This is a genomic window from Candidatus Bathyarchaeota archaeon (genome assembly GCA_026014745.1).
Taxonomy (GTDB): domain Archaea; phylum Thermoproteota; class Bathyarchaeia; order Bathyarchaeales; family Bathycorpusculaceae; genus Bathycorpusculum.
In genome coordinates this window covers 920,021-1,150,706 of the sequence record JAOZHS010000001.1, presented here as the reverse complement: position 1 = coordinate 1,150,706, position 230,686 = coordinate 920,021, and the positions used below count along the sequence as shown (strand labels likewise).

Genomic DNA, 230,686 nt, shown 5'->3' with positions numbered 1-230,686 from the left:
CCCGGCACCCTGCATAAATGCCCAAGCTGCGGGTCCATGAGCACCCTGACGACATTTGACCGCTTCACATCAACCTGAATGTTTGGCTTTTCGGTTACGTACAAAGATTGTAATCACAATGCTAATCCCCAAGGTAAGGGCAGCAAGAATAATCCAGATAACATAGTTATCCAAGCCTGAAATCACTTGGTCAGTTGAAGGCTGGATTATTGGTTCGCCTATTGCGTAGAGGTTCCCATTTTCCGAGGTGAAGTATATGACACCGTTACTTATGGTAGGTGATGATTTAATCAAGCCATACCCCGTAATGACTTGCCAGTGACCATCAATTATTTTTGCGTTCGCGATATCCTTGAGGACGTATGTCTGTATTGTCGCGCCAGTCGAAGCGTTAAATGCAAGAAACCCTCGGGGAACACAAACATAAACAAGGCCGTCAGCAACAACCGGAGAAGAAACATCCACAGAAAGTTTTGTGACGTTCCAAACCTGTGAACCCGTAGCCGCATTAAGTGCATAGAACACATGGTCAGACGCAACAAAAAATACAAAACCATCTGCCACCGCGGGGGAAGCCTGAATGCCGCTTACATCCCTTACGTGTGTCTTATACGGATAACTCCATAATTTTGTCCCCGTAGAGCTATCTAGAGCGTAAAGGGTGCTGTCCCCAGAACCAACATAAACCACTCCGCCACTAACAGCAGGCGAAGAATGAACTATACCACCAGTTGAAAAGTTCCAAATTTTGCTACCATCCTTCGCATCAAGGGCATAAACGTTGTGGTCATTTGAACCCACATAAACAACGCCTCCGTGGAGGGCAGGCGAGGACCCAACCGAATCCCCCGTTGTGTAATTCCAAATTTTTTCCCCACTGCAAGCATCAAAAGCATAAACGTTACCATCAATTGAGCCAACATAAACCACTCCGTCAACAACACATGGTGAAGAATAAGACGCAAACACCTTAGTGCTCCATAGTTTAGCGCCAGTTAACGCGTTTAATGCATAGAAATTACTCTCTGCACCCCCAACGAACAAAATATTGTTCCATACCGCGGGGGATGAATATATGGACCCATTAGTTGAGAAATCCCAGATTTTAACTCCAGTATAAGCATCCAACGCGTAAATGCTGCCCCCTCTATGGTTAACTGCATTGTAGTTTGACCCAATGTAAACTATGCCGTTGACGACGGATGCAGATGAACTAATAAAGATGTTATTTGATGTGCCTTCAGCAAAACGCCACAGCTCATTTGGCACAATGAGGGAGGAATTTGTTACGGCACCTGTATGGGTAGAGTCATGTCGAAACATCGGCCAATCATCATTTGAAGCAAAGGTTTGTGCTCCCAACTGCCCACAAGCAGCAGATAACAGCGGCGTTATTAGAAACACAACCAAAAACAACACTGCCCAGTTAACCTTTGCCATAGTGTTGCCTAAGCACGCAAAAGATATTTAATTTACGCAAACCCGCCGATTACTGGACCGCACCCAATACGAGACTAAGGAGCGCCATGCGCACAACGATACCATTGTGCACCTGCTGGAAATATTTCGCCTGCGGTGTGGCATCCACTTCGGGGGCAATTTCATCCACACGAGGCAGCGGGTGGAGTACGATGAGGTCTTTTTTGGCGCCTTGTAGGGTTTTGAGGTCGATTTTGTAGGCGCCTTTGACTTTTAGGTATTCAGAGGCGTCGGGGAAGCGTTCTTTTTGGATACGGGTCACGTAGAGAACGTCGACTTGGGGCAGGATAGCGTCAAGGTTGGTGCCTTCGGCGACAGGGATTTTGTTTTTTATAGTTTCCAGAACGTCTTTGCGCATCCGCAACGATTCGGGCGCGATGAGGAAGAGTTCGATGTTGTAGAGCGCCAGCGCGTAGGCAAGTGAGTGGACGGTTCTGCCGTAGCGGAGGTCGCCGATTATGGCGATTTTTAATCCGTCTATGGTTCCTTTTTCTTTTTGGATTGTGTAGAGGTCGGTGAGGGCTTGGGTTGGGTGTTCTTCTGCCCCGCTGCCGCCATTGATGAGGGGGACTTTGCTGAATTCTGCGGATAATTTTGCGGAGCCCTCGAGGCTGTGGCGCAACGCGATTACGTCGGCGTAGTTTTCGACAACGCGGACGGTGTCTGCGAGGGTTTCGCCTTTCTTGACTGAGGCGATGTCGGCGTCTGCGAATCCTATGTTGCTGCCGCCGAGTTTTAGCATGGCTGCCTCGAAGCTTAGGCGTGTGCGGGTGCTGGGTTCGTAGAAGAGGGTGGCGAGGATTTTGCCTTTGAGGATGTCGGAGCCGTTTTTTGCAAGGGGCTCCATGGAGGCGGTGACGTCGAGGATGTGGTTGATTTCGGCTCTTGTGAAGTCCGCGATGGATACGATGTCTCTGCCTTTAAAGGTCAAGTTGTGCACCAAACATGATGACGTGTTAGGGGTAAATAACATTTGTGTGGGGTGGCTTTTTGGTTTTGCAGATTAGTGCTTATATGTTTTTGTTGTTGTACAACGACTGTAACACATTTTAATATGCATCAGGCACGCATAGTCACATAAATTCAGGACTGGTTTTGAAAGGAGCAGTAAAAATGGAAACAAGCATGGATACAATTTTAAAACAAATTTCTAAACGAGAAATCCCCAAACAAAATTTTGACGCCCGCGGCTACATGCCACGCGTCCACGAAGTCCGCCAACCCTGCCAATGGCTAGACCACTGCTACGACGGCAAATGCCCCGCCTTCATCAGGCTAAACGGCAACTTTTACTGCGCCAAAAGCCGAACCCCAACATAAATCAAAAGAAAAAGAAGCAAAAATGCTTCTACACCATTCAGGGTTGTTGTGCCTCCGCAAGTTTAGCCTTCAAATCAGCGTTCTATGCTACAAGTTCTCGTAAAATTAAAGAAACACTCAAAGTCTCAGAAACAAACACTCTGCTATGCTCTTCTGAGCTTTCTTAATCTAAATAAATAAGCAGTTATCACTACAGCGATAAGGGTAATTCCGATAATTAATACAGCACTAAATAGATTCGGGAAAAGGATAATACCATCAATTGACGCAGGGTTGCCAAAAGCATAAATCTCATTGCTTCCGATGGCACAAATGTAAACCATACTATTGGCAATCACTGGAGAAGAATAGGTATCATATTCATATTCACCGGGAAATTTATAGCTCGTTATGCCTTCGCCAAAACCACTTAATGTATACAGTTTTTGCACATATGGCGTCATTCCGGAATTGGTGCTATTATAGTAACCGACGTAGAGGCTTTCGCTTGTAACGGCTGGAGCGGAACCAGTCAATATCGAATTGTTATAAAGCAGAGTTCCAGTTGATGCGTTGAAAATGTGCGGTCCAGCATAAACATATTCGTTCGTTACTGCGGGGGAATTAGAATGCCAGCCAGCGTAAGCGGGATAGCTCCAAACAGTTGCTCCACTCGTTGCATTCAAGCAATAGAACAGACCGCTAAATCCGTTAATATATACATACCCATTGGCTACCGCTACATGTGCGTAGAGTCCACCTACTGCCGAGTTGTGCCATATTTCTTTCCCAGTTAGGGCAGCTACTGCATAGCTTTCTCCGCTTTGCCGCCAAGGGTTTCCATAGGAATAATAAACAGCGCCATTTGAAACGGCTGGCGAGGATTCAAGTAGTTCGCCCTTCGTGTCCCATAAAACACCGCCGGTCGTGGCATTAAGAGCGATAACACCACCATTTTTGGAGCCCATGTAAATAGCGCCATCAGTTACTGTGGGTGAGGTGGATGCTTGCACTGGAAATGTAAAAACTAGTTTCCCTGTCAAAGCATCATAGGCTGCGTTATCAGTGTAGACATAACCATCATAGACAGCAGTTGAAAATTCCTCCTGAGTAATTGGACCTTGTATCGTCAAATTTTGTATCCAATGAGGGTTTCCAGTTGAAGCATCAATGCAATAAAGATAATTGTCGTCAGTTATGTAGAGATAACCATTGGCGACTGCTGGTACTCGATGGTAGAAGCCATAAGATATGCTAGGTTTGTATGTCCAGGCGACATTCAAGCTAATGTTTAAAGTTTTTGGAGAGTGACCCGTATGGGCGGGATCATGTCGGAGCATCGGCCAGTCATCGTTTGAAGTTTCGGAAGTGGGTTCAGCAGCTGAGTTTGCTAACTGAACAAACACACCGAGAAACAAGTATACTACAAGTAAGGTAGCGGCAACTCTTCTACTGCGCATAGGGGTGATCGATGAAATATTGGGTGCTGCGGTTATAATTTTTTGCAAAAACAGCCAAACGTGGTTGCCTACGCCTTACTTAGTTAGAGCTATTTCTACGCTTTCAAGAAAGCCAAAATCATATAAGAAAAGACCTGCGGATAGCTTGACAGGGAGCTAACAGTGAAAGGAAATGGGGGTTGTGTGCTGAAGAAATTGATTGCCCTCGAAATCATCATAATAATCTCTACAGCAGTTATTGTGTTATCTTTGGAATCTGCTGTGCAGTATTCAGTTACTACCTCAGCGACCAAGTTTAATCAGAATATTAATACGGGGAGTGGCGTGAAATATCTAATTTTTGATCTTCAGAGTGGCCAAGCCGTCAACGGGTCTTATGTTATTAATGGTTACAATCATACTTACTGTGAAATTATTGATCCTGCGGGCGACTCCATGATTTCTAGTCCGACTGATTATGAATACAATAAAAATAACGCAAGCTTTTTCTTTATAGCAGACACCAACGGACAATACTCCCTCTATATCTCAAGCGATGATTTTATGCCTCATCTCATCGATTACGAGTATTCCATTAGTACGCCGACCATTTTTGGATTTAACCCAACAGGCCTGATGAGCATGGTAATAACAGTAAGCGCTGTATTAGCAGTTATTATCTTCGTCTTAGCAATAATCCTAACAAGACATAAGGGGAAACAATCAATTCAGTAAAAAAACGGCGATAGCAGACAAAAAAAGAAAAAGGGCATCTTCCTTTTTAGGGGTCGCCGTATTCGGGGTTGGGGATGGTTGTTGCGCATTTTTGGCATTTGTAGCTTCGTATGGATGGTTACTCGGCACATTTTTTCATTGTACCAGTCAGTATTTTTTATGAGCCAATTTCTGTGAGCTAAAATTTAGACCTTAGTTAAAAGGCACACGAGTAATCAATTGGCTTTCAAGAGTTTGTTATAGGAAATTATAGCTAATGCAATCCCTATAAGAACCACCAAAATGATTAGTGAAATCTCTAAAAAGGTAACATCAAAGCATACTTCGCAAGGTTCAAGGACTACCAAGAAATTCTCCTCAGAACCCATGTAGATTCGCCCATTAGCTATAGCAGGAGAACACTGTAAATGCTGTTTATCACCCACTTTATAACTCCACAGTTTATTTCCATCTGAGGCATTAAATGCATATAGATAGCCATCGTCGGCACCAACGTATACGGCGTCACTAGTAACAGCAGGGGAAGACTCAAAACCATGGCCTACAGGCATAGAAAATACAGAGTAGTTCCAAATTTTGGAACCATCTGTGGCATTAAAAGCAAAGAACTGCCCATCTCTTCCACCGACAAAAACGCGACCACCTGCAACAGCGGGAGACGAGCCAATGTACACCTTTGAACACCACACTTCTCTGCCCGTAAACGCATCTAGACAGTAGAATAAATTATAGTCCGTTGTGGTCCCGTTAAAGGCTCCACTGAAATACACATATCCGTCTGAAACAGCAGGAGAAGATTCTTGTATAATGCCTTTTTGAGTTTCCCACACAGTACTGCCGTTGTAAGCATCGAGAGCAAAAAAGTGGGAACTAGTTCCAAAATATAATACCCCGTTCTCGACCGCAATACCTGATGGGCAACCTAACTGACCGTGCTCCCACAGTAGCTCGCCAGTATAACCATCTCGACTAATAATTGAATAATTGTCAGTTACTGTGTAATAGAGGCCATTTGTAACGGCAACTATTGAACCACCCTGAAAACCCCATATTTCAGCGCCATTAGTAGCATTGAATGCACCTAATCCCGTGTAAACTATACCATTTTCAACAATTAGTTGTGAACCGCCTTTTTCGCGCTGTTGCCAGACAATTTCCCCTGTGGATGCATCAAAAGCGATTAAAGAATAGCCAGTCATGTATACGATACCGTTTACTATTGCAGGTGACGTTAAATAAGCAGCCATTGGTCCCGTACTCCAAAGTTCTTTAGGAATGGAAGTGGGTGCGGAACTATTCGTGAAGCCAGTGTGTGCTGGATCATGATGGAACATTGACCAGTCATCGTTTGAAGAAGTGGGTTCAGCAGCTGAGTTTGCTAACTGAACAAACACACCGAGAAACAAGTATACTACAAGTAAGGTAGCGGCAACTCTTCTACTGCGCATAGGGGTGATCGATGAAATATTGGGTGCTGCGGTTATAATTTTTTGCAAAAGACAGCCACAACGTGGTTGCCTACGCCTTACTTAGTTAGAAATCAGCATGCGGTAAATCATTTAAGCAGACAACTCCAATAGCAACCTAGACGTCAAATGAACAAACAAGCAACCTACCAAGCCATCATTATCCTCTCTGTAATAGCCATCATCTTGCCTCTATCGTTTTTATCTCAGGATAGTACAGTCAGCAAAAATCATCAAAGGATAGATTGGATAACTGCGTCTAAGAGCATAACCTTTGACCTAAAAAGCGGACAAACCGTCAATGGATGGCTAAACTACACTGGCGACACAAATGGGGCATGGTTTCTCATTGGCGACCCTAATGGCAACGAAATAGGTTCTCGCACAAGTGAAGGAAATCAGGGAACCTTTGTATTTACCGCCACTGTCAACGGCCAATATTTCATTGATATTGGAAACGATAACCCCTTTGGCGATTACATTGACTACGCATATACAATAAGCGCACCACCAATCTTAGGCATTAACCCTATAGTTTTAATCGGTTTAGTGATAACAGTAGCCATAATCATGACAGGGGTTAACATCCTTGTCTACAATCGTAAACGAGAAAAATAGTTTTTTGGGCGTGTTTTGCAGTGGACGTTCTTTTGGATTTTTGTCTTTTTGTGTGGTTTTTTGGGTTTTTTCTGCTTAGTTTTAGAAAACGTCTTAAAGCTGATTTTGCGTTATGGTAAGGCGAAGTTAAATTATGCCGACTAATCTGCCGCCAGAAGCACTCGACAAGTGGGAAGAAGTAGAAGCAGCCCACTCGCCTCGCGAAAAAATGGAGGCGATGATAGAGTTCTTAAAGTATGTGCCTCAACATAAAGGCACTCTAAAGCTCCGCGGCGAAATCAAACGCAAAATCGCCATCATAAAAATGGATCTTGAGGACAAAAAACGCAAAGGCACTGGCAAAAGCAGCGGCGGACCCAAACTCTTCATAGAGAAAGGCGCCACCGCACAAGTCGCAATTGTTGGCATGACTAACGTTGGTAAAAGCTGCCTCATGAACGCCACCACCAACTCCAAAGTCGTCGTCACTCCCACGCCTTTTAGTACCCATGAACCCGTACCAGGCATCATGAGTTACCTTGACGTGCAATTCCAGATGGTGGAAGCCCCAGCAGTTATGGAAGGCGCGGCAGAAGGCAAAGCAGGTGGCAACGTCACCCTTGGGCTGGCACGTAACGCTGACGGCGTAATTTTGATGCTGGACCTCTCGGGAAACCCTGTGGAACAGTTGGAGTTGATTTTGGCGGAGTTGGAGAAGACCCGTGTTTTGGTAACTAAGCCTACTGGCGGGCGCGTTGAAATTGAGCGGCGACCTGCGGGTTCGAGGATGCGAATCATCGTGGTTGGGCGGCTGCTGGATTGTAGCATGCGTGATGTGGAGGAGCTATTGCGAAGTTACCGCATAAACGACGCCATTGTACGCATAAGCGGCGACATCTCCTTAAATGACGTGGAAGACGCGATTTACGAGAACACCATCTATAAACCCGCGGTGATTGTGGCTAACAAATTAGACATCAAAGGCGCAGCGGCAAACCTAGCGACGCTCAAACGGCACGTGAACGGGCGTCTCCCCATTGTGGCGATGTCTTGTGAACAGAAAACAGGCATACAAGAGTTGGGTCGCGCACTTTTTGACACGTTAGGCATCATCCGCATCTACACTAAAGAACCCGGAAGCAAAACCCATAGCCCCCGCCCATTCGCCCTACACAAAGGCGCCACCGTCAACGAATTAGCCAAAAACATCCACAAAGAGCTGGTCTCGAATTTTTTGTTTGCAATGGTTTGGGCGAAAAGGCTACCCTTTAGCCCCAAAAAAGTCGGTTTGAACTTCGTACTTGATGATGGCGACATCATAGAAATTCACATAAGAACAAAAACGTAAACCTCTTATGCAAAGGCTTATGTGGCAACTCACAGCTATTGCTTTTAGCGATGGAAATGGCTAAGAAAGAGACGCGGATGCAGGAAGGAGTCGTTGTTTTTCTTGATGCTTTGGGAGTCAAAGGCATCTGGGCACGAGCCGAACCAGAGAGCGTGATTGCTTCATGGGAAGATGTGCTTAAACGGCTCAATGAGTCCATAAGAAAGTCGCCTAAAGTGGGAAACATAGGCAGCACCGCTGAATGCTTGGACTACAACATCGCTGCTTTCTCGGACACCGTCATAATAACTCTGAAGTGTATAGATGATCCTGCCGCGCACGTTCCCCTATTAGCCAAGATTATTTCAGACACGTTCTTCTTTGCATTAATCAAAGGCATCTACTTTAGAGGCGTCATCGCCATTGGTAAATTCTTTCAATCCAACACGCTCATAATTGGACCAGCCATAGATGAAGCCGCTGAATGGTATACCCAACCCGAATGGATGGGTGTATCTGCAGCGCCCAGCGCCTCCTTTGGACTCTCAAGACTAGAAGACCAAAAAGCCGACATCTCAAAATGGTTCATAAAATATGACATACCGTCCAAGGGCGAAACGCAGAAAAGTGAATGGTCATTAGCTTGGCCAAGATTTGCACACAAAGACCCTCAGGTTAGCCAGAAACAACTTACGGCGAGAGGGCTAATTCTTGACGCGTTTGCTAACCGTCCAATCAGCGTGGCAGCGGCACAGAAATACAAGAACACTTTGGCTTTCTTTGATTATGTCTCAGCTCAGGGAAAACAGTAAACCTGTTAGGCTTTAGCGGGGTAAACCAAACCTTTTAAGAATATCAATCTCTGCTTCCCCTTCACCTGAGACATCTGAGTCGGGTCTGATGATTTGGGAAACCTTGCTTGGCTCTTGAAGGGTTAGTGTGATTGGTCTTGGACTGCAAGTTTTCAATTGCCCAAGTTCGTCTTGGTAGGTAACTTGCGGTTTTAGAGTGATTTGCATGCCGATTTGTGGAGCTTTCATTGTTAATTTAATTGTTTTCACTTGGAAGGCGCTTATTTTATTATCTATAAAAGTTAACACGCCATCTTCAATTTGCCAATCAATTGGCACATCCATCAATTCAAGTCCCGATGTAAATAACCCATCCACCTTTACTATCGAGCCTTCACTGGAAGACACGTTAACCAAGTCTATTCTAACAGGAAACGCTTCATTAACGGGGGGCGTCGAGAGCGTCATTAGGTTTGCATGAACATTCACATGACTGAATCGCTCGTGCGCTGCCTCGATTACCTTTTGAGCTTTATTTAACTGAGTCTGAGCGTCCTCAGCTTTTCCTGCCTTGCCAAGAGCCCACGCGTACAGTTGCCTTGTGCTTGCCTCTAAGAAGGGATTGGGAAAAGTAGCTTTAATCACTTCAAACATTTGATTGAAGTACTTCGTGGATTGCTCAAAGTCGCCTTTAGCGGCATGATACACGCCCATCATGGGCGCCAGATAAACTTGAGAGGGCCCGTTTGATAGAATATAAGGCGGCAGACTCATGAGCCTAGCGTAGTATCGATCAACTTGAGGGATGTCACTGGCGAAGGCGTGCGCTATGATGAGCACGCCGTGGATTGCGCCATAGTAGAGTCTGGCATCTGTTTTGTCGCAGTATTCAAGGGCTTTTAGAACCTTGGCAGTGGAACCAGCCAAATCTTCGCTCATCGTGCCCATTGACCACCAGACGTAAGCGGGGATTAAACGGATATAATCCCATATTTTGTGTTGCTCGTTGACCTCAACCGCTTTAGAAAACATGCGGTTAGCGTAATCGTTTAGTGAGCATGCTTGTAAGGTTCCTCCAGCATAAGCAAAAGCTTCCAATTCAGAGCGAACATCCCCCACTTCATCGTAGAGTGCAATCGAACGCAAAGCGGATTCTACCCCGAGTTCCAGTTGCCCAAGCATAGAAGTGCCATAGCCTAGCCACAAAAGAATTTGAGCGGCATCAGCCAGCGAATATTCCTCTTCAAAAACCTGCAACGCCTCAAAATCCAACTTAAAAGCTGTCACCCAATCGTTCTCTGCACCTGCGACCGCACCCTTTTGATAAGTGATACGTGCAGCTTCAAGTCGGTCAGCGGTGACGACCCCCGTTGCTTTGGCAAAGAGTTCCTTTTGTTTGGCAACGTCCCCCTGATAGAAGGCTGCATGGGAGGCTTTTCGGATTGCTCGAAGTTTGATATCGGCACTTTTCGTTGTGGCAAGCTGCTCGTAAACAGCGCCAGCTTGTTTAAAGTTGTCTCCGGCATAGTAGGCGTCGCCGAGCCCCTCTAGGGCGACCAATCTTTCTTGAGCATACTGCGGGTCTTCGCCTGCTGCCTCCACAACATATCTGAATTGTTTAGCAGCTTCGATGTTACTCCACTTAGCTAGCGCGCTCTGTCCATCTGCCATTGAATATTTTATGGCTTTTTGCTTGTTGCCTGCTTTGGCAAATTGGTAGGCTAAATCGCTTATCGGCATATTTTCGCTGTCTTCTGTGGCTTCAAGGGTTTGAGCGACTTTTGCGTGGTAGACTCTTTGCAGTGCAGGAGAAATGTCATCATAGATGGCGTCGCGTGTGCGGGCATGGTCGAAGCGGTAGAGGTCGGTTTCACAACGCACAAGTGAGGTGTCTTTGGCGATGTTATCGAGGGTTTTTATTACTTCAAAAGTGTCGGCGCCTAAAACGTGGGCTACGAGGGCAGGGTCGAATTTTTCGCCGATAACGGATGCTACGTCAAGAAGGTTTCGTTGGCTGCGTAAAAGGACGCTTAGGCGTTGTAAAATTATGTCTTTTATTTTCGGCGGGATTCCTACGGCGTCGCTGGTTAGACGCCAGACCTCGTTTTGCATGGTTAAGCCGTTGCGTTCGTTTAGCATGCGCAGTGATTCAACAATGAAGAGAGGGTTACCTTGACTTTCCTCGGCAAGTTGCTGGGCGAGAAGTGGCTGGATGCATCCGCCTAGCATGTTTTCAGCTAGTTGACTGATGGCTTGTTCGGTTAGGCTGGGAAGCGTGATTTCTGTGATTGCATCTTGGCGACGCATTTGTCTTAGTGTTTCAGTGAGGGGGTGGGGTCTGCCTTCGGATTCTGCAGAGAGCTGTTCACTGCGGTAGGTGCAGACGATGAGAACCGGCTCTGTACTTACGGTTTTGGTTAGGTAGTGGATAAGTGCCAATGAGGCGGAGTCTGCCCACTGCAGGTCGTCGATGAAAAGAATCAGAGGCTGCTTGGTTGAGATTTGGGCAAGAGTGTTTGCAGCGGCGGTGAAGGTTTGGTCCTTCCAAACTTGCGGTGTAACAAATTTTGCCCCGGTTTTAGGTGGGTCCATCAACCAATTTTTTATTTCTATTTTGTGGTTTTCGTCTTTTGAGAAGTAAGCGTTGAAGGCTTCAAAAAACGGGAAGTAGGGGACGGCTGCGTTGCTGAGGCACCAGCCGCATAGTGTGATTATGCCTTGTTTTTTGGCTTGACCCAAAAATTCTTTGACAAGACGGGTTTTGCCCGCTCCTGCTTCGCCGGAGACAAAAACCGTGTTTCCCCTGCCCTTTAAAGCAGCCTCTAGAAGACGCTGGAGTTGGCTGAGTTCGCGTTCTCTACCTACTAGGACTGGATCAGCTAAGACGTTCTGCGTCAACTTGTCGAGCCCTCAAATAATCGGGATCCTCTATTGGTTATAGGGAGGGCTTAGCTTGAAAAGCCTTGTGTAGAATAAACAAACCAAAACAAAAATGAAAAGAAGAAAAGAAAATTGGTTTATCTGCTGCTTTGCGCGACGCGTTCGATTTCGTTGCGTTTGGCGACGCCGGCGCTTTTTATGTCTTTGTTAGCTGCCAAGACCAACTCGTCTGCGAGTGTTTCTTGGATGCTTTTTGGGTTGTTTATGCTGGCTGCGCGTGCGCCTACTGTTATGTGGCGTATGGCTAAATCGATTCTGCGTTGTGGAGCAACGTCGACGGAGAGGTGATAGACAACACCACCGTAGCTGATACGTGTGGTATCTTCACAGGGTGCGCTGTTCTCGACTGCTTTGACGAGGACTTCGATGGGGTTTTTGCCGGTTTTTGCGTTGATGATTTCGAATGCTTCTTTTACGATGTTGGTGGCTTTGGCTTTTTTGCCTGCGTTTTTGCCTGATCGCATGAAGCCGTTGATTAGGCGTTCGACGATGTTGACTTTGGCTTTGCGGAATCGTTGGTGTTCATGGCGACCCATGCTGTGGGGTGCAACCATTGGGGTTAAATTGAGGTAGCGTTGTAAACCGATGTCTTGGACTGCGATGTCTTTGAAGGTCCATTTTTGGAAGAGTTTGATTTCTTGAGGTGCTGCAACAGATGGAGCTGGGGCTGTAACTTGTGACATTTCATTTACCTCGCTGGTTTTTGTTTACGGCCATAAACGAGTTCGTTTAGGCTGGTGCCGTTGACTTTGACTACCTTCCATCTGACACCGGGAATGTCGCCCATGGCGCCGCCGCGGGTGCCGCCGATGCCTTCCACTACGACTTCGTCGTGTTCGTCGACAACGTTAAGTGCGCCGTCGCCGGGGAGGAATGCGCTGATTGTGCGGCCGTTTTTGATAAGTTGTGTGCGGACACATTTTCTGATGGCGCTGTTGGGCTGTTTGGATTCGACGCCGACTTTCTCAAGAACAATGCCTCGTGCTTGGGGTGCGCCTTGCATGGGGTCAACTTTTTCGTCGAGCATAAGCATGCGTCGGTTAAAGTAACGATCGTGCCAACGGAAATTCTTCCGTTTCTTAGCTAATTGCCTTGCGGCGAATTCGCCTCTTGGTGACTTGGAACCCATATCTAAGATATTCCTCTTTAATGCACCACCATAGTTAAAACACTAATATATAAACAGAACGAAGAAGCACTGGTTTTTTTGAATTGAAGCACTAAAAATCAGCCAACCCCCGTCCGCCCAGTATTGGTTTACCTGTCATTTTCAGGGGGGCAAACCATAAAAACGGTTTAAAAAATATGTAGAGTTGAGGGGTCTTTGTGGAGAAATTGATGGATTGGCTTTTGGCGGGGGAGCCTTGGGTTGAATATCGAACCCGCCTTGACCTGCTAAACCAAAAAGAAACCGACCCAGAAGTAGCCGCAGCCAAAACCAAAATGGTGGGGCACCCAAAAATTGTGGCGTTAGTTGCAGAGTTGCAGGATTGGCCCGGAACCGTGATTAGCAGCCACAAAAGTGCAGGTCAACCCTTTCACAAACTTGCCTTCCTCGCGGACTTAGGCTTAAATCAAAACGACCCGGGCGTCGCCGAAATCATCGGCAAAGTTATGGCGCATCAATCCGAAGAAGGACCCTTCACGTTGCCCACGAATGTGCCGAAGCATTTTGGCGGCTCAGGAAAAGACGAATGGGGATGGGCGCTTTGCGATGCGCCTACGTTGGTGTATGCGTTGGCAAAGTTTGGCTTAACCCAAAACAGCCAAGTCCAAAAAGCAGCTGCATACATTGCGGGGCTTGGTCGAGATAATGGGTTTCCCTGCGCCGTATCCAAGGAGCTTGGTAGTTTTCATGGTCCGGGCAGAAAAGAAGACCCCTGCCCCTACGCGACGCTAATCAGCCTAAAAGCCCTCCAACAGTTCCCCAAATGGCAAAACAGCAACCAAACCCTCAACGGCGCGGAGAGCCTGCTAAACCTCTGGAGCAACAGCCGCCAACAACACCCCTACATATTCTACATGGGAACCGACTTTAGAAAACTAAAAGCCCCCAACATATGGTACGACATACTCCACGTGCTCGACGTCTTATCAGGGTTTCGATGGCTTAGAAGCGACCCGCGAATACAAGAAATGGCAGAGATTGTGGAGTCAAAGGCGGATAAAGAGGGCAGATACACGCCCGAATCGGTTTGGCAAGCATGGAAAGACTGGGACTTCGGACAAAAAAAGCAACCCTCACAATGGCTAACGCTGCAAACACAAAAAATCCTAAAAAGAACAAAAATGTAACTAAAAAGAGGTATTGAAAAACGAGCTACCTAATGATAACTTTAGCGACTTTTACCTGCGTCTGAACGTTTTTTTCTCCAGCTTCCGTCGTCATTTCTTTCGCGTTCTTTTTCCCATTTGCCCTTTTTAACTTTAGGTACTGGCAATCTCTTCACCCGTTTTAATTTTAAGAGCTCTTTTATTTATCATTTGTGAAAAAAACAGCAATAATTTTTGAAAATTAAAAAATCGGATTGGGACCAAAAAAAGGATTTTCGCTACTATTTGCAGGTTTTCGTCGCTTAATCGGCTTGTCGTGCACAGTTGAATGACAATTAGGACAGAGAACTTTCAGATTAGACATTGTGTTATTTTTAGGGTTACCGTCTTTATGGTGGATATGAGGTTTAATTCCCTCTAAAGAGCGATGACACCGTTCGCAACGCCCTTTAGACCTGACCAAAAGCTTTGTCTTCATGCTCTGTTTTACAGGGATTCGCTTTGGTTCATCATTTCCAAAACCAAATAGATCAAATTTTGGCATAAAATGCCAATAATTTTTAATTGAATATAAATTTATGCAATAAATCTGGCTTAATTTCTCTTATTCAGACAGCTACACAAAGCTGATTTAATAAAAGGTAACCTAACAACTACATCGCTTTCCGAAAGTGTTTCTGCTTTTTAAGGTAGCTCAAACAACGTTTCGAGTGTGCCTTATTTTTCTTGTTTGTTTAGCCATTGTAGTTGTATTTGGAGTTGGTCGTCGTGTTCTTGGGTGTTGGGGTGGCTGCGCATGGTGGCTTCGAGTTTTTGCTGTTCCTCTTTTGCGTGTTGGAGGGTTTCTTGGTAACGGTCACGCATGGTGGTCACCAATCTAGAATGGGTGGGGGGCGGGATTAATTGTTTTTTAGGACTAAACGCTGAGCATTCGAAGGTTGAGCCGCCTCGAACCTATTTGCAGCCTATTTGGATGCTATTAGTGGTTCTATGCATAAACTATAGAGGGGGGTCTGTCTGCCTAAGAGGGATAAGTCTGTGAGGTCACCTCTAAAAAGGGATTTATGCTGCCTATCGCATCAATTCAAGGGTGGGCTGCTTGGCGGGAGGTGAGAGGGTGAGTAAGGTAGAGTTTTCAACGTTTACCTGTCCAGTGTGCGGTTTCGCCGTTAAAACGCCGTTTGGCAAAGAAGACCTCGACGAACTAGTTACGTTGCACAACGCGAAACATCATGATGCAACGCTGCGAGCAAGGATTTCAAAAACAGAATTGATTAGACTACAAAAAAAATAATTTTTCTTTCTTTTTGTTTACTGCTGTTTTTCTAAGAGGGGGTAGGTCAGTATTGGCTGAAAAATGCCTCATTAGTATGTTGAAATTCAGTAGTTAAAAACGAAAAGGGGGGTTAAGCGGGGGTTTTGGTTTTGGGTTTAAGCATCCGCTCGAGGTAGGGTTGGAGTTTGGCGGTTTCTTCTTGGATCTTCTCTGTGCCCAGCGCTTTGCGTTGTTGGTCGATTTCTTTGATGAGGTCAGCATAGCGGTTGCCTTCAGCGGCAGACACGTATTCGACGCGGAAACGTTCAGGACTCAAACCCAGCTTTGCCAAAGTACCTTTTAGTGCGTCAGTGCGCCTCTTCATGTGTACGTTGCCTGTGATGTAGTGGCAGTCATAGGGCAAATGGCAGGCGCCCACAAGAACCACACCCGCGCCCAATCGGAGAGCTTCGAGGATAAATTCGTTAGAGACGCGACCGCTGCACATAACGCGGACAACGCGGATGTTGGCGGGGTAGTCAAAGCGGCTAATCCCTGCAAGGTCTGCGCCTGCGTAGCTGCACCAGTTACACAGAAACGCCATAATCTTCTCTTCAGGCTTATCGGCAAGCGCCGCGTGAATCTGCGCCATAATCTGCTCATCCGTGAAATGCATCTGGCTAATAGCATGCTGAGGACACTCCGCAACACAAGTACCACAGCCATGGCAACTTGCAGTGACAACGGTGGCAACTTGACCCTTAGGTTGATGGATGGCGCCGTAGGGACACTTCGAAACACAAAGGCCACACTTGATGCATTTAGCGGGGTTGATGGTGCTGATGATGGGTTCGATTTTCCACTTCGGTTTACTAATAACCGTAGCCGCCCTAGACGCCGCGCCAGAGCCTTGTGAGACGCTGTAGGGGATGTCTTTTAGACCCGCACATGCACCTGCGAAGAATATGCCGTCTGTGGGGGCATCTAGCGGTTTGAGTTTGGGATGTGCTTCCATGAAGAATCCGCTGGCGTCGCGACTGAGGTTAAGGATACGGGCGACTTCGGCGCTGCCCTTCTTGGGAACTGCGGCGGTTGCAAGCACCACCATATCCACAGGAATCTCGATAGGCTGCCCAAGCAACGACTCCTCAGAGTGCACCGTTAAGTTGTGGGTTTGGGGGTCCTCTTCGATGCGGCTCACCCGACCACGAATAAAGTTCACTCCACGCTCACGGGCACGGTCATAGAACTCCTCATAACCCTTGCCGGGACTACGAATATCCATATAGAATACGTAGACTTCGATGGCTTCTTTGTATTTCTCTTTCAGCTGCACCACATGTTTGAGCGTGTACATGCAGCAGAAGTTACTACAGTAAGGATAATGCGCCTTATCACGGCTGCCCACACATTGGATGAATGCTATGCGATGCGGCTTTTGCCCGTCAGATTGGCGAAGCACTTTGCCGCCCGTGGGGCCTGCAGCGAGGATGAGGCGCTCAAACTCCATGCTTGTCACCACGTTAGGGTACCTGCCGTAACCCAAAAGCGGCATATCGTAGGGTTCATACACGTCAAAGCCTGTGGAGACAACTATGGCGCCTACTTCGAGGTCAACTTCTTTGGGTTGCTGGTCGAAGTCGATGGCTTGGCGCTCCCCGCAGGCTTCGGTGCATTTGAAGCATTCAATACAGTAGTCGCGGTTGATGCTGTAGATGAGGGGGACGGTTTGGTCGAAGGGGACGGATATGGCTTTGCGGGTGCCCAAGTTAAGGTCCCATTCGTTGGGGTACTCGATGGGGCAGGCGTCTTTGCATTCTCCGCAGCCCGTGCATTTCTCGGTTAGGACGTAGCGGGGGTTTTGGCGGATTTTGACGCGGAAGTTACCCACATAGCCATCAACACGAATCAGGTCGCTGTTGGCAAATATGGTAATGTTGGGATGGCGGGCACAATCCACCATCTTTGGGCCTTCGATGCATATGCTGCAGTCCAGCGTGGGGAAAGTCTTGTCAAGAGCCGCCATGTGTCCGCCGATGCTCTGCGTGTTTTCGAGCATGTAAACTTTAAAGCCCTGCTCAGCGAGGTCTAACGCGGCGTTTATCCCTGCGATGCCTCCGCCCACGATTAGGGCTTTGTTGGTGACTGGGACTTCAAGGGTTTTTAGGGGTTGGAGGAGTCGGACTTTGGCGACTGCCATGCGCACAGTTTCTTTGGCGCGTTCCGTAGCCGCGGCGGGGTTAGCTTGGTGGCACCATGAAGCGAATTCTCGGATGTTAGCCATCTCGTAGAGGTAGGGGTTTAGTCCAGCCTCTGATACGGTTCGTCGGAAGGTGGGTTCATGCATGCGGGGACTGCAGGCGGCTATGACGACGCGGTTAAGGTTGTTTTGGCGGATGGCTTTGCGGATTTCTTCTTGGCCGGGGTCAGCACAGGTGTAGCGGTTTTCTTTAACGAAAACAACGTCAGGTAAACTGCGGGCGTAGTCGGCGACTGCTTTAACGTCGACAGTGCCTGCTATGTTTAAGCCACAGTGACAAACGAATACGCCGACACGAGGCGCCTCAGAAGAGTTAGGTGTGCTCATTGTTGTTGCGTCCCTCAAGTTGAAGACGTTTCGCGATTGCTAATTTACGGTTTTCGCAAGCTTGAGTGCGAAATTCCTTGGCGGCATCCGCGCAGGATGTGAGTCTTTCAAGGGTTTTGTTCCATGCACCTGAGTGGATTGCTGCGTGGTGGATGCGGCTGCGGTGGACATGGAGTGCTTCGGGCTGGGGGCAGACGTTTAGACATGCACCGCAGAAGACGCAGGTGGCGGATTCTGCTTGGACTTTTCCATCCTCACCCAAGGTCAGGGTGCCCGGGATGGGGCAGACATCAACACATTTGTGGCATCCCTTGGGGCACTTGTCAGCGTCCACTGAGAGGGCGCCCTCAAAGGTTTTCTTAACATGAATCGTCGAAACGGGACACTCATGCGCGCATAGGGTGCAGGTGGGACAAGCTTCTTTTTGGATGGCGACCTGCGTTTTGGCTGGTTCGTCGCTGGTTTTGGTGACTTTGATTAAGTGCAGGGGGCAGGTTTCTTCGCATTTGGTGCATTCGGGGGGGCATTTGGTGGTTTCGGTTTCGATTTCGCGGGTGAGTTGGGGGTAGCTGTCTTTGGCGAGCACCGCGGGGGTGTGGACGCCGTTTTGGGTTACTTTTATGGCGCCAAAGGGGCAGGTTAAGTCGCATATGGCGCAGAAGTTGCATTTTTTTAGGTCAATATCGACATGGCGATGTTGAGCTTTCCCATCCACGGGGGGCACTTCGGTGGTGGTGACTGCTTCTTTGGGGCAGGCCAAAGTACAAACTTGACAGCCAACGCATCGCCGTCTATCTAATGTTAATCGGTAAGCCTTTACTTGGAGAACCCATTCCAAGGTCAAAAGGTCAGCCGCATCTTGTTTACTAGTTTTTAACGGCATCTACATGTTCACCAGGAATCACGTCACGCAGACAAACGTCCACGCGCACAATTGAATAGTGAAGCAATGCATAGTTTTCGTTATAAATTTTGCCAAAAGAAAAACCCAAAATCAACAAGAAAAACCAAAAAACTCGAGTAATTGCGCATTAAATGACTACCCCCAGACTCTGCCCCTTCCGTTATTTAAACTACAAATATACAAAGCTACCCGGGCAATTTGGGCGGCGGATTTTTTGTTTGCAACCCAAACAGGCGCCTGACTAGGGGTATCAAGGCTTTTACTACCGCAATGGTGAAGAGCACCAGATAGAAGAGGTGGGCTAATGCAAGAATCGGGCTTGTCAAAATCAGGGGCATCGTGAAGGGGTAGCCAAGGGTGCTGGGCAACAGAACCGTGGCGATGGGTATGATGAGGACAAGGTTGGTTTTTTGGTTTGAGAAAAAGACTTTCCAGTCACCCGACGCAAATAGAATTACTGTGGCTACAGCAAACAAGGATAGTTCGAGGGCGAGGTTCGCGGGGTCGGTTATGTCGATGTAGGGTCCGCCTAATTCGTGGAGCCCAAACTCCTGGTTAGTTATGGGCCAGAGTAGTTGTAGTTGTCCTCCCGCTATGAAGTCTGATAGGATGGGGTGGGAGATCATAGCTAAGAAGTAGGGGACTGCTTTTTTGCGTAGCAGAATGAAGATGGGAATAAAGATAATGATTATAGAAATTATAGAGTGGGTGGGGCCACGATGGATTTCGGTGCCAGTGAAAAAGTCATAGATTATGTCGATGTCGGGGAGAATCGAAAGAACCAGAAGTATGGGAACGTTGACTTTTTCGTGGAGTGCCTTCGCGGCGCTTTTACCTAAAAGGTACGCAAGGGCCATATGTCCAACGGCATACAAGCAGTGTTCTCCCCCTTGAGATTTCAAAAGAAGGGAGGTTGCTGCACATTTAAGCGTTAGGGTAGAGTTAGGGTCAAGTTTAGGTGAGCGTTAGCTGCAACTTTCAAGCTGCAAGAATAACTAACGAACACACAAAAACCAAACGAAACTGCGCTACTCAGCAGGTACTAGGGTATGTTCATGATTTTTAGACCCACCGTGACCAGAAAAGCCAAACCACACCCAAGCGCGCATCCCCGTAGCAATCGCTTATCCAGCGCAATCTGTGCAGTGTCAGGCAAAGCAAAAATCAGCTCCGAAGTCACCAGCAAAATGATTGCGGTTACAGCCAGCCACAAACTTAAATCAGATATGGTGAGTGGAAAAATCATGCTTTTTCACCCAAAAACTCAAACCGCACTTTAGTTCCCCCACGCGATAGAACCTGGTCAGTTATGGTTACGGTTCTGCCGCTGGTTTTGGCAAGGGCGCTTGCGACTGCACTTACAACAGGGCAACCTAAGATGCTAACACTTTTCAGTGGCGCTTCAGGGCGATAGAGGCTTTCATAAACAATTCCCGACCCCTTAAAATCCACGCCGCCCGGCGTAACCGTCATGTTCACTGACCGTGCTAAACTTAATCCATCGGTCAAGCTACGCGGAAGAATCGATATCAGTTCATCCATTGTTGCCTTGCTAAAATCCATTTGAAGCTGCTTTTCTAGATGCGCCATCAAACCCGCACCAGGCGACGCGATGAATATGCCTTGGGTTTTGTCTGATATTAATTTGCCCTCTGCTATTTCATCCACGGAGGGCTTGCCGTCGAAGTCTTCAGCTATGAAAACCACGGGTTCTCGTAGGGGTTTGAGATATTCGGGGATGGTGACGTCTTGGGGGTATGCGGGTAGATAGTATGCGTGTCCAGTGAATTTGAGGTCATTCATGACGCGTTCCATGGTGGCATAGGAGGATTTGGCGGTGGAGTCAAGAAGAGTTGTTTCTACGTATCGGTTAGTTTGAGTCGCCGCAAATATCGCGCCCCAAAAAACCAAGCCTAACCCAATGAAGGCAGCGACTTGGACTTCGAAAAATATGGAAAACAAAAATAGGAAGGCACCGGCGACTAAGAAAACGCCTGCCGCCCTCAAAAGCGCAGAAGACTTTTTACGAATAGGTTTGAGTTTTTGCAAAAAAAAAATCCACCTTTAACACTTAAAAAACGAGAATTTCCTTGATATTGACTTAGGCAACCGTTCGCTTTAAGGCTTATGTCAAGTCGGTTTGATTTTTTGGCAACTGTTCGGTTGGGTGTGGTTGTGGCTTTATGGGTTTGCACATGCGTCGCATGAAGCCTAAAGTTAGGTTTATGGGTTTTGCGATTATGCCTAAGCCTGAAAACATTGTTCGGAAATTGTCGATGTCCATTTGGTTGACAGCCCCTATGACTGGAGCCGTTGTCAAGAACACCAACAAAAACACAACCGCACCAACGATCAGCGAGATAACCCAGTAGGCTATGCTTAGCACGGTTATGAGGAGGTAAGTTGCTCCTGAGGCAATCAAAGATGCCAAAAATATTTTTGCGGAGGAAACAAAATCCGCTTTTACGCCGTATTTTCGCCATATCCACGAGAGCCCCCAAAACATACCTGGAAAATTTGCAATCATAGCGCCGATTATGCCGCCTACCACCGCAAGAGCTGGACCGCCTACCTCTGCAAAGTAGGCAACTAAACCGTAGGCAAGCGGCAACCCAACCGCCAATGACAGAATACTTTGTTTCATGACTTGTCGGGTTTGCCCGACGCCACTTTGGAAAACTACCAAGCTGATGTTGCCAATTAAAACCAACAGGTCCACAAGAATTGAGAGGATCAAAAATATGGGTGCGTAGGGGTATTTGGGGGCGGCGTTGGCGACAAAGAGGGATTGGAGAATGCCTTCAGCGGGAAAAAGAGTGTTAACCAGTGGTTCAGCTAGGGTGATTAAGAGCATGGTGGCGGGTACAAGGAGTAGGGCGGTGTATTTGATTGAGGATGCGAAAACGGTTTTGACGAGTTTGGGTTCGGTATCGGGGTTAACTTTAGAGAACATCGGGAACAGGACGGTTTGGATGGGAAAGGACACAAACGTCAAAATCACGGCGAAGTAGGTTCCTGCAAAATAGTTACCCATCATCCAAGTGCCCGCATACGCCGCCATCACAAAGGTGAAAAACTGCGGCAACACACCTATCACGACGTTGGAGACGGTTAGGGGAAGACCGAAGCTAATCATGGGTTTGAGGGTTTTTTTGATGTCACATCTGCCAACCTTACTCTTCTTGAGAGGTCTAAACAGATAGAAATACACAAGCAATATGCAGACTATTCCCGTGGCAACCAAAGAGACAACAGCGGCAAATACCGCGCCAAACACTCCAAACCCCAAAATAATCAGCAACGGACCCAACGCGGTTTTTATGACTGCTTGGAAGATTTGGGCGAAACTGTTGAGTTTCATGCGTTCAAACCCGACAAAGATGCCGCCTGCCGCTGAAATAAGCGCACCCGTAAACACAGCCAACGCTGACAACTCAATGTAGACGCTTAACTCGGACACGTCGGCTGGGCTCAGGATATACGCAAGGGGCCAAGCCAAACCAAAGCAGACCAACGCAAGCGCGGCGCCAGTGATAATTTCAAAAACTATACCTGAGACGATGACGTCGTGGATTTCTTCAGTTTTGCCTTGGGCTTTTAGGCTGGCGATTTTTTGGATTAGGGCGTTGTTTATGCCCCAGTCTCGGAAGAAGCTAATCATGGTGAATGGTATAAGAGCCATGCCGTAGAGTCCGACGCCTTCGGGGGACAGCAACGTAGCCAGTATCAGGGTGCCTACGGCGAGTATGACAGTGCCGCCTACCACTCCTATTAGGAGGTGAAAGCTTCCCAGCGCAGAAGATTTGCCGAGCTCTAATGCCTTATCCATAAAAAAACCCTGCAGCCTGTTTTAGAGGATTATTTGGTTATTATACGCCTTGAGGATGGCTTCTAAATCACGCAACCCATCCAGACCCGACGGAGAGGGAAACTCATCTTTGGCTATACAGTTTATGAAGTATTGGAGTTCATCAAAATGCGGCTGATTAAACGCGGTTATCCCCTTGGTTAGCATTTGATAAATATTCGATGCCCCAGAAGATGGTGCATGCGAAACCGAAACATTCCTAACGCTGCCTAACAAGTCGAGCCGTAAAAGATACTCCTGCGAAAACCAACCCACATTCACTACGGCAATCGAACCCGACTCAAACCGCGCCAGACACATGGCGGAGTCTTCAAAATCCATACGTAACCGATGCCCAAACTGTGCCTTAACGTCGAGGATTTCGCCGAACCACCATCTCAGCAAATTAAACAGATGACAACCCAAATCCATCAAAACCCCGCCGCCCGTCAACTGCAGGTTAAACCACCAGTCAGGAACAGGCACCGGAGAATGCCCATCAGCACGGTGAAAGAAGGGACCTGAACTCACATAGGTGGCATGCGCATTCTCTACTTCGCCCAGCAAGCCGTCGTCGAGGTCTGATTTGACCTGCTTAAAGTGCCGGTTAAACCGCATCGGATACCCCATCATCAACTTGACATGGTTTTGTTCGGCGGCATCGAGGATTTCTTTGCCTTCCCAGATGGTAGTTGCGATGGGTTTTTCGAGGAAAATGTGCTTTTTTGCTTCTGCCGCCTTAACTACGCATCCAAGATGTAGATGCGTCGGCAAGGAAACTACGACGGCGTCGATGGTTGGGTCTTGGAACATTTCGCTATAGTCGGTGTAGGTTTTCTCTATGCCTGCGGCTTTGGCGCGCTTCAAAGCAACCGTAGAGGTGTCCGCGACTGCCACTACCTTAGCGTTTGGAGCCATCAAGGCATGTCGCATGTGGAGTTGCCCGATGAAACCTAACCCCACAATGCCTAACCTTACAGAATCCATTCTATTGCCTCCTACTCGAGTCCCAACCGTTTCCCCAATCCAACGCCAACCAAAATTTTGAGCGCGTTATCTTTACTCTTCATTGAATAGTTCGGTTTAGGATAAATCGCCTTAAACGTACTCAACGGTTCGCCGCAGGTGACGTAGTCACGTTTTCCAAGACCCTCCTGCTCTGCAAGCTGGAAATAGGGGATTTTGTCGGGGTTGAGCCACGCAATTTTAGCCGCAACATTGTCAAGAGCAACGGGGTCTTGACTCGCCATAACCAGTCCCATACGCCTTGGAGCTATGCCTGCAGCGATGTTGTTGTCGATTATGTGGAGGTCAAATTTCATGGCTTTGTTTAATGCCACGATGACGTGTCCGAGGTCAATGTGGTACTTGAATTTCTTGGGGTCGGGGTTGCAGCCGAAGATGTTTTTGAGTGCGCAGGTCAGTTTGATGGGGCTAACCGTGTATTTGATGTGAGCGATGTTTATGCGAATGTCGGCGTCGCTTATGGTTTTGGGTACTTTAAAGTTGTAGACGTTCCCGTCGCAGGGTACATCTACGCTGTCATATTCATCTTCGGACAAGTTAACAAGGCGAACATTCTCTGCTGCAGCGATGTCCTCGTAGCCGAGCATGCGAAAAGCGTACTTGCAACGCATCGCTGACGCATCGGATTCAACGATGGCTATGTCTATATCGGGGTTGATTTCTTCACGCAAATAATCAATGAGTTCGGCTACAAATTGGGGTTCGGTGGTTTGTCCTGTGCTACTGTCCCAGTAATAGCAGAGGTTAGGCTTAATGACTACTTTTCTGATTTTCTTGTCTAAATGATAGTTTATGCAGTTTAGGGCCTCAGAGATCGACTGCTTCATCGGAAAAGGGGCATCTTTAGAAATTTTAACTAAACTAACCAAACTCAAAATTAACCTCTCCAAAAAATTTTCTACTTAAGGGTGGAAGTTACAAACTCCATGCAACCCATCAAATACTGCTTTGACTGCCGTGTCCCATCAACTTGCCCAAAAGCCCGCAGCAAACTTTTGGCTTGCGCATTTCTAGCCTCAGAACGGGACAAGTGAACCGCGTAGGCGCGGACAAGGCGACTAAAGGAAAGTTCAGGTAACTCGTCACCCATCATCTGCGAATCTAAATATGCCAAGTAATGGTCGGCGTACTCACTTTGGGCGGGGATGGGTTGGGGTGTTTGGATGCCATGCTGAGAAGGCAACGCCTGCAGCACATCATCGAGGTATTTGTTCCATCCGGGCGGGCAATGGTCACGCAAAATATTCTCCTGAACCACTTGGGCTTTGACTTGATATGCAGCCAAGTTGTTGAGCGCGTTTTCTAAGATGTCTTTGAATTCTCCAATCGACTGTGTATGTACAGGTGCATCTCTAAAGGATACGTCGTCGGCGCCGCTGATATGAGGCAAAGGTGCATAATCATACCCAATAATCGGTAACCCGTGCATTCCTGCTTCTAAGAGTGCAGTTCCGCTTCCACAGGGAAAACTTGGTACAAACAAATCTGCCGCCCCATAAAATAAGTCTAAAAAGTCGCGATCTACAGTTCCTAACGCTTGAATGCGTCCTTCAACCATTGCGGAAGCCTGTTTCCAAACGCCACGGGGTTCAGGACCCACCGCAAAAAGGCGCACGTTTGGATAGCGTTTGAGTGTGTCCACCATGACCTCAAGGAAGTTGATTTTTCCGAATGGCAGAAACTTTTCGTCTCGCCCAACAGTCAACAAGACTGTGTCGTTGTTGCTTATGTTTAGGGTGTTGCGCAAAACGAAGCCGCTTTGTGCAGGTTCTGGTTTTATTAGTGGTATGGGTAAGAGTTTGTTGTTTGAGCGTCCTCGTCGCTTCGCGCTTAGGATGCTGCCTTGAGTGTGATAGTCTACAATTACATCGGCTACGCTACTGCCTACCCAGAACGCGTGGTCGGCGTGGTTGCAGTACATGACGGGGGGGCAATCGGTTATGCCAAACGCTGCGGTGGGCAAGGGGTCAAAGGGGTGAACAAAAAGCACAACAACATCGGCCCAGTCACGGGCGAAGGCACGCAGCAGATAGGTCTGTTCAGGCAGATTCGGGGTTAACTCAGGGAGGGTATAATGCCATCCGCCAGATTTGGTTATGGCGTCAGTTAATATGTCAGGTAAATCGCCGTTGTGGGCGGTAGATACTAAGCTGTGAATAGAGTTGTCGGAGGTGTTTTGTATCCAGCGGGCAATAAAGGGGGTGTGACCGCCGCTATTGTAACTCTCTGTAACGACGAAAAGAAACCGCATTTTTCCGTAGTCTTTGGTTTTTAAACCACGAGCTATGGGCGAATCAATATCGATGGGTTCCCTTTCTAGAACCTGCGCTACTTCAAGCAACAAACTCTCCAGTTCCGCACTCACATAGAACCCTGGGTGCCGAACAAACGCGAAATGCGCGGCTATTTTTGCCCAGGCCAAAACCGCTTTCAAATCGCCGTTTCTAAACGCGTTTTCGGCGCGTTCAACGGTTTCTTGAAATATTTTTTGGCTTTCTTGAAGCTGTCGGTCTGCTTCAAACATACAATACGCCTCCTTAGGGCGTCATGCGGTAAACGTCATACATTACGGCGCTTGCACCAAACTTTTCTTTTCGACCAATTAACCCAGTGTTTAGCAGTTGCCCCGCCTGCTCGGTAGAGATACCAAAATCAAAGAATCTCTTGTTCTTGTAATGACTGTTGATGAGGTAATCTTCGATTATGTCTTGTGCCCCGATGTTCCAGCCTTCCTTGGAGTTCGCGGCGTACTGCATGTGGGCAACGTTTGTACTTTCATACATGACTACCCCCGCCAACATAGCATTGTCCTTAAAGGAGCCAAATAATCTGATGCTTTCAGGAAAACGACTGCTCAATAGCTTAATTTCCGCTACAGAGTGCACAGGTCTAACGCCGTGACGAGATACCAGCGTTTCATTGGCTATTTGCATGAATCCCTCAAAATCAGTGCTTTGCTCCACAACCAAGCCGTTTCTGCGGGCTTTTCTGAGGTTATCTTGGCGGCTGTGATCAAACGCGCGGGGCTGAGGATAAGGAATTGCTGAAGATACCTGGCGGGCAACCAGCGTGGCATCGTTGCGAAATAGCGCGTAGAGGTCTTCGTCTGCGGGGGCAGAATGGTAAATGTAGGGAACCACCTTATACGTCACTTCAGCTATGCCTTGGTCTCTGCAGTGCGCCCTGAGCGCATCGAAGACTTGCAGCATTAGCTCTTGTGTCATTTCAAACCCTGAGATTACCCCGCCAAACGTTAAGCCGCCATGACTCTGCAGCACATCCCCCAGCAAGTTCGCAGGCATCAACGCAACCAGTTTACTGCCCCTAAAAAACAGCAATGAATGGTCTTTGAATCGGTCAGCGTGGTAGTCCATGTAGTTACGGTTGAAGAGAAACACGCCGTTTTTGGAGGCTGCGACAAACCTGTTCCAGTCCTCGCTGTCCTTAGGCTGGTACTGGGCTACCCAGACAGTTTTGCCTGCTTTACAATGCTGCGGCTGTTCAAGAGTCAAATGGCTTCTTCTCCCGAAATGAAATCTTCGACGCTTCGGTTAGACAGCGATTTTGCGGGGTTGCCCACGTAAACTTTGGCTGCCTCAGTATCAGAAATCACAACAGCCCCTGCACCAATCACGCAGTTCTCTGCGATTTTTACGCTCGCCGCCAAACAGGAGTTTACCCCCAAAAAACAGCCTGCCCCCACAGTGCAAAAACCAGAAACCGCCACATGCGCCCCTACAAAACAATCCGCAGCAACCGTTGAGCGGTGACCAATAAAGCTGCCACTCCAAATAGTCACGTTATCGCCGAGTTTGGCACCCCGCTGTATGATTGCACCTTCGAGTATGAAGCTGTTTTCTCCAATTTCGGTTTGTGTGCCAATGTAGGCTTTGGGGCTGATGTAGCTGCAGATTGGGTAGCCTTTGGCTTTTACAATGTTTAGGAGCCGGCGTCGAAGCCTGTTAAGCTGGGTAAATGAGACTGCTACAAAGGCGCGGTGGGTTTGGGGGCAAAAGACGTCTTGGACGGATTCAAGAGGCACCACAGGTAACCCAAGCAGTGTTTGCTTCTTTAGATAGGCACCCTCCACGCTGAACCCCACTACCTCAAAGTCGGTGTCGGCTGCGAAGTAGTTATGGGCTAACTCTGCGGTTTCGCCGTCGCCTATGATTACTAGTTTCTGTTTAGGACATTTGCCAGCCATTGTGCGCCATCTTCTTAAAAACTGCATAATCCCGCATGTAATCGGATTCCTTGTAAACTTCCGAAACAAGCGAGAGCGCAACTGAGTTGGAAGAGAAGTTTTTGAGCTCACGCCAAATCAGCGGAGGAATGTAGAGACCGTAGTGGGGTCGGTTGAGGAAGAATCTGCGGCGTCTAAACCCGTCGTCAAGGATAACGGTGAAGCTGCCGCTGAGGGCTATGATAACTTGTTGGAGTTCTTTGTGGGCGTGTCCGCCTCTTGTGGCGCCGCTTGGAACATCGTAGAGGTAATAGACGCGTTTGATTTCAAACGGGATTTGGTTGTTTTCTTCTATGAAGGAGAGGTTGCCGCGGTAATCGGTGATTTTGGGGAAATTCACGATTTTGCACTTATCCAGTGCACTGCATACTTCCAACTGCTGCATTTCATCATTCACCAGAAAAAGTTAACATATTACGGCGTTTTCGTGCCGTGTCACTGCCGCCGCCAAGTGGCGACTGCTAAGCTTGGAGGGCAAGAAATAGAAGGGCACAGGAATCCGAATCCGCACAAAACTGTCTTTTAGCGCCTGCGCCGAAATCTTCGCCCGAGACTGATGATTCACGCGGTTGCGCCAAAGAAACCTAAAATGCGCCAAGCCCCACTTCAGCGCATCAAAGTTTCCTAACACAGCAGCTACGTTGCCGTCTTTTAGCATAAACACGGTACTACTTGACAAGTAAAGCAGGTTGATTAACAGGGCACTGGCGAAGTCGCGGAGTTTGGGGTAAATGTCGAGGAGCAGGGTGAGGTTGGATTTTCTGAGGTGATAGGTGGTGAAGCGAATTTTCCAGACGTTGGTTGCTCCGCCGATGTGGCGGATTTTGCTAGCTGAAACCGTGACAACTCTTTTCTGCGCCAACCAAGTCTTAAGCGAAAGCAAAGTATCATCATAGAAGAAGGGCATCGATACATCAAAAAGACCCATCTCCTCCGCGATGGATCGTCGTATCATCATTGAGGCGCCGCAGACAAAGGAGATCTCAAAGATAGGCAAAAAATGTTGAGCAGCAGGTTGATCTTTTGCAAGCTGGTACTTCTCTATGAGGTAATCGCTATAGAGCCACCCCGCGGTCTGCACGGTTTGGCCATCGATATTTAGGATTAGACTTTGTGCGAGACCAATAGAGGCGTCATTTCGCATTGCATCCACCAAAGGGGTGAGCCATTCAGGGTCCACGACAGTGTCGTTATTTAAGAAAACAATGTAGGCGCCGTGAGAGTGTGCGTAGCCGATGTTGTTGCCGCCGCTAAACCCTACATTCACCGGATTCTTCACAAACTGCACCAAAGGATTGTTGCCAAAAGCGGTCTCAGCAGCTTCTAAGCTGCCGTCCTTAGACGCATTGTCCACAAGCACCACCTCAAAGTTGGGGTAACGCGTAGCTAACACCGATTGCAGGCAGTCTTTGATGCAGCCATTTCCATTATAATTAAGAATCACAATGGAAACCAATGGATACTCGTCTTGCAAAAAAAAGCACTTACCGTTTTTGGGTTTTTTTGGGTTTAAACCGATTTAAGTCAGCTATCGGCGAGTAGGCAACGCCGAGTTTCTTGTACAGCAACCATTTTGCACCGATTAAGTTAGCGAATACTAAGCCCTCGATTTTGCGTAGATTATACGCTGGGTTTGTTTTTAGGTACTTTAAACTGTGAAGAACCCGAAAGATGTCGGCTCGGAACTTGTGATGCACAGAGAGCTGAGGCTCCTCGCCATATAGCCGATAAAAGAGCAGTTCCGCCTCCACCGCCCAAAGCAGATCCGTACGGGGGCTAAGGTAGTCGCGGCTGCTGGTTCGACCATGCACGATATGATAGACTTTGACGTCGGGGCTAAAAATGAGCTTGTACCCGCGTTTCCAGATGTGCCAGCCTAAAACCATTTCCCATGCGCAGCCCAAAATCCACTCGCCCCGCAAAGCGATGCCCCGTAGCACCTCACCTGAAATCGCCATCGAGGGACCCCGAAGCAACGCTTTGATGCAGCCATGTTTGCGCCAGTAAGCGTTGTTGCCGCGTTCATAGACTATTCCTGAGACTGCTACTGCATTTTTGTAGTCTTCTAATCCCTTTATTGGGGGACCAAACCAGGCGAATTCGTATGGTGACATGACGGTGGGTAATTCGGTTTCTTGGATGATTTGCAGCCCATTCGGTTGGAGCAGTACGGGAAAGGAGTCGCCAGTGACCGCGGAGACGTCGCTGCCGCAAAAGATTTTCACGGTTTCTTCAAGCCAATCATCCGCGGGAATAGCATCATCGTCAAGGAACGCCACGATGTCGCCAGTGGATTCTTTGACGCCTAAAAAGTAGCCATCCACGATATGCCCGCTGGATTGCGTAACCATTTTCAGTTTGAGGTATTCTTTTGCAGCGGTAAGTACAGCTTCGGTTCCGTCTCCTGATGGCTTAACTACCACAACTACGTCAAAACTACGGTAGGTCTGCCGCTCCAGAGCTGCAAGCAGATACGGCAGTATATCTGCACGTTTGAAGGTTGGAATAACAATTGTTACCCAGCAGTTTCCGTATGCACAATTCATTCAGCTTCCACGGTTCCGTTCATTTTTACGGTAATTTTCTTCGCCGTTTAGCCACTTCACTAAATCAAGGTATTTCTCGTATTTTCGGTTCCGCGTTGAATCCAAAACGCCCTGCCGCTGAGCATACTCTTCAATGAAAACGGCGGATTTGCAGCCAGGGCGGGGTTTAGAAGAAAAGAACACCTTGTTCTCAAATGGTAAATTCTCATATCGCTCCAGCAACTGTTCACTAAAGCCCTCTTCTGCGTCTGAGAACACCACAAAGAGATTGCTAAAGTTTACCCGTTTGGCGCGTCGGCTCCATTTCTCGGCTGCCTCAGCTTCAGTGACGTAGTGGAGAAAGTGGATTTCTACGTCGCCCCCTAAAACGCCGATGGGGTAATCGCGGTGCACTAGTTCTTTGAGTTTTGACGCTGTGGGATGCTTTGATGTTTTTGTGAATTGCATTTTTTGTTTTAGGTACCAGTCGAGGTTTTCAAGGAAACGCATGTAGTCTTGGGGATAAAAAAATGACCAAACCGTGGGGGACGTGAAGTTTAAGCCGAATTTGTGGTACATGCCACCGATGACGCAGTTGTTGCCGATGATGGAGAAATCCTTGTTTTTGAGTTTGGCACGCTCAAACCCCGCAAATAGGGGGTCGATGAGTCTCCATTTTAGTGTTTCTTCTAATCTGTCACGGTTTAGCGTTCGCGGTTGCCTCCTTTGGGGTCGCGTTTTTCTGGAAAAAGAATTTACTGCAACTATTTTTGGGGTGCACAGTAGATTACGCTACCACCGTTGGAGTAGACCACGTCAGTTTGGTTCAGTGGGGCCACTAGGGAGCCGTTCCAGACTTGATTCTCATAGTTAATGCTGAGATAACTCAGATACGCCATTTCGCCGGGGGCGAGCACTGTAGTGTTACTTAGGGTTTCCACTCCGCCTCTGTAGACATGCCCATACGCGGTTAGAGACGTGTAGATTTCTCCATCCGAAGCCATAGTACGATTGAAGGGCGCGTTACTTGAAACCCACTTAGCGCTATTGGCGCTGTAGCTGTCAATAAACCCAAGAATACCATGCAACTTAACGGGGTCCATGGTGCTTAGGCTTAACGCAACGTTCCAGTTTTCAGCGCCTGCAGCCTCGTACGCAAAGCTGGTTTGGAACAGGAAGTACGGTACTAAAATCACCACAACCAGCAACGAAAACACGACGGTTCTTTGATGCTTAGCCATGTAATTTGCGAGTGTCCATATGCCGACGATGCAAAACGGCGCCAAAAAAATCAGCAGAATATGATAGAACCGAGTCATGTTAAGTGTGTTTGCTAAACCTGGTACAACCGTTAACGCCACCAGAAAGATGATTGCCACAATGCTGAAAACGGTGAAGTCGCGATCAAATCGGAACTTTGTCTTGTTTAGCAGAAGCACCAAAAGGCCCAACGCTATGAAGAGCTCCGTTAGATAGGCGAACATGCGGCTGATGGTATTAAGGAATGAAGGTGACTCAGCTAGCCCCAGTCCCGTTAGCACCATTGTACCGCGGCTGGCAGGGTCAAAGAAGCCCCCTAGTTGGCTGAGCACAGATGTGCCAAATGTCATGAAGCTATCAAAAACCACAGCCTCCGACGTGTAGATGTACCAGCCTAACATTGCGACCGAGAAGAAGAGCACCATGCTAAACTGCAAGTTAAGGCTAGGACGCTTTAGATAAACCACGGAAATAGCCCAGGCAACGAAAATTAATATCAAAAAGATTTCCGCGAGGGCATAGTGGGAAACTATAAGGGCGAATCCGAAGATGCCGAAGCTCAAAAACCGTGTGCTACGGTTGATGGTTTTGTTGAGCAGAACCATAAGAAGTAGGATAAGGAATAGTTCGCCAATCATTTGGCGGTTGAGGGCAGTCATTTCAGTGAAGAAAGTGTTTTGTGCCATGAAGAGAAAGGCTGCTAAAAATGCGAGTTTTTTGCCAATGTAGGGTTGCCAGAGCAGGTATGCGGCTATGGGAACTAAAGCGAATAGCAGAGGGAAGACGAGTTTGAAGACCCATGTGGCGTCAATTCCCAGCATGTTTGAGTAGACGGTGGGGAGGATGGTGACGCTTAGCATGGCGTTATATCTGCCCATGCCTAGGTCGGTGGGAACTTGAAAGATTGGGTCCCAGACTGAGTTTATTTGGGTGGTGCGGAACACGAAGAATTCTGAAGGCGAGTCGCCTCCGTAGGATAGGAGGTAGTTGGTGATAAATGTGGTTTGAAACAGGAGTGCCAATGCTATCATGAAGATGGCGTAGGGGTACACTTTGGGTGAATCTTTGTAGAAGACGCCCACTATGAAGACGACGGCGATGGATATGATTGTTAGCATTAAGTAGAAGTTGTCGCCAGTGGTGTTGACGAAGTAGGCGCCGATAACACTTAACACAGGTATGAGCGTTAAAATAACGTAGGAGGGGTGGAAACCCAGCGGTTTTGGTGTCGTTTCTGTTTTTTTGTTGGTGCTTCTTATGTAGGCTATGGCGGCGGCGCCTAAAATCACAGTGTTAACCACCAAAGAAAGAGGCAAAGCTGCGAGAGGAAAAGTGATTCCCACCAGTGGGCCAAACCCGTTAAGCACCAGAGCTGTCACCATTAGAAAGGCGAGGCTGAATCCTGCAGCGTAAACGATGAGTTCGCTGGTTTCGAAGTTAAATTTGAGTAGCTTGATGAAGATTAAGCCGGGAATGAATGTCAAGTAGAATAGTCCTATGACTGCTCGGACTATGGTGAAGTTTAGGAACAGGGCTACATACATTATGACCTGCAGAACTACCACTATGGCTAGAAACTGACCAGAAAAACTGTTTTGTTGCGTCATGCTTTACGCCTACAGATGATTATTTTTAGATACGGATTGATATACTTCCGCCATCTTGGGAGCTATCACGCGGATGTCATAGTTTTTGACGGATTCAAACGCGTTATGCGAAAGTGTCCGTCTGAAGGGTTCATCATGGATTAAGCGGATTAAAGCCGCTGCAAGCTGGTCAACGTCGTGCTCCTCGACGAGTAGCCCGTTAAAGCCGTGGTTTATGGTTTCTTTTAAGATGCCAAAATTCGGTGCTATCACCGCAAGCCCAGCCGACATGGCTTCCAATGAGGCGATATAGCCAAAATTGGTAGCGACAAAAACATCACTCCGCCACAGAAAGGGTCGCACATCGGTTTGTTTGCCCACCATGGCTACGGCGCCTTCCAAGTTTAGTTGCCGTATCAAATTCTGGAGATGCTCAAAGAGTCTTCCATAGCCTACCATGATGAGTTTTGCGTTGGGATATTGACTGTGGGCTTGTTTGAATGCTTTGATTACTATCTCGGGGGTCTGCACGGGTTCTAATCTGCCTACATAGATTATTGTGGGGTCTCGGGGCGCGGTTTCGGCGGGGTTTTGGAAGTGAGGGGAATCGACAAAGTTGGTGATGAAGTAGCTTTTTTTGCCTAGGCCCAACTCCTGCAGAGTACCCAGAATTTCTTTAGAATACGTAGTAATCGCCGCCACATCATGTTCAAGAATATTTCTAATGACAGGGTCCTTAAGCGGCATACCCCCATCTTTGGGGTCACCCACAAAGCCGCCATGCAACGTCATAACCAACGGTTTATGAAAACGCCGACTCAGGAAAATGCCAAGGTTGATGTATTCGAGGTCTTTCCATACGCCATGAATATGGAAAACATCAGCCGAGCGGGCGCCCTTCTGCTGGGCTGCTTCGCGGTAAAGGCTGGCGAACTTCATGCGGTCCACAAGTTCCGGGCTGGAACCAAACGTGTAAATGCAGGCGCCGTTAACGACGTCGACGGGGGTTGGACCAAGGCGGTAAACTTTGAGGAAGCCTGCGTCCTCGTATTTTTTGATGTTTTTGGTTATGAGCAGAAATTTTGTTCGCCCTGTTATGAGGGAAAAGTTGATGGCTTGGGTTTTAGCAAGGTAGCTGGTTAACCATAGAATGTAGCGTTCTAAGCCGCCGATGTCTATGGGCCAGAACCGATCCCACACATGACAAACATTCATCAGAAAACCAACCGCTATTGCCACTGGATATTTTGCTTGATTACCCGCGCAGGGACACCGGCCGCCAAAGACGCCGCTGGAACATCCCGCGTGACAACGGCACCCGCAGCAACCACGGCGCCGTCCCCAACGGTTACGCCCTTCATAATCATGCTGCGGCGACCCACCAATACGCCTCGCCCAATCTCAATCGGCGCCGACTCGGAGGAACCCTCGCGGATGATGCGATGGTGGTCGGTATCGCAGACTTCAACGCCCCATGAGAGCTCGGTGTGGTCGCCGATTTTGATGTTTTTTCCACACAGAATCGACGTGTCGCAGTTGACAAATACGCCGTCTCCGAATTCAAGGGTGGCGCCGCCTAGCACGATGATGGATGCGCCTTGGGCGACGTTGACGGCTCCGTTGAGTACAAGTTTACTGTTGGGACCCATGATGAGCATGCTGGGATGAGTGGATGGGTGAAAAAACGCGCTTGGCAGCCCCATCAAAAGCGAGCCTCTATTGACGATTTGCGCGTTCTTCTGAAGCAAAACCTTGGTTTTACCATCGATAAGCAAAGTGCCTAACCAGCGGTGGTTGGCGCCTGCGTTTCCCCGAAAATATGTTTGGGTACTTTTGAGGATTGTGCGTAAACCGATGTGGTTCTCTATTAAGGTCTGCCAGTTAGTCACGCTGCATCGCCCCTAATCGAAGTATCGGTTAAAAAGAGCCATAAACCGCCGAGAGAAATTCTCCAGCGAAAACTGATCCGCGATTCGCTTCATATCCTCCGCATCCCGCGCCATCCAAACCGCCATGGCACAGTTGATTTTTTCTGCAGCTTCTCGGATGCTCTCATAGCGGTACTGTGGGGGAACGAATTCTTTCATGCCGCCCGAATTATGCACAATCGGCAAACAACCCAACGCCATAGCCTCCACAATTGAGATACCGAAATGTTCGCCTTCCATAGGATGCAAATACACCTTCGCCTGTTTGAGTAGGCTGATTTTTTGTTCGGCGGAGGCGTTGGGGTAAAAGTGGACGCGGTCTTCTAAGTTCAGCTTGCGGGTTAAGATTTGCAGGTTTTGGAGGGTTTCTTTATGGTAGAGGCGCCCGACTATGGCGAACTGGATGTCGGGGTTTGTTTGGGCTGCGATGTAGGGTATGCGTTCAAGCTGTTTGTTGTATTCTAAGCGTGAAACCGTCACCACAAGCTTCTCCTCCGGGTTCTTGTCGGCGTCTTTGCCGATCTTGGATATGGCGGATGAAAACGGGGGATAGAGCACCTCGACGGTTTTCTCTGAGTATTGCTGAATTTCTTGGGCGGTGTAGTAGCTGTTTGCTAACACCAGACGCGAATCATATTTGACAAGGTTTTTTTCGAGGACCACATGGGGAACGGTGCCGGCTTGCATGATGCGGGGATTGGTGAGGTAGGGAAATTTTTTGGTGAAGGCGTGTTGGTTTAGGTAGGGGTAGTGGATGTAGCTGATGTCGGTCCAGGGGAAAACGCAGTTGGAGAAGGCGTCGAGGAAAAGGTTGCATTTGGATTTGGCAATGTAGGAGTGGATGATAGTTTGGTAGAAGTCGGCGAGTTCTCGGGGGTTGAAGTACGTGGGTTGCACTATGGCTTGGATTTTTGCACAGAGAGTTTCGCCGAAGTAGTGTTTGATTGCTTTTGAGTCCACGGCTTGGTTCGCGAAGATTATTACCTCGTGGTTGTTTTGGGCTAAGGCGTTGGCGAGGGCTACTGCAACAAATTCGCCGCCGCCGTAAACGTTCAGGGTGGGACAAAAAACGCCGACCTTCACAAGTGCTCCTACTCCCGCGTCGCTATTTTTTTTCTAGAACCGCAGCAAACTGTACATAACAGGAGGGGTCAACGTCTTTGGCGTTGGCAACCTCATAGATGGTCAGGTCTAAGTTGCCTAGGTTGCTTTGTACCCGCTCAAGCAGGCGAGGCACATCATAGAATCGGGAGTGATAAACTTGCCACTGCCTAACGCAGAAGAGTCGTGCTTCCATTTCAAAGTCAAAGCCCTTTGGGATACAAACGGGGTTAGTTTGAATCGCGTATTCTCTAAACAAGTAGAGGGGCACGATGCAGAGGCGACCGTGGCTGCGTAGAACTCGGTTGGCTTCTTTTATGAACCGAATGTCAGCGTCGTGTTCAAAGTGTTCAAAGGAACAGTGCATACCGATTTTTGAGAAGAAGCCATCTGCTGTGGGGAGGTTGCAGGCATCTCCACCGATGGTTTTGCCATGCAGCCCATCTGGGTATATGAGGTCTTGGCGGTAGGAATCACAGCCGTAGATGCTGCGGTAGATTTCTGGGGTGGGGGATTCGCCGTTGGCTATATCCACGTAGACGTCACCTTGGTTGAGGTTAAGGAGTTTGGCGGCTATGTAGTGTTCGAGGGATTTCTCAGGGAAGTTGGGTGCTTTGCCCGCTTTGTAGTAGTGGATGTATTGGCTGTAGTTTGCTTGGTTGAGGTAGTGGCGGTAATCCTCTACGTCGATGACGTAGGGTTTTATTCTGATTTGGTTCTGTTTGAGAGAACAGGTGATTTCTGCGGCTATCTGAGGTGTACAGTTTACGCGTTCTTTAATTTTGGCATGTTCGATTTGGTTGTAGTAGTGGTTCCAAAAAAATTGATTTTTGAATTTGTAGTTTAGGAAGGGCCCGATTCGTCCTAAAACGCCTGTTTCCGTTGTCATACGTGCATTTTTCCTAAAATTTTTAATTTAATTCAAACATGCTTGCAAGCGCTCAAAAACGCCAAATGCCACTCAGGGGTTATGTAGCATTTTGTTAAGCGGCTGAAGACATTTACCAATTTACCTTAACAATTCTTGTTAATTCTGCTTTGCATGCCCGCTGTTAAAGTTTGCAAGACGCGTTAATGGATTTTTCAAAAACCTATAAAATAGATCCAGCGTACCCTGTTTTTCGAAATTCAGGAAGAGAGAAAAATGAAAACAACAAAAATACGCAATACTCTGCATATCCTTAGCGCCAAAAAGCTCTCCAAGCCACTCGTCGCCTGTCTCACAGCAATCTTTGTCATAAGCATGATTTCAGCAATCGCAACCGTACCCGAAACCAACGCTACAGTCTCAGCATCCATGGCGCTCCACACGTCAGGATCACAGATCCTTGACGCCAACGGAAACGTCGTTTACCTTCGCGGCGTAGGCCTCGCAGGATTCGCCCCAGACCTAATCCTTTGGGACCCTAGCAGCAGTGACAGTTGGGCTGTCCAATGGAACTATAGCCCAACCTCCACGATGGACGCAACCTTCGCAGCAATGCAGTCAGAATGGCACATAAACATGATTCGCGTCTTTATCCTACCCAGCTGGTATTACCAAGATAACATTGTCCCCGCACAAGAAGACGGCAGCTACTCATCAAAAACCACAGCTATCAGCACCCGCGCCTACCTCCAAACGCTCTGCGAAGAAGCAGGCAAATACGGCATCTATGTCGACATCGTCCCCTACCAGCTTACTCCATACGCTGGGTCATTCGGCGGAGACACTTATGCATCACCAAACATGGCTGGTGCCCAAGGTCTGCCAATGTTGGGCTGGGACAGCGCAGGTCAAAGCTTCCTCAACAACGCAGGCTACGCAGGCAACGAACAAGCCTTCTGGGCATGGTTCTGGAGCGACATGGCAACCACACTCAAAGACTATCCCAACGCAATCTTTGAAGCATGGAACGAACCACAATTAGGCAGTGACGTTGACGCAATTCCAGCAGCATACATGACCTACCTTCAGACTATGTACAATGCAATCCGTGGTACAGGTTCAACAAACATCATCATGATGCAATGGCACATGGGCTGGATGCCAAACGGCTACGGCTCAACTCTTGGCTGGGCAAACCAAATCGACGACGCAATCAACCCAACAAACCTCGTCTACACCACACACTTCTACTATCACGCACCAAGCGACTTAACAGCATACTGGGCAACCGACTACAACACACTCAAAACACAGATACAAACTGGCATTGACGGCATGGGCGTTGTTGCTCCACTTGTCATCAACGAAGAAGGCTCCTGCTTAGTAGCATCAAGCAACTATCAGGCCGACTACACTTGGTGGCAAAACCTCGTCTTAGCACAACGCGACTTAGGCATAGGCGCAGGCGCATACTACTGGCTCAGCGACGCAGGCTTAGGCGGCGTCTACTCAGGCGAATCTTTACTCTCCACTGGCGTAGGTTACACACCCAACACAATGGGTCAAGCCTACATCAACGCATACAACGGTCCAACCGTTACTGTAACACCGACACCTACCGCGACACCAACCCCAACTCAGACGCCTACACCCACTGAGACTCCAACACCCACAGCTACTCCAACAACTGAACCAACCGCTACACCCACCCCGACACCTGAACCAACAACCACCCCAACACCAACCCCTGATAACCAAACCCAAACTGACCAACCAACCCAACCACCAACCTCAGACTCTAACGGCAACAACCAACCATACCAACACTACTACCACAGATTCTGGTTCATGCGCTTCTACTGGCACCACTACCACATGTGGTTCCACGGCTGCTAATGAGCAGCAACCCATCCCCTTTTTGTTTTTTAAAACTCATTTTTTCCAGCATGAAGCTGCCCATTCATAAACCCAAAAGTCCACGCAGTCAATTTTAACCCAAAATGCAGGGGCAACAAAAACACCTGTTTCTGCCGCAAAAACCGATACGCCACAAAAGAATAAAACAGTCCCGAAAAAAACCCCGCCATCGGCGACATACCAGCCAAACTAAACGCGCCACGAGTCTGCAGATAACTCTTCTGGGAACCGTAACCATACCAGTAGTATTTTTTGAGGAGGTCACGGGGTTTAGATAAGCCGCCATGAAACTCGTATAGTTCCGCGGTGTTGGGCTTAATTTTCCAGCCTGCACTTAATATACGTAAAATAAGGTCGGTGTCTTCGCCTGCGCCACGGATTGATTCATCGAAACCGTGAACTTGCTGAAGCGCCTCAGTACGGAAGCAGGTGCCGCCTGTGCCTATGAGTTTATCGTTTTTTAGTAGGAGTGGTTTGGGTTTGCCGTAGATTTTTTGGTTTACAATGTAGGGGGCAACTTCGAGGTTTAGCATGAGGTTGCCTGGGACCGTTTTGAAGATGCCTGCGGTTATTGCGACGTCGCGGTTTTCGTCAAGCACCGCGAGTTGGGTTTGGATGTAGTTTGCGGTGAGGATTTCGTCTGCGTCCACGAAGAGGACGTATTTGCTGTTGGCTTCTTTGAGTATAAGGTTTCGGGCGTGCCCCAGTCCCATCTTTGGCGTCTTAATCGCTTTAACGCGGTCTCCCAAGGCTTGGGCGTATTTTTGGATGATTTTGGGGGTTTGATCTTGGCTGCCGTCATCGACAAATATAATCTGAACTTGCTCGGCTGTGAAGGTTTGGTCAAGGATACTTTCCACGGCGTTGGTTAGCATAGCTTCACCGTTTCGTACGCAGATGCCGACGGTGACCTGGAACGTCATGGTTGATCAGCTAACTTCTCAGGATTATGTCCATACCCGTTGAGGTGCGCGCCACAGAACCCAAAAAGCCACGCAAACCGCTTATACGTATAATGCACTGGTAAAAGAAAAAAAGACTTTTTATGCGTCATTAGATACGCCCAGGGGCACCGCAAAATTCCAGCCATGAAACCGCCCAGCGGCGTCAACTTCCAAACAATCACTGAGTCGGGATCCTTGTGAAAGATGTAGTGGGCTCCACGTCCATACCAGACATATTGATTCCAGAGCGAAAGCCATGACATCCGCGTGGATTCAGTGAATTTTTCTTCAGTTGTTGCCAGTTCCCATCCGCTGGCTCGAACTCGGAACGCCACTTCAGTGTCTTCTGCGGCTCCATTGATGGCAGTGTCAAAGCCTCCGACGCCACGCACGGCCTCCACCCGATAAATCGCGCCCTCTGCACCAGGCAAATATCCCAGCTTTGAATTCGTCTGTTGCCCATACAGGGAGTCCACGGCGTACACGATATTTTCCATGTCTGCGACAAAACCGTATCCGATGTGGACGTTGTATCTGCCCGCTGCGATGGCAACATTGGAGTGGGTTTCCATATAGTGAACTTGGTTGGCGACGTAATCTCTGGGCAGCGTCATATCAGCGTCAAGCCAAACGATGTATTTGCCGCGGGCTTGCTCTACAACTATTTGGCGGGCAAACCCGAGGCCGCTGTTTTCCTTAAGCATCCGAACCCTAAACGCGGTGGTCTTCAACATTTTTTGGGCGATTGTAAGGGTGTCGTCGCTACTGTTACCATCAACCAGGATAACCTCCAACTCTTGTGGCGGAAAGGTTTGGGCTATGAGGCTGTTTAGCGCTTTTTTTATGAGGGTTGAGGCGTTTTTGACGCATAACCCCACTGTAACTGTAATCGACTGCAACTGAGCGCCTCAAATCAGTTTTTGCTCCCTCAGCAACTGCTCATTTAACCCAAACCGTGACTCCTCAATTGGTCTCCAAGCCCTAAACTTCCGATTCAGAATAAAAGAGGTAAGCGCCGTCAACAAAATCAAATTATTCTGAAGCAACTCTAACGCGGTTGTACGGGTCTTCTTAACAACCAGCAACACAGCAACACCCAAAATCAAGATGCCCCCAAGCGATGGATACATAACCATAACTGCAACCGACAAAATAAGAAACGCAACCAAAAACAGTGGACTAAAAATGTGAAGATAAATCTCTGGAAGCGCAATGCGTTTGGGAAACGCTAACTTACCCTGCAAAAACAGCTTCAGGCATCTTGCACAGAGTTTCTGGAGATGGCTTGCGCGGCGAATTTTTATGGAGATTTTGTTTCGATAAACAGTGGGGCTAAGCGTGAAAAACCCCGTGTCAGGTATGAGGAGTGCACGTTGGTTTTTCTGGATAATATCCAGCGCAGTTCCTGAGTCATCGGTCGCATGGTTAAATTCTTCGAGGATGCTGCGTTTGAATGCTGCAAACCCGCCCTGAAAGAAGAGGGTAGAGTGCACTTTGGATTCGCCGATTCTTATCGCTTGGATGTTTTGGTCATAGAATTGTTCGCCCAACGTTACCCATGTGGCTGTGGGGTTAAGCAAAAACTCCCTGCCAGTGATAGCGCCAACGTTGGGATCGGAGAGGTAAGTGAGGGCTTTGTTTAGTATGTCATGAGGCCAAAAGCAGTCAGCGTCCGAGAGAATCACCACTTCGGCGGTTACGGTTTTGAGGGCTTTGTTTAAGCATGCGGTTTTGCCAAGGTGAACTTTGCTGTCAAAAACCGTGATTTTAGGCAGGGGATTAGCCGCGATGTAGCGGTTAACTTCGCTTAGGGTGCCGTCGCTTGAGCAGTCGTTGACTATGATTATTTCCATTTTATCTTTGGGATAGGTGACTTTGGCGAGGTTCTCAAGTTTTAGCCGAATAATTTTTTCTTCATTAAACACAGGAATTAAAACGGCAGTTGAGGGCACATAGTCAGCGTTTATGTTCAGGTTCCAAGATGCGACGGAGCGTTTCTTCATGTACAGAAAGTAGCTACCGGGAACACCGAAAAACAGTAGCCCCACAATTATCCAAACTGCAAGAAGAATAACCAACAAAAAAACCTCAAACACACAAAAAAATATGGCTCAGGCATAAGCGTTGGGGAAAGGGTGACCTTCCCGGAAAATTCGAAATGTTTCAGTTGCATGGGACTCCTTAGAGACACCCAAGACTACGCCGCTTACGCCCTCCAAACCTGCCACGTAACTGATGGCTTCGGAGGGTTTAAGGTACCCCGCTGCGAGGACACTCATGGCGATAACTTCAGCGTTGCCAACACGGTTTAGGGCTTCTTCGCATTCCCGCTTTGAAGGGCACATTTGAAAGCCGACTTTGTTAAAAGAAGCAGTTAACGTTAACTTGTCCAAATCTATGCTCCATTCTCTAAACTTGTTCACAAGGTAGGGGAAATTTCGTGTTTCAAATCCTGCCCGCAACCCGCGGTCTTCAACGAATTTTATGTAGGCTTTAAAGAGCGCTTCCATGTCTAGCGCTAAAGCCATATCTGTCACCAACTCCTGCAGCATCAAAGACTTCAAGAAAACATTCCCGTTGACGACTGCTTTTAGCCTAGACAACTCATAAGCCGCATAGGTTTTCAGCAACGCCGAGGGGTTGAGGCCTAAAATGCCGCCCATGTTAACTGCTACGTCTCTTTTGTTTGAACGCAACAGTTCTTTGGCGAGATTCTTTGCTAAACCCGCCACGCCACCTGTCTGCGTCGACTTCCGTACATACTCATAGGCGTAGGGAATCAGAGCGTAAAGGGCACAACGAGGGGTTTTGGGGTTGATATTTAAGTTTTTGAGGATTGCTAAGGTGGCTTCGTCAACGGAGAACATGAAGCCGTCTGCGCCGTTTGCTAAGCAGAGCTCTACAAGGTGGGCTGCTTGCTGAGTGTTTTCTTGCTGTTGTTCGGCGCTGCGGAGGCGTGCTCTGGTCTGGGAGAGGTGGCTGATTCCATGGAAGGGGTTGTCCCCGACTAGGAGGTTTAGCGTTTTTGGGGTCATTTGCTGCTTTGTCTCCGTACCTGTTCAATTAAGAAATCGACGTTTAGGGTGCTTTCAAAACTGGCGCGTGCAGGGTGACCCATAGCTATGGAGTCAATGAAATGTTTGTTTTCACGGTAATATTCAGGTCCTCCAAGCAGGTACCCCACGTTATCGTCTAAATCGTGCCGATACCACGTTTTGGGTGATTCCCCGTTTAATTCCAGTTGGACTTCATCATCGTTGACTTTCAGGGTGCCCTTGGTTCCATGAATTGAGAGGCCGAACTCGGGCATTCGGTAACCGCTTTTACGCCAGGACACCTCAAAAATCCCCTGCAAATTATCCGACCCCGACACGCCAAAGCTAACGTCATCTTCGGAATCCTGGGCGATTCGTGAGTTTACCTGCGCAAAATCAACCACTAAATCCCCAAAAAACCAAGAAGCTAAATCCACTACATGCGAACCCAAATCATCCAAGGCGCCACCTCGGGCTTTAGATATGTTTGAACCCTCGGGCACATCAGCGAAATCTGAGGAGAAGGCATAGCCGCTAAAAGAGAGCAAATCCCCAAGAACATGATGGTCTAGGATTGTTTTGGCTTGGTTGAAAGTTACCGAGAAGCGTTTCATATAGCCGACCATATTTACGCCCAAATGCTCCTGGGCTAATCGGCATAATTCGAGCGAGTGCTTGTAGTTGGAGGTGAGAGTTTTTTCGACAAATACGTTTTCGGCGAGTTTTTTAGTGCAGATTTCTCTGATGATCGGGTAATGGGTTGGTATGGGCGTTAACACGTAGATTGCGTCGAGCCCAAGCCCCGAAAGTTGGTCTATGTCATCGGTGACGGTTACCTTGTGGATGGTGTGTTTTGCTATGGTTCGGATGAGACGGCTTTTATCGCAAAGCGCCGTGACCTTCACGTTGGGAAAAGTGTTTAGCAGACAGGCGTGCATGATACCCATTTTGCCTAAGCCTACAACGCCGATTTTTAGCGTCCACTCTTTAGGTTCCATAAACGTTAACTCCAAAATTAGACTCAACCGTAGCCAAACAGTGCATTGATTTTGGTTAAAAAATTAGATTGTGAAGCTTTCTGCCATAATCCGCTTCATGATGCCTAAACCGTGCCTTAGTTTAAGCTTCTTTTCGCCCAGTCGGTCTCTGTAATCAATGGGGACCTCAGCGATTCGGTAGCCTCGACGTTCAACAAGCGAATTCATCTCTGCCTCCACGTCAAAGCCCTTGCTTTTCGGTTTCCAGTTGTTGAGGATTTCGCTTCTTACAACTCGTAAACCTGAGAGGGGGTCTTCGAGTTTTACGCCGTTCATCATGTATTGAGCGAACGCGAGGAGTCGGTTTCCGACGTAGAAGGGGTTGGTTATGGATTTGGAGAGGTTGTATTTGCCTTTGAAGCGGTTGCCTATGACCATACCAACTTCGGGGTCCTGTTCGAGGATCTCAAGCATTTGAGGGATGTAGCCTGCGGGGTAGGTGTAGTCTGCATCGGTGAATACTACGTAGGGCACTTTGGTTTGCAGTAGCCTAAACCCTTGAAACAAGGCGTCGCCTTTGCCTTTGCCTTCTTGGAGTAACACGTCGGCACCCATGTTTTTGGCTATCTCGATTGTTCGGTCAACGCTTTTCCCGTCAACAACCATCAGGTAAGGGTTGTTTAGGACCCGCTGCATTTCATCGATGGTTGGCCCAATCCCTGCTTCTTCATTTAGCGTAGCTATTATCACAGAGATGCTTGAGTGTATTTCAGTCATTAGAAAAAGTCTCCAAAAAGCCGAAAGTCGGGTTAAGATTTACTCGGGGAAACAAACTTTTAAAGAGGTAAGGATGAAACATCCCGAAAAAAACATGGATGTTCTATACTCTTCTGCTAATCGTCTACACAGAAAACTGTTAACTTGCCCCCACAACTAACGCAGAAACTGCATCCACAACGTAGTCAACCTGATTGTCGCTTAAACCCACATGCATGGGCAAAGCAACTGTTTGGGCAAGCGTTTTTTCCGCAGCCGCCAAACTGCCATAGGAGACGGCGCCGTGCTTTTGGTATACTGGTTGCATGTGACAGGGAGGATAGAAAATGTTTCCAGATTCAATGCCGTAGTCTTCCCAGAGTCGCCGTACAAGCGTTGCCTTGTTGAGAGCCTCGCCAAGAATGAGCGGGTACTTGTAGTAGCTGCATCTGCAGCCTCTTCCACATTTTACTATGGAAACCCTGTTGAGTTTGCTAAATGCTTTGTTGTATGTTTGAGCGATCTGGTTGCGTCTCTGGATGAATTCTTCAAGCCGCCTTAGTTGATGAATTCCTAGTACGCCTGAGAGTTCATGTAACACCATGTGGCGACCTACGTCTACAAAGTTGGTTTTACCCGAGCCTGAACCATAGAAACGGTATTGCCGTGCAAACGCTCCGAGCTCAGTGTTGTTGGTAACCATCATGCCGCCTTCCCCCGTAGTTAGCACCTTAGTGGGGGTAAAGGAGAATACGCCTGCATCGCCAAAGGTACCTACCTTTTTGCCGTTTACAGTGGCACCGAGGGAATGTGTGGCATCTTCAATTAAGAACAGCCCATGTTCGCGGCAGATTTCCATAATTTTATTTAAGTCAGGGTTTGGGAAGCCTGCGATGTGTGTTAGGATGACGCCGCGGGTTTTGCAGGTGAGGTTTTCTTTGAGGCTACTAGGGTTCATGGAAAGGGTTTCAGCGCGGATATCTGCAAAGACGGGTTTGGCGCCGACTGCTACGACACTGTTAGGTACTGAGATGAAGCTGTTAGTGCAAACCACCACGTCGCCAGTGCCTACGCCGAAGTATCGTAGGGCGGTTTCGTATGCGCTGGAGTCTGAATCAAACGCTATTGCACTTCCAACGCCCAGGTATTGGGCGGCCATGTTTTCGAATATGGCTACGTTTTTGCCGTTGCGGAATTGTCCTTCTTCGAGGACTTCTTTGAAGTCTGCTAGAATGGGTGCTATGTCTTCTGGTGGAAAACAGGGTTTTGATGACCGAATAAGGGGTTTGCTCATAGTCCTCAGCCTAAAAGGTGTATCTTACGGTGAAAAGATGCAGCGTTTCATCAAGTATGGCGTGGATAACCTGCCATGTTGGGTTAAGGTATAGGCGGTGAAAAATGAATCCGAACTGAAGTCGCCGCTTTCTTAGCGGCCTAAGGTAGAGGGTGTTGCCATGTTTGCTAACGGTCCAGTAGTGAACATCTTCGCCATAGAGCAATTCATTAAACCATGAAGGGCACTGCAGATATCCATGCTTAGCCACCCTTTTTAGCTCCAAAAAAAGCCTTGTCGGCTCCTCTAAATGCTCAAGCAAATAATAACTTGTAACGAACTCGAAGGCGCCGTCCCGAAAAGGCAACGCTAAACAGCTACACATAACAAATGGTTTCCCATCCGTTACAAGCCCCTTCATGCTGCGGTCAGGCACAGGCTTCACGTTGAGGTCACAGAGCACATTTGCTTTAGGGAAAGGTTTTGCGCCGCAAGCCACATCCAGACACAACGCCTCACCATCATGATTGGCAATGATTTCGCCGAGTTTTTGTTTACCATATTTGAAGCGGTCCAACTCGGATTTTCGTATAGGAAAACGCTCAGCGGGAGCTTTGTATTGATTTTTGCTGGGCATTCTCAAACACGTCATGTCTATGATTTCAGCTGTTTGATTGAGGCGTCTAAGGCGTGGCGGATGTAGGCTACGTTTTCTTTAGTTATGCCATAATGCATCGGTAAAGACATCACTTGGGGCAAAACGCGTTCTGAGGCGGGTAAATCGCCTTCTTTAGTGCCCCAGTTTTCTTTATAGTAGGGTTGGAGATGACAAGGAGGATAGTAAATGTGACCAGTTTCCACACTGAATTTTTCCTTGAGGATTTCGCCCAGTTTAATGCGGTCAATACCGTCAGCCAACTTCACCACAAACTTGTAGTAGCTATGACGAAAACCCTGCGGCACCCTAAAAACTGATACGCCTTCAACCTCACTTAAGGAGTTGGCATACCACTCTGCGATTTGGTTGCGTCTATTCACCAACTCATCGAGACGCTCCAATTGATGTTTCCCCACAACTGCAGCCATCTCGTTTAGCCGCCAATTATACCCAAGCTTTACCATCAACCGATTCTTATCCTGCCCATACGTTCGCAGGCAACGCGCTGTTTGGGCAAGTTCTTCGTTGTCAGTTGTTATCATGCCGCCCTCGCAGGAAGTCATCACTTTGGTGGGATAAAACGAGAAGCAGCCACTGTCCCCAAACGACCCCGCCTTCTGGGTACCTTTTAGGGCGCCATGTGCGTGGGCGCAGTCTTCAATAAGAAACATGCCCTTATCGTGGCAGAACTCTTTGAGCTCCTCAATTTGGGGGCAAACTAAGCCTGAAAGATGCACAACGATAACGCCTGCTGTGTCCCCGGTGACTTTGCGTTTAATGTCTTCCACGTCTGCACCTAACGTGTCTGGATTCATATCCGAGAAGACAGGTTTGCCGCCCGCGAATACAACGGCGTTTGCGGTGGCAACAAAAGTGTTGGTAGGCACAATCACTTTTCGATCGTTTAGTCCGAAGTGACGCATGGAAATCTCAAGAGCAGCGGTGCAGCAGCTTACTGCGATGGCGTATTTGGAGCCGTTGTATTTTGCGAATTTTTCCTCAAACTCTAACACATGGGGACCATCAGTTAATCTGCCGCTTTCCAGCACGCCTCGTAGGTCCGTTAGGATTTGGTTGAGGCTCTCAGGTGAGAATGCGGGGGAAGATGCTGAAATCGTCATTTTTGAAACCTCAATTGGTGTTACCATGGTTTTCCGCCTACACAAAACAAGTAATCCACAGCTGAAAGATTAGATACGAATCCGTCATGAGCCTGAGTGTAGATTGGATGCTTGAATTCTTGAAAAATCAAGTTAATCCCCTCCTGGCGGAAACGTTCATCGTTAATGTAGACTTTGCCGCCTCTGCCGGCAAGCTGAGTGTCTGCACCGATTTTTTTGCACTGTGCAATAATTAGTTCGCTTTTTTTGCCCTTTGCACCCAACTTGGAGCTTAAAACAAGCGGTGTGTCGATGCCTAAAAAGTGCATTATGCCTCGAATGACATGCATGTTGAGGTCGATAAGGTAAGTCCATTCTTGCATGTAGGTTTCCTCAAAAAAGTCTGCGTAGTCATTCCAGTGGGGTGCTTTGCAGTAGCCGTGTTTGAGGGTTAACCAGTGTCGACTGTTCCATTTTGGTTCGGCTCTGTTGGCGATTCGAACTTCGTTAATGCGTATGGGCCATTTGGCGTGTTCTACGGGGACAGTGAGCCATCTTACTCCGTCGACGGTCATTATGCGGTTGCGGTTGGTGAAGCCCTGATGCTCATACTGCACGTTATCCTCTATGATAAATACGTCGCAGCGTCGCAACTTATCAAAGAAGCCCAGCCACGGCAGATAATTCGGCTGGTGCCCCGCAACAATCATTGATTCCGTCGCCACTATGGAGAATTCAACCTTTCCACATAACGTACAACTTCAAATGCTTCAGCCGCAGGCAAACTAACCTGGCTCCCCCTAAACGAAGCCAAATTCACCATCGACTCATAAGTAATGTATCGTTTAGTTTTCTGCGAAAAATGGCATTTAAGCGCTTTCCACTTGTCGCTAACGCTGTTTGTTATGTCAATAAAATAGGTGGGTGCAAACATCGAAGTAACCCTGGGCGTCTCGTAGGCTAAAAGCTGTGGTGCATTCCTAAACGCAGACATCGACACCCAGCCGACTTGCCTGTGGTCTTGATGGATGTCGTTGATGGTGTGGGTTAGGATGGTTTCGGGTTTATTGGCGATGTAGAAGGCTTCTAAGAAGTCTATGGCTTGGCGTGAGCATGGAATTTCGGTGTCGGGAAAATCGCCGAAATAAACCTCGTTAACCCCCAGCAGGGCTAAGGCTTCGATGCTTTCTTTGGGGCGGACTTCGGGGTTGCCGCTCTGTTCGCCTTTGGACATGAAAACGGCTATGACGCGTTTGCCCATTTTTGATGCTGTACGGATGGTTCCGCCGCATCCTAATTCTATGTCGTCTGGGTGGGCGCCGACCGCTAAAATGGTGTTTGATCTAAGAACCAAAATGAAACCTCCAAATTATTAGAATGAGGGTGTCTCCATCTTGAGCCACAAACTCACGTAACGCTGATTATACGTCATGCTGCCTGTGGTCCCGTTATAGAGGTACAACTCAAAAAACAGGTTGCCGTAAAAACCCCACCTAATAGTGTCTAAAGAAAGTGTTGTCGACTCCACAGGTATGGTTTCGTTGTTTAGGGTGATGGTTTGAACTATTAAGCGGTTTATGGTGTGGGGTTTCATCTCGTAATGAAAAGATATGTCCAGCGGCATCTCCAAGGTTTCTCCGTCAGCAACAAAAAAGGTGATGCTACCCAAGGCGGGTAATTCGCTGGCGGTTTGGTTGAAGCTGTCAGGTCCAGATTGAGATTGGTTACGGAACTTCATTTCCAGCGTGTAATAGCCACAGGCGTCCAGATGGTTCGCCACGTTCACGTAGTAGTGGTAGGTTGTGTCGACGGTTACGTTGTAGGGGTAGGTGGCGTTGTGGTAGGGTCCAAGCAGCCATATCTCCGTGAAATAGTCGGTCTGCGGAGCCACAACCACCCTTTCGATAGTGGGCGACGCAACAAGCAACGCTGCAACTACCATGATGATAAGCAACACGCCCCTATACTGCTGTAATGCCATGGGGAGGGCTCCTTTGTTTTTTACCTAAACTTATCCAAATTGCAAAACCAGCACCCAAAAGCGCCACCGAAGACACCAAAGAAACCAACATAACCAACACGCCCTGAGTGTTAGCTTGCTGGGTTGCTTCCGCTTGTGTGTTGACTTCTGCTTCAAAACCGTTAAGCTGGGTTCTGCTTTGTGTGGCGAAGTTGGCGGCGTCATCGTAACTTTCTGCGGCATACGCTAATTCCGCTTTAGACAACAAGGCTGCGGCGTCGTTTAGGGTTTGGGTTAAGGCTTCAACGTTGGCGCCCGAGTCTTCTAATTGTTGCGTTGCCTCGTAGCAGGTTCTAAGCGTGGCTTTTGCGGAGTTTATGGCGGATTGTGCGCTGCCTTCGCTTGCGGCTACAAGTGGACTTATCTGTGAGACCGCAAAAAACAAGATGACCAATGCTGCTAGAAGTCTTGTTTTGTGCATGTTAGCTCTCCAGGTCATGGAAGGTGTTTTCCGTTGAAAGGAGGGCGTAGGGTTTTGAGGGGCAGAGTGTCTCGAGGTTTTTGCGTTTGGTTGAGAAGTCGTTTAGGCGTTTCTCGATGGTTTTACTGTACCGGGCATAGTCTTTGTAGGCGTCGAGGTACTGTTGCCCTTTAAACGTTAAGAAGTAGCGTTGATTGTGTTTTTTGTATTCCACCAGCGAAGCCTCCACAATCTCGGCTAAGTACCGCTGTAACACCTTGTAGCTTAGGTTCGCCTGATACATGATCTGGGTTTTTTTAGCTTCCCTGCTAGCTACGTTTAAAATGTCAGCGATGATGTCTAAACGGTCCCTATAAGTTCCCATCAAAATCCCCAAATTAATTGATGTGCAGCCAGCCGCGGCCACTTTTTTTCTTCTGCTGCTTTACTTTAACTGAAAACGTGTAGCCTTCGCGTCTTCGGCGTTTCTGGGCTGGGTGGGTGATGTTGTCTTTTACGAATTTGGTCCATCCGCCCACATGCGGGTCAGGGGGGATGTAGCGTTCCGCGTTCTCTATTTCGTGCTGTCGAAGGATATCTTTGAAGTTGAGTGCTTTAAAGTCGCGGGTGGCATGAATAACTGTGCCCTTATCGATGTAGAGGCTCCAGTAGTTGTCGATGGCGATGCCTTCCGCGCGGACTTTATCGTCAACACGTTCCCGCCAAAGCTTTTTCCATTCCCCTCTTAATTCTTCAACAAGTTCTTTCTGATTTAGCGCCACAGATAAAACAATCCCTCCGTGGTAGAAGCGGATAGCAAACGTTTTTTTATGTTAAAAAACCGATTAAAACAGATGCTGAGGCTAAAACCTCAAACAATAGGACAGTGTAGGCTGGCTTATTTAAAGAGCAAGGAAAAATTGTTCTAGTTTTATTTATTACGCTTCAGCGGTTTTCTGTATTTTTCGACTAAAATGCGTTGATTTTTTGTTTGTTTAACATAGAACAAGGCTGGATTTGTGATAGACAACGGCTGCTTTGGCGGTTTTTTGGCTTAAAAGCTACAAAACAGTTAGCGATGCAGGTCTAATAAGCATTACTTTTCCTCTGCAGGGGGTTTTTGAACCTTTAAATTCTTCGTCAGCTATAGAGTCTGCTGTGATATTTTATGGCAATGTCAGCGACTGCTAAAGATATTTACGCCCAACAATTCAACACCGTTTATGAAAACGACTCCGCTTCGCGGTGTCTGGAAGGCTTCAAAAAGGGTCTTCCGCCTGTGATTGCGGTGCTCGATGACAAAGACCACTACCTCGGCATGGTCAGCCGGCGCTCTGTGTTGAGGAGTCGACTTGACTTGAGCCGCACCAAAGTCCGCAGCCTCATGACGGTCGCCCCCGAAGTTGCACCAACGGATTCGTTGGGTCGCATCGCTAAGTTGATGATTGGCAGCGGCGTTCGCCAGCTTCCCGTCATCGAGAGAGGCCGCCTCGTGGGGTTTGTCACTGATGAAAGCGTAATCCACTCGGTAGTGGGCGCTGGCTGGGGCAGCAACAAACTTGAATCCATCATGACTCGTGCCCCTCACACACTGGAAGCTAACCGCAGCGTCGGCGCAGTCTTAAGCCTAATGCGGGAATTCGGCATCTCTCACGTGCCAATCATCGAGAAAGGTAAACTTGCGGGTCTGATTAGCCTCCAAGATATCCTTCAGAACCTCTACTTCCCTCAGAGACGCATGGGCAACCAAGATGTTGCAGGCGAACACATCGAAACCTTAGGCGTCCCCGCTAAAGGAATCATGAGCAGTCCTGTCATCACCGCTTCGCCGCAAACTCTGCTCCGAGAAGCCGAAGTCTCCATGCATAACCATGACATTAGCTGTCTATGTGTCACAGATGAAGAACGCCTCGTTGGCATCGTCACTAAACTTGACTTCCTTGAATCCATCAGCCAACTTGAAACCCCCGAACGTCGCTTCACCATACAATTCGGCGTCAAAGACGTCGAAGTCTCCCCCGACCAACAACAGTACATGATGACGGAGTTCGACAGCTTTACCAACCGCTTCCAAGAAACCTTCCAAACAGGCTCGCTTTTTGTCTATATTAAGAGCCACCGTGGAACCAACTTGAGAGATACGCCTATGGTACATTGCCGCCTCCAATTCCGTACCGCTCGAGGGAGCTTCTTCGCAACAGGTGAAGGCTGGGGCGTTGAACCCACATTCAAAGTTGCCTTAGACCGTCTTGAACGGCGTCTGTTGCGGAGTAAGGAGCTGATAAGTAACCCCAAGTACGGTCGCGATTATCTGCGTAAAATGGGGCTTCCTGAAGAGGAACAATAGCTTTCTTCTTCTTTTTCCTTTTTTATTGATTTTTAGCCGCCTAAGAACCAAGTTAGCAGGGTTATAAGGAAACCTAACATGGCATATAAGCCGCCTTTTCGGATTTTAAATCGCCAACTCTTGCGGGTTTCTACCCAAACTCCGATGATAAACATCAAAACAATCGCGGTTATGAAGGAAACATTGACCAAGTCATAAACCGCCACAACATTACGCAGCAATATCAGCGGAAGCAGAATTATCAGGCAAGCCCCAAGATTTAACCCCATATCAAGAAAAATCGTCGCCAAATCATCCTTAACAGGCACCCGCTCTTTTTTCGCATAATCCGCCATACGCTTAAAAACCATAGCCCCTACGCTTGACTTCTCAGTATCATCCAGAATCGAGACATAACCATCTTCTAAATCCTCCGCTATCATCTCTAACCCCTCGCTCTTTAATGCGTCATTTTTGGTATAGCTGGTAATGAGGTTCTTTCTGGAGACCAGAGAATGCTGTTCCCAAGCATAAAAAATGCCATCAACTACCCCCCAAGCGATACAACAAGAAATCGCAGACAAAATAACTGCGTTCACTACCTTGTCTAGAAGTTCTGGATAAGTGTAGATGGCATCGTTGTTTAGAATCCCGAGGAAAACAAGCGTCATAACAACCCCAAAAATTGGTTCCGCAGCAAACCAAAACCGCCCAAAATAATCCGAAAACCCCATAAAAACCCACCCAACCGCTACACGCCTGTGGCAACGGTTGCATAAACCTAAAAGAGAGAACCGTAAGCTGACTCATAAAATGTTGCTACCTCAAAAATACAACCACAAAAACCCCAAAAATCAGTTGTTTGGATTTCGGGTGTGGCTGGCGTTTGGCAGTCACACACCTATAAATCCCCCATGTCTTTACCCATCTATGGGTAACCCCCTAGAGAAGCGGTTTTTTGTCAAAATCTACCCCCCTTAAAGATTTAATCACTCAATTCTTTGACGAAGTAAAGGCAGCCATCAAAGAGTACACAAAAAAGCAAGAAGCCGCCTTCAAACAACGCCTAAAAAAATTACTCGTCATAAGCATCGTAAGTACCGTGCTCTTATCTATCGCGATTACAACAACCGCAGCCGCTTCTCTGTTTTTTCTGATTGGCTTTCTGCGGTACCTTGAAACTTTTCTTCCCCCGTGGCAAGCATGGATGGTCATCGGCGTAACCTCAGCAGCGACCGCGGCGGGACTATTCGGGGGTTTAGCGTTTATAATAAAAAAACAGACCTCAACCCCAAAAGAAGAGCCAACGACAACAATTAACAACCCCCAAGACGCTGTCACCTAAGCACAGGTTCGCGGGGTTCACTGCATTGTTTGGCCTAAAGGTTATCGTTCGTTGAGGAGGTTTTTTCGGCTAAAAATCTCATCCAACTCCTCTTTAGACAACAACTTTCGCTCCAGTGCTACTTCTTTGACTGTGCGTTTCTCTGCCTGCGCCTGCTTAGCAACCTTAGCCGCCTCCAAATAGCCAATTTTAGGCGCCAACAACGTCGCCAGCGATGGGTTCTTTTCAAGGTAACATTCACAGCAGTCTTCATTGACGGTAATTCCGCGGACGCATTTTTCCGTAAACACAGGCAAATAGTTAGTGAGGATTTGGATGCTACTAAGCATATTGTAGGCGACTGCGGGGGTCATGACGTTGAGGTCCATCTGCCCAGCCTGCACCGCCAACGAAACAGCTGTGTCGTTGCCGACCACTTGGTAAGCAACCATGTCAAGGCACTCCGCCATTACAGGGTTAACTTTGCCAGGCATAATCGAGGAGCCAGGCTGCACAGGAGGCAAAACGATTTCGTTGAAACCCGTGGTAGGCCCCGATGCGAGAAGCCGCAGGTCATTGGCAATGCGGATAAGCTCAAGCGCCAACTCTTTGAGACCACTTGAAACCGTCTGGGCGGGACGGTGACTCTGGAGCGCCTCAAAATTGTTAGCGGCAGGTTTAAGCGGGAACCCCGTGAGTTTGGCGAGCTCCGCGATTGCGAGGCGTTTGTAGTCAGGGTGACTGTTAGCGCCCGTGCCAGTTGCAGTGCCCCCTAACGCGACCATGTAGAGGTTTTCTTGGCGACGACGCAACTCAGCAGCAGCATGAGCAACTGCGGAGCCATATGCGCTAAACTCTTGCCCAACCGTCACAGGCACCGCATCCTGCAGATGCGTCCGACCAGACTTAAGCACATGAGCATTCTTCTTCCCCAACTCCTCAAAGGCAGCGGCTAAATCGTCAAGCGCCACCAACAAAGGCTGCAACGCCATCAAAACCGAAACGTGCAGTGCGGTTGGGAAGGTGTCGTTGGTGGATTGTGCCATGTTAACGTGGTCATTGGGACCGAGGCTTTTGTAGTCGCCCTTGGCTTTGCCGAGGAGTTCGAGTGCTCGGTTGGCGAGGACTTCGTTAACGTTCATGTTAAAAGATGTACCTGCGCCAGCTTGATAAACGTCCACAACGAACTGGTCAAGGAATTTGTCTTGGAGGACTTCGTTGCAGGCGGCGATTATGGCTTGGGCAAGTTCAGGTTTAAGCCAGCCCACCTCCATGTTTGCGGTGGCTGCGGCTTTTTTGATGAACACGTAGGCTTTGATGAATACGGCGGGTTCTTTGATGCCGCTTACGGGGAAATTCTCTGTTGCCCTAAGCGTCTGGATGCCGTAGTAGGCTGATTGGGGGATTTGACGTTCGCCTAAAGGATCAATTTCTCTTCGAGTCTCCAAGAGCTAAGTCTCCTGCTGCTCTATGGTTGCTGTAGGGATATAATTTGTTTTTTGGTTCCCCAAACGTTTTGGCGGTTAGATTTCGAATTTTTCTATGATACGATTCTCTTTTTCACCCGTAATCTCCGCGATAACATGGAAAAACTGCTCCAACCCCGAATTAACAATACGCGGTTTGAGAAGCTCATCAATTTGGAACACGCCTGCGGAGTTGGACATTTTAATTTTGATGTTAATCGGTTTCTGGCCACCTTCCACTACTTCAACCTCTACTTTCTCGATGGAGAGCGCGGAGACGGCGTGGATGTCGATTTTGCCTGCTTGGAAGGGTATGCGGGCGCGTCCAGCCTCCATGTCCAAGGCGTCGGCGATGCCTACGATGCCGGCTTCTTTGGTTAAGATGCGGTTTACGGGTTCATTGCTGGGCGGCTGCTCATGGGTAACGATGGAGTGAAGCACCTCTGAGGTGATTATGGCGACTTCTTCATCGCTGTAGGTGGGCGGCAAATGCTTGTTGAGAAAGCCCAACGCGAGATTGGCGCTGTATTGTTCATGGTTGCGGCGCTGCACAATCATGCCTAAATCATGAAATATCGAGCCTAAAACAACCACCACCTCAGCGTCATCAATGCTCATGCCATAGTTTTCTACAATGCTTGGCGTGATGAGTTTCTTCTCGACCAGCGTGCGGAGTAGTTTGAGGGCGAGATTGGCGACGATTTTGACATGTGTGGGGCCATGGTCGGTGAAGCCCATGCGTTCAATTGCCATAACGTTGCTGCATCGCCAATAGGTCTGCAGTTTCTTGTCTTCTTTTATGCGTTCCATTACTGCTTTTAGTTTAGCGTTGTTTCGGTAGGGGATGTTAAATGTGTAGGACACTCTATCGGCCTCTAAGCAATAATTGAATGTGTGGATTTAAAGCTACAGCAGCCCACCGCCCAAAAGCCACAAGCGCAAGGGTCACTTGTGGTCTGATGGCGGCTTCTCTGCTAATTCTTGGTAGCGTTTCATGGCGTATTTGACGATTTCTTGGGCTTCCTTGGCGTTTTTCCAAGCGCGGATTTTAACCCATTTGTGCGGTTCAAGTCGCTTGTATGTTTCAAAGAACTCCTGAATCTCCACCAGTCGATGCTTATGCACATCGGTTATGTCGTGGTAACCTTCGAATCGCGCATCGTTTACCAGTACGGAGAGGAGTTTGGCGTCTAAGCCTTCCTCGTCTTCAATGATTAGGGCGCCTATGACGCGGACTTTGACGATGCAGCCCATTGTGAGGTGTGAGTAGCTAAGAACCATGATGTCGAGGGGGTCATGGTCGTCGTACCATGTTTGGGGCACAAACCCATATTCGACGGGGAACACTACCGAGGAGGGGATGATGCGGTCAAGGACGAATGCTTCCCAGTGGAGTGCATACTCGTATTTGTCGCGTGAACCGCTAGCAACTTCTATGACCATGTTTAAGAGGTCAGGGGGGTTATCGCCTGCAGGAATGTCTCTCCAAAAATTCATCGGGGAATCAACCTTTTTAGAAGGCAACCCTCACCGCGGATTTAAGGGTTCTCTATGTAGATTGCGTTTTCTACTCGAACTATTTAGCCAATGCAAGCCGCTTAGGAGTTCTCGTCAGTGTACTGTATTGTCCACCGCGACGCGTCAACCTTGACCAAATGGTCCTTGTGGGCGTTGACTACGTCTTGTATGGTTTGGGTGCTTAGTAACCCCAAGATTTGGGCGAATAATGGTTGACGGAAAAGCAGCGGATATCCCACTTTGCCTTCTTTGATGGGTTGAGCAATCAGAGCCTCCTTGTTGCCCTCTAAAGCCTCAGTGAGTGCCTTCAAAACTGCGGGGTCGAGTGGTTGGTCGCCTAACACCATAAAGGCGGCTTCGACATTGGAGATGACGATAAGACCCGTTTGGAAGGATGGCGTGTTTCCACGTGTGGGTGCGAGGTTGAGCGCGATTTTTACTTTGCCCAGTTTAGGCCGAATTGCTTCGATGACTTCTTCGAGGTCGGTGCCTAAAACAGCCACCTGCGGGGTTATTTGTGCGGTTTCGAGTGTGTCGAGGACTTTTTCGATGACGGTTTTGCCGCTGAGTTGCTGGAGTGCCCCGTTTTTTGCGGTGCTTTTTTGTTTTTCTGAGGCTAAAACCACTGCGCCTACAATCATCGTGTCACCGTTGACTTATCATGTGTTTAATGCGTATTTAGGTTGTTGCGTGAGATCTGTTTTTCTGGTGAATCTGTACAGAGCCATGAACATGCTTTTAAGTGAGAAAAAACTATTGTTCATAATCCTGTCCGATTAACTGAGGCATACCTTTGGGAAAGAAAAAAGTGTTAAGCGAAGGCGCAATTAGCGAAATGGTCTATCCAGGCCAAGGCGAAGTGCTTGGCGTAGTCACCAAACTACTCGGATTCGACCGCATCATGGTTAAATGCCAAGACGGCGCAGAACGACTCTGCCGCATCAGAGGCAAAATGAAACGCCGCGTCTGGATACGCGAAGGCGACATAGTTATCATTTCCCCATGGGAATTCCAAACCGATACCCGCGGAGACGTCACCTGGCGGTACACCCACGCTCAAGCGGATAACCTACGCAGAAAGGGACTTTTAACCCTCTAAACCCCTTTTTAGGTCAGTAAGCAGTACCTCTCAAACCGATCTCTCTCCTTTATATAAAGTATGAAAAGCCATGGACTTTCGCAAGATTGTACTATAGCCTACTAAACCTGACAGTAGTTGTGTGTTTTTAAATACTTGACGCTGTATAGCATGGGTGACTGTTATGTCTCATAAAGCTCGAGAACGCATCGCCCACCGTGAACGCACCGTGGAACGCCGCGACAAAATGCTCATCCACGACAAATCCAACGAACGCGCCACTGTCGAAGAGGTTTTTGACCAAACCACCCGCCTAATCGTCTTTGACATGCTCAACAGCGGCATACTCTACGAAGTCAACGGCGCAGTTAGTAGCGGAAAAGAAGCCAAAGTGTATTGGGGCAAAAACAAAGAAGGTAAAGATTTAGCGGTAAAAATTTACTTAACATCCTCGGCTGAATTCAAGAAAGGCATGCACAAATACATCGAAGGCGACCCCCGCTTTAAAGACGTCAAACATGATACGCGCTCGCTGATGGCGGTTTGGGCGCAGAAGGAATTTCGAAACCTCAAAGAAGCCTCTGAAGCTAAAGTGCCTGTTCCAAAACCCATTGCAGTCAAAAGCAACGTTGTCCTTATGGAGTTTATTGGGAAAGACGGCGTGAGTGCCCCGTCGCTAAAAGAGCAGCCTCCCGCTAACCCCGAACGCGTCTACAAGCTTCTTTGTACGTATGTTAAGCGTCTCTATCAGAAAGCTAAGATTGTGCATGGCGACCTTAGTGAATATAACATTATGATGTGGAAGGGACGCCCCGTAGTGTTTGATGTTTCCCAGTCAGTTTCTGTTCAGCATCCTATGGCGGACATGTTGCTGCGACGGGATTTGGCTAATCTCAATAGATACTTTAGTCGCCTAAATGTTAATGTAGTTCCAGTTGAAGATTTGCATAGCATGGTTGTTAGAAAGTAATGGCTGGTCTTGACACCTTTGTTCGTATACCTAAAGAACGCGTCGGCATACTGATTGGACCCGACGGCAAAACCAAACAATACATCGAAGAACAACTCAAAGTAAAGCTGGTTGTGGAAACAGAAGGCAGCGTAACAATCACCCTCCTCGAAGGAGCCAAAGACCCCTCCATATTGCTCAAAGCCAAAGACGTCGCAACAGCGATCGGAAGAGGGTTCCCACCTGACACGGCATTTCGCCTCATCCGTAACGAAGACGACATCTACGACTTAATCGATTTGCGTCTCATCTTTGGCCGCTCCGAATCAGACATCAAACGCATTAAAGGACGCATAATCGGCACTGAAGGCAAAACGCGAAAGCTAATTGAAGAACTAACCGAAGCCGACGTCGTCGTCTATGGTCACACAGTCGGAATCATCGGTGGCTTCGAGCAAGCTGACGCCGCACGCAACGCCGTACAAATGATCATTGAGGGCTGTGAGCATCACACCGTCTACAAGTATCTGCAGCGCAAACGTACGGAGCTCAAGAAAGAGAAAATGCAGCTTTGGGAAAAACCACCCGGATAATCCTTCACCATTTTTTAAAATCAGCTTTTATCTAATTTTCTTGAGGTTTTGGCTCCGCAAAAACATATGCGACAAAACCTACAAGGCCAATAACTAAACTCACGACTGTAAGCGTCAGCACAACATAGTTCCACCAATAAATCGAAGCCAACGTCGCCTCGGATTGGAGCCGCATCCACGGAATCAGGCTGTTGCGGTCAACCAGATAAAAACCGCGCCACGCCAACATGCTAAACAAGAAGAAGCCGCCTCCGAATAGGAACATGTACAGTCCAACGTTGCTAAGCCAAGACTGAATCCGCATGTCAGGTGCCCGCTTATACTCTTGCTGTCTTGTCCTTAATTGTTTCGCCCAGCAACATCTGCCCCACTCATTTGAGGAGTGTATTATGCGGGTTCTAACATCTCGGTAACCATCATTTTTAGTCATGTAAAAAAAATAAAAACGATAAAAATGTGCCGTGAAACGTTTCAACCTAAATACGATATGTAAAGAGTTATAAAGAAAATCCAATCACTTGCCATACTGACGAGTCATCTAGGAGAGGGCATCAGATAAAAAGTCGCCACAGCATTGTCTATGGTTTGATTATCTTGTCTGCATTACTTTTTGCATCATTTTTTGTGAGTCCATCTTTTTCAAGCACTGCAACTTCTTTGACGGTGGACTTTAGCCCAGACAGCATTGCCGCTGGCGCTGTTAGAGAAAGTGATATGCAATATGCAACGGTAACAGCCCAACTAACCAGCAACGGCGCATCCATAAACGGCGAAACAATACTGCTCTATTATAAAGTGGACTTATCTGGAAGCTGGACAGCTTTTTACGGTGACACCACTGATTCACAGGGTAGAATCAGCAAAACCTTCTACCCCGACAAGTACGGTATCCCAGCAGGCACAACAGTATACTTTAAAGCAGTTTTTATTGGAAGTTCTAGTTATGGCGCTTCAAACGCTGAAACAGCCGATGGACTAATTCTAACGCAGTGGTTACCTCCTGCTAGCGCATTAACTGTAAACTTTAGTCCAGATACTATTGCGGCTGGCGCTGTGAAATCCAGTGATAGGGAATATGCCACAGTAACTGCTCACCTAACCTTAAATGGCGACCCCTTATACAGCAGGACTGTTAAGTTGTATTATAAAGTTGATTCAGCTGATTGGCAGCTTTTTTTCAGTGAGCTAACTGATTCTAATGGTTTCATCAGCAGGAATTTTTATCCTGATATGGTTGGTGTTGCAGGCGGCACGGTAGTATATTTCAAAGCAAACTATACGGGCACTAATATAGTAGGCAGCTCAGAAGCTCAAACACCCACTGGACTTATCGTCACTCAGTGGATGCCCCCCGCCAGTTCATTATCAATTAACTTCAGCCCAAGCACAATTACAACAGGCTTCGCCGCAAGCTCAGACTGGCAACATGCCACTATAGTAGCTCAATTGACCTTAGACGATTCACCCTTGCATGATAGGTCAGTTAGCGTATATTATAAGGTGGGTTCAACGGGGAACTGGCAACTTTTAGCAAACCTGAACACGGATGATGATGGGAAAATAAACGCAGACTTCTGCCCCGATAGTCTGGGCATATGTGGGAACACCCTAGTTTTCTTTAAAGCAACCTACAGCGGCACCAACATTGTGGGCGCCTCAGAGGCAGAAACAACAACTGGCCTTATCCTGACTTCAAGCATATTTGTCGCCCCAGAATACCCCTTAGGAATCCTGCTAGCACTTATCGCCAATTTCGCAGCGCTGGCAATATTTAGCAAAACTAAACAACACTTCAAACCAAAGTAATAGCTGCAGAATTCTGTTTCGCAACCAACAAGGGAGAAGTGAACATGCATTACTGTTTTTATTATGCAAACCCTAATGAACCGTAAAACCATAAAGCAAAAGGAAAACCGATGAGCAGCCACAAACATGACTTCAAAAAAACCCAAGTCACCTTCATCGAATACGACGACGTCAACTTCAACCGCCTAGCCAATGACAGAACCTACTTTGGCGAGGGCAACTCTAAAAACCGTAAACTCGAATACACCTTCCAATACTGCACAGGCTGCAATCTGCGGCTACTTAACGGCAAACCCATCCTAACCCGAGACATCCTAGAAGACGAACTCGAGAAACTTGTAACACAAGCAAAAAAGGGCAACTACATCAGCACACAAGAGATAACGGTGCAGCACAGCGACTTTGAGACCCTAGAAAAAATAATTAAAGCTGCCATAGGTTTTGGAAAATTAAAAGATTCATCCAAGCCGATTTCTTGACTAAAATCTCGATGATAATAAAAAAGAAAAGAAGAGAAGGGGTTGTTTACTTCTTCTCGAGTTGTTTGCGGAGGTCGCTGTAGGTGGCTTTGATGTCTTCGATGCTGCCTTCGTCTTCGATGGTAGATGTGTCACCGAGGGGTGCGCCTGTGAGCACTGCTTTGAGGAGTCTGCGCATGATTTTGCCGCTGCGGGTCTTGGGTAGTTTAGCGACGATTATGACGGCCTCTGGAGTTGCGATGGGGCCAATTGTGGTTCTGACGTGTTTTGTTAGTTCAGCTCGCAGTTCATCTGAGGGGGTGAATCCGCCGCGTAGCACGACGAATGCTACTGGGACTTCGCCTTTAACTGCGTCTTCTTTGCCCATGACTGCTGCTTCGGAGACTGCTGGGTGAGATACGAGTGCGCTTTCAAGTTCTACGGTGCCGATTCTGTGTCCTGCTACTTTTAGAACCTCATCTGCTCTGCCAAGTAGCCAGAAGTATCCGTCGGGGTCACGTATTGCGTAGTCGCCGACATAGTAGATGCCTGGCCATTTGCCGAAGTATGTTTGTTTAAAGCGGTCGGGATCTTTCCAGATGGTTTGCAGCATTCCTGGCCAAGGAGACTTTACCACTAGGTAGCCTTTGGTTCCTTGCGGCACTGACTGTCCTTTTTCGTCGACGATGTCAGCGTTAACACCTGGCAAGGGTAGTGTGGCTGAGCCTGGTTTAAGTGGTGTCATTTCAATGCCTGCTGTTGGGGAAATCATGAATCCGCCGGTTTCTGTTTGCCACCAGGTGTCGATGATTGGTAGGCGTTCTTTGCCGATGACACGGTAGTACCATTTCCATGCTTCGGGGTTTATGGCTTCGCCGACTGAGCCGAGTTCGCGTAGTGTGCTTAGGTCGTGTTTGAGAACCCATTCTTCGCCGAATTTCATGAACATTCGGACTGCGGTTGGGGTACCATAGAGGATTGTGACGCCGTGGTTTTCGATCATGCTCCACCAGCGGTCTTGTGCGGGGTAGTCTGGGGTACCTTCGAAGAGGAAAGCGGTTATGCCGTGGCTGAGGGGTGCATAGACGTTGTATGTGTGACCAGTAATCCAGCCGATGTCGGCGACGCACCAGTAGACGTCTTCGTCATTGGGGTTGAAAGCCCATTTCAGGGTCCAATAAGCCCAGACGAGATAGCCGCCTGTACCGTGTTGGACTCCTTTGGGTTTGCCGGTGGTGCCAGAGGTGTAGAGGATAAAGAGCGGGTCGGTGGCGTTCATGACTTCGGGTTCAACATATGCGTTGGCGCCTGCTGCTGCGAGTGCGTCACTGTACCATATATCGCGTCCCTCTTGCATCTGTACGGGTTGACCTGTGCGTTTTACCACAATGACTTTCTGGATGTTAGGCATGTTGGGTAAAGCGCGGTCGGCGGTGTCTTTGATGGCGACGGGTTTGCCTCTTCGGAAACTGCCGTCGGCTGTTATGAGAATTTTTGCGCCACAGTCGTTGACTCGGTCGGCTAGGGCTTCTGCGCTAAAGCCGCTAAATACAACTGCATGTACTCCGCCTAAGCGTACGGTTGCAAGCAAACTGATGGGTAATTCGGGGATAACTGGTAGGAACACTGCGACTCGGTCGCCTTTTTGTAGTCCGAGGTCTTTTAGTGCCTTTGCGAGTTTGTTTACTTCGCGGTAGAGTTGGTAGTAGGTGTAGGTTTTTACTTCGCCCATTTCGCCTTCCCAAATGTAGGCGAGCTTGTTTTTGCGGTTGCTTTTTACGTGGCGGTCAAGGGTGTTGTAGCTTATGTTTAGTTGGCCGTCTGCGAACCATTTGAAAAATGGCGGGTTTGAAGCGTCCAAAATTTTGGTTGGGGCTTTAAACCAGTCGATGGCTTTTGCTTTTTCTGACCAATATGCCTCGAGGTTGTTAATGGATTTCTCCCATTCTTGCTTTCGGAGTTCACCAGAAGAAACTTTTGCAATACTTGGAGAATATTTCTCATTGAAAGGTAGACTAGCTTCTGACATGTTCTCAGTCCTAACTGACCCGACACATAAGCCCCAACGATTTATAAGGTTTTTCAACTGAATACTGCAAAATTGAAAAAAGAACATCAGATTTTTGCTTGTTGCCGCCAAATACGAGTTTGTTATTTGGATGGAGCAAAAACACTGTCTACAATAATTCGGAGCTTGATTTGCATCTTTTAAACAGAGTCTTTCAGTAAAAAAGCTTCAAACGTCAACATATAGAGAAGCAAAATTTCACTGTTTCCGCTACAAAACTACGATAAACGCATTTGAAAATTTAACAAGTAGAGAAGCCACCCCGCACAAAGAAAAGAAAAAAGAAGAGAGGAAGTAGACGCCTACTTTACGGGGCAAATGGGCAGAACAGTTTTTCCATGCGATTCATTAAGAATCTCTGCAATCCCCAGATACACAGCACTAGAACCGCATATGACACCTTCAATACCAGTAATCACGTTAAACCACACGGGATTACCCAGTACCTCACGAATGGTCAGCATAAAGAACAGAATCGCCAAGCTCATGAAAACGAATTGCAATGCGCGGTTAGCTTTTAGTGTGCCAAAGAACATGGCAAACGTAAACAGCCCCCACATAAAGAAGTAGGCTGCCATAGCGGTTGTGTCAGGTGCCGAGATTCCCATGAAGTTGTTTGGCAGCATCAACAATAAAACAAGAGACCACCAAAACAGCCCATAAGAGGTGAACGCGACGGCACCAAAGGTGTTACCGTTTTTGTATTCCATCGCGCCGACGATAACCTGAGCTAAACCACCGTAAGCTATACCCATTGCCAGTATCATGCTGTTTAAGCCGTAGACGCCTGCATTTGCCAAGTTGAGCAGTACCGTTGTCAAGCCGAAGCCTAAGAGTCCAAGAGGAGCAGGGTTAGCCAATTTATTGCTCATTCGAGTTTCTCCTGCCTTGGATGTTTACGGGTTCGCTTAATTAGCTTTTAGTTTTATAGCCGTTTTTTATCATCAATATTAACTAGTTAACCTTAACTCACGCCATGCGCCAAACCTGCAAAAATAGCATATTTAACCACCTAAATCCAAGCAGATTCAAAGTATTGAAGAAATTATTGACAGATAGATATTTAATTACGAATCATTACAGGGATGCGCTAAGTGAAACATATGGCGATTCCAAATAATTCAAGTACATCGTCAAAAGTTATGAATCGTTGGATTATTGTTGTTGGCGGAATTTTGATTCAGCTTGCTTTAGGAGCGATATATGCGTGGTCAGCATTTACAGGTCCTCTGCAAGGGTCAGCAGCCGCACCCAGCGAATTCGCTTTTTCAAAAACAGAAACCCAGCTAATTTTCAGCGTAGGCCTATTGGTCTTTGCCATCTTTACAATAATCGGTGGTCGACTTCAAGGAAAACTCGGACCGATGAAGGTGGCTTTGATGGGAGGCACTCTACTTGGTTTGGGTTACATACTTGCCTCTTTTGTGGGCGCAAGTTTTATTGGAAAACTAATCTTCCTCGGCGTAGTCGCTGGGGCAGGCATCGGATTGGCTTATGTGGTGCCCATTGCAACAGCAGTCAAGTGGTTCCCAGATAAAAAAGGGTTAGTCAGCGGACTCGCAGTTGCAGGCTTCGGATTTGGCGCATTCATATGGATCCTCATAGCTAACCCACCTAGCGTACTTGGATTTACGGGTTTAATTAGCCAACAAGCAGGCGCATATGCATACACAGTTTCAAACGTGGACTTCGCGTTTTTAGTCTACGGCATAATGTTCCTCGTACTGGTCATCGCTGGTTCGCTTACTATGAAGAACCCTCCTGCAGGCTGGAAACCAAAAGGATGGAACCCCCCACAAGTAACCGGAAAAACAGGAATTCTTGGATGCAAACCAAAAGAGATGCTAAAATCAAGCTCGTTCTATTTGCTCTGGATCATGTTCTTGGTAGGTGCACTCGCAGGCTTAATGGTGATAGGTAACGTTCAAAACTTCGCCAAAAGCCCAACAGACGGCTTCATAGCTAACGGTTTTAACATACAAGAAGCTACAGACATCGCAGTCATCGGCGCCGCCGTTTGCTTACCCATCTTTAACGGTGCAGGACGCATCGCATGGGGCCAAATCTCCGACAGAATCGGACGCGGCAAAGCACTCATGGCAATGTTTGCTTTCCAAACGGTAATGATGTCCGTATTCTTCTTCACCACCTCAAACCCAATCCTGTTCTATGTTGTTGCAGCATTAATCGGCTTCAACTTCGGCGGTAACTTTGCACTGTTCCCAGTGTCCTGCGCTGACTCGTTTGGAGCAGAAAACCTCGCAGTGAACTATGGATTCCTCTTTACGGCTTACGGCATAGGCGGTATCGTGGGACCCATCCTAGCGGGCATGGTGCAAGATGCAGGTTTGAGTTTCCTGTACGCATTCATACCGGCAGCAATAATGTGTGCAGTCGCCGTGGGATTAGGGTTCGTGTACCAAATCCGATCAAAACGGTAGCTTATAACAAGTTGTTGTAAGCACACATACCAAACTTTTTTTCTTTTTTATATTCTGATTATAACAAAACTCAACAAAAAGGGAAAAGGTTTATTTTTTAATTTTCTCAAAAAACGCCAAAGTCTGACTCGGCAGAGTCACAATCCGAGTTTCCACGTCAGTGAAAGTGACTTTAGCAAGGTTTTCAGGTTCCTGCTCGTACGCTTCGAAAGCCTCCATGCTTGGAGCTTCGTACACTGCCCAAGATTTGTGTCCCCAACGATCGGTCCAAATCCCCACAACTTTAAGGCCGTGTTTAGCGGCTAGGGCATCTACTTTTTTGAGCCAATCCATCGTTATCTGTAAATTCTGCGGGTTACCTATGGGGCAACTTTCAGGGGAATGAGAATATACTTGAAGTATGTGCATTTAGGGTTCCTCTGTTTTGGTTTGTTAGCCAAAATAGCCCCCGCATGTTTAAAACTTTTCGAATAACAAAAACTTAAGAAAAATAAAAAGCGAGCGAAAAAAGTGCTCGGAGGCTGTTTTTCATCGAAGCCATTTCAGGCTGGCTTCTGCTTGTGTTGCAATCAGCTTTTTCTGCGGCTGGTAAGGTATTTGCCGATTTCTAGGACGCCAAAGATTATGGCTGCAAACAGCGCGGCTATTGCCCAGTCGATGAGTTCGGGGGCGTGTACATCAAAGAGGCTTTGCAAGCCTGGCACGTAGAGTATTACCAGTTGGAGGGCGAACGAGGATAGGATTGCAATCCAGAGCCACTTGTTCTTGAATACGCCGACTTTGAACACCGGGTACTTCAATGAACGCATTGAGAGGGCAACGACTAGCTCCATCACTATCATGGCGGTTAACAGTTGGGTTCGTGCTTCGAGCAGGTGATATTCGCTTGTCCAAGGCATGTGTGAGAAGTATGCTAATAGCAGTAGCACACTCATGATGATTGGCATGACGAGGAGGTAGGTTTTGACTTCGCGGCTAAAGATGCTCTCGTCGGGTTTGCGTGGCTTGCGCTCCATTAGGTCTGGGTCGCCAGGGTCAACGCCTAAAGCTATAGCGGGTAACCCGTCAGTGACTAAGTTCATCCACAGCAACTGCACCGCAGTCAACGCGATAGCTGCGCTGCTTATGTTGCTCTTGCCAGCTTCGGTAGCGGCTAGGCCAGGCGAGAATATGCCGGCTAAGGTGGGTACCAACACGACTGCGAAGAACATCACCAAGATTTCCATGATGTTGCATTGGAGCAGATAGGTCAGGTATTTCTTGATGTTGTCATAGATTTCGCGACCTTCTTTAACGGCTTTGACGATGCTGGCGAAGTTGTCGTCGGCAAGCACCATGTCTGCGGCTTCCTTGGAAACCTCAGTGCCGCTAATACCCATAGCTACGCCGATGTCACTCATCTTCAAGGCAGGAGCATCGTTAACGCCGTCTCCAGTCATGGCGACGACTTGGTTTTTAGCTTTCCAAGCCTTCACAATGCGCACTTTGTGCTCAGGAGACACACGGGCGTATATGTGGATGTTTTCTACGACGGCGGCGAGTTGTTCGTCGCTCATTTGTTCAAGTTCTTGACCGGTTAGTACTTGGGTTTCTGCGCCTGCTTCGTCGATTAGGCGGAGTTCTTTGCCGACGGCGGTTGCGGTGAGTTTGTGGTCGCCGGTAATCATGACGACGCGGATGCCTGCTTTCTTGCATATGGCTATGGCGTCTTTGACTTCTGTGCGGGGCGGGTCAATCATACTCATGATGCCCACGAACACGAAGCCTTTTTCCATGTCTTCTTTGAATTCAACGTCACTTGGGACTTCTTTGTAGGCGAACGCGAGGTTTCGAAGCGCTTGGAGCGCCAAGTTTTCGGTGATTTGGAAGTATTTGGCGTGGTTTTCTTTGTTGAAGGGGTGGAGTTTGCCGTCTATGAGGATTTTGCTGCATCGTTCGATGACCATTTCGGGGGCGCCTTTCATGTACGCGACTTTTTTGTCGCCTACAGTGTGGATAGTGGTCATGCGTTTGCGTTCCGAAGAGAACGGCACTTCAAATGTGCGAGCCTCCTCAATGTCAAGTTGGTCTTTGCTTATGCCAGCTTTGGCAGCGGCAACCACTAATGCGCCTTCAGTGGGGTCACCTTTAACGAACCATTTACTTGTTTGAGAATCCTGCTCCAGTCCAGAGTCGTTGCAGAGCACTGCTACTTTGAGGAGTGTTTTGAGGTTTTCGTCAGGGGTTATGGTTTTGCCGTCAACTTGGAATTCACCTTCAGGCGCATAGCCGATGCCTGTGACTTGGACGGATTGTTCGTTAACGTATAGGCTGCGGACGGTCATTTCGCCTTTGGTCATGGTGCCTGTTTTGTCGCTGCAGATTACGCTGGTGCTGCCCAAGGTTTCCACTGCGGGGAGCCGTTTGACTATGGCGCTGCTTTTTGCCATGCGGTACATGCCGATTGCGAGTGCACCAGTAACGATGGCAGGTAACGCTTCAGGTACAGCTGCAACAGCTAAGCTTACTGCCCACAAGACCATGTCAAGGATGGGGCGCTGTTCAACAACTACGCCGATTACGCCGACGCTTACGGCAACGATTAAGGCTAAGATGCCGATAACTTTGCCAACGCCAGCCAATCGTTTCTCAAGGGGTGTTTCTTCTTGAGGTGCCGATTGAACCATCTGGGCGATTTTGCCAAACTCTGTGGTCATGCCGGTGTTTGTTACGATGGCTTTGCCTCTGCCATAAACTACAACTGTGCCGCTGTAAACCATGTTAGAGCGGTCGTTTAGTTGGGTTTTATCTGGCAGGGTTTCGATGTTTTTGTTAACGGGTGAAGATTCGCCAGTTAAGGGGGCTTCATCGTTCTTCATTGCGAAGGCTTCGATGAGTCGACCGTCTGCGGGGACTTTATCGCCAGTGTAGAGCGCAATGATGTCACCGGGGACAAGTTCGGTGGCGGGGAGCTTGATTTCTCTGCCGTCGCGTAGCACGCTGGCGGAGGGTGCCGTCATTTTTTTGAGGGCTTCAACGGCTTTTTCGCTGCGGTATTCCTGTGTGAAGCCTAAGACGGCGCTGGCGATGACTATGGCTATGATGATTATGGCGTCTGTGACTTCGCCTACAGCAATGGAAAGGCCTGTGGCGATGAGTAGGATAACCATGAGGATGTCGGTGAATTGGCCGACTAGGATTTTGAGGGGGGATATGCCTTTTTCTTTTTTGAGTTCGTTGGGTCCGTATTTGGTTAGGCGTTGTTTTGCTTCAGGTTGGGTTAGGCCTGTTTCGCCTACTTGAAGCTCTTGCATTGTTTGTTGTGGCGTTTTATCGTGATATTGAGTGGACAATTTTGGGTCTCTCTCCTCAAATAATAGCATACCTTTACAGTATTTTACCTTTAATATGTTTCGTTTTATCATAACAAAAGATGATGTTTTTGCTCAAAAAATGTAAATGTGTACAGTGTATCAAAAAAATATTGGACAGAATGATGTCTAAATCTGGCGCATTATTAGACAAACGCCAAGGATTTTGCACAAATTATGGTTGCGGATTAAGATATTTTTTATGATAAATCTTGCTAAAACGGTAAACAGCAACCGCCCCCACCGCCAAAGCACCCAACCCCAACAAATAAAGCCCCCAAGCAAAAACCAACCCACTCCCCACAATACCCTTCTGCCACTCCCACGCAAAATCCACCCGATTCTGCAAAGGCCAAGCCCCCACAACCACATACGCAAACCCACAAACCGCCAACAAAATAGCCACATGCTCCTCATGCGTAATAGCTTGGGGGTTAATGTTACGACTACAATAGAGGCAAAGACCAACTGTGCCAATGAAAAGCGCCGGAACACTTGTGACAAAGAAAAGCGGGGTTATGGCGCCGCGAGGCAAAAAGCCCGGATAGGTGAGAAGAGGCAAACCAGAAACGTCTGCTGCGCCGTCAAAAACTGTCCAGCCTGTGAGGATAACGGAGGCTAAATAGACCGCGCCATAAGTAGCCAAAAACAGGCTCACCGATACCTTGTGTACCTTAAGGTCGGCGGCAATTTGGCTTATGCGGGAAGCGTGATTGTGGCGCATGGAGTAGTCCTTTATAGAGGGTTTATCGGTTGGGTCAATAAAAATCATGTGCATAAAAGGATCTGATGCATAGTTGAAGGATTTTCAGGCAGTGCGCTGGTCAGCATACCCATGGAGCAATTTTTATAGCGGCGCAGCAGGTTTGTTGAACCTATTTGGCGTCTATTTGGATCCTATTAGTGGTTCTATGCAGAAACTATAGAGGGGTAGGTCCGCATTGGCGGTTTTTGGGGGCATTAAATGTTGGTTTCCGCTAAACTATTAAATCCAGCAGCCCTAAAGTTGGGTGATGCCAAACCTTTCACCTCAAACCGTCTGGAACCTCAAAGACGCCGACTTCACAGAACTACTCAACAGCGGCACATTCAAACCAACACAAAACACCATCCGCTTCTATGCCCCCAGCTTTTCCTACTACAAAACCAAACACTTCTGCACCTCTACCAAAGCATTCCCAACCATCTCCGTCACGGGTAACGCCTGCGCCCTAAACTGCGGTCACTGCGGCGGCAAAGTGCTACAAACCATGCACTCAGCCACTTCACCAGAAGAACTGTATGCGTTGGGCACTAAGCTAAAAAAGGAGGGCGCAATGGGGTGTTTAGTTAGCGGCGGTTGCCTACCTGATGGTTCGGTTCCGCTGGATGATTTTGTAGATGTGCTGGGATTGTTGAAGCGTGAGTTGAGGTTGACGGTGTTTGTACACACAGGCATCATCAGCCCCCAAACGGCGGTTGGGTTGAAGGATGCGGGGGTAGATGCGGCACTCATTGACGTAATCGGCTCACAGCAAACCATCCGAAAAGTCTACAACCTAAACGTATCCGTCGACGACTATGCCAATTCATTAAAAGCCATCTTTAATGCGGGGCTAAGGGTGGTGCCCCATGTGATTGTAGGATTAAACGAGGGCAAACTCGACGGTGAATACCACGCACTCGAACTCATAAAAGATATCCAACCAGCAGCGTTGGTGATAATCGCATTTATGCCTATCCACGGAACAGCCATGGCAAAAACACCGCCCCCCAGCCCAATCGAGATCGCAAAGGTTGCAGCCTCTGCGCGACTCATGTTTCCTCAGACCCCTTTGACGCTGGGCTGTATGCGCCCCAAAGGCGCGGTCCGCGGCGAAACCGACGTGTTAGCCCTCAAGGCGGGGGTGGATGCGGTAGCGTTTCCAAGCGATGCAGCCGTCGAATACGCCAAAACGAAGGGGTACAAGGCTGTGTTTTCTTCGTTTTGTTGTGCCCAAATTTATGCGGATTCATGCAAGTAGGTGAGCTAAAGCTTTTAAGTGAATCAAGCACACAAGGGTTCGGTGGAATAATGAAGAAACCTCTCGCTGCATCAGCAGTTTTTCTTTGGATTTCATCAATTATGCTAACGGTTGCTGCCCAAACCAGCACCCCAGCACCCTCAGAAACCCCAGCTAACTGGATAGTCGGAATCCTCACCGTAGCAATATTGGCGATTTTTGCGGCAGTGATCGCCTACGCCGCATTCAAGCTAATCAGGAAATGGAGCCGCGAATAAGCTAACGCTTGATTTTTTGAAGCATTTTTATGCTTAGCACGATTGCCCAAGCAGATACCGCGACTGCCGAAATCGTTTCAGGAATCGCCACGTGGGGCACATAGTTGATTGTTAGCTGTAAAACCCAAGGCAACGCCGCCACTAACCCAATCAGAACCGAAAACGCCGCCAAACCCCATTTACGTTCCAAAGCAAACGAGCAGGTTAAGATGAAGAGGGCAATAGGGGCCAAGACAAAAAATGCCACCGAAACCCAGTAGTGGGTGGGGGAGAAATTCTCGTTGAAAACGCCTATGGCTATTAGGGCTATAGTTGCGCCTGCGAAAACGGCTGAGCCGACTTTGCCTGCTATGCTTTGGAAGTAGTTGAAGAGTCCTATTGTTGCGAAGATGAAGGCTAACACGCCGCTTAGGCAGAGTCCAGAATTAAAAAGGGGTCCTGTGATGCCGGGGACTACGCCGAGGTCGCTTAGGGCGTTGTTGGTCCAGCTAAAAGAGGGATAGGTGACTATTGCTATTGTGATGCAGGTGAAGGCGATTATGGGTGTGGCGACTCCTGCCGCGCCGCCGATTTGCAGATAGAGGTGCTTTGGAGACAACGTTTGTTCCTCAACACAGAGCATTAGCACTTTTAGTTAATTTAATTATTCGTCTATGCGGGCACGTAGCGCCGTAGTCTCTGCAAGGACTGCAACTTTTCGGTTTCACCGATGCGAGCTGCCTCGACTGAATTTCGCAGAATCTGGATGGACTCATCCATGGCTTTGCGATTCACCGGAAACGGCACGCCATCTTTGCCGCCATATGCAAAGCTGAATTTAACAGGGTCCTCCCAACAGGGTTCCTCACCATAAATGAGCTCCGCTACAAGCGCCAATCCACGAACGGTTGCGGGACCGACACCTTGGAGGCTTAAGAGTTCCTCGTAGTTTTGGGGTTGAAAATCGTAAACTCGGGTCAGGGTGTCCCAGTTGATGTTGCGGGGCATGTTTAGGGAGTTGAGGGTTTGCTGCCATGGGTCATCTGAGGGGGGAAGCCATGTCTGCAGTGATGCTTGGTTGGGGGCTCGGGCTGCTGATTCGATTAGGCGGCGCAGTTTTTGGGTGGGTTCTTTGGCGAGGTCTACGCTGGCTTTGCGGGCGCTTTCACTTGTGGCGGCTACCATGTTTAGTGCCTTGGTATGTTTGGTTCCGACTATGGCGTTGTGGGGCTCCACTACAAAGTTGCTTGTGTTATCGGAGAGCCAGTGGTAGCGGCGCGCCATGCGTGCTTCGTCACTCATGCCCTGCTGGATAACTGCCCATTTGCCGTCTCTGGTGACTAAGAAGGCGTGGTGGTAGAGTTGATAACCAGCTTGAATGGCAGAATTGTCAACTTTGGCGGCCATGCGACTATTGTAAGTTAACTGTTTTTGGGTTTCTTCACAGAAGTCGAATTTTTGTGCTGCCGCCTCGATGTCGCTGGGGGTTTTTCGGCTGGTTTTGCCTTTGCCGCCGCAGACTACGATGCCATGGGTCTCTGCGGAGAGGGCGTTTTTGAGGATACCAGTGACGACTGTGGTTACGCCGCTACTATGCCAATCATAAGCAAGAACACAACCCAGGGCTTGGAACCAGTAGGGGTCACTTAGGTGCCTTAGTAACTCGTCGGGACCATATTCCTCAACCATGATGCCTGCTATTTCATGGGCAAGTTTACGCATTCGCCCTGTTAACCATGCAGGTGCTTTGCCACCATGTAGAGGCAGATTAGCTACGCCAGACCGATACATCATGACCAGTTGCAGATGGATTAGGCGGGGATATATTGATTATTGCAACCAAGATGTAAAGAAAATAAAGCGATACGCTGCATCCTAAACATTAAAAGAGTAAGAGAGGCAAGTACAAACAGCTGCATCAAACTATCAATAAAAAGTGGCAATATGTGGCAGCTAAAGGGATAAATCTGTGCCAATACACGCTAGTAATAGATGTCTTGTATAGTTTGTAGCGACACAGCAAACCAAAAATTCGTTGCAACCGAGATGGCTTTTGGCTTCAAAGAGAAGTTTGAGTACTTTCAATGCAGCAGTTGCGGTTGTCTACAAATAAAAAAGGTCCCCGACAACCTCGAAAAGTATTACCCCACAAATTATTACAGCTTTGATAAAGCCAGCGCCAGTTTAAAATACATTTTATGGTCAAAACAGCTACGGCAAGGTCTATCAGGCAACCCAGCACTCACCAAGATGCTTTACCGAATAGCCCCCGCACTGTTTAGAGACATCTACTCAAAAGGTATGCTCAACGTTAAACTCAAAAAGGACAGCCGAATTTTAGATGTGGGATGCGGAACAGGAAAGTTCCCCTATATCTTGGCGTTAGCGGGCTTTAGAAACCCCGTAGGCATAGACCCCTACGTCTCCGCGGGATTGTCATACAGTAATGGCGCAATCATAAAGAAAGAAAAAATCGCCGATACTGAAGGCAAATTTGATTTAATTCTTTTTAACCACTCCTTTGAACACATCAGCAACCAACTTGAGACACTAGTTAAGGTTAGATCATTACTAAGCGACCGGGGCCTATGTGTCCTGGTTATGCCCACTGTTTCGAGCTACGCATGGACGCACTACCGCGAAAATTGGGTCCAACTCGACGCACCCAGACATCTGATTCTGCATTCTGAGAGAAGCTTAAAGAAACTTGCAAAGGCAGCCAACCTGCGCGTTATGGACATGATATATGACTCGAATGCGTTCCAGTTCTGGGGCAGCATCCAATACCAAAAAGGCATAGGGCTTTTCGAACAAAAATCCTACCTCACCAACCCGAGAAAATCAATCTTTTCCAGCCAAGAAATAAGGGCATTCAATAAATACGCAAAAATGTTGGATGCAAAACGGCAGGGAGACACCGCCGCGTTTTTGTTAGCCAAAAACTAAGCGGGAACATCTAGTTTCTGGTGGTTTTTGCCTGCGCCTTGCTGGATTTTTAGAGCGGTACAGAGCAAAAAAAACAAGCTGTAAGATTGAAGGATTTTGAGGAGAAAATTTTTGGTTAAGCGAACCGAGCCGTGCGCTAATGACGGAGCAGCGCAGAAGTAGGGTGGGCGACGCCTTCCCCGTCGGTTAGCAGCCTGGTTCGCTCAACTCTGTTGGCTATCCCTTGCATTCCAATTAAGTGCTAAGCCGTTGGGAAAATATAAAAGAATGTGATTGCATACTGTTACAACAAGTAACGAGTCGAAAATACGCCCGTTAGTAAGACAGGCAAGCACTCATTGTCTGCCAAATTGGCTTAAATTACGCCCTAAACGAGCCAAATTGATACATAAGCGTCCAAGCAAACATAGCACTGTACGTCCAACATAGATATTTTTAAACAAACGTGTTAGTGCAAACCATAAATATAGTAACAAACGAGATATGCTACTCGGGATGCCGAGAATGAATAGAACCGAGGCAGTCACCTACCTAAAAGACCTTTTAATTGTTTGCAATCAAATGTCGCCCGACTCGGTCTCTGTTGAGAATTTCCAAACCGACTCGTCAGGATACAGACTACACATAACAGGCAGCCTACAAGAAACAGACAAACAAAAAGTCAAAGACATCGCCAAAAAACACAGCCTAGAAGTACAAGAAAACCAAAACGGCGTAATCGTCTTCACGCCTAAGTAAAACGCTTAAACTTATGCCCACAATTAGAGCAAACATAGAGTTCAATGCAAAACACTGAATTTTCGATAGAGCGCTCGGGTTTATCTAGCTCCTTTCCGCATTTAGGGCACTTTACCATAGCTTAAGCTCTTTCAATAGTACCGTACTCGCAAGGATAAAAAATTTACTGTTTAAAAAAAGCAACTGCCAAAACATTGCAGAAGCACTAAAAAAATACAAAAAAGTTACGGATTAACTGTTTTTAGCCAATCCGTCAAACCTAACCGCATCTGCTCTATACTGGGAAAAACATGCACATCCTCAGTTGCCTCCAACCGACGTACCTGCTCAGCTTCCTCTTTGCGCACACGCAGCTTCATCTCTTTACCGTTAGGAAGCTTAGTGTAGAGCACACTTTCCTTGTAATCAACAGGCAACACGTAAACGGGCACAAACGCTTTGAGACTCATAATCGCCGAGTTAGTGATTAACGTGTCACCGATACCGTTAACGAGTTTTGCCACAGTGTTTGAAGACGCGGGAGCGATTAGGAGGAATTCATATTTGTGCATCTGCATCCAAGCAGCCAGAAACGGCGAATTCGAATTTGACTCCACCATAACCTTGGCGAAGTTTGCTTTGAGGTCTTCATCTAAGCGATAGAACTTGAGCATGGTGTCAGCGGCTTTGGATAAGTAGACGTCAATTTCGACTTTGTCGGCTGCTTGCTGCTTGAAGGCTTTCATGGTTTCGATGATTTCTTGGATTTTGTCGCCTGCGCCGGTTATTCCCCAGGCGATTTTTGTTTTCTTAACTTTTGCTTCAGTCATAAAATCACCATTACTTTTTACAATGAAGGGTCATAAATTCAGCAAACCGTTTAGTTGTCTTCTTAAGACTTCTAAACCCTTCCTCGTCTAGTTTCACACCCTCTAGGGTGTCTTTGCTCCAGAAGTTTGCGCCTAAATTCGCGCCGAAGGGTCCACCGCCCACGGGAATCATGCCGTTAATGATATGGAAGGTGTGGATTTGCCAAAGAGCCAACTCCTGCCCGCCAGCACGGTCGCCGCCAACGGTGATGCCCATGCCTATTTTTCCGCGGAAAAAATCTTTATCCGCAGCTACCAATGCGCGGGTTCGGTCCATCACGGCTTTTATTTGTGCGCTGACGCCGCCGTTGTAGACTGGGGTGGCGAAGATTATGCCTTTTGCTTTGGCTAAGAGTTCATAGATTTCTTCCATGTCGTCTTGGTAGGTGCAGGTTTTGTTTTGGAGGCAGTAATCGCAGTGCATGCAGAATTCAAAGGATTTCCCCCGCACAGTCCAAAGAGCAGTTTCAAAGCCCTTCTCTTTGAGCATTGACAGGGCTTGTTCGAGTACGTATTCGGTGGCTTGTTTACGTGGGCTACCAGAGATTCCAACAATCAACATAACGGTCAAAGCTAGATAACGCAGGTTTAGATTAAAGGCTTCCCCCAGAAGGCGCATTTTGAGTTATTGTGAAGCGCCGACCACACAGGTTTATGTGTGCGCAAAAAACAGACTATCTCAACTGCACGTTTCTTCTTGTGGAGGTGAATCTATGGTTAAAATCTTGACTGCGGATGGGAGAGAAGAAAAATTTGACAGCCGAAACGTCGAGGTTGACCTTGTGAAGGTTGGGTTGCCTGACCGCGTAGCTCGAGAAGTCGCTGAACGACTTGAGGAACGTGTGCAAGACGGTTGGACAGTAGACGAGTTAAAGCAGGAAACCGACGTGGAACTACGCAGGCTAGAGGAGGACATTGACCGAGCACATAACGCCTACAAGAGTGCGGTTCCTATGGGCAACCACAATGTGGGGGAACAAAGGGACTCTGGTGAAGGTGATTCGGAGCCTAATGCGCATCCGAGATCAGAGTCAAAAGTGGAGTGCAAAAACGTCGAATAAAAAATAAATTGTTTTTTGAAAACAAAAAGGAAAGAGTAAGAGTTGCTTACTCGCTTTCGAAGTATTCTTCGGGTTTGGGCGGTATTGGTGTTAAGCCTCTGCGTTCCCGAATCTTCTTGATGGTTTCAGCTTGCATCTGTTCTGGAACATAGGCCCATCTGCTGAATTGGGTTGCCCAGAAAGCTCGACCTTGGGTGCTGCTGCGGAGTTCGTCGGCGATACCGAATGATTCAGAGACTGGCATTTCGGCTTTGACGGTGATCATGTCTTCTTCGCTTGGCATGTCGAGGATTTTGCCGCGGCGTTTGTTGAGTAGGGTGATGACGCTGCTGACGAATTCGCTTGGGACTTTGCATTCGAAGCTCATGATGGGTTCGAGCAGTTTTGGATCAGAGAGCAGAATCGCGCAGTAGATTGGTCGCCAGGTCATGGGGATGGCTTGTGCGGGTCCGCGGTGGACTGGGTCTTCGTGGAGGGTTATATCTTCGAGGTTGATTTTGAGGCCGTAAGCTGGTTCCTTGGCAAGCGGTGAGGTGTGGACTGCTTCGCGGAAACCGGTCTTTATGTGGTCGATGATTTCTTCGACGTATTGGCGTCCTCGGATACGGTTACAGAGGATGTTGTTTTCTTCAACAGCAACTGCGCCTTTCGCGTCTTCTGGTTCCCATCCTAAAGTTCTGAGTGTTTTTGTGCGTTCATCTTTGCTTTGCATGTCAGTGATTTTTTCGGATTTGATGGCTTCGATAACATCATCGCTGAGTTTCTCAATAGTTATCCAGAGTTTGTTATGTTTGTTGGGGCTTTTACCCATAATTGCTGGGCCCTTGTAGTCATGACTGATGGTTTCTCGGAAGATGACAATGGGTTTACTGAGTTTGACTTTGAGACCGGCTTCTTGCATTCGATAGGCGGTGATTTCAAGGTGCAACTCGCCCATACCAGAGAGGAGGAATTCGCCTGATTCTTTGTTCATGATGAAGTGCAGGTTGGGGTCTTCGGTGGTGAGTTTGTGCATGACTTTGTCGAAGAGGGGTAAGTCTTTGACATCTTCGGGTTCAACTGCCACGGTGACGACTGGGTCAGATACGTAACGTAAACCTTCGAAGCTGTGGATTTCGATGCCGGCTTCGCCGACTGTTTCACCGACGTGTAGGGCAGGTAAACCAGAGATTGCGCCGATGTTGCCTGCAGGTACGCGGTCAATAAACACTCGGTCGGTTGCCATGGACATGAAGACTTGCTGGATTGTGCCTTTTTGGCCTGCACTGACTAATTGTACTTCTTTGCCTTTTGTGATGGAGCCACTAAAGATTCTGCCGATGGCGACAGTGCCGCTGTGTGGGTCAACTTCGATGGTGGATATGCACATGAGCAAGGGTGCGTTGGGGTCTACTTTTGCCATGCCGATGCCGACTGTACTTTCTGGGTCGCCTGGCCAAATCTGTGATTGACGGTAAGGTTGAGCTATAAGTGGGCTGGGTAAGTGTTGGCAGAACATGTCAAGGATTGGTTCGGGCAAGGGCGCTTTTTTGCTGAGTTCGTCAACTTTTCTGCCGACGTCTGCTGGGTCACCGGTGTATGCGTCGATGATGTCTTGGAAGCTGATTTTCTTAAGCTTCATGTGGTCAAGGTTGAGACCCCATTTGTGCAGGGCAGAACCGAAGGCGACGCGGCTGTCTTCGATTTTAACTTGCCAGTCCTGTTTGTGGTCTGCAGGGGCATATTTCTCGATTAAAGTGTTGACGCGGAGGAGAATCTTGGCGAATTTCTTCTGAATCTCCTGAGGTGTTAGTTTAATTTCTTTAATTAAACGGTCAACTTTGTTGATGAATAAGAGTGGTTTAACACGTTCACGCAACGCTTGCATCAGGACGGTTTCGGTTTGAGTCATGGGTCCTTCTACGGCGTCCACGACAACTAGTGCTCCGTCGACTGCTCGCAAGCTACGAGTGACTGCGCCTGAGAAGTCGATGTGTCCGGGGGTGTCTATGAGGTTGATTAGGTAGTCTTGGTTGTTGTAGCTGTGGACCAAGCTGACGTTTGAGGCGAAAACGGTCATTTGACGTTTTTGCTCAAGATCCCAGCTGTCCAAGAAAAGTTTTTGGCCAGCGGTTTGGGTGCTGATGATACCTGCGTGTGCAAGTAAGCTGTCAGATAGAGTTGTCTTGCCGTGGTCAACGTGTGCAATGATGCTTGTGTTGCGGATAATTGTGGGGTTATTCATCAGTTTAACTATTTCTTCAGTTTGCCTATATCGCGCCATACTTACGCTTTCTCCATTTTATGTAAAATATTACCTTGAAATGCTTGTTTTTTAATTATTTGAAGCATTATTTTTGATCTCTCATGAAATTGGTAAGCTACAGGGAAATTGAGTTTGTAGCCTATTAACTTTATGGCATTATTCTTTGAAACAATTGGGTTACAAACAGGTTAATGACCAATCTAAATAGAAAAAGCGGAGCATTTTTTGGGAGTTTTTAGAAAAAAGGTTAGTTGTGGTCGTGTCTGGTTGGGTCAACCGCGGTTTTTGTTAACCTTCGGGCAAAGAATTTACGGGCTTCCTCCGCGAAGATTACCACCAACGCCAACCCAATTAGGTACGCCCAGTCCGAGAGACCCAGACCTGTCGTGCCAAAGAACTCTTGAAGGAAGGGCACATAGATCAACACCGCCAAGATCGAGAGTTGCGCGATGATGCCCCAGATTATCCATTTGTTCTTAGATAGGCTGGTCTTGAATATGGATTGCTTGCTGGTGCGGCTGACCAAGACGTTACCTGCCTGCGCCACTACGATTCCTGCAAACGTCATTGTGACTCCTTTGGTGTAGGTGCCGCTAGTGTAGAATGCGTTTGTGTAGAAGGCGCTGTCTGTGGGCAGAGGCATACCGAAGTACCAGCCGCCAGCCATCCACGCGTTTATGCATCCATACATTGCGCCTACGGCAATGATTATGCCGATGTAGAGGGAACGTGCGAAGACTTTGCCTGTGAAGAGGCGTTCTTTTAGGCTTCGGGGCGGTTCCTCCATGATGCCTGCCTCAGGGGGTTCTTGGCTAAGCGCGAGACTGGGGATAACGTCGATCGCTAAGTCAATAGCTAACACCTGAATAACTAGCAGCGGAAGCGGAATCGCTAACACTGCGTAGAGCACGTAGGGGATAAGTTCAGCCCAGTTGTGGCTAAACACGTAAACAATGAATTTGCGAATGTTCTCGTAAATTGCGCGACCTGATTCTACAGCCTTAACAATCGAGGCGAAACTGTCGTTGAGCAACACGATGTCTGCGGCTTCTCTTGCCACGTCGGTGCCTGATGCGCCCATGGCAACTCCGATGTCGGCTTCTTTTAGTGAAGGAGCATCGTTAGCGCCGTCTCCAGTGACTGCAACGACTTGACCGCTTTTCTTGAGCACGGTAACGATGCGGAGTTTCTGTTCAGGTGAAACCCGAGCGAATATCACGTCGCCTTTTTTGACTTCATCCACGATGGCGGGGTCGTCTATGTCTTCTAGATCTGTGCCTTTTATTACTCGGCTATTTTCTTTCTCTACGATGCCGACTTCCTGAGCGATAACTTCCGCTGTTGGACCATAGTCGCCAGTGATTATGACGGTTTTGATGCCTGCTTGTTTAGCTTTAAGGACGGCGTCTTTGACTTCAAGTCGGGGCGGGTCACGCATTGCTGCCACACCGACAAAGACTAAGTCGTTTTCGACGTCTTGACCTCTGTATTCTGTATTTTCTAGACGCTTGTATGAAACGGCAATTACGCGTAAACCTTCGTTGCCTAATTCATGGATTTTGTTTTCAGCATCACCATAGAGTTCCGCTGTTAGAGGTTGCTCTTTGCCGCCAATTAGGATTCTATTACAGAGGTTCAGAATGGTCATGGGTGCGCCTTTAGTATAGACGAGTATGTCAGTATTGTTGACGGCATGAATGGTAGTCATGCGTTTACGTTCAAAACTGAACGGCAAAATATCGATGGTAGGCTTTTCCTCGCCTGACTCGTCTATGTTTAAACCGTATTTGAGCGCGGCAACCAATAAGGCGCCATCTGTGGGGTCGCCGATGACGCTCCAGTTGCGGTTGCGATCTGAGGGGGGATCAATTTTGGAGCCGTTACAGAGCGCCACGATTTCAAGGAGCTGCTCTAAAGATTTGGTTTCGCCACCGCGGAGAGGTTTGCCGTTAATTGTAAAGTCCCCGACAGGGTTGTAGCCTAAACCTGAAACCTCAATCAGACGGTCTTTGACCCAGAGCTTGTTAACGGTCATTTCGCCTTTAGTGATAGTGCCAGTTTTGTCAGTGCATATAACGGTGACGCTGCCTAAGGTTTGCACAGCCGATAACCGTTTCACGATTACATTGTGCTTAACCATCTTTAGCACGTTGATGGCTAAAGCGCTAGAAACAGTGACTTGTAGACCCTCAGGAACACAGCAAACCATGACACCAATCATGAAGAGGATGCTTTTGTCAAGGGGCACCTGTAAGAAGAGAAAACTTGCAGCAAAGAATACCGTGCCAACAACCACAGCGATTATGAAGTCAGTTTTTGCCATCGAAGCAATTTCTTTTTGCAGAGGACTCTCTTCTTCGCGAATAGTCTGGGTTAAGCTGGCGATTCGACCAAACTGGGTACCCATACCAGTCGCGTATGCAACCGCTTTACCTTGACCTTTGGCTACGCTGGTACTCATGAACACAAGGTTAGGTGCATAAATGAAGGCTTTTTCAACTGTTTGAATAGTGTCGGCGACGCGTGGTTGAGGTTCAGATTCGCCTGTTAAGGGGACGTTGTTGGTCCACATGTCAAAGACTTCAATTAATCGGGCATCTGCTGGAACACGGTCGCCTTCTTCGAGGTAAATAATGTCTCCTGGGACGATTTCTTTGACCATGATTTTTTGGAGTTCCCCATCGCGGAGAACCTTTGCGTATTCAGGCATCCAGCTTTTGAGTGTTTCCATCGCTTTTTCTGCGCGGGACTCTTGAAAGATGCTGACAAAAATGTTAACAAAAACCACAGCGAGAATGACCAAACTCAAAGAAGGACTTGTTGGAAAAGATAGGGCTGCGGCGACCAAAAGCAGAACGCCGAAAAGATCACGCAGGTGCTTGATGAATTTACGAATAAATGGGATTTGACGTTTTTCTTGGAGACTGTTAAAGCCATACTTCTTAAGGCGCAGCTTAGCTTCTTCGCTAGTTAAACCTTCCACTGAAGTGTTTAAATCAGTAAAAACATCTTCAATTGGTTTAGAAGCCGCTTTCTCCAAATTTCAATCCGTCCAAACCCTCAGTTAACCACGTTAGTAATGAACATCTCCAACTAAACAGAGATAGGCAACCTGAAGTAAAGCAGTTACGGATGCCGAACCTTTTTTGAGTGAATCTAAAGGATGATTCATAAATATCCTCAGTCTGTAAACGTGAGTCTATTTTTTGGGTTTTGTTTGGCGTAATGGTGAAATGTTGCATTTAAACTAATCGGATTATATCGCGAATTTATCTTAGAAAAAAAGAGCCGTAAAGGCGAATTGCGGATATGCGCTCGATTTGCCATTGTGGTTTCTCAGGGAAATTTGTTTTGCATACAGAAAGCTGAAAGTCATTTAACCTTTTTTGCGAATCAGGCTTTACCAACTTGCAAAGTGTAATCAACCGCTTGCTTACTACAAGTTTAGTGAGCACGCCTGCCTAGAGCAGCCCCACTAGCCCAACCAAGCGCTACAACAATCAACTTAGCCCTATACAGTCACTGAGAGAACTGGCGTTACCTATTGGCGGGTACCGAAAAAAGGATATAGGACAAAACACCGTTTCTCAAGTCAAAGACGGTGAATAGACACGGCATCTCCTAACGCTGAAGAAAACAATAACGAAATGGTCGTTACGCCTTGGGAAGTTAAGGGCAAAGTGGATTATGAACGTCTGATCAAAGAATTCGGCACTCAACCCCTAACCCCCGAACTCCTCAAAAAAGTTGAAACCCACACCGACAAGCTACATTTACAGTTAGAACGTAAGATTTTCTTTAGCCACCGCGACCTCGACACCGTGCTCGACCTCTACGATAAAGGCACCAAATTCGTGCTCTACACGGGCAGAGGACCCAGCGGACCCGTCCACATCGGTCACCTTGTGCCATGGATATTCACGCTACATATGCAGCAGAAATTCAAGACAAGGCTCTACTTCCAAATAACCGACGACGAAAAATACCTCATCAACGATGAACGAAACCTTCAAGATACCGCCAAGTGGAGCTACGAAAACGCGCTGGACCTCATCGCACTCGGATACAAACCCGAGGACACCTTCATCATCTACGACACTAAAGACATCGACCTCCTCTACGACATCACCCTCGAAGTTGCCCGACGCATCACCTATTCTACGGCGCGGAGCAGCTTTGGCTTCCAAGACAGCACCAACATCGGCTGGGTATATTGGCCCGCCATCCAAGCCGCACCCTGCTTCATCCACAAAAAACTCACAGGCGAAAACGTCCCCGCACTTATACCCGCCGCAATCGACCAAGACCCCTATTGGCGCGTAACCCGCGATGTCGCAACCAAACTGGGCTACTATAAACCCGCCCAAATTCACTGCCGCTTCCTCCCCGGACTGGGCACCGGAGGCAAAATGAGTGCATCCATGCCTGAAACCAGCATATTTACCGTGGACCCCCCTGACGTGGTGAAAAAGAAAATCTGGAACGCCTTCACGGGTGGCAAAGGCACCGCGGCAGAGCAACGCAAACTGGGCGCAGACCCAAGCATCTGCAGCATCTTCCAGTACTATTATTTCCTCTTCGAAGAAGACTCAGCTAATCTACAGGAGCGGGAACGCAAATGCCGAGGGGGAGAGATGCTTTGTGGGGAATGCAAAAAAGACATAGCGGAGAAACTCAACAAGTTCCTCGAAGCTCACCGAGAACGCCGAGAGAAAGCCAAAGACAACATCGAAGCCTACCACATAAAACGAAAGTAAACTTAGTCGTTGCCTTCCGATTCTGCATTTGTTTCACAGTTGATGCCCAACGCGGTTGCCAACTGTTTGAGCTCTTCAGCGTTAATCAAGTCTGAATCTAAGTAGTCTATTATGCGGTTTTCGTCTAAACCTAATGCACGCGCCTCATTCACCGCGGTCTGATAGGCTTCAAGTTCTAATGGTCGTTGGACATAAGGCAATGCCTTGTTAGAGTCTTTACCATCAAAAACTTGTTGGACATGAACCAACTCATGAATGACATCAAGATAGAGGTCGGTAAAGTTGCCGCTTTCCATATAGCGGGGATTAATTAAGAGTCTGCCTTCGTAGTCAACTCTCATGTAGAGGGTGGTATGTGTGAATTCTACTTCGAGGTTTGCAAGAACCTCGGGCGTGGAATCACCGAAGATTTGTTGCACTGCAGACACATCTTCGAATTTTTTAAAGTGCTTTTGGAATGCACATATGGGGTTTGTTATTTTGCGTATTATCTCAACAGTCAAATTGTTTTATCACCTGCTTTGCTTAAAAGTTAACTAAAAAGGGATATCCATCATATTTTAGTGGTTTCCCGAGAAAAGAAGATTTTGCTTGGATAAATGGCAGGTTTCAAAAAAAGCTGAATTTTATGTGCCTGTGATGTTTGTGGTGAATTTGAAACGAATCGGGGCGGCCATGAACCGCTTGTAATGGCTGCTTCGGTTTCGGATCCCGCGGTTTTTGAATGCAAACGTAGAGATTGCTTCCCAGAGAAAAACCCAGCCGCCAATCGTGATGCCTTCCAACGCAGTGGTTGTTACGACGTCGTGAGTGGTTAAGCTTGCCAAAAAATAAGCGGTGAAAAGCAGAATGAACGCTATGCCCACGTAAAAGAGACCTTTCTGATAGGAGCCTCGAATCTCCCGCTCTAACTGGCGCTGTATGAAAGAGAAGTAGGTTTTTAGTCCAAACGTGATGCGTTCTTCTCGTTTGGGGTCTTGGTTTTCGTTAAGGATGTTGAATTGCAGAATTATATCGTATTTTAGGGGGATGTCGGCTGAGGAGTCTTCGAGGTAGATTCGGAGTTCGTTGTTGAGGTCGCGGTTTTTGAAGGGGGAAGGGTCTAACTCGTTAAATATGTCGGCGTAGTTTTCTAGGGCTACGGCTATGATGAAGCTGCCTGTTGATGGGTCTTTTTCATAGATTTTTTCTAAGGAAGAGTCGTTTCTTTTCACAACATAATGCAACACAAAACACTATTTATCTCATATGTAACTCTAAACAAGCGATATTTATCAAACCATTCAACCAACAGAGTGTTTATACAACGCCCAAAAAAGATCAAAGTCGCCACCTTAAGAAACCAAAATAAACAAGCAACCCAACATTACCTCTTGGTGATTTATGTGTCAGCAAAAACACCCGTTAACATTAACTCCGCTTATCGTCTTATCCACCCCATGCACACTGTCATAGTAAGTTGTGTGGGCAATAGCGCCAAACCAAACATCACTACTCTTGCATGGGCCATGCCAACTTCACAAAAGCCACCCCTCGTAGCAATAAGCATCGCACCCACCCGCCACAGCCACACCCTAATCGAAGAATCAGGCGAATTCGTCATCAACATCCCCACCATAGAAACGCTTCAAGCAGTCTATGCCTGCGGGTCACTAACAGGACGGAGTTTTGACAAATTCAAAAAAACCAACCTCACACCGTTCCCAGCCAAATCAGTCAAAGCCCCCATAATCCGCGAATGCATCGCCCACCTTGAATGCGAAGTCGACGGACAAATGACCACAGGCGACCACTCCATATTCGTCGGAAAAATCCTCGAAGCCTACGCAGATCCCGGAGTATTTACCGATTCAGGATACGACCTAAAACGCGCTCGAATGCTCTACCATGTTGGCGGCAACAACTTTGCGTTACTAGACCCCAAACTCTACAAAGCCTAAACAGAAAACCAAGCTTGCAATAGGTAACTTGAGAGCAGAGAAGACTGCTCATCACGAACCTATTTGCAGTCTATTTGGATCCTAATATCCAAGCTATGCTGAAACGATAGAGAGGGGAGAGATGCAGCCGACATATTTGGATCATATTAGAAACTCATTGCAGAAACCTAAGAGGGGTAGGTCACTATTGACGCAAAAACAGCCCATTAACGGCGACCCCATTTTAGATTTTTGTGGTTATGCATTTAAGTGTCAGACGCATTTATTGGGTTTTAATCGTTGGTGAGTCGTTATGTCCTACGATAGTGAAGAGCTCGCGAAATTCCGTTTATCGGGTAAAATTCTGCGTGAAACCCGCGAAGAAATGAGAAGCTACGTAAAAGAAAACATGCTCCTAATTGATGTCTGCGAAAAAGTAGAAGGCACCATCCGAGCCAAAGGCGGCAAACCCGCGTTCCCCACCAACGTCAGCATCAACGAAGTCGCCGCACACTACACAGCCCTCCCCGGCGACACCTCCCGCATCCCTGAAGGCTCCACCGTGAAAGTAGACCTCGGCGTCCAAATCGACGGATACGTCACCGACACCGCATTCACCGTCGCATTTAACTCCGAAGGCAAAAGCATGACCGCCACCGCCGAACTCGCCCTAAAAACAGCCATAGAAAACATACACGGCGAAATGACGCTGGACCGAATCGGCAGCCTAATCGAAACCACAATCAGAAACCGAGGATTCAAACCCATCAGCAACCTCACTGGCCACTCTGTTGGTCGCTACCTCATCCACGCAGGAACCAGCATTCCCAGCGTCGCCTCACCGGGCAATACCCAAAAAATCCACGCAGGCGAGATCTACGCCATCGAACCCTTCGTCACCGCCCCCGACGCTATCGGCCGAGTTGACGATGCCCCACAATATACCATCCATCGCCTCCTAAGAGCAAAATCAACCAAAAGCCCCGCTGCGAAAAAACTGCTCAAACACATTGAGGCAAACTTCCACACGTTGCCCTTTGCGGAACGCTGGCTAATCGGCGTCCTCCCATCTGGTCAGCATAAGGCGGCGTTTGAAGAACTCAAAAAATCCAAAGCAATCATGAGTTACCCCGTGTTTGTTGAGGCAAGCAGAAAAAGCGTAGCTCAAGCCGAGCATACGTTACTAATAAAAGAAGAGGGTTGTGAGGTTTTAACCTAACTAGACGTTGTAGGTTTTTTCTTTCTCTTTGACTTCTTTGTAGATGGCGGTTATCATTTGTTTGCTGCCGCATTTCTGGCAGACATCACTGGTTTCTTTGAACACGTAATCGCCGCGTATGAATTCCCGCTGTACCTTGTTGCTGCAGCCTTTGTTTTGACATTCCACAGTCGTCATCACTTTAGGTATGTCGATTTTCATTTGTCCCGTTTGCCTCCTAGATTGATAGAACATAAACCCAGAGAGCGTGAAACAAATTAATCCAATCGCAGCCAACACCATAGCCGCTAACTCATCGCCAGTACTGTACGCCATCGATGCCAAAAGCAACGCGGCGATGCTAAGAGCCATGACGATAAGCACAATCATGGTGAGGTAGGTGGAGATTTTTTGGGTGGCAGAAGATTTATCGTTCTGCCGTGTAGCTTGCAAACTTCGCATTATTGACCGACTCCGATAGAGTTGCCGACACCGACGATTATGACTGTATCGCCTTCTTTGGTGCGTTCCTTAACAACATCGCGGACACGTTCAATTACGGTGTCAACGGCGTCGTTGATTTCTTTACGCATAGGTGAAACCGCGTCTCCAATGTCTTCTTTAACTATAACAGCATAGGTACGTATCTTGTATTTGGCGAGTTTCTCTTCAATCTTGAATGCATCGACTCCGGGGCCACCGATGGCTGCACCGATGCCCTCTGAGACTTCACCGACCATTTCGCCCTCCAGTTTGAGACCTGCATCAATCATGATCAGGCAGGCGATTTTGCCCTGGTTTTCTTCTATGACATGTTCCACGGCGTCGCCGGGTTTACCGACGTTCCCGCCTGGACCTTCAGCTTTCAAGACCAAAGCGGTGCGTCCTTCGAATGGAACGGTTGCGACAACGCAGTCTTTGGGGACTTTGCGTGCTTCGAATCCACGCATCATTTTTGATGCGATGAGGGGTCCGACGCTGTCTCCGATGGGTTGACCATACGCGAAGGCTTTGAGTGCTGAAGCGTAGGCTTCGGCTTCCTTCATGACCATGGGCAGTATCATTTGGAGTTGCATGATGACGTAGAGGCTGAGTGTCTTTTTGCCTTGGATGTAGTAGTGGCGTACGACTTTGTAGATGAAGTGTAGTGCCATTGCTGCTTCGAGGGTGTTTTCGAGGTTGTTGGTTTGGACTTCGTCATTTGCTGCTGCAGGCGCCATGAGTCTGATTTCTTCTTTCAGGCGTTCGTCTCTAACGTCTAGGATGTGATCCAGTTTGTAGACGATTCCTGCAGGGTCCATGTTTTGGGGTGCGATTGTGAAGTAGTCGAGGTAGCGGTCCACGCGTGCAGTGGGGTCAACTGTTGGTTTGCCGATTTCTTTGATGGCGTCTATAGCGATTTTTTTGCCTTCGTCTTTGATGTATCTGAGTTTGTGCAGGCTGTTTTCGACTTCGCGAACCATGATGTACATCTGGATGCGTTGTCCGTAGAATATGAAAACTATGAAAACGACGTAGAATGCCCAACTGACGATTTGGCTAAGTATGTCGCCGCCGCCCGTTGGAACAAGCTGATTAGTGTAGGTGGATGGAAGTTGCGGTATCATAGTAATAATTCATTCCTTCACTATTTCTCCCAAAACAATCAGCACACATTTATAAGGATATGCTAAATCTCTCTAAAAACTGCCCTTTTTTTGGTGGCAATAATTAAAAAGGGTTGCCAGCTTTCCCAGGTTCACGTGGCCTAAGACCACACTACAGCTGGAAACGGAACACGGTTTAACTTCTGAGTTCGGTATGGGATCAGGTGGAACCCGTGCCCTTTGGCCGGCAAACCCAACACTACTCCCCCACACCACCTTATATACCTTCAGGTACTAGCAAGCAAAACGTTTGGAGGGCACCAAAAAGGCAGCTCTAACATGCCACAAACGGGTTACAGAGCGAATTTGTGTCAGAAAACTCCGTCAAAACACAGGGAACATCCGCCAATGAGACAATAGAGGACCACGCATCGAGCTCTAACAATTATTTATAGCCGCTTACCAAAATAAAATTGGAGATTCGAATGAAGATTGTTGAGGGCATCTATCGGGCTGATGAGGCAAGCAACAACATAGCCCACAGTAACATCTACTTCATAGTAAACGGCGAAAAAATCACCGTAATAGATACGGGTACACAGGGAAACGCCAAGAAAATTGTGACCGAACTTGAGAAACTTGGATATCACGCCAGCGACGTCTCAACCATTATTTTAACCCATTTCCACATGGACCATGTTGGCAGCGCAAAAGACCTCAAAGAAGCCACAGGCGCCCAACTTGCCGCAAGCGCAATAGACGGGGAGATTATAAGCGGAGTAAAACCGTACCCTAAACCCAAAAACCTCTTGATGCGCGCCGCCACCTCCCTCATCAAAGCATCACCCGTCCACCCAGATATTACACTCAAGGACAACCACGTGATTGCAGGATTGAAGGTTATTGCTACGCCCGGACACACGGAGGGCAGCATCATGCTTCTGGACGAAGAAAGGAAGGTTCTGGTTGCAGGAGACACCCTGCGGTTGGATGGCGAAAAAGTGGTGACGGGACCAAAGCAGTTTGTATGGGATGAAAACAAAGAAAGAGAGTCTATTCGAAAAGTTGCGGATTTAGATTTTGAGGTGCTGCTTCCGGGACACGGTGAGCATTTGAAGGGCAACGCGTCGGCGGCTGTTAAGGCTCTTGCGGCTTCTTTTAAGTAGCCATTTGAAGTCATACAAAAGAGGGATAGCTCTTTAGAAAATGGCTTTTTAGCGGTTCATTACGTCGGCTAACGCAAACACGAAATCTTCAAGAACATCAATGGTTTGCCCAAACTCCAATGTTGCAGTAATTGTGGTGACAGGGGTTGCTCCATAAACAACCATATGAGTAGAGCTTTCGTCTATGGGCTTTAGTTCAACCTCAAGCATGGAACCATAAGAGGTAAGCGTATCATCCGTTCTAACCACCATTTTGTGGGCGGCATCATCTTTTTCTTCAATAGCCCAACCTGACTCATCCACCGCCACTGGGATAGCCTGCCATATGGATTCAAGCGGAAAATCAATATCCACTTCCTTTTTTCTTTGCCTAATAGTAGCCATTTTTCCTCACAAAAAACTCTAAGCGGCAGGGTATGAATGTTTGCTTCAAGCGCTAACGCCACGCCAACCTTTATGTCGCTTACTCGAAAGATTCGCCGTAGACGCTTTTTAGCCTGCGGTATGTTTTGGCGCAGCTATCGCAGTCAAACGTATAGATTTTTCCGTTCAAAACTTCGGTGTGCGGCTTCCCCGTTATGGGTTTGGAGCATGCAGCACACACAAGGGCCACTTCAGGTTTTGGCACCTCAACTGATTGAGGTTTAGCTGCTTTACCCGTACTCTCAGGGTAAGGTTCTTTGCCAATTCCACTCTTAAGCAAGATGCCGTGAGCTAAGCGGAGAAGCTCCTCTTTGGTTTCAAAAGAGACTTGTTCTTGTCGACCCAAATCGACTTTTTCGGTATCCAAGTCAACGATTATTTTTCTGCCCAGATCACGATGCCTAAAATAGATAAAACGTTTATCTGGCTGTTGCCTTGCCAGTTTAAGCTCGTTTTTGACTTCCTGGGAGAGATCAAATCCAGGCGTAATAATCAGAATAAAGGTAGTGCTTTCTTTTAGTGCGCGGTCTCTCACCTCAACCCATTCTTCGCGTCCATCCACCAGTTTTGGGATGTCCTTGCTGTCAAGAAATGAGTGATAGCCCAATTCCTCTAAGCCTGCTTTAAGGTGATCAGCATAATCTTTACCTGAACTCTTTTTGTGGCAAATGAATACACTAAAGGGCCTCAATCTTATCGAGAATTAGTAGGGAGGACTGAGAATTTAACAATTTGCTTGATTAACCTAGCGCTATTGCTGGCTTAGAGATTTTATGGTTTCTGCCAACGCGGTGGTTCTAACTGAGAAGGGGTGCTTTGGTTGATTTATTGAAAAGAGGAATTCATGGCGGCTAAACTGGATATCGCAAAAACATGGAATTGAACCAACAACTTTTGCGCCCACTACCCTTTCAAGTTCCGCTATCCAAGCTTTCTCGTCACTGACGCTGTAAACGCCGCCGTTTTGCATCGCCCCGGGAACTTTGTTCAATATAAGATAATACTTTGAGCCAAAACGAGAGAGGGAATCATAAATGTCGTTGATCATTTTTCGGGTACCCTCAATGTCAATGTCGCTGTCTTTGAGAAGCAGAAAAAGATAATCGGCCGTTGCCAAGATATTTATCGCCCAGTACCTAATGCCGGGGCTAGTATCTAAAAACAGATAATCCAAATTGTGCTCTTCGAAAAGTTCCCGCTTAGCACTCAGAAACCTTTTAAGTGCTTGAAGCTGCCACTTGGTGTCAAACTTGATTTCTATCTGGTTAATATCCTCTTTTCGGGGACTAGAAAAACCCACCAAAAATTTTCCGCCAAGGTTTAGCTCAGAACTAAGGTCCACCACAACATCAGATATCTGCGCGTCTCCGCTAAGCAAATCGTTCAGATAAAGTTCGGGGGTTTTCTTGAAATAGGAAAAAAGACTTGGCGCGTAAAGGTCAAAATCCATAAGGCCAACGTTTAAGCCACTTTTCGCGTACAGCGCCGCAATATTAGTAATCAGCGTTGTTTTTCCGCTGCCGCCCTTGTAGGAATGGAAAGCGAAAGTTCTTCGGGAACCCATCTTTACCCCTATTGTGGTAAGCTGCTTGTTTCTTATAATAATTTTCAATAACGTAGAAGTTAAAGCCTAAAATAAGGCTATTTTGATTCTTCTTTTTCGATAAGTTTGTTGAGTTTCTTGAAATGCTGATCGAGTTTTCTTTTGCGAATCACATTCTCAGGCAACGTTTCGGCGGCGCGAAATACAGGGATAACAGAGGCGAAAAGAAGAATACTAAGGATAGGGGCAAGAAAACTAATAGAGACGCTTATGAGAAGAAACTGAGGAGCCGTACTCAAAACCATATACACAAGCAGGGGCATCATGATGCCTATTGCGTAGAATTTTTCTTTGGAGCCTGCATACGCCAAATCTCCTGGAACAGCTAAATATAACGTCAAAAGAAAACCCCACGCGACGCCATAAGTAATATAATGAATAAACAAAGTCAAAGGCGTCAAAAAGAAGCTTAACAACCCAAAACTCACACCAAACATCACCAACAAAACAATAATCGGTTGCTTCCTGCCATACCGGTCCGCAACGATACCACCCAGAAGACCAAAAATTGCTATGCTACCATAAGCCAGCGGAATCCCAAGCGAGGTAACAGTTTCGAAATCGGGGGTTTTGGGAATGTTTGTCCAGCCCAGTAGCCCCGCGGCGGCATTAAAAAGAATCCAAGGGATAACGTATGAGGCGAAGTCTTTGTAGGACAAGATAGAAATCCATGACCCCGTTTTTCCCGGTTTACGTTCGCATTTGTCTAAGACAAGTCCGATTAAGCTGATAGCTCTAAAACATGCAAAAAACAACACCATCTCCACTAACCCAAAATTCAGAAGAGGAATAACGATAAAGGCCAAAAAAATCAACAGAAAGGTTAGAAGAATTGCTATTCCAGATACTTTTGCTCTTTCTTCGGGAACTGTTGAATCCGCAAGAAATGCAGCGCAGCTTGGAAAACCAAACCCAAAAGAAATCCCTAAGAGCACACTCAATATAACAATGAACGCGTCTCCCTCAAACAGGAACAGAGAGGCAGTTACAGCTACACCTAATATTATCCAGGAGGCGAGGATTTTTCTGCGGTTGATTATTTCGCTTAGTGAACTGCCAATTATAGCTGATAAGGCGCCAACGCCATAGAATAAGAGTAGACCAAAATATATCCAGGAGTTATCAGCGGAGTAGCTGAGAAATATTTGGTCGAAATACCATTGGACCAAGAAAAACCAAGATAAGGTGCCCGAGACCAAAGACACTACAATCAAGAGTTTTCTTGGGGAAATCTGCATGCCAAACGGATTCTTTTTGAATCGATTGGTCATTTAGCACTTACCCATAGTTTTAAATCAACTCAACTTAATATTATATTTTGTGTTTCTTTAAAAGGAGTTAAGGAATTTGAGCGATAAGGTTAGTGATGAGGAGAAATACAATAAGAAAAGACAAAACTACCTTGAGTGCGCTTTGGTAATGGATCGTCTTTTAGATGCAAGATTTTTTCCAGATGTAGTTGCGGCATTAGATAAAAACGACAAAAAGAGTTTCAAAAAGATCTGCAATAAGCAGAAAGTTCCATTAGGTATGCAAGACTCCCTATGGACAACCATGCTAGACACCAATACCAGAATGTCTGATGACCCAGGCTGGTTTCTTAAGTAACCTTCAGAAAAGCCGCTATAAAATTAGGTCAGCTATGTTAACAAAAGACTGACGACTCAAAGAAGAAAGCGAATCAAGTGCCGTTGACGGTTCAATAGTTGACAGGATATCTATGTTTTTTTCATAGTTACTTTTGGCTAAATCAAAAACATATTCTAAGGCTTTGGAGTCAAAGCAGATTTCTAAAAGTTCTTTGATATCTGCTGAGTCGAGAGTTTTTTTTTGAAGGATGGAATTTATTTTTTCATGCCTTTGGTGCGAAGACTTAGAGGCAAACAAAACTGGCAAAGGCACACTTTCATATTTTAATCGGTGCACAAGGTTACCCTCTAAGTTTAGGGTATCTCTGACTTCATCGGTTAATCGGTACCCAAAGCCAAGGCGTCTGCCGAATTCAGCCAAGGCATCTATTTCGTTATCGTCGCCGTTCCCGATAATTGCCCCGATTCTCGTGCAAGCTTCAAGCTCAGCCATTGCCTTCCACAAAATAGTCTCATAAGTTTTCAAATCAGTTTTCAGCTTTTTTCGGCATCCATTTTCCATAAACTCAGCTTCACAAATTTCCACATTTAACCGCCCATACTCTTCAACCACAACCTCAAGCTTCTCTATGGGAAGGCTCATGTTCCTGTTTTGAATAGAGGCCCAAGCTTTTACAATTAAGAGGTCGCCGACGAGCAAAGCGCTTCGAAGTCCATAGCGTCCAAGAACGGTCGTGCCAAAGTGTTTCCTTTTGGAGCGATCAATAATGTCATCGTGAAGACCAAATCCTGCTGAAGCAAGAGCGAACATAAGTCCGGCATCATCTGTTGCTTCTGGCGATCCACCTACGGCCTCACAGGATAGTGCAGTTAAGGCAGGCCTATAAACATCCTTCCAATTGCGGCTAATCTCTTTTAAGATGCATAAAAATTCAGGATCGCTGACACCTGAAAATAACACGGTTTCAATTTTTTTTCGGATCCTACCGCCCTTTTCTTCTAGAATCTTGTCCAAGTGTATTTCGCCTAAAACCGTTCTTTATTTTTTGTATGCGCTGTAATGTTTTTTGTTGGATAGCATTTAAAAGCTTTCAAATATGCGCCAATATTTATGTTAAAATGCAGCGATTTCTAAACAGCAAGACGGGCATCAAGGGTTAAATATTGCCGCATTTCTTTTTAATTTGGTGAAACATTTGGCTGCAGAAACAAGCCCTTTAATACGAAAAATTATGCGGCTTTATCCAGATTTAACCAAAGCACAACAATTTTTTGAGAAAACCGAAACCGCGTACCCCATCATGTTTCCCATAAAGCATGAGACGCTTCCTTTAGGGATCGAGAAAAGAAAACTGATGAGAATGAAAACAATTGAAGCTACAAGCTCAGCCTTAGAAAAAATTAAAAAATTTGGTGAGCTTGCAAACCTTACCCCATCCGAAAATAACAGCATTTTGTGTTCTATCATACTCACCACCAGACCTGCGATACTTATTGAAAACGACACATACCTCCAAGCCAAGCCACCCCTAACAAGCAGCGATATAGATTGGAACAATTTTCTCGAACCATATCGCGGCATGATAGAAAAGGCAGCTTTAAGCGTTGGAAGAATCGAATTCAAACACTCCGATACCGAGAAATATGGAGGCACAGGTTTTCTTGTCGCCGAAGACGTTATAATGACAAACCGTCATGTAGCAGAGTACTTTTGTGAAAAAGACATGCAAACAGGTGAATACATTTTCAAAACAGAAATTACCAGAAAACGCATAGATTACTGTGAGGAAAACAATACTTCGCCATCAAGAGAGTTTCAAATAAAGAAAATCCTAAAAATCTATGATCCGCCTGACCCTGACCTTGCACTCTTAAAAGTCGCAAAAACATCCCAAGAAAGAGAACATCCAACCCCATTAGTCATAGCAGACAGCATGCCAGACCCAATTGAAGATTCAGATGTCGACCCAAATGGGCACCGAAAGGTCTTTGCCGTAGGTTACCCTTTTTTTGACACTAGGGAAACCACCAAGCAACTTCAAGATGTTTTCGGAGACGTATATGAAGTCAAACGTCTGCAACCAGGAATATTCAACTCAGTTAAAAATGTGGATAACGTTTTGCGGCATGATTGTTCAACAATCGGGGGAAATTCTGGATCATGCATCGTCGATGTCAAACTAAATCAGGTTATTGGACTTCACTTCAGAGGCGAATTAGCCTCAGAGTACAATGAAGCCGTCGCGTTACCACTACTAAACAACTCCATAAAAAATGACCTTAAACAATTTGGAGTCGAGTTTGCCTAACAGGATTTATTTGCCCTTAAAATTCAGGGACCCTTTCAGGAATACTTGTCAGCTCTTAGCTTATATGAAAAGTGGTGGGGCTGGCCGGATTTGAACCGACGACCTTTGCCCAACAGCCGCGCATAGTCGACTGTTTACGGGTTTCTCTATGACCGCTCCAGAGATTCGTCATTCTCCTCGCGGAGTCAGCAAACCCGTGTGTGTTTGCTTCTGGAGCCCGTCGTCATACCTGTCTAGACTACAACCCCACCGAGGTCTAGTCAAACCACAATAGTTGAAGCTCACCCATAAAAATATTTCATTTAGCTAAAGGGAAGTATGTTGGTTTTTTATCGGTTAGGTTAAATCGCAGTTACTTGTAGATTAATGAAGAGAACCATGGATGCACAGACAAAAGGGGGGCAACTACGCAGAAAAGCTCCGCAAATCATCATTGTTACCTTAGTTGTCGCCTTATTTGTGTACGTTTTGGTTGAGGTTCTAGTTGACATCTTCGTCAATGGCAGCTCCCTAACCAGTGGTCCCCTCATCGGCGCCATCGTCGCCTTCACTGGCAACGTAACCGAAACCGTCTCGACATGGGGCTACATCGGCATCTTTATCCTCATGATTTTAGAAGCCAGCTCACTACCCATCCCAAGCGAAATCGTGCTCCCCTTCGCAGGATGCATAATTTCAATGGGGCAAACAAACCTCAACATCACCCTAACAGTGGCGGTTGCCACCATAGCCGCTATCATCGGGAGCCTCATTGACTACTACATTGGCTACAAAGGCGTCGAAACCCTCACCAAACACCGCATCCTAGGTCACAGCCTCTTTTCAATGGAGCAGCTAGAGGTTGCAGGCAGATGGTTTAGACGGTACGGCTCCGCGGTGGTGTTTTTGGCGCGGCTAGTCCCCGTGCTGCGTACACTTATCTCGTTCCCAGCGGGCGCTGCCAAAATGTCACTAACAAAATTTGTTGCCTATACAGCCGCAGGCTGCTTGATATGGAATACGTTGTTGATTTATGTGGGGTACTATTTGGGGTCGAATTGGAGAGAGGTCGCGGGCTTCTCCGAATACATTATAATTGTAGTCGGCGCTGGGTTGGTGGCGGCGGCTGCGTTTTACTTGTATAGTAGAAGAAAAAGAAAGAAAAAAGCTCAAACGATTGTTAAACCGTGATGATGTTAGGGTTCAAATCGCCGCTAACGCCAAGCCGCTGGGTTTCCTCTACTTGTAACATGCAGTCCACATGAGAATGGTCATTGAAAACTTTGTAATTCACCGAACGCAGAAACGCAGCATCTATAGAAACAGGCGAATCCGCAGCAAGAATACCGAGGTCACCTAAAACTATGCCTCCGGGGTTGGGGGCGCAGTCGCAGGCTTCCGCGATGTCTTTAGCAAAACTCACATAGCTGACCTTGTCGGGGGCAAACGTAGAGAGAACGCCATACGCAGCCGATGCCAAAGCTAAAGACAAATTTTCTTTACCCACAAAACGGATGGCTTCAATCGGACATGAGGCAACGCAGAAGGGACAACGCATGCACGCCGCGGAGCTATTGTAGGCTTTACCCTCGATGATTTCTGGGAGACCCATAGGACACACCTCTTTGCATTTACCGCAGCCAACACATTTTGAGGTATCAATCTCAAGACCAACAGCACGGTGCTGACGAAGCTTACCTGCTTTGGAGGTGCAGCCCATAGCCAAGTTTTTGATGGCGCCGCCGAACCCTGATAATTCGTGACCTTTACAGTGACTAACAGCTATCATGGCGTCAGCTTGAACTATAGCTCCTGAAACCTCAACTTCAGGCAAGATACCACGGGTCTTGATAAGTTGAAAGTTCTCGCTTTTAAGACCATCCGCAACGATGAAAGGCGCCATGTTAAAACCATTCATCAACGCGGTTTGCATGTGGTCGTAAGCGTTGTTTCGAAGCGCGTTGTAGTATGTATTGGCGTCTGTTAGGAAGGGTTTACCGCCCGCTTCCTTGACGCGTCGGACTATGTCATGCACAAAAAAGGGTTGTACATAGTAGGGGTTGCCCAATTCGCCGACGTGTATTTTTATGGCGACCAAGTCGCCTTTGCTTATGCAGTCGAAGGTTCCGGCTTCGTCGTAGAGGCGGTTTGCTTCCAAATGCAGGTTGCGGTTCGTATCCCAAGGTAATAAATGGACGTTCAAAGTCGATTCCCCAATAACAGTTCTTAGTCAAGTAGACACGCTATAAAAGGAGTACGCTTCCAAGGACATACACAAATAAGGCTACAAAACCAATCATGTTTATGGCTGCGAAATGCAATTTTCAAAAACTTACCCGCGAAGAAAACAAAGTAACCGTTACATCGCTAAGTTGCCTAGCCAAGATGCAAAAAGAACTCAAGCGACGCAGCGAGGGACAAGAGTTTGACGAGGCATTCACAAAAGAAATCCTAACCCGATTCAAATTTACTCCGCCGCCAGAACTCAAAGATGCCCAATCACTAATTATTGTTGCAATGCCGCGGTCACCTAAGAAGGCAATTTTTGATTGGAAAAACAAGAAGCATACGTTTATTGTGCCTCCGATTTACTCGGCGTTTGACGAGAAGCGGATGCGTGTGGAGCAGTTGGTCACCGAGGCGGTTGGGCAAGTGGGGTTTAGAACAGCCCCGCTTTTTTTGCCGCTAAAGCTGTTGGCAGTATCAAGTGGTTTGGCGAGGTATGGGCGCAACAACATCGCCTACGTGGAGGGTATGGGAAGTTTTGTGCGCTTCACCGCGCTGTACTCAGATATGCCAAGCGAAGAAACCCTCTGGCAAGAAGCAAAAATGCTTGACCAATGCATCGAGTGCGATTTATGCAGAAACGCTTGCCCCACCGGCGCCATAGACAAAGAACGGTTCTTACTGCACCAAGACAGATGCCTCACTTATCACAACGAAAAAGACGGCAAAATCCCCTTTCCTGAGTGGATAAAACCGCAGTGGCACAACTGTTTGGTGGGCTGTACTCGATGCCAAACCGCATGCCCCGAAAATAAGTCCTACATAGCAAAAGTGGAGGAAACAGTGGAATTCACCCAAGAAGACACCACGATGCTACTCAAAGGCACATCCCCCGAGCAGGCACCCAGAAACCTATTGGAGAAGATAAAACAATTAGGATTAACTGATTACTTCAACGAGATGCCACGAAACCTCTCGGCACTACTTGAGAATTAGTTAATATTTTTTGCCTACTGCAAGTTTTCGTTGGATTTCGGCTACATCAGAGTCGCTGTCAGCTAAGACGTTTATCCAAAGCTCAAATTCCGTTTGAGAGATTTCTTTTTGAATTATGCCCTGTTGGTCGCCTGAAAAGTAACGAGGAGCAGTGGAGTTGAAGAGTTTGACGTAGAAGATGCGGTCAGCTATGACTATTTGGGAGCTGCAGTCGGCTTGTTCACCTAGGGCGTAATCGATTGCGTATGGCACACTAATGACCTACTCGTAGGGGTTGATTTATGTTTACTTAAAATTTACTCCTAAAAACCCAAGAAACTCTTTGGGCACAAGTTTTTATGTCGATGAAGTGGTGGTGAGGTTTGCTGTGGGGGTTTTTCTGCGTTTTATGAATATGTAGCCGCCGGCGCCGATGATGATTGCAATGGTAATTATAGCCACGACCAAAACTGTTGGGAAGGGTGTGATGCTAAAGTATACAGTGTAGGAGTCAGAGTTGCCTAATTCGTCGCTGGCGTAAAGCGTGAGTTTATGGGAACCCTCAGAAAGCGCGGGTAGCGTGACGTTACCGACGATGGTGACGTTTTCTTTGTTGTCTAAGCAGTAAGCCAGCGAAGTCACGTTTTCGTTGGTAATGAATTGGAGTTGGATATCAGTTTCTTGGTAAGAGACGTTCTGTGGCAGGATTATGTTTACTGTGGGGGGCAAAGTGTCAATCGAGAAGTACACCGTGTCTGAAACACCCATGTTACCGGCGCTGTCGTTAGCGTACATGACTACGCGGTGTCCGCCCTGTGCGAGACCAAACAGCTGCGTAGCCGAAGTAACTGTGACATTTAAGCCGCCATCAACACTGTAACCCAGCCACTGTGCGCCCCGATTGACTGTGAATGTAAGGGTGACAGAGGCGTAGGTTTTGTTTGTTGGGGAAGTAATCTGAAGTTTGGGCGCAACCGTACCAAATTCATAAGGCGTATAAACCTCGTTGGTTGCTAAAACCTCTCCACCGCTCAAACCGCCAATCGCATAGACTAAGTCGTTGAGCGTGGCAACGCACAGGTTAGCTCTGGCAGTGGGCATGTCTTGGGCGAGGTTCCAAGAGCTGTTTTCTGGGAAGTACACTACGGTTTGTGCTGAGAATTCGTCCGTGTAGCCGCCGAGGAAGTAGATTCTTTGGGGCGCCATAAGCCCCGTGGTGGCTACAGCCGCGGCGGAGCTGGTTGCATCGGGCAGTCTTGTTGTTAAATTCCAGATGCCTGTATGAGGGTCGAAAACTTGGCTTGCATCCGTCACCACGCTGTTATCTGCTGCAGCGGACTGGGAGGAGCCGCCTAAGATGTAGATTTTGCCGTTAAGCACCGCAGAAGCGTAGCCTTCCACGGCGGTAGTCATAGATGGCCCCGTGGTCCAAGTATCATTGACGGGGTTGTAGATTTCGTTTAGGTCAGTTTCTTTGTAGTAGGGGTTTATGCCTGAGTATTTTTTTCCGCCGATAAGATAGAATTGGTCATCAACGACGCTGGCGGATAAGTCGGCTCTGGGCGTGGGCATGGAGGTTTTGGTTTGCCAAGAATTGGTTACGGTGTCATAGACTTCGTTGTTGCCTAAGTAGCCGTTGCCCACTGTGCCGCCTATAACATAGATTTTGTTGTTGTAGACTGCGATGGCAAAGCCGCTTCGGGGAGTAGGCATAGGCATACATGTTGACCAAATGTTAGTTTGAGGATTATACACTTCAACCGTGTTGAGGTATTCATTGTCGCCGCTTGTGCCGCCGATGGCGTAGATTTTTCCACCTACCACGGCAACACCGAAGCCTGCACGGGGGGTTGGCATCTCGGCTAAGGTGCTCCAAGTGCCTGCCTTTTTAGTATCCTCAGTTGCGGCTGTAGAAGCGGGAACAAAGGAAACCGCGCAGAATATGGGTAATACCACTAGGCAAATAAGCAGTACAGATAGGAGTTTGTTATGCTTATTTATCGGTGAGCCCTCAGTGAACTTGTTGAGTTATAGATTACAGTTCACACTTATTAAAGGCTAACCACAATTAAACCCGAAATCAGCAAGGACGCAAAGAGCTAAATGCGTAAAAAGCAGTATTTTTTTGTGGTAAACTTTGATTAAGCAAGTTTTGGTTGCAGTGGATGGTTCCGATAATTCCTGGAAAGCACTAGATTTCGCTTTAGATTTTGCAGAAAAATACAGCGCCGCCTTAGAGGTGCTCAATGTTTCTGAGTCTTCAGCGGTGGTTGCGGTTCTTCCGCAAGTAGGTCCTGAAGGATACGTAAATGAAAGCTCCGCGGCTATGGCAAGGGACCTTTGGGAGTTTCATGAAGAAATCATCAACAGAGCCCGAACACACGTTGAAGAGACAAAATCGAAGGTTCAAACATCGTTTAAGCTCCGAGAAGGCGAAGCAGCCACAGAAATAGCGGCAGAAGCCAAAGACGGCGCCTTCGACGTGGTTGTGGTTGGTCATGCGGGGACTGGTCGAATGAAAGAGTTTCTTGGCTTAGGCGGCATAAGCGAAAAAGTCGCTCACACGGCGCCCTGCCCAGTTATAATCGTACGTTAAAACGTGTGCTTGTGCCTGCGCAGTCACACATCTTTAAACCTGTTTTTATTGCTCTATTTCTTGGCGTTTTGGAGGTGAAATGTTGGTTGAGATAGAGGTTCGCAAGTCAGAATCAGACACAGAAAAAGTTGAAAGCAGCAGCTTAGATGTGAATGAAATAATTGGTAAGGTGCGGAGTTTTGTGGATAGCATCCGGGATATGTCGCCGAGTGGAGAACCGATGAAGGTGACGGTGGAGGGATTCAATTTTTCGTTAAGCAAATCAAACGGTCAGTATGATTTGTCGGTGAAGTTGAATTTGTCATTTAAGCCTAAAGCCTCGCCGGAAGCTCCTAAAACCCCAGCGCCAGAATCCACAGAATCCACGGAGCCCGTTTAAGCCTCAGGACAGTTTCTATGCCGACTCCTGAAGTAATCGTTTTCTCGTTTATAGGCGCGGTTGTTTTTGCATTAATCAATTTTTTCACCTACAAAATAAGCCACTATATAGGCGAACACAAAACCAAGGTCTTATCTTTTTTTGGCGGCATAACCGTTAGCTACGTGTTTTTGGATTTACTGCCCAGCCTTGAACAATCCAGCCTATACCTAAAACAGTTAGGCAACAGTGTACCCTTAATCGCGCTCTATGAAGACGCCATCTTTTTGGTTGTGCTGGTTGGGTTTTTGCTGTTTTTTGTTTTAGAGCATGTGGCGGTTAAGTCACGGCGGCAACGCACAACCCAAGGAGAGGACATAAAGAGCACGCAAGCCTCAAAACGCGTCTTTTACATTCACCTCTTCACCGTTGCCTTACCCAACTTCATAGTTAGTTTCATCTTCATCTTTGAATTCGACACGGGAACCGTAACCGCCTTGCTGTTTTTTGTAGCAGTTTCGATGCATCTTTTCATCGAGAACGAATCTATGCTGGAACACTACAAACGCCTCCAAATTGGGGTGGGTCGTTACGTTATGGCGGTGGTTCCGCTTTTGGGTTGGGCTGCGTCTGTGTTTTGGCCTGAAACCATCGCCACGGCCTACGTTATGCTTGCATTCGTTTCAGGCGTTATTCTCTATCACGCCATACGTAATGAGTTGCCGTCGAGTTTTCGGCGGAATAGCTGGGCGTTTTTCCTTTTGGGCGCTGCCTTGTATGCGGTGCTTCTGATTGGGCATGCGTTGATTGGGGCGTAGAGTTGGGAAAAACTTTTACCCCGCAGAGGCACACTGTGGTGTAGGAGGTTGTTGTTTGGAGAAGAAATGCCCAATATGCAAAAAAGCCTACACCACCTTTAACGCTAAACAGAAATATTGCAGCGACGCCTGCGCCAAGAAAGCAGGCAAACAATAGCTATTTTCCTGAATAGGAAGTATTCTATCTTTTCTTCTGAAATTTTTTAGATGAACGCTGTTTAGGTGACAACGGCTGCTTTTCTAAGTTCTCTGGCTTCTATATCGAGGCATTCGTCACAAAGGTCAGAGGAGGGTCGGTTGATGCGTCGACTGATTGCAACGCGGGGATACTGCATGCAGGATTTGTACCAGTGCCACCGGTCAGGTTCAGGACCCTTGACGTATTCAACCACAACGTAGCACCAGAATCAAATATGAAACAACCAATATTTACTATTTATGCAAATTTCCCCCTAAAATATGAAAAGGTTGGTCAAAATAATTTGACTAAAAATAGTCAAGAAACCTTAACTGAAACCTTCTTATTATTACCGAAACCTAAGAAAAATGTATGGCAGACTACAAGACGCTTACGTCACTATTAATGCTCTTTCTTACAGTAACTATGACCTTAACAGTTCAACCAGCACACGCTTCTGCCCCTAAACCAGCGACACCAGAAATTATATCGATTAAATACGATGATCACTACGGCGAGGCCCATGTTGTCCATATCTGTGTGAAGAACCAAGACGTTGCGCCATACAAGGACCCAGTTACGGGTCAAGACTATGAACTGTACTTTAATGTTAGCTATACTTTTCCCGATGCAGAATATTTTCCCCTAAGAGGATTAAACTTCACCGATGAAAATAATTTAAATATCATATTACCCGAAACAGCGAATGCGCAGTGGTTAAATTATTATGCTATGGGTAGGCAGCCATCTACCTCAGAAGACACGACTTTAACCATTTATTTTGGAGACTATCGCATGTGGGAAGACCATATACTGTTATTCCCACATAACTCGGGAAGGTGGATGGCGTTCCGTGTACAAGCAGTATTTGGATATTACACGGTAACATCCGCGGTTCCAGGATTCAAACCTACTTTCAGTTTCACAGGTGTATCAAGTGGTTGGACTGACGGTCGAATGGTTTACGCTGGAAACTTACCGCCAGGTCCAGGTTGGTACCCACCAACACAAGTTGAAACAGCCCCAAGCTCCTCCGCTTCACCAAAACCAACAACACAACCCACACAAAACCCCCCAGCAACCCCAAACCAACAAGCCACCCAACCAAAAGGATCGCCAGAAAACGGGACGATAATGGTTACAACCGTAACAACGGTTGTTGTGATAGCTTTGGTAGTTATTATCGCAATAATGCGTCGCAGAATTTCGTTATTAGAGCGCAGAATAGAAAACTTGGAAAGTCACTAAAAGACATTTTCGTCCACACAGCGACATAAAAATGCCCTAAAGGCTCACAGCATAGTTATAGTTTAAATGATATAGGGGGCGGTCTTTGAGGTCAATAGGGGATTCTCAAAAGGCTAAGAAGCTAAAACATAGTGGGGGCATGGGTTGGATTTAGAGGTTTGTGGGGTCTGGAGATAGTTTGAGGGGGGAGAAGGGAGAGCGAGAAAAAATTATTGTTCTCCAAACCTGTCCACCCAACCCATGCCAGCTTTTCTTTTTGCCCTCCATATTATTTTGCGTCTATAGTGCCTTGAATGCCTCAAACCAGCGGTTATACATCGAGAGCATATCCAGCGAAACCGAAGGCTTGCGTTCTTCAAGGATTTGGCGGAAGTCAGCCATCGTCAAAGGCCGAGGCGTCGCTGCCTTGTCCATAGCCTTGCCCGACTCAAAGAACTCGCCGATAAGGCTCAGCTGGGCAGATTGGCAAACGTCGCGAATGTCGCTGCCGCTGAATCCTTCTGAGAGGCGTGCAAGTTCATGCAAGTCAACATCGGAACTAATCTGCAGGTTACTGGAATAATGCTTAAGCATGTTAAGCCGTGTCCCGTGGTCAGCGAGGGGCACAAGGATACGTTTCTGGAACCGTCGAATGAAAGCCCAGTCAAGATCCCAAGGCTTATTGGTAGCGCCGATGACGTAGACGTGGAGTGCTTTTCCTTTGTCTACGATACCGTCCATTTCCTTGAGGAACTGGTTCTTAACGCGGATTTCGCCGCCGACCTCGTTACTGTGAGTACCCATCAATGAGTCAAGTTCATCAACGAACACGATTGAAGGTTTGCCGTCTGTAGCGTTTTTACGTGCCGACCCAAAGAGCTTAGCAACATTCTGCTCTGCCTCACCAAGCCACTTCGACATAATCGAAGCTGCATCAATAGAGTAGAAGCTGGCGTCGATTTCAGTTGCAACAGCCGCTGCCAAAAGAGTTTTTCCACAGCCCGGAGGACCGAACAGCAAAATGCCACGTGGCCAACCCAGCGGAAACAAATCTGGACGCTGCACAGGGTAAACGATGGCTTCTTTTACGGCTTTTTTGGCAACATCTAACCCGACGACTTCTGCCCAGCTCACTTTGGGTTTCTCGGTGACTACGAGTTCCTCGTTGGGTTTTGCTAAGCCGCCGCCGTTGCTGCCGTCCATGGTTGCGCCGCCATTGCCGCCATCGCTGTCTTCGTTAGCTGCCTGATTCATCTCTTGGGAGGAAACTGCGCCTTGAAGGGCTTTGATACGTTCCTGATACGCGATTGCGCGTTGAACGTAGACTTTGTTTAAACCATATTCGGGGTAAAGTTGGACGAGCTGCAGAAGGCTCTCTATAGCTTTTTGGTAGAGGGTTATTGCTCTGCCTTTCTGTCCCTGCTTATCAAGCCGTACCGCGTCAAGGGCGTAGGCTGTTGCTGCTTTTTCAAGTTCGTTTGAAGCGCTCACGTCATGTTTTCTCCTTTATGCCTATTCAGGCGACCGTAACTCTATCTTGATTTTACCTTTGGCCCCCAAACCTTCGAGGGCACGTTCAATTTCTTCGTTTGATGTCTGCAATTCACTACTGCATCTGCCTAAATCGATTTCGCCATTCATCTTTCGCACATAATCTAAGAGGACTTCTTCAAGGTTGGGTTTAGGTTTCTGCACTTTTAGCTGGAACTCTTTAATTTCAGACTTCTTATAGGAGAACAGGGCCTTCTCGGGGTCAAACCCTGATTCCTCCTCAGTGGTTTTGGTACCAAACACCTGAGAGGTACTCGCAGCCAACGCCACCATCTCCCGAACAGGAGCAACAGGGGCTTTCTGCTTAACAGGCGCCGACACAGGTGGTTCAGGCAAAGTTTCACTGAGTTTCTGCTCCATAAAGCAGTGGACTTCTTTGAGGACTTCTTCGCCGGCTTCTGTTTTTCTGCCCACGCCAACGATGTTCTCATCAGTGGTAAGTTTAGTTTGTTGGAGCGTATCTTGGATGGCTGAGTTAACATTGTTAAGTTCAGTGCTAACGTCAGGTAAAACTTGGAAAAGCTCTTGAGAAACGCCTTGAAGCAACTTCAACGCAGGCTTAAGATCCGAAACGATGTCGCCTAGTTCCTTGATTGTTTCAAGACGCATAATAACACGTTCAATAGCTAATTGAACGTTGTAGAGGAATTTGACTAATTTGCGGACTTCCGCAATTTCAGTTGCGCATATGGCGGCTCTTTCTTTGTTGTTCTTTTTGAGTGCGCCCATGCAGGTTTCGAACAGGATTCGGTCGCGTTCTTTGAGGCGGAAACTGGCCTGTTCAAGTTTGCTTTGTTGAACTTTTAGGGTATAAATAGACTTTGTAGCAACTTCACGGATAGGGGGAGAGTTACGGTTAGTAAAACTCACGATTGCTCAGTCCCTCCCATACCCCATCCATTGATTGGAACCGGGTTAGATGCCAGTTCTCCCAGTTTCTTTCACGTAAACAACAACTGGGGGTTCAGGAAGTTTAGTTGCGCCGTTTGAGACTGTTTCAGCGTAGACTTTGTTGGGTATTGGAGAAGCGATTGGGGAAGCGATGGGTTTTGGTGGTAACTGTAGTGAGTCGCCTAACAGTACATTGGAGACTTTGCTCTTGGTTGCTTCATAGTCAGCTTTCTCGCTACTGGCACGTCGAAGTGTCTCTTGTAGTAGGGCAAATGCGGCTTTGTAGTTTTCTTCGTCAACCTTGCCGATTTCATGTTCAATTTCTAGGTTTGCGACGGCGTAGCTCAGAGAGGATATTTCTTCTTGGCATCGTTCGATTTCGATGGCGGCGTCGTCGATTATGATTTGTGCGTCTTTTTTAAGTTGGGTCAAGACGTTGCTGAAGCTGCTGTGAAGATCCTGGTAGACTTCAGGGGTGATTTTCTTCTTTTCAGCAAGGTCCTTTAGGGCTTCATCTTTGCGCCATATCAAGGGAATTTGGTCACAAAGCATGTTAGCGGTGTTTTTGATTTTTGTGATGAATGTAATGTCAGCGCCATTGAATCGTAGGCTTTCCATGGGCTGCTTGGAAAATTGACCGTCACCGAACTCGATGAAGACAGCGTCAAATTTTCCGCTGGGTGTTAATGCGAATGATGCGACTTTGCCTATTACTCGGCCATACTCGTTCTTAACGGGTTTGCCAATAGAAAGAAAAAGATTGGTGTTGGACATTTTTCAGGCTCCTTTTAGAATGTTGTTCTCTCTGCTTGTGAAGCTGGAGTAGATGGCATTCCTGCGGGTAGGTCTGGGAATTTGTCCTTGATTTTTTGCTCTGCGACTGTTGCTGCTTCGGTTAGGATCTTTGATGCATCTTCGTTAACTGTGTCGAAGTTGAGTGTCATGCCGCTGCCTTGGCCTGCTTCAATCATTATTCCGCTGAGCATGTTGCCGATTTCTCCCAGTTCATTTTCTGCTTCTGGGAAAACACTTGTCAAGCCTGCACGTACTGAACGTAGAACACCGACGGCGGGGCCGAGTGTGCTGACTACGTCGCCTAATTCTGAAACGGTTCGTAACCGTAATGTGATTTGCTCGAGAGCAAGTTTAGCGTTCATGATTAATTTGGACATTTTTCTAACTTCAGCTAGTTCGTTTGCGAAGACGTTTGCGCGTGCACTGTCGTGTTTTGTGTAGGCGTCAACGATGCGTGCGAAGATTGCTTTGTCTCTTTGGCTAAATCTGTCGGTTGCTTGATCTAATTTTTGGACTTGAAGTTCGATACGTCTGACGGCGAAGTCCAGTCTTGGTTTTAGGGGTCCTGGCGGCTTCACTGCGTCTTTAATGCGGTTTGCGAAGGGCTCATCTTCCCGTTTACTTTCCCACTTTTTAGCGAATCTTTCAGACATTATTATTACCTCTATCACGCAGTGAATGCCGAAAACAGAGTTATACATTGTTAATATGACCGAAATATGGACGTATATATGTACAGCTATACGTTGCAGGGGATTTGGCGTTTTGCTTTAACTTTTAGACTAAAAGTTGGATTCATATATGGTGATTTTATACATAAACATGTTAGTTAGACTAAAAAGAATCGCTAAGCAACACAGTATCAAAAGGTGTAACAAATGGGCAGCAGAATTAAAGTATTCGCAATAATAGCTGTAATAGGCTTCCTAGCAGGCATAATCGCACAAGTCGCCGCAACCTATTTCATCCCCTGGTTCATGAGCGTTTTACCCCTCCTCGGCGATGCAACAAGCTTCATCATCTCAGGATGTGTTGGCGCAGTCCTAACGGTTGCTATCGTCAGCGTTTGGGCATACATGACAGGCAAAAAAGACCCCTACTAAAGAAGCCCCAACCCTTCCTTTCTTTGTTAAATAGCCAATAGGCTATACCAACAAGCGTGGTGCGAGCCACAAACACATTTTCTTTTTTCATCTCCATGTTTCCCCAACTCAGAGGTCGTGTGGAGAAAAAACCAGCCCATACATACTCCCACACGCACATGGCGACTGCTTCAACATTCCTCTATGTTGGGGGTGTGGTAAAATTCGGTTATGCCACACCGTAACAGACGCTTAGAAGCATTGTAAACTTAAAAATCAACCGCTGCCAGCTGCTATCTTGTTGTGTCCCGTAAACCGCCACGCCCACACAAAAGATAAAAAAAATACTGAAAAAAGACAAAGAAGGCGATAAACAGCCTCACTTTTCAGAGTTTCTGCGGTAAAAAATAAGAGATAATCCCAAGAAAACCAGCGAAATAACCCACAAATTAGGGTTATGAAGCGGACCTATCACTTCGTACCACACACTGGGATGAGCGCTATAACCACCAGTTGCATAGTAGTAAACGGCAGTTGTGATGAAGTAGCCACCTAATCCTGCCAAAGCTGCGCCGACCCCAGCTAAACTGGGCTTTTTGGGCTGTTGTTTGATGAGAGGCAAAGTCGCAAACAACGCGGTTAAGGCTACGGCAAGCAAGCCAAAAACAGTCAGCACAAAACTGAAAAGGTTGGCGGGTTGCAGCATAAAATCCAAGCCATACTGCTCATAAACCCGCGTGTAAGGCACCGCAACGCCCGACCACATCATCGAAAAGTTAAACCAAAAAACCACAAACAGGTAGCCCACGCCTGCTAGGCTTGCCCATTTGCCGATTTCTGCTGTGGATGCGTTGTGGTTGATGGTTGTTCGGAGTTTTAGGAGCAGTGGCGGAACTACCAAAACGATGGCTGTGCAAGGGATGAAGGTGACGTAGAGGAGCAGGGCTTCGGGGGTGTGGCCGAAGTAGAAGAGAGTGGGGTCGGCGGCGAGGTTGTAGACGGCTGCTGCGATAATTGAGGGAATTAGGGTGAGGTAAAAGACGGCTTCGAGTAGCAAAAAGATGCTGAGACAGCGTTTTATGCGGGGCATAAGGGTATCTTTTTTGCGCCAAAACAGGTAAGCGCCATACACTGCAAATACTCCAGCAACTGCACGCACAATTATTGCGACTGAACCGCCGGCGCCTTCGCTACTGTAGAAGAGCACCATCCACCACCACGGATTGACTGAGAGAGAAGAGTAGAGCCATTGGTTGCTTAACATGCCAATGCTGTCACGCATGCCACTTGCCATGTAGTAGACTGCGTAGGCAAAGTAGGTGCAGGCAACAACTAAAATCCAGAAACGGTAAGAATCACCATACTTTTGAAGCCATGTCCCCATTCTGAGTTCACCATTCCTCGATTGGAGAGTACAATTATTTAGTTCTATTCAGGGAACAAATCGTTCCAAAACAGGAACACTCACTATGTGCTTAAAGGACGAAAGCAGAAAAAAAGTATCCGCTAGACGGTGTTATTTTGCGTATTTGCTTCTTAGTTTGGTTTTTTCGATTTTTCCTGTGGGGTTGCGCGGTATTTTATCAAAAATGATTTTGCGTGGACGCTTATATTTCGGTAGCAGAGCCTCAAGAAAAGTCATAATTTCTTCTTCAGTCAGGCTTTCTCCGAGCTTAACATCGATGACAGCACAGGTAATTTCGCCCAGACGGTTATCGGGTACCCCTATAACGGCCACATCATAAACTTTAGGATGATTGTGAATGGCGTCTTCAACCTCGATGGGATAAATATTCTCACCGCCGACAATGATTAGGTCTTTTTTGCGGTCAACCAGATACACATAGCCGTCTTGGTCAATACGCGCCATGTCCCCTGTGTGCAGCCAGCCGTCAATGATTGTTTTGTCGGTTAAGGCGGGATTTTTGTAATATTCACGCATTACCCCATCACCCTTAACGCATAACTCACCCACCATCGACTGCAAAACATCGCTGTTATCGTCCACACTTACAATTTTGAGCTGCCAACCATAGCCGACTTTACCTACAGCTCCAGCCCGAAACGCATTTTCCAGCCCCAGATGCACTGCACCGGGACCCGTGGCTTCGCTTAACCCATAATTATTATCGTACGCCATTGTTGGGAAATAATCCCGCCAATGCTGCACAAGGACAGGCGGAACAGGCTGGGCTCCGATGTGCATCAAACGCCAAGAATCCAAAGCATAATCTTCCAGCTTAAGTTCCCCTTTATCGAGAGCCACCAAAATATCATGAACCCACGGCACCAGCAACCACACAATAGTCCCCTTCTCCTTGCTGACTGCGTCTAGCACGTTTTTGGGGCTAAATTCAGTTAAGATTGTGCCCTTAGCTCCAGAAATGAGGCTGCCAAACCAATGCATCTTGGCGCCAGTATGATACAGCGGAGGCAACAGAATAAAATTATCATTGTGTGTTTGGTAATGATGTTTCTGTTCGACTTCTGCGGCGAAGCTCATGTTTTTATGGGTTAGCAGTACGGGTTTGGGGTCGCCTGTGGTGCCTGAGGTGAAGTATAAGCCGCATTCATCGGTGGGTGTCAACTCAATTTTTGGGTCTTCGACGTTGGCTGACTCTAAAATCTCGGTGTAGTTAGTCATGCCTTGGGGGAGATTGGGACCTAGATAGATGTACTCTTGGATGCTGGAGGGCTTTACGTCCTGTACAGTTTTGAGGAAAAAGTCCTCGAAAATTATCGCTTTGGCTTGCGCGATGTTGGTGCAGAACCTAAAATCCAGCGCGTTGAAACGAAAATTCAGCGGCACCGCCCAAGCGCCAGTTTTGATAATGCCAAAATAGGTTATCAACCAATCGATAGAGTTGCGCATCCAATGGATTACTTTATCGTCTTTTCTAAGCCCTCTCTGCAGGAGGTAATTGGCTATACAGTTGGCTTGCTGATTGAACTGTTTCCAGGTAATTTGTCTGCGGATGTTTTGGCTGGGTGTTAGCTCAATTAACGCCACATCATCGGGGTAGGCGCGGGCGTTTTCTTCAAGCATTTCCACGATGGTAGGTGTGAAGGACCCTCAACTCCTCTGTTTAGCTTGCGCTTTGAGACCGTATTAAATGGCTAGGATACTTTTTAAAATATGGCTCAAAAAAGGCTTCATCAGATTTTTCCTTCAAGAATAACACCATTCGGCTCCCCAAAAGTTAGAGTGAAAATCTTAGACATTCGTTATTATAACAAAGCGCTTGAGTGGCTCAAAGAATAACTGGTTCGTTTTTGGGTTAATAGTGGACTCAATAGCGGAAAAAGCACTCACCAGCCTCCAGCTTAAATTTCCCCGCCTTCAGCTTCAGCGTACCTCGATTTTCTCATCGTCCAAACGTTAGGGATGCCCCCAACTTTATTTACATTATTGTAGCAACACAGCCATACCCAAATGGAACGGTGAGACAACAGACAGGGTTCTGTCTGGGTCTTGAGAGGTTGAAAATATCCATAAATAAATCCGCCCCCTAGAGGGTTTGGACTATACGGTGACTCTTTGAGTCTCAAAAACGCTGTGTAGTCCGTGTTTTTTGTTGTGCCTTGGAAGGAGGTGAATTAGTGAGGAAAACAATTGTCGCGTTTATGATTATGATTCTTTTAGCTTCATCAATTAGTGTGGCGATTTTTGCGGCGGGTCAATCTCAACTTGCCAATCAGGCTGCTGCGGTAAGTTATCACAGTAATGATGGATTCGTGATTGTCCAGTTACCGCAGGGCACACCAAACCATCCAACGAACCTCTACATTGCAGTATCAAACACAGTTAACCAATCAGACCCCATGGGCAACAGCATGATGGAGATCCACCTATGGGACCCCAACACAAACCAGTATCTGCCAGTCGCAGTATTAACCACCTACAAGGACAATGCGACTATCAGCATGATCCAAAGCGTCCTCAATAACACCCTTGCATGGACACCACCCGCCATGATGAACATTGTCAACCTTACAACCAACCAACTCTACGTGTGGATGAATGGACCAATGCTTATGGCTAACCTAACGGTTCCAATAACCATCGCCCTACCCTCGGCGTGGGGCGGCAACATCACCCTACCACCAATGACATTATGGTTCGTACCCATCGCACAGGGCTTCACCAACAGCGAAACGTGGACACTACCTAAACCCATTTTCTCAGGTTGGACAATAAACTCAACTTACACTGATACACCCGCCTGGGTCCGCGTTGCAATCCCAACATGGCTTGGACCAACCCCAATCGAAACCGTCGGTAGCATGGCACTAAACGATACAACAAATTATATTCCGCCAGCAAGTTAGAGCAACAGAAAACTTGACAATAACCCCATTTTTTAAAATTTTTATTTGATGTGTCTTCGTATTTCTTAACACACAATTCTTTTAAGCAGCCCTCCCAACACCCAATTAAGGGAAAAAATGGTCAGGAGCGCTGGGCTATGCAGTATCGGGTTGTTCCAAAAAACGGTGACAAACTGTCCGTATTAGGCTTTGGGTTGATGCGGCTTCCGCAGAAGAACCTAAAAGTCGATGAAGAACGCAGCATAAACCAAGTGCATTTAGCCATTGACAGCGGCATCAATTACCTTGACACTGCGCCGCCCTATCATGCAGGTGAGAGCGAGCGGATATTGGGTAAAGCACTCCAAGACGGTTACCGAGAAAAAGTCAAAATCGCCACCAAACTCACTCATTTCATGCTAACAAAACCCGAAGACATGGAAAAAATGCTCAACCTACAACTCAGCAAACTGCAAACCGACCACATCGACTATTACCTGTTACATGCACTGGACGCTGCATCGTGGCGCAGACTTCAAGGCTTCAACGTACTAGATTTTCTTAAAAGAGCCCAGCGGGAAGGCAAAATCATCAATACTGGCTTCTCCTTCCACGGTTCTCAAGCCACCTTCCGCGAAATCATAGAAGCAAACGACTGGACCATGTGCCAGATTCAATACAACTTTTTGGACGAAAAAATGCAGGCAGGCACGGAAGGACTGCGCTATGCGGCTTCTCAGAAGCTTGCGGTTATGGTTATGGAGCCTTTGCGGGGCGGTTCCTTGGCGGGTAAGCTGCCGAAGGATGTTAAAAAAATCTATGACGAGGCGCCAATGAAGCGGACAGCGGCTGAGTGGGCGCTGCGTTGGGTTTGGAATCATCCTGAAGTCACTGTGGTTCTCTCAGGCATGAACGACGAAGCACAGATACAGGAAAACATCGCCACCGCAGAAACCGCGCTGCCCAACTCGATGAGTCAAGAAGAACTTTCAATCGTGGGCAAAGTTGCCTCGACGTATCGGCGTCTTATGAAGGTGCCTTGTACGGGCTGCGCGTATTGTATGCCCTGCCCTAACGGCGTCAACATCCCCTCGAACTTTAATCTCTACAACCAATACAACATGTTCGATAACAAATTCATGGACCGCGGCATGTATGTAGTAACCCTGATGGGCGTCATGGATGGGAAACGCTCTGATGCGTCGCTTTGCCAAAACTGTGGCGTATGCGTCAAGAAGTGCCCCCAGCACATCAACATCCCCGAGGAACTCAAAAACGTCAATAGTTGCCTTGGCGGAACCAGAACCAAACTGATGATTCCTGTAATCAAAGTGGTGGCGAAGAGGCAAATCAGTAGAAAAATCGAGTAACCCTTTCAGGGTTTTAGTTTTCTTAGGGTTAAGTTGGATTTAGGCGGCAAGGTTTTTGGCAGATTAGCCGCAGTGCTGGGGGTTTTAGAAGCGGTTTTTTGCTGAATTTTTATGATAACAAATTCTGCAGGTTTCAGAGGCGCAAACCCAACAATTATGTTTAGGTTTCCGGCTTCGAGGTCGGCTTGAGTGTTGGTTTCAGCATCACATTTTATCAGGTAAGCTTCGGCGGATTTTGCACCCATAAAAGCGCCTTGCAACCATAGGCTGTGCATAAAAGAGTCAACGGAAAGGCGGATTTTGCTCCATAACGCCTCGTTATTGGCTTCAAAAGTCACCCACTGCGTACCCCGACGAATGCTTTCCTCCAAATACAGCGCTAACCGCCGCACAGGAACATATTTCCACTCAGCATCCTGGGAGGCACGAAGCGTCTGGGCACCCCAAATCACAGACCCAACAGAAGGCAACATTCTGATGCAGTTTAAACCCGCAAAGTTTAGGTCTGAGACATCCCCCTCGCTAAGCGCCACGGTTAATCCCGAAACCCCCATCAAAGTAGCTGTTGTACCTGCGGGCGCTTTCCAAAAACCTCGCTGCGCATCTGTGCGCGCAATCACGCCTGCCACAGCACCACAGGGGTCAAACTCGGCTATTGTTCCAGTGAGGGGGTCAGTGGCTTCTATGCGGGGAAAATAGGCTGCGGCGTTGCGGCTTTTGGGAAAGACTTTGATGGCGTCAAGCGCAGCGGTTTTTGTAGTCCACTGAGGCGAGGGGTCAATGAGCAGAAAGGCGTTGTGTTGTTCGCAGAAGGCTTCAGCGGCGGCATAGACGGCTTTTCGGGTGTCCTCGGAAGCGCCTAAGCCGGGCAAGCAGAGGAGGTTGAAAATGTCGGCTTTTTCAAGAGCGTACAAACCGGTTTTTTCGTCAGGGCTACCCAACACCGCTTGCGCAGATTGGGCGCCTACACGGATGATTAGGGCGTGGGAGCCACCGTTTATGAAAAAATGATTAACCGCGTAGCCGAGGCTGCTGTCCTTGCAAAGGGCGCCAAAGGATGCGGTGAATTCGGTGAAACTGTGGATTAAAACCGGTTGGTTGAGGGGACCTGTTTGTGTGGTTCCTACAAATGCGGTAACGGAGGTTGATACGCCGCTGATTGATCTTGCGGTTGAGGAGACTTCTTCGATGTAGACGCCGGGTTTCATGGTTGCTTCCCTGCGTGTTATGGTGGCTGGGGCTCTTTTGTGTTGCCCTATCAGGTTTGGTCAGGAATTCTTGTGCAGAATAGTCAAGAAAGTTTTACAGTAAACATTATATCTGAAACACTGCATTGGCAAATTGATTGAAATGAACCGAATCGCAGTGGTTGTTGGAGTTGTTTTGGCTTGTGTGATTATTGCTTCAGCCTCCGCATTAATCGCCTCTTACCCACCGCAACTGGCAGACGAAGCAATTACAGAGACTCATCCTACGCCCACTTGGCCTTGGATTCAAGCGACCCCTGACCAAACAATCTATGGCCCCAAAATCCCCGCGTATGGCGGAACCGTAGAACTCACCGACCTCTACGATGCAGAACTGACTTATGTTTATGTGGGGCGAACAAACAGCACCGGCGAAGGCCATGACCACTTTGGCTTTGGTGTAGAGACGCATCCTTCAACGCTCTATCCGCCTTATGCCCTGTTTAGTTTAACCTATCTGGGCAACCCCCAAGACGAGAGTTGGGACCAAAAATTTGAAGGCTACTTCCTCAACTTCACCTCTGACACTGGTGTTAAAGAGGTGTATCTGGGTTGGTTTGGAACAAACTTTAACGCCTCGTGCACAACCCCGTTCTCAGCGCCTTTTCCAGGTTCACCCCGCGGTCCCCCACAGACGATTGCTTTCCGCGCGAATCTACACGTTGGACAAGTCATCACCGGACAAGTCCCCAACAGCGTATCATATGGAAGCGGAAACAGCAGTCTGGGCTTGTGGAGCAACGGCACCCCCAACGCCATCACTGTGACTCTGCAAAGAGCAGGCTGGGTCACCGTCATCGGGGAAGAACCAACTACCATAACCAACCCCGTGCATAACCTTGTCTTACAGGAAATTCACTTGCAAAAGGATGGAGACGGGTTTAGCTTTGGAACCCCGCCAAGCTAGCCGATGGTTTGGTCGGCTTGTTGCATGTTGCCCAAAATCTGCGTGACCTTCTCGAGTTTTGTTAAGCCGAATCCGCAGTCAGGATGCAGATATTTTATGTTTTCTTTGCCTACGGCGGCTTCGATTTGGCGGTAACGCGCCAGCATCGTCTGCGTTTCTTCGACGGTGATGTTTGAGCAGAAACCTGCACCTAACTTTTTGCCGTGCTCTTCGAGTGAGGCGCGGGTGAGAAGGTCAAGGTTTTCTTTCTCGTCGGAACCGCTGAATCCGAGGCTGAGGATCGGGAAATCCAGCCAGAGCAGTGTCTCATAGAGTCCGGGGATGCTTTTTATGGAGCCGCAGACGTGGAGGCTGATTTTTTCCTCGGCAAATGCCTCTTTGGGCAGTTTTGCGGTGAAGGATTTGAGGATTACTACTGCAGTTTGCAGGGTGACTTTGCTTGTTGAAAGCAGGGGTTCGTCGATTTGCACGTAGGCACCCAGTTCTAGGGCGCGTTTGGCGATTGGGACAAGCATGTTTGCGAAGTCCCTGAACAGGGCAGCTTCGTCGTCGAGGTTGTAGTGTTGGCTGGCGCTTTCGATGGCATTTGAAGCGCATATGGTACCCAACGTCATGGGTCCGGTTAGGGTGACTTTGGCTTTCGCCGCAGTGCGGCCTGTCTCTTGGAGGATTTGGCGTATGGTTTGGTAATCTTGAATTTTGTAAAACTCGTCAAGTTTATCAGCATCAATGGGACGGATTTTTTGGGCGATACGAAGATTGCCGCCTGCACCATCTAAGCCGGGGACCTGTTCGAAGTAGCGAATCATGCCGCCGCGCTGTTCGCCATCCGTAATCAAATCTACGCCGTAGTGTAACTGTAATTCTACCATGTCACGGATAGCCTCAGGTAGAGGCTTATTCTGTTTGGGGAAACTGCCGATTACTGTGGTTTCTAAACGCATCCTGCTTACCTTTACTTGTGCGCCACGGTTTTAGACACGCCATGGCTTGTCTTATCCCAATAGAAGGGGTTCTTTATAAGTTGAATGAGTCCCCTCCAACTGGCGATACTTAGCAGCGCCCAATAAATCGGCATAATCAACGCGTAGGGTATGTGCCGGTAATGTTTGAGTTTAGCACAGGCTATCACGTAGATTAGCAAATAGGATGCGTTGCCCACAAATAGGTTTAGCATACAGATGATTTGCAAAATGCCCGGCGTCAACCATGACAAATTGATTGGCAAGAGCAGAGCCGCGGCGGTTATGACCCAGAGGATTGGGTTTATGATGGGTATGAGCACGCTTGTGCCGAATGTGAATTGGAGTTTGAGGAATTTTGAGGTACCTAAATCTTTGAGCAGTTGGCGTGGGTGGCGCATATGCACAAAGTAGGTTTGCACATGTCCCTTGTACCATCGTGAGCGTTGCTTAATCCAGCTTTTCACGTTTGTGGTGGCTTCTTCGTAGGTGTAGGAGTCTATCATTTCGGTTTTTAGGTTTCTGCGTGCTAAGCGGATGCCGATGTCGGCGTCTTCGGTGACGTTGTAGGGGTCCCATCTGCCGAGTTCATCGAGGCTTTCTTTACGGAAGTGGTTACTGGTGCCTCCCAGTGGGATGGGTGCTTCTATCCAGTCGAGCCCCTGCAAGTAGAATTCGTACCAGTTTGCGTATTCGATGGAGAACCATCGGGTTAGGACGTTTTCGTCGGCGTTGTAGAAGTTAAGTTTAGACTGTAAACACATGAGTTCCTTGGGTGATTGCAGGAACACAATGGCGGCTTTGCGTAACTGGTCGGGGTCGGGTTTGTCTTCGGCGTCGTAAATGACGACGAGTTCGCCTTTTGCGCGGAGCAGCCCATAGTTGCAGGCGCGGGGTTTGGTGGTGATTTTGGCGGCGGGCACCACGACTGGGTCGAAGAGCTCTAAGAAATTCGTGTATTCTTCGGGCGGGATGCCTTCAACCATTTTTTCGGTGGAGCCAAACAGCCCAATCCGTTTGGCTTCATTGATGGTCTCTTCGTCACTTTCTTCCATCAAGACTTTGATGTCTAATTTGTTCTTGGGATAGTTAATGTTATACATGTTTTTGAGGTTGCGAGCAAGCATTTCCGATTCATGAAAGACAGGAATCAACACGGTATAGACGGGTAATTCTGCATCGGTGACCTCTTTCATTTCGGTTTTGCTGACCTTAGTTAGAGAACGGGCGCCCTTGAAGCCTCGTAGGGAAATGTAGATTTTGATGGGGTTAAACACAAAATAGAGAACGCTAATAGTGGCAAATAACACCGCAAACGTCAAAACTGCATTAATCAGGGCGGCAACGGCAACCGCTGCTATGGCGCCTATGATGAAGTATTTTTGGTTTGGGTAGAGAACTTTGTGGGCGGATTGGTCGGGGGTACGGTTGTATAGGTCCAGCATTGCAGAGTTTCGATGGATTTCTCTGTAGATGTTGTCGATTGCCCAGTCAATGGCTTTGGTGGAGACCACTTGCAGATTAATCTTCCAAGCGCTAAAGAGGTACTGTACCGTGACTAAGACGCGACGGTCAAGAGGGTTGTCTACGGCTAAGTCGATTATCTTGCCGCGTATTTTTAGTGGGATAATTTTGTATTTGTTTATGATGGGATAGGGTAGGACGGTTATTAGTTTACTGGCTTCTTCGCTTTGGTAGATTTCTCTAACTTGAGTGTAGGAAAGAAAAGTTAAGTTACATTCGTCTGCGAGGTCTTTGAAGAAGGATTCGGGGAGGTTTACTTTGGCTCTTTTTAGGGTGGGGATGATGTTTTCGAGGGTGACTTCGGATTTTTCTACGGAGGATGTTTTGACAACGTGGTGGTATCGTAGGATGGCGATTACGTTTTCTTTGGTTAGGGGTTTTTTGGGTGTGGAGTCGATTATGATGGGTTCTGTGTATTGTTGGTCGTATCGTGTGGTCATTTGTTTGTTTTCTCCCCTATCGGCCTCTAAATCAGCCTATATTAAATAGTGGCATTAAATACATCAGATAACCGTGAAAAAACCACATTAAAAACATTACATATCAAAAAACCATACACAAAATAACCAAAACCCCCGCTGATCTTGTTTTAATATACTTTCAATAATAAAGGGGCAGGGTGCTTGAGGTGCCTCTTAACCTAAATGGACAGGTTATTGGAGCGGCAAGGCAACTGTGAAGGTGGTGCCTTTGCCTGGTTCGCTCTCAAAATTGATTGTGCCCCCTTGCGCATCCACAAGACGCTTCACCACTGCCAACCCAAAGCCTTGTCCTTTTGACTTGGTTGTGAAAAGCGGCGTGAAAAGTTTGTCCTTAATATCCAGAGGAATTCCCTCGCCAGTGTCTTGTACGCTTACGTATGCTTGTTTATCGTCGCATTTGGCGCGGATTTTTAGGTCGCCTCCTTTGGGCATGGCTTGAACTGCGTTTTGGATGAGGTTTATGAGTATGCGTTTGAGCATGGAGAGGTCGGCGTAGAATTTGGGGCAGTCGACTACGGTTATGGATATTTGGAGATTGTTGGGTATGGTGACAATTAGCAGGGCTTCTTCTATGGCTTTTTCTATGGTGATTTTTTCTTTGAAAGGTTTGAGGGGTTTGGTAAAGTCTTGGAGGTCCGCGACGATTTTGTCAATGTAGTAGAGGTTCTGCTCTATGTTAGCGAGATTCTCCTGAAGATTCTTACGGGGGACAGATTCAGGCATAGAAGCCAACTCCTCCTTAGCCAAATACAATTCACCCGCAATAGCCTGCAAAGGATTACGGATGTCATGCCCCACCATCCCCGCCGTTTGCCCAATCGCAGCCAACCGCTCCGCATTTGCCAGCTGCTTAGCCCGCTCCTCCGCAAGCGCCTCCATCTGATTCGCATACTCCTCTAACAGGCACGCGTTCTCCTCCAGTTTCATCTGAATCCGCTTCCGCTCGGTGGTCTCTACCAAAGAAAACACCAACCCCTCCACTTCGCCCTTCTCGTTTTTGAGGGGTTCTAGACCCCAATCCCAATAGGTCACTCCCCGCTCCGGCTGGTCACGAAAAACAAAAGGCTTATCCTTCACTTCGATGGCGACGCCGGTGTCACGGACTCTCCTAAAGAGGATCTCATTGTCTTCTTGGGGGTAGAGGTCGAAGTGGTTTTTACCAATCATCTCTTGAGGCGTAGCAAAACCACAAGTTTTAGCATAAGCCGCATTAACGCGAACAAAGTTAAAGTCGCGGTCCAAATAGACAAGGTGACAGTTTTTGGTTCCGTCCATGATGGCTTGCAGAAGGTTACGTTCGCGCTCAAGCGCCTGCTGAGCACGCTTCAAATCATTAATCGGAACTAAATAAGCACGAATCCGCTGATCATTGGGAACACGAAAAATCTGCTCCAAAAACCAGTTCCCGCCAACCTGCATCTCACGCTGAACACTCCGCTTAGCCTCATCCAAAAAGATGGCTACAAGCTGACGCCAGTCGGGAAACAACTCAAAAACGTTCCCTGCTCCATCCAGACCCGGAAAATAGTTCCTTGCGGCGGGGTTTGTGAATAGGAGGTTGCCTTTAAAGTCTGCTTCGATAATTGGGGTAGGGTTTAACACCAAAAAGGAGGCGGGCACCGTTTGCAGGGGGGTCTGCTGGATTTCTGAATCACTAGAAGACATAGACCCATCATCAGCCTCCTAAACAAATGGTATGATTCTAGGCAGAATATTAATATTCTTTCAAAAAAAGAACACCAAAAAGTAGACGCCTAACTCTTTTAAGCGTCTTTTTGGCTCCAATACAGGTACACTTTTGGTTGCGCACAAAAACTAAGCCGCTTCAACGCCGCCGCCAACCCCTCCACATTGCAGTCAGCGATTTTGGCGACAAACTCGTCATGACGAGGATAAACATCGTGTAGGCTTACCAGTCGGCGTCGGATAGTCGCGTCACGCAAAGAAAGCTCCACCAACAACTCAACCACCGCTTCAACCCCGATGCATCGAAGCTTCTGTAGGTTGTAGCCTTCCGAACCCATCAAAGCAGCGTCGAAACCTAACGCTTCAAGCCGCGCCAACGCCTCATTTACGTGTCGATTGGGACTGCTTTGGGCGATTTTTTTTAGGCCTGCCTTCTCAAAAAACGGGTTATACTTCGCCATAACCGCAACCGCCTCCACGTTGGCTACCCCCACAAAGGGCAAGGTATCGTGGACAAGTTTGGCACCGAGGCTTATGCTGCGATATTTGGGATGCATCACCACGCGGCTAATTGCTGCGACTTCTCGGTTGAGTTGCTGCAAGTTGCCTTGCCAGACTTTTTTGCGTCCAAAGCACATCGGTGGGGGGTTGCTGTAGACGATGACGCCGCAGAGTTCGTTTTTGCGTTTTAGGCAAAACACTTTTTTGGGAGGCGGCAATCTGCTGGTGCGGTAGTGGAATTGGCTGAGTTGTTTGTAGTCGGCGGTTGTGCCTGCTTGGATAGTCATTTGTCGGGTTAGGCTGCAGGCATCTGTGTGGGCGTTTGGGTGGTATTTTACGGTGACTTCTTTGCCGTAGCGTTTGTGGATGTGTACGTTGGGGGCGAAGTCGCGTTGGAGGTCACGATGCGTGGTGGCGGCTATGACTGCGGCGCCCATGCGGCGGGCTTGTTTTTGTAGGTTAAAGGCTAAAATCTTGGCGGTGTCACGGTCAAGCGTGCTGGTGAATTCGTCAATTACCCAAAACGGCTTCCCCGACGCCGCCAAAAGCGCGGTTTGGTAGCGGTGTTTTTGTCCCTCGCTAAGTTCCCGATACGGACGCAAGAAAAGGAAGGCGTCGTTTAAGCCGACTTGACTAAGGGCTTCGATGGCGTCGGATGTGTTTTTTCCGATGGTTTCGATTATTGGGGTGTCTGGGTCTATTTTTAGGTCGTCTGCGTCTGCTGCGTCGGCGCCTAAATCGGCTTTGAGGGCTTTGAGCAGTGCGCTTTTGCCGCTTCCGCTGTCACCTGTGATGAGCACGAGGTCTGTGGGGCGGATGTGGATGGCGAGGTCTTGGTAGAGGGTGAACTCGCGGGTCTGATCCGCGCCAAGTCCGAAGGCTTCGGCGACTTCTTTGGTGCGGGGCGTTAGGGTGGGCGGGGCGGTGGTGTAGCTGAGGTTTATGGTGAATGTGTCGGTTTGGCGGTTGTAGGTGCGTTTGAGGCTCTGGATGTGGAAGGTTTCGGGGCGACGCCGCGTCAACGATTTGCGCCTCCTTGGGGGTGGGTTTGGAGCCGTTGCCTTAGACCCTGCATGCCACTTTTCTGGAATGCTTTTTTGATGACCCAGAATTTCGGTGCCGCCGTCCGACTTCTTGCTGCATACGCTGCCAACGCAAGCGCCCAGAAACGGTCATCATGTGTACCCTGAGGATGTCTTAGGCTGATTTTACCGTCTTTTGTCAACTCAAACTGCTCTACGTTTAGTTCCGCGATGAGTTCACTATCGTAGGGAATTAGTAGTCGTTTTTCGGTTAGGGCTTGTTTTAGATGCTGCGCCATCTCCTGTTTGGATTGGGCGGTGAAGGTGACGCCTTGGGTGTTGTCAAGACCGGTGTTGGTCATGTCTTCGGTTATGTATTCGCCGACGCCTGTTTGGTCAACGAGGATTTGATGGATGGTTTGCCATCGGTCGCTTATGGTTTTGACGTAGCCGATGATGCTGGCGTAAGGGGTTTCGAGGGGGAAACGGTGGATGTGGATTAGTCGCAGGTGTTGGGGGTCTGCTTTGATTATGGCGAGTACGCTTGGGTCCTGATGCTTGCCTAAGTCGAGTCCAGCGTAGAAGTCGCCGTCTAATTCTGCCCCAAAAGGTGAATAATCAAGCGTATGATCGATGGATTGTGTGATAAGTGCTTGACTAAGCCAAGCATTTTCGTTTTCTGCCCATTGGGCTTCCATTTCGCGGCGCCATCGGCTGGGGTCACCTTCGAGTTGGCGTCGGATGCGGTTGAGGATTTGGGGTTTGAGGGGTCCGTTGGGTTCGAGCGCCTGCTCAAAAGTTACGTGGCTTTTGGCGTAATCGTCAAAGGTTGAGTCATGGAATATTTTGTAGAAAATGCTATCGGACCGCCATGGTGTGCTGGTGCAGATGAATTTGCCGTTGGTGGTGCCCAACGTGAAGAGCATGGCGTCGTAGAGTTCTTCGTCATTGGGGATGAAGTTGAATTCATCAGCATAGACTATGTGGAGTTTGGGGCCACGGATGGTTTCGGGGTTGTTGGGGTATGCTTCGATGTTGCTGCCGTTGGCGAGTGCTACGGCGGTTTTTTGGGGTTTTTTGTAGGTGCCTTTGGGGAGTTTGGGTAAGAAGCCGTTTATGGTTTTGATTATGAGTTTGGTTTGGCGCCAGCTGGGGCCTACGATGGCTATGTTGCTGCCTGCGTTGGTGAGGGCGTAGTGGAGGAGTAGGGCGCTTAGGGTGTGGCTTTTCCCGCTTTGGCGTGCCCAGCGTGCGGCGACGAATTGGTTGGTTTGGAATTGTTCGATGAGTTTAGCCTGATACGCGGTGGGGGTGAAGCCGAGGGTTTCTTGGCAGAACACCGTTGGGTCGGGGGGAACTTGGATTTTTCGTTTTTTGGCGGCGTCCTCTTTTATTTGTTTGATTTCCCGCTGAAACTGCGCCATAGTCATTGTTTCTCAAGTTCTCCAACGGTCTTTTTAAGTTCCTCAAGTTCAGCCTTGATTTGAGATATATCGTAAGTTTTGCTTATGCTGTTGATAACTTGGCTAATGTAAGTGGCTAGTCTTGCCCATTCTTGATGTTCTTTGCCTTTTCTCCAAGTTGCCGATTGAACCTGCTCTATAGCCATCTCTTGGAGACCTTTCAATTCGAGAATAAGTTGAGAACGTATCTGTTGAGTGTCTCCATCGAATTTCTCCGTTAAATTGGAAATTCTTCGTTCTATGAAACGGTTTGGAGGTTGCCGCCTTGACCTACCCCCTATAGGTTTCAACATAGAACCTCTATTAGGCTCCAAATATGTCGGCGCTCCTCTAGCTGGTTTTTTGGGTGATTAAGATGCCCATAATCGTGCCCGTCAAGCCTGTGATGGCGGCGAAGACTTCGCTGTTCCATGTGCCCAGCACGGCGAGGTTGGCGATTTCTATGGCTGAGAGGCAAAACGTGGCGGCTATAGCGAATTTGGTACCTAACACAAGCCGCCCGTCGGGTTCAACGGTTTCGATGAGGCCTTTTTTGCGGCTGATTTTTCGGGTTAAGGCTTTCTTGACGAAGTCCGTCAATGGTTACGCACTCTCCGTTGGCACCTTGAGCGATTGTATGTGGTTTTTTCGCCGCCTTTGGCTTTCTCGTTTAGGGTGAAGCTGTTTAGCAGCACCTGCGCCTCCTCTGCTTGGACGTGTCCTGCTTCGACTACGGATGCGTTGGTTGCCCAGGGTAGGGGTACGGCGGTGTAGTCGATGTCGTAGAGTCCGTCGTTGTAGCGGAAACAGTTCTGCGCCAAAATGACGTGTTCGCGCCGTTTGCCCAAGACGCCGATGTAGACGCCCCAGCTTTTGACGGGTACGTCGATGCCGCCGATGCCGTTAGATAGGCTTTTGCCGATGCTGGCGTCGCACCATTCTATGCAGACGAGGTCGCCTGCGGTTAGGTTTTTGATTTGGTTGATGATTTCTTTATCCTTCAAGCCTTTCAGTCCTCAAACAAGAAACCAACAGCGTATCTGAAATATAAATACTCACGAAATTTAGCAATTGAAAAATTTACAAACAAATTCACCAATTCACCAATGCAAATGATGTTCCAAATCAGAGTTTTTCTCTTTGCGTTTCTTGCGCTTATAGTATTCTCTGCTGCGTTCCTCATCTTTGCTTTGCTCGTAGAAGACAAAAGAAATCTCCACCAAAGTCAGAAAAATAATCACAAACGTAAACCCCAGATTAATCATGTCGTTGCGGTCTTGGTTAGCCTCCTGCTGCTCAAGGATGGCGGCTTGAATCGACTGCATCCTAACCTGCAAAGAAGCCTCCCTCTGATTAGCCAACGACTGCAAATCCTGCCGTTGCTGCTCCGTCAAATCCGAATACGCTTTTATGGTGAAGTTGGAAGGAATCACCACAGAATATTTTTCCTGTCGCCCACTTGATTCTGCAGTTTGCCAAGTAGCAGCCTCAGAGGACGCCTGCGTGTTTATGGTTCGGGTGCAGTTAACAAGAAAAGATATGGGTCCAGCAGTGGTGAATTTGCAGAAGTCCGAGACCTCCGAAAAATTGGCGACGCCATTTTGGATGTGGGGGTCATAGAGGAAGAGTACGCAGGGGTTATCAAAATAGTAGTCTGTAAAGCCCGCTGCGGAGTATTGGTTAGGAAAAACAGTGTAAGCATTTAGTGGCTGAACTGTTATGCCCACAACGTCGATGGTGTCTTGAGGCGTCGAATAATGCCATGCGGAGGCATTCACTTGGATAAGGGTATTTTGCGCAAAATAACTTTCACTTGAAAGTTCAATGGTTAAGTTGACAGGCAAATTGCGGTCCAAATATTGCTCGGGGACGTTTAGGAGGAATTGCTGGGAAATGTTGACGGGTTCAGTCAAGAAGTTAGGGGATGAATCATCGTCAACATCTGGAGATAAATCAGGAGAGCTGGCAACAGCGTTCAGGATAAAAAAGAGACCTATGCTCACAAAAATGAAACTGCATGCAAACGTGACAAGAAAGGCTTTGAACAATCCGGGGCTGTGGGTTTGCCAAGTTCGGCTGTTGGCGAGGCGCTTTTTGAGGTTAGCAAGGGTTTGGTGGCTTCGGTGGTATTGTATGTAGAGGCCAAGTCCAGCGGCAAACAGGATAAACTCAAACGCGTACACGCCAATCAAGCTGTCGCCCAGACCTAAACCGCTGATTTGGTCAGTTCCAAAGGCTATCGGCAACCCAGAATAATCATAACTGGACAGGGTGATTAAATCTATTAGCCAACTGCTAAAAACCAGAATTGCGATGGTGAGGCAGATTTTTAAAATGACAGATTTGGTTTTTGTTGGGCGTTTTCTGTTGAGCAAAAACAAAATTAACCCAGCCACGAGTGCCGCCACAATGGACCAAGTTATTGCCATGACTAGGCTGTGGGTTAAGGGCAAAACCAGCATAGCCGCTGTATAGTAGTCTAATCCGCCCGCGAGGGTGTAGTATTGGATGAGGACAAACGATAAGATGTCAAGCAAAAATACGCTAAAAACCGAAACAAGGATGGACAGGTGGGGATTAAACCATTTAGACCCAAAAGCGACTCCTAAATATGCAAAAAAAGGCATACAATTCACTGTAGCTTTCTGCATGTAATAAATTTATCACTCAAACATGAAACAGACGTCTTAGTTTAAAAATACTTGAATTTAGCAATTACAAAGAAATTTAGAAATGCACAAGCATTCAAAAATCAAAATTGTTAGTTTTAGCAATATTCTGGCAAATCACTAGTGGAGTCTTTCCTCCTTTCCAGTAGATCCAATAATTCGGAACGTTCAATTTTCATATCCGTTGCGTTGTGCCTCACGTAGAAGTTTTTATCGCGCTTAGATTGATACGGTCCATTAGAGCCGGGTGGAACGTCTATGAGAATAACATTGAATGAACTGAGTATTTTCTGCTCAACCTTTAATCCTTGAGGTGGCGGATCGCAGCAATCATGAATAATTTTTGTCAAGTCCTCTGGTTTATGGTTGCATCCAACGATGGCTCCAGTATCTGAAATTCCAATTAAAATTAAACCCCCTTCCGAATTCGAGTAAGCCACTACTGTTTCTATAAGATCATTCTTCTTTGATTGATCACTGGCATGCTCCTTATACTCCAAATGCTGGTCCTCCCCTTTCTGCGCCAGAAATAATAACTCTTCATTTGGCCTTTCAATAGTAATACTGTCGTCGCCATCGGCCCTCCAAGTTCCAATTTCCTTGCCGTCAATTTTCGCATTGTCGGGTTTTGAGAGAAAAGCCAAATGCAGATTGTCAGGAGAACATCCTATGTCAAAGTCAGCATGCCCTTTCGTAGCGTAGACATCTGGCAGAATTTTATTCACTTTGTCCTTAATAGCAAAAGCCTTGATAACCATATTTTCAGGTTTGAGCTCAGGGGTTTCGACAACCAAATTAACTTTAGAAAAACTGAGTCTTAAAGAGACAATACGAGCGCGATAATCGCAAATTTGAACATTTACAGCCCCGTACGAATTAAAAAAATCAACAGGTAATCCAAAAAAATTAAGTATCCCATATGTAACGTCTGGGTAATAGGGCAAATTTTTACGTAGTAATTCTGAATGGCCAGAGGAATCGCCTTTTTCCTCTGGAATAACCATAAAATCGCAATGAAACATAGGCCACTCAGCTCTGTGCAGACCATATTTTTGTTTACTTCCCAAAAACTTAAGCTGCTCATGTGACGGACAAAGGTTAAATTCAAAAACATCAGGGATTCTTAGTTTTTGGGATTTATAAAAATTAGAGATAATTTCTAGCGCTTCTCGAGTTTCTAAAAACTGTTCACCAAACAAGTAATTTCCATAATCCCAATCTACTGCGGTTCTACTACCTTTTTTAATCAGCTTGAAAAGGATAAAACAATTTTTCCAGTTGTTTTCTTGTTTTTTAAGCGCATATCTTAGCGAAAACTCGCAATCCTTTTGTTGCGCTACTAACCGATTGATTGTCGGTGTTTCGTCAATCATGCTGACACCTGCTCGAAGGCTATGGGTTGTTTCATTAAAGTAAAATAAGTATATTTATTTAACTGCAGTTGCACACTTGCAAGGATTTTTTGAAAGATTTTATTATCTGATTAGTCTTTGTATTGTTTGTTGGGGCTTTGTGTTTGGTTGCCTCGGCTCCTGATTCTTTGGTGACTTCTAAACGCAGACCACGCAATCATCGAACGGACAGCAACGCTGCGTCACCTTGCGCTGAAAATGAAGAGACAAAGCTCTTGGCGATGGCTGAACAGGTCGCGCATTTCGGCAGCTGGGAATGGGACATAACTAAACCCAGAGCGATTTGGTCTGCGGAGATGTTTCGGATTTTTGGACTAAACCCCCAATCTGAGGGGTTAACGTTAGAGGAATTTCGGAGTTTCATCCACCCTGACGACTTAGAAGAAGTCACCAGAAAAATGCAAACCATCTTTGCCAAACCACAAGTGAACCAGAAAGGAGAACTCGACTACCGCATAATCCGAAAAGACGGCTCAGTACGCATAATTCATTCTGAGCGGCAAGTAAAAGAAGTCACCAAGAGTGGCGAGCTGAAGGTTGTTGTGGGTGTCGACCAAGACGTAACTGAGCAAAGAATAGCCCAACAAGAATCTGATGAAAACATAAAGCTTCTTGCGCTAGCAGAGGCGGTGGCGCATTTTGGCAGCTGGGAACTTAACCTAACCCAGACTAGGGCTATTTGGTCGCCAGGGATGTTTATGATTTTTGGAGTGGACCCTCAAGAGCTTAGCCTCAGCTGGGAAGAGTACCTTAGCTTTCTGCACCCTGACAGTGTAGAGTCCGCCAAGAAAAACGCACAGATTATGATGAATTCGCCGCTTAACCACCGCGAAGATTTTGATTACCGCATCATACGCCGAGATGGCTCCGTTCGGGTGTTGCATGCTCAGCGTCAAGTCGTAGAAGTAAACGCAGAGGGCAAAGCCAAAGTCGTCGTCGGCGTCGACCAAGACGTAACCGAACAGTGGCAAGCAGAAGAAGCGCTGCGCAGAAGCGAGGAACGTTTTCGGGCAGTGGCAGAAGCAGCTAACATTATGGTTTACGAAACGGACATTCCAACGGGCAAAATCAAAGTTCTAAGAGGCATCGAGCAACTCGTAGGGTACAAACCAGAAGAAATCGACATCACTGTTGATTGGGTGTTAAACCACATGCACCCCGATGACGTCCAACATGTAGTGGAAACCCTAAAAGAAGCAACAGAGAACCCCAACATCGACAAATACGTTTTGGAATACCGGTTTCGACACAAAAACGGCCACTACATTGTTGTCAAAGACACCGCCAAAGCCGTCAAAGACAGCAAAGGAAAAACCGTGATGTTCATCGGCGGAGTCCGCGACATTACCCAGCGGACCCTAGACCACCAACAGCTAGAGCAATACAGCAAACACCTCGAAGAACTCGTAAAAGAACGCACCAAGCAACTCGTTGAGTATGAACGTTTAGCCGCCATCGGCCAAACCGCAGGCATGGTGGGGCATGACATCCGCAATCCGCTGCAGGCGTTGACTGGCGAAGTGTACCTCATAAAAACCGCCCTAAACGACCTCCCCGGAAAAGAAGCCAAACAGGAAGTAAACGAGAGCCTAAACAGCATCGAACAGAACATAAATTACATTAACAAAATCGTCGCCGACCTGCAAGATTACTCCCGAAAACTCACGCCTGAATACCAAACAGTGAACCTATCGGATTTGATTGTGGAGATATTTGAAACCGTCTATCTGCCCGCCGACATCAAACTCAGCATCAACATCGAAACCCTACCAGCCATAAACCTTGACCCCACCTTCACCCGACGAGCCCTAACCAACCTCATCAACAACGCCATCCAAGCCATGCCAAACGGCGGCGCCCTCAAAATCGGATGCTACCAACAAGACAGCAACGTCTTCATCTCCATAGCTGACACAGGCTCGGGCATCACAGATGAAGTAAAAAGCAGACTCTTCACGCCCATGTTCACCACCAAAGCCAAGGGGCAAGGCTTAGGGTTAGCGGTGGTTAAGCGGCTCGTGGAGGCGCAGGGCGGCAGCATCAGTTTTGAGAGCACCCTTGGGCAGGGCACAAAGTTTTTGATAAAACTGCCCACCAAGCAGGTTGGGGCTTGATAGGATTTGGTGGGAATTTGTGTTTATTTTGGTCAAATTTGGGTTTTAAATGTGGGTCAATGTTGGAAAATGCCTTAATTTACAATTGACCCTTGGGTTTTTGAAAAGGAACAAACGCGGAAGTGACAAAGATGGAAACAACTCAACCTCCCACCGAGAAAGCAAAGCCCAGAAACGTATTCCCCGCAGTCATCGTCGCAGTGCTACTAACAGTAAGCCTAGTCGGCGCAGCAGGCATCTACAGCCTCAACGAACAAGTCTCTTCACTTCAAAGTCAAATCGCCAGTTTACAGTCCACCGTGCAGACCAGCCAGTACAGCGGCGACGTAACCACCGTCGCATCAGAAACCTCACTCTCGAACCTCTATGACGCCGTAGAAAACTCTGTAGTCACAATCGAATGCACCATCGTCCAATACTCAAACATGCCTTGGATGCGACAAACATCAACCACATCTTCAGCGCAGGGCTCGGGATTTGTCTACCAATACAACGGCGAAATGGTCATCATAACCAACAACCACGTCATCGAAGACGCATCCACCATAACCGTAACCTTCGCAGACGGAAACAGCTACACCGCCACACTACTGGGAGCCGACGCATCCACCGACATCGCAGTGCTAAAAGCAGACGCCCCGACCAGCGAGTACTACCCCCTCGACATCATATCATCCGATACGCTTAGTGTAGGCGACGCAGTCGTAGCCTTAGGCAGCCCATATGGATTAACTGGAACCATGACCAGCGGCATCATCAGCGCACTTGACCGAACCATAACCGTCACCGAAACAAGCGGCAGCTACGAAATGACAGGACTCATACAGACCAGCGCACCCATCAACTCAGGCAACAGCGGCGGACCTCTCATGACCTACAACGGAAAAGTAATCGGCATAACCACAGCAATCGTTAGCAACTCAGACGGCTTAGGCTTCGCAGTACCCTCAGACACCATCCTTAGCGTAGTACAAGACATACTCGCATAAACCTGACGGGGCCTTTTCCCCGCCTTTTCTTTGACAACAACACCTTTTGCTCCCCAAACCACACTACGCATAGTGTACAGCCTGTATAGGGGTTTTTGAATTGTTATTCATATCAAAAAGCTATGAGTTGCCATAAATGTTTTAAACCCAACCAACGCATGCCTTGATGGAGAAGGTGCGTGTCATGAAAAAGACGCCGCTTTTTGAATATGAGCTACCGGCTACCCCCAAAAAAAGAGCCATGGGATTGGCACCAGGTCACAAACAGACCCGCTAAGCTCCGCCCAAGCTGTTTAGTGGTCGGCGGGTTTTAGTAGCAGTTTTGCTAAACAAAAACTAACCCTTTCTTCTCCAAATAAACATACCAACCCCTAGCGCTAACGATACAAACAACATCACCAGCAAGATCCATACAGGAAATTCTGGCACAGCGCTAGCGGCTGAGAATTCGACCACCATGTCACCGGGCAATCCAGCGCCCACAGCCTCCTCGTAGGTAGAATGCTGAATTATGGTGACGACCTGAATGTCGCCATCTTGGGTGGTGGTATAATTGAGGGGTTGCCATTGACTGGGCACACTATCAGGTTTCGCCGTGTAGACTGCTAAATCCGAAAAGTTGCCCTCTAACCGCACGGTGTAGACACAGCTAGATTCGGGATGTTCGGGGGAGAGGTAGGTTATGATGTTTAGGTCATATAGGAAGAGGTAGCGGGTGCTGTTAACGACTTCTAAGGGATGCTCATAGTGGATTGTTAGCGTAAAGGTTTCGGGCAGGGTGAGGGGTACATATATCATCCACCAGTCGCCGATGGCGGTTTTATGTAACTCTGAGGGAAAGGCCTTTGTGTAGTTGCTCCAATCGACTTCTGCTCCGTCGAGATAGACGTGGATGTTAGTGGTGTTTGGCGGCATAGGATAAACCATCGGCATCGTCCCATCAAAGGTGCAGTCGGGACTGGTGTGGATGCTAATGGGGTATTCGCCGTCGATTTTTGCCCACAAGGCGCCGTCTATGGTTGTGATGGTGTAATTGACGTGCTCAAGGGGCATAGAAAACGGCAGCGTCGTACTGCTTGGGTTTGCGGATGTAGAACCGAAAAAGCCACCACTAAAAACTGATGCTGTCAGAAGCGTTAGAAGCAGAACCACGGAAACAGGTTGGTTCATGCATCTGGGTAGGATGTGTTGCCTTTTATTGTTTTGCCGATTCCGCCCAATATTATGCTGTGTGCCCCTTTTAGAGCAGCATGAAGAGGGATTTTACCTGTTGGATCCCATGCATCCCGCGGAGCCGATTTATCAAAGTTGCGATGCGGCTGTTGCTGCCTTGCGCTATGAAGATTTCGAGACAGTATTTTTCGCCAATGTGGCGGTGCACATTCTCAATAACAACGTCATCAAATTCGTGGCGTAATTCACTCATTTTTAGGTCGACGTCTTTGCGTTCGTAGTCGCAGGTGACCATGATGGTGGCGGCTACCTTTTCGGTTTGGATTTGGGCGAGTTCAGATTCAGCGAGCAAACCGCGAATGGCATCTCGGAAAGCTTCGGAGCGGCTGTAGTAGCCTTTGTTGTCTATGAAGGTTTGGAATTTGTGGAGTAACTCGGGGGGTAGGGTTATGCTGATTACGGTCATGTGTGATCAACCAATTTATTATTAACATATGTTGTTAGAGTTAATAGTGGATTAATATTTTGCTATGCCAAATTAGCATCAACTTAATATCCGCTTTTGCCCTTTGAAGCATGAAAAGCCATGACCACCTGCGAAGAAAAACCCCAAACAGAAACCCAAATAATAGGCGAAGAGGCAGAAAACCGAAGCTTACTCATAGGCTTCGCCGCATGGCTAATCGCCACCATAATCATAAGCGGCATCCTCGACCTCTTCTTCGCAGGCGTCCCCCTCGGCTTCACCCTACCCCTCCTCAACACACCTGCCACAGTCTCGCTAATTCTCTACTACATAGCCATCCTAACGGTAGCCATCTACATCGGCGTAGTAGGCATAAAAGAACTCGTCATAGAGAAACGCTTCAGCGTCGAATTCCTCATGGCCGTCGCGGGTCTAGGCGCGCTTTACCTCGATTACCGCTTCGAAGCCGCCACGGTGTTGTTCCTCTACTGTCTCGCAGAATATTTTGAGGGCTACATACAACTCCGCGCCAGACGCACCGTTGAGAAAATCAGCAAAGTTATCCCCGAACGCGCCCGCATCATAACCGCAGACGGAGAAAAAAGCGCCAACGTCAGCGACGTAGGCACGGGCGCGGTGATTTTGGTGCGACCCGGCGAACGTATCCCCCTTGACGGCAATGTCATCGAAGGCTTCTCCCATGTAGACCAAGCTTTGGTTACGGGTGAGTCGGTGCCAGTGCCCAAAAGAGTTAACGACTGCGTCTATGCGGGCACCCTCAACAGCACAGGCGTTTTACGTGTTGAAGTCACCAAGAAATCGACGGAGACGTTGGTTTCGCGGATTGTGCAGTTGGTGATTGAGTCGCAGAAACGCAAAGCCACCATTGAGCGGCTGGTAGATCGCTTTGCAAAGATTTACGTGCCCATCGTTATCGCCTTGGCGGTTTTTACTGCGGTGGCGATGCCGTATCTGGCGGGCGGCGACTTCCAAACATGGTTCTACCGCAGCCTTATCCTGCTCGTGGTTTCCTGCCCCAGCGCATTCATCATCTCGGTTCCCGCAACCATATTCATAGCCATAACCATCGCAGCCAAACGGGGCGTAATCATCAAAGGCGGCATCTTCATCGAAAAACTCGCACAGGTAAAACGGGTCGTATTTGACAAAACAGGCACCCTCACACTGGGACGCCAAGCCGTGCACGAAGTACGGCGAGTGGATATTTCCCGTGCAGAAAACGAAGCCCTAACCTACGCGGCTGCCCTTGACCAATACTCCAACCACCCCATTGCCCAAGCTATCGTGCGCCGAGCCGTAGAACGGGGCATAGATCTTAGCAAAGTCAAAGTCACCGACATCGTAGAAGTCCCCGGTAAAGGCATTGTGGGCATGGTTGAAGACAAACACGTAGCCATCGGCAACCTCGAATTCATGAAGGAGTTGGAATGCAACTGCAACGAGCCTTTCATGCTTGAAGAGGGAGATATGCATACGGCGGTTTGCATTTCGGTTGGGAAGCAGACTATGGCGGCGGTTTGCGTGATAGATGAAGTCCGAGAAGACGCCAAACGCTCAATACGCCTACTAAAGCATCAACACATCACAACCACCATGCTAACAGGCGACAAAGAAGCCATCGCCAAAGACACCGCCCAGTCAATAGGCATCGATGACGTACACGCCGACTTGTTCCCTGAAGATAAGCTGCAATGCATAGAGGACATGAAGGGTAAGGATGGGTTGGTGGCTATGGTGGGCGACGGAGTCAACGATGCACCCGCCTTAGCTGCGTCTGATGTGGGCATTGCCATGGGGGCGCGGGGAGTAGATGTTGCTTTAGAGTCAGCCGATGTGGTGCTGGTCAAAGATGAACTTGCCCAAATCCCCTATCTGCTCAGGCTAAGCCAAAAAACCATGGTCATCGCCAAACAAAACATCGCCGCGTCGCTGATCATCAAGTTTGTGTTGGGCGCTTTGGGCATGTTGGGGTTGACGCCGCTGTGGTTTACGGTGGCTTCAGGCGACGACGGCTTAACCATGCTCCTACTCCTAAACACCCTACGACTAGAAAAAATTAAGATGTGACCAAACTTTAGCTATCATATTCTTGCATGAAGCCAGAAGTTTGAATTAACAAGCATTTTGCCACGGAAACTTTAAGAGCTTAATCCCTCAGCATCTTTCTACCCAAGGACCGACCTCAATGAAATTCGGCATCATGACCCGTAACCCCGAAGCTTGGAGCAGCACGCAGGTCCGCGAAGCCCTAACCAAACGCGGCATCCCCTACGAATGCTTCACCTTCCCACGCCTCGTAGCGCGCATAGCCTACAGACCCTACTTTAAAGTTAACGGAACAAGCATAATCGACGACCTCGACGCGCTAATTATCCGCCCCATCGGACGCGGCAGCCTCGAAGAACTCGTTTTTCGCATGGATATGCTCTACAAGCTGGAACGCCAAGGCTTCTACATGGTCAACCCACCAACCGCAATTGAGCACTGCGTTGACAAATACGACATCCTTGCCCTGCTCGAAGACGTAGGCGTCCCAGTCCCCCGCACCCTCGCCACGGAAAGCGTGAATGAAGCCATCAAGGCATTCCATGAACTCGGCGGCGACGTAGTCGTCAAACCCATCTTTGGCAGCCGCGGACAAGGAGCCACACGCGTCAACGACATAGACATCGCCGACACCATCTTCAAAGCCATCACATTCCATCACGGCGTCATTTACATGCAAGAATTCGTTGAACACGGTCACAGCGACATACGCGCCTTCGTCTTAGGCAACCAAGTCATCGCATCCATGCGTCGCGTAGCCACAGGCTGGAAAACCAACTACAGCCAAGGAGCCCGCCCAGCGCCCGAGCAGATAAGTAAAGAATATGAAGAGATAGCCATCAAAGCCGCAAAGGCAGTGGGTTGCAAAGTTGCAGGTGTAGACATCTTGGAAGGACCAAATGGCCCACGAATTGTGGATGTGAATAGTCAACCCGGCTGGAAAGGGCTACAAGTCGTCTCTAAAGTTAACATTGGCGATGAACTCGTCAAGTTTGTGCTCTCAGAACTTAAGCGGTAGCCATCATCATGGTGTAGGGGTCGTCGGCTCGGTTGGGAAATGCCAAGTCCACGGCTTCCTTGACCAAGATTCTTTCTTCTTTGTTTGGGGTGAATTCTCCGATAAAACTGGCGCGTAACCCCAACTTTTCCAAGGTCGCCACTACGGCTGCTTTGGCTTCTGGCGCTACCGCCCCAAGTATGGTGCCCGTCGAAGACAACGCCAACACCTGCTCATCGCTGAGACTAAAATGCACCTTAAGCGCAGAAACCTCCACGGGCACAGGTATGTTTGTCCAAGTTAATCGTAACCCAACTTTGGATGCCCCAGCCAGTTCGTTGAGTGCCGATACGAACCCGCCCTCCGTGGCATCATGCATCGCATGAACCCCGCTTATTTTTGCGAGTTCAAGGGCTTCTTTAACGCAGCTCTGCATCCGAACCAACCCCGCAAACTCAGAGGAACGTTCTTTCCCAAAAAGCCGCTCTGCAACTTGAGTGTGGGTCAGAGCAAAGTTTGTGAGTGTCTCTAACCCCAAAGGCTTCGTGCACAAGATGAGGTCGCCGGGTTGGGCTCCACCAGAAGTTATTAGCCGCTTGGGTTCCACGGTGCCATATACAGTGCAGACGCCGAGGAGGTCTTTTAGGCTGTCATACATGCCCGTGTGACCCCTCACGATGGCAATATCGAGTTCGTCTGCGGCTTGGCAAGTCTGCTTCATCAGCATTTGAAATTTCTCGGGTGCTGTGGGGCGTGGTCCAAGCAGGGTTATGGTACAAAATTGGGGTTTGGCGCCCGAGAGGGCTACGTCTGAGGCGGCGTAGTTGATGAGTAACCAGCCGAACCACTCAGGGGGGACGCCTGTGCAGGGGTCTGTGGCTACCACAAGATATTGGTCGCCTATGCGATGCACCCCCGTATCGTAGCCTATCAGGGGCGGAATTATCACCCTTGGGTCGGGTTTGATGCATCCGAGCATTTTTTGGAGTTCTTCCGCGGACAGCTTGCCCATTTAGAGATAAACCTTCAGCGTTTTGCTTGCTTGTAAGAGCAAAATTACAAACACTGTAATAGCCAACTCGGGCAGCATATAGCTTCCGTTATAGACTGCAGAGTAAATGTAGGGGTTAACGTCTGGGGCATAGATGGGTGCCCAGTAGACGGCGCCTGAGATGAAGCTCATGACAAACCGCAGAGAGACGCCCACGGTTGCGCCAACTGCAGGGTGCCTTGGGGAGAAGCCAGCGAGTCCCAAAACGCCAAACGCTAAGGGATAATCGAGCAGCACCTGCACGGGGTCTATTGCGTAGGGCAGCATTGCGAATTGTATGCAGCCATAGATTAAGGCGGTGACTATGCCGACTTTGGGTCCTCTGCGCAGCGCCAACCAAATGATGGGCACCATGGAAGCCAAAGTGATGGAGCCACCCTGAGGCATCACGTAAACAACGATTGCGCTTAGCGCCGTCGCCAACGCGGTGAAGATAGCCATTTCAGCTAAAACTTTTGGGTTTTTAAAAGAGGTTTGATAATTATTTTTCTTATACGTAGAGTCTGGATTGTTTGTTTGCACTATGTGTTTCCCTCCGCCAGTATTACCTGGTTCAGGTTCATCGGGTCGACAGAAGGGACTGTCCTCTCAGCCGGGTCATTTCCCAGCTCCCCAAGAACTAAGATTGATTTAATGCAGGTTTGGAAGATATTAGTTTTACGATACCATTTAAAACCAATAATTAAGAGAAGCCTGTTTTTTCGTCTATCCAAACCGCCCACTTCGGCTTGTTAAACCCGTTGCGTTTTCCCACCCAGTATCCCAAAGCGGCGCCCAAGGCGGGAGCAACAACTACCATGAACACCCAGTACTCGGTAGTCCAGAAGTACCTAAGAAGCGGTCTTGCAAAGGTGCCCAGCACCAGCCCAACACCCAGAAAAGCCAAGGTAAAAGCCAGTATCGCTCCACCAAAAGGGTAAACGATGCGCATACGGCGTTTCATGCGGTCCGAGCCAAACGGCGGCGGATTAACCATTGACTTGTACCCAAAATACGACATCGGCAAAAATACGGCGCAAGCAATGCATGCCTGAACAAGCCTGAAAACGTCGATTAAACCCAGAAAGTAGACTACGACAAAGCTTGCCAGAAGCACAATTTGCCCCACAGCCAAAAGAGACCAGTAAATTTTTTGGGCTCGGCGTTTGCGTGCTAATTCAGCTTGGGGTGGGAAACTGTGCAGCACTGAAGAGGCGACTTTGCCTTTCTCACTTAGCCTGTACTGCCCGTCGCCGTTTTTCTCCACAAGGTCACCTAGTACTTTTAGATGGTAGTTTAGTAGCCCCGTACTGCCAGATTCGCTGGCTTCAAGTAGCTCCGTGTAGGAGACGGCACCTTTGGCTTGAAGGATGCCGATGATGGTTTGGCGATTTGGGTCTTTGAGGATTTTGTAGAGGTTTGATAGGTCGCTGCTCATGGGAGATGCTTTGTTGGTCATCAGATTTAGGGTTTTTTGACTGCGAAAATTGTCAATGCAAAAAAAGGCTTTTTTGGCAACATGGGCAGGGGACTGTACTGCGTGTTCAGCTTCTTCTCGGAGGCTTTGGCGGCGGCTGGTTAACCCAAAAGGGCAGATCAGCAAACAAACGCTACATCAAACAAACAGCCAAATGGCTTTTCTTTTGAATGGATAATAATTGTGGGATTATCAATTGCTGCCGCAATAACGGGGATAGTATGTTTTTAGGTTCTAACGGAGTCTTGTTAAAGCATTACGACCCTCGGGATAATGATGTGGTAATTTACGCCCAGTAATCCATAAATCATAAGGTTTTAGCGCTAAATTGAACATCGCTAATTATAGAGCGAGTATTTCTTAAATCAACCAAGATGTTAGCTGTTAATTCACTTATTGGATGTTTATCTATATTTGCAATAGCTGCGCTAACTGCATTTTTGAAGGCTTCATCGGCGCTTTTGCCTGCAACCACCTGCTGCATTCTAATCAGGTTAGAATCAACAATTATAGACCGAGAAACAATACTATTGATACGTTCTAGGTATTTTTCTGCCACTAATAACTTCTCTCTGGCGTGGTTGAGCTTCTCGAGGTTTTCTTTGTTAATCCAGACTAGGTCTAATCCCGCAGTTTTTGAGGTGGGAAAACGGGTCTTTATCATTGTCAAGGTGCTCTCAGCGATGCCTGTCTGTTTTACAAGCAGGGTTATTATTCCATGTTGTTTCCATCCATCAATCTGGCGCTCTTCAGAAGTTTTGCCCTCGCCCATTCTTTCCAAAGTCGAATAACCGCCCTTATCAATGAACTGTTTTAGTTTCCTCAAAGATGGCTTTTTGGTAACTTCAGCGATTTGTCCATCCATTAATATCCCTGTAGGTATTTTTTTTGAGCACTAATATGCTTTTACCCTCCGAAAAACCGCTTTCCTTTTTTGCGTGGGGTAATGTTTTTAGGTGCTATTTTCGTCTTGCTAAAGTCAAAACAGTAATAGCAGTAACAGTAATTAGGGATAATGATATTCATGCAGCCTTTGCCTAAAGAATACAATCACAACGAAATCGAAGCCAAATGGCAAGCCAAATGGGAAGAGATGGGCATCTACCACTACGACTGGAACGACAAAACCCGCCAGCCATTTAGCATCGACACGCCGCCTCCTTACCCCAGCGGCGAACTCCACATGGGCAACGTTTTGAACTGGACCTACTTTGACATGGTAGCCCGCTTCAAACGCATGCAAGGCTACAACGTGCTGTTCCCACAGGGCTGGGACTGCCACGGTTTAGGCATAGAAATCCAAGTTGAAAAAGCCAATAACATCCGCAAACGCGACCTGCCCTCCGACCAATTCCGCAACATGTGTATGGCTTTAGTCGAGAAGTATATTGCCATGATGAAAGATGGCATCCTCAAACTCGGCGCATCCATCGACTGGACAACAGAGTACAAAACGATGAACCCCGATTATTGGCGTCGCACACAGCTCAGTTTCATCCAACTTTACCAAAAAGGCTTCATGTACCAAGGCACGCACCCTGTGAACTGGTGCCCCCGAGACGAAACCGCCATAGCTGACGCTGAAGTTGACCACATCAAAAAAGAAGGTATGCTGCACTACATCAAATTCTACCTTGCAGGCAGCCAAGATTACCTCTTGATTGCCACTTCACGCCCCGAATTCATCCCTGCATGCGTCGCCGTCGAAGTTAACCCCAACGACGAACGCTACAGCAAATATGTGGGCAGAAAAATCTCTGTGCCCCTGATGAATCGGGAAGTCACCATTATAGCCGACGAAGCCGTTGACCCCAAGTTCGGCACGGGAGCGATGCAAATCTGCACCTACGGCGACAAAGAAGACGTCAAAACAGTCATAAAACACAAACTCCCAGTCATCCGCCTAATAACCCAGAACGGGCAAATCAGCGAAGCAGGCTGCAAATACGCGGGTCTCTACGTTAATCAAGCCCGAACAGCCATAGTTGAGGACCTCAAAGCGGCAGGGTTACTTGAGAAGAGTGACAAAATTCAGCATGAAGTCGGCGTCTGCGAACGATGCAAAACGCTCGTCGAAATCCTCGAGGTTAAGCAGTGGTTCATGAAAACCATGGAATTAACCGCCAAAGTTGAGGAAAACGCTAACGCCATACCCTGGTACCCAGATTACATGCGCAACCGCCTAATCGACTGGGCAAAAGCATTAGACTGGGACTGGGTGATTAGCCGACAAAGATTATTCGCCACTCCGATTCCGGTTTGGTACTGCAGGGGCTGCGGCGAAGTCATCGTCGCCAAATCCGAATGGGTTCCAATTGACCCCAAACTCGAAGGCCCCAGAATCGATGCATGCCCCAAATGCGGCGGCAAAGACTTCCGACCCGAACAAGACGTCATGGACACCTGGATGGATAGCTCAATAACCTGTGCCGTCCACGCTGGCTGGCCCGACCGACCCGACTGGCGCCACCTGTTCCCCGCAAGCATGCACCCCTCAGGCACCGACATCATCCGCACATGGGCATACTACCTCATGGTTCGCCACCTTGCGCTTTTCGATGAGCGCCCCTTCAACAGCGTACTCATAAACGGCATGGTGCTTGGCGCAGACGGCAGAAAAATGAGCAAATCACTCAAAAACTACGCCGCCGCACCCGAAACACTCAACAAAAACGGCGCCGACGCAGTACGCCAATGGGCAGCAGGCGGAGGAGCAACAGGCTCAGACATCCCCTACCGCGTCCAAGACGTCGAATACGGCAGACGTTTTCTGGTTAAGCTTTGGAATGCTTCGGGATTTGCAAGCAACCTGCTTGCTAACTATGACCCTAAAAGCACAGTCCAACCCGAGTATCAACTTCTCGACAGGTGGATTTTGAGCAAAACCGAAAACATCACCAAAAAAGTAACCGAATCCTTCGAGAAATGCCAATTCAACATCGCAGTGGAAGACATCCGCAACTTCACCTGGCACGTGTTCTGCGACTTCTATGTGGAAGCCGTCAAAGACCGCCTCTACCGCCCCGAAGCCTACGGAGAAGCCAACGCCGCAGCAGCACAACGCACCCTCTATGAGGTGCTCTACCGCATGCTTCAACTGTTGTCGCCTGTGGTGCCGCACATGACTGAGGAGATTTACCAGTACATGTACAAAGACGGCAAAGGCTACCCAAGTATCCAAGTCTCCGCTTGGCCCAAATACAACCCCGCACTAATCGACGAAGCAGCAGAACGGGACGGCGACTTAGTCACCGCCATCATGAGCGAAGTCCGCCGCGACAAAGCCGAAAAGAAACTCCCCCTAAACGCCCCCATCAAACAATTAACAATCTATGCCAAAGACGAAGCCACTGCCAAAGCTATCCAACCGGGCTGCGTAGACATTGCCGCGACGCTTAAAATCGAAAAAATCCAAGTGGTCGCTGAAAAAGCAGAAGGACGCCAAGTGGGGCAAAGCGAAGTTACCATAAAACCGGAGTATTGAGGCGAAAAACATGGTTAAAGTTGGTTTGATTGGTTGCGGCGCCATCGGCACCGTACTTGCACAAGCAATCGAGCGCAAGCTGGTTGTCTGTGATGAACTGGTCGTTTTTGACACCGACGCCGCGAGAGCCCAAAAACTCAAACGTGAACTGCAGTTCCGCGTTAAAATTGCCTCCAGTGTAGACGAGTTGCTGGCTGCTAAACCCAAAGTAGTTGTGGAAGCAGCGGGGCAGCAGGCGGTACGTGATTACTACGATAAACTAGTTGCATCCAACGCCCAAATAATCATCATGAGCACAGGCGCGTTGCTGGCGCTAAATGTTGACAGCCCCAACGTGCATTTCCCCGCAGGCGCAATCGGAGGCTTAGACGCCATCGCGGCGGCAGCCAACGCAGGCATCGACGAAATCACGCTGACCACACGCAAAAACCCCAAAGCACTAGGCAAAACCCTCACCGAAGAAGCCACAATCTATGAGGGATACGCAAAAGAAGCCGCACGCCAATTCCCAAAAGAAATGAACGTCGCAGCCACCCTCGCATTAACAGTTAAACCCGTCCAAGTAAAAGTTAAAGTCGTAGCCGACCCCAAAGTCACACGCAACACCCACGAAATCTATGTGAAATGGCGCTTCGGCGAAATGAACATGCGATTTGCTAACGACCCGCACCCTGACAACCCTCACACCAGCGCTCTTGCAGCATGGGCAGCCATAAGACTACTACAAACACTGCTGGACAAGTAAATCGATTCACATTTGTCGGTTAGTCAAGAAATCTTGACTTATTTTGGTCAAAACTTTTTTACGAATATGCTTTTAACATGCAACTAAGCTTTTGGATATTGGTAGAATAGCTATGGCTAAGTTAAAGAAGAATTTACTCCCCTGCGTTGTTGTATTCTTGATGGCGGTTTGCTCTTCTTTGCTTATGCCAAGTGCATCCGCACAACACATTCTCGGATATCCACGGGATACGGATATTGAAGAAAACTTCCAGTATATACTGCCACATTACACAGTCAACTACACTATCAAAACAACCGACGCGCCGTGGGATCCCATTTATCCTGATGCTGATGGTAAGGTTTACCAACTTTTTGTATATGGACCGCCCCCTTTTCCAATCGAAATTAACTATTACGACAAAGGTCAACAAAGTGCGGTTTTGACTATGGATTACGTCTCACTATCAATATCTTGTAAGAGTTATCCAACGAACATAACGATGAAACAAATAGGTAACGATCCGCCTCGTCCAACAAAGTCTCCAGTGCCTACGTTACCCCCCGGAAGATTCACGTATACTCTACCTGATCAATTGGTCCGTTATGATATTGTGAAAATTGGCTCTCCGCCCGCGGTTGATAGTGATTGTCAATATAATATTATGGTGTATGGGCCAAACGCTTTTGACATCCAAGTTTCTTTCAAGGAACAACCAGAATTTGGTGAGGAAAGAAGCAGAAGTACGGTCGTCCACGCTTGTGGGATTTCAACAACTATAATTTCTGCTAGCTATCCAACGGAGTTTGTGATGACGCAGCTAAGCAGCAGTACGACCCGAGATAGTCCAACAGCGTCCACTTCACCTGCCGTCTCTTCAACGCCTTTTACTGATACGCCTACAACGAAGGTACAAATTAGCAGTAGACCCCCCATTCAAAATTGGCCCATTATCATTTTGATAGCTATGGCGATTTTTGGAATCGGTCTAATGGTTGGTGTGGACATAATGCGACGAAGAGAGCTTAGCAACAAAACAGCCATGTAGCAGAGCATTTTAAATTACAGCAGTTTGAACCTTTTATTATTGCATCTATGCCCTTGGTTTTCAACACCAAGCGCACGGTTTCTCAAAATAAGAAAAATGGTCTCAATTACATTAAAGAGGAAAACATTTAGGTTTACTAAGGCTATGGCGACGGCGTCACTTCTGGATAGGCTGACAAGTTTTGAGAAAGCCACTTGACTATACAAGAGCGGGTGCGTCCACAGATATACCTATTAGTTAGCAGCCCCAAGTTTTTTCACTCTTTCGTGTTGGTTTTATGGAGTGTAAGCTGCAAGTTTTCAAACAAGAAACGGACAACAACTCATCACGGACATACCGCTTTGCAATTCTTGATTTAAGCCGATCCGAAAGTTATCCTACAAATTTTGTTTGCATGCTACCCGTAAAGGTATGCTTAGGGAAAAAGAAAATCGGAAATGTGTTTGAGGAGCTTTTTGGAGATAAAAGCGTAGATTTCGCTATAGAACTACTAAATGACGCATTAAAAAGCGAAAGAGATGCTGACGTCAGATCGGAGATAGAGCGAAGGCTAAAACTCATTGATCCCAACCAAAATAAACTTATCAGGTGTAGCGGATGCAAAAAAATGTTTCAGCCGCGACGGATAAGAAAGTACAGGCAAAACTTTTGCAATGATTGCCTCAAAGCAAAATATGGCTTAAGGCAACAATAATAGTTCATACCAAAAGATGCCTAACAAAAAGATGAAAACAAAAAGGAAGAAAATGAAGAATTAGGGATTTATTGGCGACTATCTGAGTCGTCGGTTTCTGTTGTGTCGGTGTTTTCGTCTTGAGCGGCCTGTTCTGTTTCCAGATGCGCCTGCGTAGGCGCTTCTAAAGGGTGGGCTTGAGTTTGAGACTCCTCTACAGTAACTGTGTCCATCATGGGTTGGATAAGTTGTTCGAGTGTGGTCTCTACTGGGGCATGCTCTGTTACTTCGAAGGCTTGAAGGGGAACTTCAACTGAGGGTTCTTCGATGATTTCTGCAGTTTCCTCAACTGGAACGAATTCTTCAACCTGAACTTCCTCGATTGCGGGAGCTTCAATTACTGGAGCTTCTTCAATGATTGGGGCAGCTTCAACTACTGGAACTTCTTCAACAACTGGAATTTCAACTGGGGCTTCCTCGATTGGCGCAACATCCTCAACAGGAACTTCAACAGTTGCTTCTTCAATTGGGACTTCAACTGAGGGTTCTTCGATTGGAGCTTCGATTGTTAAGGTTGGTTCGGTTGGTTCCTCAACGACTGGTTCAGCGATAACTGCTGGCTCTTCTAGTGAAATTTCTACTGCTGGTTCAGCAACGGGGACTTCGGTTTCTGCTGGAGCAATTGGGGCTTCTTCCACTGCTACAGGGGTCTCTTCGATGACTGGAGCTTCAACTGCGATTGCTTCCTCGATGGGTACTTCAACAACCGCTGCTTCGACGGGGGCAACTTCAATGGGAGCTTCAGCTATGGGAGTTTCCTCAATAACGGGTGCTGCTTCAACTACTGGAGGCGCTTCAATGACTGGGGCGACCTCAACTGGTGCAGTTTCAATTGGAGCTTCCTCAATGATTGGGGCAGCTTCAACTACTACAACCTCAACTTGAGGCTCAATGACTGGGGCTTCTATGGGTGCAACTTCCTCTACAGGGGCGGCTACTTCTACGGGGGCTGCAACTTCGGCTGGAGCTGCTTCAACTACTGGTTGCTCCACTGGAGCCTCGATTGGGGCTACTTCAATGGGAGTTTCGATTGGACACTCAATAGGGGTTTCAACAATTGGAGAAGACTCAACAGGTGGAGTTTCCAAAATTGGGGCTGGAATAGGCGCGGCTTCAACTGGAACTTCGGCTGCCGCTTGTTCTACAACAGGTTCCGCTGCTACGAGTGTTTCAGCAACGGTTGCGATTGGTTCAGGTGCAACTGGAGCGGGGATAGGCTGAGCGGAGGGAAAAATTTGCTCCACTGCTAGTTTTATGACGCCGAGTTCATTTTTGGTCGTATCAAGACTTGTTGTGAGGAGAGTGATTTCTCGTTGATAAATTTCCTCATCGATTTCTCCGACGACATGCTGGATTTCATAGTTAGCAAGGAGAGTTTCTAGAGTTTTTAGTTGGCCTTCTAGTTCGGCGGTTTTCAGCTGCATTTTTTCCGCAAGGTCTTGGCGTTGTTTTTCGATTTCTGCGATTGCCGCGGTTATGTCACCGGTGAATGAATCGCGGGTAGTTTGTGAAATTTTGCCAGTTTCGAAGAGGTGGTCGAGGGCTTGCTTCTTCTTCTTGGCGATTTCGTATTCTTCATTTAACCGTTTAAATGTATATTTCCATGAGATCACTTTAGGCACCGTAGGTGGGTACGGCGTGATGAGAGATAACGTTTGTTAACATGTACATATATCGGTAACTAATAAAATCGGTTTTTGGGGTAAAAAAATGGATATTTTACCGTCAAATTCCAGAGTATGCATTTGGGGTTATTGCATGGTTAGAGTGCAATATTTTGGAGTTTAGGGGCTGTTTTGTGAGGGGTTTATGTTAACTTGGGAATTGTTGGTGAGAGGTTATTTTGTTGTCTATGCCGCGGTTTCGGCGGTTTATCGGTTTGTCGGGATTTGAGATTTGTTCATATTTTTTCTGATTTGTTATAACATGTTTATTCTAATTCCGAATAAATTATATATATCTAAACATGAATAAACAGATAGCGAGTGTGCAAAACATGGTTGCGTTAACCATAAGCGTAAATGGAGAAAAATCCGAAGCCCGAATAATCAAAAAAATGCATGAACGCGTAATAAAAAGCTTCATGGACACCATCATAATGTCAGAACTCCAAAACGGCCCGCTAAGCGGCTACGACGTCATCAGCTACATCCACAACCGCTACGGCTGCCTCGTCAGCAGCGGCACAGTCTACAGCCTCCTCTACAGCCTCGAACGCAACGAACTCGTCGAAGGCATCTGGATCGAACGCAAACGCATCTACAAACTCACCCTAAAAGGCACCCAAACCATCGAAACCATACACAACAGCCAAGAAAAAATCAAAAGCTTGCTAAGCACGCTCCTTTAAGCTCAAACAAGAGCCGAACAGCATCACCTTTTTGCCCCTCGGAATCGAAACGCTAAAAAACCCCTGTGTATTTCTATGAGCCGCAACGAACAATGAGCGGGTCCGTAGCTCAGTCAGGCTAGAGCATCGGACTTTTAATCCGAGGGTCGCGGGTTCAACTCCCGTCGGACCCGCTGTTATTCACCACCCCACATACGTGCTAGAGAAATTTTGAGCAGTTACAGATTGTTTGCGCACCTTTTGAAAAGTATGCTTTGCCGTAGGTGCCCCTTTTATTGCATTTAATTGCTCAAATTCAAAACAAAAAAACTACCTCAAAGCTAGCCAAGGTTAAGGTAGCGTTGGAATAAGGCTTTAATGTCAGCTTTGGGGTAGGCACCGACTATTTTTTCAACGGCACGCCCTTTATGGAAGACTATTATTGTGGGTATGCTCATTACGCCGAAGCTGCGTGCAACCGCTTGGTTTTGGTCGACGTTCATCTTGGCGAATACTACTTTGCCTGCATATTCGGCTGCAAGTTGCTCGATTATTGGACCGACTGAGCGGCATGGACCGCACCAGGGAGCCCAAAAATCAACAACCATCAGCTCGTTTTTGCTGATAACCTCAGAGAAGCTGCTGTCATTTAGAACCAGAGGCTGATTTAGGGCGGGTGACCGGGTTTTTTCAGCGTTTTGAAGCATTGCTTCGATTTTTTTCTGTCGCATATGTTCTAATTCGTCTCCTTCAAACATTTTTTTACCCTCAATGTTGTTTTAGTTTTTCTCGCATTTTCCAGACGTTACAGTGCGGGGCGTGGTCGCAGTATTCTTCGGGGATGCCCCGGGGACATTCTATTTTTTTCTCCAAATATTGCACTTCCTATAGTATAGTAATGGGGGCCGGGTACAAATATATCTTGCGGTATTGCCAATACCAAACAATACCATTTATATGTTACAACAAACAATCACTACCCATGGAAAACATCAACCAACTCACAAGAAAAGGCGCCTCATGCACCGACCTCCTCACCTGCCTCTACAACCTAAAACCCGCCGACACAGAAATCCTCCTAGCCGTTGCAAAAAACCCCAACACAAACCTCGATCAAATCGCAAAAATAGTTCAAAAAGACCGAAGCTCCGTACACCGCTGCCTCTCCAAACTAGTAAGCATAAACATAGTAAACAAACAAACACAAACGCTCAAAGGCGGAGGATACTACCACACCTACACCATGCAAGACCCCCAAACAATCAAAAAACACGCCCAAGAACGCGTAAAAGAAATCACTGATAGCCTCCAAACACTCATCGACAACTTTGAATTGGACCTCCAAAAACACCTCAAATAACAATCCCAAACTGCTCAAGACAGAAAATTTTGGGCACTGAAGGTTTATCTATAAACCTTATATGCCATCGCTTGCACTCAGCTGACATGGCAGAACCAAAAAATGGGCGACCAATTTTCTTCCCCGAAAAACTAGTTATCTTAGGCAATCTTGCTCTTTTTATATGGATTGTTCTTGATACCGCCGCTTTTGCACTCTACGATCTAATCACAGGCGTTGTGTTTTTCATCTTGACGCTAATCTTGATTTATGGTGTACTGCATATACTCGGCTGTCTAAGACCATGTTATAATTGCATAAAATGCACTCACGGCATGGGACGATTGGCAGCGTTATACTTTGGCAGACGTATCTTTAAAGACTACAAATACAGCTACAAGCTCCCCACAGCAATATTCTTCACCCTCTACATCGGGGCTTTCCCAGCGGCATTCGCGCTATACGCCACCCTGCTAGATTTCAGTGTTGTCAAAGCTGCAGTTTTCGTAGCTCTGTTGGGGCTAACCCTCTTTAGTGCTACAACATGGCGAACAAAAAACAAAAAGTGACAGCTGAACCAAAAGCCCCATAATCAATACCAAACTATCATAGTGTTCTTATCATTCATCTTTGGGTTTTGCTGAAAATGCTTAGGCACCTTGGGTGACCAGAAATAAAAAAAGAGGGAGGAGCCGTTTTGCTCAGACACTGGTTTTTTTGAGCGCCCAAAGGGCAGCCACAAAAAAAGCCACGCCAAAAGCCAAAAGCCCCCCAAACGATATCCAAGGGAAGGGCTGATCCAGCACGGTTGCCCGCAGAACTTCACTGGCGTGCGTTAGAGGTAGAAGATACAGTATGGTTTTGGCGAAGTCTGGGAGTTGGTTTAGCGAGAAGAAGGTACCGCAAAGAAAAGTCATCGGCAGCATCACCACTGTGCTAAAAGTTGCCATGCCTTGATGTGAGTTTATGACTAAAGCTATGAGTACACCAAAAATTGCGAATACGAAGCATGAGAGCAGCAGCATCAAGAAGAAGGGCAAGTTGACTGCTAAGGTTGGGGCCAAGAATAAGCCGACGGCGAACACGGCAAGGCAGCTAATCATGCCTCGCAGTACTCCGATTAGGGATTTGCCTATGATGATGGATTCAAGGCTGACAGGGGACATTAAGAGTTCGTCGAAGCTTTTGTAGAAGAATCGGTCTACTTGGAGTTTTGAGGCGGCGCCGTTAAAGCTGATGGAGAAGGAGGTTAACGCGACGATGCCGGGGATGACAAACGCGAGGTAGCTTACGCCGTCGATGGTGATGTCGCGGCCTAAACCGTAGCCGAAAGCCACCAGATACAGCAGGGGCAAAACAAGGCTGGTTGCAATGGTGGATTTCCAGTGACGCCTCATGTTACGTAAGTCAACCCAAAGAACCGAGTAAACATCAGAAATAGACGTAACCACTATACATCCCCCACTTTTTCGCCTGTTTGCTCTAAAAACACATCTTCAAGGTTTGATTCGCGTATAATCACAGTTTTGGCTTCAGAAGGCAAACTTTGGACATAGTTGGTTGCGGCTTCACGGTCAGCAAAAAACTGGTAATGCGTCTGCTTGTTCACAAGAGTCTCAACAACCGTAGACCCTACTTTTTGGCGTAGCGCTAGTGGTTTGTCTACTGCGATTAGGCGGCCGTGATGCATGATGCCGACGCGGTTGCAGAGGACTTCGGCTTCTTCAATATAGTGGGTTGTCAAAAAGATTGTTGTGCCATCCTGGTTTAGGCGACGCACCAAATCCCATAGGCGGCGACGAGCCTGAGCATCCAAACCCACCGTGGGTTCGTCTAAAAACAGCAGCTTTGGCTCATGCAACAGACTACAAACGATAGCGGCTTTCTTCTTCATTCCACCTGAGAGGGTATCTACCATTTTGTCTGCGCAATCAGTTAATTCAACGTATTCAAGAAGGTCAGCAATGCGCCTTTTGCGAGTAGAAGAATCCAGATGGTGAATGCGCGCGTGGAACTCCATATTTTCGCGGACTGTTAAGTCGCGGTCTAGGCTTAGATGCTGCTGAACTACGCCGATTACTTTTTTGACTTTTTCAGGTTCCTGCTTCACGTCAAATCCGCCAACTGAAACAAACCCAGACGTCGCACGTGTAAGCGTCGTTAAGACACGGATGGTTGTTGTTTTTCCTGCGCCGTTGGGGCCTAGAAAACCAAAGATTTCTCCAGCCTTAACCTGCAAATCCAAATTGTTAATGGCTTTAGTGACGCCATAGTTTTTTGTTAAATTCTCGGTGTAGATAAAATCCATCGGGGACCTCCTAGTTGTCATGTTTTTTTAACGCCTCGGTTACTGCGTTTTTTGCTGCAACACCAATCAATTCACCCATCTTTGTGTGGCCTCCAGTGTGGCGGATTACGATATCTCGGTTTATGCCAGAAACAACAATCATACTGTCTGTTCCAGTGCCAGTGGCTTGGATTTGTGGAGAAACTGTGCTTCGGTAGTCGAGGTCTTGGAGCGCAGCGGTTTTAGCTTCGGTGGCGGTCATGATGGCACGTGCCATGGCGCCCCACGTTAGGGTAACGTTGGTTAAGAGAAGAATGTTTATGGTGCCAGATGCTGCTTGGAAGCTCTTATCGGTTTCCACCCAGCCGCCTACATCGACGCCCATTCGTAAAGCGTTGTTGCGTGCGCCAGCGGTTGCAATGACGCATATGTGGAAGTTATCGTAGGTTTGTTCGTCGACTGCAACTTTTTCCATGTCGACGCCGGTGCTTAGGAAGGTGATGTTTTTGCGGGGGATGCCTAAAATGGAGGGAAGTTGTCTCTGGAAGGTGGCGTATTTTCTTAGGGTCATTATTCTGTCTGAGAGAGGGGTAGGGACAAAGACGTTGCCGACGTTGTTGACGCGTTTGTAGCCGTCAAGGGTTGAGAGGACACGGCGGTTTTCTGCGAAGTGAACAAGGGTAGTGTTTAGTTCGATTCCTGTGTATCTGAGGTACACTATTTTTGCGTCTGCATCTTTTAGTTGCAGGTTTAGCTTGGTTTCTTTTATTGTTGAGTCATTCATTGTTTTTTCTCCTGTTATCGTTCATTGGCTCCTTCTAGCCAGCCCTCCACGTTTAGGTAGAGTTTTTGGAGTTCATTTTTGATGTTCTTAGGCGCCTGCCACATGCCACGGTTAATTGCTTCCAACAGCCTCTCCACCATGTTTTGAAGCGCGTGGGGATTCACGTCTTTTAGCCAGTCCTGCATGGCTTTATCTAAAACGTACTTTTGGGTTAACGCCTCATACATCCAGTCCTCCACCGCCTCAACGGTTGCGTCCCAACCGAAAACAAAATCCATAGTTCGAGACAAATCCGCCGCGCCCTGATAGCCATGGTTCTTCATGCTCTCTATGTATTTGGGGTTGAGGAGCCGCGAGCGGAAGACCTGACAGGTTTCCTCGGTGGTGCTGCGGATTTTAACGCGGTCAGGGTCGGAGCTGTCGCCGCAGTAGGAGCGGGGAGCGTTCCCGCCAAGCGTTTTTACAGCGTTTATCATGCCGCCATGCGCGTCGTACCAGTCGTCGCCGTCAAGGATGTCGTATTCGCGGCTGTCTTGGTTTTTGACTGTGAGGTTGATTTTGCTTAGGCGCCGCTCAAACTGTTTTGGCACTTGGAGCCCGTAGGTTTTTCGGGTGTAAGCGTAACTGCCCCAGTTCACGTAGATGTCGCTTAGGTCTTTTTGGTCCTTCCAGTTTTTGCTGTCGATGACTTCACTGACGCCGCAGCCGTAGGCGCCGGGGCGGTCGCCGAAAATTCTGTAGCTTGCTTCTTCGCGTGCTTTCTCGGCGGTTACGCCCTCGGCTACCCGTTCGGTGATTTCGGTTTCGATGTGTTTAGCTATAAAATTCTGTTCAGGCGGCTCTTTTAGCAAAGCAGCCAAAGCCACCGCGTCATCTATTAGGTGAACAATGTTTGGGAAGGTGTCGCGAAATAAGCCGCTCATGCGAACAGTTACGTCGATACGGGGACGCTTCAGAGCCTTTAGTGGAATGGCTTCGACTCCGACGACTCTGCCGCTGGAGGCTTCCCAGACGGGTCGCATGCCCATGAGGTAGAGGATTTCTGCTATGTCGTCGCCTTTGGTTTTCATGGTGTCGGTTGCCCAGATGACTATGCCTACGTTTTCGGGGTATTTGCCTTCCTCTTTGAGGTATCGGCGTATCATGTTGTCCGCTAAAGACATGCCGACCTGCCATGAAGCTGCGGTTGGTACGGTTCGAGGGTCTACAGAGTAAAAGTTTCTGCCAGTCGGCAAAATGTCAGCCATACCCCGAGTTATGGAACCCGAGGGGCCAGAAGGAACGTAACCTCCAGAAGCAGAGGAGAAAGTGTAGGTTAATTCGTCGGAGGTTTTTGCTAATGCGGGAGCTAGAAAGCGGCTGATATAGCTGAGACAACTGTAGACTTTGAAGTTGCTGGTGCCAAGCACTTCGGTTATTGTTGGCAGAATTGCGGCTTCGTCAAAGTTGGCTGCGTGGAAGCGTGTTACGAGTTTTAGGGAAATCGCGTTGAGTTCTTTGAGGCGGTCGCCGTTGGTTTTGCCATCAGCGTTTAGTTTACCACGGCGGGCGAGGAGGTCTTCGTAGTCGTAGCCTTTGAATTCGGCGAGGGATTGACGAAGCGACGGAACTGCTCCGTTGCTTAGGCGGGTTAAGGTTACTATGAATTCGTCAAGCCGCAAATCCGTCGGCGCCTCACCCATAATGTGTAGGCCGTCGCGAATCTGCGCATCCGACAACTCATTAATGTAAGCATGCAACCGCTCCAAAAAGTCATCAAAAGCTGCAAAAGCAACGTCCTGTGTAACTTCGAGGTCGATGTCGAGTTTGGCTTCTAAAACGTCTTGCCAAATCAGCTTCTGCAGAACAGGCAGTTTATCGGGGTCGGTGGTTTTGGAGCGGTAGTATTCTTGGAGTTGCACCTCCAACTTTGCTAGTTCTTCGTAGGAGTCAGCGTTATGCATGGCTGGGACGAGGTGTTCGATGATGCAGCAGTAACTGCGCCGTTTTGCCTGTGTGCCCTCGCCGGGGTTGGTTATTACATAGGGGTAGATGTTGGGTAAATCAGATATGGCGATGTCTGGTTGGCAGGAAGCAGATAACCCGACGGATTTGCCGGGTAACCATTCGAGGCTGCCGTGAGTGCCAAGGTGAAGGATTACGTCTGCTTTGAATACGTCACGTATCCAGCGGTAGTAGGCGTGGTAGTGGTGGGGCATGGAGAGGTCAGGGCTGTGATAGATGCTGGAGGGCATCTCGATGTAGCCTCTGGGCGGCTGCAACCCAATGAAAATGTTGCCGTTTTTTATCCCCGCCACTACCAATTTGCCGCCGTAACAGAACAGTTTACCCGGAGCAGCCCCCCAGTCAGCAGAAATTTTATCCGCCACATCTAGCGGCAACTCCTCAAACCATTCGCGGTATTGTTTGGCGTCGATTTTGTCTAGGGCGCGTTCGTAGAGTTCTTTGGGGCTTGCCCAGCGGCGGTCATTGGTTAACCCAGAAACGATTGTGTCCATGAGTTTTTTGCTGCTCTCAGGCAACTCATCCAAGCGGTAGCCTAACTCTTTAAAGCCACGCAGAATATTCATCACCGAAGCAGACGAGTCCAACCCAAAAGCGTGCCCAATTGTATCGTTGCGCGGGGGATAATTGTGAAAGATTATGGCAACTTTCTTTTCACTATTCTTGAGGCAGCGAAGGTTACCCCATTTTATGCTTAGGCGGACCAGTTTTTTGATGCGCTCTTCAATGGGTTCAAACATGATTAGCCGAGTGCCTGTTGAAGGGACGGTTTGGGAGAAGTCCATGGCGGCTATGGGCACCGTGATGAGGGTGCCGTCGAATTCTGGCATCGCGATGTTTGCGGGGATGTCGAGGATGTTTAGGCCCTGCAGGGTGTCGCGCCATTCTTGGTAGGTGTTGCAGGTGGTGATAGCTTTGATTATGGTTACGTTGAGTTTTTTGAGTGCCTCCGATGGGTCCGCGCCCGAAAGACAAGACGTGAACGAAAAGGACATGGCGCTTATGACTACATCGACTGTGGGTTTATTGTCTGAGAGGAAGTAATGGTCGATGACCCATTCTAAACCATTAATGCCAAGCGCCTCGTTTTTTGAGCCACTAAAGAACACGGGCAAAACGTTGGCGCCTTGCAGTTCAAGTTCACGGATTATGCAATCGATATATCCAGTGTTTGCGCCCTGCCAGTGACCCTGATGGAACCAGATTCCAACGGTGGGTCGGTTGGGCTGGATTTTCTTTTCGCGGTACTCTTCTAGGGTTGGGATGTAGTCGAAGTCGGGGTGGTAGATGCCTTCCCAGTCAGGCTTAATCGGGGGGGCTGCATCGTAGGTTGCGCCGACAAAGCGGTTGGCGAGGTATTGTAGGAGGTTTTCGAAGTTCTTTTTTCCGCCGTAGTTGAGGTAATAGGAGATTTTTTGTTTATCCTCGGCGGCTACTGTGGAAAATGCGGTAAGGTCTTTGTTGCCCACAAACATCGTGGCTGCAACCAAAACTGGTACCTGCGCCGCTTTGAGTTCAGCGAGCAACCGTTCTAACTCGGGCAAGTCACCCATCAAATGCACAAGAACTATGTGAGACCGTTTTGAAAAAGCGATAAAATCGTCGAGGGCGCCGAAGTCTCGGAAGTCTCCGCCTGTGCGCAGATGCAGCTCTACGGAGTTGGGGGTTTTTTGGTTTAGGGTCTTAGCTGCGGATATGGCGGGTATGGCATCCATGGGGATGGTGGTTACGAAGGCTACTTTTAGGTGTGCCATTAGTGTCCAACCTGTTGATGTTTCTCCTCAAGAAAAGGCGACACTTTTGCTGCAAAATCGTATTCATCGACCAGCGGTGTTACTTGGGGTTTGCCAGTGAATGAGGTGGAAACGTGGGCTTTTATGCCATAGACTGCTTCAACGTTTTCTTTGGTCAGAACCTCTTCAGGCGAACCTAACGCGTATATTTTGCCTTGTTTGAGCATGAGCATGCGGTCAGAGAATCGGCTGGCTAAATTGAGGTCATGCATGGTGACGATTACTGAGCGTTCTTTGCTGTGGGCTAAGCCTTTGAGCATGCAGAGAATTTCAAGTTGATGTTTAATGTCGAGGGAACTGGTTGGCTCATCAAGAAGCAGAAGCTGCGGCTGCTGGGCTAATGCGCGGGCAATGATGACTTTTTGTTGCTCGCCGCCGCTTAGTTCAGTGAAGTGACGCATGGCTAAATGGCTAATTCCTAAGAACTCCATGGTGTGTACAACTATGTCATTGTCGCGTTCGCCTATGCTCCAGTGTATGTAGGGTTTTCTTCCCATCATCACAATGTCAAAGGCAGTGAAGGGAAATGCGCTAGTCGTGGTCTGGGGAACAAAACCCATCATTTTGCATAATTCTTTGAGTTCAAACTTGTTGGTGTCCAAATCATCGATGAGTATCGAGTGTTGTTTGGTTTTCAGGATGCCATTGATGCATTTGAGCAAGGTGCTTTTGCCAGAGCCGTTAGGGCCAACTATGCTTAGCATTTCACCTAACTCAACGCATAATTCGATGTCTTTTAGGATATTGATTGGACCATAACTAAACGATAGATTGTTTATAGTCAGTTTCAAACGAAACTACGCCTCCTTTTTCTTATCAAAAGATAAATGAAGAATGGAACTCCCAACAGGGAGGTAACGATGCCCACAGGCAATTCAGCAGGCATAATAATCAAGCGACCCACCGTGTCGGCGCAAAGCAGCATCAATGAACCAAGCACGATGCTGCAGGGGATAAGGTAGCGGTGGTCGTTGCCGATTAGCATACGCGCTATGTGGGGCGCGATTAAATCAACAAAACCGATGATGCCAGTGAAGGCGATGATAGCTGCGGTTGCAACGGTTTCTAAAACCATGTTTATCGCTAAAGTTCGCTTGGAGTTTACGCCGAGGCTTACAGCGACTTCTTCACCCATGCTCATGATGTTGATGTTCCAAGATTGGAAAATCATCACAATTATTGCAACCGCAACTATAGGTGCACAGACAAGAATGCTTTCCCAGTTCGCATTATAGAGACCACCCATAAGCCAAAAAGTGATGGCTTGTATGGCGTTTTGTTTGGGCGAAATATACTGAACAAGAGAAAGGAGCGCCGAAAAAAGGAACCCAACAGCGACTCCTGCTAAGATCACGGTTTCGGTGCTCATGCCGCGTACTCGTGCGATAAGGTAAACTATGACCATGGCAAGTAAACAAAAAATGAAGGCGTTACCGATTACAAGGTATTGTCCATAGAAGCCGACAAGGCTAAATCCGAAGACTATTGCTAATGCTGCGCCGAAACCTGCAGCGGAAGAAATCCCCAAAATATAGGAAGACACCAAGGGGTTGCGTAGGATACCCTGCATTGTAGCGCCTGCAGCTGCTAGTCCTGCCCCGGCAATTATTGCTAAAATTATTCGGGGTAATCGTATGGACCAGATGATTGTTTGTTCAAGGTCTGTTCCAGGATTGATATTGAGGAAAGGAAGCGCTTTTGAGAAGATGACCTGCACTGCTGAACCAAAACTGGGGGAGGCAGCGCCTAAACTAATTGAAAATAAGGCGGTTATTATTAAAATAACAAAAAGAGAGAAAATGACAATGAGTTTTTTTCTTTTGCCTGTATTGTAGAGTTCTTTAACGTCCGCGGCTGTGGTTATGGTCATGGATAGGCAAACGTCCCGTTTATGTCAGTTCCGAAGAATTTTTGGTTAAGCTCGGCATTGATGGCAGAGGGGTCTAAGTCGGTGAAGAGGTCTGGCTGTATCCATTTGGCCCAATAAACGTAGCCAACTACGCTTCGGGCACCGTTTCTGGCGCAGAAGTCACAGATGTAAACGTGACCCTCCTTGACTGCGTTGGTGCCTTTAGTGGCTGTTCGGCTCATTATGTCGTTTAGTGCTGCTTTGAAGTCCGCTAAGTCGTTTGTTGGGCTGCTGATCATTTCGATGATTACGTCGGGGTTTTGTTCAACAACAAATTCGGGGTTTAGAGTGGGGGAGTAGATGGATTGGTTTTCAGCTATGTTGACCCCCCCTGATTGGTAGATAGATGCTGTTACGAAGGTTTGGTAGGGGTAAGAATAGAATTCCATGAAGACTTTGGCTCTTTGGTCAGGCTCTAGGTTGTATATGCGGTCTTTAACGATCTGGTTGTAGTTCTGCGCCCAAGCCACGTAAGCATCGACGTTTTCTTGGTGACCAACAATCTTGGTGAAGTTCTGCATTAAGCCACATGTTGTATCTATCTGCGTGGGTAATGCGTAGAGTTCATCTTTAGTCATGTTTGAGGGGTTGACGGGTTCAGGAGTTGTGGTGTCAACGATGTAAACGGGGATACCGGCATCTAGAATTTGCTGGTATACTGTGGGGTTATATGGCAACATTGAACTTGCAAATATTACATCAGGGTCCGCCGCGATTAGTCCCTCAACGTTGGGGGCATAGTCGTTTTCGCCATAAGAGGTAACGTTTAGCAATGAGGGCGGCATTGTGCAACTGTCCGTTCGAGCAACGATTAAATCTTCGACGCCCATGGCGCATAAGACTTCAGCTACGCTCTGGTCAAGGGCAGCAATGCGGGTCACAGGAAGCGAAATATTCATGGTGTTTCCTGCGCCGTCAGTGACGGTCACGCTATTTGCCGAGGGGTTAGAATTGGATGGAGACGCATAGTAGGCGTTGTAAACACCATAAACTGAGGCAATAAGCACTATGCAGATGATGGCAACGGTTGCGATTATGGTTGTTTTTTTCATTTTTTTCACCTCCCGCCCTAATTGTTTATCGTTATCCTTGGATCAGGAAACAATTTTGTCCTAACCGCAGAGGCAATCGGGGCAGCGCTTAATTCTTCTAATTTCAGAAAGCGTCCGCCCATTGCCAGGGAGATTTGTTTTACAACACCAAAGGTTAGGAATTCCTGTTCAGTATCTAAGGAGAGGGATTGTATGCCAGCAGAAGCGATTTCCCTTGCCACAGACATTGCTTCTTCAACGGGGTCGCCGCCGTGGAGGCTAACGTTTGCTCGCCCATCAGAAACCAACACCAACAATGGAACCGCTTCTTTGTCGTTTCGGACATAGTTTTTGATGGTGTCCATACCGAGTTTCAATCCATGAGCCATGGGTGTTCTACCGCCAGTTGGCAAATTCGCCAAATATCGTTGGGCTAAATCGACACTATTTGTGGGAGGCAAAACCAGCTCTGCAGAATCTCGCCGAAACGCAACCATACCAACGCGGTCTCGCCGCTGATAGGCATCCAGCAGAAGCGAAAGAATCGCGCCTTTGGTGGCGCTCATACGTTCCTCAGCAGCCATCGAGCCGCTTGCATCAACAATAAAGACAATCAAATTGCCAACTTTGCTTTCTCGGACTTTCTGACGTAAATCACAATGCTCAATCAACAAAGCATCTTGGCGATTACAGTCTTGTTTGCGAATTTTCTGGTGAGACGCCGCGGCGCGTAGGGTTGCGTCGAAGGCTAAATCTTCAATTTTTCCGTTCGGAATTATGTTGTCTACGTAGCGGCCTCTTTTGGAGCTTAAGGTTTTGGATCGCCGTCCGCTGCCGCTTCGTTGGAGCTCGTCAAGTATGGGAGTCGCAAACGGCTTGACGGCGTAGGGTAAATCGGCTTGAAACACCTGTTCTTTTTGGGGGGTTTCTTGTTCTTGTGGGGGCTCGTCGGGGGCTTGGGAGTCTTCTGGATTTGGAAGGAGTTGCTTGTTTTTTTCCCATTTCTCGATGCTTTCTTGAAGCTGTTGCTGTTCTAGCTGTGGCTCCTCGAAGGGTTGGCGTCGTTGGCGGTGAGGAAGCACAAATTCAGCGGCTTCTTTAACGTCCTCTTCGGCGACGTCTACGCGTCCATGGTAGGCAGCGATTGTGCAGGCAGTTTTGTACATGTTAATGTCCGCGCGGTGCCCATCAACGGCAAAGTCTGTGCAGATTTGGATAATTAAATCGAGCAATTGAGAACTGAGTTTCACTTTGGGCAGGAGCTTGGTGGCGGCTATGATTTTTTGCCGTATCTGCTCTTGATTTTGGGCTTGGGAAACAACAAAACCAGCTGGGTTGCTTTCGAAAGCGATTCGTTTGCGGACGATTTCTGCGCGTGCTTCCTTGTAGGGGACGCCCTTGACTTCAACTGAGAGAGCGAATCGGTCGAGAAGTTGAGGTCGCAGTTCGCCTTCTTCAGGATTCATGGTTCCAATCAAAACGAACTGGGAGGGATGACTGAAAGAGACGCCTTCGCGTTCCACAAAATTTACGCCCATCGCCGCGGCATCCAGTAAAACGTCGACGAGGTGGTCGTCTAGGAGGTTGACTTCGTCTATGTAGAGGATGTTGCGGTTGGCTTGTGCGAGGATGCCTGGGTCGAAGTGTTTTTCGCCGGTTTTGATGGCTTTTTCTATGTCTATGGTGCCGACGAGGCGGTCTTCTGTGGCTCCGACGGGTAATTCTACGACTGAGACACAGCGTTTGGTTAGGGGGAGTTTTTCTGCGTTTGCTTTTTTTGTGTTGCAGGTTTCGCACATGTCTTTGGGGTTTTGGGGGTCGCAGCGGAAGGGGCAGTTGGATACAACTTCGATTTCGGGGAGTAAGTTGGCTAGGGCTCTTACGGTTAGGGATTTGCCGGTTCCTTTTTCGCCTCGGAGAAGTACGCCACCGATTTTTGGGTTGATCACATTGAGGATTAGTGCAAGTTTCATTTTTTCTTGGCCGACTATTGCGCTGAAGGGGTAGACGGTTTTGTTTTTGGATTGCATCGCTTATTTGCCTCTCCGGTTGGATGTTCTATCCAAGTAGCGTTATAAACTTTGGCTTAACAAAAGTTAATAGCTGGTTTATCAACCAAGGTTTACTAAATACAACCAACATCAAAAAACCCAAAATCCAAAGAGCGCAAGCAACCTAAAACAGGCGCGCCAAAACAGCCAACCCAGAAAACCGCAAGCACTTAACCTATCCATAATTTAAAAAGTAATGGGGCAGAACCTCTGAGAGTACATCCATCACCCCGAAAAGTAAGCAAAAGGAGACCGCTACTTTTTAGATTCCTTAACGGCTACATCGATAAGACGAAGTATCTCTTTTCTTGCCTCACTAATAGTTAGCGGCAACTCGTCACCCACAGGCAAATTGTTCTCTTTTTTAAGGACCTCAAAGAGGTGAGCTATGCGTGGAGAACGCAATTTTGCTTTTCGAATTAATTCAGTTTTTGAGAAACTCTCCTTAGGGGTACCCTCGGAGACTACTTTGCCTTTATCTAAAATGACGAGCCTATTTGCAAACAAGGGAACCACATCTACATCATGTGTGGCTAACAGCAATGTGATTCCGTTTGCTTTATTGAGATGAAGCAGCAAATGCAAGATGTCGCTGGCGGCTATGGGGTCAAGGCTTGAGGTTGGTTCATCCATGATGATAACTTCGGGCTGCATAGCAAGAACTCCCGCTAACGCAACACGTTTCTTTTGACCTGCACTAAGAAAATGCGGGGGTTTGTCGGCGAATTCAGTCATGCCGACAGTCGCAAGCGCCTCATCTATCAGCGCCTTGACGTGCTCAGGAGTGTAACCCAGATTTAACGGACCGAAAGCAACATCTTGTTTCACGGTAGAGGCAAACAGTTGATCGTTAGGGTCTTGAAAAACAAAACCGACACGTTTACGGAGTTGCAGTAGCGATTTTGCGTCGTATTGGATGGGGTTGCCGTTGAAGAGAATTCTGCCGCTGGTGGGTTTTAGGATGCCGTTTAAGTGGTTGAGCAGAGTAGTTTTCCCTGAACCGTTAATGCCCAAGAGCGCAATGCGTTCCGCTTTGTCAAAGTTTAAAGATACATCATCTAAGGCTATTGTGCCGTCGGAGTATTCGTGAGTCAGATTTTCAATTTTAAATAACATTCCTATAGACTCCATATGTTTATTATGTTTAATGCAATCAAAGCGAGCATCACGTCAAACAAAATGATGCCTGCGATTGTTACCCAGTTTGGTTTAGGCTGGTCTTCAAGCAAACGTATGTTGCCGTCGTAACCGCGAGCGTTCATAGCCACAATTGTCCGTTCACCCTGCTCAAGGGTTCTTATGAAAAGGTTTGCGACGAGAAGCCCGGTTTGGCGGATACGCTTAAGATAACCTGTTTGACCGAGCCGTAGCTTTTGGGCAGTTGTCATTTTTGAGGAAACCTCCATGAAGACGAATATGTAGCGGTAAATGAGAAGACTGATTTCTATGAGGACCTTGGGGATGTGGATTTTTCTTAGGCTTATGAAAAGGTCATTCATGGTTGTGGTCAAAACCAAAAAGAATAGTGCCGATATTGCGCCCAAGACTCGGAAGAAGGTCAATAGTGCCATGGTTATCCCGTTATTGTAGATTACCCAATTGAACCACGGGAAAGAAATCTGCGTCAAAGGTTCCCCGCCGCCAAAGAAGAGAGCGATGATTATGCAACTAACCGCTACAAAGACAAATGGATAAAGAAGCAGGTCTAGATAGAATCGCCAAGGAATCTGGGCGACTGCAATAATCATTAATGTGGCGATTATTGCAACCGTGATGCCAACAATAGGTGAACCGGATATAACACTTAAAATCAGCATAGAGCAAGCGAAGAAGATTTTTGTTGTTGGACTAACATTTGATAATTGATTGGTATAGGCGTAACTGTCGATTTGCGCGGATATGTTAGCGTGACCTTCATCATGCTTGTGGCTGTGCCGATGCCCCGTATGAGGCATTGGTTTAAGAGTACTGGCTTTTCTTTTTGTCCGGATGATAATATATGCCATTATGGATGCGCCGATGAGCGCTTGTACTCCAAGAAGCGGCTCGATATATGATTCTGGAATATTCAAAATGGGGTTAAACCATGGTTGATAGCCTGTTGCGGTTATAATGTCAGCCGCTGCGTCATCAGTGCCGGCAAAGTTGGTTGTAGCAATAAGAAAGGGTGTTGTAAATAGAACCAGTAACACCGTGATGAGGATGGCATAATGTTTCTTTTTTAGCCGAAATTCTTTCTCAGGGATACCTGCAAGGGGTGCACGAATTACTTTTAAAGTTGACAGAATTTTCCCTTTATATTTTGTTAAGAAATCAAAAACGAAAACTGCTAACACACCTTCACCTATGGCCAATGGAATCTGGGTAACAGCGAAGATACCTGCAAACTTGACAAATGCGCCTGCAAAGCCTTGGGAAGGAAAAGCAAGCGCAAGTTGCGCCGAGGTGGTTACGTAGGTGAAGAGGTCACTTAGGGATACGGCGAGAAAGACCGCTGCCGGTGTCGGCACTCTGGTTTTTTTGCATACTATCCAAGTTAGGTATGCTACAAAGGGCCCCATTATGCCCATAGAGAAGACATTTGCGCCAAGGGTGGTTAAGCCCCCATGTGCAAGCAGTGTGGCTTGGAAAACTAGGGCAATCAGGGAGAGAACTGAAGCTATGGCGGGTCCAAAAATTATAGCTGCTAATCCTGAGCCTGTTGGGTGGGAGCTACTTCCAAATACTGAAGGCAACTTGAGTGCAGATATTACGAATATAAATGCACCCATCAATGCCAGTAAGGGTTTGGCGTCGGGTTCCTTTTTCACGATTTTGTTGAGTTGATAGATGCCGTATGCTATGATGGGTATTGATATTGCGAACCATATTTCCCACCATGGACTCGGCAGGAACCCCTCCATAATGTGCATATTGTTTTGGATTCCCCTTGATTGGATAAGTCAACCAACCACCAAGCTTATAAATTTTATTTTAACTACAGTTAACTCAAGGTTGAATTAATGACCAAGCGCCAACAAACAATCATCCTCCAAAACAAAGGAGAATTCACAAAATTCCAAATACTACTAGAAATCATGCGCAACCAGCCCCACGTAAAACAAAAAGACATAAGCGAAACCCTCGGAATCACCATCCAAGCCGTATCAAAATACTTCAAAAAACTAGCCAGAGAAGGCCTTCTCGAATACAGCTCTGAACGCGTAGACTACCGGCTCACAGAAAAAGCAATCGCAACGCTACAAGAGGACCTAAAAGGCTTAGAAAGATACGTCAACGCCACCAAAAACGAAATGAAAGTAGACCATTCCCTACCCGCCCTAGCCACTCAACCCGTAAAGGCAGGAGACGAAGTTGGGTTAATCATGAAAGGCGGCGTCATATACACCGTACCTCCAGAAAGCACAGAAGCAAAAGGCATAGCGATGGAGGACGCGATGCCCGGGGAAGATTTAGGATTAACAAGTTTACAGGGCAAACTAAGCGTAAAAGAAGGAAAAATACTCATCATAAAACTACCCAGCATACGCAGAGGGGGCTCACGAGCGGTAGATTTAGCCAAGGTTAAAAGGTTCTATGATGAGTTTAAGCCCGACCGTGTTGGCGTAATGGGTGCTGTGGGTAGAGCAGTCCTTAACAAGATAGGACTTAAAGCAGACATAGAGTTTGGTATCAGCCGCTCAGCAGCAATAGCCGCGTCAAGAGGACTTAACGTGTTGGTACTTGTTGTCGGCAGAATGAGTAACCGCATGACGCAAGAGATAGAAAATGTCAACCTGAAAAATCCAGCTAACATAAGCTATGAAGTACGGGACGCCACAACCAAAAAAGCATAAAACTTGTTTTTTTACTAAAAAAGGAAAAGGGATATTTCCCTTTTTTGGGAAATTAAGGTCGTTTTCTGAGAACTAAGCCTAGAACCACTGCACAGATGATGATGACGACTATGATTGCGATGGTTGAGTAAGTGATGGCCATTGTTGTATCAGTTGAGGGCGGATATGTAGGAGCTACGGTAGCTTGTGCTTCAACTACGCCGACAGCGGTTTCTGCAGATGAAGGTCCATAAGCACCAGAACCTGCAAAAGTTGCCATTACTGTGTATTCTCCTGGTACCTCGGGTGTCCAAAGTATCTTGAAGAGTCCGCTTGAATCGCTGGTTACGTCCCCGATGTGGATGAAGTTGCCGTTAGGGTCTAATGCGTCTAAGGAGACTGGTACGCCTGTTGCGTCTGTGGGTTTTGCGACGTTTTGCATAACCATGTAGTCCATCCATACGCCTTGGTCAGCGTCGGAGATGGCTGCGGTGCCTTTGAGGGCGGTGTTAGGTGATTGGTCAGTGACCGTTCCCGTAATCAGCACGCTTCCACCAAGATTGAGGGTGGAGACAGAAGCTGAAACGGAAGTAGCGCTTGGTCCAGGTCCCACACAGTAAATCCGCAAATCATTGAGGTTAAGGTAAACGAAGTAGCCGTCTGCAACAGCGATTTCTTGCCAGTTACACATGCCAAGCATCTTCCAGATTTCTTCGCCAGTATAGGCATTTATGCATCGAGTCTCAGCGCCTAAGAAGGGAGGCGCGTTAAGAGAGTGTTCACTACTTATCAAGTAGACTTTTCCGTCTGCAACGGCTGCAACCTGATAGGGATACCCTCCATAAGCGGTGTTAGCTGTTCGAGTGTTATTGTTTGGGTCGTTGGGGTCATTACCGTAGGTGAATAGCACGTTGCCTGTTGCGAAGTCGTAGGCGTAGACTATGCCGCCGTAACCTGCTGAGTATAGCGTACCGTTGCCTGCTGCGTAGGGCGCTGTGAGTCCAGTGGTTCCGCCGTAAAAGTTGAAGGCGTTTTCGGGCTCAGTGGGTCCCCAGAGGTATTCGCCAGTTAATAGGCTGTAACCGCTCCATTGCACCAGTTCTTTGTTGTACATGGTGAAGACGTTGGTTTTTTGGTCACGAGGTCCAATTAGGATGGTGTTGTTGGCTGATCCAGTGTAGTTTTTGATCCACATCACTTGACCGACGTTGCCTCTTGTCGCGTTAAGGTTAACTGCCCATAGCGTGAAGGGGTCGGGTGTGCCGAATGCGCCGCCGGTTGAACCTGCGAATTGTAGAGCGCTGCTTCTGCCAAATACCAAGTCTCCGGGTAGCACCTGAATTATAGCTGTGTTTTGTCCGGCGGGTAGCGGCTGAGAGAGGGTTATGTTGAAGTCGTAGGATTTGCTCATGTTCCAGTTGGTTCTGCCAGGTAACCATTGGGTGATTCCGCCTGCAACATCATTTCCCGGTAGCTTGGTGTTGTTCCATTGCCACATGTATGTGTAGGCAGCGTTGGTGTTGGCTCGTCCAATGTTCATGATGAGAATTTCGCCGGCTGGCCCAAAGAATCTTGTGCCTGAAGGTACATCAGTTTCGTTAAACAATGTTCCGCCAGTCAATGGGTCGATTGCTATCCAACCCGTAGTAGAGACTACAGCATTTGAGCTTGTGACAGCGCTGGTATAGCTGCCATTGGTGGTGGTTGCTTGTGGAGCGGGGTTGGTGATGCCAACTCCGGTGATGGCTGTGTTAACTATCCATAGGTAGCCGTTGGGGTTAACGCCGTGTTGGTTGACTGATTCGAAATCATAGAGTTGACCAAAAGAGGGCACGTTTCCTGAGGGACCAAAAACAGAACTCACTGTAACACCGAAGTCTTTTTCCCAAAGGGTTTCACCAGATCGTAAATCCACGCATGCGTATCCACCGCCTGAGGGACTGTTAGCTAAGGGAATGGTGTAGTAGAGTCGTCCATAGATAATTAGAGGGTTGGGGAATTTTATCTGATAAGCTGTACCAGAGTAGAAGTTGATGTCAGGGTTACCAAGATTTGTTCCGCCAACTATGCCACCAAACGAGATAGGTTTAGTCCACATGACGTGGGCGGTGTCGGGGGCTCTTCCTGCGCCTTGATAGCGGAGGTAGTTGTAGCCTTGTTCACTTTGGCCTAGCCACTGAGAGCCAAGCACGTACCAGTTGGTGTTCATGGTGTCGATGGGGCGGGTCCAATAGCTGACGGGTAGAGGGGGCTGTGTCCATAGGGGAACTGGGTTTTCTTGTACTGTGAAAGTGGTGTTTGCTGAGCTGGGGGCAAATGTGTCGTTTATGTAGTCACTGTTTGATCCAGGTAAGCCAGTGTAGCCTGCGCGTTCAAGGACTTGTCCGGGGAAGTTAAAGTAGACTTGGTATTCGCCTGTCGTTGAGGGTGTGTAGATCATAAATGAGGAGCCGACGGAGTCAGATACGAAGGGTCCATAATTTTCTACTTGCCCAGCGGGGTCAGTTATTTGTATGGTCATGCCTTCCCAGCGGTCTCCAGTGGAGCCTGCCGCAGTCGGAGGGGGCCAGTTAAGCCAAAAAACGACAGTGACTTGTTGGCCTACCCCTACGGGGCTGGGTGTAGCGGTCACGTATGCGTAGGTTTTGATTGTCTGAGGCGGGTCATGGGCAATGGCGTTGGGCAACGTGATAAGGGTGAGGGCGATTGTCAGTATCATAATCATTGCAAAAGATGCAGTTATTGATTTCTTTTTAGAAAAGATTCCTGAAAAAATCATGTTTTTTCTTTTCCTACAAAAATTTTTAGGAAAGGCTAACTCGGTTGAGTCACCCTTTACCTATAAAGGAAGTAAGCGTAGGCTAGAATAAATAATTTACTTCAAAGGGGTTGGCTTAAACGTTAAAAATCGCGTATTTTCCCCAAAAATCCAGAGTTTTCCGCAATACAGAAAAACAACCGCTCCTTACAACACTCTATGGCAATAACAAAAAAACCCCACTGCATGTGGCTTGACGAATTAAGCACCATAGAAGCCGCGCAAGCCGCCAAAGAAGGCACCGTAATAATTCTACCAGTAGGCAGCGTCGAAGAACACGGAGAACACTTACCGCTATGCACAGACAGCATCCAACCCGAATATGTCGCCTTAAAAGTCGCCCAAGAAACAGGTTGCCTCATCGCACCACCTCTCCGTTACGGCATCTGCAACGCGGGACGCAACTTTGCAGGCACCCTAACAATAGAGTTCGATACGTTCTATCGGTTTGTCCGCGAAATTCTCTTCGAGTTGGTGCGCCACGGATTTCTACGCATAATTGTGTTGAGTGGTCATGCAGGGAATTCGCATATGGTTGCGTTACGGATGGCAGCACAAGATGTCGTCGTCAAAAATGACGCCACTGAAAAAAAGGTGCGGATAATGGTGCTGTCGGATTATGATTTTGCTCAAGAATTAACTGAGCAGTATACCTCAAAAACAGATGGACACGCAGGCACCTTGGAGACCGCGCGGGTTATGTATATTAAACCTGAACTAGTCAAAACCAAAGGCGTAGCGTCCGTTGCGAAGTGGCCCAGATTTGAGGTTGTTGCACATCCTGAACTGTATTTCCCAAGCGGCGTCAATGGCGACCCCACGGTGGCAACCAGAGAAATAGGCCAAAAAATAAACAAATACATCATTGAGCAGGTTAAAAAGTTGGTTGAGGAGATAAAAACATAAACAAAAAGAGAGAAGATTAGCAGATTGCTGTGTTTTTGCGGTTAAGCTTCTTTTTTTGCTGCCGCCTTAGGTTTTTTTGCTGATGACTTGACTGGTTTCATGGGTTCATTACAGCAGATGAGTTCGCATGTTTCGTCGCATCCGCAGGGGTCTTCAACAATAACAACAAGACCGCATTCTCCACATTCGTACTGGTCACCTTTTTGTTTAACCAAAAAAAGCACCTTCCAAAAATTCTTCTAAGATATATGTTGTTTTTTTGGGATTTAAAAATTACTGGTAAAGGCTTCCCGAGTCGGAGGAAAATTTTTATGTGAATTCACAGAATTATAGGGGTGATTTGTATGCCTTACTGTGAAAATTGTGGTTCACCACTTGACACTCAAGCGAATTTTTGTGGCAAATGCGGCGCCTCAAGACGCCAAACCGTAAGTCAACCTGCATCTCCCCAAACGGCGAATGTAAATTATATGCCGCCTCCTCCGCCGCCGCCATCCATGCAGGCAAAGCCTCAATCGGCACCAACACCAGTGGCACGCGCACCTCAAGCTACGGGTGAAGGCATAGTCGGCGTAATTGTGCTCCGAAAACACAAATCGCTAGGCAGATATGACTCCTACACTGGCGTGGTAACGACGCAACGCTTCATTTTTGCTCAAATGACTCCGGCGATGTTAACGGCAGCTGTGCAGCAAGCCAGAGACCAAGCTAAATCGGATGGGAAAGGTTTCTGGGGGCAATGGTCAGACCAACTTAAAGCATCCTTTGGTTATGCAAAAAAATACTTGAATATGGCGCCTGAAGCGATTTTAGCTGAAACCCCAGGGAACTTCCAAGTCTACAACAACATGATAAACGAGTTAAAGCTTCACCTCAAAGACTTAAACACAAACCAGCATGAATTTGAATTAAAAGTTAAAACAAACACTGGGACGTTTGAGTTCCGCATGGATGAGAACAGCGACTTCACTAATCTGCTTAAACAGGTGTATGGCGACAAAGTGAAGATGCCGTTTGGCTATTTCGCCAATAAGGGAGTTCGGCTCTCTGTGGGGTTTAGATAAAACCCCCAAACTCGCCTATTTTTGTTCAGGTACCTCTGGGGCATAGGCTAAGGACAGGTAACGCTTGAACCAGTCGGCTGCGTAGCGGGCGACTTCTTCAAGTTTTCCTGGTTCCTCAAAAAGATGCGTAGCCCCCGTAATGATAACGAGCCGCTTTTCAGCGTTCATCTGAGCCATAGCGCTTTTGTTTAGGGCGATAACTCCCGTGTCTAACCCGCCCACTATCAAAAGCGTCGGAGCTATAACACTTGAAAGATACTCCCCCGCCAAATCAGGGCGTCCTCCACGCGACACCACCGCCGCTACATCCTCCTCAAGTTTCGCTGACGCAATTAACGCAGCTGCAGCCCCCGTGCTGGCACCGAAATAGCCAAGCTTATAATGCTGGGTCAAGGGGTCTTCGCGCAGCCACCGAGTCACACCCATGAGCCGCTCCGTCAACAAATCAATGTCGAAGCGATACTCGGCAGTTGTCACGTCAACTTCTTCCTCTTCAGGGGTAAGAAGGTCAAAGAGCAGGGTTCCAATTTTTTGTTTGTTGAATTGTGTGGCGACATATTGATTGCGGGGGCTAAACCTGCTGCTGCCGCTGCCATGCACAAACACCACAACACAAAACGCGTCGGGAGGCAAGGTTAAGTTCCCTTGAACTTCGATGTCTCCAACGGGGATTCTTAGGGTAATTTCTTGTTTCATCATAGAACCACAACTCCATGTTTGCTCGTGAAGTTTTGACGGGCATCTTTGAGCAGTTGGATTACTTCTAGGTCGGTGACTTGCTCAAAGTCTCCGTAGAATTGCCCGATGGCATGGAAATCGTCGGGCATATAGGGGCATACTACGAGGTCGGCTTGTTTTTTGAGCGCATTTATGGTTGACGGAGGCCCAACTGGAACAGCCACAGTTACGGTTGAGGCGCCTCGTTTCTTCACCGACGCTAACGCTGCCTTCATGGTGGCACCTGTTGCGATGCCATCATCCGCGATAACTACATCGCGACCCCGCAAATCAAAAGGAGCAGAATCCTGCCGATAAATCTCGAGCCGACGAGCAATTTCTTGGCGTTGCCGCTCGCTTTCTTGATGGATATACTCGCGCGATACACCCATGTAGGTGATTAGGTTGTCATCCAAAAACATGGTACCGTCCTCTGCCACGGCTCCAATCGCCAGCTCCTCGTTGTCGGGTGCACCAAGCTTATGTGGAATAATCACGTCAAGGGGCAACCGAAACGCCTGTGCAATCTCAAACCCTACCACGACGCCGCCCCGCGGAATAGCCAGCACCAACCCATCTTTAAAATAATAATCAGCCAATGCTCTGACTAACCGTTTGCCAGCGTCTGTGCGGTCAGAAAAATACTGCATTCAATCTTCCCCAAAACTTGTGTATTTTAATGGGGAATCTACATATAAAAAGTGGTTGACTACACGGGGCGCCAACAAACGTTTAAGATTACCGTGGCGCATTGCGCAAGTGAAGGTGACGTTTTGTCAACAAATATTTTATCTCTGGACCGCAGTATCCAAATCGCGGTTCAGTGGATTGTTGATGTTCAAACGGAGTTGGAGTGGGATAGCCGAGACGAAGCCTACAAAGCCATCAAAGCCGTGTTACATGCCATCCGCGACCGCTTGCCCATGGAAGAAGTTGTGCATCTAAGTTCTAATTTACCAGTGATACTAAAGGGGATGATGCTGGATGGCTATGACCTCAAAGACAAACCCCTGCACATAAAGAACCCTGAAGAATTCTACGACTATGTGCAACAAAATTATGACCCCAAAAGACGCAACTTAATCGACGCCGAAGCAGTAACCACCGCCGTTATTGGAGTGCTTAACCGCCGCATAGGCAGTGGGGAAATGCAGAAAGTCGCGGGGAATATGCCTGAAAAAATTAAGCGCCTTTTTGAAACTGAAACAAAACCTAAGCGTCTAGAAGAACCAGCCATAACCTGACTCAATATCCTCTAAGAAAAGTGTTCCTCAAAAGGCGCCCATAAATTAGCTAGTCTACTGGTTTTCAACATGTTTTTGGGCTGGTTTTGGGTCAATAGTGACCTACCCCTCTTAGGTTTCTGCATAGAACCACTAATAGGATCCAAATAGACGCCAAATAGGTTGGTTGTTACTCTTTGGGTTTATCTACACGTCGATAAACTCGGAAAAGGGAAAACGCAACAGTCACAATCGCTAAAACCACCACAACAATCACAACTGCCTCAAGAGGGTCAAATGGCAAGGAGCTGGCGGCATTGGAGGATTGGTCGCCGAGGGGCGTGGGCGAGGCATGTTGGGTGTTTTGGTCTTGGGGGGGCTCCGTTGTGGTTGCGGGGGGTTGGGTGGTTGTTGACTTGGGAGTTGTTGCGGGGGTGTCGTCTTGGGGGACTGGTGCGTCAGGGTTAGGCGCCGTCGAAACGGGGTCAATGGTAACGATGCCAAGGTTGTAGTCGTTTTTGTAGTCCCAATTTGTCTGGCGAATCGCGTTTGAGTCGGTTGTGCCCCACCAGTTATGGGCGGCATAGACGTCATCTGCGCTGTCAAGAACTATGCCTTGCGTGTTGCCAACGATGTTGTTTTCGTTTATGGTGCCCTGAGAGGTTGGGTTTTTGATTGCAATGGTGTTGTTTGTTATGGCGTTATTTTGGATGATTGCGCTTCCAGAAACACCGATCTTATTGTTGGAAATTTGGTTACGCGAGATTGCTACCGTGGAGCTTAAGCATTCTATGCCTATATTGGCACAGTTAGAAACAATATTGCCTTCAAAATATGTTTGGCCCGATGCAGAGATGCCGGTCCAAAGGTTGATTAGCGTATTGTTATTGAAGATTGGGACGCCGCCTGCCGTTATGCCCGTCTGGTAATATGTACCTGTAATTTGGTTATCTGAAATTGTCGGTGTCCCTTTACTTACGGATATGCCGCCACCGACGGTGAGGTCAATTGTGTTCTGGGTGATAGACGCTGACCCCCCGGTGATGTCTATGGTGTAGCCTAAGGGCTCGGATAAGCTACAACTGCTTATTTTGGGCGAGCAATCCTTGATTACAATTGAAACTATGCTGATTTGGGCGTTTGAAATTATGCAGCCAGAGCCCGTTTGCTTATTCCATGGGGTGCTCAGGGGCATAAATTGAATGTTCTGTGGAGCGCCAGTGTAGTCTCGTCCAGAAAAGGATGTTAAGATTATTTTGTTGTCGGCGGTTCCCTGAGCGTTTAGGGTGCCATTTATTTGCATGTAGAATTTTCCGAAGTCTACGGTTACGCCGGGCTCGATTGTTAAAGTGACGCCAGTTGCCACGCCTACGGGTCCAGTTAACCTGTAGGGGCTACCAGCCGCGGTCCATGTGGTATCCGAGGTGATTAAACCGCTTTTCTGAGTTTCGCCACGAACTGGAGAAACAACAAAAAACACGCCACTAAACCCTATTAACAGAATCAGCGCAACACAGGCAAGCTTTTGCATAATTGTACCCCTAAGAACAGCGTTGTTCTGCTGTTATATAATTTACGAACATTCATTTACCGTACCCTGCTAAGCAACCAACCTGAAAAAGTTAAAAGTGGACATATTTTTTGGCGACCGCCCTAACCGCCGCAACGGAAAGCACAGCAACCCACAATAAACCCAACCCAAACAACACCAACTTTGCCATCTCTACGAGGTTTAGTTGCGTTAATAGTTGATCTTGTAAGGTATCGCCCAAAGTTAAGGCTGACCCATGCGTCGCGGTTGGAGCTGGCGTCGGCTTCGGTGTAGGTGTCGCGGTGGGTTCAGGGGTCGGTTTAGGGGTTGAGGCGGGGGCGGCTGCTTGCTGATTGTTGTTGGATTCGGGCGGAGTTGTCGGCTGGGGCGTTGCAACGGGGTATGATGTGGGATTGGGGGTTGGAATGGAGGTTGGGGTGGGGTTAGGCACCCAGTTTAGGCTTTCTGGGGCGGGCGCAGTCGTCACTCGTTGGGTTAGGTAAGGGGTGAAGGTTACGTTTCCCAAGATAGGGTTATTTTTGTAGTCATAGATGGATGCGTTGATGGCTGCGGCATCGGTGGTTCCCCACCAGTTATCGGAGACAGTAATGCTGTCAGGAAGGACTAAGTTGAAATTGTATTGGGTGTTGCTGTAGATGTTGTTTTGAGTTACAGTCGATCCACTGACAAGCAAACGTATGCCTTGTCCATTGTTAGCTATGGTGTTGTTGACGATTTCCCCGCCGCCGTTGATGCCGATTGTGTTTTGGGCAATTGTGTTGTTTCGAATAAGACACGTGAGCTGCCCAGCCGCAATGCCATAACTGTTCACGGTTAAGAGGTTCTGCTCCACAGTAATGTTATAACCTGATAATACTATGCCGTTTGAGCAGCCTGTTATGTTGTTGCCTGATATGTAGGTGTTGCTTCCAGCGTAGATGCCCGTAGAAGCTTTGATGAAGTTTTTTAAAATAACAGGGGAACCCCCGTAAGCGTATATAGCATAGTTGGTGACGTCAAAAGCGTTGTTTACAATTAAGGGTGAACCATTGTTGTTATAAAGAGAAGTTTGAAGATTAGTGAAGTAGCTGTTGCTAATCTTTGGAGAGCAACTAGTAACGTATAGAGCTGCGCCGTTAAACACAGCGTAATCGATTTTGCATCCAGAACCCGTTGAAGCATTCCAGGGGGCGCTGCCTGATTGGAAGTATACTCGGGGAGTGCTCCAAGCGCTTGCGCCTGAAGAGAAAATTACTGGTTCATCCTTTGTGCCTATCGCCCGAAGAGTACCTGCCACATTTAGGTTATTATAATAGATGTCTACTGTTACCCCTGCTTCAATGGTTAAGGTTACTCCCTGAGGGACCGAGAGGGAGCTGACAAGCAGGTAGGGGCTGCCCGCCTTAGTCCATGTAGCGTCAGAGGCTAAGGTGCCGCCAACAGTTGTAGCGCCCTCAACCGTGGCAACAACAAGGAGACTGCTGACTAACACTGTGGCGATGAGCATACAGCAAAGGAGCCTTCGCATGCATACCACTTAGAGCGGCTTGAAAATTTAAAATTATGCAGAAAACACAAGAGGCTATGTTCTTTGCGCCAAAATGGGCTAAATAAGAGCTATAAATAAAAAACAAAAAGAAAAGAAGAAAGATTTAGGCGGGGGTTTTTTCGGCTTGTTTATGCGCGACAGGTTTGTCGGCGGAAACAGGAGCCTCTTGAACTGGGGGCTGCGGAACAGATTTCTTTTCTTTGACGGGTTCGGCTTGTTTTTGTTGTCGGAGGCAGCGGGTGTCTACGTCTTCGTTTTTGAGGTCTAAGATGCCTTTAACGGTTCCGTCGCTTAAGTATTCGAGGTTAAAGCCCATCTTTTTGGTGAGGCTCAATGCGCGGTAGTTGTCTTGGAGCATAATGGCATAGACGCTTTCGACGCCTTTCTCTTTTGCAATGTCAAGTGTATAGTCAACTATTTTAGTTCCTAAACCTAAGCCTTGCCAGTAGTCAGATACAATGAAAGCCATTTCGCCGTGTTTACCATCGGATTCTATGCTGAGGCGGCTAACACCGAGGATTTTGCGTTTGCCATTCTCAACCATCTCCGCAACTAAAGCGACCTCTCGGTCATAGTCTACGTTGCAGTAGCGTACACGGACTTCGTGGGGTGTATCTTTTAACATCTGGAAGAATCGGTATCGGATGGATTCTTCAGAGAGGCTCTGGAACCATTCTAGCCACATTGGTTCATCTTCCGGTTTAATAGGTCTCAGCAAAGTTTCCTGACCGTTTTTGAGGAGCCACAGGATCTCGTATTTTTTTGGATACGGACTAACAACCATGTGCTCGTGGCGCTCAAATTTGCGGCAGATTTTTTCTTTGTCCACAACTATGCGGGCGTCAAGGATGCATGCTTCTTTTTCGCTGATAAGCATGGGGTTGATGTCGATTTCTTTGATTTGCGGGAAATCAACCAGCAACCGCGAGAAAGTCAAGATGGTTTCGTCGAGGCGTTTTAGGTCAACGGGTGCGGAGCCACGGTAGCCTTTGAGGAGGCGGTAAACTTTGGTTTCTTCAAGCATGCGATGGATTAGAGTGGTGTTTAGAGGGGGCAGACCAATAGCGTAGTCTTTGAATAGTTCTACACCGACGCCGCCCATACCAAAGAGGACGACGGGACCAAAGACGGGGTCTGATTTGCCGCCGAGGATGATTTCGTAACCTTTCTTTTCAACCATGGGTTGTACGGTTACGCCGATGATTTGGGCGTTGGGGTTGTATGCGGTGGCGCGTTGGATGAGCAGTTCGAAGGCTTCGCGGACTTCTGTTGGAGTGTTAATGTTTAGGATTACTCCTCCCGCATCAGATTTGTGGATGATTTGGGGCGAGAGAATCTTTAGCACAACAGGGAAACCCATGCTCTGTGCGAATGCAACTGCTTCGTCGACGTTGTTGGCGACTTCGGTTTTGATGACGGGGAAATTGTAGTATTTGAGGATTTTTTTAGCTTCGTCCTCAGTGAGGATTTCGCGGTCTTCAAACGCAGCGTTACGAAGGATTGCCATGATGGGGCGTTTAGGCGGAGACTCATCTACGGGTAGCTCTTCGGGGGTTTGGTAGAGTAAGTCAATGTTTCGCGAGTAATCATACATGTACATGTAGGTTTTGATAGCCTGTTCAGGTGTGCTGTAGGTGGGGATGTTGTTGGCGTTTAAGATGTTGTTGGCTTCCTGCACGGCGCCATAGCCCATAAATGATGTAACGATGGTCTTGTTCTGATAGGCTTGGCTGCGTACCAATTCCACGATGTTTTTGGCGATTTCCACTGATTCAGAAACAGCTTGCTGAGTGAAAATAACCAAGATTCCGTCCACGTTGTCGTCTTTAAGGGCGGCGTCTAGGGCTGCTTTGTAGCGGTCTGCTTTTGCGTCACCCAAAACGTCGATTGGGTTGCCGTGACTCCAGAACGGTGGAAGCACAGCGTTGAGGGAATCGATGGATTTTTGGCTGATTTTAGCGATTTGTCCACCAAAGCCTATGAGGGCGTCGGTTGCCATGACTCCGGGTCCGCCTGCATTAGTGATTATGGCGAGTCGGGGTCCTTTTGGCAGGGGTTGGGTGCCTAAAACTTCAGCCGCGTTAAAGAGGTCAGCAATATCATTAACACGTACTACACCTGCGCGTTTAAACGCGGCGTCGTAGATGTCGTCTGAACCTGACAGTGAACCTGTGTGGGATGCTGCTGCTTTTGCGCTTTCTGAGAATTTGCCGCTTTTAACAACAATGATGGGTTTAGTTCGTGCAAAGTGGCGGGCGGCGCTCATGAATTTGCGAGCTTCAGTTATGCCTTCAACATACATGAGGATGCTTTTGGTTTTTGGGTCGCCGCCAAAATAGTCGATAAGGTCACCGAAGTCCACATCAATCATGGAGCCAACGGAAACGAAGTTACTAAACCCGATGTTTTCATGAATTGCCCAGTCAAGGATTGCTGAACCCAAAGCGCCGCTTTGAGAGAGAAACGCGACGTTGCCGGGTTTGGGCATCTTGTCAAGGAATGTGGCGTTGAGGTTGATTCTGGGGCGCAGAACACCTATGCAGTTAGGTCCAACGACACGGATGCCATATTTCTTGGCGACTTCTCCAACTTTCTCTTCGAGGGCTTTGCCTTCAGCACCAATTTCTTTGAAACCCGCTGAAACAATGATGACGCCTTTAACGTTGGCTTTGCCGCATTCCTCCATAACTGTGGGGACGGTTTTGGCGGGTGTGGCAATCAATGCTAAATCCACGGGATCGGGAATTTGATCGACTGATGGGTATGTTTTTACCCCTAGTATCTCTGGCTTTTTTATGTTGACGAAATATATTTTTCCAGTGTAGCCGCTTTGAGTGAAGTTTTTGACGATAGCGTAACCTACTGAACCTTCTACGTCACTGGCTCCAATGATAGCTACACTTTTTGGATTGAAAATCTTGTCAAGGTTTGTAGTGACCATGCTGTGACCTTCTGCTTTTACGTCGTGCAATCTGTATAAATTAAAGCTTATTGTCCGATAATACTTATTTTTCTAACGTATAAGCACATTTTAATGACTAAAAGCACGCTATATAGATTTACCTGCTTGGCGAACAAAGAACAGACAGAACAATTACAGGAAATTCTGGGCAATTTGATCCAGCGACAACACAACCACGCCGTTATCAGCTAGTAGATGCTCAGCGGTCTCCACGTTGCTTGGTCGCAAAATCAAGGCCACTTTTCCATCCACATGCACCGCAGAGGAATAAGCATATTCAATGTTTATGCCCCCATCACATAAAATTTTGGTGATTTTAGATAAACTGTCCTGTTTAGAAACGAATAATGCAGTGACTTCAGTGTTTTTCTTGGATTTTGCAAGATTGAAATCGGCAGCCTCCAAGAATTTCGCGGTTTTTTGTGGATCTTCAGTTATAAGGCGGATTAAGCCGAATTCGCCTGCGTCGGCAATGGAAAGCGCATAAATTTTGATTTTGTTTTTGTCTAGCTGCGACATGGCTTCAAAGAGGGAGCCGGGTCGATTGTCAAGGAATACACTGACTTGAGGGACAGGCACACAGGACACCCATATCAGAGTAACCCCAATTGATATTTAACTTTAACCAAAATGCACCATCAAAACGCTGTTTTTTACCAACCTTTATATGTGGACTTGAATAATTGCTTGCTATTCGGGAGACGGAAACTTTGCTCAATTGCGTCGAAGTCTCTAAACGCTTTGGTGGACTTCAAGCCCTAAAAAACGTAAACTTAACCATAAACAGCGGTGAAATCGCTGGGTTAGTTGGACCCAACGGGTCAGGCAAATCCACATTACTAAACCTCATAAGCGGCGTCTACAAACCAGATTCGGGACAAATCCTCTTCTTAAACGAAGAAATCTCCAAATTGCCGCCCTTCAAAATCTGCGCCAAAGGCGTCACCAAAACTGCTCAAACAGTCCAATCCTTTCCTGAAATGACCGCTGAACAAAACGTGTTAACCAGTGTACTCTTTAATGAGAAGAAATCTGTTGACAAAAAAGACGCCGTGCTGCGAGCAAGGGAACTACTAGAGTTTGTGGGTTTAGAAAGCGAAAAGTTTGATGTCACTGCAAAAAACCTAAACGTAGTCGAATTGCGGCGCATTCAGTTAGCTAAAGCTTTGGCAACCAGCCCTAAGCTGCTTTTGCTAGACGAGTTGCTCACGGGGTTGACGCCTAGGGAATGCGACCAAGCAATCGCGCTGATCAAACAAATCAACAAGCAAGGCGTCACGGTCCTTATGGTAGAACACGTCATGAGGGTCATCATGGGTTTATGCACTCGCGTGATTGTGCTGCATCATGGCGAAAAAATCTGCGAAGGCACCCCCAAACAAGTCTGCAAAGACGAGAATGTAGTGAACGTTTACTTGGGAAAACGGTTTTTGTTCGGAGAAGACGAGTAAAATGTTGGAAATTGAGAATTTATCCGCAGCTTATGGCATGGTTCAGATTCTGCGCGACGTCAACTTTAAGGTAGAAGAAAAAGAAATAGTCAGCATCATCGGACCCAACGGCGCCGGCAAAACCACTTTGGTTAAAGCAATCATGGGCTTCTTAAAACCCCAAACGGGCACAGTCAAATTCAAAGGAGAAAACATCTCGGGTTTACCCACGCATCAAATCGTCAAAAAAGGCGTCACCATGATTCCCGAGGGTAGAGAAATCTTTCCCCGCATGACCGTGGAAGAAAACCTCTTACTAGGCGCTTACGCCATCAAAGACAAGGTGAAAGTTAAAGAAACCAAAGAGAAAGTTCTCGAAATCTTCCCCGTGCTCAAAAAGAAAGAGAAAGCAGCGGCGCAGACACTCAGCGGCGGTGAGCAACAGATGCTGGTTATATGCCGCAGTTTAATGTCTAATCCGCAACTGCTAATTTTGGATGAACCCTCTTTGGGGTTGGCGCCGATTATCGTTGAAAAAGTCCTTGACACTGTCCGCACCATAAACGAGGAAGGCGTAACGGTGCTTTTGGTGGAACAGAACATCCATGACAGCTTAAACGTGGCAACCCGCGGCTATGTTCTTGAAGAAGGAAAGATAATATTGGAAGGAAAGAGTAGGGAACTTTTATCTAATAGTCACATAAAAGAAGTGTATCTAGGCCTATAAGCCAGAGAGGGGCAAAATAAGCATGGATGGCAAATACTGGAACGAAAAAATCGAAACTATGCCCAGACAAAACATCAAAGAGCATCAACTGAAAAAACTCAAAGAACAAGTCCATCATTGTTACGAGCATAGCAGTTTTTATCACAAAAAATTCGATGAAGCCGGCTTAAAACCAGGCAACATCCAAACTCTTGACGACCTCAAGAAAATTCCTTTCACAGTTAAAAGCGATTTACGTGACAACTACCCATTCGGCATGGTGACGGTTCCATCAAATGAAATCGTCGAAATCCACGCATCCAGCGGAACCACAGGCAACCCAATCGTAGGCGCCTACACCAAAGGCGACCTCGAAATATGGCAGGAACTTATGGCACGCTGCATCTACACAGTCGGCGGCAGACGCGAAGACACCATGCATATCTCCTACGGCTACGGCTTATTCACAGGCGGCTTCGGATTCCATTACGGCGCCCAAAAAGTGGGTGCAAAAATTATACCAGCAAGCGGCGGCATGACTCAGAGGCAAATCAAACTCATGAAAGATTTAGACGCCACCATCCTTTCCTGCACGCCTAGCTTCGCTGTTTACCTTGCCGAAACCATGGCACAGGAAGGAGTCGTGCCAAAAAGAGACCTTAAACTCAGACTGGGCATGTTCGGCGCTGAACCGTGGTCAGATAAAATCCGCGAGCGCATCGAGCATGAAATGAGCATCAAGGCGTTTGACATTTACGGTTTAACCGAACTTTGCGGTCCAGGCGTCTCCATCGAATGCGAAGAACATGCGGGGCTGCATATTTGGGAAGACCATTTCATTGTAGAAACTATCAACCCCGACACTGGCGAGTCTTTGCCTGATGGTGAAGAAGGCGAATTAGTCTTCACGACCCTCACCAAGAAGGGTTTGCCAATGCTGCGCTACAGAACCAGAGACATATCCAAGTTATTTACTGAAACATGTAAATGTGGCAGAACCCACACCCGCATGAAGCGCATCAGTGGCAGAAGCGATGATATGCTCATCATTAGAGGCGTCAACGTTTTCCCTTCACAAATAGAGTACGCTGTCATGTGCTTTAGTGAATTAGCCACTCAATACCTCATAGTGGTCGACCGACCAGGCGCACTTGACACGTTTGCAGTTAAAGTTGAATTATGCGACAAAGCCTCAAAGGACCCCGCAGTTGATAAAAACCACCTCAAGGGCGAAATTCAAAAACGTATTCACATAGTTACTGGAATAAGTGCGGATGTAGAAATCGTTAACCCTGGCGAGTTGCCGCGGACCGAGGGCAAAGCTAAGAGGGTTTTGGATTTACGCAAGGGTAAAATGTAAAGGATGAACGATGACTTCCAAGATTGCAGCTGATAAGCCTGGCAGTTACGCCTTGCTTAACGGCGATGAGGCAGTTGCACGTGGAGCAGTAGAAGCATCCGTGAAGGTTGCCGCTGCTTACCCAGGCACGCCTTCCACTGAAATTTTGGAAGCCATTGCTGAAGTTTCTAAAGATTTTAACATCTACGCAGAATGGAGCATAAACGAAATCGTTGCCGTTGAAGTCGCGGTTGGTGCTTCGATGACGGGTTTACGCACCATTAGCAGCATGAAGCATGTTGGACTAAACGTGGCAGCAGACGCCGTGATGACGTTGGCGTACACGGGCGTCGAAGGCGGAATGGTCATAGCAGTCGCTGACGACCCCGCCTTACACAGCAGCCAAAACGAACAAGACACCCGCTACTTCGCCATCCACTCCAAACTGCCACTGCTTGACGCTGGCAGTCCACAAGAAGCACTGGACATGGCCAGGGAAGCCTACGAAATCAGCGAACGACTACACCTCCCCATCATCCTGCGACTAACAACCCGAGTTGCCCACGGCAAAGCACGCGTGAAGCTGGGTCACATACAAAAGCTCTGCAGAAAAGCTGACTTTGACAAGAAAGGCTCCAAATGGGTCATGGTTCCATCGAATGCCATCCGCCAACACAGAGTTCTGGAAGGCAAATTAGTAGAGGCAAAAAAGCTTGCCGAGACTTCTCAGTTTAACATAATGGAAGAGAATAACTGCGAGATAGGCATCGTGGGCAGTGGAGTCGGCTACTATTATGCTCGCTCTGTTTTAGACACCAAAAAGTTCTCGTGGCTCAAACTGGGCTTCGTCCACCCCTTCCCCGCGGACCTCATCAAAACGTTCGCATCCAAAGTCAAGAAACTTATAGTAATCGAAGAACTCAGACCCTACATAGAAGAAAACCTGCTGCGCCTAAAACTCGACGTAATAGGCAAAGCAGAGTTAGGTTTAGAGGAGATAGGCGAGTTAACCCCTGACTTAGTCAGAGCAGCCTTCGCCAAACTGGAATTAACCGATAAACCCGAAACGCCCCAAAAAATCGATTTACCCCCTCGCCCCCCAGCGCTATGCCCAGGATGCCCACACAGAGCATTCTACTATGCCCTAAACATGGTTAACCAGTCAATACAATGCGACGACCAAAAATGCGTAGGCTGCGAAATCTGTGAATACGCCTGCTCCTTTGAAAAAGAGGGCGCATTTAACCCTCACAAATCAAGGATACGCACGGTACGAGTGAACCTGATAAACAATACCGCAGTAACATGCAAATCATGCCAAAACGCGCCCTGCGTCGCCGCCTGCCCCGAAGAAGCCCTCTCACAGTCCAAGCAGACGGGCACAATCAAAGTTGACGAAGCCAAATGCAAAGGCTGCAACTGGTGCGTAGAAGCATGCCAGTACGGCGCATTAACACTACATCCCACAACTCATAAACCGCTTATCTGCGATGTATGCGGAGGCGACCCCAAATGCATCCCAGCCTGCCCAGAGAGCGCACTTAGCTTAAAGCCGAAATCAGATGACAAAATCGTTACAGGCGACATCGGCTGCTACACGCTAGGCGTATTGCCTCCAGTCACCGCGGTTCAAAGCTGCCTGTGCATGGGCGCAGGAATCTCGCAGGCGGCAGGAATGGTCCACGCCGGCGTGAGGGACAAAGTTTTCTCAGTTATTGGCGACTCAACCTTCTTCCATGGAGGAATGCCAGGGTTGCTAAACATCGTCTACAACAAAGCCAACGTCTGCGTAGTCGTCCTCGACAACACGGTTGTAGCTATGACGGGGCACCAACCAACACCGGGTTCAGGAAAAACCGTGACTGGCACAGAAACAAAAATAATAAACATAGAGGACATCGCCCGCGCTGTAGGCGTAGAAAAAGTCATCACAGTAGACCCCTATGACATAAAAACCACAACCGCAGCGCTAAGAGAAATCATCGATTACCAAGGACCAGCCGTGCTGATTTCTAAGCGTCCGTGCCCCCTACTAATCGAGCGGGGTAAGCCACGAGAAGTCCAGACGGATTGCAGCGGCTGTGAAGTCTGCACAAAATCCTTCGGTTGCCCAGCCATTTCACAAAAGGATGGAAAAGCAGAAATTGACACCACACTTTGCGCGGGATGCGGAGTATGCGAAGCTGTGTGTCCATATGACGCAATCGGGAGGAAAGACCAGTGAAGCTAGATTTAGTCTTTAGCGGAGTTGGAGGTCAAGGGGTTGTAGTGTTGAGTGATATCTACTGTGAAGCGGCTATGCTTGAGGGGTTTGATGTGGCTAAAGCTGAAATTCACGGTATGGCTCAAAGAGGAGGATCCATCGTGGCGTTTGCTCGAATTGGCGAAAAAGTCGAGTCACCCCTGATTGAAACAGGAAAAGCCGATGCAATTGTGGGATTCGAAATCTTAGAGACCACCCGTTCTCTGCCTATGCTAAAGAACGGCGGCACAGTCATCGTTAACGAGAAGCTTATTCAGCCCAGCTGTTTGCCCCGAGGTGTAAAACCCAAAAGCAAACAGGAACTGCTAACGTTGCTAAATGAAAAGGCACTGGTTCATGAAGTAGACGGCATAGGCATCGCCAAATCTCTTGGCAACACGTTGGTTGTTAACACGGTTCTTTTGGGGGCGTTGTCGGCTTTGCCAGAAATTCCAGTGAAGGTAAAATCGTTTGAGCAAGCCATAGCAGGCAAACTTAAGGAAAAATACATCAGCCTCAACCTTAAAGCGTTCCAGCTTGGCCGGCAAAGCGTGCTTAAGAGTTAATTTTATAAACATTTTTTGCGGATATAGCAAAGACACAAAGAAAGAGGATGAAAAATTGCAAAAGAAAATCTTAGCCCTGATAGTAGTAGTTATAATAGTCGTTGCAGCCTTCGCAGCTTGGCAATTTGTACCGAAAGCTCCCTCGGCAGAAGCAAGAAACATCAAAGTCGGCTTAGTTGCCCCCATTTCCGGTTCCCCCATCGGACAAGACATGGAACGTGCAGCTAACATGGCGATAGATGAAATCAACAATGCCGGCGGCGTCTATGTCTCAGAATGGAACACTAGAGTCAACTTTACCTTAGTAATCGCGGATACACAAAATGACGCTCCAACTAACGCTGTCACGCCCGTCACCAGAGCAGTTGAAACCGACCAAGTAGACTTGCTCATCGGCGGATACGGCAGCGCAGGCACATTAGCAAACGAAAAAATAGCCATCGACAACAAAGTGCCCTACATAATCACCGGCGCATCCAACCAGTTGGTTACCCGCAGAGGACCTCAAGGCAACTACGGCGGCCTCCCAGCAGACTCCTCTGACAGAGTCACCGATGAGGAAGGTATGAGTTACATATTCCACTACTGCACCACCACCTATCACTACAGCAAAACCGTTGTGGACTTTTTCGCTAACGAAATGAAGCCCATGGTTGCCCCCGACCGTAACTTCAGCTTAGCGCTTTTGTACCGAAATGACGCCTTTGGTAAGGGTGTTGCCGAAGCCACCAAATATTGGATACAGCAAGAAAACCTGCCAATAACGCTGGTATCAGACCGAAGCTATGACACATCAACTCAGAACTTCCAAACCGACCTCACCGCAGTTGCTTCAACGCATCCTGATGCAGTGTTCGTAGTTGACAACCCCGACCGCTCACCCCTCATAATCAAACAGGGATGGAACGATGTGGGCTTAAAGACAGTCTATATTGTGGTTGAAAACAACCAAGACCCTGCATTCTATGACCTTCTGGGAAGCGTCGGCGACGGACAACTGATGGAATCAAAACTTGACCCCTTCATGTCACCCTCGTATTCCACCATAGTAGGAACTTACTCTGAAAAGTTCAACGAACTCTACGGTGTGATGCCGGGTATGATGGGTGCAGACACCTATGACGCATTCTACATCGCTAAAGACGCCATCGAACGTGCAGGAACAATTGACAAAGTTGCAGTGCGGACAGCCATAGAAAACACCGACATGGCCCAGATGCTTATCCAAACAACCACCGGCAAAATACAATTCAGCACAGGCGTAAACTACCACGAAATCGACCCGATAACCTTCATAGAGCAACTTCAATATGACTCATCTACCAGCCAGTTGAAATCGCAGATTGTTTGGGCTCCATCAGGCGCAAGTAACCTCAAGCAGACAGACTTTGTTCTGCCAGACGGTTACCAAGCCGGTCAGTAGTGAGTTATTCACTCTCTCTTTTCTTTTATTTCTCGCACATTTTAAATAGTTAACATGTGAATTAGTGTCAACTGCGCCGCTTAAACGAGAGGAGAAAAAACTAGTAATGGACATCACGGCACCGACAATACTGTTAACGTTAGTGTGGGGTGTCGCCATTGGCTGCGTCTATATTCTTTTGGCGACTGGACTCAACATAATTTTCGGCGTCATGAAACTTGTTAATTTCGCCCACGGACAGTTACTTATGATTGGCGCGTTCTTAACGTGGACCATCTCTGTTTCTTTAGGCGTCAACGCGTATGTGGCGATTTTGATATCGATGCTGGCAGTGGCTATTTTAGGGGTTGGGGTAGAAAGGTTCACTTTCCGACGGGTTTTAGGCACTGACAAACTTAACGAGATATTTGTGAGTTTAGGATTGATTTACATTTTTGAAAACGTCGCCATGCTTCTATGGAGCGCCAACTCCAAACAGGTTGTCAGCCCCTTCTATGGACTAAGCGTCAACTTACCAAACATATCCATAACCTACGACCGCGTAGTTGCGGTTGTAGTGGTAATTGCTACGTTAGCAGCATTTGGGTTGCTGATGCAGAAAACAAAAATCGGTTTAGCCATGCGAGCTACCAGCCAAAGAAACACCACCGCCATGCTCATGGGCATAAACGTAGAAAAAATCTACATGTTCACCTTTGCCATCGGCGCTGCACTCGCAGCCGTCGCAGGCGGACTTTACGGAATCATCTTCTCCTTTGACTATCAGGTTGGCGCCATGCCCACCATCATCGCGTTTGCAATCATCATTATGGGCGGTTTAGGAAGCATCAAAGGCGCCATCGTCGGCGGATTACTCTACGGCATCACGGAACAGTTAGCCACATTGTTCTTCGGCGGTATCTGGGGAAGCGCTGTTGCCTTTGCATTGCTGATTGTGGTTTTGGTAATTAGACCAAATGGAATATTTGGGGAAAAGGGAGAATAACATGAAACTAAAACAGACGCTAATGACGTTTCTGCGGTCCCGAAGCTTCCTCTACATGTTAGGCTTTTTCGCAGTGCTTGTTCTGCTGCCCCTCTTTATCCAAGACAACTTCTTCTTAACCGTCCTTACCCTAATAACCATCTTTGCAATTTACGCATCAAGCTGGAACTTCCTAGCCAGTTCAGGGCAGGGCTCTCTTGGGCATGCCCTCTTTTTAGGCATCGGCGGCTTCGCAGCAGCCATCATCGGCAGCGCTGTCTCAACCGCATCTCTTTCCATGCTCGGCACAACACAGATGCCAGTAGGAGCCTTGTCAGTGACAATCCTGATTTTGTCGTTGGTGCTTGGCGGGTTTCTTTCTGCAGGAGTAGGCTTGTTGATTGGGTTAGCTTGTGTGCGCTTGAAGGCGTGGTATTTGGCTATGGTGACGTTTGGTTTCTCCGTGATAGCGGCAACATTATCCAGCCAGTTCGACGCAGTCACACGGGGTATAAACGGTTTTAGCACCGTCACCTTGGTTCCTAAAGGCTTTCCCTTCTACGTGTTAGTCGTCGCCTTCGCATTAACCTCCGTCTCAGTTATGTTTCTAATAACCCAATCACGCGTGGGATTAGCATTCAAAGCCATCCACGGAAACGAAGCCGAAGCAAAAATGATTGGCATAAACACCGCCAAATACAAACTCATAGCCTTTGTCATCAGCACATTTTTTGCGGGAATCGCAGGCGGATTATACGCCTACTTCATACGCCTCATCGACAACTCTGTATTTTCGCCCGCCAACTCGTTTTTGCCACTAATCATGAGTGTCATCGGCGGGTTAGGAACCGTCGCTGGACCCATCCTTGGCTCAATATTTCTGGTTTCCATCCAGCAGACCTTGGCGTTACCCGGCGTAGTCAATAACGTTAACGGCGCCTTAGGTCCATTCTTCCCAGACGTCAGCAACGTGGGTCCACCCCTAAGCTGGATAGTCATCGGCGTCATCTTACTGCTCATCGTGATTTTTGCGCCTAAAGGCTTAATTTCGCTGCTCCGAAAACTCTACAACCAACTTGAATCCAAACCTCAACCCAAAGAGGCAAAAACCCAATGAAAAACGTGGACCACTTCGCCGAGGCATTAGGCATAAAACTCCTTGACGCCCAAGACGGCTACGCTAAAGTCTCGATGAAAGTAGAAAAAAACCATACCAACTCATTGGGGTTCACACATGGCGGCGTAGTGTTTTCGTTGGCGGATTACGCGTTTGCTCAGGCATGCAACTTTGGCGAAAACGTGGCGGTGGCAGTGCAGGTGAGTATAAACTACCTAAAACCCTCCGCTGAAGGCGACACCTTAACGGCTGAGGCAAACCGAGTAAGTGACGGCAAAACCACAGGGCTCTACCAAGTCATCGTTAAAAAAGACGACAAAACAATCGCGTTATTCACGGGTTTAGCGTTCAAAAAGTAGGCAGAGCCAACCGCTATATAGACTTGGGAGATTCTTTTGGGATGCCAATAATACTTTTATGTTAGACTTCATCCTAGTTCCACAATGCTGGGGTGGCCGAATGGCTCAGGCGGTAGCCTGCAGAGCTGCTATATATGGGTTCAATTCCCATCCCCAGCTCCAACGTTACACAGCCCCAGTCTCAAGTGCTAAACTTTTTCTGCTTTTTTAAGAGTGCTAATCAGCCTCATTACAGCAAAAAATAAAACTTGCCTCGTGTGTTCCCATTTTAAAGGTAGTTTTACCGCGCTTGAACAAATAGCAATACTTACTACAGCCAATATTTTGCGGAGCTAACTATTAATACTCTAATTTCGAATTAATTGCCTCACACCTTGAGTTTATCGCATATGCCTGCAAACAAAGCGCTAATAGAAGAGATTGAATCATCAATTGTACGGGACTTCACTTTATCCTACGCTGAATTAAAAAAGCTCCACTCACAGATGCTAGACCAGATCACGTCTACAGCAAGCCGCTCACCCGCATACTCCAAGATAGAGCATATCACCGACCTCTCACAGCTAAGCAAGCTTCCAATGACGTCTTTTGACCAGATTCAGGTACTCTTCGATAAGCTTGGAACCGAGAAGGTGCTGCTCAAAAAACCCGCAATATTCTGGTACACCTCAGGCTCCACCGGCAAACAAAAAAAAGTCTACTATGGCGAAGCAGACGAAGACATCATCGCACAGGGGTTCATGCAACTCCTATACCTAAGCGGCGTACGAGTCACAGACAGCGCCTTTGTTTTCACCTCAACCGGCGGTGACACTCTCTTTGGACTTGTCCTCAAAAAATATGATTTACCCGGCTTAATTTCAACTCTTGCCAACGAAATCGACGTCATCAAAGCGTTACGGAACGCATCAAAGTTGGAACGGATCGACGTCACGGTAGGCGTCACCTGGCTTTACCTCGTCATTAACAAGATAGCACACCACCCCGAAGAGTTCGAGAAGATAGTGCAAAAGATGGTGAAGGACAAAGTCAAGATACCAGGTTTGCCATGGCTTATCCGCAAGTATCTGATGCGGGGCATCGACTACCAGAACCTCGCAAAAACCCTCTCAGAGACCAGATTGGGCTTCTCACACGCTGAAGCACTCGCACCCTACATCCCCAAGATACATGAGGTTTATCCGAAGATGGAGATGCATGACGTGTTCGGCGCTACCGAGCAGTGGGTGCAGGCAATACAGGTTTCAACCGAGCATAACTGGCTCAGCTTCTTCCTACGCTACTCCATCCCCGAACTGGCAAATCCAGAAGAAGTCCTTAAAGCTAAACAGGATCCAACCTACATACCCAAAACCACTCCATGGTACGAATGGAAAAAGGGCATGCGCGGCGAACTCATCTTAACCCGCCCCGGTGAATGCTTGCCCTTGATAAGGTACCCGACTGGCGACATGATTGAAATCATGGACCCCGCCTTCAAGTTTACAGTCAAACTCGAAACCACCACACTTGACATAACACTGCCCGCGATTATGTCCCTTGGAAGATCAACAGACTCTGTGGATTACGATTCAGGAGACCAAAACGGCAACTTTTTTGGCTTCAAAGTCTACTCACGGCAAATAAACGACGCACTCTTCAAAATCCAGAACATACGCTGGTGGGAACTCTACCACATCCGCGGCAGCCCCGGCAGATTCATCTTCTTAGTAATCCCAGAAGCCCCAGTGCAGGATATGCTAGCCTTTAAAGCAGAAATACACACATCGCTTACCAAAACCTTTGTGGAATATTACGCAGTAGATACCGGAAGGCAATTTATACTCGACGACCCAGCGACCGCCAAAAACGGCGTAATTCACAAAGAACTCATTGAGGTCATAGTCACGCACCCCGAGGCTTACAACATCGTAGACCGCGAAGTAAAGCGCCGCCTAAAGGAGGGTCGAGCGATGGGGCGCCAAAAGCCCAAACGGATCTTCAAGGTTGATAACGAAGCCGAATTCAAGAGGCTTGTTGATGAGAAACTGAAGGCATAGAACCTACCTACCTCAGCGCGCGCTAAACACTTAACTTAAAAAAAGAGAAGTAGCTGCGTAGAATAAGCAGAATTGGCGATGTCGACAACTTGGTTGGGATTCAATTCCAAACCCCCGCTCCACGGATAAACCCATATACTTTTGGCGATTTTACTTGCGTATTCTAAAGAGTGTTTAATTTAGAATTTGAACATGCGAGCGTGGCTGTGTTTCTCATGTGTGATGCTGATGGGTGAGTTGACGAACAAGAAAAAACCTGCTAAACGCAACCAAAAACTTGCTCATAATAATTACCAAATATATTAGCACATAAAAAACACCCCAAAAAGATTTACGCTATTTGGCATGATCCCAATCGAAGGACGCTTTAAAGTGAAAAGGTCCACTAATTCAACAAAAATAAAAAAAGAAGAGATTGCTTAGTTATGCTTGTGCTTTGCTATTTTCATCATTGTTAATGCTGCAAACGCTGACAGCATCACCATTAACGATCCCACGATACTTTCCGGTACAACAAAGAATTCGCCAGTTATTATTGTAGCCGCGGCCTCTCCATTTACTAGTATAGTATAAGCTCCGGGTGCTGCAGGTTTAAAACTAAGGGGGGAATTTTCTGTAGGTTGATTTAGAACTGGACCGAATACTACATTACCTGTAGATTCTTCTACAACTTTGAGGTCAATATGAGCCTCTGCAGGCGTAGATGTCCAGTAAATATAGACGTCTTCACCAAGATTAAACGTGCTTTTTGGATTCTCCATTGCGTCTGTGGTCCATACGGTTGCACCTGTTGCCATCTGAGGCGCTAAGTCAAAAGTAAAAGTCACATCACTTGTCAATGAAAGCGTCTGAGGTTCCGGCGATATATACCCTGGTGCAGTGACAGTAACTTGATAGGTTCCAGCTTGGACATTGTAAAATGTTATTTTCCCATTGCTATCTGTATAACCTGATCGCGTTTCTGGTCCTTCGATTGTTACTAATGCCCCTGCAACTGGAACTGGTGGTGGAGGATCAGTTATCGTTATTGTTAAATCATAGGTTACCACTACGGGTACGAACTGCAGTATAAGTGTGGCAAAAGAAGTGCTTAATTCTCGGGGTAAAGTTTCAGGATTGCTACCCCATTGATCCCAGTATCCCGCTGTGTTCTGGTGTGAAATAAGCTGGTCGGCGTATTGTCCTGTGCCATTGTACCATTCGACTCCGAGTGTGTTATCATATTGTGTCAGAAAGGTAATTGGTGTTGGTATTGATAGTCGAGCGGCCTTCATTACTGCATACATAGCATATAGGTTTCCAATGTTTACTCTCCAACTGCTGCTTGTTGCCCAATCACGGTTTATGTATCCTTGAGCTGCAACCATTCGGGGGTCTGTCTTTGATGCACCAATATATGTCAATTCGAGCATGCCTGTGGCTGTCTCGGCTATTGAATGGAAATTTGCACCTTGGTAATAGTCAAAAGCGCCGTAGAAGAAGTTGCTAACACTTGTACCAGTCATGCTTTGTGTCGCGGTAATCCAGTAAGCAAGTTCTGTTTTTACAAATTCGGGTGCCTGTATTCCCCATAGTTCGGCAGTCATAAGTCCAAGCATAGACCATTGGGTATTTGAGTTATCAGAAGAACCATAATTAGCGGTATATCTCCAGCCACCCCTGTAGTTGCCTGCGCTTGCATCTGTTTGACCCCAAGCTAACCAATCAACTATGTCTTGCACGATGTCATGATACGTTCGTCCTAGTACATTAGCTGGCCCAGTTGTAGCCACGGCATCTGGTGTTTGAGAACCCACTATTGCCATTAACACCATTGGGGTCTGATAGATTGTGTTGGATGTTTCAAAATATATTCCAATTCCATTACCATTTGTATCTGGATTCCCTGCAGTTTGAAGACCTATCGCTACCGTGTGCGCTTTCGTAAAAATGTATTCAAACCCTTTTTTTACGTTGTTTGCATAAGTGGATCCGTCGCCTGCATAATATCCCGCGTTTTCAAATGCGAGAACGGCCATGGCTGTGCAAACTGTTGGGTAGGAACTTCCAATTTGACCTGTTGCTGATTGCCTAGTTGCTAGGTACGCTAGCCCTTTAGATATTGAATTATTGATGTCAGTTTGGGAGGCAGCAGTTGCAGTGGGTGTAATTGTCGATGAGAAAAGCCATAGTATAAACAGCAAAGCTATTACTGAAATTACTTTTGTCCGTTTCATAAATCTCGCTCATTACACTTATTTTTAATTTCAAGTGGAGCATTTGTTGTTATATGCTGATTTGCTTTTAAATTTAATTGTTTGCAACTATTTGTGGCAATATTATTTCTTTTTTTATATGTGAAAAGTATGCGAAAAAAAGAAGGTATAGCTGCGTAGAAGAAAGCAGAATTGACGATGCCAACAACTGGTTGGGATTCTATTCCCATCCCCAACTCCACAACTGCGCATATAGATTATGGCAGTTGAAAGAAGCTAAAATCAAGGCTAAAAAGGAAAATTGTAGTTAGACCTTTTACCAAGCAAGTATATACTGTACATCTGTTTGTTAGGTCAAGAAAAGTTGACTAATCGCAGTCAAGAAATCTGTACGAATATCCTTTTAACGTTAATATCTCGTAACAATCAGATATGAGCAACAAAGCGAAGACTCTTCTATCGCTTGGTGGAATACTACTCTGCTTAACAAGCCTATTTCTGCCTTGGTGGACTATGAGTGCTTCTCTAATTGCTAGTCGTTCTGGATATAATTATGTTGGGTATACGGTGGGTGTAACAGCTAATTTATTGTGGGTAGAAGGTGGCTCTCGCTGTATTCCAGCCCTAAACGAATCGGATATCAAAAGTTCCTACCTTGTTTATGGGGAACAGTACTGGTTTGGGTGGAGCGCGTTTTCACTAATAGCAATAGGCGTTTTACTGTCAACATTTAGCCTATTGGTTACAAAGGTACAACATGGGTTAAAAAAGCGGTTTTTTAACATAGGTTTTGTATTCGCAGTAATTGGAATTTCTGTTTTCTTGCTTGGGCTTGAATTCAGTCTTAATTCTGCTCGGTCCATAGGCAAACAAGATAACTTGTTTCAAGACTTAAACGTACTTTCGGGCAATTTCGGGAACACCTACTTTGGTTTATTTGGTTCTGGTTCAGGCTTTCAACAGGAACCTTATGTTATAACCTATGAGCTACATCATATGTTGATACAATCTTTTTTCCCAACACACAGCTTCAATACATGAGCAATCTTTCCTATGGCTTCTTTTTTGCTCTAATCGGCATAATCTTAATGGCGCTAAACGTAAGAGAAAAAATGAATAGCTTTGAATCAATGACTTTTTCCCGAGATAGAGTTCTCCCTGCCCCTCTAAGAATTCAGCAATTAATGAGCCGCTAAAAATAGAATGCCTCGGCTAACCGGATAAGTAATGACCAACAAAGCATTCTAAACATCATCGACTACTCAAGCCCTATGTAGAAACCAGTTCCAAAAAGTCCTATAACTTTATCGTAAGGCTCCAAAGATAAACTTAAAAACGAATCACAACGACTCATCCGTGGGATGTACAATGAGTGTACGAAGCTTCTTTGATATGCCTTTGGCGGTAAATAAGCAGAGTCTAACGTTTATCTTGGAAAGGTTAGATAATGAGCGATTCGAGTTTGTGGGCTGTTTAACGCCTAAATGCAAAGAGAATTTCAGAGGGATCTTGAGGGATTTCTTTTCAAAGAGAATAGACTTAGACTTTGCTACTCGTCGTTGTTGCTCTGAAATTAACCCACCCGTATCCTATAGACAAACTAAGGGTTGGCAACTAAGGGCATTAAAAGCTGAAAGCAGCAAAATTTTCACGTTAGGATATGGTGACTATTTGCTTTCTATCGGCGAAACATACTGTTATGTACCACACAATAACTTTGAACAAAGTGAAGATTGCTTAAGGCTAATCGCTGGAAAGAAACACAAGATAAAGGATATCCAAGACAACATTTACAAGAATTATAACCTGAGAACTGCTATGTACCCAACAGTTCCGTTGCATGTTGATTGTCAACATATAATTACTAAAGTTCCTGATAGGCGATAGAAAAGAAGCTGGCAAAAAATAATTAGCCAAGCTCTTCCTCTTAGCAGAGGTTCTCTTTCAGGAAAGACTGTGAGTTCAATCCCCATCCCAGCTCCATAACCGAACCCAACAGTTTTTCGATTGATTATTTGGCGTTTTTTGAATATGTTTGCGTCGTCCATTCGCAAACATATTCAAGCTGAAAAAAGGAAACCTGCCCAAAAGGGTGGCGCAGGAATTTCATATTATACTTGACTGCCTGACAGATGAGATTTCAAAGGGGCGAGGCAGTACATAGCCCAACCCATATATTGACTTTGGAACTGCAAATAATCATCCTGATCAGTACGGAAGAATTTGAATACCTGCTCATAATCAGGGTGGTTGGGATTTTCTTCAAGCCAACGTATCAGTCCATACCAACCATCCGAAACGTATCTGTCCCAGTCATCGCGGCTGGAACGGATGATGTATTCGAGTTCAAAGCCTTCGTTTCGGGTAAATTGCGCCAGTTCTGGTTCTGTGTGGGTAGTTGTCTGTTTTTGGGCATATTCCGGATGCACCTGATTGCTAAGCCAATGAGTTTCACCGATGCCGAGGCGTCCATTCTTATGTACGGAACGTTTCATCGCTCGGATTGTCTGCTGGAAGTCGCCAAAAGCAAAAGTTGACCCAATACATGTTGCGGCATCGAAAGTCCCCTCTTTGAACACGTAGTCAGCCGCGGGGGAGCATACGATTTCGATTTGGCCAGACAGCCCTCTTTTGGCCAGCTTTTCTTTGGCCCGTTCGCAGAAATCTCCGGATATATCTATGCCAATACCGGTGATACCGAATTTCTCAGCCCAGAGAGTGAGAGCTTCAGCACAACCACAACCGAAGTCGATAACTCGACTGCCTTTTTTCAACTTGAGCAGTTTGCCGAGTTGGATGATTTTATCTGATGTAGAAGGGTTGAGGATTTCCATATAGCGGTGTGAGATAGCCATAAGGTCAAAAAATTCCATGATTCAGTCTCCGTCAGTAAATGGTTATTTCATTATAATACCCGCCATTAATAACATTTAATGCGTCCACTATCTTATGAACTACCATACGGGCAATTTTTTAACCTATGTGAAACTCACCAGCCTTCTGCAACATTGCAGGTATTGAGAACTATAAAGTCTTAAGCAAGCGCTTAATTCTATAGATAAAGAGAAGTGTTTCGTATGCAATTAACTGTAGGAACCTTCAACTTAAGAAACCTGTTTTCTCAATACAATTTCAAAGCAAGCATTAATGAAATTCTCAACTTAGACGGCGGCACCCTAAACGGTCAACTAAAATACGAATTTGGTTTAGCCGATACCTTCCGACTAAGAACCTACATGGGTAGTTTAGTTAAACAAAAAAACCAAGCAGACACCGAAAAGGTTGCTCAACGAATAAAAGACATGAACATAGACGTACTGGCACTCCAAGAAGTCGAGGACCTTGACACACTCTACGAGTTTAATCGGCAATACCTTAATGAAAACAAATATCCCTACTGCATACTCGTTGAAGGCAACGACCCCCGCCTAATTGACATTGCTGTCCTCTCAAAGCTCCCCATCGGAGGAATAACCTCATGGAAACACGCCGTCCACCCGAGCGACCCCGAAGGCGCAGTTTTTAGCCGAGACATGTTAGAAGTAGACATCCTTTCACCTTCACGCTCAAAAGTGCTATTCAAACTGTTCAATAATCATCTAAAAAGCCACTACGCAGGCGATAGCTTAGAGAGCGATGTCGAGAAGCAGAAAAACGATCTGCGGCGCACACAACAAGCTGAAACAGTCAGAGAAATCGTTAAAGCAAGAACCCGTCCCAACAGCGCATTTATCATACTGGGGGATATGAATGATCCAGCAGACTCAGCCTGCCTTAAACCCTTCACAGGCGACACAGAATTAAACCTCACCAATGCTTTGACAAACCCCACTGAAACACGTCCAGCAAAAGCAGACACGCCACCTCCAGCAACCACCGCGTGGAGCCACCGCTATAAAGCAACAGGCAAACCCGCACAGTATGAACTGTACGACCAGATTTGGCTAAGCCCCGCCTTAGCAACCAAACAGACTGAAGCGTGGGTTAATAGACGAAAAAATCATAGCGGCGATGGAAGCGACCATGACCCTGTTTGGGTTAAACTCACAATTTAATCAGGATAAACAAAAAATATCTAATGATTGTCAAAAAAAATGGCACTAAAAAACCTCAGAGAAAAAATACTTCTGGTTAGGTCGACACTCAAAGGATACAAACTCGACCAACAAGGAAAAACCTGTTGAACGTAAAGAAAACTTTGACTGTTGGAAAACGTTTTTTTTAAAAAAAAAGAAAAAGGGTAATTTGAGTTCTTTCATCAAGTGCTATCTAAAGATTTTCCAATGGTTAATTTTTGGGTACGTTGGGTTGCAGATTGGTGTTGCGCCGGTAACCTGATAGGGGCGCATCATTTCGTTGTCTTCGTGATCTAGAATGTGGCAGTGCCAAACATATCCAGGTCCATAGGTCGGGTCAAAACAGTATAAGTTTACGCCTGGTTTAGGTGCGCAGGGTCCAGTTACGAGAGCATCTTGCGGCGCCCATCGGATGCGTATAACAGTAACATAGCCAGGGGGTGTCTGTATGGTGTCTTTCCAGCCTTGTTCATTTGCAGAAGGATATTCAGGTGGACCCGTAAGGTACGAGTCAACAGGCAACGTCTGCGGTACGACATTCTCGGGCACTGGAGGTTGACCATTGAGGTTTATCCAATCTGTTTCATATTGTATTGCATTAAAGGGTATGCGGTAGACTAGTTGGAACTGTACCAGATGAACATGAATGGGGTGGGTATCCATTGTTGGGTTAACGAGCCACCAGTCCTCAGTAGAACCTACAACTGGAGTCTCAGTTAAGACACCGGAGTATTTTTGACCATTTAAAAATAAGCCTAATGGCCCATCAGTTGCACTTACTTGTTCAAAGAATGGTAAAGTTCTGCTGGGGCTATCTGCTATTAGAGTTGGATATGCTCCTTTTAGAGTCGGGTCAAGGGTTTGGGGAAGCGCTTTAGCTTTAAAGCCACAATGGCTGCCTACGGTGAACTGCATTATTTGTCCAGTGTTTTCATCCACAGGGTCTCCACTTGGGTAAGGCGCAACAGCGGTGTTGTTCATTATAATTTTGGTTCCTGCTTTCATCTTTGAGAAGTCAATGAGAATGTCAGCTCTTTCGCCGGGAGCAATTAACAGAGAAGTTAGGGGTGCTGCTGATTTGAGGTAGCCTCCGTCAGTGCCAATTTGAGTGAAGGGTATTGTTTGCCCAGTTCCTATATCGGTTAAGCTTATGTTGTAGAATCGAGCGTTTGAACCGTCAAGAATTCTAAAGCGATATTGGCCGCGGTCAACATCAAGGTTTGGCCACACTTTTCCATTCACCATTATGGTATTGCCGAAGAATTCAGGCACCCAATAAGGATGCACATTTGGGTTGTTACCGTCGCTTGGGAACCACATTGAACCGTCTGTGTTAAATGAGCGGTCTTGGATTGCTAAGGGAATTTCATATTTGCCGGTGGGTAATTTGTTGGCTACTGGGTCACAGGGGTCGCGGATTAAGTAGAAGCCGGCTAAACCTGACATTACGTTTAGACGGGTTACGCCTAATGCATGGTCATGATACCATATGGTTGCGGGTTGTTGCTCGTTGGGGTAGTAGTAAACGGCTGCGTTAGGTAGAGTAGGTTTGGTGGTGCTGTAGTCAACTCCGTGGATGCCGTTTGCAGTGAACCATTCTTCGGGTCCGCCATCAGAATCTGACCTCACAGCTGCGCCATGAACATGTGTTACCAAGGGAACGGGTGACTGTGCGTTCCAACCGTCAGGATTTGTTATGACGCTGTCTACGGGGATGGGGTAGCCGTTATATCCAGGGGGATAAGGCGGTGCCAGACCCATCCCTGCCTGCGTAATTGCTTCCATCATTGGAATGTTGTTAGGATTTGCCCAGTGTAATGTAGGGTCTACAGGAAACATTGCTGGCGTTGTAATCTTATTAATCCAGGTTACCTGTGCGGGTACACCACGTGTAGCCTCAAAGGTCGGTCCAGGAGAATAGCGGAAGTAACCCAAGTATTTGCCGGTAACTGCATCTTTTGCTATGCCACCATAACCCCAAACGGTGGTTTGAGCAAAACCCGTTGGGTTTCCAGAAGCATCAGTTGTGGGAAGTATCTGCTCTTGAAACTGCGTCATGTCAACGAAGTATTGTTGAGTCAACTTATGCGTCTTACAGTCGTAGAAATATGTTGGTACATATACGGGTGGACTGACAAGTTGGTTGACGTATTTAGGGATTGAAGAAGGATCAAGTGTAGGTTGGTCTACGGGTTGTGCATTGACAGGATTTACATCAAGGATAGCGAATATTGATAGCAACATAGAAACTACTAAAACAATCGATAATTTGTTTTTTAAGCCCATTTTTCTGCCCTCATTTGAACAGATTTCAAAAAAAAGTTTGCCAACAGATTTTATAAATCCGTTCACTGGTAACTTGGGGCTCAGGACTATTAATCAGTTTGTTGTCGCTCGCATGCAACTACTACGCTCAAAAGCGAGAGAAACAATCAATCCGTTGAAAACAACAAAAAAACAATAAATCAGCATAATACAAAATCAACCAATAAAAAGAATTTTCTGAAAAGTCGTCAATACGCGTCATCTACTGAAGCAGTCGCTTGTCTCCTGCAACTATTTTTTTAAAAACCTCTGCGCTTTTTCTGCTTGTCCGAAGTTTAGTTTCACTGTCAACCGAATATAACCCGAACTTCTGACCAAACCCCTTTGCCCACTCGTAATTGTCAGTTAAAGCCCAGTGAAAGTAACCGCGAACATCAATTTTCTCCTCATTAATGGCTTTATCTAAAACTTTTAAGTGCTCAACCAAAAAACTGGGTCTTAGCACATCATTGGCATCTGAGATTCCATTTTCAGTTACATAAAGGGGTTTTCCAAATTCTTTCATTGCTCTTAGAGCATTAAGCAAACCTTCGGGGTACAATTCCCAGCCAGCAGCAGAGGTCAATAACCCGTCAGTCGACTTGGAATAGGGTTGAGAAGCAAAACCGAACCCCTGAACAACTGAGGGAATTACAGTTGTTCCAGCAACATATTTTGCCAGCATAAACTCTCTGCCTTTTACGACAAGTCTGCTGTAATAATTTATGCCTAACCAATCAAGCCTATTCCCCAGATATGCTTCGATTTCGCCTTTCTCTTTTACTTCATTGAGGTTTTCATCTAGCCAACCCTTGGAAATTGCTTGGATAAATAATCGGTTATGAACCATGTTCAAATACTCAGCCGCTTTTAGGTCAGATTTTTTTTGGGGGGACAAAGGCATAACTGGAATAACATTATTTATCAAACCAACATTCGCGTTATTGCAGAATTTCTTAATAACATCGTATGCGCGGGCGTGAGCAACCACAAGGTGCATAGCGACCTTTCTATAAGCCCTAAAAGCAGTACGTAGCCCAGGGGGGAATCCAGATTCAGATATCATGTAACCCCCTTCAGCCGCCACCATAGGCTCATTAAAAGTAGCCCAATGCTTGACTAAACCACCCAGCTTCCAAGCCATGTAAGCCGCATATTTTGTGAACTCAACTACCGTATTCTCGTCCACCCAGCCCTTAGCGCCAACACGCAGTCGAGTCCTGCGAACGGTAATAGGGTCATGAATCCACAGAGGCAAAGTAAAGTGGTTCAAGCACAAAAAAACCTCGAAGCCCTTGGCATGTAAATCTTCAATTACAGCGCGATAATGACTTAGAGCAGATTGGTCGGCGAGTTTTTCAAGTTTTTCTAAAGCAGAGTCGTCAACCTCTATCTGGGCAATGTTTCCATCTGATGCTCGCTCTACCTCAACTTTTACGGCTGAGGTGCTTTTGGGAAATATTCTACTCCATTCAACACCTATTCGGTAAGCGTTTAAACCAAGTTGTTTGGCGATAGCGTGGTCTTGCTTATATAGACTCCAATAGTCCCCGCCCTTCTCAGGCAAATCGCCACTAACAATGCCCTTTCGAATGTTCGAGGGGTCATGAACCCAAACATACCAGTCCGTGTTTGGATCAATATTTTTTCCAGATAAATCGCCCATTTCAAATTGGAAGCCGCTGTTAGAAACCCCCCAGAGGAACTTTTTTGGAAAGGCCATAATTTATCATGTCGATAGTTAGCGCATGTTACATTTAAGGCTAATTAGCGCTTTGTCCAAGTAAGAAAGCAGAATCGGCATACCGACCATTTTAGCAGGGCTTGCAGACTGCTTTTCTATCTACCAGCTTTATCAATTCCACAAGCTTTTTCTCATCTATGCTCTCGATAGTGGGAATTTTTATGTGCCTCATTGTCTGGCCGCTGCCTTCAAACAAATGCAGTTCATCAGCACTCAACCCAGTGATAGCAAAACCGACGTGAACGCGACTCTTCATCGCTGCAATATAGAATTTTTTAGCCCCAAACGTAACGACGCCCCAATTCATTTTTTCTTCAGGGTTCGGGAGGGTTTCTAGAAAAATTTGTCTGACTCTTTGCAGGATTTCTTTTTGCGGCGAGGTTTGTTTTTCAATGTATTCGTTCACGTTTTGATTCATACCAGTCCATCCCTGCAAGTAATATGGCAAATCAAGCATTTAACGGTGAAGCCACTACGAATGCCTCACAATAGCGAGTTTAGATTCCAACGGATGTTATGCTTGCTCTAAAAGCTAATTAGCAGCAAACCCTAACCTATTTCGGCAGAGTGGACACATGAACGCTGACGGCCACAAATTCCGCGACGCAATAATCGAGTTTTTACCCGACGCCACCTTCGTCATCGACTTAAACGGCAAAGTAATCATGTGGAACAGCGCAATGGAGATGCTAACCAGCGTTCCCCGAACCGAAATGCTCGGCAAAACAGATTACGAATATGCCCTTCCCTTCTACAAAGAACGCCGACCCATGCTGGCAAATCTAATTTTCATGCCAGAAGCAGAGATAGAAAAAAAATATGACACAGTACAGCGGCTTGGCGACGCTCTTGTGGTCGAGATTTATATCCCTGACTTTCGAGTCGGCGGCGCGTATCTCTGGGCTAAGGCAAGCCCACTCTATGATTCACAGGGAGAAATCGTCGGTGCCATCGAAACCATACGAGACATCACCGACCGAAAACGAGCTGAAGAGGAAATTATTCGGTCACGCCGCAACCTTGCAGACATCCTTAGTTTCCTTCCCGACGCCACGTTTGTTATAGATTTGGAGGGCAAAGTCATTGCGTGGAACAGCGCGATGGAAATTCTCACAAGCATTCCCGCTGATGCCATGCTGGGGAAGGGAAATTACGAATATGCCATACCATTCTACAAGATGCGCAGACCCATGCTTGCTGATTTGGTTTTCATGCCTGAAGAGGAAATAAAAAAGAAGTATAACCTCGTTGAGCGCAATGTAGACACGCTGGTTGTCGATGTCTTCATTCCCGATTTTCGGATGGGCGGAGCCTACTTCTGGGCAAAAGCCAGCCCACTCTATGACCCAACCACTGGCAACGTCATCGGCGCTATCGAGACAATCCGCGACATAACCGAACGCCGCGAAATGGAAGGGCGACTTGCCCGCTCAAGTGCCGAGCTCCAGATTGCTGCAGAAATACAGAAAAGCTTTCTCCCCGAAGCAATCCCCCAAATAAGAGGCATCGATATTGCGGCCCGCACAGTTATGGCCAAGGAGGTAGGAGGCGACTTCTTTGACGTAATCCCCTACGAAGTCATGACGCTCAAGGAGGGCATGCATGGGCTGCTTGTTGCCGATGTTTCTGGAAAAGGCGTTCCTGCGGCGCTGTTTATGGCGCTGTCAAGAATCGCGGTCCGAGTGAACGCGCTTTGGCATCATGACCCTGCAAAGGTAATTTACCATTCCAACAACATCATCGCCCAAGATTCAAAATCAGGCATGTTTGTAACCCTCTTTTTTGGGTTGCTAAACGAGAAAGACCGCTCCCTCACATACGTTAACGCTGGCCACAATCCCCCACTAGTACATCGAAGTCTCAACGGAGAAATCGAGAAACTCATGCCAACCGGAATTGTACTTGGAGCCATCGAAAACATGGAGTACAAATCTCGAAGCGTAAAAATCGGGGAAGGTGACGTTGTTGTCATGTTCACTGATGGCGTGACAGAATCAATTAATTCAAAACAGGAACTGTTTGGGGAAAAACGGCTAATCGAAGTTATAAAGAAAAATGCATACCAATCGGCTAAGGGGATTCTTGAGCAGATCTTGTCGGAGGTAAGAGCATTCGCGGGGGATACGCCGCAAGCCGATGACATTACATTGCTTATTATTAAGGGGACCTGACGCTGCTATGCCGAAAGAAAAACCAAAAACTGAAAACGGTAACGCCACGGAAGGCTTTGAGCTTACTGTGGAGAGTAAACTTGAGAATCTTCCAAAAATTGGCGCTTTCATAGATGAAACGATGCGACACTTCAATATCCAAAGCCCCAAAGTTGTATATGCGGTTCAATTGTCGGTTGATGAGGCTTGTACAAACATCATTGAACATGCATACCCCAACAAAGACGAGGGCATCATCGTAATCCGATGCATGCTATCAAAAACTGAGGGAAAACTTGTGCTGAACATTACTGATTGGGGGGCACCTTTTGATCCAACGACCCTGCCCAAGCCTGACATCCAAAGTAGTTTAGATGAGCGCAAAGAAGGCGGGTTAGGAATATTTTTTATGAGGAAATTTATGGATGAAATCAGCTACATTCGACGCGATGATATGAATTTATTAACATTAGCCAAGTATATAGAAAAATAATCTTATGGAGAGAGAGCGGTGGAAACTAGGACAGAGGGAGACATAACCATAGCAGTAATGGTGCCCAGATTCGACGCCTACACTGCTAACGATGTTGAGACAGAACTAAAAGAGTTGATTGCTAAGGGAGCAAAAAAAATAATCTGCGATTTCTCCCAAACCGAGTATGTAGCCAGCGCGGGTTTGAGAGTTCTTCTCTCTTCAGCTAAAAGCCTGCAAAGGTCAGGCGGACAGATTTTACTCGTATCAATGAAGCCTTATGTTTTTGAGGTTTTTGAGATATCGGGGTTCACGCAAATCTTTAAGATTTTTGGTTCTGAAAAGGAAGCCTTGCAAAGCCTCAAGCAACCGTGACAATATAGAGGAGAACCAAGAGATTGTCAACCATAAAATCCGAAGCTCAACGGTGCCTAAAATGCAAAGTGCCCGGATGCGCCAAGGGCTGCCCCGTCGCGACACCTATCCCACAGGTAATGACTATGTTTCTGGAGGGCAAATTGGAAGAAGCAGGAGAACTGCTTTTCAACAACAACCCCCTATCCGCCATAACCTCCATCGTTTGTCCCCACGACAGAAACTGTAAAGGACACTGCATATTGAGCAAAAAAGGTCAGCCTATTGAATTCTACAAAGTAGAGCAATATGTCTCTCGTTTTTACTTAGAAACCTTCCAACCGCCACAAGTCAAGAAAAACGGCAAAAAAATCGCTGTTGTAGGCGCAGGCCCCGCTGGAATGACAATGAGCATCATTTTGGCAATCAAGGGCTATTCTATAACCTTGTTTGAAGCGATGGACAGTATAGGCGGCGCAATGCGTTATGGCATTCCAGAGTTTAGGCTGCCCAGAAGCATCTTTGAGTATTATCGAAAAATCCTTGATTCTTTAGATGTTAAATTCCGCCCCAACACCCGAATAGGCACAAACTTCTCCACTGAAGACATGTTTCTGGACGGCTATGATGCAATATTTATTTGCACGGGCACAACCCGTCCTAACCGTTTTGGGCTTTTAGGTGAAACCTTGGGGCATGTGCATTTTGCAATTGATTATTTGAGGTCTCCTGACGCCTACAAATTAGGTAAGAACGTTGTTATTCTTGGTGCAGGAAACGTCGCCATGGATGCGGCAAGAACCGCCATCAGAAAACAGCATGCTGATGTTACCATCCTCAACTATAGAGGACCTGAAGAGGTCAGAGCAGACAAAGCAGAAGTTGAAATGGCACAAATTGATGGCGTAAAAATGCTGCATAACTGCCAAGTTATTCGTATTATGGACAACGCTGTCAAGTGCGTAAAAGTCGACAAAATCGTTGCTGAAGACGGTTCTGAAACGTTAAAGGAGGACTTTCAAGCAGCGTTTGAATTACCGGCAGATTCAGTTATCATCGCAATCGGTCAGGGTCCCGGTGCAGACGTGGTTAGTGTTGGCAGTGCAAAAGTCACCCAGAGAGGACTGCTACAGGTCGATGAGTTTGGCAGGACATCAGAAGATGGAGTATTTGCGGCAGGCGATATTGTGACTGGCCCCAAAACAGTCATTGAAGCGGTAGCGTTCGCCAAAAAAGCCGCGGAAAAAATTGAAGAGTACTGCAACAACAAATAAACACCGTTTTCATCTGCTTAATGGTCCGCGCCCACCCCGTTGCAGCCATAATTTTTCCTTGACACGCCAATTTTGTGTATTTATGTTGTACAGTTTTGTTTTTGGCTTATTTTGTTTGGCACAGTATTCGTTTTTGTGTAGTATTCCATGTTGTAAGGTGTATTTGTGTTGTACAAATCCGTTTTTAATATGCTTAGGGTATGTAAAACCCTTTATTTACTAATTTAGCGAGAATTAAGATACACAACAAACGGTGACGATCAAAAATGAACCCAAAAAACGTAAATAAAGCTCAATCAAAACTTGCAAAAGGCCTCCTAGACATGATTATCCTCCAATACTTAGAGAAGAACGCTATGCACGGCTACCAGCTAATCACAACTATCCGCAAAAACTTCGGCATCTACTTCGGCCCCAGCACCATATATCCACTTCTTGGGCAACTAGAAAAGAGCGGCTACATCGAAAGTGCCTGGAACATGAACTCCGAAAGACCACGAAAAGAATACAAACTAACCGAACAAGGAAGAAACCTGCTGAACGTAACTCAAAACTCGCTGCTCATGATTTGCCAAAAAATAAGCCCAGTTATCACCGAAAAAACTCCGGGCCCAAGACTTATAGTCGCATAACTCAGCTGCCATCAACACGCCTCTATGAGCGAGCAACATTTAGGACGCTATTGAAGAGTTGTTTCCCATTCTTCAACAGTTCTGATTGAGAGTCAAGTCCCATAACAAGCCTTACGGCTATAGTGATTAGCAAAAGAGTTATTGCTCTCAACACGCTAACCTAAATTGATAAAAATTGTCTGCCCTAACGACTGAGAATCGGTTAAAAACCGCCTTGGGCGGCTTTGTGGCCTTCGCTGGTTTTGTAACCTTGGTAATAGCGGTTTTAATTGCCGTAGGTGCAGCTGATTTCAGCAGCTTACTCACAAACCAATTTTTATTGGCTGCCGTAGCGTTCATTGGTTTTTTGGATGTCTTCTGCGGGTTACTTTTGGCTTTCAACGACAAAAAATTGAGATGGCTAATCGCGCCCCAGAAAAAGAAAACCGATAATTATGTTAAACAGTCCAACGAAGACCCAGAGGCCGACGACCGCTGAACCGCTTTGCGCGGAAAATATTAAGCTGCCTGTTTGGCTACTTATTTCGATAGCAAAAAGGGCTAGAAGTACAAGACCCAACACGGTGCAGGCATATCCAAGGTAGCGGCTGATTTTTTTGGGAAACTGTAGCACTCCAAAGCGTTCTTCTTCTAGCGCTTTCTGAGTGGTTTTCTCCTCTCTTTTTTCTGGAGAAACAACTGGTTTTGAAGGTGCTCTAACCGTAACTTCCCGGTTCTCTTCCTCAGATGACATAAATTTCCCTTCAGGTGGCCGGCTATTGGTAAGTATTGCGGTAGTTAAAACTTTTTTGTACTAAACCGTCCTTCCACAATTATCAGTAAATTTTAAATTCGGTCTAGCTGCTAGAAACACTTACGGGTTAGCGCTTTGTCATACTTAAATGAAAAGAACATTCTGCCCTTCGCAATCTCATCAAGAGAAGATGAAGACGTAGACGAGAACCTTGAGAAAGCCGCAGTATTCTGTTTTGCAGAAATGAGCAGAGAAAAAGGGGGAGGATTTCTCAGAAAACAAAGCGGTGAAAAACTTGTTTTCGTATCAAAAGTTTTCTATCCCTTTTGGCTGGTTCCCTTCAGGGAGCTAACCTTTCTCATAGACGGATTAAACGCTGCCGCCCACATCATCCCCTACTCGGTGCTACCTGACCTCAAATCATTCAAGACCAATCTCAACGGGAAAAAGACAGATTATCATATACATCTAAATTTTCTCTCAGACAACCAAAACTACTTCCAAATCTCCAACGAGGAAAAAAAACTCGAAATAGAAGGACTACTCAACGACGCTGAGTTCACAGAGGAATTTCTTGAGTATTCTAAAGAGGCAAAACAAAAAACTGTACCTGTAACGGACGCTGTTTTTGTCTCGCCCTCTAAAGATAAAGACGCGATTATCGATATGCTTGAAAAAGTGGAAAATCAGAGGCTAAAGTTTTTAGAAGACATCGCCGACCTAAGCGAAATAATTAAGCTACTGAACCTGAGAAGCCAAGAAGCGCAATTTGATTTACGGGAACAGATAAGGTTAACTGAGGAAAAGTTCGGTGCCAAAATCAAGAAGGTCAAGGCTGTCGTGGATGATAGTGTGGCCAAGTTAAACAAGGCTTACACTAACGAGGTCAAAGAAATCTCCTCTAATTATGGGGTGAAGATAACTGCTCTTCAGACGGAAGTTGTCAAGTTCGAGAAGAGCAAAGAGCTTTTAGAGGCAGATATTGAACGGGTGGAGTCGGAAATAAAAACTGCCGCCATCAATAAGGACGATACTGCTGAAGGAAAATGGAAAGAGAAACGCAGTGAACTCAAAGATAAACGTCCAGAGTTGGATTCAAATCTAAAACAGCTAAAAAAGGAAATCCTCAGCGTTGAGGATGACCGCAAAAACGAGCTGTTTCAGCTTAAGCAGAAAAACGATTCTGAAATCAATGAAGCTAAACGGGATTTGTATGAGGTTGAAGCTGCTAGAGACGCGGAAGTCAAGGTTTACCAGAATGAAATCGAGAAGATTGAAGAATTAACGTCAAACATTATCGTCAAAGTCGATGAATTAGCTAAAAACAGGGAGCGAATAGTAATAGAGTTCGACGCGTTAAGCGTCAAACAGAAAAGACAAGAGTACAGCCTCATCTACATGCCGCTCTATTTAGCCTGCTATCAAGCAAAAGCCCAAAAACGCTACGGATACGTTGCGCCCTCCGTGGTTAGCAGCGGCGGTTTTAGTGCGCGTCTAAAAAGTTTGGGGAAAACAAAAATCTCACAGTTCTTCCAACTGAGGTACAAAAAAACCATTCTGATTCTCAACAACTTCATCAAGCTGCTTGACGAGGACGTCGTGTTTAGCCGTGAAACTTTCGAGGCATGCCTCAAAACCAACATGCTCCAAGGAAAAAACCAAGAGGCAATTTTGGAAGGTTTGGGTAAGTTAAAAGAGCAGGATTGGCTGTCAAGTCGAGAATTTGAAGAGTTTAGCGAGGCGGTCTCGTAAACCCTCGGATGACTGTGCCTCAGAATTCTCTGTTTTTCTTTTGATGTGCGCGGTTACGTTGAAGAAGCCAGTTATGATTAAGACAACGGCTAGCACGAGTTGAATGTAGCTGGGCAAAAAGGGCAAGAAGTCAACGACTGAGCCTACGCTGAGCACAGCAGAAACCGCAAGTAAGAAGCCTACGCCGATGCCGATGCCGCCTAAAGCTATTTGCGCTCGGTAGCGACCCACCATGCGCAGATAGTAGCTTACCATAACTATGCCAGTTAGTCCAAGGCTGGAGAATAAAGCATCGATGGCGTTTCCGTCTCCTATCAGGATGGGAACGAACATTAAGGCGATAGAAATAACCAAACCCAGAAGGGGAACAAAGGGATATAGAGGCGTTTTAAACGGTCGGTTCATGTAGGGCTTTGTTTTTCTTAGCCGTATCAGTGAGAGGTTAACAAGGGCAAAGACCAAAAGGGAACCAAAGCTAGCCGCGTAGCCTAAGAAGGGCACAGCGCCCAAAGTGCTTAAGAACATGATGAAAACTACGCCCACTATGGCTGCAATGTGGTAGGTTCCAAATTTTGAGTGAATTGAGAGGAGGATTTTGGGGAAGTAACCGTCTCGGCTCATACCTCGGGCGATGCTGGATTGAACTGACAGCGAGGTACCGATTGCGGATAGACAAGCTGTCATGCCTGCTATGGCGAAGATTATGCTACCGTAACTGCCGAATACTTTGCCTGCTGCAAATGTTAGAAGGGGAGTTTGCGCTAGCGCATCTTGGGGAGATACGGTGCTTACCGCGACGAAGGCAAGTAGGATGTAGATGGGAATTATCATCAGGGCAGAAAGGAGAAGCCCACGGGAGATGTCTCTTTCACTTTTTGACGAGGGCGCATTGGCAACTATAGCGCGTGTTCCAATAAACATAGGAAACACGTAGACTATCGCGGCGAATATCCCTGAGACGCCGGTTGGCAACGTTGACGCTTGAAGGTTTATGGTGTTGATGCCTTCAAAAAAGCCGCCGATGATAAAACCAGCAAAGAGCAAAATGAAGGCTAAAACCACGATGTTACCGACTTGTCTGACGCCTCTTACTTCGAGGATGCCCATTACTAAAACGAGGATAAGAGAAATAAGCCATGCTTGATCCATTACAGCTGTTTGAAGTTGGGGCGAGACAGCTGAGAAAAGATAGGAGAGTTGCAAAACAAACGCCACAGCAGCTAGAGAGGCGGCGAAGATGCTGGCGAGCCATCGCAAACATCCGAAGATAAAGCTGACGTAGCCGCCGTAAGCGGTTTTTATGTAGGTGTATTCGCCTCCAGCTTTAGGCATGGCTGATGATAGCTCGCTGTAACTGAGCATTACTAGAAAGTTTATGAGTCCACCTAATGCCAAAGCGATTAGCATGTCGGGTCCAGCTAGGTGGAAGTAGGCGTAGTCGAGGAGCACGAAAATCTCGAAGCCTATCGCGCCGCTGAGTCCAGCCATAACTATGTCAAATAAACCGATGGGCTTGGACGTTTTTTTCCGGGTTTGGCTTTCGGTAATCATGTCTCCCACCAATCATAAAGCAGGAATAATGCGCTAATCAGAAAAGTCACGCCAAAGATTGTAAACATAACAATGTAAAAGTTCAAGGCTCCAGCAGGTATACCTAACGCGGTAGGGATGCTTAAGACGTTGAAGTACAAAAGCACCGCAAGAAACAGAGTTGCAATGGTCAGTATACCCTGTACCGCTGCGAATATGAATCTAACCGTGACTTTCTTCTTCACGGACCTCTCTCCAGCTAACTCTTCAACTAATTCTGGGAGCATTGAGTATATAATTGATTCGGGAGACAGCACTAAATAGCATCTCCTAACAGCCACAAAGCATACTGATTTTAAAAGATCACAAAAAATTTTATTGAAAAAAAGAAAGAAAGGGAAGATTTGTTTGGTTTAGTTTATGCGTGTTTTCTGAGCAGCAGCAGAGCTAAAACGATGAAACCGACGATAACCAAGACGAATAGACCAGCAATTGCGGGAACGAAGTATGCGTCTGCGACTGATTGTGGAGTTTCTGTTGGAGCTGTGGTAGGTACTGCTTCGTCTACGTTGAATGCGGTTTGTGCGTGTGAGGGGTAGTATGATTCAGAGCCAGCAAAGGTTGCGATTACTGTGTATTTGCCTGGAATGTCAGGTAGCCAGGGCATGCTGTAGCAGCCGTTAGCATCGCTTGTTGCTGTGCCGATTTCGCGGTAGTTGCCGTTGCCGTCGATGACTGCTAATTGAACTTCAACACCTGTGACATCAGTTGGCATGGGTTTCTGCATGTAAACGTAGTCCATCCACGCGGTCATACTTTCGTCTGAGACAGCGGGGACACCGTTTGGAAAGCGTCCAGCTTGCTCATTTTGTGTAGTGCCTGCAGCGATGTCTGTTACTGTGCCTTCGATGAGTACGCTGCTGCCTTGAACTGATACTTTTGGTGAGGCAGTGACGCCAGTTTGGCTTGGGCCTTTGCCGATGGTGTACATCTGCATATCGTATAAGTTCAGATATGTCATGTAGCCATCTGCAATTGCTATGCCGTTATTTGTGCCATATCCATCGATGGTCCAGATTTTGTCGCCACTAGTGGCATTAACGCAGTGGAATTGTACGCCTTTCATGTGTGGTGAATTGGCAGAGTGCTCAGTTGTATACAAGAAGACTTTGCCGTCAGCAATTGCGCCTATACCAAGTGGATAACCTGGATAGGATGCATCCAAACCGGCAAATGCAGTATAGTTCCAGAGGTATGCGCCAGTCTTAAGGTCGTAGCAGTAAAGTACTCCTGCGTATCCAGCAGAGTAAAGTTTACCATCAGCAACTGCAAATCTTGTAAGGCCAACATCAGCATAATAGTTGAAAGCTGCTTCTGTTTCAGTTTCCCATAGTTTTGTGCCATTGTCGATGCTGAAGCCAAGCCATTTGATTTCTTCTTTGTCAAACATAGTGAATACGCGAGACGTTGGGTCTACATATTCGCTCATGAACACAGGTGCAAAGCTTAAGGTGATGTTGCCTGCGGGTGCATCATAGTTTTTCATCCATAGCATTTGTCCTCTGCTTTCGGGTTTTAGACTTATTGCCCAAACTGTGTAGGGACTCCAACTGCTGCCAGGGGTGGGAAGTGTGCCGTTGCTGCCGAGTAATATGTCGTCGTTGATGACTGCTTGTATGGTTGCGCCAGTCATGAGTTGGGGTATTGAAACGTTCCAAGTGTAGCCGTCGCCAGCATTAACTGTCTTACCTATAGGTCGCCACTGATTATAGCCAGTACTGGTATAATCGGTAGAGACTGTTGAACCTGTTAATCCGTGTGCTGCAGTGTTATTCCAAAGAGCCAACCATTTGCCGCTTGCGTTGAGGACATAGCGTAATATTTCTCCGTTTGGACCGTAAGATAGAGTGCCTGCAGGAACGTTTGTCTCAGTGAACAGCCAAGCACCAGTCATGGGGTCATATGCTGTCATTGTAATGTTTGAAGAACCAGAAGATGCCCATAAGTAGCCGTTACGGATGACACCGTGCTGGTTGATTGACTCGTAATCATATAGTTGACCAAACGATGGGCTGACCGTGTAATTCTGCCACCAGATTTCTTCGCCAGTAAGCAGATCTACGCAGGCATATCCGCCGCCACTTCTAGAGGTACTCAGCGGCACAGCATAGTAGAGTCGTCCTTGGATGATTAGCGGACCATTGAATACCCCTTCATATGCAGTTCCGTCGTAATATGTTGCGGCTTCGATACCTGTTTGTGACGGGTCTCCGCCGACCACACCACCGAACGCATATGGTTTTGTCCACATTATGTGGGCGCTGTTGGGTGCACTACCGCCTGCCTGATATTTCCCGTATATCTGGGGAGAACCAAGCCAGTTTGATGCAATCGTGTACCAGGGAGTATTTTGGCCATCAATTGGACGTGTCCAGTATTCGGTTGGTAATGGGTAGTTGATTGGGTCGGGTAGCTGCTCTTCCTGCACTGTGAGGGTCGTTGTTGCGCTGCTTGCCAGATAAGTATCGTTAATGGCAATGTTATAGTTGTATATGCCTGTTCCGTTGCTTCCAGTAATTACTTGGGGTCCGAAACGAGCAGTGAATGTGTAAGTGCCAGTTTCTTCAGGTGTAAAGGCGTAAAAGCTTCCACCGACAGGGTCAGAAGTGAAGGGTCCCTTGGTTGTTGTTGTATTGTCAGGTGCCTTGATATCAAGGAAGAAGAACCAGCGGTCACCGGCATAACCGGCTGCGGTTGGCATGACTTTGTCAATCCAGAACACTATGTTAGCGGTTTGACCGACTCCAATTGGGTCGGGTGCAGCACTGACGTAGGCGTATGTGGGCATTTTCCATGCAGGGTCATGAGCGTTAGCACTGGGTGTAACAGCGAAAAGCGGTATGGCAATAGCTAATAGCAAAAGAATAGCGAAAATTGTAGGTTTACATTTAGTTTTTTGTATTTTCATATTGATTTCTCTCTCTTTTGAAGAGTGGAACCTGAATTGTTTCTGAAGGAAATATTAGACTCACTCACATATCGTGAGTAAGAAAAGTGTTAATTTTTCAGGAGTTAACCCTCTTCAGAAAGCGTTTAAGACCGCTACGCTACAAAAGATTATTTGCCTGCTCAAAGGGCAGTTATCAAAATCGGAAGAAAAGCAACGTATCAAAAGAGGAAAATTATTGAGACAAAGTTTACCAAAACGTCTGAGACAATGCACAGTCCACAAATGATTTATTCAAATAAAGTCGCGCCAACAATACATTAATTAGGAAACAATTTGAATGTTAGAACAGATGGCCATTAAAATTGATGAATTAAATCTCCAAATTCTGTCAGATTTGCTTAGCGATGGCAGGAAAACATTTGCAGAAATTGCACAAGAAAACGACACCTCCAAAGAGGTTATCGCCAAGAGATTCAAACAACTAAAAGCCAGAGGGGTAATCTTAGGCTTCACTACCCAAAACAGCGCTCGATGCTACGGTGGCAGCTTCGTCGCTAACATCTTACTTAACGTTCAAAGAGGAAAGGTGTTTGAGGTACAGGAGAAAGTAAAAGAAGTTCCCCACGTTATCCACGCATATCCCCTTACAGTTCAGCAAGCCGTCTCAACCGAAGTAGCATTAAACAACATAACAGAGTTAGACGAAACGAAAAAACTAATTCATAAGCAACCCTTCGTGCTCGATACCGAAGTGACAATTTGGACTGGAGCAAGGAACATGCCTGAAAACCTGTCCGTTTTTAACAGATGCCCAGTTAGAAAAAAAACGGTTTCAAGGGAAACGGCCCTTTCTAAAAGGAAACCAAGAGTAGAAATCGACGAAATCGACAGGGCAATCATAGACAAGTTGGCAGTTAATGGGCGCATAGCGTTTGCCGAAATCGCAAAACCGATTGGTGTGTCAACCGAAACCATTGTAAGACGGTATGAAAGGCTTAAAGAAAGCGGCGACCTAAGAGTGGTTGTTCAAATAGACCCTAACAAAATTGGGTACTTTGCCTTTGCAGCGTTCACGTTATCTTTCTCTCAAGAGGCACTTGCTGAAAATATCGAGAAAATCTCGCAGACCCCCGATGTGAATAGAATAATCACGGCTGCCGGTTTTCATGACTTAACCTACACTCTTATGATCCGCGATATTGAGCATTTCTTAGAAATGCAAGACCAGATGGTTTCCTTGCCTAACATAAGAAAAATTAACGTTGGAATGGCCAGAATGTTTTGTCCGTGGCCTATGCAAAGAGAATTCATCTCAACTTTTTAGAATCGACCACTTAACCATCAGACACACAAACGTATTTAGCCCCTGCGGCAATGGGCTTAGGAATGTTTGATTAACACGAGCGCGGCGACTTCTATCCAGAGCAAGATTGAGCCTATCGAGAGACGCTCTGCCAAACCTGCATATGGCGTCATAATTGAGGCGGCTCCGAATCCGCCAAGGATCAATGCAATCGGAAACCAGATAAGGCAGAATTGCCCGAACCGTTTCCAATCAGGGTTTTTTCGCAAGGTTAAGCCGTAGATGAGCACGGAAGCGAGGGAGGTAAAGGCGGTCACGGATGCAATAACTACATGCATTGTTCCTGTGAAGGTGGTTGGGGGTCCTTGGGGGTAATCTTGTGGGAACCAGAAAAGCACTAATCCAGCTATCGCTGCGATGGCTAAAAATACTGCACCCCAAACGGCTTTACCGCGTCTAATCCCGAAAAATAGCCCTACAGATAGAAGCAAAACGAACACGTTGTAGATGGCAAATAGTGGCACCATAATGTTTTGATTAGGTGCACCAGCGGAGGTCAAGGTGCTTACGGTTTCGCTGTAATGCGAGTAACCCGACCAGAGATACCCACCGACGATTACCGCGACCAGATAGAAAAGGGGGGCTAAAGCGCCAAAAACGCCTAGGATGAAAGTTTTAGAAGACCGCATAAAGAAGTATCCATGCATTGGAAACTATCCTTTAGGACAGATTTATGGGCTTCTACAGGTTGTCAAAAAAGGAAATGCGTGGCGAGATTTGCTGGAGCCCCGGGAACGAAAGGAAACTGAAACAGAAAGAACACCAATTATTGGTATTCCAAGGCCCTTTCAGCTTCTCGCCACTGCAGAGTGGAAAGAGGAAATAAGCCGACGTGCGTCGAGGAATATGCATGCAATTTGAGGAGAAAGGAAGTCAGAGCCACGCGACTTAAGTCTGAGAGTTCAGGCATGTTTCCCCATTTCCTAAAGACTGGGAGTTCTAGGATTATTAAGGAGTTTTTCACAATTATTGCCAGATTTTACCCAAATCATAATAGGCTTAAACCACAAAAAACGCTAAACAATAAAGACCCATACAAAAAATTCGGAAGTAACAAAGTTAGATTTTGATAGGCAAAGCGGCACCTAAAAGATAATCAGGGCACGCAAACGATGGCTTACTCGTCTCCCAATCAAAGAAGAAAAATGTATTTGAAAAGTAAAGTTATGGGTTGAGGTACTCTTTGAGGAGGTTCCAGTAATTTTCTGTCCAGCCTTCGGCAAGCTCATACTCCTGCATTTTAGGCACGTTAGAATGAACCAGCGTGATTTCGGTTCCTTCGGGGACTGCACGGAAAGTTAACTCCAGCTTAGAGGGACCATAGCCTTCCTCCCAATCGGTAGTGGTCCATTCTTGAACGACACGTTTACCGTCTTCGAGAGCGAGGTATTTGCCGAAGATGTAGCCGTCCCATGCGCTGAATTTGCCGCCGACTGAGGGTTTGCCTGTGGCTTTACTTTCGGTGAATTCGGATTGTTTTTTGGGGTCAACGTAAGCGTCGTAGACTTGTTTGGGAGACACTTTTGGGATAATTAAGGTTTGTTTTATGGTTGTGACTTCTAGTTTCAAGCGGGCACCAATTATTCAATGAGCATAGGGGTCTTTTAACTGTACCTCTACCATTACGGCAAAGAGGAATTTTTTAAGCAAGATTTTGCGTATTGAATAACAGTATAAAAAACTTAAATGTAGAAACCAAACAACATAACAATATGCAACCGCCTGCTAAACCAGACGAGGAAAAAGTTCTTATTTCGATAACTGTAAGCCGCAAAAAGAGAAAAATAGCCTACAAAGTCCACTGCGCCAAAGAAGTAAAAAATGAAGAATTAGCCCACTACCTCGACGAGATAATCGAGGGCATATGCACCTGGAAACCCGCCATATGCGAGGACACCTTCAAAAGTGTAGCTGAACCCTTAACCCAGCAAAATAAAGAAGAGAGCCCTAACAAACCTAAGCCTAAAACGGAAAAATAGGGTTTTGGGATAGGCTAAAAGTGCATGCAAGTCAGTGTTTTAATCTAAAAGCATTTTTACCTTACTAATATTAATATTAAATAGGGCAGACCCCTCTTAGTATATTTGAGGAGGTTTTATGGGATTATTGCGAGACTCTAAAAAAGAGTTCCCCAGCATCCTCGACAGCGCCTACGACCAATACAAAAAAGACTTAGAACGCTACAAACTAGTCCAAGAAATAATGACCCCTAAAGTATACACCATACCCCCCGAAGAATCCATGGGGCAAGCCGCAAAAGTCATGGGGCTAAAACACATCGGCAGCTTGGTTGTCAAAAAATATGAAACCCCCGTGGGCATAATCACCGAAAGGGACCTCTTAACAAAAATTTTAGCTCAAGGAAAAAACCCCAACGACATCACAGTAGAAGAACTCATGTCCTACCCCCTAGTGAGCGTGTGCATAAACGCCAAAATCAAAGAAGCCGCGCAGATGATGATAAAAAAGAAATGCCGCCTCACCGTGCAAGACTGCAACAAACTCATGGGCATCGTGACCGCCTCAGACTTAATCCGTAGCTTACCGGAAATACCCGAAACAGAGGCGCTCGTAGACGATTTCATGACGCGGGAAGTAGAAACCGTCGAACACACAATATCAGTCGGTGAAGTCGTAAAAACCATGGGCGACAAACGCATCGGAAGCGTGATTATAACCAAAAACGAAAAACTATCAGGCATATTCACCGAACGCGACCTGCTCAACGCGTTTCTAGTCAACCCCGACGCTATGGAGGCAACCGTGGGTTCCTACGCGACTTCACAACTGGTGACGGTACTTTCAGGGATAAGTGTACATAAAGCGGCGACGGTTATGGCTATGAAGCAGATTCGACGCTTACCTATACTCAAAGACAACAAACTCGTCGGCATCATCACTGCACGCGACCTAGTCGAAGCTTACGCAAAATAAGGGTGCTGATGCGGAAGAGATTTTAGCCTTGACCGCAAATCTTTCGGTTATGGGACGATGTACAAGAACTGTGGGTGAAAGACGCCTCGGAAGAACCATCTACAAACTGGGCAACAGCGTCGAACTCAGCAGCAAAGAAGGCAAAGCCAAACTGGCAGAGCAAAACTACAAAGAAAAAGCGCAGACTTCAGATGGTTATGGGGAGGATTCTCCAGTGCAGAACTTGCGTGATGCGTCGTCGTGGAAAAAGAAAAGCCCATAAATATCCTGTGGCGATTTTTGTTAGCTATTTAGCGGTGTGCCGCTTTCTTCACATTTGATACAGAAGTTCATATAGGAAGTTTTTTAAATTTGCGTTAACCTGACTTAATATGTATTAAGTTACTGCCCAAACGGTGCGGCATAGATTAATTTAACGCTGAAAGGGTTTTGGGCAAATGCTTAATAAATCCCAGTGAATTTTGACATGACAGGGAAGCGAAAAGATGGGTTTAGATGATATCATTAAAGTTATTTATGCACCGCAGAAAGCATTCAAAAGCATCACAGCGAACCCCAAATATTTGGGCGCCATCATAATCTTGGTGCTTTTCATCGGTTTACAAATCGGCTACGAGTACTCGCAGATTTCTAAAACGCAAATCGAGCAGAGTTCTCCGCCGCTAGGTTACTCCTCCGTTTTCACGAATTCAACCATGTGGACGACTGGTTCAGGCTCCTCGGTCAGTAACAATTACGCTGCGTTCTTCAACTACACCGTTTATGAAGCGGGTTACGGGTTGATTCCTGAGCTGTTTGGAAACAGCAGCCTCGCCATCACCGGCAACGGAAATGTGGAGGCTACCCTCAATGCCGCGTCAGCGTTAAGCAGCATACCCAACTACGCCAACGTAAACGTTGATTGCAGCGGCTCCACAGGCTTCACTAACCTAACCATGATTCTGCAACAGGTTTCACCCAATGCTGCGCCTCAAAGCGCCACCGTGACCCTCTACTCGCTAAACACCGCCAACTATTACACTTACGATTTAACCGGCACCCTCTCCAACATGACCGCAAACGGATTATGGAACAATTACACGATACAAGTTGGCCCCAACGCAGACGGCTGGACCGCTTCTGGTTCTCCTATGTGGAGCAACATTACCTCGGTAAAGTTCCAATTCACTTACCCCGCGGACTCTAACGTAAGCGTCAACATCGGTGCCCTATTCTTCGGCGGTCAATACAAAACACTCATTGAACTTAACAGCACGGGCTTCCTTCTTAACTTCCTGCAGCAATTCTCACTACAGTTCCTCTTCACATGGTTCCTCATGACGGTGATGCTCTATGTGTTCTTTAAAGGTCTGAAAACCGAAATCACATGGAAACCGATTTTCCTTGCCTTAGGATTCGCACTCTTTGTCATGGTTATACGCGCCGCAATTAACCTCATCGCCACGTTGACTTTGCCCACAATGTATTATCCGTTTGACGTGTGGCCTGGACTTAGCTTAACACCTTACGGAGCGATATTCTATCCCTCAGGCGCAGGAAGCTCCCTGTTTGCGTCGTCACAAGCCGCCATCGCAACTACTTCAGCTAATAATGCCATCTTCTCAGGCATAACCGTTACCATGTTCTTTTTATCCTATGTGTGGCTGGCAATCCTTGCCGTCATACTGGTAGGCACGGTAAAACCAGAGTTTTCGCCTGTTAAACGCATCGGCATAGGCGCCGTCAGCGTCGCCGTAACGCTTATCGCGTTGCTTTTCCTTGGCGTAGGCGCATAATTCATCCCTTCTTTTCCTTTTTTTGTGTTTTTTTGGTTTAGCCGCTTGTTTGTAGGCAAGATTTATATTTTTGTAAGATAGAACCGTTAAGCGAACAGCTTAGGAGCAGAATTAGTAATGGTCGCGATTAAGGATTTACAAGATGGAATGAAGCGGGTCAGTGTTGAAGCTCAAGTCGTCGAGAAAGGTGACGCCCGCGAAGTTAAATCACGATACAAAGATGAAACCTACCGAATAGTTGACGCAGTCGTCGCCGACGAAACAGGTAGCATAAAATTGACATTATGGAACGAGCAGATTGACTTGGTGAATGTAGGCGACAAAATTAAAATCGAAAACGGCTACATTACCAGCTTCAAGAGCGAAATCCAACTTAACGTTGGAAAATTCGGCAAATTAACTGTCGAATAAACTCTCCACACTCTATTTTGATGTTTTCTTTTGTTAGTCAAGAAAATTTGACTAAACCAAAATGAGCAAAACCGATTTTTAGTCAAGAAACCTTGACTGAAACCCATAAATCTCGTCTTAACAGACCCTAAATCATGAAACTCCACGGTCTCATAGGTCTCATACTGATTGTTCTGTGCCTATCTCTGATTAGCCCCTTTGCCTCTTTAACTGAGGCGCAACGCAATCAAGGCGGCATCTACATAAAAGAAGATGGCTCCATCCAAGGCACCAGCAACATCCGCCAAGACGGAGAAACCTACATGTTCACGGATGACTTTTTGGGTCCCCTCTACGTGGAAAAAGACGACATCGTGATTGATGGGGCAGGTTTCACAGTTACGGGTCGATATGGTCGGGGTATCGTTCTTGAGGGAAGACAAGGAGTAACCCTGCGGAATGCTCAAGTGAAACTTGATGGCGGCTACATGGTGGACTTAACTAATGCATCTGACTGTGTAATCGAGTCAAACATCTTAACAGGAACGCCCGAAGGGATTATGTTTGGTCCCATTGGCATAAACTTCCTTCACTCTCAGGGCATAGTCGTCAAAAACAATGTTCTGACCAACTTTTTCTACGGATTATCCCTGCAGTCAACCAGCGGCAACACCATAACCAATAACGTTCTAACCGATGGTGTCTTAGGCATTGATTTGAGCCAAGCTGATGACTGTCTATTTCGGGATAACCGTTTAGTCAACTGTGACTTTGGCGTCGGCGGCTTATCGGGCGGTGCCTACCTAAACGACCTTGACACCTCCAACACGGTAGACGGGAAACCAATCTATTACTTTACCAACATCCAAGACCAAGTGGTGCCCACTGATGGCGACACAATCGTTTTGGCTAATTGCCAAAACATCATCATCCAAGACACCAGCCCCAAATCCATTAACCTCTTCTCAACTCACAACGTCACCATAAGCAATGTCTTCCTTTCTGACCCCAGCACCGCAGGCATAGAACTCGTAGCCTGCACAAACATAAACATCCTCAACAGCAACATCGATGGCTCCGCAATCGGCATACGCCTAACCAATTCCTCGGACAACCGCATCGTGGACAACACCATCGCCAACACCAGAACACGCGGATTAACATTAACCAACTCAGATAGTAACGTCATAGCAGGCAACACCTTCACAGGCAACAGCCAAGCTGTAGGCCAAATTGGGCTTACACCTTCAGAAGGCAACTTGATAGCAACAAACACATTTACCGACAACGCCAACGCCTTAACCATCCAAGGAGCCACAACCATCAAAGACAACACCTTCCAAAACAATGGCGTGGCAATCTCTTTCTCGGAGAGTTCAGGCAGCACCATAACCCAAAACACCTTCGAGGGCAACAGGATGGCGCTTTACTTTTCTTCGTCTTCATATAACACGATTTACCGCAACAATTTCCTCCACAACGACCGCCAAGTCGTGGACGCTGGAGAAAACGGCACCTCCACTTTGTCCACAACTGCAACGGTTGGTTCAGGCAAGGTGCAGTTGTTAGCGGCATATGTCAGCGGCGTCAACTTTTTCCCTCCACCACCCCTATCCACCAACTACTACGACTACGGCGCTGAAGGCAACTACTGGATAGACTATGCCCCTAGCGACCAAGACCACAACGGCATAAGCGACACCCCCTACACAATCTATGCTAACAACACCGACCGCTATCCCCTCACAAAACCCGTCCCAATCCCGATGAAATCTGCAGACAACTATGTCCTATCCACTCCAAACGACATCTTGACTAAAGTAAACGAAACGCCGAGCGGTTCAGAGTTAACGTTTACCCTCTGCGTCTTTGCTGTGCTAGGAGCAGGGTTCGCTGTGGGTGTGGGTCTGGTGCTTTACCAAAAAAACCAAACACACAAACCCCAACCATCCATTTGACTATACCTTACCCTTTTTTTGGGACAGAAAAACCTGCAGAATCTTAAGCTGATTTATAGTTTAAAATAAGGGAGAGGTAGGTCCGCATGCTATCATTACCCGCCGAAGAGCGTTTTCTCCTCAAAACTGCATAACCCTGATTTTGCGTTGTTGCTAGACAAAACTTATTAATCCAAATTGAGGGGTCATTTTGAAGTTTGTAGGGAAGCAAATTGCAGTTTGAACTTATCTCGCCATATAAAATCTCGCCAGGACAAGCGGAAGCCGTCGAGAAATTAACCCACAACTTCACCACAAAAGACAAACAGACGCTTCTAGGCATCACGGGTTCAGGGAAAACCTTCGTTATGGCAAACGTCATCCAAAAACTGCAAAGACCCACCCTTATTTTGGCACACAACAAAACCTTGGCGGCGCAGCTTTATGGCGAACTCAAAGAACTCTTCCCACACAACAGAGTTGAATTCTTCATCTCCTTTTACGATTACTATCAGCCTGAATCGTACCTGCCCGCGCAGGATATGTACATTGAGAAGGACTCCACGGTAAACGATGAAATCGAAAAGATGCGCATGCACGCCGTGTCAAGCATAGTTAGCCGCGACGACACAATCATTGTGGCTTCGATTAGCTGCATTTACAGCTTAGGCAACCCCGACGATTTCCGCACCATGTCCATCAAACTCGAAGTCGGCGCACCCTTAACACGCCAAGAACTCATCCGCCAACTCGTAGACATGCAATACGAACGCAACGACATGGTGCTTGAGCCCGGCAGGTTTCGCGTCCGAGGCGACACAATCGACGTTGTGCCATCCTACGAAAACGACATCATACGAGTCGAATTCGCAGCCAACACCATCAGCAAAATCAAAGAAGTCCACACCTTAACAGGCGACGTCAAAAACAGCGTAGACCGCCTCACCCTCTACCCCGCGCGGCAGTATGTGGTGCCCGAAGAGAAACAGAAGCTGGCACTGGAACATATCCAGCAGGAGCTTGAGACGCGGTTGCAGGAGTTGCCGCCGCTGGAAGCGCAGAGGCTTAAGCAACGCACTAACTATGACCTTGAAATGATTCGGGAAGTCGGCTTCTGCGGGGGGATGGAAAATTATAGCCGCCACTTCGACGGACGCCGACCCGGAGTGCCACCCTTCACGCTGATAGATTACTTCCCCAAAGACTACCTCCTAATCATCGACGAAAGCCACCAAACCATCCCCCAAGCCCGAGGCATGTACAACGGCGACTACAGCCGCAAAAAGAACCTCGTCGACTTCGGCTTCCGCCTCCCCAGCGCACTCGACAACCGCCCCCTACGCTTCGAAGAATTCGAAGAAAAGATGGGTCGGGTTCTCTTTACCTCAGCAACCCCCGCTGAATACGAACTCGAAAAAAGCGGCGCCCCAGTCGAGTTAATCACGCGACCCACGGGGCTGCTGGATCCTGAGGTGGAGATGCGCCCCATTGAGGGTCAGATGCGGGACCTCATGAAAGAAGCAAAAACCACCATAGCGCGGGGCGACCGCGTGCTGGTCACCACACTCACCAAACGTATGGCAGAGGACTTGGCAGATTATCTTGTGAAGGAGGGTTTCCGCGTGCGCTACATGCACAGCGAAATCGAGAGCCTTGACCGCATTGAACTGGTGCGGCAGCTTCGCGTCGGCGAATTTGACATACTCGTCGGCATCAACTTGCTGCGCGAAGGGCTCGACATACCCGAGGTGGCGACGATATTCATCCTTGACGCTGACAAAGAGGGCTTTCTGCGCGATGAACGCAGCCTCATCCAAACCATCGGACGCGCCGCACGCAACGTCAACGGCAAAGTCATCCTCTACGCCGACAACCAAACCCAATCCATCAAAAAAGCCATGGAAACCACGTGGTACCGCCGAAACTTCCAAAAACGCTACAACCAACAACACGGCATCACACCCAAAACCATCATCAAGGGCGTTTCTCACAAAGAAGGAGTCATCAAAGGCACCAAACACCTGCCCAAATCGGACATGCGACGCCAAATCATCGAGTTAGATGCCAAGATGCGGGAAGCCGCCGAGAAGCTGGACTTCGAAAAAGCCATCCAGTACCGCGACGCCATAGCCGAACTTAACCGCGCGTTGGCTAAGAAGGAGGAAAATGGGGCGGTACACGCGGAAATTTAGAGGTTTGATGCAATAAAGTTCTAATCCCACAGACTAAAACAGGATAGAAATCGCAACAACGGAGAACCACTTATGCGGGATAACATTTCCATCAAAGGTGCACGGGAACACAACCTAAAAAACATAGACTTAGAGTTGCCCCGAAACAAACTCATAGTCATCACTGGACTCTCTGGCTCAGGCAAATCCACCCTAGCGTTTGACACCATCTACGCCGAGGGACAACGCCGCTACGTCGAGAGCCTCTCAGCGTATGCCCGCCAATTCCTAGGCTTAATGGACAAACCCGACGTAGACAGCATCGAAGGCCTCTCCCCCGCCATCAGCATCGAACAGAAATCTACCAGCAAAAACCCCCGCAGCACAGTAGGCACCGTCACCGAAATCTACGACTACCTCCGCTTACTCTTCGCCCGCATCGGCACCCATCACTGCCCGCAATGTGGCAGCAGCATTCATCCGCAGAGCCCAGAAAACATCACCAGCCTCATCATGTCCGAACAGGGCAAAACACTGGTGTTTTTAGCGCCGATTATCCGGGGCATGAAAGGCACCCACGAAACGGTCTTTGATGACCTCAAGAAAGAGGGCTATAGCAAAATCCGTGTGGACCAAAAAATCTACGAATCCGACCACATCAAAGAAGAAGTTAAACTGATCCGCTACGAGAAGCACTGGATAGAAGCCGTCATCGACACCGTAAAAGTCTGCGATGAGGAACGGTCCCGCGTCGCCGAAGCCGTCGAAGCCGCCCTAAAAACAGGAAAAGGCACCATGATTGTTATCGACGCAGCCGAACAGGACGCAGACAAGAAACGGGAGCTGGAACGTTTTGAGGGCGAAACAATGTATAGCACCTTTGGCGCATGCCCCAATCACCCCGAAATCGTGTTTGAAAGCCTTGAACCGCGTATGTTCAGTTTTAATTCGCCCTGGGGTGCTTGCCCCACCTGCCATGGTCTTGGCGAAATCACCGAAGTCACAGCCGACAAAGTCATACCAGACATGAACCTCTCCATCATGGACGGCGCACTCGCAGTCTACGGAAAAATGGATTTGAGCTGGCGCGCCCAGCAACTCGCAACCGTAGGCAAAAAACATGGCTTTGACGTTTTCACCCCCGTTAAAGACTTCACGCCAGAGCAACTCCACGTACTCCTCAACGGCGACCATGAGCCAATCAACGGCAACTGGTCCAACGGCGCCAACATGTGGATGCGTGAAGGCTGGGAAGGCGTCATCCCCCAAACCATGCGCCTCTACCGCCAAACCGAAAGCGACTGGCGCAAAGAAGACATCGAGAAATTCATGACTGCACGCCCCTGCAACAGCTGCCACGGCAAACGGCTCCAACCCGTCGTTTTGGCGGTGCAGATTTTGAGCAAAAGCATCATCGACGTCACCGACCTCTCCATCGAGGAAGCCGTCGACTTCTTCGCAAACCTCCCAGCCCAGCTTAACGAGAAGGAAATGGCAATCGGCAAACAGGTGCTCAAAGAAATCAACCAACGACTGGGCTTTCTCAAAAACGTCGGCTTAGGCTACCTCTCACTGTCCCGCGCAGCGCGGACATTATCGGGTGGAGAAGCGCAACGTATCCGTCTTGCGACGCAGATTGGCAGCAACCTCATGGGCGTGCTCTACATCCTTGACGAACCCAGCATCGGACTGCACCAGCGTGACAACGCTAAACTCATCGGCACCCTGCAGCGTCTGCGCGACTTAGGCAACACGCTCATCGTAGTGGAACATGACGAGGACACCATGCGTCACGCCGACTACATTGTGGATATGGGCCCCGGCGCAGGCGTACACGGCGGGCACATTGTCGCGGAAGGTTCACCTCAGGAAGTTATGGCTAACAACCGCAGCCTCACAGGCAAATATCTTGCGGGGGAACTCCAAATTGAAGTCCCCAAAAAGCGCCGCAGCCCCGTCGACTATGTCACTGTTAATGACGCTACGGAAAACAACCTCAAACACCTCAGCCTCCAACTCCCGCTGGGTGTGCTTTGCGGAATCACTGGCGTGTCGGGCTCAGGTAAAAGTACCCTGATGAATCTCACCGTTATCCCCGCGCTTAAGCAGATGTTTGGCGAACAAGTTGACAAAGTCGGCAAACACGCAAACCTCGCTGTCCCCGAAGTTGTCCGCAACGTCATCGTCATCGACCAAGACCCCATCGGGCGTACCCCACGCAGCAACCCCGCTACCTACACCAAACTTTTCGACGAAATCCGCCGCATCTTCGCCTCCACCAAAGAAGCCAAAGCCCGAGGCTACAAGGAGGGTCGCTTTAGCTTCAACGTCAAAGGCGGACGCTGCGAAAACTGCCAAGGCGACGGAGTCATACGCATCGAAATGAACTTCCTCCCCGACGTCTACGTGCAATGCAGCGAATGCAAAGGCAAACGCTACAACAAAGAAACCCTCGCCGTGCAGTATAAGGGCAAAAACATCGCCGAGGTGCTGGATATGACGGTTGAGGAAGCCGCGAAATTCTTTGAGAACACGCCGCGGGTCAGCCGCAAACTCCAAACCCTGCTCGATGTGGGCTTAGGTTACATTAAGCTGGGGCAAAGCAGCACGCAGCTATCTGGCGGCGAGAGTCAACGCATCAAAATCACCCGCGAACTGTCCAAACACAAGTCGGGGCATGTGGTTTACATGCTTGACGAACCTACCACCGGCTTGCACTTTGATGACACTAAACGCCTCATCCGCGTACTCAACCGCCTCGTCGACAACGGCAACACCGTCTACATCATCGAGCACAACCTTGACGTGATTAAAAGCTGCGACCAACTCATTGACCTTGGACCTGAAGGCGGCGCGGCAGGCGGCAAACTCCTCGCACAAGGCACACCCGAAGAAGTCGCAAAAATCTCAGGCTCCTATACAGGCATGTTTCTGCAAAAGATACTTAATCAAAAGTTGGAAGAAGCAAGAACTGTCGCCAAGAATTAGTCATCACTTTTCTTAGTATTTTTCACAAACTAATTTTACGGGGTACATTTGGTTGACCCTTACAGCCTCAGATTTGGAAAATAAAGTTCGCAGGGATTTTAGGAGTTTATTGTTTAATCATAAAGTTAAGAAAACAGGACATGAAAAAAACCATTTAATTATAATACAGTACTATTCTTTTGGCTTTCATTGATGGCGTGAATTTTAAAGAAGACTCAACATGTCACCACACGCATAATCGGGGTTTTCTATGTATTCTTGTAGTGGAAAATGCTGTTGCCACACCGAAACAGACGCAGAAAAGCAATGCGATAACAAAAAGCAGCATGCTGCTCAAACCGTTTTGTGGTGCTGCAGAAACCGCCACACCCACATAAAGAGCAGAATAAGGGCTGTTGTTTCTTTTTCATAGAACAAACAACCCAAGCAATTTGTGTGACTATAGGAAATGCTTAATGCATCCAGTGGAGAGTCAGATATTTAGCGCATTAACCCATGATTCCCCTAAGTGACCCCTCCGAATTCAAAACCAGCGACATCCCCACTGAGCCCGGCGTTTATTTGTACCGTGATGAGGCAGGGGAAATCATCTATGTGGGCAAAGCCAAAAACCTCCGCGCCCGAGTAAAAAGCTACTTCCTAAACAAGGACCAACCCATCAAAACCCGCCAACTCGTTTTGCATATTCGCAGCATCGACTGGGTGGTTGTAAACAATGAGGTTGAGGCGCTTCTGCTGGAGAACAAACTCATCAAACAGCACACTCCCAAGTACAACATTAACCTAAAAGACGCCAAAACCTACGCCTACATTGCGCTCACACGCGAAAGCTACCCAAGGATTATGATGAGCCGCAAAGTCAGCCGCAAACTCGAATCGTTTGGTCCCTACACCGAGGGCTTTACACGTCAAGACCTCCAACGCGCCGTCGTCCGCGTATTCAAACTCCGCACCTGCAAAAACATGCATAAACGCGCCTGCCTCAACTACCACATCCACCTCTGCACCGCGCCATGCGTAGGACACGTCACCGCTGAGGAATATGATAAGCAGGTCAGGGGCGCTCGCGAGTTTCTAAATGGCAACTACGACCAAACCATGGCGGAGCTCAACAATCAGATGCAGATTGCGTCCATGAATCAACAGTTTGAGGATGCGCTTGAAATCCGCAACCAAATCGCCAGCATCCGCCTGCTCACTGAACGCCAAATTGTGGATAATGAACGCCGCTTTGACCAAGACGTGATGGTTTTTCGTCAGGTAGGCGAGAAACTGATGGCGGTGCAGATGGGTGTACGTAAAGGCGTGCTGTTGGGAAAAAAAGAGTTTACGGTGGATTTACAGCCCCAAATTGAACAAGAATTCCTCAAAGCCTACTACACCACCAACCAGATTCCCCGCGAAATCCTACTAAACAAGCCCGTCTGGCAAGAACCTGAAGAAAAAAAGGCGCTCGAAGAGTTCCTTTCTTCGAAACGGCTGGCGCCAGTGTCATTGACGATTCCAAGGAAAGCCGACAAACTGGCATTAGTGCAGTTGGCGGAGAAGAACCTTGAATCCACCCTTGAAGTTGACTCCGCACTCGTAGACCTCCAAAACAACCTCCCCCTCCCGACCTTGCCTCATGTGATTGAATGCTTCGACATCTCCAACTTGGGCACCGAACACGTAGTCTCAGGCATGGTCACGTTTAGAGACGCCAAACCTGACAAGAAAAACTACCGCAAATTCAAAATCAAAACCTTCACAGGCCAAAATGACTTCGCAAGCATGCATGAGGTCGTCTCCCGACGCTACAAACGGCTCCAAGAAGAAAAGCAGCCCCTCCCCGACTTGGTGATGGTGGACGGCGGACCCGGACAAGTTGCAGCCGCAAAAGCTGCCTTAGACAAACTTGGGCTAAAATTGCCGCTTATTGGGTTAGCGAAGGAACGCGAAGAAATCTACTTCCCCGACAACCCCACGCCGCATGTCTTTGATAAAAACAGCCGCATGATGCTGTTGCTCCGCAAAATCCGCGACGCCACCCATGACTTCTCAATTGGCTACAACCGTAAACGACGCGAAATGAAAATACGACAAGAATTCACACCTAAAAGAAAAAATCACACGTCAAAAACTTAACAATCGTTTGAACCACTCGGTTATGTCTTATGTTTATTGAAGAAACCGCCGTTTTTCTCCAGATAATTTTATAATTGTCCAAAGTTGTACATCGGGGGATGCCTAATTCCACGAGACGCAACCATAACTTGGCGGTGACCGTTCATGTTTGAGTTAAGTGTAGCGGCGTTCTTGGCGTCTTTGGCGTTTGTTGTTCTCGCGGAAATGGGTGATAAGACCCAGCTTCTTGCAATGTCCTTTGCTACCCGTTTCAAGGCCTCAAAAGTACTTATCGCCGTCTTTATCGCAACGATTGCAAATCATGCATTGGCAGTTTTGGCAGGTCAATTCTTGGTTACAATTGTACCCGTTGACATAATTTCCTTGGTCGCCTCAATTTCGTTTATCGGTTTTGGACTTTGGACTATACGAGGAGACCAATTGAAGGGTGAAGACAAAAAGCCTTCACGGTTTGGACCCGTCGCCACCGTTGCTATCGCGTTCTTCATAGCGGAATTCGGAGACAAAACCCAGTTGGCAACTATTAGCTTAGCTGTTGAGTACCAAAATGCAGTAAGTGTACTAATGGGTACAACGTTAGGAATGATAATCGCAGACGGCATCGGAATAGTAATCGGCGTGGTCCTGTGCAAGCGTATTCCACAAAAAACAATCAAATGGTTCTCAGCCAGCATCTTCATACTATTCGGATTAGTTGGCACCTACGAAATCTTGGTTGAAAAAATCGGGTTAAGCTACAGCATTTTGACAGTTGTTCTGCTAACAACCTTTTCAATACTAATGGCTTACTGGTTAGTCAAACGCCAAAAAATAGACAACGACAAATCCAGTGAAGAACAGACTCCAATAGAGAAAAACTAAAGAATTTTTTGGCTTCCACAAGTTCACCAAAACACCGCGAAAGAAAAAACAGAAGCCACGCGGGCAGGTGGCTCCTAAACGGCTAGGTTCTCAAGAAGAATCTTCAACCCGATAAGTACCAGTATTATCCCGCCTACAATCTTTATTCTTTCACCGAACATTTCGCCTAAGCCAGTTCCAAAAGAGAAGCCCACATACGAGAGCAAAAACGTGATGCCCCCAATCACTAGTATGGGCACAAAGATTGCGGTCTCTATAAATGCGAAGCTAAAGCCAACCAAGAGGGCATCGATGCTGGTTGCAACGGATAATAAAAGCAGCTTGTGGAGTTTGAGTTGGTCTGATGTGCCAGTGATGTTTTTGTTTTTTACGCCGTCGTAAATCATTTTTCCGCCGATAAATGCTAAGAGGACAAAGGCAATCCAGTCGCCTACGCTTGATAGGATGCTTTGGAGGCTAAATCCTGCAAGCCAGCCAATCGCAGGCATCAACATTTGGAACCCGCCAAAGAACCCAGCGGTTAACAGGGCGGCTTGCGGGCGGTTTTTGGTGATTGTCAGGCCGTTTGCGATGGAGACAGCGAAGGCATCCATAGCTAAGCCAAATGCGATTAGGATGATGGTTACGGCATCCACGGGGTTACACCTAAAACATAGTTTCAGAAGGCATGGATATAGTTTCCGCAAGTATTCAGTTTTTAGGCTCAGTTATAGGAGATTTTTCAGTTTTTCTTCAAGTTTATCAAAATTTGTAATAACAGCATCAGCGTGGAAAATTATCCAAGGACTAAGACAACGATTTTCGGACACAACAATAACATGTTTGCCTTTGCGCTTAGCATAAAACATCTCCATACAGGCACCCGCAGAAATTATCGGCAAATAAACCACCATAATATCGCAACGGTCAGCGTCGTCAAGGTCACGCGAGATAAACTCAAACGTAGGCACCTTATCCCACCAACATTCCTCAGTACCGTTATAGAGAACACGCTCACGTTTCCAAGGGTCAATGACTGTTAAACCGAGTTTAGTACAGATGTCGGTTACGGTTTTTCGGTAGTCCTGCTGTTTTTCCATACCAAGGATCGGGCCTGAGATGAAAACCTGTTTTGCCATGCTCGTCGCCGTATGGAGATTTCTTTGAGGGTTAATATGCTTGTCTATTCGGAACTTGCGGGTTTGGATATGTGTCAGGTTTGGTAATCTTAGTTATTAACCAAACACAGCAATCGTACTTCTCAATACACAATTCACGGTGTACCCTATGCAAAACAAGAAAAGCCTAACAATCATGGCATTAACCCTCATATGCCTAACCCTAGTCGCTTCACTAAACACAGCAAGCGCAAAAAACCCAAAAATAACCCTAGACAAAGACAGCGCCTGCATAGGCGACGTCATCACTGTAACAGGAGTAGGCTTCGCCCACAAATCCAAACTAACCATCGAACTATTCAAGTTTGAAACAACAACCGACAAATCAGGACAATTCAAATCCGAAATCACCATACCCGACAGCGGATTGACCGCAGGCACCTATGATGTCGTAGCTCAAGACGCGGAAGGCAACAAAGACACGGTGAAATTCACCATCCTGCCCAAAATCCAGCTTAGCCAAAACAGCGGACCCCAAGGGACAACCATAACCATCACAGGCAAAGGCTACTCCTCCACCGCAGCTGACGGCCTCCAAGCAACTTTCAACGGCAAAGCCCTCGCGCTCGGCCACCTCGAAGTCGACGGCAAAAAAGGCACCTTTACCGCCACCTTCAACGTGCCCAGTATCTCGCCGGGCTTTGGCTACCCAGTTGCAGTTTCAGAAAAAGCTCATCCAACCATCATTGCATCGGCAACCTTTACCATAACGCCTTGCATGGAGTTACCTGAATATCCTCTTGGTGCACTCTTAGCTATGGTTTCCTGCGCAGCGGCCTTCATCATCTACCGCAAACGCCAACAACTCCACCCCTAACCCCCAGTTCCCCCTCTATATCGTCTATTTTATTTTTCCCGCAGCGCAGTAAACGCTAAAGTGCCTGTTTAATAACCTCGTGTACTCATAGAGTTTGGAGAAAAACTTTGCTGGATATGCTTTCGCTGCTGCTTATTTCGATACTTGTGGGCTTTTTGGGTGCGCTTACAGGATTAGGCGGCGCAAGCATCCTCACACCGATTCTGGTGTTCTTAGGCATCGACGTAAAAGTCGCAGTAGCCTGCGGCATGGTCGCTATAATCGCCACGTCCAGTGGCTCCGCGGCGTCGTTTGTGCGTGAGAAAATCGCTAACGTCAAACTCGCCATGTACCTAGAAATGTTCACCATCACCGGAGCCATCGTGGGCGCAACCATAACTGTCATCATCGCACCCATCTTTCTCTACTTCCTTTTCGCCGCCTTCCTAATGACCTCATACATCAATATCCGCGCCTCACTAAAACAAGAATACGCTCCCCCAGCAACACAGGACAAACTTTCAAGATGGCTACGGCTCGAAGGCAGCTACTTTGACAAAGCAAAAAACAAAATCGTCGAATACAAAGCCACCAACGCTTTTCTGGGCGGCTTAGGCATGATTGTTGCAGGCTTAGCGGCAGGCATGCTGGGCATC

216 protein-coding genes, 3 tRNA genes, 1 rRNA gene, 1 pseudogene and 1 riboswitch (2 of these 222 cut by a window edge) are annotated in these 230,686 nt (G+C 47.3%); of the genes and pseudogenes, 87 read left to right on the top strand and 134 right to left on the bottom strand.

All coding sequences use genetic code 11. The annotated features are described in order from the left end of the window. Window positions 1-78: the final stretch of an ArsR family transcriptional regulator gene (locus NWE92_06080; protein MCW4029199.1), read on the top strand. Its footprint begins 2,130 nt before the window's first position; only the last 78 of its 2,208 coding nucleotides appear in the window; its start codon lies off the left edge, out of view; its stop codon occupies window positions 76-78. Here the strand turns inward: NWE92_06080 and NWE92_06075 are convergent. Beyond that, a complete protein-coding gene (locus tag NWE92_06075) occupies window positions 70-1,440 on the bottom strand; it encodes a PQQ-binding-like beta-propeller repeat protein (GenBank protein MCW4029198.1) in 1,371 nt (456 codons plus the stop codon). The two genes, NWE92_06080 and NWE92_06075, sit on opposite strands and share 9 nt — an antisense overlap. Before the next feature lie 49 nt (window positions 1,441-1,489). Next, a complete protein-coding gene (gene pyrB / locus NWE92_06070; protein ID MCW4029197.1) occupies window positions 1,490-2,410 on the bottom strand; it encodes an aspartate carbamoyltransferase in 921 nt (306 codons plus the stop codon). Between the two features lie 194 nt (window positions 2,411-2,604). Between pyrB and NWE92_06065 the strand changes: the two genes are divergently transcribed. Continuing rightward, a complete protein-coding gene (locus NWE92_06065) occupies window positions 2,605-2,799 on the top strand; it encodes a hypothetical protein (GenBank protein MCW4029196.1) in 195 nt (64 codons plus the stop codon). A 143-nt stretch (window positions 2,800-2,942) separates the two neighbouring features. On the opposite strand, the gene NWE92_06060 is transcribed toward NWE92_06065, so the two are convergent. Next, a complete protein-coding gene (locus NWE92_06060; GenBank protein ID MCW4029195.1) occupies window positions 2,943-4,286 on the bottom strand; it encodes a PQQ-like beta-propeller repeat protein in 1,344 nt (447 codons plus the stop codon). Window positions 4,287-4,400: 114 nt separating this feature from the next. Here NWE92_06060 and NWE92_06055 point away from each other — a divergent pair, with 114 nt between their 5' ends. After that, on the top strand, window positions 4,401-4,952 hold the full coding sequence (locus NWE92_06055) for a hypothetical protein (protein ID MCW4029194.1): 552 nt from the start codon (window positions 4,401-4,403) through the stop codon (window positions 4,950-4,952). A gap of 215 nt (window positions 4,953-5,167) precedes the next feature. On the opposite strand, the gene NWE92_06050 is transcribed toward NWE92_06055, so the two are convergent. Continuing rightward, the gene (locus tag NWE92_06050) at window positions 5,168-6,448 is read right to left on the bottom strand and encodes a PQQ-binding-like beta-propeller repeat protein (protein MCW4029193.1); all 1,281 of its coding nucleotides are present in this window, start codon (window positions 6,446-6,448) and stop codon (window positions 5,168-5,170) included. 99 nt (window positions 6,449-6,547) lie between these two features. On the opposite strand from NWE92_06050, the gene NWE92_06045 reads away from it, so the two are divergent. The 3 genes from NWE92_06045 to NWE92_06035 all read left to right on the top strand — a co-directional run bounded on the left by NWE92_06045 (window position 6,548) and on the right by NWE92_06035 (window position 9,154). Further along, the gene (locus tag NWE92_06045; protein MCW4029192.1) at window positions 6,548-7,036 is read left to right on the top strand and encodes a hypothetical protein; all 489 of its coding nucleotides are present in this window, start codon (window positions 6,548-6,550) and stop codon (window positions 7,034-7,036) included. Window positions 7,037-7,169: 133 nt separating this feature from the next. Continuing rightward, on the top strand, window positions 7,170-8,363 hold the full coding sequence (locus NWE92_06040; GenBank protein MCW4029191.1) for a 50S ribosome-binding GTPase: 1,194 nt from the start codon (window positions 7,170-7,172) through the stop codon (window positions 8,361-8,363). Between the two features lie 56 nt (window positions 8,364-8,419). Next, window positions 8,420-9,154 carry a hypothetical protein gene (locus tag NWE92_06035; protein MCW4029190.1) on the top strand — a complete coding sequence of 245 codons (735 nt, stop codon included), beginning with the start codon at window positions 8,420-8,422 and terminating at the stop codon, window positions 9,152-9,154. A gap of 12 nt (window positions 9,155-9,166) precedes the next feature. Here NWE92_06035 and NWE92_06030 read toward each other — a convergent pair whose 3' ends face one another. From NWE92_06030 to NWE92_06020, 3 genes are all read right to left on the bottom strand, one after another. After that, window positions 9,167-12,031 (bottom strand): DUF2791 family P-loop domain-containing protein, encoded by a 2,865-nt coding sequence (locus NWE92_06030; protein ID MCW4029189.1) that lies wholly within the window; start codon window positions 12,029-12,031, stop codon window positions 9,167-9,169. A gap of 119 nt (window positions 12,032-12,150) precedes the next feature. Then, the gene (locus tag NWE92_06025) at window positions 12,151-12,756 is read right to left on the bottom strand and encodes a 30S ribosomal protein S7 (protein MCW4029188.1); all 606 of its coding nucleotides are present in this window, start codon (window positions 12,754-12,756) and stop codon (window positions 12,151-12,153) included. Window positions 12,757-12,761: 5 nt separating this feature from the next. Next, window positions 12,762-13,202 carry a 30S ribosomal protein S12 gene (locus NWE92_06020; GenBank protein ID MCW4029187.1) on the bottom strand — a complete coding sequence of 147 codons (441 nt, stop codon included), beginning with the start codon at window positions 13,200-13,202 and terminating at the stop codon, window positions 12,762-12,764. A 197-nt stretch (window positions 13,203-13,399) separates the two neighbouring features. Between NWE92_06020 and NWE92_06015 the strand changes: the two genes are divergently transcribed. Beyond that, entirely contained in the window at window positions 13,400-14,368 is a 969-nt protein-coding gene (locus NWE92_06015; GenBank protein MCW4029186.1) for a hypothetical protein, read from the top strand. 696 nt (window positions 14,369-15,064) lie between these two features. Here the strand turns inward: NWE92_06015 and NWE92_06010 are convergent. Next, on the bottom strand, window positions 15,065-15,211 hold the full coding sequence (locus NWE92_06010; GenBank protein ID MCW4029185.1) for a hypothetical protein: 147 nt from the start codon (window positions 15,209-15,211) through the stop codon (window positions 15,065-15,067). 253 nt (window positions 15,212-15,464) lie between these two features. On the opposite strand from NWE92_06010, the gene NWE92_06005 reads away from it, so the two are divergent. Further along, complete coding sequence (locus NWE92_06005) at window positions 15,465-15,641, top strand: hypothetical protein (protein ID MCW4029184.1); 177 nt, start codon at window positions 15,465-15,467, stop codon at window positions 15,639-15,641. 112 nt (window positions 15,642-15,753) lie between these two features. On the opposite strand, the gene NWE92_06000 is transcribed toward NWE92_06005, so the two are convergent. The 20 genes from NWE92_06000 to NWE92_05905 form a co-directional block, all read right to left on the bottom strand. Next, complete coding sequence (locus tag NWE92_06000) at window positions 15,754-18,189, bottom strand: hydrogenase iron-sulfur subunit (protein MCW4029183.1); 2,436 nt, start codon at window positions 18,187-18,189, stop codon at window positions 15,754-15,756. Beyond that, complete coding sequence (locus NWE92_05995; GenBank protein MCW4029182.1) at window positions 18,176-19,072, bottom strand: 4Fe-4S dicluster domain-containing protein; 897 nt, start codon at window positions 19,070-19,072, stop codon at window positions 18,176-18,178. Before NWE92_05995 ends, NWE92_06000 begins: the two co-directional genes overlap by 14 nt. A gap of 206 nt (window positions 19,073-19,278) precedes the next feature. Further along, the gene (locus tag NWE92_05990) at window positions 19,279-19,995 is read right to left on the bottom strand and encodes a metal-dependent hydrolase (protein ID MCW4029181.1); all 717 of its coding nucleotides are present in this window, start codon (window positions 19,993-19,995) and stop codon (window positions 19,279-19,281) included. Between the two features lie 140 nt (window positions 19,996-20,135). Then, a complete protein-coding gene (locus NWE92_05985; protein ID MCW4029180.1) occupies window positions 20,136-20,339 on the bottom strand; it encodes a hypothetical protein in 204 nt (67 codons plus the stop codon). Further along, complete coding sequence (locus NWE92_05980; GenBank protein ID MCW4029179.1) at window positions 20,336-21,142, bottom strand: hypothetical protein; 807 nt, start codon at window positions 21,140-21,142, stop codon at window positions 20,336-20,338. Before NWE92_05980 ends, NWE92_05985 begins: the two co-directional genes overlap by 4 nt. A 76-nt stretch (window positions 21,143-21,218) precedes the next feature. Beyond that, window positions 21,219-22,922: an oligosaccharide flippase family protein gene (locus tag NWE92_05975; protein MCW4029178.1), complete on the bottom strand. Its 1,704-nt coding sequence runs from the start codon at window positions 22,920-22,922 to the stop codon at window positions 21,219-21,221. Between the two features lie 21 nt (window positions 22,923-22,943). Next, window positions 22,944-23,927 carry a Gfo/Idh/MocA family oxidoreductase gene (locus NWE92_05970; GenBank protein ID MCW4029177.1) on the bottom strand — a complete coding sequence of 328 codons (984 nt, stop codon included), beginning with the start codon at window positions 23,925-23,927 and terminating at the stop codon, window positions 22,944-22,946. Between the two features lie 11 nt (window positions 23,928-23,938). Continuing rightward, a complete protein-coding gene (locus tag NWE92_05965) occupies window positions 23,939-24,793 on the bottom strand; it encodes a DUF362 domain-containing protein (GenBank protein MCW4029176.1) in 855 nt (284 codons plus the stop codon). A 71-nt stretch (window positions 24,794-24,864) separates the two neighbouring features. Then, on the bottom strand, window positions 24,865-26,490 hold the full coding sequence (locus tag NWE92_05960) for a glycosyltransferase (protein ID MCW4029175.1): 1,626 nt from the start codon (window positions 26,488-26,490) through the stop codon (window positions 24,865-24,867). 13 nt (window positions 26,491-26,503) lie between these two features. After that, the gene (locus NWE92_05955) at window positions 26,504-27,478 is read right to left on the bottom strand and encodes a GNAT family N-acetyltransferase (protein ID MCW4029174.1); all 975 of its coding nucleotides are present in this window, start codon (window positions 27,476-27,478) and stop codon (window positions 26,504-26,506) included. Then, a complete protein-coding gene (locus NWE92_05950) occupies window positions 27,475-28,170 on the bottom strand; it encodes an acetyltransferase (GenBank protein MCW4029173.1) in 696 nt (231 codons plus the stop codon). Before NWE92_05950 ends, NWE92_05955 begins: the two co-directional genes overlap by 4 nt. Continuing rightward, window positions 28,151-28,594, bottom strand: coding sequence for an FdtA/QdtA family cupin domain-containing protein (locus tag NWE92_05945; GenBank protein MCW4029172.1), 444 nt, complete (start codon window positions 28,592-28,594; stop codon window positions 28,151-28,153). Before NWE92_05945 ends, NWE92_05950 begins: the two co-directional genes overlap by 20 nt. Before the next feature lie 21 nt (window positions 28,595-28,615). Continuing rightward, a complete protein-coding gene (locus NWE92_05940; GenBank protein MCW4029171.1) occupies window positions 28,616-29,683 on the bottom strand; it encodes a glycosyltransferase family 2 protein in 1,068 nt (355 codons plus the stop codon). Window positions 29,684-29,693: 10 nt separating this feature from the next. Continuing rightward, window positions 29,694-30,755 carry a glycosyltransferase gene (locus NWE92_05935; protein MCW4029170.1) on the bottom strand — a complete coding sequence of 354 codons (1,062 nt, stop codon included), beginning with the start codon at window positions 30,753-30,755 and terminating at the stop codon, window positions 29,694-29,696. Then, window positions 30,756-31,400 (bottom strand): DUF1919 domain-containing protein, encoded by a 645-nt coding sequence (locus NWE92_05930; protein ID MCW4029169.1) that lies wholly within the window; start codon window positions 31,398-31,400, stop codon window positions 30,756-30,758. A gap of 98 nt (window positions 31,401-31,498) precedes the next feature. Next, window positions 31,499-33,601, bottom strand: a complete 2,103-nt coding sequence (locus tag NWE92_05925; GenBank protein ID MCW4029168.1) for a DUF2206 domain-containing protein — start codon at window positions 33,599-33,601, stop codon at window positions 31,499-31,501. A 9-nt stretch (window positions 33,602-33,610) separates the two neighbouring features. Beyond that, a complete protein-coding gene (locus NWE92_05920; GenBank protein MCW4029167.1) occupies window positions 33,611-34,795 on the bottom strand; it encodes a glycosyltransferase family 4 protein in 1,185 nt (394 codons plus the stop codon). A 14-nt stretch (window positions 34,796-34,809) separates the two neighbouring features. Further along, on the bottom strand, window positions 34,810-35,229 hold the full coding sequence (locus tag NWE92_05915; protein MCW4029166.1) for an acyltransferase: 420 nt from the start codon (window positions 35,227-35,229) through the stop codon (window positions 34,810-34,812). A gap of 252 nt (window positions 35,230-35,481) precedes the next feature. Then, the gene (locus NWE92_05910; protein MCW4029165.1) at window positions 35,482-36,591 is read right to left on the bottom strand and encodes a glycosyltransferase; all 1,110 of its coding nucleotides are present in this window, start codon (window positions 36,589-36,591) and stop codon (window positions 35,482-35,484) included. Between the two features lie 22 nt (window positions 36,592-36,613). After that, window positions 36,614-37,498, bottom strand: a complete 885-nt coding sequence (locus tag NWE92_05905; GenBank protein ID MCW4029164.1) for a class I SAM-dependent methyltransferase — start codon at window positions 37,496-37,498, stop codon at window positions 36,614-36,616. A 255-nt stretch (window positions 37,499-37,753) separates the two neighbouring features. On the opposite strand from NWE92_05905, the gene NWE92_05900 reads away from it, so the two are divergent. Then, window positions 37,754-39,373, top strand: a complete 1,620-nt coding sequence (locus NWE92_05900) for a glycoside hydrolase family 5 protein (protein ID MCW4029163.1) — start codon at window positions 37,754-37,756, stop codon at window positions 39,371-39,373. Between the two features lie 29 nt (window positions 39,374-39,402). Here NWE92_05900 and NWE92_05895 read toward each other — a convergent pair whose 3' ends face one another. The 15 genes from NWE92_05895 to NWE92_05825 form a co-directional block, all read right to left on the bottom strand. Next, window positions 39,403-40,317: a glycosyltransferase gene (locus NWE92_05895; protein MCW4029162.1), complete on the bottom strand. Its 915-nt coding sequence runs from the start codon at window positions 40,315-40,317 to the stop codon at window positions 39,403-39,405. Beyond that, window positions 40,314-41,237 carry a glycosyltransferase gene (locus NWE92_05890; GenBank protein ID MCW4029161.1) on the bottom strand — a complete coding sequence of 308 codons (924 nt, stop codon included), beginning with the start codon at window positions 41,235-41,237 and terminating at the stop codon, window positions 40,314-40,316. Before NWE92_05890 ends, NWE92_05895 begins: the two co-directional genes overlap by 4 nt. Window positions 41,238-41,246: 9 nt before the next feature. Next, entirely contained in the window at window positions 41,247-42,416 is a 1,170-nt protein-coding gene (locus tag NWE92_05885; protein ID MCW4029160.1) for a glycosyltransferase, read from the bottom strand. Window positions 42,417-42,449: 33 nt separating this feature from the next. Beyond that, entirely contained in the window at window positions 42,450-43,373 is a 924-nt protein-coding gene (locus NWE92_05880; GenBank protein MCW4029159.1) for a hypothetical protein, read from the bottom strand. After that, window positions 43,370-44,371: a Gfo/Idh/MocA family oxidoreductase gene (locus NWE92_05875; GenBank protein ID MCW4029158.1), complete on the bottom strand. Its 1,002-nt coding sequence runs from the start codon at window positions 44,369-44,371 to the stop codon at window positions 43,370-43,372. Before NWE92_05875 ends, NWE92_05880 begins: the two co-directional genes overlap by 4 nt. A gap of 63 nt (window positions 44,372-44,434) precedes the next feature. After that, window positions 44,435-45,127 carry a glycosyltransferase family 2 protein gene (locus tag NWE92_05870; GenBank protein ID MCW4029157.1) on the bottom strand — a complete coding sequence of 231 codons (693 nt, stop codon included), beginning with the start codon at window positions 45,125-45,127 and terminating at the stop codon, window positions 44,435-44,437. A gap of 139 nt (window positions 45,128-45,266) precedes the next feature. Further along, on the bottom strand, window positions 45,267-46,400 hold the full coding sequence (locus tag NWE92_05865) for a DegT/DnrJ/EryC1/StrS family aminotransferase (GenBank protein ID MCW4029156.1): 1,134 nt from the start codon (window positions 46,398-46,400) through the stop codon (window positions 45,267-45,269). Between the two features lie 10 nt (window positions 46,401-46,410). After that, on the bottom strand, window positions 46,411-47,016 hold the full coding sequence (locus NWE92_05860) for a class I SAM-dependent methyltransferase (GenBank protein MCW4029155.1): 606 nt from the start codon (window positions 47,014-47,016) through the stop codon (window positions 46,411-46,413). A gap of 17 nt (window positions 47,017-47,033) precedes the next feature. After that, a complete protein-coding gene (locus NWE92_05855) occupies window positions 47,034-48,185 on the bottom strand; it encodes a DegT/DnrJ/EryC1/StrS family aminotransferase (protein MCW4029154.1) in 1,152 nt (383 codons plus the stop codon). Beyond that, entirely contained in the window at window positions 48,179-48,862 is a 684-nt protein-coding gene (locus tag NWE92_05850; protein ID MCW4029153.1) for a WbqC family protein, read from the bottom strand. The genes NWE92_05855 and NWE92_05850 overlap by 7 nt, the downstream gene beginning before the upstream one ends. Beyond that, complete coding sequence (locus NWE92_05845) at window positions 48,862-49,491, bottom strand: PIG-L family deacetylase (GenBank protein MCW4029152.1); 630 nt, start codon at window positions 49,489-49,491, stop codon at window positions 48,862-48,864. Before NWE92_05845 ends, NWE92_05850 begins: the two co-directional genes overlap by 1 nt. A gap of 18 nt (window positions 49,492-49,509) precedes the next feature. Further along, window positions 49,510-50,118 (bottom strand): DUF1616 domain-containing protein, encoded by a 609-nt coding sequence (locus NWE92_05840; protein MCW4029151.1) that lies wholly within the window; start codon window positions 50,116-50,118, stop codon window positions 49,510-49,512. After that, a complete protein-coding gene (locus tag NWE92_05835; GenBank protein ID MCW4029150.1) occupies window positions 50,099-50,596 on the bottom strand; it encodes a hypothetical protein in 498 nt (165 codons plus the stop codon). The genes NWE92_05840 and NWE92_05835 overlap by 20 nt, the downstream gene beginning before the upstream one ends. After that, window positions 50,580-50,942: a winged helix-turn-helix domain-containing protein gene (locus tag NWE92_05830; protein MCW4029149.1), complete on the bottom strand. Its 363-nt coding sequence runs from the start codon at window positions 50,940-50,942 to the stop codon at window positions 50,580-50,582. Before NWE92_05830 ends, NWE92_05835 begins: the two co-directional genes overlap by 17 nt. Before the next feature lie 13 nt (window positions 50,943-50,955). After that, window positions 50,956-51,339 (bottom strand): hypothetical protein, encoded by a 384-nt coding sequence (locus NWE92_05825; protein ID MCW4029148.1) that lies wholly within the window; start codon window positions 51,337-51,339, stop codon window positions 50,956-50,958. Between the two features lie 386 nt (window positions 51,340-51,725). On the opposite strand from NWE92_05825, the gene NWE92_05820 reads away from it, so the two are divergent. Further along, window positions 51,726-52,904, top strand: coding sequence for a CBS domain-containing protein (locus NWE92_05820; protein MCW4029147.1), 1,179 nt, complete (start codon window positions 51,726-51,728; stop codon window positions 52,902-52,904). Window positions 52,905-52,936: 32 nt separating this feature from the next. Here the strand turns inward: NWE92_05820 and NWE92_05815 are convergent, their stop codons facing one another. Next, window positions 52,937-53,554, bottom strand: coding sequence for a hypothetical protein (locus tag NWE92_05815; GenBank protein MCW4029146.1), 618 nt, complete (start codon window positions 53,552-53,554; stop codon window positions 52,937-52,939). 287 nt (window positions 53,555-53,841) lie between these two features. Between NWE92_05815 and NWE92_05810 the strand changes: the two genes are divergently transcribed. Next, on the top strand, window positions 53,842-54,228 hold the full coding sequence (locus NWE92_05810; protein MCW4029145.1) for a hypothetical protein: 387 nt from the start codon (window positions 53,842-53,844) through the stop codon (window positions 54,226-54,228). 41 nt (window positions 54,229-54,269) lie between these two features. On the opposite strand, the gene NWE92_05805 is transcribed toward NWE92_05810, so the two are convergent. The 4 genes from NWE92_05805 to NWE92_05790 form a co-directional block, all read right to left on the bottom strand. Then, complete coding sequence (locus tag NWE92_05805) at window positions 54,270-55,655, bottom strand: aspartate ammonia-lyase (GenBank protein ID MCW4029144.1); 1,386 nt, start codon at window positions 55,653-55,655, stop codon at window positions 54,270-54,272. 75 nt (window positions 55,656-55,730) lie between these two features. Beyond that, window positions 55,731-56,537, bottom strand: a complete 807-nt coding sequence (locus NWE92_05800) for an HD domain-containing protein (protein MCW4029143.1) — start codon at window positions 56,535-56,537, stop codon at window positions 55,731-55,733. 81 nt (window positions 56,538-56,618) lie between these two features. Then, window positions 56,619-57,170 (bottom strand): inorganic diphosphatase, encoded by a 552-nt coding sequence (locus NWE92_05795; GenBank protein MCW4029142.1) that lies wholly within the window; start codon window positions 57,168-57,170, stop codon window positions 56,619-56,621. 101 nt (window positions 57,171-57,271) lie between these two features. Further along, complete coding sequence (locus tag NWE92_05790; GenBank protein ID MCW4029141.1) at window positions 57,272-57,832, bottom strand: NTP transferase domain-containing protein; 561 nt, start codon at window positions 57,830-57,832, stop codon at window positions 57,272-57,274. A gap of 152 nt (window positions 57,833-57,984) precedes the next feature. Between NWE92_05790 and eif1A the strand changes: the two genes are divergently transcribed. From eif1A to NWE92_05775, 3 genes are all read left to right on the top strand, one after another. Continuing rightward, window positions 57,985-58,290, top strand: a complete 306-nt coding sequence (eif1A, locus tag NWE92_05785) for a translation initiation factor eIF-1A (GenBank protein ID MCW4029140.1) — start codon at window positions 57,985-57,987, stop codon at window positions 58,288-58,290. A 163-nt stretch (window positions 58,291-58,453) separates the two neighbouring features. Then, window positions 58,454-59,239 (top strand): serine protein kinase RIO, encoded by a 786-nt coding sequence (locus tag NWE92_05780; protein MCW4029139.1) that lies wholly within the window; start codon window positions 58,454-58,456, stop codon window positions 59,237-59,239. After that, window positions 59,239-59,811 (top strand): KH domain-containing protein, encoded by a 573-nt coding sequence (locus NWE92_05775; GenBank protein ID MCW4029138.1) that lies wholly within the window; start codon window positions 59,239-59,241, stop codon window positions 59,809-59,811. Before NWE92_05780 ends, NWE92_05775 begins: the two co-directional genes overlap by 1 nt. Window positions 59,812-59,842: 31 nt before the next feature. Here NWE92_05775 and NWE92_05770 read toward each other — a convergent pair whose 3' ends face one another. Further along, window positions 59,843-60,241, bottom strand: a complete 399-nt coding sequence (locus NWE92_05770) for a hypothetical protein (GenBank protein MCW4029137.1) — start codon at window positions 60,239-60,241, stop codon at window positions 59,843-59,845. A gap of 164 nt (window positions 60,242-60,405) precedes the next feature. On the opposite strand from NWE92_05770, the gene NWE92_05765 reads away from it, so the two are divergent. Both NWE92_05765 and NWE92_05760 read left to right on the top strand, forming a co-directional pair. Continuing rightward, window positions 60,406-61,617 carry a hypothetical protein gene (locus NWE92_05765; GenBank protein ID MCW4029136.1) on the top strand — a complete coding sequence of 404 codons (1,212 nt, stop codon included), beginning with the start codon at window positions 60,406-60,408 and terminating at the stop codon, window positions 61,615-61,617. 110 nt (window positions 61,618-61,727) lie between these two features. Continuing rightward, window positions 61,728-62,096: a hypothetical protein gene (locus NWE92_05760; GenBank protein ID MCW4029135.1), complete on the top strand. Its 369-nt coding sequence runs from the start codon at window positions 61,728-61,730 to the stop codon at window positions 62,094-62,096. Between the two features lie 46 nt (window positions 62,097-62,142). On the opposite strand, the gene acs is transcribed toward NWE92_05760, so the two are convergent. Together acs and NWE92_05750 are read right to left on the bottom strand one after the other, a co-directional pair. Next, the gene (acs, locus tag NWE92_05755; protein ID MCW4029134.1) at window positions 62,143-64,104 is read right to left on the bottom strand and encodes an acetate--CoA ligase; all 1,962 of its coding nucleotides are present in this window, start codon (window positions 64,102-64,104) and stop codon (window positions 62,143-62,145) included. A 341-nt stretch (window positions 64,105-64,445) separates the two neighbouring features. Continuing rightward, window positions 64,446-65,015 (bottom strand): acetate uptake transporter, encoded by a 570-nt coding sequence (locus tag NWE92_05750; GenBank protein MCW4029133.1) that lies wholly within the window; start codon window positions 65,013-65,015, stop codon window positions 64,446-64,448. A gap of 231 nt (window positions 65,016-65,246) precedes the next feature. On the opposite strand from NWE92_05750, the gene NWE92_05745 reads away from it, so the two are divergent. Then, window positions 65,247-66,584 (top strand): OFA family MFS transporter, encoded by a 1,338-nt coding sequence (locus NWE92_05745; protein ID MCW4029132.1) that lies wholly within the window; start codon window positions 65,247-65,249, stop codon window positions 66,582-66,584. Between the two features lie 90 nt (window positions 66,585-66,674). Here the strand turns inward: NWE92_05745 and NWE92_05740 are convergent, their stop codons facing one another. The 3 genes from NWE92_05740 to NWE92_05730 form a co-directional block, all read right to left on the bottom strand. Next, on the bottom strand, window positions 66,675-66,992 hold the full coding sequence (locus tag NWE92_05740) for a hypothetical protein (protein MCW4029131.1): 318 nt from the start codon (window positions 66,990-66,992) through the stop codon (window positions 66,675-66,677). Window positions 66,993-67,153: 161 nt separating this feature from the next. Continuing rightward, window positions 67,154-69,946: a cation-translocating P-type ATPase gene (locus NWE92_05735; protein MCW4029130.1), complete on the bottom strand. Its 2,793-nt coding sequence runs from the start codon at window positions 69,944-69,946 to the stop codon at window positions 67,154-67,156. Between the two features lie 163 nt (window positions 69,947-70,109). After that, entirely contained in the window at window positions 70,110-70,706 is a 597-nt protein-coding gene (locus NWE92_05730; GenBank protein ID MCW4029129.1) for a hypothetical protein, read from the bottom strand. Between the two features lie 241 nt (window positions 70,707-70,947). On the opposite strand from NWE92_05730, the gene NWE92_05725 reads away from it, so the two are divergent. Next, on the top strand, window positions 70,948-71,937 hold the full coding sequence (locus tag NWE92_05725) for a radical SAM protein (GenBank protein ID MCW4029128.1): 990 nt from the start codon (window positions 70,948-70,950) through the stop codon (window positions 71,935-71,937). Window positions 71,938-71,987: 50 nt separating this feature from the next. Beyond that, window positions 71,988-72,194, top strand: coding sequence for a hypothetical protein (locus NWE92_05720; protein ID MCW4029127.1), 207 nt, complete (start codon window positions 71,988-71,990; stop codon window positions 72,192-72,194). A gap of 1 nt (window position 72,195) precedes the next feature. Here the strand turns inward: NWE92_05720 and NWE92_05715 are convergent, their stop codons facing one another. Continuing rightward, on the bottom strand, window positions 72,196-72,792 hold the full coding sequence (locus NWE92_05715) for a DUF998 domain-containing protein (GenBank protein ID MCW4029126.1): 597 nt from the start codon (window positions 72,790-72,792) through the stop codon (window positions 72,196-72,198). Window positions 72,793-72,845: 53 nt separating this feature from the next. Beyond that, the gene (locus NWE92_05710) at window positions 72,846-73,967 is read right to left on the bottom strand and encodes a DUF763 domain-containing protein (GenBank protein ID MCW4029125.1); all 1,122 of its coding nucleotides are present in this window, start codon (window positions 73,965-73,967) and stop codon (window positions 72,846-72,848) included. Window positions 73,968-74,165: 198 nt separating this feature from the next. On the opposite strand from NWE92_05710, the gene NWE92_05705 reads away from it, so the two are divergent. Continuing rightward, the gene (locus tag NWE92_05705; GenBank protein ID MCW4029124.1) at window positions 74,166-75,119 is read left to right on the top strand and encodes a class I SAM-dependent methyltransferase; all 954 of its coding nucleotides are present in this window, start codon (window positions 74,166-74,168) and stop codon (window positions 75,117-75,119) included. 504 nt (window positions 75,120-75,623) lie between these two features. Then, window positions 75,624-75,857 (top strand): hypothetical protein, encoded by a 234-nt coding sequence (locus NWE92_05700; protein MCW4029123.1) that lies wholly within the window; start codon window positions 75,624-75,626, stop codon window positions 75,855-75,857. A gap of 224 nt (window positions 75,858-76,081) precedes the next feature. On the opposite strand, the gene afpA is transcribed toward NWE92_05700, so the two are convergent. Both afpA and NWE92_05690 read right to left on the bottom strand, forming a co-directional pair. Continuing rightward, window positions 76,082-76,666: an archaeoflavoprotein AfpA gene (gene afpA / locus NWE92_05695; protein MCW4029122.1), complete on the bottom strand. Its 585-nt coding sequence runs from the start codon at window positions 76,664-76,666 to the stop codon at window positions 76,082-76,084. 10 nt (window positions 76,667-76,676) lie between these two features. Continuing rightward, entirely contained in the window at window positions 76,677-77,267 is a 591-nt protein-coding gene (locus NWE92_05690; protein MCW4029121.1) for a flavodoxin family protein, read from the bottom strand. Window positions 77,268-77,418: 151 nt separating this feature from the next. Between NWE92_05690 and NWE92_05685 the strand changes: the two genes are divergently transcribed. Further along, complete coding sequence (locus NWE92_05685) at window positions 77,419-77,766, top strand: hypothetical protein (GenBank protein MCW4029120.1); 348 nt, start codon at window positions 77,419-77,421, stop codon at window positions 77,764-77,766. 46 nt (window positions 77,767-77,812) lie between these two features. Here NWE92_05685 and NWE92_05680 read toward each other — a convergent pair whose 3' ends face one another. Then, window positions 77,813-80,029 carry an elongation factor EF-2 gene (locus tag NWE92_05680; GenBank protein MCW4029119.1) on the bottom strand — a complete coding sequence of 739 codons (2,217 nt, stop codon included), beginning with the start codon at window positions 80,027-80,029 and terminating at the stop codon, window positions 77,813-77,815. Window positions 80,030-80,258: 229 nt separating this feature from the next. Further along, the gene (locus tag NWE92_05675) at window positions 80,259-83,051 is read right to left on the bottom strand and encodes a cation-transporting P-type ATPase (GenBank protein MCW4029118.1); all 2,793 of its coding nucleotides are present in this window, start codon (window positions 83,049-83,051) and stop codon (window positions 80,259-80,261) included. A 607-nt stretch (window positions 83,052-83,658) separates the two neighbouring features. On the opposite strand from NWE92_05675, the gene NWE92_05670 reads away from it, so the two are divergent. Next, entirely contained in the window at window positions 83,659-84,768 is a 1,110-nt protein-coding gene (locus NWE92_05670; GenBank protein MCW4029117.1) for a tryptophan--tRNA ligase, read from the top strand. A gap of 2 nt (window positions 84,769-84,770) precedes the next feature. Here the strand turns inward: NWE92_05670 and NWE92_05665 are convergent, their stop codons facing one another. Together NWE92_05665 and NWE92_05660 are read right to left on the bottom strand one after the other, a co-directional pair. After that, window positions 84,771-85,271, bottom strand: a complete 501-nt coding sequence (locus tag NWE92_05665; protein ID MCW4029116.1) for a hypothetical protein — start codon at window positions 85,269-85,271, stop codon at window positions 84,771-84,773. A 123-nt stretch (window positions 85,272-85,394) separates the two neighbouring features. Continuing rightward, on the bottom strand, window positions 85,395-85,982 hold the full coding sequence (locus NWE92_05660; protein ID MCW4029115.1) for a hypothetical protein: 588 nt from the start codon (window positions 85,980-85,982) through the stop codon (window positions 85,395-85,397). 171 nt (window positions 85,983-86,153) lie between these two features. On the opposite strand from NWE92_05660, the gene NWE92_05655 reads away from it, so the two are divergent. Together NWE92_05655 and map are read left to right on the top strand one after the other, a co-directional pair. After that, window positions 86,154-86,708: a flavin reductase family protein gene (locus tag NWE92_05655; protein ID MCW4029114.1), complete on the top strand. Its 555-nt coding sequence runs from the start codon at window positions 86,154-86,156 to the stop codon at window positions 86,706-86,708. Between the two features lie 292 nt (window positions 86,709-87,000). Then, complete coding sequence (gene map, locus NWE92_05650; protein ID MCW4029113.1) at window positions 87,001-87,906, top strand: type II methionyl aminopeptidase; 906 nt, start codon at window positions 87,001-87,003, stop codon at window positions 87,904-87,906. Here the strand turns inward: map and NWE92_05645 are convergent, their stop codons facing one another. From NWE92_05645 to rrf, 3 genes are all read right to left on the bottom strand, one after another. Further along, on the bottom strand, window positions 87,907-88,347 hold the full coding sequence (locus NWE92_05645; protein ID MCW4029112.1) for a hypothetical protein: 441 nt from the start codon (window positions 88,345-88,347) through the stop codon (window positions 87,907-87,909). Next, window positions 88,347-89,492, bottom strand: a complete 1,146-nt coding sequence (locus tag NWE92_05640; GenBank protein MCW4029111.1) for a DUF1512 domain-containing protein — start codon at window positions 89,490-89,492, stop codon at window positions 88,347-88,349. Before NWE92_05640 ends, NWE92_05645 begins: the two co-directional genes overlap by 1 nt. A gap of 111 nt (window positions 89,493-89,603) precedes the next feature. Further along, window positions 89,604-89,723, bottom strand: a 5S ribosomal RNA gene (rrf, locus tag NWE92_05635). Window positions 89,724-89,956: 233 nt separating this feature from the next. Between rrf and NWE92_05630 the strand changes: the two genes are divergently transcribed. Continuing rightward, window positions 89,957-90,637: an MBL fold metallo-hydrolase gene (locus NWE92_05630; GenBank protein ID MCW4029110.1), complete on the top strand. Its 681-nt coding sequence runs from the start codon at window positions 89,957-89,959 to the stop codon at window positions 90,635-90,637. 48 nt (window positions 90,638-90,685) lie between these two features. On the opposite strand, the gene NWE92_05625 is transcribed toward NWE92_05630, so the two are convergent. The 4 genes from NWE92_05625 to NWE92_05610 form a co-directional block, all read right to left on the bottom strand. Continuing rightward, window positions 90,686-91,021 (bottom strand): hypothetical protein, encoded by a 336-nt coding sequence (locus NWE92_05625; protein MCW4029109.1) that lies wholly within the window; start codon window positions 91,019-91,021, stop codon window positions 90,686-90,688. A gap of 79 nt (window positions 91,022-91,100) precedes the next feature. Further along, complete coding sequence (locus NWE92_05620) at window positions 91,101-91,751, bottom strand: toll/interleukin-1 receptor domain-containing protein (protein ID MCW4029108.1); 651 nt, start codon at window positions 91,749-91,751, stop codon at window positions 91,101-91,103. Between the two features lie 60 nt (window positions 91,752-91,811). Beyond that, window positions 91,812-92,624, bottom strand: coding sequence for an AAA family ATPase (locus NWE92_05615; protein MCW4029107.1), 813 nt, complete (start codon window positions 92,622-92,624; stop codon window positions 91,812-91,814). Window positions 92,625-92,701: 77 nt separating this feature from the next. After that, a complete protein-coding gene (locus tag NWE92_05610) occupies window positions 92,702-93,934 on the bottom strand; it encodes an MFS transporter (protein MCW4029106.1) in 1,233 nt (410 codons plus the stop codon). Between the two features lie 76 nt (window positions 93,935-94,010). Here NWE92_05610 and NWE92_05605 point away from each other — a divergent pair, with 76 nt between their 5' ends. Continuing rightward, complete coding sequence (locus NWE92_05605) at window positions 94,011-94,271, top strand: hypothetical protein (GenBank protein ID MCW4029105.1); 261 nt, start codon at window positions 94,011-94,013, stop codon at window positions 94,269-94,271. 15 nt (window positions 94,272-94,286) lie between these two features. On the opposite strand, the gene NWE92_05600 is transcribed toward NWE92_05605, so the two are convergent. Then, on the bottom strand, window positions 94,287-95,267 hold the full coding sequence (locus NWE92_05600) for a polyprenyl synthetase family protein (protein MCW4029104.1): 981 nt from the start codon (window positions 95,265-95,267) through the stop codon (window positions 94,287-94,289). Between the two features lie 181 nt (window positions 95,268-95,448). On the opposite strand from NWE92_05600, the gene NWE92_05595 reads away from it, so the two are divergent. Beyond that, window positions 95,449-96,561 (top strand): serine protease, encoded by a 1,113-nt coding sequence (locus tag NWE92_05595; GenBank protein MCW4029103.1) that lies wholly within the window; start codon window positions 95,449-95,451, stop codon window positions 96,559-96,561. A 72-nt stretch (window positions 96,562-96,633) separates the two neighbouring features. On the opposite strand, the gene NWE92_05590 is transcribed toward NWE92_05595, so the two are convergent. Further along, window positions 96,634-96,809: transfer RNA gene (locus NWE92_05590), tRNA-Trp, on the bottom strand. Between the two features lie 130 nt (window positions 96,810-96,939). Between NWE92_05590 and NWE92_05585 the strand changes: the two genes are divergently transcribed. After that, window positions 96,940-97,731, top strand: a complete 792-nt coding sequence (locus NWE92_05585; protein ID MCW4029102.1) for a DedA family protein — start codon at window positions 96,940-96,942, stop codon at window positions 97,729-97,731. On the opposite strand, the gene NWE92_05580 is transcribed toward NWE92_05585, so the two are convergent. Continuing rightward, on the bottom strand, window positions 97,721-98,743 hold the full coding sequence (locus NWE92_05580; protein MCW4029101.1) for a DUF362 domain-containing protein: 1,023 nt from the start codon (window positions 98,741-98,743) through the stop codon (window positions 97,721-97,723). The two genes, NWE92_05585 and NWE92_05580, sit on opposite strands and share 11 nt — an antisense overlap. 101 nt (window positions 98,744-98,844) lie before the next feature. On the opposite strand from NWE92_05580, the gene NWE92_05575 reads away from it, so the two are divergent. Beyond that, window positions 98,845-99,762 (top strand): 4Fe-4S dicluster domain-containing protein, encoded by a 918-nt coding sequence (locus tag NWE92_05575; protein ID MCW4029100.1) that lies wholly within the window; start codon window positions 98,845-98,847, stop codon window positions 99,760-99,762. Here NWE92_05575 and NWE92_05570 read toward each other — a convergent pair whose 3' ends face one another. Both NWE92_05570 and NWE92_05565 read right to left on the bottom strand, forming a co-directional pair. Continuing rightward, on the bottom strand, window positions 99,763-100,014 hold the full coding sequence (locus tag NWE92_05570; protein ID MCW4029099.1) for a hypothetical protein: 252 nt from the start codon (window positions 100,012-100,014) through the stop codon (window positions 99,763-99,765). Between the two features lie 84 nt (window positions 100,015-100,098). Then, the gene (locus NWE92_05565) at window positions 100,099-101,697 is read right to left on the bottom strand and encodes a hypothetical protein (GenBank protein MCW4029098.1); all 1,599 of its coding nucleotides are present in this window, start codon (window positions 101,695-101,697) and stop codon (window positions 100,099-100,101) included. 181 nt (window positions 101,698-101,878) lie between these two features. On the opposite strand from NWE92_05565, the gene NWE92_05560 reads away from it, so the two are divergent. The 3 genes from NWE92_05560 (at window position 101,879) to NWE92_05550 (ending at window position 103,513) form a co-directional block, all read left to right on the top strand. Next, window positions 101,879-102,337 (top strand): universal stress protein, encoded by a 459-nt coding sequence (locus NWE92_05560; GenBank protein ID MCW4029097.1) that lies wholly within the window; start codon window positions 101,879-101,881, stop codon window positions 102,335-102,337. A 79-nt stretch (window positions 102,338-102,416) separates the two neighbouring features. Then, entirely contained in the window at window positions 102,417-102,716 is a 300-nt protein-coding gene (locus tag NWE92_05555) for a hypothetical protein (protein MCW4029096.1), read from the top strand. 17 nt (window positions 102,717-102,733) lie between these two features. Next, window positions 102,734-103,513, top strand: coding sequence for a hypothetical protein (locus NWE92_05550; protein ID MCW4029095.1), 780 nt, complete (start codon window positions 102,734-102,736; stop codon window positions 103,511-103,513). 218 nt (window positions 103,514-103,731) lie between these two features. On the opposite strand, the gene NWE92_05545 is transcribed toward NWE92_05550, so the two are convergent. Then, window positions 103,732-103,905 (bottom strand): hypothetical protein, encoded by a 174-nt coding sequence (locus NWE92_05545; protein MCW4029094.1) that lies wholly within the window; start codon window positions 103,903-103,905, stop codon window positions 103,732-103,734. A 158-nt stretch (window positions 103,906-104,063) separates the two neighbouring features. Between NWE92_05545 and NWE92_05540 the strand changes: the two genes are divergently transcribed. Continuing rightward, window positions 104,064-104,939, top strand: coding sequence for a hypothetical protein (locus NWE92_05540; GenBank protein MCW4029093.1), 876 nt, complete (start codon window positions 104,064-104,066; stop codon window positions 104,937-104,939). Window positions 104,940-105,218: 279 nt separating this feature from the next. Here the strand turns inward: NWE92_05540 and NWE92_05535 are convergent, their stop codons facing one another. The 4 genes from NWE92_05535 to NWE92_05520 are packed head-to-tail and all read right to left on the bottom strand — an operon-like array spanning window position 105,219 to window position 108,808. Beyond that, window positions 105,219-106,409: an AAA family ATPase gene (locus NWE92_05535; protein MCW4029092.1), complete on the bottom strand. Its 1,191-nt coding sequence runs from the start codon at window positions 106,407-106,409 to the stop codon at window positions 105,219-105,221. A gap of 21 nt (window positions 106,410-106,430) precedes the next feature. Beyond that, window positions 106,431-107,339, bottom strand: a complete 909-nt coding sequence (locus tag NWE92_05530; protein MCW4029091.1) for a hypothetical protein — start codon at window positions 107,337-107,339, stop codon at window positions 106,431-106,433. A gap of 45 nt (window positions 107,340-107,384) precedes the next feature. Further along, window positions 107,385-108,134: a CdvA-like protein gene (locus NWE92_05525; GenBank protein ID MCW4029090.1), complete on the bottom strand. Its 750-nt coding sequence runs from the start codon at window positions 108,132-108,134 to the stop codon at window positions 107,385-107,387. Window positions 108,135-108,148: 14 nt separating this feature from the next. Further along, window positions 108,149-108,808, bottom strand: a complete 660-nt coding sequence (locus tag NWE92_05520) for a Snf7 family protein (protein MCW4029089.1) — start codon at window positions 108,806-108,808, stop codon at window positions 108,149-108,151. A gap of 225 nt (window positions 108,809-109,033) precedes the next feature. On the opposite strand from NWE92_05520, the gene NWE92_05515 reads away from it, so the two are divergent. Further along, complete coding sequence (locus NWE92_05515) at window positions 109,034-109,258, top strand: TMEM43 family protein (GenBank protein ID MCW4029088.1); 225 nt, start codon at window positions 109,034-109,036, stop codon at window positions 109,256-109,258. 358 nt (window positions 109,259-109,616) lie between these two features. Here the strand turns inward: NWE92_05515 and NWE92_05510 are convergent, their stop codons facing one another. Continuing rightward, window positions 109,617-110,621, bottom strand: a complete 1,005-nt coding sequence (locus NWE92_05510; protein MCW4029087.1) for a hypothetical protein — start codon at window positions 110,619-110,621, stop codon at window positions 109,617-109,619. A gap of 132 nt (window positions 110,622-110,753) precedes the next feature. Next, window positions 110,754-112,283, bottom strand: a complete 1,530-nt coding sequence (locus tag NWE92_05505; protein MCW4029086.1) for an acyl--CoA ligase — start codon at window positions 112,281-112,283, stop codon at window positions 110,754-110,756. Between the two features lie 554 nt (window positions 112,284-112,837). On the opposite strand from NWE92_05505, the gene NWE92_05500 reads away from it, so the two are divergent. Beyond that, entirely contained in the window at window positions 112,838-113,566 is a 729-nt protein-coding gene (locus NWE92_05500; GenBank protein MCW4029085.1) for a hypothetical protein, read from the top strand. Window positions 113,567-113,703: 137 nt separating this feature from the next. Further along, on the top strand, window positions 113,704-114,915 hold the full coding sequence (locus NWE92_05495) for an aldo/keto reductase (protein ID MCW4029084.1): 1,212 nt from the start codon (window positions 113,704-113,706) through the stop codon (window positions 114,913-114,915). Between the two features lie 5 nt (window positions 114,916-114,920). Here the strand turns inward: NWE92_05495 and NWE92_05490 are convergent, their stop codons facing one another. Next, window positions 114,921-116,123 (bottom strand): phage tail sheath subtilisin-like domain-containing protein, encoded by a 1,203-nt coding sequence (locus NWE92_05490; GenBank protein ID MCW4029083.1) that lies wholly within the window; start codon window positions 116,121-116,123, stop codon window positions 114,921-114,923. A gap of 133 nt (window positions 116,124-116,256) precedes the next feature. Here NWE92_05490 and NWE92_05485 point away from each other — a divergent pair, with 133 nt between their 5' ends. Continuing rightward, the gene (locus NWE92_05485) at window positions 116,257-117,069 is read left to right on the top strand and encodes a hypothetical protein (protein ID MCW4029082.1); all 813 of its coding nucleotides are present in this window, start codon (window positions 116,257-116,259) and stop codon (window positions 117,067-117,069) included. On the opposite strand, the gene NWE92_05480 is transcribed toward NWE92_05485, so the two are convergent. The 10 genes from NWE92_05480 to NWE92_05435 all read right to left on the bottom strand — a co-directional run bounded on the left by NWE92_05480 (window position 117,066) and on the right by NWE92_05435 (window position 128,730). Next, window positions 117,066-118,013, bottom strand: a complete 948-nt coding sequence (locus tag NWE92_05480; GenBank protein ID MCW4029081.1) for a hypothetical protein — start codon at window positions 118,011-118,013, stop codon at window positions 117,066-117,068. The two genes, NWE92_05485 and NWE92_05480, sit on opposite strands and share 4 nt — an antisense overlap. 11 nt (window positions 118,014-118,024) lie before the next feature. After that, window positions 118,025-119,995, bottom strand: a complete 1,971-nt coding sequence (locus NWE92_05475) for a glycosyltransferase (protein MCW4029080.1) — start codon at window positions 119,993-119,995, stop codon at window positions 118,025-118,027. A 213-nt stretch (window positions 119,996-120,208) separates the two neighbouring features. After that, a complete protein-coding gene (locus NWE92_05470) occupies window positions 120,209-121,702 on the bottom strand; it encodes an ATP-binding protein (GenBank protein ID MCW4029079.1) in 1,494 nt (497 codons plus the stop codon). 98 nt (window positions 121,703-121,800) lie between these two features. Next, window positions 121,801-123,246, bottom strand: coding sequence for an ABC transporter ATP-binding protein (locus NWE92_05465; GenBank protein MCW4029078.1), 1,446 nt, complete (start codon window positions 123,244-123,246; stop codon window positions 121,801-121,803). Further along, a complete protein-coding gene (locus NWE92_05460) occupies window positions 123,243-124,670 on the bottom strand; it encodes a terminase family protein (protein ID MCW4029077.1) in 1,428 nt (475 codons plus the stop codon). The genes NWE92_05465 and NWE92_05460 overlap by 4 nt, the downstream gene beginning before the upstream one ends. Before the next feature lie 2 nt (window positions 124,671-124,672). Then, window positions 124,673-124,855, bottom strand: a complete 183-nt coding sequence (locus NWE92_05455; GenBank protein ID MCW4029076.1) for a hypothetical protein — start codon at window positions 124,853-124,855, stop codon at window positions 124,673-124,675. A gap of 184 nt (window positions 124,856-125,039) precedes the next feature. Next, entirely contained in the window at window positions 125,040-125,288 is a 249-nt protein-coding gene (locus tag NWE92_05450) for a hypothetical protein (protein MCW4029075.1), read from the bottom strand. After that, the gene (locus NWE92_05445; protein ID MCW4029074.1) at window positions 125,285-125,692 is read right to left on the bottom strand and encodes a hypothetical protein; all 408 of its coding nucleotides are present in this window, start codon (window positions 125,690-125,692) and stop codon (window positions 125,285-125,287) included. The genes NWE92_05450 and NWE92_05445 overlap by 4 nt, the downstream gene beginning before the upstream one ends. Before the next feature lie 96 nt (window positions 125,693-125,788). Next, entirely contained in the window at window positions 125,789-127,315 is a 1,527-nt protein-coding gene (locus tag NWE92_05440; GenBank protein MCW4029073.1) for a hypothetical protein, read from the bottom strand. Between the two features lie 140 nt (window positions 127,316-127,455). Further along, window positions 127,456-128,730 (bottom strand): ATP-binding protein, encoded by a 1,275-nt coding sequence (locus tag NWE92_05435; GenBank protein MCW4029072.1) that lies wholly within the window; start codon window positions 128,728-128,730, stop codon window positions 127,456-127,458. A 143-nt stretch (window positions 128,731-128,873) separates the two neighbouring features. Between NWE92_05435 and NWE92_05430 the strand changes: the two genes are divergently transcribed. Further along, window positions 128,874-130,883: a PAS domain-containing protein gene (locus tag NWE92_05430; protein MCW4029071.1), complete on the top strand. Its 2,010-nt coding sequence runs from the start codon at window positions 128,874-128,876 to the stop codon at window positions 130,881-130,883. A 131-nt stretch (window positions 130,884-131,014) separates the two neighbouring features. Further along, the gene (locus NWE92_05425) at window positions 131,015-131,872 is read left to right on the top strand and encodes a trypsin-like peptidase domain-containing protein (GenBank protein ID MCW4029070.1); all 858 of its coding nucleotides are present in this window, start codon (window positions 131,015-131,017) and stop codon (window positions 131,870-131,872) included. Window positions 131,873-132,208: 336 nt separating this feature from the next. Here NWE92_05425 and NWE92_05420 read toward each other — a convergent pair whose 3' ends face one another. Together NWE92_05420 and NWE92_05415 are read right to left on the bottom strand one after the other, a co-directional pair. Further along, window positions 132,209-133,042 carry a hypothetical protein gene (locus tag NWE92_05420; protein ID MCW4029069.1) on the bottom strand — a complete coding sequence of 278 codons (834 nt, stop codon included), beginning with the start codon at window positions 133,040-133,042 and terminating at the stop codon, window positions 132,209-132,211. Between the two features lie 70 nt (window positions 133,043-133,112). Then, window positions 133,113-133,511 (bottom strand): CopG family ribbon-helix-helix protein, encoded by a 399-nt coding sequence (locus NWE92_05415; GenBank protein MCW4029068.1) that lies wholly within the window; start codon window positions 133,509-133,511, stop codon window positions 133,113-133,115. Window positions 133,512-133,631: 120 nt separating this feature from the next. Here NWE92_05415 and NWE92_05410 point away from each other — a divergent pair, with 120 nt between their 5' ends. After that, window positions 133,632-135,599, top strand: a complete 1,968-nt coding sequence (locus tag NWE92_05410) for a cation-translocating P-type ATPase (protein MCW4029067.1) — start codon at window positions 133,632-133,634, stop codon at window positions 135,597-135,599. A 118-nt stretch (window positions 135,600-135,717) separates the two neighbouring features. Further along, entirely contained in the window at window positions 135,718-136,596 is an 879-nt protein-coding gene (locus tag NWE92_05405; protein ID MCW4029066.1) for a RimK family alpha-L-glutamate ligase, read from the top strand. Here the strand turns inward: NWE92_05405 and NWE92_05400 are convergent. The 4 genes from NWE92_05400 to NWE92_05385 all read right to left on the bottom strand — a co-directional run bounded on the left by NWE92_05400 (window position 136,586) and on the right by NWE92_05385 (window position 139,947). Beyond that, window positions 136,586-137,587 (bottom strand): AIR synthase-related protein, encoded by a 1,002-nt coding sequence (locus NWE92_05400; GenBank protein MCW4029065.1) that lies wholly within the window; start codon window positions 137,585-137,587, stop codon window positions 136,586-136,588. The genes NWE92_05405 and NWE92_05400 overlap by 11 nt on opposite strands. Continuing rightward, window positions 137,588-138,067 carry an energy-coupled thiamine transporter ThiT gene (thiT, locus tag NWE92_05395; GenBank protein MCW4029064.1) on the bottom strand — a complete coding sequence of 160 codons (480 nt, stop codon included), beginning with the start codon at window positions 138,065-138,067 and terminating at the stop codon, window positions 137,588-137,590. Between the two features lie 72 nt (window positions 138,068-138,139). Continuing rightward, a riboswitch (TPP riboswitch) is annotated at window positions 138,140-138,251 on the bottom strand. Between the two features lie 57 nt (window positions 138,252-138,308). After that, on the bottom strand, window positions 138,309-139,208 hold the full coding sequence (locus NWE92_05390; GenBank protein ID MCW4029063.1) for an ArsR family transcriptional regulator: 900 nt from the start codon (window positions 139,206-139,208) through the stop codon (window positions 138,309-138,311). A 181-nt stretch (window positions 139,209-139,389) separates the two neighbouring features. After that, window positions 139,390-139,947, bottom strand: a complete 558-nt coding sequence (locus tag NWE92_05385) for a hypothetical protein (protein MCW4029062.1) — start codon at window positions 139,945-139,947, stop codon at window positions 139,390-139,392. A 150-nt stretch (window positions 139,948-140,097) separates the two neighbouring features. Here NWE92_05385 and NWE92_05380 point away from each other — a divergent pair, with 150 nt between their 5' ends. The 3 genes from NWE92_05380 (at window position 140,098) to NWE92_05370 (ending at window position 144,338) form a co-directional block, all read left to right on the top strand. Continuing rightward, on the top strand, window positions 140,098-142,566 hold the full coding sequence (locus NWE92_05380; protein MCW4029061.1) for a valine--tRNA ligase: 2,469 nt from the start codon (window positions 140,098-140,100) through the stop codon (window positions 142,564-142,566). A 10-nt stretch (window positions 142,567-142,576) separates the two neighbouring features. Beyond that, window positions 142,577-143,311, top strand: coding sequence for an aspartate dehydrogenase (nadX, locus tag NWE92_05375; protein MCW4029060.1), 735 nt, complete (start codon window positions 142,577-142,579; stop codon window positions 143,309-143,311). A 160-nt stretch (window positions 143,312-143,471) separates the two neighbouring features. After that, on the top strand, window positions 143,472-144,338 hold the full coding sequence (locus NWE92_05370) for a hypothetical protein (GenBank protein MCW4029059.1): 867 nt from the start codon (window positions 143,472-143,474) through the stop codon (window positions 144,336-144,338). A gap of 762 nt (window positions 144,339-145,100) precedes the next feature. Here the strand turns inward: NWE92_05370 and NWE92_05365 are convergent. Beyond that, window positions 145,101-146,693, bottom strand: a complete 1,593-nt coding sequence (locus tag NWE92_05365; GenBank protein MCW4029058.1) for a CdvA-like protein — start codon at window positions 146,691-146,693, stop codon at window positions 145,101-145,103. Between the two features lie 344 nt (window positions 146,694-147,037). Here NWE92_05365 and NWE92_05360 point away from each other — a divergent pair, with 344 nt between their 5' ends. Next, window positions 147,038-147,421 carry a PadR family transcriptional regulator gene (locus tag NWE92_05360; protein MCW4029057.1) on the top strand — a complete coding sequence of 128 codons (384 nt, stop codon included), beginning with the start codon at window positions 147,038-147,040 and terminating at the stop codon, window positions 147,419-147,421. A gap of 98 nt (window positions 147,422-147,519) precedes the next feature. Further along, a tRNA-Lys gene (locus tag NWE92_05355) sits at window positions 147,520-147,594 on the top strand. Window positions 147,595-147,741: 147 nt separating this feature from the next. Here NWE92_05355 and trxA read toward each other — a convergent pair. Then, window positions 147,742-148,158: a thioredoxin gene (gene trxA / locus NWE92_05350; GenBank protein MCW4029056.1), complete on the bottom strand. Its 417-nt coding sequence runs from the start codon at window positions 148,156-148,158 to the stop codon at window positions 147,742-147,744. Between the two features lie 224 nt (window positions 148,159-148,382). Here trxA and NWE92_05345 point away from each other — a divergent pair, with 224 nt between their 5' ends. Further along, window positions 148,383-148,760 carry a winged helix-turn-helix transcriptional regulator gene (locus NWE92_05345; protein ID MCW4029055.1) on the top strand — a complete coding sequence of 126 codons (378 nt, stop codon included), beginning with the start codon at window positions 148,383-148,385 and terminating at the stop codon, window positions 148,758-148,760. Between the two features lie 86 nt (window positions 148,761-148,846). Next, the gene (locus tag NWE92_05340; GenBank protein ID MCW4029054.1) at window positions 148,847-149,308 is read left to right on the top strand and encodes a hypothetical protein; all 462 of its coding nucleotides are present in this window, start codon (window positions 148,847-148,849) and stop codon (window positions 149,306-149,308) included. Window positions 149,309-149,440: 132 nt separating this feature from the next. Here NWE92_05340 and NWE92_05335 read toward each other — a convergent pair whose 3' ends face one another. The 11 genes and pseudogenes from NWE92_05335 to NWE92_05285 all read right to left on the bottom strand — a co-directional run bounded on the left by NWE92_05335 (window position 149,441) and on the right by NWE92_05285 (window position 163,510). Further along, on the bottom strand, window positions 149,441-150,190 hold the full coding sequence (locus NWE92_05335; GenBank protein ID MCW4029053.1) for an ABC transporter permease: 750 nt from the start codon (window positions 150,188-150,190) through the stop codon (window positions 149,441-149,443). Next, window positions 150,190-151,047: an ABC transporter ATP-binding protein gene (locus NWE92_05330; GenBank protein ID MCW4029052.1), complete on the bottom strand. Its 858-nt coding sequence runs from the start codon at window positions 151,045-151,047 to the stop codon at window positions 150,190-150,192. Before NWE92_05330 ends, NWE92_05335 begins: the two co-directional genes overlap by 1 nt. A 10-nt stretch (window positions 151,048-151,057) precedes the next feature. Beyond that, window positions 151,058-151,810, bottom strand: a complete 753-nt coding sequence (locus NWE92_05325) for an adenosylcobinamide amidohydrolase (GenBank protein MCW4029051.1) — start codon at window positions 151,808-151,810, stop codon at window positions 151,058-151,060. A 14-nt stretch (window positions 151,811-151,824) separates the two neighbouring features. Further along, window positions 151,825-155,568, bottom strand: a complete 3,744-nt coding sequence (cobN, locus tag NWE92_05320) for a cobaltochelatase subunit CobN (protein MCW4029050.1) — start codon at window positions 155,566-155,568, stop codon at window positions 151,825-151,827. Then, complete coding sequence (locus NWE92_05315) at window positions 155,568-156,398, bottom strand: ABC transporter ATP-binding protein (protein MCW4029049.1); 831 nt, start codon at window positions 156,396-156,398, stop codon at window positions 155,568-155,570. The genes cobN and NWE92_05315 overlap by 1 nt, the downstream gene beginning before the upstream one ends. Beyond that, a complete protein-coding gene (locus NWE92_05310) occupies window positions 156,395-157,477 on the bottom strand; it encodes an iron ABC transporter permease (protein MCW4029048.1) in 1,083 nt (360 codons plus the stop codon). The genes NWE92_05315 and NWE92_05310 overlap by 4 nt, the downstream gene beginning before the upstream one ends. Continuing rightward, a complete protein-coding gene (locus NWE92_05305; protein ID MCW4029047.1) occupies window positions 157,474-158,568 on the bottom strand; it encodes an ABC transporter substrate-binding protein in 1,095 nt (364 codons plus the stop codon). The genes NWE92_05310 and NWE92_05305 overlap by 4 nt, the downstream gene beginning before the upstream one ends. 17 nt (window positions 158,569-158,585) lie before the next feature. Continuing rightward, the gene (locus NWE92_05300; GenBank protein ID MCW4029046.1) at window positions 158,586-160,577 is read right to left on the bottom strand and encodes a putative cobaltochelatase; all 1,992 of its coding nucleotides are present in this window, start codon (window positions 160,575-160,577) and stop codon (window positions 158,586-158,588) included. A gap of 276 nt (window positions 160,578-160,853) precedes the next feature. Continuing rightward, entirely contained in the window at window positions 160,854-161,714 is an 861-nt protein-coding gene (locus tag NWE92_05295) for an ATP-binding cassette domain-containing protein (protein MCW4029045.1), read from the bottom strand. A 2-nt stretch (window positions 161,715-161,716) separates the two neighbouring features. Then, window positions 161,717-162,790, bottom strand: a complete 1,074-nt coding sequence (gene cbiQ / locus NWE92_05290) for a cobalt ECF transporter T component CbiQ (GenBank protein MCW4029044.1) — start codon at window positions 162,788-162,790, stop codon at window positions 161,717-161,719. Between the two features lie 66 nt (window positions 162,791-162,856). After that, window positions 162,857-163,510: pseudogene (locus NWE92_05285) on the bottom strand (energy-coupling factor ABC transporter permease). A gap of 90 nt (window positions 163,511-163,600) precedes the next feature. Between NWE92_05285 and NWE92_05280 the strand changes: the two are divergent. After that, entirely contained in the window at window positions 163,601-164,434 is an 834-nt protein-coding gene (locus NWE92_05280) for a winged helix-turn-helix transcriptional regulator (GenBank protein MCW4029043.1), read from the top strand. Between the two features lie 52 nt (window positions 164,435-164,486). Here the strand turns inward: NWE92_05280 and NWE92_05275 are convergent, their stop codons facing one another. Next, entirely contained in the window at window positions 164,487-167,192 is a 2,706-nt protein-coding gene (locus NWE92_05275; protein ID MCW4029042.1) for a hypothetical protein, read from the bottom strand. Window positions 167,193-167,390: 198 nt separating this feature from the next. On the opposite strand from NWE92_05275, the gene NWE92_05270 reads away from it, so the two are divergent. Further along, window positions 167,391-168,137 (top strand): creatininase family protein, encoded by a 747-nt coding sequence (locus tag NWE92_05270; protein ID MCW4029041.1) that lies wholly within the window; start codon window positions 167,391-167,393, stop codon window positions 168,135-168,137. Between the two features lie 41 nt (window positions 168,138-168,178). On the opposite strand, the gene NWE92_05265 is transcribed toward NWE92_05270, so the two are convergent. Beyond that, entirely contained in the window at window positions 168,179-168,352 is a 174-nt protein-coding gene (locus tag NWE92_05265) for a hypothetical protein (protein MCW4029040.1), read from the bottom strand. Window positions 168,353-168,481: 129 nt separating this feature from the next. Between NWE92_05265 and NWE92_05260 the strand changes: the two genes are divergently transcribed. Beyond that, window positions 168,482-169,201, top strand: a complete 720-nt coding sequence (locus NWE92_05260) for a hypothetical protein (protein ID MCW4029039.1) — start codon at window positions 168,482-168,484, stop codon at window positions 169,199-169,201. A gap of 15 nt (window positions 169,202-169,216) precedes the next feature. Here NWE92_05260 and NWE92_05255 read toward each other — a convergent pair whose 3' ends face one another. Next, entirely contained in the window at window positions 169,217-169,900 is a 684-nt protein-coding gene (locus tag NWE92_05255; protein MCW4029038.1) for a dienelactone hydrolase family protein, read from the bottom strand. Continuing rightward, complete coding sequence (locus NWE92_05250) at window positions 169,897-170,568, bottom strand: phosphoribosyltransferase (GenBank protein ID MCW4029037.1); 672 nt, start codon at window positions 170,566-170,568, stop codon at window positions 169,897-169,899. The genes NWE92_05255 and NWE92_05250 overlap by 4 nt, the downstream gene beginning before the upstream one ends. A gap of 123 nt (window positions 170,569-170,691) precedes the next feature. Here NWE92_05250 and NWE92_05245 point away from each other — a divergent pair, with 123 nt between their 5' ends. Beyond that, window positions 170,692-171,162: a DUF2267 domain-containing protein gene (locus NWE92_05245; protein MCW4029036.1), complete on the top strand. Its 471-nt coding sequence runs from the start codon at window positions 170,692-170,694 to the stop codon at window positions 171,160-171,162. A 169-nt stretch (window positions 171,163-171,331) separates the two neighbouring features. Here NWE92_05245 and NWE92_05240 read toward each other — a convergent pair whose 3' ends face one another. From NWE92_05240 to NWE92_05225, 4 genes are all read right to left on the bottom strand, one after another. Then, the gene (locus tag NWE92_05240; protein MCW4029035.1) at window positions 171,332-172,672 is read right to left on the bottom strand and encodes a right-handed parallel beta-helix repeat-containing protein; all 1,341 of its coding nucleotides are present in this window, start codon (window positions 172,670-172,672) and stop codon (window positions 171,332-171,334) included. Between the two features lie 91 nt (window positions 172,673-172,763). Further along, complete coding sequence (locus NWE92_05235) at window positions 172,764-174,200, bottom strand: hypothetical protein (GenBank protein MCW4029034.1); 1,437 nt, start codon at window positions 174,198-174,200, stop codon at window positions 172,764-172,766. Window positions 174,201-174,324: 124 nt separating this feature from the next. Beyond that, complete coding sequence (locus tag NWE92_05230; GenBank protein MCW4029033.1) at window positions 174,325-177,162, bottom strand: GNAT family N-acetyltransferase; 2,838 nt, start codon at window positions 177,160-177,162, stop codon at window positions 174,325-174,327. A gap of 153 nt (window positions 177,163-177,315) precedes the next feature. After that, a complete protein-coding gene (locus NWE92_05225; protein MCW4029032.1) occupies window positions 177,316-177,762 on the bottom strand; it encodes an acetolactate synthase in 447 nt (148 codons plus the stop codon). 131 nt (window positions 177,763-177,893) lie between these two features. On the opposite strand from NWE92_05225, the gene NWE92_05220 reads away from it, so the two are divergent. The 11 genes from NWE92_05220 (at window position 177,894) to NWE92_05170 (ending at window position 189,368) form a co-directional block, all read left to right on the top strand. Beyond that, complete coding sequence (locus NWE92_05220; GenBank protein ID MCW4029031.1) at window positions 177,894-178,634, top strand: ABC transporter ATP-binding protein; 741 nt, start codon at window positions 177,894-177,896, stop codon at window positions 178,632-178,634. A 1-nt stretch (window position 178,635) separates the two neighbouring features. Further along, window positions 178,636-179,340, top strand: a complete 705-nt coding sequence (locus NWE92_05215) for an ABC transporter ATP-binding protein (GenBank protein MCW4029030.1) — start codon at window positions 178,636-178,638, stop codon at window positions 179,338-179,340. Between the two features lie 22 nt (window positions 179,341-179,362). After that, a complete protein-coding gene (locus tag NWE92_05210; protein ID MCW4029029.1) occupies window positions 179,363-180,679 on the top strand; it encodes a phenylacetate--CoA ligase in 1,317 nt (438 codons plus the stop codon). A 10-nt stretch (window positions 180,680-180,689) separates the two neighbouring features. Further along, window positions 180,690-182,882: a thiamine pyrophosphate-dependent enzyme gene (locus NWE92_05205; GenBank protein ID MCW4029028.1), complete on the top strand. Its 2,193-nt coding sequence runs from the start codon at window positions 180,690-180,692 to the stop codon at window positions 182,880-182,882. Further along, on the top strand, window positions 182,879-183,466 hold the full coding sequence (locus tag NWE92_05200) for an indolepyruvate oxidoreductase subunit beta (GenBank protein ID MCW4029027.1): 588 nt from the start codon (window positions 182,879-182,881) through the stop codon (window positions 183,464-183,466). The genes NWE92_05205 and NWE92_05200 overlap by 4 nt, the downstream gene beginning before the upstream one ends. Before the next feature lie 55 nt (window positions 183,467-183,521). Then, the gene (locus NWE92_05195; protein ID MCW4029026.1) at window positions 183,522-184,889 is read left to right on the top strand and encodes an ABC transporter substrate-binding protein; all 1,368 of its coding nucleotides are present in this window, start codon (window positions 183,522-183,524) and stop codon (window positions 184,887-184,889) included. A gap of 106 nt (window positions 184,890-184,995) precedes the next feature. Beyond that, window positions 184,996-185,874, top strand: coding sequence for a branched-chain amino acid ABC transporter permease (locus NWE92_05190; protein ID MCW4029025.1), 879 nt, complete (start codon window positions 184,996-184,998; stop codon window positions 185,872-185,874). A gap of 1 nt (window position 185,875) precedes the next feature. Next, window positions 185,876-186,970 carry a branched-chain amino acid ABC transporter permease gene (locus NWE92_05185; protein ID MCW4029024.1) on the top strand — a complete coding sequence of 365 codons (1,095 nt, stop codon included), beginning with the start codon at window positions 185,876-185,878 and terminating at the stop codon, window positions 186,968-186,970. Further along, window positions 186,967-187,329 (top strand): hydroxyphenylacetyl-CoA thioesterase PaaI, encoded by a 363-nt coding sequence (gene paaI / locus NWE92_05180; protein ID MCW4029023.1) that lies wholly within the window; start codon window positions 186,967-186,969, stop codon window positions 187,327-187,329. The genes NWE92_05185 and paaI overlap by 4 nt, the downstream gene beginning before the upstream one ends. 86 nt (window positions 187,330-187,415) lie before the next feature. Further along, window positions 187,416-187,491 (top strand) — tRNA-Cys (locus tag NWE92_05175). 212 nt (window positions 187,492-187,703) lie between these two features. Next, entirely contained in the window at window positions 187,704-189,368 is a 1,665-nt protein-coding gene (locus NWE92_05170; protein MCW4029022.1) for a hypothetical protein, read from the top strand. A gap of 419 nt (window positions 189,369-189,787) precedes the next feature. On the opposite strand, the gene NWE92_05165 is transcribed toward NWE92_05170, so the two are convergent. Both NWE92_05165 and NWE92_05160 read right to left on the bottom strand, forming a co-directional pair. Further along, entirely contained in the window at window positions 189,788-191,584 is a 1,797-nt protein-coding gene (locus NWE92_05165; GenBank protein ID MCW4029021.1) for a carboxypeptidase regulatory-like domain-containing protein, read from the bottom strand. Further along, on the bottom strand, window positions 191,581-191,793 hold the full coding sequence (locus NWE92_05160; GenBank protein ID MCW4029020.1) for a hypothetical protein: 213 nt from the start codon (window positions 191,791-191,793) through the stop codon (window positions 191,581-191,583). The genes NWE92_05165 and NWE92_05160 overlap by 4 nt, the downstream gene beginning before the upstream one ends. A 202-nt stretch (window positions 191,794-191,995) precedes the next feature. On the opposite strand from NWE92_05160, the gene NWE92_05155 reads away from it, so the two are divergent. After that, the gene (locus NWE92_05155) at window positions 191,996-192,604 is read left to right on the top strand and encodes a hypothetical protein (protein MCW4029019.1); all 609 of its coding nucleotides are present in this window, start codon (window positions 191,996-191,998) and stop codon (window positions 192,602-192,604) included. Between the two features lie 327 nt (window positions 192,605-192,931). Next, window positions 192,932-193,450, top strand: a complete 519-nt coding sequence (locus tag NWE92_05150) for a hypothetical protein (protein MCW4029018.1) — start codon at window positions 192,932-192,934, stop codon at window positions 193,448-193,450. 224 nt (window positions 193,451-193,674) lie between these two features. Here the strand turns inward: NWE92_05150 and NWE92_05145 are convergent, their stop codons facing one another. Continuing rightward, complete coding sequence (locus NWE92_05145; protein ID MCW4029017.1) at window positions 193,675-194,436, bottom strand: class I SAM-dependent methyltransferase; 762 nt, start codon at window positions 194,434-194,436, stop codon at window positions 193,675-193,677. 204 nt (window positions 194,437-194,640) lie between these two features. Here NWE92_05145 and NWE92_05140 point away from each other — a divergent pair, with 204 nt between their 5' ends. After that, a complete protein-coding gene (locus NWE92_05140) occupies window positions 194,641-195,618 on the top strand; it encodes an endonuclease/exonuclease/phosphatase family protein (protein ID MCW4029016.1) in 978 nt (325 codons plus the stop codon). Between the two features lie 210 nt (window positions 195,619-195,828). Here NWE92_05140 and NWE92_05135 read toward each other — a convergent pair whose 3' ends face one another. The 3 genes from NWE92_05135 to NWE92_05125 form a co-directional block, all read right to left on the bottom strand. Further along, window positions 195,829-197,883, bottom strand: coding sequence for a multicopper oxidase (locus NWE92_05135; protein MCW4029015.1), 2,055 nt, complete (start codon window positions 197,881-197,883; stop codon window positions 195,829-195,831). A gap of 283 nt (window positions 197,884-198,166) precedes the next feature. Continuing rightward, on the bottom strand, window positions 198,167-199,666 hold the full coding sequence (bgaS, locus tag NWE92_05130; protein ID MCW4029014.1) for a beta-galactosidase BgaS: 1,500 nt from the start codon (window positions 199,664-199,666) through the stop codon (window positions 198,167-198,169). Between the two features lie 91 nt (window positions 199,667-199,757). Next, window positions 199,758-200,105, bottom strand: coding sequence for a DUF1801 domain-containing protein (locus tag NWE92_05125; protein ID MCW4029013.1), 348 nt, complete (start codon window positions 200,103-200,105; stop codon window positions 199,758-199,760). Between the two features lie 157 nt (window positions 200,106-200,262). Here NWE92_05125 and NWE92_05120 point away from each other — a divergent pair, with 157 nt between their 5' ends. The 5 genes from NWE92_05120 to NWE92_05100 all read left to right on the top strand — a co-directional run bounded on the left by NWE92_05120 (window position 200,263) and on the right by NWE92_05100 (window position 204,569). Next, window positions 200,263-201,858 carry a SpoIIE family protein phosphatase gene (locus NWE92_05120; GenBank protein MCW4029012.1) on the top strand — a complete coding sequence of 532 codons (1,596 nt, stop codon included), beginning with the start codon at window positions 200,263-200,265 and terminating at the stop codon, window positions 201,856-201,858. A gap of 7 nt (window positions 201,859-201,865) precedes the next feature. Then, a complete protein-coding gene (locus NWE92_05115) occupies window positions 201,866-202,330 on the top strand; it encodes an ATP-binding protein (protein MCW4029011.1) in 465 nt (154 codons plus the stop codon). 18 nt (window positions 202,331-202,348) lie between these two features. Then, complete coding sequence (locus tag NWE92_05110) at window positions 202,349-202,684, top strand: STAS domain-containing protein (protein MCW4029010.1); 336 nt, start codon at window positions 202,349-202,351, stop codon at window positions 202,682-202,684. Window positions 202,685-202,707: 23 nt separating this feature from the next. Continuing rightward, window positions 202,708-203,937, top strand: coding sequence for an FAD-dependent oxidoreductase (locus NWE92_05105; GenBank protein ID MCW4029009.1), 1,230 nt, complete (start codon window positions 202,708-202,710; stop codon window positions 203,935-203,937). Window positions 203,938-204,203: 266 nt separating this feature from the next. Beyond that, entirely contained in the window at window positions 204,204-204,569 is a 366-nt protein-coding gene (locus NWE92_05100) for a PadR family transcriptional regulator (GenBank protein ID MCW4029008.1), read from the top strand. Between the two features lie 400 nt (window positions 204,570-204,969). Here the strand turns inward: NWE92_05100 and NWE92_05095 are convergent, their stop codons facing one another. After that, window positions 204,970-205,302: a hypothetical protein gene (locus NWE92_05095; GenBank protein ID MCW4029007.1), complete on the bottom strand. Its 333-nt coding sequence runs from the start codon at window positions 205,300-205,302 to the stop codon at window positions 204,970-204,972. A gap of 135 nt (window positions 205,303-205,437) precedes the next feature. Between NWE92_05095 and NWE92_05090 the strand changes: the two genes are divergently transcribed. Beyond that, entirely contained in the window at window positions 205,438-207,054 is a 1,617-nt protein-coding gene (locus NWE92_05090; GenBank protein ID MCW4029006.1) for a hypothetical protein, read from the top strand. Here the strand turns inward: NWE92_05090 and NWE92_05085 are convergent. The 3 genes from NWE92_05085 to NWE92_05075 all read right to left on the bottom strand — a co-directional run bounded on the left by NWE92_05085 (window position 207,013) and on the right by NWE92_05075 (window position 211,504). After that, complete coding sequence (locus tag NWE92_05085) at window positions 207,013-208,605, bottom strand: APC family permease (protein ID MCW4029005.1); 1,593 nt, start codon at window positions 208,603-208,605, stop codon at window positions 207,013-207,015. The two genes, NWE92_05090 and NWE92_05085, sit on opposite strands and share 42 nt — an antisense overlap. After that, window positions 208,602-208,901 (bottom strand): hypothetical protein, encoded by a 300-nt coding sequence (locus NWE92_05080; protein ID MCW4029004.1) that lies wholly within the window; start codon window positions 208,899-208,901, stop codon window positions 208,602-208,604. Before NWE92_05080 ends, NWE92_05085 begins: the two co-directional genes overlap by 4 nt. A gap of 101 nt (window positions 208,902-209,002) precedes the next feature. After that, on the bottom strand, window positions 209,003-211,504 hold the full coding sequence (locus NWE92_05075; GenBank protein MCW4029003.1) for a PQQ-binding-like beta-propeller repeat protein: 2,502 nt from the start codon (window positions 211,502-211,504) through the stop codon (window positions 209,003-209,005). Window positions 211,505-211,871: 367 nt separating this feature from the next. Between NWE92_05075 and NWE92_05070 the strand changes: the two genes are divergently transcribed. Continuing rightward, a complete protein-coding gene (locus tag NWE92_05070) occupies window positions 211,872-212,858 on the top strand; it encodes an Lrp/AsnC family transcriptional regulator (GenBank protein ID MCW4029002.1) in 987 nt (328 codons plus the stop codon). A gap of 56 nt (window positions 212,859-212,914) precedes the next feature. On the opposite strand, the gene NWE92_05065 is transcribed toward NWE92_05070, so the two are convergent. The 3 genes from NWE92_05065 to NWE92_05055 all read right to left on the bottom strand — a co-directional run bounded on the left by NWE92_05065 (window position 212,915) and on the right by NWE92_05055 (window position 214,466). Then, window positions 212,915-213,544 carry a DUF998 domain-containing protein gene (locus NWE92_05065; protein MCW4029001.1) on the bottom strand — a complete coding sequence of 210 codons (630 nt, stop codon included), beginning with the start codon at window positions 213,542-213,544 and terminating at the stop codon, window positions 212,915-212,917. A 119-nt stretch (window positions 213,545-213,663) separates the two neighbouring features. Continuing rightward, on the bottom strand, window positions 213,664-213,861 hold the full coding sequence (locus tag NWE92_05060) for a hypothetical protein (GenBank protein ID MCW4029000.1): 198 nt from the start codon (window positions 213,859-213,861) through the stop codon (window positions 213,664-213,666). Window positions 213,862-214,061: 200 nt separating this feature from the next. Beyond that, the gene (locus NWE92_05055; GenBank protein MCW4028999.1) at window positions 214,062-214,466 is read right to left on the bottom strand and encodes an SRPBCC domain-containing protein; all 405 of its coding nucleotides are present in this window, start codon (window positions 214,464-214,466) and stop codon (window positions 214,062-214,064) included. A gap of 143 nt (window positions 214,467-214,609) precedes the next feature. Between NWE92_05055 and NWE92_05050 the strand changes: the two genes are divergently transcribed. The 11 genes from NWE92_05050 (at window position 214,610) to NWE92_05000 (ending at window position 228,077) form a co-directional block, all read left to right on the top strand. Further along, complete coding sequence (locus NWE92_05050; GenBank protein MCW4028998.1) at window positions 214,610-214,876, top strand: hypothetical protein; 267 nt, start codon at window positions 214,610-214,612, stop codon at window positions 214,874-214,876. Between the two features lie 118 nt (window positions 214,877-214,994). Continuing rightward, window positions 214,995-215,831, top strand: a complete 837-nt coding sequence (locus tag NWE92_05045) for a CBS domain-containing protein (GenBank protein ID MCW4028997.1) — start codon at window positions 214,995-214,997, stop codon at window positions 215,829-215,831. Window positions 215,832-215,859: 28 nt separating this feature from the next. Further along, complete coding sequence (locus tag NWE92_05040) at window positions 215,860-216,093, top strand: hypothetical protein (GenBank protein ID MCW4028996.1); 234 nt, start codon at window positions 215,860-215,862, stop codon at window positions 216,091-216,093. A gap of 223 nt (window positions 216,094-216,316) precedes the next feature. Next, window positions 216,317-217,606 (top strand): hypothetical protein, encoded by a 1,290-nt coding sequence (locus tag NWE92_05035; GenBank protein ID MCW4028995.1) that lies wholly within the window; start codon window positions 216,317-216,319, stop codon window positions 217,604-217,606. Between the two features lie 117 nt (window positions 217,607-217,723). After that, window positions 217,724-218,017, top strand: coding sequence for an OB-fold nucleic acid binding domain-containing protein (locus tag NWE92_05030; protein MCW4028994.1), 294 nt, complete (start codon window positions 217,724-217,726; stop codon window positions 218,015-218,017). Window positions 218,018-218,151: 134 nt separating this feature from the next. After that, window positions 218,152-219,954, top strand: coding sequence for a right-handed parallel beta-helix repeat-containing protein (locus tag NWE92_05025; GenBank protein MCW4028993.1), 1,803 nt, complete (start codon window positions 218,152-218,154; stop codon window positions 219,952-219,954). 212 nt (window positions 219,955-220,166) lie between these two features. Then, complete coding sequence (gene uvrB, locus NWE92_05020; protein ID MCW4028992.1) at window positions 220,167-222,125, top strand: excinuclease ABC subunit UvrB; 1,959 nt, start codon at window positions 220,167-220,169, stop codon at window positions 222,123-222,125. A 72-nt stretch (window positions 222,126-222,197) separates the two neighbouring features. Next, window positions 222,198-225,092, top strand: a complete 2,895-nt coding sequence (gene uvrA, locus NWE92_05015) for an excinuclease ABC subunit UvrA (GenBank protein ID MCW4028991.1) — start codon at window positions 222,198-222,200, stop codon at window positions 225,090-225,092. A gap of 179 nt (window positions 225,093-225,271) precedes the next feature. Beyond that, entirely contained in the window at window positions 225,272-225,469 is a 198-nt protein-coding gene (locus NWE92_05010; protein ID MCW4028990.1) for a hypothetical protein, read from the top strand. 118 nt (window positions 225,470-225,587) lie between these two features. Further along, window positions 225,588-227,216 carry an excinuclease ABC subunit UvrC gene (uvrC, locus tag NWE92_05005; GenBank protein ID MCW4028989.1) on the top strand — a complete coding sequence of 543 codons (1,629 nt, stop codon included), beginning with the start codon at window positions 225,588-225,590 and terminating at the stop codon, window positions 227,214-227,216. 144 nt (window positions 227,217-227,360) lie between these two features. After that, complete coding sequence (locus NWE92_05000; protein ID MCW4028988.1) at window positions 227,361-228,077, top strand: TMEM165/GDT1 family protein; 717 nt, start codon at window positions 227,361-227,363, stop codon at window positions 228,075-228,077. Window positions 228,078-228,151: 74 nt separating this feature from the next. Here NWE92_05000 and NWE92_04995 read toward each other — a convergent pair whose 3' ends face one another. Next, window positions 228,152-228,712 (bottom strand): manganese efflux pump MntP family protein, encoded by a 561-nt coding sequence (locus tag NWE92_04995; GenBank protein MCW4028987.1) that lies wholly within the window; start codon window positions 228,710-228,712, stop codon window positions 228,152-228,154. A 72-nt stretch (window positions 228,713-228,784) separates the two neighbouring features. Further along, entirely contained in the window at window positions 228,785-229,195 is a 411-nt protein-coding gene (locus tag NWE92_04990) for a nucleoside 2-deoxyribosyltransferase domain-containing protein (GenBank protein ID MCW4028986.1), read from the bottom strand. Window positions 229,196-229,343: 148 nt separating this feature from the next. On the opposite strand from NWE92_04990, the gene NWE92_04985 reads away from it, so the two are divergent. Together NWE92_04985 and NWE92_04980 are read left to right on the top strand one after the other, a co-directional pair. Continuing rightward, complete coding sequence (locus NWE92_04985; protein MCW4028985.1) at window positions 229,344-230,051, top strand: hypothetical protein; 708 nt, start codon at window positions 229,344-229,346, stop codon at window positions 230,049-230,051. A gap of 116 nt (window positions 230,052-230,167) precedes the next feature. Next, window positions 230,168-230,686, top strand: the 5' portion of a protein-coding gene (locus NWE92_04980; GenBank protein ID MCW4028984.1) for a sulfite exporter TauE/SafE family protein. 303 nt of this gene lie beyond the right edge of the window; 519 of the gene's 822 nt are visible here — the first part of the coding sequence; the start codon lies at window positions 230,168-230,170; its stop codon lies beyond the right edge, outside the window.

Bases quoted from the DNA above. Each gene is read 5' to 3' on its own strand.
- NWE92_05470 (MCW4029079.1), bottom strand. From the start codon at position 121,702: ATGTCTTCTAGTGATTCAGAAATCCAGCAGACCCCCCTGCAAACGGTG.
- NWE92_05460 (MCW4029077.1), bottom strand. From the start codon at position 124,670: ATGGCGCAGTTTCAGCGGGAAATCAAACAAATAAAAGAGGACGCCGCC.
- NWE92_05135 (MCW4029015.1), bottom strand. From the start codon at position 197,883: ATGTTGCTATCAATATTCGCTATCCTTGATGTAAATCCTGTCAATGCA.
- NWE92_05870 (MCW4029157.1), bottom strand. From the start codon at position 45,127: ATGACTGAAATACACTCAAGCATCTCTGTGATAATAGCTACGCTAAAT.
- NWE92_05795 (MCW4029142.1), bottom strand. From the start codon at position 57,170: ATGAATTTTTGGAGAGACATTCCTGCAGGCGATAACCCCCCTGACCTC.
- NWE92_05520 (MCW4029089.1), bottom strand. From the start codon at position 108,808: ATGTCTGAAAGATTCGCTAAAAAGTGGGAAAGTAAACGGGAAGATGAG.
- NWE92_06040 (MCW4029191.1), top strand. From the start codon at position 7,170: ATGCCGACTAATCTGCCGCCAGAAGCACTCGACAAGTGGGAAGAAGTA.
- NWE92_05340 (MCW4029054.1), top strand. From the start codon at position 148,847: ATGGCAGAACCAAAAAATGGGCGACCAATTTTCTTCCCCGAAAAACTA.
- uvrA (MCW4028991.1), top strand. From the start codon at position 222,198: ATGCGGGATAACATTTCCATCAAAGGTGCACGGGAACACAACCTAAAA.
- NWE92_05950 (MCW4029173.1), bottom strand. From the start codon at position 28,170: ATGGCTGGCAAATGTCCTAAACAGAAACTAGTAATCATAGGCGACGGC.
- NWE92_05140 (MCW4029016.1), top strand. From the start codon at position 194,641: ATGCAATTAACTGTAGGAACCTTCAACTTAAGAAACCTGTTTTCTCAA.
- NWE92_05045 (MCW4028997.1), top strand. From the start codon at position 214,995: ATGGGATTATTGCGAGACTCTAAAAAAGAGTTCCCCAGCATCCTCGAC.
- NWE92_05300 (MCW4029046.1), bottom strand. From the start codon at position 160,577: ATGCAATCCAAAAACAAAACCGTCTACCCCTTCAGCGCAATAGTCGGC.
- NWE92_05490 (MCW4029083.1), bottom strand. From the start codon at position 116,123: ATGAAACCCGGCGTCTACATCGAAGAAGTCTCCTCAACCGCAAGATCA.
- paaI (MCW4029023.1), top strand. From the start codon at position 186,967: ATGAAAAACGTGGACCACTTCGCCGAGGCATTAGGCATAAAACTCCTT.
- NWE92_05820 (MCW4029147.1), top strand. From the start codon at position 51,726: ATGGCAATGTCAGCGACTGCTAAAGATATTTACGCCCAACAATTCAAC.
- NWE92_05215 (MCW4029030.1), top strand. From the start codon at position 178,636: ATGTTGGAAATTGAGAATTTATCCGCAGCTTATGGCATGGTTCAGATT.
- NWE92_05645 (MCW4029112.1), bottom strand. From the start codon at position 88,347: ATGCGAAGTTTGCAAGCTACACGGCAGAACGATAAATCTTCTGCCACC.
- NWE92_05865 (MCW4029156.1), bottom strand. From the start codon at position 46,400: ATGAGCAAACCCCTTATTCGGTCATCAAAACCCTGTTTTCCACCAGAA.
- NWE92_05505 (MCW4029086.1), bottom strand. From the start codon at position 112,283: ATGCTTGAAGAAAACGCCCGCGCCTACCCCGATGATGTGGCGTTAATT.
- NWE92_05745 (MCW4029132.1), top strand. From the start codon at position 65,247: ATGGCGATTCCAAATAATTCAAGTACATCGTCAAAAGTTATGAATCGT.
- NWE92_05275 (MCW4029042.1), bottom strand. From the start codon at position 167,192: ATGATTTTTTCAGGAATCTTTTCTAAAAAGAAATCAATAACTGCATCT.
- NWE92_05405 (MCW4029066.1), top strand. From the start codon at position 135,718: ATGAAATTCGGCATCATGACCCGTAACCCCGAAGCTTGGAGCAGCACG.
- uvrC (MCW4028989.1), top strand. From the start codon at position 225,588: ATGATTCCCCTAAGTGACCCCTCCGAATTCAAAACCAGCGACATCCCC.
- NWE92_05165 (MCW4029021.1), bottom strand. From the start codon at position 191,584: ATGAAACGGACAAAAGTAATTTCAGTAATAGCTTTGCTGTTTATACTA.
- NWE92_05210 (MCW4029029.1), top strand. From the start codon at position 179,363: ATGGATGGCAAATACTGGAACGAAAAAATCGAAACTATGCCCAGACAA.
- NWE92_05640 (MCW4029111.1), bottom strand. From the start codon at position 89,492: ATGATACCGCAACTTCCATCCACCTACACTAATCAGCTTGTTCCAACG.
- NWE92_05295 (MCW4029045.1), bottom strand. From the start codon at position 161,714: ATGTTATTTAAAATTGAAAATCTGACTCACGAATACTCCGACGGCACA.
- NWE92_05050 (MCW4028998.1), top strand. From the start codon at position 214,610: ATGCAACCGCCTGCTAAACCAGACGAGGAAAAAGTTCTTATTTCGATA.
- NWE92_05415 (MCW4029068.1), bottom strand. From the start codon at position 133,511: ATGACCGTAATCAGCATAACCCTACCCCCCGAGTTACTCCACAAATTC.
- NWE92_05835 (MCW4029150.1), bottom strand. From the start codon at position 50,596: ATGACCTGGAGAGCTAACATGCACAAAACAAGACTTCTAGCAGCATTG.
- afpA (MCW4029122.1), bottom strand. From the start codon at position 76,666: ATGACTGAAGCAAAAGTTAAGAAAACAAAAATCGCCTGGGGAATAACC.
- NWE92_05720 (MCW4029127.1), top strand. From the start codon at position 71,988: ATGAAGAAACCTCTCGCTGCATCAGCAGTTTTTCTTTGGATTTCATCA.
- NWE92_05975 (MCW4029178.1), bottom strand. From the start codon at position 22,922: ATGGATAAGGCATTAGAGCTCGGCAAATCTTCTGCGCTGGGAAGCTTT.
- NWE92_04985 (MCW4028985.1), top strand. From the start codon at position 229,344: ATGCAAAACAAGAAAAGCCTAACAATCATGGCATTAACCCTCATATGC.
- NWE92_05000 (MCW4028988.1), top strand. From the start codon at position 227,361: ATGTTTGAGTTAAGTGTAGCGGCGTTCTTGGCGTCTTTGGCGTTTGTT.
- NWE92_05900 (MCW4029163.1), top strand. From the start codon at position 37,754: ATGAAAACAACAAAAATACGCAATACTCTGCATATCCTTAGCGCCAAA.
- NWE92_05780 (MCW4029139.1), top strand. From the start codon at position 58,454: ATGTCTCATAAAGCTCGAGAACGCATCGCCCACCGTGAACGCACCGTG.
- NWE92_05150 (MCW4029018.1), top strand. From the start codon at position 192,932: ATGAGTGTACGAAGCTTCTTTGATATGCCTTTGGCGGTAAATAAGCAG.
- NWE92_05030 (MCW4028994.1), top strand. From the start codon at position 217,724: ATGGTCGCGATTAAGGATTTACAAGATGGAATGAAGCGGGTCAGTGTT.
- NWE92_05085 (MCW4029005.1), bottom strand. From the start codon at position 208,605: ATGATTACCGAAAGCCAAACCCGGAAAAAAACGTCCAAGCCCATCGGT.
- NWE92_05310 (MCW4029048.1), bottom strand. From the start codon at position 157,477: ATGACCATAACCACAGCCGCGGACGTTAAAGAACTCTACAATACAGGC.
- NWE92_05970 (MCW4029177.1), bottom strand. From the start codon at position 23,927: ATGGATTCTGTAAGGTTAGGCATTGTGGGGTTAGGTTTCATCGGGCAA.
- NWE92_05875 (MCW4029158.1), bottom strand. From the start codon at position 44,371: ATGGAACCTAAAGAGTGGACGCTAAAAATCGGCGTTGTAGGCTTAGGC.
- NWE92_05455 (MCW4029076.1), bottom strand. From the start codon at position 124,855: ATGGCTATAGAGCAGGTTCAATCGGCAACTTGGAGAAAAGGCAAAGAA.
- NWE92_05385 (MCW4029062.1), bottom strand. From the start codon at position 139,947: ATGGATGGACAAATCGCTGAAGTTACCAAAAAGCCATCTTTGAGGAAA.
- bgaS (MCW4029014.1), bottom strand. From the start codon at position 199,666: ATGGCCTTTCCAAAAAAGTTCCTCTGGGGGGTTTCTAACAGCGGCTTC.
- NWE92_05920 (MCW4029167.1), bottom strand. From the start codon at position 34,795: ATGAATGTTTGTCATGTGTGGGATCGGTTCTGGCCCATAGACATCGGC.
- NWE92_05100 (MCW4029008.1), top strand. From the start codon at position 204,204: ATGAACCCAAAAAACGTAAATAAAGCTCAATCAAAACTTGCAAAAGGC.
- NWE92_05230 (MCW4029033.1), bottom strand. From the start codon at position 177,162: ATGGTCACTACAAACCTTGACAAGATTTTCAATCCAAAAAGTGTAGCT.
- NWE92_05480 (MCW4029081.1), bottom strand. From the start codon at position 118,013: ATGCGTTTAGAAACCACAGTAATCGGCAGTTTCCCCAAACAGAATAAG.
- NWE92_05380 (MCW4029061.1), top strand. From the start codon at position 140,098: ATGATATTCATGCAGCCTTTGCCTAAAGAATACAATCACAACGAAATC.
- NWE92_06035 (MCW4029190.1), top strand. From the start codon at position 8,420: ATGGCTAAGAAAGAGACGCGGATGCAGGAAGGAGTCGTTGTTTTTCTT.
- NWE92_05935 (MCW4029170.1), bottom strand. From the start codon at position 30,755: ATGAATTGTGCATACGGAAACTGCTGGGTAACAATTGTTATTCCAACC.
- NWE92_05325 (MCW4029051.1), bottom strand. From the start codon at position 151,810: ATGAATGACTCAACAATAAAAGAAACCAAGCTAAACCTGCAACTAAAA.
- NWE92_05120 (MCW4029012.1), top strand. From the start codon at position 200,263: ATGAACGCTGACGGCCACAAATTCCGCGACGCAATAATCGAGTTTTTA.
- NWE92_05690 (MCW4029121.1), bottom strand. From the start codon at position 77,267: ATGTTGATTGTTGGAATCTCTGGTAGCCCACGTAAACAAGCCACCGAA.
- NWE92_05740 (MCW4029131.1), bottom strand. From the start codon at position 66,992: ATGCACATACTTCAAGTATATTCTCATTCCCCTGAAAGTTGCCCCATA.
- NWE92_05420 (MCW4029069.1), bottom strand. From the start codon at position 133,042: ATGAACCAACCTGTTTCCGTGGTTCTGCTTCTAACGCTTCTGACAGCA.
- NWE92_05260 (MCW4029039.1), top strand. From the start codon at position 168,482: ATGCCTTACTGTGAAAATTGTGGTTCACCACTTGACACTCAAGCGAAT.
- NWE92_05830 (MCW4029149.1), bottom strand. From the start codon at position 50,942: ATGGGAACTTATAGGGACCGTTTAGACATCATCGCTGACATTTTAAAC.
- NWE92_06010 (MCW4029185.1), bottom strand. From the start codon at position 15,211: ATGCGTGACCGTTACCAAGAAACCCTCCAACACGCAAAAGAGGAACAG.
- NWE92_05025 (MCW4028993.1), top strand. From the start codon at position 218,152: ATGAAACTCCACGGTCTCATAGGTCTCATACTGATTGTTCTGTGCCTA.
- NWE92_05515 (MCW4029088.1), top strand. From the start codon at position 109,034: ATGGGCAGCAGAATTAAAGTATTCGCAATAATAGCTGTAATAGGCTTC.
- NWE92_05425 (MCW4029070.1), top strand. From the start codon at position 131,015: ATGGAAACAACTCAACCTCCCACCGAGAAAGCAAAGCCCAGAAACGTA.
- NWE92_05680 (MCW4029119.1), bottom strand. From the start codon at position 80,029: ATGGCGCGATATAGGCAAACTGAAGAAATAGTTAAACTGATGAATAAC.
- NWE92_05840 (MCW4029151.1), bottom strand. From the start codon at position 50,118: ATGGCATTACAGCAGTATAGGGGCGTGTTGCTTATCATCATGGTAGTT.
- NWE92_05145 (MCW4029017.1), bottom strand. From the start codon at position 194,436: ATGGAATTTTTTGACCTTATGGCTATCTCACACCGCTATATGGAAATC.
- NWE92_05035 (MCW4028995.1), top strand. From the start codon at position 216,317: ATGGGTTTAGATGATATCATTAAAGTTATTTATGCACCGCAGAAAGCA.
- NWE92_05205 (MCW4029028.1), top strand. From the start codon at position 180,690: ATGACTTCCAAGATTGCAGCTGATAAGCCTGGCAGTTACGCCTTGCTT.
- NWE92_05070 (MCW4029002.1), top strand. From the start codon at position 211,872: ATGTTAGAACAGATGGCCATTAAAATTGATGAATTAAATCTCCAAATT.
- NWE92_05630 (MCW4029110.1), top strand. From the start codon at position 89,957: ATGAAGATTGTTGAGGGCATCTATCGGGCTGATGAGGCAAGCAACAAC.
- NWE92_05895 (MCW4029162.1), bottom strand. From the start codon at position 40,317: ATGACGTTCCAGGTCACCGTCGGCATCTGCGTACGAAACGGTGAAGCT.
- NWE92_05440 (MCW4029073.1), bottom strand. From the start codon at position 127,315: ATGCCTTTTTTTGCATATTTAGGAGTCGCTTTTGGGTCTAAATGGTTT.
- NWE92_05615 (MCW4029107.1), bottom strand. From the start codon at position 92,624: ATGGGTTCCCGAAGAACTTTCGCTTTCCATTCCTACAAGGGCGGCAGC.
- NWE92_05240 (MCW4029035.1), bottom strand. From the start codon at position 172,672: ATGCAAAAGCTTGCCTGTGTTGCGCTGATTCTGTTAATAGGGTTTAGT.
- NWE92_05685 (MCW4029120.1), top strand. From the start codon at position 77,419: ATGGTTAAAATCTTGACTGCGGATGGGAGAGAAGAAAAATTTGACAGC.
- NWE92_05270 (MCW4029041.1), top strand. From the start codon at position 167,391: ATGGCAATAACAAAAAAACCCCACTGCATGTGGCTTGACGAATTAAGC.
- NWE92_05610 (MCW4029106.1), bottom strand. From the start codon at position 93,934: ATGACCAATCGATTCAAAAAGAATCCGTTTGGCATGCAGATTTCCCCA.
- NWE92_05190 (MCW4029025.1), top strand. From the start codon at position 184,996: ATGGACATCACGGCACCGACAATACTGTTAACGTTAGTGTGGGGTGTC.
- NWE92_05250 (MCW4029037.1), bottom strand. From the start codon at position 170,568: ATGCAGTATTTTTCTGACCGCACAGACGCTGGCAAACGGTTAGTCAGA.
- NWE92_05370 (MCW4029059.1), top strand. From the start codon at position 143,472: ATGGCGGTTTGCTCTTCTTTGCTTATGCCAAGTGCATCCGCACAACAC.
- NWE92_05095 (MCW4029007.1), bottom strand. From the start codon at position 205,302: ATGTCATCTGAGGAAGAGAACCGGGAAGTTACGGTTAGAGCACCTTCA.
- NWE92_05985 (MCW4029180.1), bottom strand. From the start codon at position 20,339: ATGATTTTTCCACTCACCATATCTGATTTAAGTTTGTGGCTGGCTGTA.
- thiT (MCW4029064.1), bottom strand. From the start codon at position 138,067: ATGGCTATCTTCACCGCGTTGGCGACGGCGCTAAGCGCAATCGTTGTT.
- NWE92_06075 (MCW4029198.1), bottom strand. From the start codon at position 1,440: ATGGCAAAGGTTAACTGGGCAGTGTTGTTTTTGGTTGTGTTTCTAATA.
- NWE92_05435 (MCW4029072.1), bottom strand. From the start codon at position 128,730: ATGATTGACGAAACACCGACAATCAATCGGTTAGTAGCGCAACAAAAG.
- NWE92_05750 (MCW4029133.1), bottom strand. From the start codon at position 65,015: ATGAGCAATAAATTGGCTAACCCTGCTCCTCTTGGACTCTTAGGCTTC.
- NWE92_05555 (MCW4029096.1), top strand. From the start codon at position 102,417: ATGTTGGTTGAGATAGAGGTTCGCAAGTCAGAATCAGACACAGAAAAA.
- NWE92_05585 (MCW4029102.1), top strand. From the start codon at position 96,940: ATGGATGCACAGACAAAAGGGGGGCAACTACGCAGAAAAGCTCCGCAA.
- NWE92_05705 (MCW4029124.1), top strand. From the start codon at position 74,166: ATGTCTTGTATAGTTTGTAGCGACACAGCAAACCAAAAATTCGTTGCA.
- NWE92_05925 (MCW4029168.1), bottom strand. From the start codon at position 33,601: ATGACGCAACAAAACAGTTTTTCTGGTCAGTTTCTAGCCATAGTGGTA.
- acs (MCW4029134.1), bottom strand. From the start codon at position 64,104: ATGTCAGAAGCTAGTCTACCTTTCAATGAGAAATATTCTCCAAGTATT.
- NWE92_05760 (MCW4029135.1), top strand. From the start codon at position 61,728: ATGAGCAGCCACAAACATGACTTCAAAAAAACCCAAGTCACCTTCATC.
- NWE92_05710 (MCW4029125.1), bottom strand. From the start codon at position 73,967: ATGATGTATCGGTCTGGCGTAGCTAATCTGCCTCTACATGGTGGCAAA.
- NWE92_05670 (MCW4029117.1), top strand. From the start codon at position 83,659: ATGGTCGTTACGCCTTGGGAAGTTAAGGGCAAAGTGGATTATGAACGT.
- NWE92_05995 (MCW4029182.1), bottom strand. From the start codon at position 19,072: ATGCCGTTAAAAACTAGTAAACAAGATGCGGCTGACCTTTTGACCTTG.
- NWE92_05065 (MCW4029001.1), bottom strand. From the start codon at position 213,544: ATGCATGGATACTTCTTTATGCGGTCTTCTAAAACTTTCATCCTAGGC.
- NWE92_05475 (MCW4029080.1), bottom strand. From the start codon at position 119,995: ATGACCACACGATACGACCAACAATACACAGAACCCATCATAATCGAC.
- NWE92_05345 (MCW4029055.1), top strand. From the start codon at position 148,383: ATGGAAAACATCAACCAACTCACAAGAAAAGGCGCCTCATGCACCGAC.
- NWE92_05235 (MCW4029034.1), bottom strand. From the start codon at position 174,200: ATGCGAAGGCTCCTTTGCTGTATGCTCATCGCCACAGTGTTAGTCAGC.
- NWE92_05735 (MCW4029130.1), bottom strand. From the start codon at position 69,946: ATGCTATTATTTGAGGAGAGAGACCCAAAATTGTCCACTCAATATCAC.
- NWE92_05280 (MCW4029043.1), top strand. From the start codon at position 163,601: ATGACCAAGCGCCAACAAACAATCATCCTCCAAAACAAAGGAGAATTC.
- NWE92_05700 (MCW4029123.1), top strand. From the start codon at position 75,624: ATGAATAGAACCGAGGCAGTCACCTACCTAAAAGACCTTTTAATTGTT.
- NWE92_05730 (MCW4029129.1), bottom strand. From the start codon at position 70,706: ATGATTTTTATTGACCCAACCGATAAACCCTCTATAAAGGACTACTCC.
- NWE92_05575 (MCW4029100.1), top strand. From the start codon at position 98,845: ATGGCTGCGAAATGCAATTTTCAAAAACTTACCCGCGAAGAAAACAAA.
- NWE92_05510 (MCW4029087.1), bottom strand. From the start codon at position 110,621: ATGGGGACATGGCTTCAAAAGTATGGTGATTCTTACCGTTTCTGGATT.
- cobN (MCW4029050.1), bottom strand. From the start codon at position 155,568: ATGGCACACCTAAAAGTAGCCTTCGTAACCACCATCCCCATGGATGCC.
- NWE92_05330 (MCW4029052.1), bottom strand. From the start codon at position 151,047: ATGGATTTTATCTACACCGAGAATTTAACAAAAAACTATGGCGTCACT.
- NWE92_05945 (MCW4029172.1), bottom strand. From the start codon at position 28,594: ATGCAGCAGTTGGAAGTATGCAGTGCACTGGATAAGTGCAAAATCGTG.
- NWE92_06065 (MCW4029196.1), top strand. From the start codon at position 2,605: ATGGATACAATTTTAAAACAAATTTCTAAACGAGAAATCCCCAAACAA.
- map (MCW4029113.1), top strand. From the start codon at position 87,001: ATGTCCTACGATAGTGAAGAGCTCGCGAAATTCCGTTTATCGGGTAAA.
- NWE92_05540 (MCW4029093.1), top strand. From the start codon at position 104,064: ATGGCAGACTACAAGACGCTTACGTCACTATTAATGCTCTTTCTTACA.
- NWE92_05905 (MCW4029164.1), bottom strand. From the start codon at position 37,498: ATGACAACGGAAACAGGCGTTTTAGGACGAATCGGGCCCTTCCTAAAC.
- NWE92_05115 (MCW4029011.1), top strand. From the start codon at position 201,866: ATGCCGAAAGAAAAACCAAAAACTGAAAACGGTAACGCCACGGAAGGC.
- NWE92_05125 (MCW4029013.1), bottom strand. From the start codon at position 200,105: ATGAATCAAAACGTGAACGAATACATTGAAAAACAAACCTCGCCGCAA.
- NWE92_05495 (MCW4029084.1), top strand. From the start codon at position 113,704: ATGCAGTATCGGGTTGTTCCAAAAAACGGTGACAAACTGTCCGTATTA.
- NWE92_05360 (MCW4029057.1), top strand. From the start codon at position 147,038: ATGAATAAACAGATAGCGAGTGTGCAAAACATGGTTGCGTTAACCATA.
- NWE92_05965 (MCW4029176.1), bottom strand. From the start codon at position 24,793: ATGAAGCAGTCGATCTCTGAGGCCCTAAACTGCATAAACTATCATTTA.
- NWE92_05725 (MCW4029128.1), top strand. From the start codon at position 70,948: ATGCCAAACCTTTCACCTCAAACCGTCTGGAACCTCAAAGACGCCGAC.
- NWE92_05775 (MCW4029138.1), top strand. From the start codon at position 59,239: ATGGCTGGTCTTGACACCTTTGTTCGTATACCTAAAGAACGCGTCGGC.
- NWE92_05185 (MCW4029024.1), top strand. From the start codon at position 185,876: ATGAAACTAAAACAGACGCTAATGACGTTTCTGCGGTCCCGAAGCTTC.
- NWE92_05855 (MCW4029154.1), bottom strand. From the start codon at position 48,185: ATGGTAACACCAATTGAGGTTTCAAAAATGACGATTTCAGCATCTTCC.
- NWE92_05790 (MCW4029141.1), bottom strand. From the start codon at position 57,832: ATGATTGTAGGCGCAGTGGTTTTAGCCTCAGAAAAACAAAAAAGCACC.
- NWE92_05815 (MCW4029146.1), bottom strand. From the start codon at position 53,554: ATGACGCTTGTTTTCCTCGGGATTCTAAACAACGATGCCATCTACACT.
- NWE92_05410 (MCW4029067.1), top strand. From the start codon at position 133,632: ATGACCACCTGCGAAGAAAAACCCCAAACAGAAACCCAAATAATAGGC.
- NWE92_05160 (MCW4029020.1), bottom strand. From the start codon at position 191,793: ATGGGAATAGAATCCCAACCAGTTGTTGGCATCGTCAATTCTGCTTTC.
- NWE92_05155 (MCW4029019.1), top strand. From the start codon at position 191,996: ATGAGCAACAAAGCGAAGACTCTTCTATCGCTTGGTGGAATACTACTC.
- NWE92_05400 (MCW4029065.1), bottom strand. From the start codon at position 137,587: ATGGGCAAGCTGTCCGCGGAAGAACTCCAAAAAATGCTCGGATGCATC.
- NWE92_06020 (MCW4029187.1), bottom strand. From the start codon at position 13,202: ATGGGTTCCAAGTCACCAAGAGGCGAATTCGCCGCAAGGCAATTAGCT.
- NWE92_06025 (MCW4029188.1), bottom strand. From the start codon at position 12,756: ATGTCACAAGTTACAGCCCCAGCTCCATCTGTTGCAGCACCTCAAGAA.
- NWE92_06045 (MCW4029192.1), top strand. From the start codon at position 6,548: ATGAACAAACAAGCAACCTACCAAGCCATCATTATCCTCTCTGTAATA.
- NWE92_05525 (MCW4029090.1), bottom strand. From the start codon at position 108,134: ATGTCCAACACCAATCTTTTTCTTTCTATTGGCAAACCCGTTAAGAAC.
- NWE92_05305 (MCW4029047.1), bottom strand. From the start codon at position 158,568: ATGAAAAAAACAACCATAATCGCAACCGTTGCCATCATCTGCATAGTG.
- nadX (MCW4029060.1), top strand. From the start codon at position 142,577: ATGGTTAAAGTTGGTTTGATTGGTTGCGGCGCCATCGGCACCGTACTT.
- NWE92_05915 (MCW4029166.1), bottom strand. From the start codon at position 35,229: ATGGGTCCCAACAGTAAACTTGTACTCAACGGAGCCGTCAACGTCGCC.
- NWE92_05770 (MCW4029137.1), bottom strand. From the start codon at position 60,241: ATGACTAAAAATGATGGTTACCGAGATGTTAGAACCCGCATAATACAC.
- NWE92_05550 (MCW4029095.1), top strand. From the start codon at position 102,734: ATGCCGACTCCTGAAGTAATCGTTTTCTCGTTTATAGGCGCGGTTGTT.
- NWE92_05860 (MCW4029155.1), bottom strand. From the start codon at position 47,016: ATGCCCAGCAAAAATCAATACAAAGCTCCCGCTGAGCGTTTTCCTATA.
- NWE92_06000 (MCW4029183.1), bottom strand. From the start codon at position 18,189: ATGAGCACACCTAACTCTTCTGAGGCGCCTCGTGTCGGCGTATTCGTT.
- NWE92_05255 (MCW4029038.1), bottom strand. From the start codon at position 169,900: ATGATGAAACAAGAAATTACCCTAAGAATCCCCGTTGGAGACATCGAA.
- NWE92_05625 (MCW4029109.1), bottom strand. From the start codon at position 91,021: ATGGCTACTATTAGGCAAAGAAAAAAGGAAGTGGATATTGATTTTCCG.
- NWE92_05880 (MCW4029159.1), bottom strand. From the start codon at position 43,373: ATGACCCCAAAAACGCTAAACCTCCTAGTCGGGGACAACCCCTTCCAT.
- NWE92_04990 (MCW4028986.1), bottom strand. From the start codon at position 229,195: ATGGCAAAACAGGTTTTCATCTCAGGCCCGATCCTTGGTATGGAAAAA.
- trxA (MCW4029056.1), bottom strand. From the start codon at position 148,158: ATGTTTGAAGGAGACGAATTAGAACATATGCGACAGAAAAAAATCGAA.
- NWE92_05960 (MCW4029175.1), bottom strand. From the start codon at position 26,490: ATGTTTGAAGCAGACCGACAGCTTCAAGAAAGCCAAAAAATATTTCAA.